The organism is Salipaludibacillus sp. HK11, assembly GCF_047795645.1.
Classification (GTDB): domain Bacteria; phylum Bacillota; class Bacilli; order Bacillales; family Salisediminibacteriaceae; genus Salipaludibacillus.
The window spans coordinates 3,979,334-4,210,019 of record NZ_CP181045.1 but is presented as its reverse complement, the minus strand read 5'-3'; the positions used below and the strand labels follow the sequence as shown (position 1 = coordinate 4,210,019).

Genomic DNA, 230,686 nt, shown 5'->3' with positions numbered 1-230,686 from the left:
TTATTCCTTATTTGGGGGGCGCTCGGACCTGGTTCATTAGCAGAAGTTTCCGAGACAGCATTAGCGTTTACCTTAGACACCTTCGGTTGGTTTTACATGTTAACAACAGCGATTTTTATCGCATTTGTCCTATTTTTAGCACTAAGCCCTTTTGGTAAGCTAAAACTTGGGAAACCAGATGAAAAACCAGAATATAAATTCATTACATGGTTGGGGATGTTGTTCTCCGCCGGTATTGGTGTGGGCTTTGTATTTTGGGGAGTTGCAGAACCTGTCCTTTACTTTTCTGATCCACACCCAGATTACATTGGTGCATCAGAAGGTGTTCGCGCTGCCGCTGGTCTCCGTTACGGAGTATTCCATTGGGCACTACACCCATGGGCAATCTTTTCTTTAGTAGCACTCACATTAGCCTATGTACAATTCAGAAAAGATCAACCAGCATTGATTAGTTCTGCTTTTCAACCTATTTTAGGAGACAGAGCGCATGGGCCTCTCGGAAAAGGGATCGACGTACTTGCTGTATTGGCAACGTCAACAGGTGTCGCTACAACGTTTGGTCTTAGTGCCTTGCAAATTACTGGTGGACTATCTTACTTAATCGATTGGATTCCAAATACCCCAGCGACGCAATTATCAATTATTGCAATCGTTACGGTCTTATTTATGTTCTCGGCCGCTACCGGTATCAACAAAGGTATTAAAATTTTAAGTACACTCAATATAACCATCGCTGCAATACTTTTACTTTTCGTTATCATTACTGGGCCAACATTGTTCATTGCGCAAAATTTTGTGACGACGGTCGGCGGCTACATCACAAATGTGACGCAAATGAGCTTGGATTTAAACCCGTTTGGTGACGGTGAATGGCTTGGCAATAATACGATCTTCTTTTGGGCTTGGCATATTTCATGGGCACCATTTATGGGGATTTTCATTGCACGAATATCTAGAGGAAGATCGATTCGTGAATTCGTTGCAGGGGTATTAATTGTCCCTTCTCTATTAGCAGCACTATGGTTTACTGCATTTGGTGGTACCGCCTTAGATATGATTTTAGGCGGCAATGATCAAATCGGTGGTCTTGTCCAAAATGACGTCGAGGTTGCCTTGTTTGCCATGTTAGAAAATTTACCACTTAGTACTTTCATGAGTATTTTGGCTGTGCTTTTGATTGTCGTCTTCTTTATCACGTCAGCAGACTCGGCTTCATATGTTTTAGGTGCAATGACGAGTGCTGGAAGTTTAGCACCTAAATTATCGATCAAAGTAATTTGGGGACTATTAATTGCAGGTACTGCAAGTGTTTTATTAGTCAGTGGTGGACTCGAGGGGTTACAAACCGCTTCCATCGTTGCCGCTCTGCCGTTTGCGATTATCATGTTGGTCATGATCTTTTCTTTATTACTGATGATGGGGAAAGATTTAAAAGCTGACAGACTCCACACCTCGAAACGTGAGCGCAAAAAAGTCAAAGAAGAAGTATACGGTGGGATGAAAGAAAACATCTACGATGACTTCAAAGATGAAGCGTACGACGAAATAAAAGATGATGTTTATGAACAAATGAAAGACGAAGCATATGATGATTTTAAAGATCAAGCCTACACAGAAATAAAAAAGGACGTCTATGAAAAAGTCAAAGATGAAGTATACGATGATATTAAGAAAGAAGTCTATGATGAATTTAAAGAGAAAATTTATGACGACTTACGTGACGATATTGGTGATCAATTAAACGGAGATTTGGAAGCAGATAAAAAAGACGAATCAGATCAAGATCACCAGAAGGATAAAAAATAATTCATAGTAAAAAACGCATGGTCCTAGGGATCATGCGTTTTTCATCTGCCTTTAAGTTATTAAAAACATCCCTAAAACAAACATAGCAATACATCCAGTTACTGAAAATCCAATATAAATTCCTAGCTCTCGCCACTTACTTTTATTCATCAAGCTAGATGCTTCCACAGTAAAAGTTGAGAACGTCGTAAAAGCACCAAAGAAACCGACTCCGAGTAGTAAAAATATTGGGTTATCATAGTCTACGAAAGGGGTTTCCTGATAAAGTAGCCCAAACAAAACTCCCAACCCTAATGAACCAAGTAAATTAACATATAGCATTGCGGTAGGAATCTTTCTCTGTTTTGTATTATTTTTGATCCATAAACCAAGCAAGTATCTACATACTGCTCCAGAACCTCCACCTAAGGCGACAATAAGGATGTTCACACTTTAACACCTGCTTTCTTCTTACCCGTTGCTACTCTCTGTCCAATAGCGATGCCAAGAAACGCTAGTGCAACTCCACCTAACAAAGAGACTGCAAGATACAAACTGGCTTGAAATAACGTCTCTTGCCCTGCTAAAAATACAGAATCTGCAGCTAACGTTGACATCGTCGTGAATCCACCACAAAATCCTACACCTATTCCTTCCTTCACAACAGGAGGAATTACTTTCACAACAATCCATCCTGTTAACACCCCAAGTAAAAAGCTACCCAGCAAATTTTCAATGACAGTCCCTATAGGGAAAAGTAATGTCATCGTTTGTAAATTGATGACATACCTAAGCAACGTTCCGAGTACCCCGCCAAAAAATATCGATATTATTATCCAAATTTTCAGTTTCATGGTAACCACCTTATTTACTAAATACTCACCTAGCTAGAGTATAGTTCTTTGTCACTAAGCATGACAAATGATTTCTAATGATCAAGAAGAAATTAATGCTCACGCAAACACAGCAATAATGTTTTAAGAGCTGAAATAAACGTTTTCATCATTAACAAAATAGAGTATGATATAAGTAGAAATTACTACAATATTACATTAACTGACGATAATGGCAAACCTATTGAAAAATAGTGGCGCAAAGCTACGGGTCTAAGGAAGACATCTTCTATGATCGCCGAGCTGCCGAAGCAGAAAAGTCTGCTTCTACAATTTATTTGAAGAGGTGGTGATTGCCTTGACTGAGTCATTGATATTTCAAGGTAAAAATGTGGATTCTGCCATTGAGAAGGCACTCCATCAATTAAAACTAGAAAAAAAAGATGTGCATATTGAAATTGTTGATCCAGGTTCTGAGCGCCTATTTGGACTCAATAGATCAAAGGCAAAAATCATTGTTTCTAAAATAGACAACTCTACAACTAGCGATCAAAATGATTCTGGATGGGAAGATTGGCTTAAAAAGGAGATTCAAGATCACCACTCATCCCCATCGCAAGCTACCCCTTTGTCAGACCTTTCTAACCAAAATTTACAAGGCAAAGCATGGGTCAAAGATGGTAGCCTCTACTTTCAAGACACAGAAACGAAAAAACCACTACTTGAAGTGCCACCGGATTTTACTGTTTTAAAAAATAGTGAGCCTGTAAAAGGTAGAACCTATTTAACTAATGGTGATTTATTAAAGTTCGACTTAGAGACAAAAGCGATTGAAACAAAGTGGTCGGTGAAGGTGGACCAGCAACACCAAGAGGTAACTCTAGCTGTTGAACCTGGTTATTATATTATCCCATCCATAGAAGACCACCCTCCTACTGACGTAATAAAGATTCAAGTCGCTCAAGCCACACAAGTTAACAACCAGCTTACAGAAAAAGATGTCTATGACCAATTAGAAAAAATGAAAATTACTGAAAATATTCAGCACGATCGAATCAAATCTGCATGTCAATCCAGCGAACCAGAATCATATATAATTGCTGAAGGAATGTTGCCCAAAGACGGCTCCAATGGAGAAGTTTCTTACTCTATCGACATTCACGAGCGAACAACACCCTTTTCTGAAAAAATCGATGGAAGCATTGATTTCAGAGAATCCATTTACATTCCTTCCATAGAGGAAGGAGAAATGTTAGCTACTATTATGGATCCGACTCCTGGAGAAGATGGAATAAATGTTTATGGTGAAAGTCTCAAAGCGAAATCAGGTGAGCCGGTCATTCTCAAGATGGGTAGTGGGATAGAATATTTGCCAGAAGAAAATAAAATTATTGCAATAACGAAGGGCAGACCGAAAGTAGAACAAATTGGCCAACTTGTACGTGTATCTATTCTACCAAAACTATTACATCGTGGCGATTTGAATATGGAAGACGGTAATATACATTTTGTCGGTGATGTTGAAATAACTGGTCATGTAAATGAACAAATGACCGTCGATGCAGAAGGATCTGCATGGATGCACCGAAATGTTTTTCATAGTTCTATTCAAACGCGAAATTCAATTACCATCGTAGGTAACTCGATTAATAGTTCACTGATTGCTGGTAAGAACAGTTTAGTTTTTGAAGAGATAGCTAAGAAACTAGAGCCATTCATTCACATATTTGAACCTTTCGTTACAGTGTTGAAACAATTAACTCAATCAGCTAAATTCCAGGACACGTATCAAAGCCAACAAGGATTGACTCCTGTTATTAAAGTGTTGGCAGAGACTAAATTTAAGGATTTAAAACCAACAACTACACAGTTAGTTAAAGCCATTAATGAAAGACAAGATTTACTCGACCGAAGCTGGCATACATTTGCGATAAAGTTATACAAAAGCTTTCTTGTTAACAATCACAATGTAATAAAATCAAATTCTGATGTTGATGATCTCATAAATGAAGCGCATAGTTTAATGGAAATATGTCAAAGCCCAATAGAAAACAATTCTTCTATTACTCTTAATTACTCAATGAATAGTGAGATTCATTGTAATGGAGATGTCTATATTCAAGGCAAGGGTTGTGTGAACACTTTCATCCATTCCGATGGAAGTGTAACCATTAAAGGGAAAACAATGGGCGGACGGATTCATGGCAAAGAAGGCGTTACAATTGAGCAAGCAGGTTCAGCCTCAGGAGTAAAAACATTCATTGAAGTCCCATATGACCAACAGATTAAAATCAAAGAAGTCATGGCAGACACTGTTATAAAAGTCGGTGACAAACAATATGTTTTCAAAAAGGATTACTTTGATATTCGAGCTCATTTGGATGAGAATGAAAATTTAGTATTTTATTAAATTGATATTGCGAAATATAATAGCCTGATGCGCTGCAAACCAGCACATCAGGCTATAAATTATGTGGTAAATTCATTAATTTTCTCTTGTAAATTAATAGCTATTTCACTTAACTCTTCCGCTGTCTTAGCTATTTCACTCATCGATGCCAATGACTGCTCAGATGTTGCTGCCACCGTGTTAGTACTCTCAGTCATCGTATTTGCGTATGATGAGAAGTCTTCAATTGCCTTTGTTAATTCAGTTCCTTTTTCATTCATAAATCCGATCACTTTTGTAACATCCACAATTTGTCCATCAACTTCAGAGTTGATCGATTCCACTTGAGAAAACAATTGTTTCATATGTTTCATTGAGGACTGCCCTTTTTCAACAACTGTTGTCACTCTTTCCATCGAATCCACTGATGTCCTCGTGTCATCTTGTACGTCAACAATCATACCCTTTATTTTGTCGGCAGATGAACCTGATTGCTCTGCCAATTTTCTCACTTCATCAGCCACTACAGCAAATCCTTTACCATGTTCACCTGCCCTTGCGGCTTCAATTGATGCATTAAGTGCTAATAAGTTTGTTTGTTCACTTATATCAGTCATTGTACTAATAATTTCATTAATTTCTTTTGACCGCGATTCCAACCTTCTAATCACTTCCATCGATTCGTTCACTGACAAGGAAATGCCATTCATTTGTTCAGACGTTTCATCCATCGATGCTCCGCCCTCTTTGGATATCGATACAGATTCTTCTGACTTAGTTCTAAGAAGTGCCGTTGCAGCTACTACTTCATTTAAGCCTTTCCCTTGTTCTTGAACAGCAACTAAGCTATCATTCGACCTTCCTTTCACCTGTTCCGCTAAATCCGATAAGGATTGTATCTCATTGGCAGTATGCTCACTTGATGAGCTATTTTCCTCAGCACTAGCTGTTAATTCCTCTGAAGAGGCGGCCACTTGAGAAGATTTATCTTGAATACTATCAATCATTTTTCGCAACTTTATTTTCATTTCATTAATCGATGTTGATAACAAGGATATTTCCGTTTGTCCCTTTACGGCCAAGTCATCATCCGACAAATCGCCCGACGCCACTCTTTCAGCAGCAAATCTCACATTATTAATTTGTCGACTCATTTTATTCAAGAAAAGGTATAACGAAATGGACGCAATGATGATGGTTATAGCTCCTATTGCAATAGCCATCCACCCAATATATTGTGCCGCTTCATAAAACTCATCGCTGTATGCAGCTAATCCATACATCCATCCCCACTCGTCAAAAAAAGTAACATACGCATGTTTTTCTCTAGCTACCTCTTCTCCAGCATTTAACCACATATACGTATAGTAACGATCATTTGGATCTTCCTCCGCAGCTGCTTCGATTAAACCACGAATCATATAAACGCCGTCTTCATCTTGCGTATCATAGAGATTTTGACCTTCCTGCCCGCGAGGGTGAATGACGGTTGTCCCATCATTCATAAATCCATAAACATAACCTTCCTCGCCATATGTATAAGGTGAGTCGTGAAATTCTCTAATCGGCGAACCATTGTCAGCGTTTTCAATAGTTGGTCCAGCCAAACGGGATCGTGCTTCTTCTTGCGCTTCTTCCATCGATACTTCTCCAGACTCAACTCGATCGTTAAGCACTGCCAGTAACTCTCCTGCAGATTCAACCCTTACCCTTAAGTCTTGCTGTCCTGCTTTTGTCAGTTCACTCTTAGCAACTTCATAACTTGCATAACCTAAAATAACTATCGAAAGAATAATAAATAACGTCGCTATCGCAAATATTCGGTTTGAAATTTTATTTCTCCATTTTAAATTCTGATTCATCTATATCCCTCCTCCAACAATCTAACAACCTGTTGATATATACCTATAACTATTGTCGCAATTTTAACATAATTGTCGAATCATAAATACAGTATTTCTTTAAAAGTATAATTTACACTATTTAAATTCAATTAATTGTCATATTATTCGGTATTTTGCATAAACACAACTTTAGATTGATTACTACACCAAAAGAGATTGATATGGTATATATTTCTCAATTAACATAATATAGTAATAAAACACCCCTTTAGATTCATAATATGAACTTTATGACAGGGATGCACTCGAAATATATAGGTAATAACTTGTTTTATTTATCGAAGTAGGGTTATTTACACAGTAAATAGGGTATAATTATTTGTATCTTTAGTCCTATTATATATAACCTTAAGGAGGAAATTTTATGTCAGAAAGAGATAAAAAACAAAGCTTCATAAAAAAAAGCATTCCGTCGACAATTCGGAAGAAAATGGTATCTGTTATTGTTATCGCAACTTTATTTAGTTTATTAATGGGGGCGCCAATTTCGTACTTACAAATTATTTTATTTGAATCAGGTGCTCTAGACGTTTTAGGTACTCAATTAAACAGCATTCTACAAACATATTTCACAATTATCGTAAATTTGATCATCATGGTCTCATTTTTATTAACCGGATTAAAATGGGTTGTCATGAAACCAATTGATAAAATGAACAAGACCCTTCAGTCAATGCATGGAGATACTATCGACTTATCGAAGAAAATTGATATTACATCTAAAGACGAACTAGGTCAACTTGGTCTCGCTTTTAATAACCTTAACCAAAAAATTGAACAGATGATTTTTTTGGTACGGCAATCTTCTACTGATGTTGCTGAATCAACAGAAGAGAATGCGTCAGCTATAGAAGAAATTAAGACTAGTTCCTCTGATGTAAAACTCTACGCCGAAGAAATGAACATGCAGGCGAAAAGTGGGACCGATGCAATTAAAGAAGTTTCACAAGCATTGTTAGAATTATCATCACTTATTCAAATTGCCAAAGAAAAAGCTACCTCAGCAGAAAAAAACTCTTCTATTACCTTGGCTTCAACTGAAACTGGTAGAAATAAATTAGAGGACGTTGTCGAAAAGATGAACGACATTCAATCAGAATCAAAGCAAACAAAACAACAAGTAGAAACGCTTGATGACTATTCAAAAGAGATTCATACGATCGTTGATACAATTACACAAATCTCTGAACAAACAAACCTTTTAGCATTAAATGCAGCCATTGAGGCAGCTCGAGCTGGTGAAGCCGGAAAAGGATTTGCTGTTGTCGCTGATGAAGTCCGTAAACTAGCTGAGCAAACATCTCAAGAGGCAGAGAACGTCACAGGTATTATTGGCAAAATTACGACTACAACGAGCGAGGCTGTTACAGCGATTGAAAAAAATGACTTAAGTGTATCTCAAGGTGCTGAAGAAGTTCAGTTGACTAGGAATGCTCTCGGCGATATTTTTACAGCAATTGATGCAACAGTGAAAGATATGACAGAAATAAAAAACGTTACAACAGAAGAAGTCGCAACTTCAGAAAAAATCGTTAGTCTGATTGACCAGTTGGCCTCATTTGTCGAAGATACTGAAAAAAGTGCCGATCAAGTGTTTCAAGCTACGAACGAAACAAACGCAACACTAGAAACTATTTCTGCGAGTACGGAAGAAATGAGCAGTATGGCTGGAGAACTTAGAGATTCGGTATCTATTTTCAAAAATTCTGAGAAAGGAGCACAATCATGATTAAATCATTGCAAGAAAAGAACGGATGGGTATGTATTCAGCTAGAAGGTGACATATATGTGCAAGATGCCTCTTTAATGAGGGAAGAATTACTTTCATACACAGAATCAGGAAAAGCAAATTTCGATTTCGATTTTTCTAAAGTAACCTTTATCGATAGTGCTGGATTAGGTGTCTTAGTAGCAATTTATAAACGGGCCGCTCAACATAATGGGCAAGTTAAAATATCACATGCAACAGGTTCTGTGAAAGAATTATTTGAATTAACGAGACTTAACCTCATCTTTCAAATTGAAGGATAGAACGATAGATTTCTAGATAGGAGTTCCTTGAAATGTCTCAGCCACCACACGACAATAAAACTGATTCAGATGACAATCAAACACGTAACATGAGGGTAGATAAAGACCCCCTTAATCTACAAGATCATCAAGAACCGTTCTGTAACATCGCAAAAATGATATGCAAAACATTCCATGTCCCATACTCCATCATATCGGTTTACGATGAGCAATCGAAGCAAGTTTATAGTTTAAAATATACCCTAAACGAGAAGCTTGTCACATTTATGAGTGATGAGCTCAATCTCTCCATGATAGGTCCAATTTTGAAAACAAAAGAGCAAGTCATTATCGAGGACAGTTCCAAAAATGAAACATACAAAGATCACCCTTTTATGCTTGTTCACAAATTTTCTTTCTTAACAGGACACCCGATCTATTTTGGTTGTGATAACGACGTTATTGGGGCAATATTTATCGGTGACATCAAACCTCGCTATTTTGCGAAAGAAAAACTAACAATTCTAGAAGATTTGTCACAATGGGCAAAAATCCAAATAGAACATATCTATAAAACAAATCAAGACTTGAAACAAAAAAAAGAACTCCTTAAAGCACAAGAGAACAACAATCTTTTAAACGAAGCATTACAACATATTTCATCGAGTGTGATTATCACAGACCCAACTCAAGCCAACAACCCAATCAGTTATGTCAATAAAGCATTTACAAAACTAACTGGCTATGCAGCAAAAGAAGTCATTGGAAAAAACTGCAGATTCTTGCAAGGGGAAGATACCGATCCTAATACAATTGATAAAATTCGATGTGCAATGAAAGCTGGAGAAAATATCGAAGTAGAAATATTGAATTACAAAAAAGATCGTACCTTTTTTTGGAATGAACTACAAATTAATCCGATAAAAAACGCGCAGGGAAACATCACTCACTTTATCGGGTTACAAAACGATATTACTAGTAGAAAAAATGCTGAACAAAACCGTTCAAAAAAACTAGCAGACCAAAGTAATTTATTAAATGCAATTCCTAATGTAATTATAATGATTGATAAAAAAGGGAACATCTTAAAATGGAATAAAAAGTTTCTTGATTACGTTATTGAACCAAAAGAGAATTATCCTTTTCATATGATTTTAAAAGACTTGGATCAAGAAGGGCTAAGAACAACCCTATCTCAAGTCACACACAATCATTCTTTAACAGTAGTAGACCACTTATTAGGTGATGAACATTCCCATCCATTTACATGGACGATTGGAAGCTTATTAAATTCTGACGAGGAAATTTATGGATATGCGGCAGTAGGGACTGACTTAACAAATGAGCAAAATATTGAAATGGAAATGATGGAAGCTGGAAATATCCAACGAAAACTTCTACCGCAACCTTTTAAAAGCGATCACATTCAATTAGAAACGATATACAAGCCAGCTCAATTTGTAAGTGGAGATAGCTTCGGATACACCTGGAAGAACCGCGGGACTAAATTAGCTATTTATTTAATCGATATTATGGGACACGGCATGCCTTCAGCAATTAATACATCAGCAGTAAAATTACTTTTCCAACAAGCTGTCGCTCAATCTTCTTCTTTAGCTGAAAAATTAGCAGATGTGAATACAAAAACGATGGATATACTTAGTTCAGATTATTTCACAGCGGCAATGATTGTCGAACTAGATTTAAGAACTGGAAAGTTATCCTACGCATCTGCAGGGATGAATAAATTTATTTATCAATCTTCATTAGAAACTACAATAATTAAGAATCCAGGCACATACTTAGGTTTGTTCGAAGGTGCTACCTTTACAGAGCACGAAATAACTCTTCAAGAAGGAGATCACGTTCACTTTGCAACAGACGGCATTATCGATCTTACCTCTGAAGATCAACTTAAATCGACCAATAACTTTGAAGAAATGATGTTTCATCTTCAGATGGTCGCTTCAGAAGGATCTTTACAGGATGATAGTTCAGCCGTATCACTACTATACCGTAAAAAACTAAAATAAAGGATGAACCTGTGGATGAGTATATTTAATAGAGTTTTTTTTAGTTTACAAGACTACGAAAACCACATACAAGGTGTTCGCCAAAAAATTTCCACATGTTTAAATGAAGACCTTCAGATTTTTGATGTCGCTATTAGTGAGGCAATCATAAATGGAATTAATTATAGCCAAGATGGATCCCTCCGAGTGCATGGAGTTTATTTAAAAATCCGTTGTTTAAAAAGAAAAATGATTGTTCGCGTTAAAACCCCTGGTGAAGAAGGTTTTAATGGAAATGATCGAATTAAAGCTTTCAAAGAAAAAAAAGAACAAATGATTAATCAAACGTTGTTAGATGAATCCGGTCGCGGAATTCTCATTATGGTAGAAGCTTCAGATTATCTTATATACAATAAACTTGGGGATGAAGTTTTACTTATGAAAAGAAAAAAAAACATTAACACAAATGTTTAAAGGTTCGGGGAATACAATTAATATAAACACGAAAGAACCTGTTCCTAAGAAGGAACAGGTTCTAATATTATGATCCGTAACGGATTAAAGTTTTACTACATTAGAAGCTTGTGGTCCACGATCGCCTTCAATAATGTCAAATTCAACATCCTGTGCTTCTTCTAAAGTTTTGAATCCTTCACCCTCAATAGCTGAGAAGTGAACAAATACGTCATCTCCATCTTCACGCTCGATGAAACCAAAACCTTTTTCTGCATTAAACCATTTTACTTTGCCTATCATGTTAACGGCCTCCTTAAATTGAATCTTTGAATAACGCAAAACCTTTCATGCCTTATATATACTACTTTTTCGAGGCCTAAAATTGTTTTCCGAATTCAAATCATATTACACTTTAACCTTATCATATATTTAATACCTAAATCAACCAACAGAACATTATACTGCTTCATTTAAAATAAAAACCTTTTACAGTATATTCAACTAGGAACTAGGCTCAATTTCAATTCTTTGAATTTTTTCGTGAAAATATTCTACATGGCCTTCCTTCGTTTCGTCGTCTAGAAAATAACTCGCAGAAATATGAACCTCAAAGATACCTGGTTCAACCTCTAACTCAACCGGAAACCCTCCTCTTGACTCATCTGTTTCTAGCGTTGTTTGCTGGTCAACGTTGACAGTTCCTTCATCATATTCATAGAGAATTTCATCACCACTTTTGATTTTATCAACCCATGCAATGTTACTGCCGAAATAAAATGTCTTTTCTTCTTCTCCTTCATATAAAATATAGGGCGTCAACGACAATTCTCCACCTGAATAGACCGGTTGAACCTCTAACGTCACATCATCATGACCTTCCAAATCACTACACGAGCGAAAAGTAATCATGGACAAACTAATAAATAGTACAGATAGTAACTTCATTTATATCACCTGCTATCAACATATTCTGGAAACTACAAGTCCTATTCTACTACATTTTTATTTAATTCTCACATGTTAATTCTTTTATAATTCATTAACTGTCATCATTTTTAATTCTCTATAATCGGAAAACACTTATCACGCTCTGTTCTAAAAACAATAAATATTAAAATTGTGACATTTTTATGAATTATAAAGTAAACTGTTTAAAAATGTCGAATAAGTGAGGTATACACTGATGATTGTCGCTTACATGGCGTTTTGCGTTTCATATCAAACCTGTTACAATTCTTTTGTTCTAGTCGGATCGAGTTTCTTACGGAGAAACTCACTTTAATTAAGCAAAGCTATTAAAATTAGGAAGAGGTGCAAAAGTGAATTACGTAGAAAAATTAAAAACAGAATGGTTTGGAAATATTAGAGGAGATGTTCTAGCGGGGATTGTCGTTGCTCTCGCTTTAATTCCTGAAGCAATTGCCTTCTCGATTATTGCTGGTGTCGATCCAATGGTTGGATTATATGCCTCCTTTTGTATTGCATTAGTTATTGCTTTCGTTGGTGGAAGACCTGGTATGATTTCTGGTGCAACAGGAGCTATGGCATTATTAATGATTACTCTCGTTGCTGACCATGGATTAGAGTACTTACTCGCTGCAACGATCTTAACCGGTATTATTCAATTTTTATTTGGAGTGTTTAAATTATCAGGTTTTATGAAGTTTATTCCTCGGTCAGTAATGATCGGTTTCGTCAATGCCTTAGCGATTATGATTTTTACATCACAGCTTCAACATTTTGTCGGTGAGACTTGGGTGATGTATTCATTAGTCGCACTAACTCTTGCAATTATTTATATTCTTCCACGCTTTACGAAGGCAGTTCCTTCGACACTCGTGGCAATTATTGTAGTAACTGCTTTAGCTATTTTTATGAATTTTGGAGTGCGAAATGTTGGAGATATGGGTGCACTTACTCAAGCACTCCCTATCTTTGCCCTACCAAATATTCCAGTGAATTTCGAAACACTGATGATTATTTTACCTTACTCCTTAGCACTGGCTATCGTCGGGCTACTCGAGTCACTGTTAACATCATCTATCGTTGATGATATGACAGATACAGAAAGCAATAATAACAAAGAAAGCCGTGGACAAGGTATTTCTAATATGGTAACTGGTTGTTTCGGTGGTATGGCTGGTTGTGCAATGATCGGTCAGTCCGTTATCAATGTAAAATCTGGCGGTAGTGGTCGATTATCAAGCCTAGTTTCTGGAGTATTTCTGATGTTTTTAATCATCGTTCTCGGAGGCGTTGTTGTACAAATACCCATGGCCGCTCTCGCAGGTGTCATGATCATGGTTGCAATTGGAACGTTTGACTGGTCATCGTTAACAAGTCTTCACAAAATTCCAAGGACAGATGCAATCGTCATGGTTACAACTGTAGGTACCGTTGTTTATACCCATAATTTAGCCTACGGTGTCCTCACTGGGGTTGTCTTAAGTGCTATTTTCTTTGCTTGGAAAGTTTCTAAAGTTCGAGTTGAAAAATCACTTGACACGAAAAATAATGTTAGAACATATCAAATCCATGGTCAATTGTTCTTTGCATCTGTCACTGACTTTTTAGCCCAAATCGATTATAATGAAGATGTCCAAAAAGTTATTCTCGATATTACTAATGCTCACTTATGGGATGATTCAGCTGTTGGTGCAATTGACAAAATTGAATCTAAATTTGAGCAACGTGATATTGAGGTTGAACTTATTGGAATGGATAAAGAAAGCACAGATCTAATGGATAAAATCGGTGGCTTAAGTAAAGCCTCTGGTCATTAATTATTTTGGGGGATACGTTATGTTTAAACATCTATTACTAGCTATCGACGGATCAGATCATGCAAATCGCGCAGCACAAAAAGCAGTTGAATTAGCAACTTTAGAAGGAAACGGAAAAGTCGAAATCCTTTATGTTGTTGCTGGAAATAAATCTAAATCGGATGTACTCCAATATGGTGATTCCGATGCTGCTTCAAGAAAAAGAAAAAAAATGATAACACCTTATGAAGAAATGATGAGTGAATCAGGAATTGAATTTACAACAACGGTCCTACACGGAAGCAACGGGGCTGCAGAATCAATTATTGATCATGCAAATAAAGGCAGCTACGATGCTCTTGTTATTGGAAGTCGCGGTCTTAGCGGTGTTCAGACAATGGTTTTAGGCAGCGTCAGTCACAAAGTAATGAAGCATGTAAAAGCACCTGTGTTAATGGTTAAATAATAGTCTAATAACCAGTGAGGCTTTTTGTCCTCGCTGGTTTTTACTATTTGATTGTAAATTGATTTTTATGGGTTAAAATAGAAAATAACTATACTGGTAGATAGCGGTGAAAACATGTGTTACAAGACACTGGAGAACGAATCATCCCCGAAGAAATGAAACCTACAAACGGATTGCTACTGGAACATTTAGCAAGGTATTATTTTGCCTTCCCATACGCAAAAGGGAAAGTACTTGATATTGCATGTGGAACTGGTTATGGAACAAAGATGATCGCGAAAGCAAAAAAGCGCGATATATCATCTATTTTAGGCGTCGACATCGACAAAGAAACCGTCGATTACGCACACAAACATTATTACCACCCTCTCTTATCATTTCTGCAGGGAGATGCATTAGATAGCAACCTCAAAAATAAAATTGGCACGTTTAATACGATCTTGTCCTTTGAAACGATTGAGCACGTTCCTGACGATAAAGAATTTCTAATGAAGGTATATGAACTTCTTGCTCCAGGTGGGAAATTAATTTTATCAACTCCTTTTGGAGAAGGGCGTGGAGAACCATGCGGATCACCTTTTCATTACCATCAGCTAACTGAAGTAGAGTTCATCTCACTATTTAACGATGAAGCTCTTCCATTTGCTCACGTTGATTTTTACTATCAACATGGTGTATCCTTTGAAAGGGAAAAACGTAATGGTCTCCATTATCCATTAGGAATTGCGGTCTGTAAAAAAGCTGAGTAGAAAGAAAAAACCTGAAACCAACTGGTTTTCAGGTTTTTTCTTTTTTATTGTTTCACAACTGGGATCCAAATTTCACTTTGAGTATCAGTACTAGCCAGAATTTCTGGTCCTTCGACATGCTCATACCCTGATGAAGGAAACCATTCAGAGTAAACTCTTTCCCATACTTCCTGTACTTCCTCCCATGGCCCATCAACTTCAAACACAGCCCACGTAAGCGCAGGTACATCTAACGTCGCCATTGTATTTGGTGCACTCTTAGTCGTTGCCGCCGCTACATAATAATCAAGCTCCCCAAATTCAGAACTCTCTTCAAAAAAGTTTGTACATATGTGAATCACTCCTGATGGATCAAGGTCAGAAAGGCCTTCTAGTTGAACATACGTATCATCACTAATAGCATCGATAATTCTTTCTATTTCTGGGTTATTACCACTCCCCTGCAAGTTGATTCGGTTTTTGATCCCTACCGTACGAAATGCTTGTTTCTGTTCGATTCTATAATTCATTTCTGCTCCTCCCTTAATGGATAATTGGAAGGTCATTCGTGGATAAGCTTTTAGGGAATGTGAATGGTCTCTTGCAGTTGTTGGTGTCACTCCATGCAAACTTTGAAAAGCTTTTGCAAAAGAATCCGGTGAAGTATAGCCATATTTGACAGCTACATCAATTACTTTTACTCCTCGATCCTTTAATTCAAATGCTGCAAGAGTCAAGCGCCTACGACGTATATATTCCGAAAGTGTTACTCCTGCAAGAAACGAAAACATTCTTTTGAAATGATACTCAGAACAGTATGCACGTTTCGCCACCTCCTTGAAGTCAATTCGATCAGTTAGCTTTTCTTCAATATAATGCAACGCGTCATTCATACCCTTGAGCAAATCCATGTTATAACCTCCCTTTCCCTTACTTCATAGTTTATCAGGGTTTACACTCGTCACTCCGACTTTCTTTGCACAAGTTTATCGGGTTTACAATACATCTATCTTACTCTCATCAATTATGTTGAATTAAGTTGTTCTCTTTGGTCATGGTTTCCTAGGATTTTATTGTTCCAAATAAAAACCATACCAATTACGGTATGGTTGGAATCATATAGTTCACCTAATGGCAATAAGCAAGACCGTACTTATCGTAGGTATCTGTCACATCAATAGCGAAATCGATACCACTATGCTCCTCATTTAGGATAACTGCGACTTGGTACTTCTCTGCCTTTTCTTTGTCAATCACTGCAATAGCATAACTACCATAATCACGAGCAAAATCTGAAGAATCTACAGTTAATTCAGTTTCGTCTACTTCCTTCAAATCTGAAATAAGCGTAATTGCTTCTTTTTTTGCCTGCTGTTTCATTTCATCATTTAACGTGATGAAATAGACAAAAATAAAACCCGCTACAATTGATGTCATTACGCTTGCCACCGCAATCGATTTTTTGTTCATCATCACGTCCTCCAATTCATAAAGTCTATTTCATCTATTATAAGCGATTATGCTCATCCATGCCATTAATTCCGACTAATTTTATGTGAAATATTCTAAAATAAACCGCGGTTTAAAATCCTTATTTATAATTATTATCATTTGATTTCTTATATAATCTATTATACAATCTTATTATAATAAATATAAATAATACTGGAGAGGTGCTAAAAACATGAGTAATCAACTTTTAGTTAAGGAATTAAATCATCAATTATCCAATTGGAATGTACTAAACACCAAATTACACAACTTTCATTGGTATGTTAAAGGTGAGAATTTCTTCACTCTACATGAGAAATTCGAAGAGTTTTACAATGAAGCTGCCACTACAATTGATGACATCGCTGAACGAATTTTAACAATAGGCGGAAAACCTGTCGCAACATTGAAAGAGTATTTAGAGAGTTCATCTATTAATGAGGCTAATGGTAATGAAACAGCCAAAGAAATGGTGAATGCACTAGCTGAAGACTTCACTACACTTAGTAAGGAGTCTTATGAGTTAATTCAAGTTGCAGAAGAAAATGGCGATGACGCTACTGGCGATATGTTTATTGCTTTAAAATCTTCTATTGAACAACATACATGGATGTTGAATGCTTTTTTAGGAAAATAACCATAAGAGAACGAGGTTGTCCCAATAGTAATATTGGTGATAAGCCTTTTTCTTTATTTTATGGGTGAGCGGTTTTGAAAAAATTGCATTAGAAGGCACTTGAGCGTTATGAAGCCCAATTCGAAAAGATACTGATGAGCCAATGTGGGAAAGATACTGCTCAAGAGGACCCAGCTTGTGCGTTACGCAAGCTGAATCGGCGATAGAAAAACCCGTTAACGATTTTTATGATAATCAAAATAAAAGTTGACATTCAAAACAGAATAGTATATAATATTTGTTGTGCTTCATTCTGGCACGAAACGTTTTGATAAATTGATTAGTAGGGGATTCTAATTAGAACCTCTTACATCTACAGGTTGTATAAAGAATCTGGAATCCTGTGAACACTTCGAGTATGCCTTATATACACTGGCGCGGTCTCGGAGCCGCAAGGATGAAAGAGAGGTAGGGCTTTCATTATTTAAGCAATTAAGTCTATTGCAGTGATTTACCGCGGCAAATTATAATCGAATAGAAATCATGACCAACTAGAATGTATAAGCGTCATTACCTTATAGTAAGAAAATAACTTTCCTTTTAAAATTTCAACAAAAAAGCAGGCTCTCTTATGAGACGCCTGCTTTTTCTATTTACAACATCTTCTTTTCAGTAGAGCCGAATTAACTGCGTCGCTTTCAGTCCGTATAATTTACGAGTTCATGAAAGCACTTCAAATTAGCTGACAAATGCTTCAGAACAAAATCGAATCCTTAATGTCGTTATTGGCTTGTAAAAGACTTGAATCAACGGGCCAATTCCCAGTGCCACAAGAACAGTTCCAAACCCGATCGGTCCACCGATAAAAAAGGCAATAATTAATACTACTACTTCTATGAATGTTTTTGAAAAGGAAAGGCTTTTCCCTGTCAATTCATGAAACACCATCATTGCATGATCGATCGGATTTCTCGCAAAATTCGATTGTAAGTAACTTGCAATACCTGTCGCGCTGCATAAAATACCAATAATTAACATAGCCGCTCTGATCATCACCGAAGCGACCACCAAATCTGAAAAAGCTAAAAGTAACCAAAAATCAACGAATCCACCGATCAAAAACATCGTAATAAGTGCTGCAAAATCTGGCTTCTTTTTTAACAAGAGACCATTAAGTATAATCAATACAAATCCTATAATAAAAGTCCAACTACCAACAGTGAGTCCGACATTCGTTGAAAGCGCGACAAACAATGCATCCCAAGGGCCAGCTCCTAGACCAGCTAAAATAATCATACTAATACCAAAGGAGAGGAAAACCATTCCTATTAAATAAAAGACTCCAATTATTAATCTATTTTTCATCGTTAATCTTCTCCATCCTAACAATATATTTCATTTGTAACAATTAATCTTAACACTAATTTGAATAGCTTTCTAGCCCTACCAGTTTTTCGTTAAAAATAAATAGTAAAAGCTCGCTCTCGAAAAGAAACGCTCAAAATGGTAGACTAGCTTTTGTATCAAATAATTTAGAAGGAGCGAAAAACATGTCACATAGTAAAAAGCTACTAATTGCTTCAGCTATCTTCGGAGTAATCGGTGTCATGATGGGTGCTCATATGGCAGGGGCTGGTTCCTATGCTTTGAGACCAATTCATGCGCATGTTCTCGTAGTAGGATGGCTGTCATTATTCTCATGGAGTATGTTTTATAAAGTCTATAAGCCTACGAACGGTTTATTAACGAAACTACATGTATGGACAGCACTCATTGGGGCGATAGGATTGAATTTAGGTATGTATGTTTTTATGCTCGATGTAGTTCCCTTACCTGAAGTGTTCTCACTGATTTTTTATATTGTAAGTGGTTCAGTATTGGCGATTAGCTTTATTTTGTTTCTTATTCTTACAATTATCCAACCTGATTACGATAAATAGTGTTACTCTGTCGACTACAACTACTAGTACCGCCACTTAGTTCCCACTACTGAAGAGTGCTCCTGCGGGAGATGGATTATGGTAAGCTTCCACAAAGCGTTACTTCAGTAGGCTTACCATGCTACTCCGTCGCAAAGCGGAAACAGTGGATGCAAACACGGCACTCCATCCCTATTAAAAAATACAGCAGTTTTTGCATCCAAAATTCTGCTTCATCTCTGTTTCAGTAAATCTTTGTTAAATCATAATTTCGTCGCACTATCCACTTATCCTTTTCGTTAAGTACGCTATTACCTTTTCTTTCCCTCCTAAATCTTCGCAGTCCAGTAAATCTAGTTTAACTTGCCTCAAATAATCAATATCTTTCATATTGGAAACATAATCTTGAAAAGCTATTGGTAAATTTCCTTCTTGATTACTTTTCTCCGAATGATAAGACCATGATTTCAATTCAATTTTAGTACGAATATGACGGCCCTCATATATATTTTCAATCGTTTCCCTAACTTCTTCAATCGTAGTCCAACCAACGTCTTTATGCATATGAATTCCTCCTAAGTAGTGGTTTTATATGCTTTTCACAATAAAAATAAGACCATTTCATAAAACTAATGGTCTTATTTTCTATTGTAATTTTCTTCTTAACTGACAATTTAAATTCTTAACCAGATATACCTATTTATCAATTGCTTCAATCGCCTGTTTAACAGACCGATAAGTAATAAAACTAGAAAAATCAAGATTTAAACCTTGCGTGCGCATTGCAATTTTAGGCGAAACGCCCGTAATAATCAATTTAACTCCTTTTAACTTCAACAGATCATTCAATTGAAATATCCCTATCGTCGCTTGTTCATCCATATTTGCAAAACCAGATAAATCCAAAATTAATGTTTCAACTTCTTCTTTCGTTAATTCAGGGAGAATTCGATCAACAATACCATCCACTCTTCGTTCATCAACATTTCCTATTAACGGAAGAACAGATACCCCTTGTTTGATCGGTACAAGCGGAGTTGATAATAACTCAATTTCTCTATTGTAATTGATAATCTTTTGCTCCGCTTCTTTAAAATCAGTGATATCTTTTTGAATACCTACGAAGTAGTGTTTCCCTTCTTCTTCGAGATAGATTGGATCAATGTGGAGCAGGTTCCAGAATGATTCACCATTTTTTTTATAGTTTAAAATCTCAACTGATACCGGTTCGAATTTTTCTATTGCTCCCCTTAATTTTTCTACAGTTTCTTGGTCCGTTCCATCACCTTGAAGAAACCGACAGTTTTTACCAATAACATCCTCTTGAGAATACCCCGTCAAACTCGTAAACCCTTGATTTGCATAGACAATCGGATTATCAGGTAATTCTGGATCCGATATAATAAAAACAAGTTGTGTTTTTTCCAGTACTTTATCTTTAAGTTTTTGGATGTGAGGCACTTCCTCCACTCCTTCCTTATCACATATAAGTTTCCTGTACCTTATATAATAACTGAATATCGGTTTATCCGAAAGAGGGACTACTTCCGATAGAGGAAAGATAAAACCCAATTATTACCAGTATACCTGGTTAATTGGGTTAAAGACACAAAATTATTTATGCTCGTGTTGATAGCTGAACAATTCAGACAGAACAAGAGTGCAAGCACCGATCAGTGATCCTTCTTCACCTAATTCGGAAACAACAATTTTTGTTTTTTTCGCTCGTTCACTTAATGCTCTCACTTGAATGCTATCAATTACTGGTTTCATGATGAACAAGTCCGCTTTTGACACTCCACCTCCGATAATGATCATACTCGGATTAAGGAAATGAATGATATTAAGAATTCCTACCCCTAAATATTCACCGGTTTCATGTAACACTCGTTTTGCAAGAGGATCCCCCTCCAGCGCAGATTCGAATATCTGTTGACCATCTAACAAATCCATGTCTGTTCCTATCTTGTCGGTTAAACTTGTTTCAACCCCTTGCTTAATTTGTTCTTTTGTCCGCTCTTTCAAAGCATAACCAGAAGCTAATGTTTGAAAACACCCTTTATTTCCACAAGAACATTCTGGACCGTCACTATCAATCACCGTATGACCAATTTCCCCAGCCAAACTATCATTTCCATGGAACAGCTCATCGTTCAAAATGATCCCACCACCGATTCCTTCACCTACATTTAGACAGACAAAGTGATCCGACTCTTTTCCGGCACCGAACCATTTCTCTCCTAATGCTAAAGCTTTCGCATCATTTTCGACACGAACTGGAAGATGGAAAGCATCTTCAAGAACTTGCTTCACTGGCACATTTTCTAACTTCAGTGTCGGAGCGTGCACGGATATTCCTGTATCGTGATCTACAATCCCGTGCATAGCCACGCCAATTCCAATCAATTTACTTTTTTCATCCGTCACTTCTCCAAGAAAGTTGCCAATAATTTCTTGCAAAAAATCAATAAAACTCTTTTCATCTAAATGTTCCTGGGAAGGCATCGATTCAATTTTTCGCATCGAGATATCTGCATTCAAATTCGTTAAAGCTAGTCGAACCTTTCTTACTCCGACATCCACTCCGATTATATATCTACTATCGGAATCAATTGTTAGTAAAATTGGCCTTCTTCCTCCATTAGATATACCCGACCTACTTTCAAGTACTAATTGTGCTTTGATCAACTCACTCACAATATTTGTCACTGTTGGCGGGGTGAGTTTTGTTTTCTTAGCAATATCCGACCGTGAAATTGCTCCATTGCTCCGAATTGTATTTAAAATAAGCGCTCTGTTCAGCGATTTCATCAAATGAAAACTACCAGTCATATGAGTTGCCATCAGTCCCACCCCTTTCTTGAAGCAGACATCATTTCAACGACCTGATAAAACGTAGAAAAGCATCCTGCCCTTCAATGTCGCGCTTAAACACACCTGCATGCGATAGAATCGTTGAAAATACATTTCCTACTTCCTGTTGTAAAATTTCATCGATATTTGACATATCAAGGTCTCCGTATCTTCCCTTGATTTTTAACGCCCATTCGAGATGTTTCGCAATTTCTTCGTTTTGGGCGATCTCCTTTTCAGGCTGGACTGTCAACATCGCGTCTCCCAATTGATTTAACTCTTTTTTTAGTCTGCCAGGCAGTACAGCAAGGCCCATCACTTCAATCAACCCAATATTCTCTTTCTTAATATGGTGAACTTCCTCATGAGGATGGAATATTCCCATCGGATGCTCATCCGAGGTTCGGTTATTTCGTAAAACCAAATCTAATTCGAATTTCCCTTCTCTGAAACGAGCAATCGGTGTAATCGCATGATGAGGCGTATCTCCGCTAAACGGCAGTACTCCGACGGTCTGATCTTGATAATTTTGCCACGTTTGACGAATCATTTCTGACGCTTGAACGACGTGCTGTTTATCTGTCCCCTTCACTCGCAAGACAGTCATCGGCCATTTCACTTTGCTGACAGTCACATCACCATAAGCTTCAAGTGCTTCCGTTTCTTCTTCGTCTGCTCGTGCCATTGGAAACTCATACTTACCAGCCTGGTAGTGGTCATGACTAAGGATCGAACCACCTACAATCGGTAAATCAGCATTGGATCCAATAAAATAATGCGGGTACTGTTCAACAAAGTCTACCAATCGTTGAAATGTTCGAACTGAGATTTTCATTGGTACATGCTCTGCTGCAAGAACGATCGCATGCTCATGGTAATACACATACGGAGAAAACTGAATGTGCCATTCTTCTCCACCGTTTAATTCAACCGGAATCGTTCGTAAATTCTGCCGCGCCGGATGATTTAATCGTCCAGCATAGCCAACATTTTCTTTGCAGAGCAAACACAATGGATAGTTGCTCGACACAGCGTGTTTTGCCGCTTCAATTTCTTTCGGATCCTTCTCCGGTTTTGACAAATTAATTGTAATGTCTATTTCGCCATAATCAGTCGGGGTTTTCCAATTCATGTTTTTCGCAATTCTGTTTCTGCGTATATAATGTACGTCTTGATTCCATTCATAAAACCAGGCCGTCGCCGCTTCGACGCCATCCTTATGCTGAATCTGTCTAAACGATCTCGTAACCTCAGACGGTTGACTGACAAAGACAGCCATTAATTTCGTATCCAACAAATCACGCTCTGTGACTGTATTGTTTTGCAAGTGACCTTTTGTAGCCGCCCAATCTAAGATATCATCCAAGATTTCAGCGAGAGCTCGATGCTCCGCTTTTTTCTCGGGAGTTGGCGTTGTAACAGACTCGTCTAATTTTAAGATTTCCATCAACTGATTTTTACAAAAAATCACGTCTTGCTCATCTATCATCGCTTTATTCAATGCATAATGGACGAGTTCATTCAACCGTTCATCAATCATTATCGCTTCATCTCCTCTATGCTTAGGCTTCGTACCCTTTCGGATGCTTTTGATGCCATTTCCACGCTGTTTCAATCATTGAATCCAGATCGGCGTACTCCGGCTTCCAACCAAGGATTGTTTTCGCTTTTTCTGATGAAGCAACAAGTGCCGCTGGATCACCGCCACGTCTTGGCGCAACTTCTCGCTTAATATCTTTCCCAGTAACCTTCTCAACCGTATCAATTACTTCCTTGACGCTAAATCCATTCCCATTTCCCAAGTTGAAAACATCTGAATCTCCTCCATCACGAAGGTAATCAACTGCGACAAGGTGCGCTTGTATCAAATCTTTGACATGAATGTAGTCTCGGATACATGTTCCATCTGGTGTTGGATAATCGTCACCGAAAATCATGATTTTTTCACGTTGCCCTAACGCGACTTGTAATACAATCGGAATCAAGTGTGTTTCCGGTTTGTGATCTTCCCCAATATCAATCGTTGGGTGCGCACCAGCTACATTGAAATAGCGGAGGACAACATACGTCATTCCATAAGCATTCGCAGACCATTTTAACATTTTTTCGATCGCAAGTTTTGTCTCTCCATACGGGTTGGTTGGTGATGTTACATCTGTTTCCGTAATTGGAACAGTATCTGGTTCACCATACGTCGCTGCTGTGGACGAAAAGACGATGTGTTTCACTTGATATTGTTCCATTTTTTTCAACAAACAAATCGCTCCATACACGTTATTGTCGTAATACTGGAGCGGCTCTTCCACACTTACTCCGACAAGCGAATCAGCAGCGAAATGAATCACAGAATCAATTTTGTGATTTTGAAAAACTTTGTCTAGTACCGCCTCATCCCGAAGATCTCCTTCATAGAAAGCCGCTTCTTTTAATACCGCCGGTCTATGCCCTGTTTGCAAGTTGTCGATGACGACCACTTCTTCTTTTTTCGCCAATAGTTCAGCTACACCATGGCTACCGATATATCCAGCCCCTCCACAAACTAATACTGCCATCGTTAGTCACTCTCCTTTTCTATTATTGATTCGTAATTTCGCGTGTTCCTTCGCCAATATCTACGACATAAAATTCTGTATCAATTCCTGTTCGTTTTTTATACGTAGCTGCAATCCGTGTTAATGCCTCATCTAATCCTTCTTCTTTGATTAAATTAACCGTACATCCACCAAATCCCGCTCCTGTCATGCGCGCACCTAGTACCGTTTCTTCTTGCCAAGCAGCTTCCACTAACGCGTCTAACTCTTCACCAGTTACTTCATAATCATCTCTAAGTGAACGGTGTGAAGCATTCATCAATTCTCCAAACGCAACCACATCTCCATCTTCTAGTTTTTGATGGGCACGGATTGTCCGCTCATTTTCATCAATCGCATGTTTCGCACGACGCTTTGCTGTTTGATCAGAAATCGCCTGTTGATGTTCTTTAAATTGTTCTGAGGTTAGCTCACAAAGGTTCTCGATTGAAACAACCTTTTGCAAGTCTTTTAATGCTGCTTCACATTCACTACGTCGCTCATTATATTTCGAGTCCGCCAATCCACGCCGTTTATTCGTGTTCGCTAAAACAAGTTTAACACCATCAAGCTTCACAGGGGCATAGCTATATTCCAAGGAATCACAATCAAGTAAAATAGCATGGTCTTGCTTACCCATTCCTATCGCAAACTGATCCATGATCCCACAGTTTACACCGATATACTCATTCTCCGCCTTTTGGCAAAGTTGGACCATCGGCACTCGATCCATACCGAAACCATTTAATGCATCCCAAGCAATCGCCATCGCCAATTCAAGTGATGCTGAAGAAGAAAGTCCTGCGCCATTCGGAATGTTGCCGTGAAAATAAGCATCGAAACCTTTTTCTCCTTCATGTCCCTGTTCACGGAACATATAGATGACACCTTTCGGATAGTTCGCCCAATCATGTTTTTTGTTATACTCCAATTGATCTAACGTTGTTTCTAGAATACCTAACTCCGAAAAGTTATCTGAGTAAAAACGAATTTGCCGGTCTTCACGAGGGACAAGCGTAATGTAAGTTCCTACACTTAATGCACAAGGGAATACATACCCTCCATTATAATCCGTGTGTTCACCAATTAAATTGACCCTTCCTGGTGACAGAAACGTTCGTGGTTGTTGCTCTGTTTGAAATACATCTTGAAACGCTGCCTCTAGTTTTTTTAACATAGTTCTCACTCTCCTTTTTCAGTTTAAAATTCATGTGTGTCTTGACTGATTCAGACTTTATTAAATTAATTAATTAAGTGAGCGTGAATCTTAGTTATTCTCTTTCCCACACTTATTATACATGATTAAAATGAGGAATGGAATCTTTATTAAAATATTTAATTAAGTTTTAAGAGGAGGGACAAGGGCGACAATTATAAATTATATTTCTGTTAAAAAATCTGGTTGACATGTTCATTCTTTATTCCCCTATTCCCTTCTTCGCCAAACTTTGGTAAGCTATTGACCGAATTACTATCAGAAGGGAAGTCATCATGAGATATTACACACATATCACCACTTCTTTATCCGCAGCTATCTTGATTGGTGAAGTAGCTTCAATAAACGTACCACTCACCTCTACATGGGTTGTTTCCGGCGTTATTCTCGGATCTGTACTGCCAGATATTGACGAGTCGAGATCATGGATTGGGCAAAGAATTCCTTTCCTTTCATCAACAATTAAAGCATTATTTGGCCACCGAGGACTTACTCATTCAGGGATTGTTCTAGCCATTATGATCGCAGCGATGGTTCATTTTTCTCATGAATTTTTGCTTGGTTTATTTTTCGGAGTCGCCTTACATATTATCGGAGATTTCTTTTCTGTAGGTGGGATTCCTCTTCTCTACCCATTTTCGAAGAAACGGTCTCAGATAGGAATATACCGGACAGGAACATGGAGCGAAGCGTTAATTTTCATAGGAAGTTTCGGTTTTCTTATCTATTCTTTTCTATAGTAATCGGCTGTTCAAAAAAAGTTTTTTTGGTGGAGTCTCTTTAAACCTAGATAATTCATATATATCGGTGCGAATCCCTTGCTGATTCGCACCGTTTTCCTTTTTCGATTCTTCTATCGATCCGAATACCTCGCTGGTTCGCACCGTTTTCCTTTTCCAATTCCTCTATCGGTCTGAATTCCTTGCTGATTCAGACCGTTTTCCTTTTTCGATTCTTCTATCGATCCGAATACCTCGCTGGTTCAGACCGTTTTCCTTTTTCGATTCCTCTATCGATCCGAATTCCTCGCTTATTCAGACCGTTTTCCTTTTTCGATTCTTCTATCGGTCCGAATACCTCGCTTATTCAGACCGTTTTCCTTTTTCGATTCCTCTATCGATCCGAATTCCTCGCTGATTCGCACCGTTTTCCTTTTCCAATTCCTCTATCGGTCCGAATTCCTTGCTGATTCGCACCGTTTTCCTTTTTCGATTCCTCTATCGGTCCGAATTCCTTGCTGATTCGCACCGTTTTCCTTTTCCAATTCCTCTATCGGTCTGAATTCCTTGCTGATTCAGACCGTTTTCCTTTTTCGATTCTTCTACCGATCCGAATACCTCGCTGGTTCAGACCGTTTTCCTTTTTCGATTCCTCTATCGATCCGAATTCCTCGCTTATTCAGACCGTTTTCCTTTTTCGATTCCTCTATCGATCCGAATACCTCGCTGGTTCGCACCGTTTTCCTTTTCCAATTCCTCTATCGGTCTGAATTCCTTGCTGATTCAGACCGTTTTCCTTTTTCGATTCTTCTATCGGTCCGAATTCCTTGCTGATTCGCACCGTTTTTCTTTTTCGATTCCTATATCGTTCCGAATCCCTTGTTGATTCGCACCGTTTTCCTTTTTCGATTCCTCTATCGGTCCGAATTCCTCGCTGATTCGCACCGTTTTCCTTTTCCAATTCCTCTATCGGTCTGAATTCCTTGCTGATTCGCACCGTTTTCCTTTTCCAATTCCTCTATCGGTCCGAATTCCTTGCTGATTCAGACCGTTTTCCTTTTTTCGATTCTTCTATCGATCTGAATTCCTTGCTGATTCAGACCGTTTTCCTTTTTCGATTCTTCTATCGATCCGAATACCTCGCTGGTTCAGACCGTTTTCCTTTTTCGATTCCTCTATCGATCCGAATCATCCCGCTATATGTCACAACAGCAAACGCCTGAGAAATTAGATAAATACCTATTTTTGTTATAAATTAGCAAAAAGCATCTTCGTTGACATCGATAACAACTTGTTTTATACTAACTTTTTGTAAGCTGTAGGTATCTTGAGCATTTCAAGTTATCAAATCAACTAATCATTGGAGGAAAACATCATGACTAAAGTATTATTTATCAAAGCAAATTCTAGGCCCGTCGAGCAATCAGTTAGCGTGAAACTATACAACACGTTTCTGGAAAACTATAAACAGGCACACCCTGAAGAAGAAGTTACGGAACTAGACCTCTTCGAAGAAAACTTATCATATTATGATAATGAAAAAATAACGGCTATGTTTAAGCAATCAAGCGGAATGGAATTGACTCCTTCTGAACAACAAGCTGCAGACCACGTAAGTAAATATCTTAACCAGTTCCTCGCTGCAGATAAAGTCGTATTTGCATTCCCACTTTGGAATTTCACTATTCCTGCTGTGTTACACACGTACTTTGATTACCTTGCTCAAGCAGGAAAAGTATTTAAATACACAGAGAATGGCCCTGTAGGTCTACTCACAGGCAAAAAAGTTGCACTTGTGAATGCACGTGGTGGCGTTTATTCAGAAGGTCCTGCAAAATCAAATGAAATGGCTGTTACCTTCGTAACAAATATGCTTCAATTCTGGGGAATAACTGATATTGAAACAGTTATTGTTGAAGGTCATAACCAGTTTCCAGATAAAGCAGAAGCACTTATTGAAGAAGGCATTCAAAAAACCGCTGCTGTTGCTCAAACATTTTAAAATACTTCATTAAATATCTTTTTTTCAAAATCGGATAGAAGATTCCACAAACTCTTGCGGAAAAATAAAACTGCCGCAGAAGGGAACCTAAAACCTTCCATATGATTAATGACAAAAAGAGTGAAAGCCCCTTTCTGAAATAATATGAAAAGGGGCTTTTTTTACATCAGATTTGTTCACCTTGATAATAATCAGCTTCATCAGCTGTCAAAAACCTAAGATTTCACACACTAAAATATCAAAATTTACTCTTGACTACTTCCTTTCTTAAAGACATAATTATGTAGACCGATTGTTATAATTTAAATTCAACAGTAGGAGGAACCTTTTATATGAGTGATACGACCACTCCAACCAATGCCCGAGATAGAATTCTTCAAACTGCCTCACGACTTTTTCAACTACAAGGCTATAGCGGAACCGGTTTAAACCAAATTATCGAAGAAAGCGGTTCTCCAAAAGGCTCATTATATTATTATTTTCCCAAGGGAAAAGAGCAGTTAGCTTTAGAAGCAATTAAAATTACCGACAATATCGTTCGCCGTGAGCTTAAAAGTCACCTTAATCATTACTCTGACCCTATCGAGGCGGTTCAATCTATTATTCAAGGGCTAGCAGATAAATTCTGTCATCCTGAAGATATTGAAGGTGTCCCGATTGGCTTAATCGCCCTTGAAACGTGGTCGAGAAGTGATGACCTGAGACATGAATGCGAAAAAGCCTTTGAAGGCTGGGAATCTCTTTATACTGCAAAGCTTATCGAAAATGGCTTTTCAAAAGAGTTGGCTATGGAACTCGCAGTACTCATTAACTCGATGATAGAAGGAGCGTTAACAATTTCTGTTACAAAACAAACAAATACACCACTGCTGATCGTCAAAAATCAAATACCGCAGTTACTTCACAAAAAAACTAGATAAATCAATCACACTTATTGGAGGTTTCATCATGAATTCCGCTATACCAAAAGAAGAAACACCTGTTCAAGATACAAAGAACATTAAAAAAATGCCAATTATGATTTCGCTTATTATGGGGGTCTTTTTTGCGATTTTAAATGAAACATTATTAAACGTGGCCTACACAGACCTTATGGCAACGTTCCAAGTGGAAGCCTCCACCATCCAATGGTTATCAACTGGATTTATGCTTGTTGTAGGTATTCTTGTTCCTATTTCAGCACTCCTAGTCCAATGGTTTACTACGAGACAAATGTTTTTAGGCGCAATGATCGTTTTCACTTTAGGGACATTACTATGTGCTGTCGCCCCTACGTTTAGTATTTTGTTAATTGGACGTCTGATTCAAGCTGCTGGAACGGGACTCTTACTACCGGTTATGATGAACACAATCTTATTTTTATATCCACCGCATAAACGCGGAGCTGCGATGGGAATGATGGGGCTAGTTATTATGTTTGCTCCTGCAATTGGTCCGACATTATCTGGATTAATTATTGAGTTGCTCACTTGGCGCTGGTTATTTATTGCCGTCATTCCATTTGCTCTCATTTCAATCAGTTTTGCATTTATTTATTTAAAAAATGTTTCGAAGGTAACAAAGCCACGGGTCGATGTCATGTCGATTATCCTTTCAACGTTAGGATTTGGCGGTCTTGTTTTCGGTTTCAGTAGCGTAGGAGAAGGTGACGCCGGTTGGACAAATCCAGTCGTCTATTTATCACTTATCGTTAGTGTTGTTTCACTGACTCTATTTATTTTACGTCAACTTAAACTAAAAGAACCGATATTGGAATTTCGCGTTTTTAAATCGCCTATGTTTTCTTTGACTACCGTCTTACTCATTATCATGATGATGACGATGTTCTCGACAATGATTATTCTTCCGTTATTCCTTCAAGGACCACTAGCCCTCACAGCTTTAGTTGCTGGGCTTGCGTTGCTACCAGGAGGAGTCCTAAATGGGCTAATGTCTCCGATCGCTGGAAGAGTATTCGATAGGTTTGGTCCAAGAGTTCTTGTTATACCTGGAACACTTATTTTAGTTATCGTCATGACAATTTTTACTCAAGTATCGGCATCGACATCTGTTTTGGTATTTGTATTGTTACACAGTTTCTTGATGATAGGAATTGCTATGGTGATGATGCCTGGTCAAACAAATGGTCTTAATCAGCTACCACCAGACTATTATCCACACGGGACTGCCGTCATTAATACATTAATGCAAGTGAGTGGTGCAATTGGAATTGCATTGTTCATCGGAATTATGTCTGCTGGAGAAGCAAGTTACATGGACGGGGTTAGTGATCCCACTTCCCCACTAGAAATGTCCAATGCCTTAACTGCTGGTGTGCAAAGCGCCTTCCAAGTCGGCCTTATTTTTGCCGTGATCGCATTCGTGTTATCTCTCTTCATGAAGCGTTCCGTAGTACCTACATCAAATCTAGAATAACAACACGCAGAATTAGTGGGCTTTCCATTAATTCTGCTTTACTTTTTTTATCCCAAGACCAACTTAAAGAAACCCATACTGAACAAAATAACAAATGGCAAAAGCTGACCATATTTTTGGAAATTATGCCACGTAGATCTATGGGCTAAGTAAAGTCCAAACAGGAAGAATCCTGCAAATAGTATTGCAGCTATCATTGGAAAGAAACGACCAACGGCTTCAAACCCAGCTGAAAGACCAAACCCAATATTATCAACATTAATAATTAAAAACATTTTCAATGCAATAGCTCTTTTAAATATGCCTTCTCCGTCAACTAAATGGAAGACACTTAAAATGAGTAAAAAAATACCAGATAGTTTATTGAACAAATGGAAAGGTATTACGTCATCAAGCGTTACCCCAATTTGATAAAACGCCCATAATACTACTCCTGTGCCAATTGACAATAATAAAAAATGAGTAAGAGGAAAATACTGTCTTCGATAACCGATAAGCCATCCCCAAATAAAACCATCAAAACTAATAAAAAATATCATAAATACCGTTGACAAAATTGCCATATATAACCCTCTTTTTTTAGTCATTTATATGCTTGTCACAAGGAAATTATTTTAAAATTTCCAGCTATTATAATCAACCGAACTCGCGATTTATAATTTTTTATCCAAATAGAGGGTTTATTTTTTTCGATTAGTGGAACATAAAGGAGTAGACGATAAATATTTCTTGATATGAAAGGGATGTTCTAACAATGGATAAAAAAATGACAGAATTAGTAGATGGATTAAACGAGGACCTTGCAAATGAGTATGCAGCAATGATTATGTATACTTACAATGCCGCTGTCGTTTCAGGACTATATCGACAAGTATTAAAACCATTCTTTGAAAGTGAAGTAGCTGATGAAACAACACATGCTCTATATTTATCAGAGAAAATAAAGACACTCGGAGGAACACCAACAACAACGCCAACTCCTGTAAAACAATTGACAGACGTAAAAGAAATGTTGGAAGAAGCGCATAAAGCAGAAAAGGAAACGATTAGTCGTTACGAAACTCGGAAAGAACAAGCTGATGCATTAGGACTTACGGAGCTCGTTGTGAAACTTGAAGATTTCATTGCTGATGAAACTGGCCACAAAGAAGAAATGGAACGTCTTCTTGACGATCCACGACTATAAATTATAATTTATAAAGCAGCTATCTCAATTACTATGAGAAGATAGCTGCTTTTTTTATTGTCCTACCTTTCCCTTTCTGACAGAAAAATCGGTGCCCCCACCTTAAGCAAAAAACTAAATTCATCGCGAAATATCTTATAATCATTTTAGAAAATGCTCATTTTTCTGTTTTTTATATTAAGTTTGATATTTTTCTTTATTTAACATTCCATATGAAGGTAATAACCTATATAATAAGAACTAAAATACATAGGATTTTTAGTTCTGCGACTCCAATCACATCAATGAGGGATGACTTATGGATCATAATTTGAATATTAATATGACTACACAACAAACAATAAATGCGATCGATCAACAAGTCGCAATCCTTTCTTTGGATGGCACCATATTGATGACGAACCAAGAGTGGAACGATTCCTTAAAAAAATTGGATCATGCCCCTTGCTTGGCAAATATCGAAACAAATTACTTCGATTTTTTAGAAAGAACAATGAATATTTCTTTACTTTCCAACGTCGAAAAAGTTATTTCTGGGGAGCTTTCCCAATACAGTTATACGTACCCTTACCATTCATCTACTAAAGAGCAATATTTCGAAATGATTGTTTCTGTGATCAAAGATAACCAACATGTTCAAGCGCTAATGATACGCCATATTGATGCGACAACTATGAAAGATTATCAAGGTTATTTGTCCAATATATTGGAAAGCATGACAGATGGAATTTTTACACTAAATCGCAATCAAAAAATTACTTTTGCAAACAAAGAAGCTATAAGACTTCTAAAAGTTCCCACAGAGAGAATTCTCGGGAAAACTGTTTGGCAAGCATTCCCAAGCTTACTTCATACTGAATTTGAAGCAGGTTATATCCAAGCAATAAGTACAAACACAACTGTCAAAATAGAAGCATATTTTGAACCGCAAAAAACTTGGTATCAAGTTCATTATTACCCTAGAAAGCAAGGAGGCCTAGCCGTTTATTTTCAAAGTATTAATAAGCGGAAAGAAATTGAAGATAAATTAATATATTCAGCCTATTATGATGAACTGACTGGTTTACCAAATAGGAAAAGTTTACAACTAGAAATACAAAAATCGATTGATGCCACTGGAAAAAATGATAATTTGACAGTTTTTTTTATAGGTGTTGACAGTTTCAAAAATATTAGTGATTTGTACGGTCATAATATTGGGGATGAGCTTCTCAAACACTTAGCCGACCGCCTTAAAAGCATTACAAACGAGAACAGCTCCTTTGTTGCACGTTTTGGTGGAGATCAGTTTGTCATTTTATGTCGTGAAAAAAATACTATTCAAAAGTCTGATCAATTCTCAAAGCAAATTTTACAAGAAATCCAAAAACCTTTTCATATCCTGCATCACAATGAATTTACAATCACAGCTAGTGTGGGGATTAGTATTTACCCAGATGATGCTATAACCGTAGGAGATCTTCTAAGTACTGCAGACACCGCCGTATTCAAAGCAAAAGAACAAAGTGGGAACAGAGTAGTTTATTATCAAAGAGAGATGAGAGAAACTCTTGCACATAGAATGACTTTTCTTAATCTATTGAAAAAAGCGTTAATAACTGATGATATATATTTTGTTTTCCAACCTCAAGTAGCATTATCGACTGGAAAAATAACCGGTATTGAAGTATTAACGAGATGGATTGATTCTCAATATAGCAATATATCCCCAGCGATATTTATCCCACTAGCAGAAGAAAGTGGTCTAATTAAAAACATTACCGAAAAATTAATAGTTAAAGTATTCCCACTATTAGAATCATGGCTTAATCAAGGCTTTTTCACTGGTAGTTTAGCAATTAATTTTTCAACACCTTTACTGGAGTCTGATTCTTTTATAAATGACTTCATTTCAAGTATAAAACGGTTCGAATTCCCTCCCGGAACAATTGAAGTAGAACTGACTGAAAGTGTTCAACTGTTAACATCTCAGCATATCAATTCTAATTTACAACTTCTTAGACGTAACGGTGTAAAAATTGCTATTGATGACTTTGGAACTGGGTATTCGAATTTTGCTTATTTAAGCAAATTCCCTCTAGATAAAGTTAAAATTGATATGACATTTATTCATCATATTGGTACTAATCAGCGCACAGAAGAAATTTTACTCGTATTAATTCAATTATCTCAGAAACTTGGCTATGATTGTATTGCAGAAGGTGTCGAAACAAAAGAGCAGTTACTTTTCTTAGCAGAAAATAAATGTGAATTAATTCAAGGATATTATTATTACCGCCCAATGGAACAAAAACAACTTACCATCGAATTAAAAAAACAACTCGAAACAAAGAACACGCTCCTTTAAGGAGCGTGTTCTTTGTTTCTATTTTTATAGTAAATTAAATTTCTTTTTAGGTTCTTTTATCTGCATTTCAGCAGGATCAAAATCAAACCACTCAGCAAACTCGTCCACAGTCGGATAACGACCATAAAAAGTCAGTTCCCCATCTACTAGGACCGCGGGAAGAGCATCCGGTCCATCCGTTTGTAAAAGCTGATTTATTTGTTTATTGTTAGCAAATTGATCAGGTTCCTGTGCTAAGTTAAAACGTTTAACGTCATAATCACTATTAACAAGTTGTAAGTGAAGCCTTGAAATACGTGTTAATTCAGGATCCACACTCGGCCCACATACTCCCGTAGGACAGCATAAAGCAGGGTCAAAAATTTCGATTTTGTTACTCATCTTTATCACCTTTTCAAAGTGGATTTATTTAGTGTTGATTGTCGTGCAAAACACTCGCGTGCCATTTGAATTAAGCGCATCTACTTCTCCTTTCATCGATGGTAATTCAGCTAATATGTTTTTAAGTAATGAAAGGTGAGGATAACTCTCATTCAATCTATAAAATTTCCACTGTCCTTGACTACGTATTTGTATGATTGAAGCTTGGCGCAGCTTTTTCAGATGCTGGCTTACAGAAGGCTGACTCATGTCGAGTAAATCAATCAAATTGCAGACACAAAGTTCTTCTTCATACAAATACAAAAGAATCTTCAAACGATTTTCGTCGTTCATCATTTTAAAGAGATTTGCATGTTCCTCTAATAATTGAGTTTTTAAGGCCTCCATCAAAACACCTCCTGTTTCCTCAGGTTACATAATCGAACGATTATATAACCAATTAGTTATATTTTATCATTCTTTCTATAACAAATCAATTCAGTATTAGCTCAATTATGAGTCTTCTCCAACGATTTTTGCTTCCAACTCCAATTCGACACCAAACTTTTCTTTCACAGTATCCCTCACCAAGTTTATCGTCTCAATGTAGTCTGTTGCTGTTGCTTCGTTTTTATTAACAATAAATCCAGCATGCTTTGTCGACACTTCCGCTCCACCGACCCCTTTACCTTGCAGACCGCTATCCTGAATTAACTTCCCTGCAAAATATCCAGGTGGACGTTTAAACACACTACCTACAGAAGGGTACTCCAACGGTTGTTTTGATTCTCGTTGATAAGTGAAGTCATCCATTTTCCCCTTGATTTGCTTCCCCACACCTGGTTCTAAGTTAAATACTGCTTCTAAAACAATCATCTTCTTTTTTCCAATAATACTGCTGCGATAATCGAGCTCTAACTCGTCTTTTGATAATTTGAGAAATTCTCCCTCATGATTGACCACTTTCACATGATCAATCACATCTTTCACTTCACCACCATAGGCTCCAGCATTCATGACCATCGCACCACCAATGGAACCAGGGATTCCACATGCAAATTCTAAGCCTGATAATTCGTACTTCAGTGCCAATTGAGATGCTTGTTTAATATCAGCTCCACCTTGTGCAACAAGTTGCTCTCCTTTTACAAAAAGATCTGAGAGATTTCTCATATGCACGACGAGACCACGAATCCCCCCATCGCGGACGATCACATTCGACCCGTTTCCTAGAAGCATAAATGGAAGTTGATAGGCATGTATCAACTTGATAATATCAACCATTTGTTCGTAGCTTTCAGGTAACACGAACAAGTCCGCCTTCCCTCCGATTTTCGTTAATGTATGGATTCTCATTGGTTCATCTCTCAACACGATCTCCTTATTGCAAATCTGCACTACTTTATTGTAAAAATCATTTATGTCCATCTATTTTCCCTCTTCACCGTTTATTAGAAATCTAATCTTTATTTTACATTATAAGATCTCTAAATAGGAATGTGAATTAATACATTTATCCTGCTCTATTTTTTTGAAAAATGGTTGACAATCTCCTCATTAACCATTTATAATTCAGCTGTTAGATCAAAAATTAATATTCCTCGTTAGGTGAGGCTCCTGTGCTGGAGATACGCTGCTGCCCAAAAACGTCCAAAGACGCCAATGGGTCAACAGGAACCATCGACATAAGGTGGTTTTTAACGTAGCTGGAATTTTCCTATGCCGCACAGTGCTAAAGCTCTACGAATGGAGGCGACGTGATGACTCAGTCATTATGGCTTGTTTAACATTGACTTAAACACCTTCATTATAGTATGAAGGTGTTTTTATTTTTTGAAAAACTGAGTCAACTTAAATGAAGTGTCTTAAACTAATTAGATGAAAGGAGTGATGCGAAATGGACTCAGTTCCTGATCCCAGTTTTTATTACCGTAATTTTATAACTGCACAGTATTCAGGGAAGTCATTATTAGCACACTCCTGTGAATTGATGGCTCTCCCACAATAAAAAGGAGGCCTCCCACTATGGTCAAATTAACAGAGCAAAACCGCGAAGAATATGCACAGTCTATTCTTAATGCAATAAACGAGAATTACATTCAACAATTTCGCCAATTATTTTTCGAACTACATCCGCAAGATCAAGTAGATGTCTATCTCTTAATGAATACGTCACAGCGAAAAAATTTGTATGAACTCCTCTCACCCGAAGAATTTGCTGAAGTCTTCGAAGAATTGGCTATTGAAGATCAAAAATCCTTCTTGCAAGAATTAGATCAAACTTATGCCCAAGATATGGTTTCACATATGTCAGCTGACGATGTCGCTGATTTCTTGGCTGAAATCCAACATTCAAAAGCATCTGCAATACTTGCAGGACTCGAAGCTGAGAACGCTAAAGACATTAAAGAGCTTTTAGGCTATGAAGAAGATACAGCAGGCGCAATTATGACCAAAGAGTTTATTAATCTCCGTGCTACTTCCCAAATTCGTGAAGTTATCGATCTGTTAAGAAGAGAAGGACCCGATGCAGAGACAATTTACTATTTATATGTGATTAATGAAAAACATGAATTGGCTGGAGTTGTGTCTTTACGTGACTTAATCACATCAAACCCTGATGACCTTGTTGAAACAGTCATGAGTACTCGAGTAGTATCTGTGAAAACTAACGAAGATCAAGAAAATGTTGCAAAACTTTTTAAGAAATACGACTTTTTGGCAGTCCCAGTCACAACTGATCACAATAAACTAGTAGGGATTATCACAGTGGATGACATTCTCGATGTCATGGAAGAAGAAGCAACGGAAGACATAGGTGAATTTGCTGCTTCAAGAGGTGCCACTGACTTATCAATTTCTTCATTTACTGCAGCAAAAAAGCGCGCTCCTTGGATTATTCTACTAATGTTCTTTGGTATGATTACAGCAAGTGTCATTGGACAATTTGAAGATACCTTGGAAGCTGTCGTCTTACTTGCGGGTTTTATCCCATTGATTATGGATTCCGCTGGAAACACTGGAACACAGTCTCTGGCTGTAGCCGTTCGTTCTATTGCGCTTGGAACTCTTGAGAAAAAAGGTCTTGGGAAGATGGTCTTTCGCGAGTTCAAGACGGGCGTAATGCTCGGCCTCATGTGTGCTGTAACATTAATGATCATTATCCCAATTTTACATGGCAGTGTATGGCTTGCATTTATCGTCGGTATGTCTATCTTCCTCTCACTTAGTATCGCTACAGTGATTGGTACAATTGTTCCATTAGCGATTAACAAGATGAACCTTGATCCTGCAATAGCTTCTGGCCCATTCATTACAACAGTAAACGACATCATTGGACTACTTGTCTACTTTTCGATCGCAACAGCTTTACTAACTTACTTATAGGCTCTAATCTGATTCGAGTTATTTTCCTATCGTTTTGTTGAAGCTACCAAAATACAAAAGCCATGCGACTAGGTCTAGGTCACATGGCTTTTGTTTACCCAAAAATGAACAGCAGGATCGATACTGTAAAGCAGTATATTGCAAAGTATAATAGTTTCCCTCGAGTAACCATATTAATAAGTAACTTTATAGCAAATACTGATACAAGTAATGAAGTCAGAAAAGCTATGACATATAACCCTAATGAATCATTCGAAATAATAGTATCCACAATCGTAGACGTCTCCAAAACAAGACTCCCGACACTAACCGGAATCGACAAGAAAAACGAAAATTTCAAAGCAGTTTCCGCTTCTACTTTCCTTGCTAATGCTGCGACAATTGTTGCACCAGAGCGACTAATTCCAGGCGCTAATGCCAATGTCTGCGCAAGACCAACAATAATTGCATCCATATACGTAATACCGTCATCCTGTTTGTGACCTCTCAAATTCCGAATCAACCATAATGCAACTGCAGTAATCATCAATGCAATCGCTACATAGTGAATTCCAGTTAATTCCCCTCCGATAAAATCTCTAAATAGTCCCCCTACTATAATCGCCGGTATCGTTCCGACAATCAACAGAATAGACAATCGAAAAGAAGTTTTTGTTTTATCTGAAGGTTTCTTCACATGGTTCATTGTATCACGAACCAATTCCATCAAATCTACTTTATATACGATAAAAACAGCTAATAAAGACGCTGCATTCAGAAAGACCTCAAAATGTAAATCAGGCACATCTACCCCAAAAAAGTAAGAAACAATCCGCAAATGTCCACTAGAAGATACAGGCAATGGCTCTGTGGCGCCTTGAACAACACCTAGAAAAATGTATTGAAAAATTTCGAAAAAAGTCATTTAAGTATCCTCCACAAAATTTTAAGCATAAATAAAATTAAATCAATGTATCAAGAATCCAGCTTACATCTTATCATATTCGCCATGAAAAATGTGATTAAATAATTGACTATTGTTTTTGCAAAATCAATGTCACAACCTCTTTGTTTTGTTTTATTAGAATAATAATTTTATGCTGTGATTTCAGTTACTAATTACTGTAATAACTACATTAATTGATAATCACTTCCGTAACAACACTTAAAACCTATAATATATAAGTCATTTATATAAACGATTATCATTCTCATTATAGTGTGGTTATTAACAACTTTTATTAAAAAGTTCTTGCAGTTTTAAAATATCATGCTAGAATATTAACAGTACAGTTAATTGATAATGAATCTCATTATCATATAAATAGTAATTATTCTAATCTACTGATTGGAGGGTTATATCACAACAATGTAACTGCTTTTGGAGGAGTCTTATGCAACTCAGATATTTGTTAATCACGCTAGTTTTATTGTCGTTTATATCGCTTTTCATTGGAGTTACCTCCCTTTCTGCGATGGACATCTTTAACATGACAGATCATCAATCTCATATTTTTTGGGTCAGTCGAGTACCGCGCTTAATTAGTATTATCATTGCTGGAATGGGAATGAGTATTGCTGGACTGATTATGCAACAACTAACAAGAAACAAATTCGTCTCACCAACAACAGCTGGAACGATGGACTCTGCAAGACTAGGAATTCTCGTTTCAATCATAATATTCTCTTCAGCCGGGTCGATAACGAAAATGCTAATAGCTATGGCTTTTGCAATAGCTGGAACGTTGCTATTTATGCAAATACTTAATCGCGTAAAATTTAAAGACCCTATTTTCATTCCTTTAGTCGGACTAATGTTCGGGAATATTATCGGTTCTATCACGACGTTTTTCGCTTATAGGTACGACCTCATTCAGAATATGACCTCATGGTTACAGGGCAATTTTGCAACAGTGATGACAGGACAATATGAAACACTCTACATATCAGTTCCGCTCGTTCTTCTTGCCTATATGTATGCAAATCGCTTTACCGTCGCTGGAATGGGAGAAGATTTTTCGAAAAACTTAGGTTTGAATTACAAGCAAGTCGTTAATCTCGGCTTAATCATTGTTGCTGTGATTACTTCTTCTGTCGTACTAACGATTGGAATGATCCCATTTTTAGGGTTAGTTGTTCCAAATATTGTAACGATTTTCCGTGGAGATAATATTCGTAAGAACCTTCCACACACCGCCATATTTGGTGCAATATTCGTGCTAATTTGCGATATTATTGGAAGAATTTTGATCTTCCCTTACGAAATTCCGATTGGATTAACCGTTGGTGTAATTGGCAGTGCTCTCTTCCTATATTTGCTGTTAAGGAGGAGAAAATATGGCCTATAGAACAAAATTAATTTTATTACTCCTTGGGTCACTTCTCCTTGTCGCACTTTATATGACGATTGATTCAGGGGGGAATTGGGAATACATCTTGCCGAGAAGAGGACGAAATTTACTTGCCATCGTCATTACTGGAGCTGCAATCTCCTTTTCTACTATCGTGTTTCAGACGATTACAAATAATCGAATTTTAACTCCTAGTATTATCGGACTTGATTCGCTTTACATGTTGATTCAGACATTTGTCGTCTTTACATTCGGCTCAATGAGTATAGCGATGGTTAATGCGAATCTAAATTTCCTGCTCACAGCTGGAGGAATGATTGTCTTCTCATTTCTGTTTTACCAGTTATTATTTAAAAACGAAGGTGAAGGTAACAATATCTACTTTCTGTTACTAATTGGACTCATACTTGGAACATTTTTTTCGAGTTTAACAACTTTTATGCAAGTGTTAATAGATCCAAATGAATTTCTGAATGTCCAAAACAGAATGTTCGCTAGTTTTAACAGTGTCAATGCCGATCTACTAGTTTTATCGCTTATCTTATTTATCGCAATAAGTATTTATTGCATTCGGTACATGAAATATCTTGACGTTTTGTCGTTAGGCAAAGATCATGCAATAAATCTTGGTGTACCATACAACAAAATCGTCAAACGGATGTTACTAATCGTAGCGATTTTAATATCAATTGCCACTGCACTCGTCGGACCAATAACTTTTCTCGGATTACTTGTCGCAAACGTCACGTATGAATTTCTGAAAACTAACAAACATATCCAAATTATTCCTGCCAGCATTTTAATTAGCATCATTGCACTTGTAGGTGGTCAATTGATTGTTGAACGGGTATTTACATTCAGTACGACATTAAGTGTGATCGTCAATTTCATCGGAGGAACCTACTTCCTATACTTACTATTAAAGGAGAGAAAATCATGGTAGAAGCACTGAATTTATTTAAAAGGTACAATAACAAGCCTGTTGTAAACGATGTGTCTGTCAACATTAAAAAAGGTAAAATCACTACCTTTATCGGACCTAATGGCGCGGGAAAAAGTACATTGCTGTCCATGATTAGTCGCTTAATCGTTAAGGATGAGGGGGAGGTTTTAATTGAAGGCAATGACATTAGTAAAGTAAAAGACAGAGATCTCGCCAAAAAAATTTCGATACTAAAGCAGACGAACCATATTAATATAAGGCTAACAGTCCGTGACCTTGTTTCTTTTGGGCGCTTCCCGTATTCACAAGGAAATTTATCAAAAGACGATTGGTTACGAGTCGATGAAGCGATCGAGTATCTCGAGTTGGGAGAGATGCAAGAAAAATACCTTGATCAACTTAGCGGAGGACAACGTCAACGTGCTTATATAGCAATGGTTGTAGCACAAGATACTGACTACGTCTTGCTTGATGAACCATTAAATAATTTGGATATGAAACATTCTGTTCAAATCATGAAAGTACTTCGTCGCATGGTTGATGAGCTTGGAAAAACCGTAGTGCTCGTGATCCATGACATCAATTTTGCATCTTGTTATTCAGATTATATTATCGCGCTGAAAGATGGCGAAATCGTGAAAGAAGGTCACAAATGCGATGTGATTCAAAGTGGCGTTTTAAAAGAAATTTACGATATGGATATTCAAATTCAAGACATTAACAACCAACAAATTTGCGTGTATTTTTCATAAAAAAAAGAGGAGTGTTTATCAATGAAAAAATCTTTATCTATCATCTCAATGTCCATTTTAATCGGTATTTTTGCAACAGGTTGCGGTTCCGACGATGAATCTACCGCCGCCGAAAATAATACTGATAATAATCAAGCAGAGGAAAATGAGAACACTACCGACAATAACAATGTTGAAGAGAACAATGACGTTAACGAAGAAAATAATGTAAATGAAGCAAACGAAGAAGAAGCAGATGCTACAGAAATCACTGTTGAACACGAATTGGGTGATACCGTTGTTCCAGCTAATCCAGAGAGTGTCGTAGTTTTTGACTATGGAGTGCTAGATACATTACGTGAATTGGAGATTGATCCAGTAGCCGTTCCTCAAGGAAACATTCCCGCTTATTTGGATGAATTCGAAAGTGATGATTACACAAATGCAGGAACTCTCTTTGAGCCTGACTTCGAAACTATCTATGATTTAGCACCTGATTTAATTATTATTTCTGGTCGTGCATCGGAAGCTTATGACGACTTAACAGAGATTGCACCTACCATTCATGTCGGTGTTGATACAACGAACTATGTAGAGTCATTTAAAGAAAACACGACATTGCTTGGAGAAATCTTCGGTAAAACCGCTGAAGTTGAAGCAAAACTAGCGGAAATTGATGAAGAGATTGCTAGCCTTCATGAAACAGCGAGCAGCAATGATAGCACTGGATTGATTACTATGGCGAGTGAAGGGGCATTAAGTGCTTACGGCCCTGGTTCCCGTTTCGGTATTATTCACGATGAATTTGGTGTCGCTGCCGCTGATGAAGGTATTGAAGAAGCCAATCACGGTCAAACAGTTTCCTTTGAGTATATCTTAGAAACAAACCCTGATTTCTTGTTTGTCCTTGACCGCGGTGCTGTCGTTGGTGGAGAAGATGAAGAGTCTGCTCAAGACACAATTGAAAACGAACTTGTTCAACAAACAACTGCCTACCAAGAAGATAATATCATCTATCTTGATCCAGGTTACTGGTACTTAGCTGGCGGTGGATTAACTTCTGTTTCTGAAATGGTTAAAGAAATCCAAGCAGGCCTTGAATAAGTAAAAGATCGATACGAGTTTCTCCCCCCTTTATAACGAACAACAAATCCCTGGCCAATTTCGGCCAGGGATTCTCTTTGTTTACACTAATCTACATACATCACTTCTCCAGTAACTGCATCAATATATACATCGAAGTCGTTGTCGCCGTACTCAACTTCTACTTCAAAAAGAAGTCGTCCATTCTCTCTTTCAAGCTCAATATCATCAATATACCCTTTTCCAACATGGTTTAGTGCGATTTCTTCAGCTTCCTCATAGGAAATACGTTCGCCTGACTGACCAGATGCCAATGACGTGGACCTATCACTCCTTTCATTCGTTCCTTCCTCTCTTTCAAGCAATTTTGTCAAGTCATCTTCCACTTTTAATACATCGCCAGTTTCAGCATCGATGTAGATATCTCCTTCTTCATCTTTATACTCCACTTCCATTTCATAAACGTATCGAGATTGTTTCATTTCCAATTCTATATCGTCGATTTTACCTTCAGGGAAAAGGTCCATGACGATTTGCTTTGCTTCTTCAACAGAAATAGTCACGTTATCAGCTATCGACGTTTTCATTAAGTCATCGTCAATTTTAATAATGTCACCCGTGTGAGCATCGATCTTAAAATCGTAGTCATCACCTTTATATTCTAATTCGACTTCATACACGAGGATACCATCTTCTGTATCTAATTCGACTTCATCTACTGTTCCATCCAACATCTCCTGTGCGATTGCTACCGCTTCATCGCCTGAGATTCTTCGTTCACTTGTTCTATCTGTTTCATTCACTGTGCTCGTATCATCTAATTCAACTTGAATAGTTTCAGTTGTGTTCTCTTCATTGCCTGAGGTGACGACTGCCTTACTCACCTCATTTTCATTATCACCTGACGTAGCTAATCCAATAGCTGACGTGCCAGCTATTACAAACACACCTGTTAAAATCAAAGTCAATTTTTTCATTTTTTACTTCCTCCTTTTAATCTGTTAACCATAGTATGGATGAGTAAGATTAAAGGAAGTTTAGTAGAAAATGAGAATTTGATGAGAATCGGAATCCAATACATATGTGTTGAGAATCCATTCTTCTGTTCTTTTGGTTGCTCGTAAAAAAACAACACACCTAATTTTTCATATTAATCATCATACTCAATCGACAGTACTTCGCCTGAATACGCATCAATGATAATATCTGCATCAATTCCAGTTTCATCATTCTCTACTTCAATCTCATAAATAAGTCGACCGTTTCCTTCTTCCAAATCAACATCATCAATTTCACCTGCATGTTCCGATAAAGCAATGTCGATCGCCTCTTGTTCGGAAATCGGCTCTAATGGAGTGTTCTCTTCAACCGAGAACAAAAGAATTTCACCTGTACTAGCATCAATTTCAAATGTGCCCGTTTCATTGGTCATATCTACTTGTACTAGATAGTATGTCACTCCATCCTCCGACTCCTCCAATTGAGCCTCGATGATCGTCACTTCTTCTGAAAGCGTATCATCGATTATTTGACCAACTTGCTCGACGGTAATATAATTATCTAATTCTTCATCCTGCTCCAACACTTGGAATTCAGTGTCATCAGATATATGCTCAAACGTCAGAATTCGTCCATCAGCCGCTGACACTTCAATCTCATATTGTCCTAGGGTGGAATGAAATTCGACTTTTGCAACGTTACTGTCACTTTGGATATCGATAACTTCACCTGTATAACGCTCCTGCAACAATAGTTCAATCTCATTTTCTGCCAAAATGTTTTCTGAAGAGAAGGAAAAGTAAAATACTAGAGCAATTCCACTAATAAGTACTGCAATCGCAGTAATTAGGTAATTTTTCTTATTCATCGAAATCCCCCTCTGTTTCTATACCTGGAAATTCAATAATGAATGTAGTTCCGACTCCTTGCTCACTTTCAACACGGATCACACCTTGGTGCGCATCTACAATTTTTTTCGCAATCGCAAGACCTAACCCACTTCCACCTGTTTTTCGATTTCTCGCTTTATCTACTCGAAAAAAACGATCGAACACGTGTGGAATATCTTCAGCAGCAATTCCGATACCATAATCACAGATTCTAATGCTAACAGTTTCTCGTAGTTTTTCCAAAGTAATTTCTATTTCTTTGTTACTATATTTCAAGCCATTTTCAATTAAAATAAACGCTAATTGCTTTAGCTGCATCTTGTTTCCGATTAGACGTAAATCAAATTCTTCCTTTGTTTGAACTGCGATTTCTCGGTCGTACGTTGTTTCCATTTGCTTTGCGGTTTCGAATAAGATTTTTGCCATATTCACTTGTTGAAGATCCATCGTTGTCGTTTCATCGCCTGTAGCTAAAGCAAGCATTTGATTCGTCATTTCTTTTATTCGCTTTGACTCCGATGATATTGCCCCGATTGCTTCTTCTAAAACTTCAGGTTTATCTTTCCCCCATCGTTTTAATAATTGCGCATAGCTATCGATCACTGTAAGCGGAGTTTTCAATTCATGAGACGCATCTGAAACGAATTGTTGTTGTTTATCATAATTCTCCTTTAGCAAATCAATCATATGATTAAACGTTCGTCCCATTTCAGCCAACTCGTCTTTAGACGTATCATTCACGTCAATCTTTTTAAATGTTTTTTCTTCACGAATTTGATTCATCGTAACTACGAGAGCTTTAACCGGGCTTAGAATGACGCGGCTTAATGATCTACCTGCAAAAAATGACGGGATCAAAATAAGTGCCGAAGCGATGACTAAAATAATTCCTAAAATCGTTAATGATTCTTCATACATCGTCATCGGCTCAAACAATTCTAACGTTACAACTGACCCGTTATCCCAGATTACAGGTGTTCTCGCTACAGCATACGATGTGCCGTTATAATTAATTTTTTCCGAAGTCTCATGCGTAGAAAATGTAGCTTGCAGTTCGTTCAATTGTGGCGTTCTCGATATCACAACCAAAACAATTTCCTCGTTTTCGTTAATAACCCGAACCATCCCATCACCAGATACATAAGCCCTTAAATATTCCGCAGGTCGCCAATCTGCTGACGAGGGTTGCAGGGCTTCGACAATCGTGCGTGATTGATTCTGAGTCCGCTCTAATTCAGCATTCATTGTGTAATGCTGAAAAAGAAAATATATACTCGCATTAACTAACACTAGTAAAATGAATAACATTACTGTAGAAAAAAGTGTAATCCGCTGTGAAATCTTCATTTGCTTGTATCCTTTATCACATAACCAACACCACGAACTGTTTGAATAAATGGAGAGTCAAAAGGTTTATCTACTTTTTGGCGCAAATATCGAATGTATACATCAACGACATTTGTATCGCCAAAATAATCAAATCCCCACACATGCTCAAGAATTTGCTCTCTTGAAAGAACGCGATTAATATTTTCCAATAAATACACTAGTAAGTCGAATTCGCGTGGTGTCAATTCAATATGAGCCTCCCCACGTTTGACATCTCTCGATTCGATTTCCACTGATAAATCAGATAACGTCAATCGATTTTCATTTTTCGATTCATCGGATACTATAGCGGACTCTTGCCGACGAATTAAAACTCTAATTCTAGCCAACAGTTCTTCAATTTCAAATGGTTTCGTTACATAATCATCCGCCCCTTGGTCTAATCCTGTTACTTTATCGACAATAGCATCCCTAGCCGTTAACATAATCACTGGTGTCGTCCGTTTTTCTTTTCTAATTCGTCTAAGAATTTCCATTCCGCTAAGACCAGGGAGCATAACATCTAGTAAAATTAAATCCCATTTATCAGGGCTTGATTGAATACGTTGCCACGCTTCGAATCCATCGTGTATGATATCTGTTTTATACCCCTCGTACTCTAACTCTAATTTTACGACACGTGCTATATTCTCTTCATCTTCGACTATTAGAATATTAATATTATCCACAAATGGTCACCTGCTTTTTATTTGTTAAAATTCTTACATTTTCTCACAGTTCTATTATACTGTATAGCAATAAAGGTACAGCATTATTAACCATACTATAATCTTTTCTTGAATGGAATGGAACAATGGATCATACCATTGAATCCCAAATAATGATTAATCACCAATAAAAAAAGCCACGAAGTTCCGTGGCTTTCTTCCTTATGCTACTTTTCCTTTAATTTTTCTCTGGTAACTTAAATGATACCGTGTGCTCTTGCAATTCTTCAGAAATTTGAGCTAACGCTTCTGCTGATGCGGATATTTCCTCCATAGAAGCTAATTGTTCCTCAGAAGCTCCTGCGACATTCTCTGTTTCAGCAGTCGTTTCATTAGACATTCTTTCTACTTCTTTCATGTCTGAAACGACGTCCTCAATTTTCGTGGAGATCATCGACGTCATTTTAGCTATTGCTCTGACTTGCTCGGTCACTTGCTTCACAAATGAATCAACTTCACCTACTCGTTCTTCCGTTTCAGTAAATCTTGCAAGACCTTGTGTCAGTTCTTCATTTCCTTCATTCATCGAGAGTAACGATAAATTAGCTTTTTCTTGAATTGTTGTAATCATCTCTCTCACTTCCGTTGATGATTGGTTGGTTTGTTCAGCCAGTTTTCTCACTTCATCTGCCACAACAGCAAATCCTTTACCATGTTCTCCTGCTCGCGCAGCTTCAATAGCGGCATTTAGTGCTAGTAAATTTGTTTGTTCAGAAACCGATGTTATCACTTGAATAATTTCATCAATTTCATTTGTTGACTGATGAACACTTTGAATATTCGACGTAAGTTCTGTGTTATTTGTTTCTATTTTTCGCATTTGTTCTTCGAGTAATTTGACTGTTACGTTAACTCTATCGATTGCTTGATCAGCAGAAACCGTTTGACCATCCAAGGTCATTGTTTTACTGGTTATTTCCTTTACACTCTCAGATATATCATTAATACCATTATAACTAATATTAACCTTCTTTACTTGACTATCCATCGATTCAGATACTGTAGCGACAGATCCAGCAATCGACTCTGTCGCCTTGCTATTTTCATCTGTTGTTGCATGGAGTTCTTCCGATGACGCTGCAACCATTGAGGATTTATCACTAATATAAGTTAGTGTTTCGATTAACGAAGTTTGCATATTTCTGAATGCTCCCGCTAATTGACCTATCTCATCTTTTGATGTCACCTCAATCTTTTCTCGAAGATCTCCCGAACGAATAACATTAGCACTATTAACTAGCCCTTGAATAGATTGTGTAATACTTCGAATGATGAAATATACTAGGCTACCAAAAAGAATCACTGATAATATCAAAACAATTCCTGTTATGAGTAAAATTGGAAACGTAGCAGAATTTAATTCGTCATCAGACATCACGCCTCCTAATTTCCACCCTGTTATCGCGTTGGTAGTGTAGTAAACACTGGTACCTTGATTAGATATTGATGACTGATAAGCACCTTGCATCTGGTCATACATAGGATCAAGCCAATTCTCCTCAACAACTTCTCCTGTCTCAATACTTGGGTGAGAAATCGCTGCTCTTGATTCAGAAAATAACATTGCATACCCTTCTTGTCCAATAGAAATCGTCGCCAAGACATCTGCCAATTCTTGCATTTCTAAATTTGCTGCAACAACACCATCTCCATTGTCAATTGATTGAGAGATCGTGATCACGAGTTCCCCTGTCGATGCTGTATGATATGGTTCAGATATAATTAATTCACCTGGAGATGCCACTGCGTCAATGTACCATGGTCTTTCACGAGGATCGTAATCAGCATCTAGCCCCATATCTGGTCGCTGGATCATATCACCTTCGGCTGTTCCTACATAAGCAGATACAAGACCTTCTGTGGTAAAAAAGTACTCCTCTAATAAATCTCCCAATGCAACTTGTCCATCAGTCTGCAATTGATTCTGAGTTAATGTAGAAGCATAATGCTCTATATTACCCGCTATTGGACCGACATGACTATCAATCAAGTAATCAGCAATTTCTACACTCTGTTCAGATTCTTCAACTAATTGTTGTTCAAGTTCATTTTTCGCTGTTAAGTAGCTACTAATTGCAATGATTAGACTTGGTATAATTAAAGCAAGTGCAAAAGCAACATACAATTTTGTTTTCAATGACATTTTATTCATTTTGACTCCCCTTCTTTCGACAATATACCTAATAGATCGTCAAAATTCGGTATTTTTTTAATGGGACTATTAGTTAAAATAAACGGTTTTTACATTTTTAATCTTTAAAAACATCAAAATTATTTCGATATTTTTCTTGATTCTGGAAAGACAAAAAACCTCTGCAGAAATTTTAGCTACAGAGGTTTTTTACTTATTTTCCAAACTTCGTTGCAAATGCTGTGTATGCTGCTGGCACAATTACTACCGTCAACAACGCAGAGAATAATAACCCGGAAATGATTGAAATTGCTAGTGGGACGAAGAGAACATCGCCACTCAAGGCCACTGGAGTTAACGCACCAATCGCTGTGAATGCCGTTAACAAAATTGGTCTCAATCGAACTCGACCAGCTTCTATTACAGCATCTTCAATCGACATTCCGTCTACTCTTCTTTGCTTAATAAATTCTAGTAGCACAATCGAATTACGTACAACGATACCTGCTAATGAGACAATTCCCATCAATGCCATGAACCCGAGTCCTGTTTGGGTTAAAAATAACCCTATTATTGCACCCGATCCAGCGATATAGACTGTACTCATAATCAAAAACGGCATCGTCAGCGAATTAAACTGAATCGCCATCACAATGTAAATTAGAAATAGTACAACCAAGAATAATGTAGCCAACTCAAGGATGAAATCCGATCTCGCCTCTGTCTCACCACCAAGACTAACCGTATAATCGCTACTTACAGATGCACGCACATCATCCGTGATCTCCTCTATCTCAGCCTCCAGCGTTTCGTTATCATCATTTGCCGGAAACACCCTTACTGTAATTGTCCGTTCACCATTTTCTCGTAAAACTTGAGGGATCTCTTCACCTTCATATGTTTCGAGTAAGGAATCTAATGAAATTAAATTCGGTGGACCTCCCTCACCTTCGCCAACCTCACTTGGTATAACCATCTCAGATAAATCAAGTTCACCTTTTTCATCGACTTTATTCAACGTTAATTGCAAATCAATTGCGTCTTGCGCTGTTCGGAACGTTAATAAAGGAATCCCCTCTGTTCTCAAGCCAATTTGTTCACTAACTTGATTCAACGTAATCCCATTTTCCTCTAACGTATCACGAACAGGTTCATAAACAACTACCGGACGAAGAGGACCCATATCATCTAATACTGTTCCACTTTCACCTAGTTCACCAATTCGTTCTTGTAGCTCATTACTAAGCTCAATCAACGTCTCAACTTCAGGCCCCTGAAGTTTTATTGCAATCGGCGCGCCAACTGGAGGCCCTGATTCAATCGTTGTCAATTCAATTTCCGCCTCAGGAAATTCTTCTTGCAATGGCTCTGTCCACCTTGAGATTGTGTCAACTGCTGATTGTTGTTCTCGATCAACACGTAACAGCAGGTTCCCTGTTTCATCATTACTATTTGACATACCTTGCCCAAACAATGGTGGCAAACCCTCTCCAGCATAAATCGCCGTTTCGAACACGAATTCATCTTCTTCTAAAACAAAGTCTCTCATATCTTGCAAAGTAGTTTCAGTATCCTCAATTGTTGTTCCTGCTGGCAAACGTACCTCAACCGTTACCTCTTCTCTGTCTGTAGCCGGAAAGAACTCCACAGGTATAAATGGTATCAATCCATAAAAACTCGTTGTTAGTGCAAACCCTACGATCGCTACTTTCCAAGGATGTCGAACGACTCGTCGTAGAATCGAATCACTATACCAGTTAGCAATCATATCAAATTGTTTGCCTAGTAGACCCTCTCTTTCGCTTCGGTGCGATTTTTTCTTCTTTCGCAATTGCTTCTTCTGTCTCCATACTAAGAAGATAGGTACAAACGTCAGTGCAACAACAGTAGAAGCTAGTATCGTCATAATTAGCACCGTCGGTAAGGCACTAATAAAATCGCCACTTCCTCCTGAAATAAACACGAGTGGTAAGAAAGTAAACACAATCGTTAACGTCGACGTAATAATCGACACTCGGACTTCCTTACTTCCTTTCAAAGCACCGTCAAGTGGTGATAGTCCCTCTCGATATTTATTTCGGATATTATCACCAACAACAATCGCATCGTCAACTAAAATTCCTAAAGCAATAATCATCCCAATAATTGATATTTGGTTCAAATCGACATTAAAAAATGGTAAAGGAATTAATCCTATTAATATCGACGTTGGGATCGCCAGGGCGACAATTATCGCAGACGACACATTCAAACCTAATAAAGTGACAACCACAACCGATAAAGCCGCTAACGCAAAGGACAGCGTTAAATCACCGAAAATCTCATCGACGATTGTTTTCTGCGTGTAAAATAGCTCAAACGACATCTCTTCAGGTATATCGTCAGCTAAGCTCATGATTTTTTCATCGACTTCATCATGTAACTGGGGAATATTTACTTCTCCAGCTGGAATTACTGTAAATGAAACAGCTGGTTGTTCGTCATATGATATTAAATCACTTGGCGTTTCATTAACCATGCCAACCTCAGCAATATCATTTAAATAAATCGGGTCATCATTGAAATCTAATCCAATGAAAATCGACCCTATTTCCGCTTCATCTTCTAAAGTAGATAACGTCAACTGGACATTTTGATTATCAATCTGTTGAACACCTAACGGCTGCGTATTTAATTCATCGCTGACTGCTTGCATAACATCGGGAAATTGCAAACCATTCGAGAATAACTCCTCCGAGTCTACATCAATTGAAAAATGTTGGTCAGGAAAACCTTTGACAATCGTTCGCTGAACTCCTGGAAGCGCCTCTACCTCTGCTTGCCAGTCATGAAGCATCTCTTTTAATTCATATAACGATTCACGGTCATCATTTAAAATATGATAACTAGATAACGCCCCTAACCCAATCTCTTCGGAAAAATCAGGAGTTACTGCCTGATCAGGCAAGTCACTTTCCACTCGTGAAATCGCCTGTTGTACATCTGTGAATACCTCGCTTTTATTTGCACTATCATCGAGTTCAATGACAATATTAGAAAATCCAGAGGTCGATACGGAAGTCATTTCACTAATGCCATCAATATTTTCAATTGCACCTTCTAAAGGAATCGTCACCTGTTGTTCTACTTCTTCAGGTGTCCCACCCGGATATACCGTCGAGACGGTCCCAATATCAAAAGAAAATTCTGGAATTTCTCGTTGCGGTAATTGAAATAACGTTAAGACGCCGACAATAACTAAAATAAATACAAACATCATCGTAATTTTAGGACTTCGGATAAATGCTTGAAACATGGTTGCTTCCCCCTCTTGTAATATTACTCTAAAATAAATGACACTACTGTCATTTAACCTCATAAAAATAAGATTTACTTTTTTATCCCTTCGACAACTAATAGGTACACTTCCTCTACCCATTGAGACTGACTCATGTGGCGGACAGGCACTTGGACAGTTGCCATAACAAGCCCGACAAGCGTAGTCATTTGAACGTCCGTTCGAATTTCACCTTTTGTCTGTCCATCGACCAAAATCGCTTCGATTTTTTGTTTCATTTCTTTAAATAAGCGAAACATTTTATTTATATTTTCTTGCACTTTCTCTGTTGCATGTTGATCGATGTATGGCATGATTTGCAACATTTGGTGCATATGAGCGTACCTAGACCAAAGGTGAATTAAGTATTTAAGCGGTTCTTCTTCCTGATCGGCTTGCTGCATATTTTTTACAACTTCTTCGATAAGATGAATCATATAGGCTGTGACTAGTTCTTCTTTATTTTTGTAATAATTATAGATCGTACTTCTAGCTACACCTAACCTTTCCGCTAAGGCTTTAAAATGAAAACCTGCATAGCCAGATTTCAGCACTAGTTGTTCCGTTTCATGAAATAATTGCGCCTGATCAATCGTTTTTTTTCGACTCATACATTTTATTCCCCTTTAGCTCTCGAACCTTCCCTAGTTTTAATCGTAATTCTTATATACACCTAATATTAAAAGTTATAACACAGTTGTATAACTTTATGAAAGCTTTTGTCAAATGATCTGATTGAGAAAGGTCTCTCACTTGGATATTCTGAAAGCATAGTTATTGCTTCCGTTGAAAGGTACATGCTATGATCTTTGAGCACGATCGTATATTGGTAACAAAGGAGGATCATCACATTATGAAAGAAACATTTAAACATCAGACAGCTTATATATTAATTATTTTATCAATTACATCATTACTAGCTGCATGTGGCACTAATGAAAATGAAGAAACTCGTTGGGAAGAAATTCAAGAATCAGGAGTTTTGGAGGTAGCTACTTCAGGCACGCTCTATCCAACATCCTTTCATTCCGACGAAACGGATGAATTAACTGGTTTCGAAGTTGAAGTCACTCGTGAAGCAGCAAATCGTTTAGACCTTGAAGCAGAGTTTACTGAGATGGGGGTTGACGGCATGCTCACTTCAATACAGAGTGGCCAAATTGACCTTGCTGTTAACGACATTGATATTAACGAGCGCAGGGAAGAAGATTTCCTCTTTACCGACCCATACAAATTTTCCTATGGAGCTATGATCGTTCGCCCCGATGATTATTCTGGTATCCATTCACTAGAAGATCTCGATGGAAAACGTCACGGCGGTGCTGCGACTACGATTTATATGGAAATAGCTGAAAGTTATGGCGCAGAAGGCGTAACATATGAGAATGTAACCAATGATACGTACTTACGCGACATTGAGAATGATAGATTAGATGTCGTCATGAACGATTATTATTTGCAATCATTAGCAATTGAGGCGCTTCCGGAAATCGACGTTATCATACATCCCGAACTTTTCTACCACCCTAATGATCAAGCGATGATTATGAACGAAAACAATGTAGAACTACACGAAAATTTAAATCGCGTCATTCAAGAAATGCTTGATGATGGAACGATCCAACAATTATCTGAACAATTTTTTGGTGGGCAAGATGTCTCTAAACAACCAGACATCGACTTTGCTAGCTAAGAGTAACGACCACGCTTTAGCAATCTAATCGAATTCTAGTAAGGGAGATTGACAGCAATGAGTGATATCCAATGGGAACACATCTTTGATATTCATCTGGCAATTGAATCACTTCCTTATATCATGCAAGGCATTGGTTACACGCTTTTTATTTCTTTGCTAAGTATGATCATCGGTTTAATAATCGGATTATTTTTAGCGCTTGCCCGAATGTCAGACCGAACGTGGCTTCGTTGGCCTGCTCGTCTGTATATTTCCTTTATGCGAGGGGTTCCCATCCTCATCATCTTGTTTCTCCTTTATTTCGGTTTTCCATTTATTGGAGTTCAATTCGATGCAGTAACTGCGGCAATCATTGGCTTTAGCTTAAATAGCGCAGCTTACATGGCAGAAATAAATCGTTCCGCGATTGCTGCTGTTCCTAGAGGCCAGAGGGAAGCGGCCAGGTCCCTTGGTTTTCCATACTGGTTAATGATGCGACAAATCATTTTACCACAAGCGTCGCGAATTGCCGTACCACCATTGACTAACGTTTTACTAGATCTGATCAAAGCTTCATCACTCGCTGCGATGATTACAGTCCCTGAGATTTTTCAAATGTCACGTATAATCGCAGGTCGCGAAATGGATTACATGACAATGTTTATCTTGGTTGCTTTGATATACTGGGCGATTTGTTCTATCATGACCATATTGCAAATTTATTTAGAGCAACGATTTGAAAAATACGGTGATATTTAACCTACGCTATTATGGCGTAGGTTATTTGGTATCATCTCAATGCCTTCGGTTCATTTCCCATAATTGGAACTCCTTGTCGGTGGCGTATAAAATAACACTGCCAATCCTAAGAATATCATCACTATACCAACAACTGCTGATGGAGTCAGAACTTCTCCAACAACGATTACACCTAATAATGCCGCGGTCAACGGCTCTGCTAATGACAACGTCACTGCTGACGAAGCTGGAACTCCCATTAGCCCTTTCACAAATAACAAGTATGCAATTGCTGTTGCAACAATTCCTAATTGAAGAACAACGAGAATCCCACTCGGCTCTAATACCCAGCTGATATCATAGATAAATAGAAAGGGCGATAATAAAATAGCAGATAAGGTGAACACAACACCCACCGCCATTTCAGATGGCATCTTTTGCACAATTTGTTTATTCACTAGTGTATACCCAGAAAACGATAGTCCCGCACCAATCGCCATTAAAAAACCGATCGGATCTAGTTCGATGTCACCTTGAGTCGAAAATAAAAGCACACATCCAATGATCGAAAGGACTGTCGCTAACCACCACTGACGATCAGGACGTCGTTTAAAGGCCACCCACTCAATAAATCCTGTTAGAATTGGTGCACTACCTATCCCAATTACAGTTCCAATTGCAACACCCGTTGTTGCAACTGCCGAGAAAAATAGTGGTTGATAAGCAGCCATCGCGACTGCAGCTAACACAATCGCTTTGACTGGCCAATCGGTAACTTTTTGTTTTCTCCTAAATAAAACGAGGAGAAAAAGGACAGACCCACCCACCGCAAGTCGCATCGTTCCTACTGCAATTGGATGTGCTCCTTCTGGTGCGAAGTGTTGGGCAGTTCCCGTTGTTCCCCAAAGCATCGCCCCAAGAAGGACTAGAAAAAATGATATTTTCTTCATATGTTGTCACGCCAATCTGTCAATGTTATTTATGTAGCAATCATTTAATCATCGCCATTTTTAAATCCACCCTCTGAATGGATCACTTGCCCCGTTATCCAAGCTGCATCCTCACTCGCTAAAAATCCAGCCAGTTTCGCAGCATCTGAAGGTTCTCCTAATCGTCCTGTTGGAAACCTTGGTAGCAAACTCGCTTTCACTTCATCATTCATCCAACCTGAATTTGTCGGCCCTGGATTAATCGCATTAATCGTAATTCCTTTCGAAGCCAAGGCCGCTGACAATGTATATGTTAATGTTTCAACAGTTGATTTGGTCAGCACGTAAGAAAGCTCTTCTGGCATTTGACCCCTTGACCAACCTGTTGTGATATTAAGTACTCTTCCGTAATTTTTGGAAAAGGATTTAGTAAACGCCTGTGTCATCAGGGTAACAGCCTTTACGTTAACAAAGTAATGCTTATCTAGTTGTTCTGGTGTGATTGTCTCTATATTGTCATTTACGGAATACGCTGCATTGTTTACAAGAATATCTGGCGCAGTACCGAATGAGTCCTTAGCATATTTAAACACTTCTTCAATGGAGGATACTTTCGTCAAATCTAGTTCAATTTTTTCACTTCGGACTCCAAATGATTCTAACTCCAACTTAATTTTTTCCGGTTCGTCATCCTTTACTCCCCAAGGCATCTCATCGTCATAGCTTGTCCAGTACGTGAACAATACATCTGCCCCTTTCTGAGCAAATTCTCTGCAAATCGCCGCTCCAATTCCATTCGTACGACTCACTCCAGTAACTAACGCCAATTTCCCTTTAAGTGAATCCATCAGGACCAACTCCATTTCCTTTATACAAATCAATTCGACATCATCATGTAATAGCCTTCTAAAATAGGTTAGAAATATTCTTATTTCTTTCTGGGAGGACCGATGGCAATCTGTTTGCTTCCTTTCAGATTCCCATGCTCCTCTGATGGGTACGGTAACCCTCGTCTTCTTCCTTTCGCATTTGCGTAACTTTTTAAAGGGCACGGAAATCCGATAACTTATGAAAAAACACAAGCTTCAGAGAGAATTAACTCTCGAAAGCTTGTGTTTCCTCTAAGTTTAGTAGTGTTATGACAACGCACTGGTTAATTGTGGCACAATTTGTTTTTTACGAGAAACAACGCCTGCAAGTGTTGCTTGTCCATCTTCAAGCTTCACATCAAAGGCTTTCTCTACTGCATCCGTTTGGTTACCAACGGCAACGACAACGGAATCATTTGTTAAAATATCGGTTACTGCTAAAACAAATAATCCAAGGCCTTTATCAGCGATAACTTTTGTCATTGCAGCTTCAACGTCTTTTTTGCGCCCAAGTACATCATTCGTATCTACAACATTCACCTGAGCAACTTCTACCTTATGGCTACCCATCGTAAATTCTTTTGCATCTAATGAGATCAACTGCTCGACCGTCTTCCCACTCATATCAGCGCCCGCTTTCAGCATTTCAAGACCATATTCATCGACATTCATTCCAGCAATTTCAGCGAGTTCTTTTGCTGCTGCTACATCTTCATCTGTGCATGTAGGCGATTTGAATAACAACGAATCGGAAATAATTGCCGAAACCATTAATCCCGCCATCTCTTTCTTGATCTTTACACCATTTTCTTTGTATAGTTTGTTCAAGATCGTCGCTGTACAACCAACAGGTTCCGCCCGGTAATAAAGCGGTCCTTCTGTTTCAAAATTAGCAACTCTGTGGTGATCAATAACTTCAATCACTTCTACTTTATCTAGATCCTTGACACTTTGTTGGCTCTCATTGTGATCAACGAGAATAACTTGATTCACTTCGTTTGCGACCGTCTCTACTTGGCGTGGGGCATCTACTCCAAAATGATCCAACGCATATTGAGTCTCGCCACCAACTTCTCCTAGACGGACCGGTTCAGCATTCATTCCCAATTCTTTTTTCAAATCTGCATATACCAATGCTGAACAAATCGTATCTGTGTCTGGGTTCTGATGCCCGAAAATTAACACTTTCTCTTTACTCATATCATGACACTCCTTTTTTTCTCTGATCAACACGACTTATTTTACCATGTTAAAAGGGTGCCTGTCATCGTTGCAAAGATAAGAGTCGGATATTTTTTCAATTATCGAACTATTAATTGACAATAAGATGAATATAGAGTATAAATCTTCAGCCTTTCTTTTGTTAGCTGTTTTTATAACTAACGATACAAATGAAGTTGAGGATGTTTTGGAATGTGTACCATAGGGAATGACGATTTAATCTTGTATAAAGTAACTTTTTATTATAAACTTACTTTAAGTTAGTAGATACATAAATCTTACGGAGGTTATTCTATGACTTTTCACCAATCACCTGCCACTTATATAAATGAAGTTTTATTAAAAGTAAAAAACTTGCATCAATCAATTGAGTTTTACGAAAAGACGCTAGGGTTGCATCTACTCCTACAAACAGAGCGAACCGCAGTCTTGTCTGCTAATGGTGACACACCTTTAATTAGCCTTGAGCAGCCTGTCGATGTCGTTGAAAAACAGCCTACTAGAACAACTGGACTGTATCACTTCGCACTACTGTTACCTAGTCGAGTCGAATTAGCAAAGTTGCTAACACACTTAATCGAAAGTAACTATCCAATACAGGGTGCCTCGGATCACCTAGTTAGTGAAGCGATATATTTAGCTGATCCTGATGGCAATGGGATTGAAATCTATATTGACCGTCCTTCAAACGAATGGGAATGGCAAGATGGCCAAGTAAAAATGGCCGTTGATCCGATGGATGCAGAAGCTTTATTAGCCGAAGCTGTTGGACACGAATGGGCCAACATTTCTCCAGGTACAGTCATGGGGCACATTCATATGCATGTCTCTGATTTGGGCAAAGCTGAATCATTTTACTGCGATGGATTAGGATTTAATGTTGTTTGCCAATTCGGGAACCAAGCGTTATTTATTTCAAGTCAAGATTATCATCATCATATCGGCCTAAATACGTGGGCTGGTGTTGGCGCCCCACCTCCGGATGAAAAAAGTGTTGGTATTAGTTGGTATCAAATTGTTTACCCTGATTCAAAATCGCGAAAGCAAGTACTTGCGAATTTGTCACAACAGGGGTTTTCTGTTGAGGAAGTTTCGAATGAGTTCTACACAGTTGATCCAGCAGGAAATAAAATCAAATTGTCGGTGAGTGAGGAATAAGAGATGCCACATATGAGGCTCTCCTCCCAAAGTTCCTGACTAGGCAGCCTTGATGGAAACCTCTTTCTATTATAGATTTCTTATAATTTATCGAAAAGCCAAAAAGATCGACTACTTTACTCTGGCGATCATCTTTTTTGGCTTTTTTTGATTTTCTCTTGATCTGAGGGCTGAGATCATGAACAATGCACAGAAGAAACTATTAAATAGTTTTTCTGGGAAAGGAATAGTGAATTAAATCGGTCAAATCTCGGCTGTATTTTATAAGATGCTATCACTTGTGACCTTTCCTTTCCAGATTCACTCGCCATGGGGCACAAGACGCTTCTTCTTGTGACCCTTCCTTTCCAAATCCACTCGCCATGGGGCACAAGACGCTTCTTCTTGTGACCCTTCCTTTCCAAATCCACTCGCCATGGGGCACAAGACGCTCTCTCTTGTCACCCTTCCTTTCCAAATCTACTCGACATGGGTCACAAGACGCTCTCTCTTGTCACCCTTCCTTTCCAAACCCACTCGACATGGGTCACAAGACGCTCTCTCTTGTCACCCTTCCTTTCCAAACCCACTCGACATGGGTCACAAGACGCTTCTTCTTGTGACCCTTCCTTTCCAAATCCACTCGCCATGGGTCACAAGACGCTTCTTCTTGTGACCCTTCCTTTCCAAATCCACTCGACATGGGGCACAAGACGCTTCTCTCTTGTCACCCTTCCTTTCCAAATCCACTCGACATGGGTCACAAGACGCTCTCTCTTGTCACCCTTCCTTTCCAAACCCACTCGACATGGGGCACAAGACGCTTCTGCTTGTGACCCTTCCCTTCCAAATCCACTCGCCATGGGGCACAAATCTCCTCGTTCAGCCCATTCCCCTCATAAAAACGACCAAATGTAAATACAAAAGAGACCATCACCAAAATGTTACTTTTGGGACAGCCTCTTCGATGTTTCATCACTTCTTTAAACGCTAAAATATCGACCTTCTGGATGAGCAAAGACCATCGCTGATACGCTGGCTTCAGGTTCCATCATGTATTCGTCGGTTAGCTCTATGCCGATTTTTCCTGGGTCGATCAAGCCAAACAATTTCGCCTGATCTTCGAGGTTCGGGCAAGCAGGATAACCAAATGAGACACGAACACCTTGGTAACGAGCAGAGAATCGCTCCCTCATCGTAAAGTCTGGCGAGTCAGGGAATCCCCATTTATCACGCATCATTTGATGAACCCTCTCTGCAAAACCTTCTGCAATTTCCAATGCAACTGCTTGAATTAAATGACTATCAAGATATTCGCCCGCTTCTTTCGCTTCCTCAGCTAACTTCCGGACGCCTTTTCCTGCTGTCACTGTCATAAAGCCAACATGGTCCATTTCCCCACTGTCAACAGATCTCAGAAAGTCTGCTAAACATAAATATGGTTCCTTTTCTTGGCGTGGAAACGTAAATCGCTCTAATACTTTACTGTGGTCATTAGCGTCATAGACGATAACATCATTCCCGTCTGATTGGGCCGGGAAAAACTGATATAACCCGTCCGCACGTAAGGTGCCATCCTTGTCAGCACGAGTCACTAAATCATTGACTTTATCTCGTAATTCCAATGTTTTTTTGTCGCCTCGTTCAATGTTTCGCTTAATATTTCCTTGAACACCTAAATGCTGCCCAAGTAATGTCTGCATATTAATATAAGGATGAAGGTGAGATAACTGATAGTTTTTCAACACATGTACGTTGTAATCTTCCGGCTTATACAATGGTGCGTCTTTAGCCACTTTTGATCGTGGAATCTCAAGCGTTGCTGTCGCCGCGCCCTGTTTAGAATCTTTTCCTTCACCATTTGCTTCTGCTTCACGAATTTGTTGTTGCTTTTCTTGGTGGGCAACAATCAATTGTTCACGATCATCTGGTCTTGCTAGCTTGTTTGCTAAATCCAAACCATTCATCGCATCTTTCGCATATAGAACAAGTCCTTCATACTGTTTGGATATTTTATTTTCCGTAAAACGGCGAGTTAACGCTGCCCCACCTACTAAAATAGGGATAGAAATTCCTCGTTCGCGTAAGTCATTGGCAGTTAGAACCATTTGTTGCGTAGACTTTACGAGCAATCCCGATAATCCAATTGCATCTGGATCTTCTCTATCAACCGCTTCAATCAGTTCATTTGCGGTTACTTTTATACCTAAATTGACAATCTTAAATCCGTTATTTTTCAAAATGATTTCCACGAGATTTTTGCCGATGTCATGAACGTCGCCTTTAACCGTAGCGAGAAGGAATTTACCTTTTCCACGGTCGTCCTCTTTCTTCTCCATATGAGGTTCTAAATGAGCAACAGCCGCTTTCATCGCTTCGGCGCTTTGCAGAACTTCAGCTACGATCAACTCGTTATTATTAAACAGCTTGCCTACTTCATCCATCCCGGCCATTAACGGTCCATTAATAATTTCCAATGGGACATCATATTTTCCTAATGCTTCATCCAAGTCCTTAAATAGGCCCTCTTTTGTGCCTTCGACGATATAACTTGCAAGTCGCTCTTCTAAAGACATTGTCGAAGCTTCGATTTTTTTCTCGGGTTTCTTCTCGCGGTAAAATGCCGTAAAGGTCGCTAATGTTTCGTCAGTTGTTCGGTAAAGTAAGTCATCTGCCAACTGTTTCTCTTCTTTCGAGATTGAACCATACCGCTCTAATTTCTCAGTATTGACGATTGCGTAATCAAGTCCAGCTTTCGTACAGTGGAACATGTACGCGGCATTCAATACTTCTCGTCCTAGTGGAGGCAAACCAAACGAAACGTTACTGACTCCTAGAATTGTTAAGCATTCTGGGAGTGCTTCTTTAATCATACGAATACCTTCAATAGTTGCTTCTGCAGATCCGATGTATTGTTCATCACCAGTTCCAACCGGAAAGACAAGTGGATCAAAAATAATATCTTTTCCGTCAATTCCGTATTTATTGACTAATAAATCATACGAACGTTTCGCAATCTCAAGCTTTCGCTCTGCCGTGACGCCCATTCCAACCTCGTCAATCGTTCCGACGACAACTGCTGCACCATAACGTCTTATTAAAGGGGCTATTGCTTCAAATCTTTCTTCGCCATCCTCTAAGTTGATTGAATTAATGATCGCTTTTCCTTGCGAATAAGTCAGAGCTCGTTCAATCACTACTTCATCTGTCGAGTCAATCATTAGTGGTACTTTCACCTTATTGATAACATGATGCAGAAATTCCTCAATGTCGTCGAGTTCTTCACGGTCAGGGTCTGCTAGACATACATCGATGACATGCGCTCCGCGTTTTACTTGTGCACGAGCAATTTCAGAAGCTTCTTCAAATTTCTCATCGGCAATTAGCCGTTTAAATTTGCGAGAACCGATGACATTTGTACGCTCGCCGACCAATAAAGGCCGCAAAGAATCGTCATAAACTAATGGTTCAATCCCTGAAATCGTATGTGGATGCTCTTTGACTGGTTGACGAGGTTTGTACCCTGACAATTTTTCCGACATGACACGTATATGTTCGGGTGTCGTTCCGCAACAACCTCCAACAATATTGAGCCAGCCTTTCTCAGCAAAACCTTCTAACTTTCTCGCCAATGATTCAGGTGATTCATGATAATGTCCTTCTTCATCCGGCAGTCCTGCATTTGGATAACAATGAACATACGACGTTGACAGGTCTGATAATGAACGGAGATGGTCCTGCATAAATTCCGGACCAGTTGCACAATTCAACCCAACAACTGTCGGATTCATATGTTCTAATGAAATATAAAATGACTCAATACTTTGACCTGCTAGCGTCGTTCCCATCGGTTCGATCGTACCTGACACAATCAATGGAACATGAATATTCCGCTTGCTTACAACTTGGTCTATCGCTACATAAGCAGCCTTGACATTTCTCATATCTTGGCTAGTTTCTAATAATAATATGTCTACGCCACCGTCAAGTAGTCCTTCTACTTGTTCTCGGTACGAGTCTATCAATTCATCAAACGTCGTACCACCAGTAACCGATAATGATTTCGTTGTCGGTCCCATTGCTCCCGCTACGTACCGTTTCTTTTCAGAGGTAGTAAATTTCGCAGCTTCCTTCACAGCTAGTTCTGCGGAAACTTTATTGACTTCATATGCGATATGCTGTAAATCATAATCAGCCAGTACAATGTTTGTTGCACCAAACGTATTTGTTTCAATAATGTCAGACCCAGCTTCTAAATAATCATGATAGATGCGTTGAATCACATGAGGCGCCGTTAAATTCAAATATTCATTACAGCCCTCAAATTCTTCGCCACCAAAATCTTCCGCGGTTAAATCTGCATTTTGCAGCATTGTCCCCATCGCTCCATCGAGAACAAGAATTCGTTCCTTTAGTGCTTCTTCAAAGGATGACTTTCCCATGTTGATCGCCCTTTCTTTGGTTACTATTTCCGACTTCTATTATCATGCTCTTCCTGTTACTGAAGCCACGTTCTTCTGCTTACTAATAATATGCTTCGTTAAATCTGCGGTCATTTGGTACCGTAAAAAAGGCGTAATTAAGTAAATACTCGGAAAGTACTCCGTTGCGGCATCTACTAACGAAGTTGCTAAACTTAACCCTTCACGCTCGCTTGCTTCACGATCGCCATCAAACTTCGCCATCCGATCGCGTACACCTTGAGTCAAGGAAATACCCGGAACTTCATGGTGAAGAAACTCCGCATTTCTACTGCTTACTAACGGCATGATTCCAACATAAACTGGGACTGGCAAGTGCTTTGTCGCTTCATGAATTTCTTGGAATCGCTCTTCACTGTAGACAGGCTGACTCATGAAATAGTCTGCCCCTGCCTCGATTTTTTTCTCGAGACGCGTCACTTCTCGATCGAGTCTCCTTGCGTTCGCATTAAAGGCCGCTGCCACGGTAAATGACGTCTTTGCTCCCAAATCCTTTCCGGAGAAGGACATCCCTTCGTTCAATTGTTTCATCAATCGGATTAAATCTAATGAAGCCATGTCATATACCGAACTCGCTCCTGGAAAGTCTCCTACTTTAGCTGGATCTCCTGTGATCGCCAACACATCATGAATACCTAATGTATGAAGCCCTAATAAATGAGATTGCAGGCCGATCATATTCCTATCTCGACAAGCAACATGAAGAAGCGGTCGCGCCCCCGTTTGTTGCTTCATCAATGATCCAAGCGCCAAGTTGTCAATTCGAGCTTGCGCTAACGAATTATCTGCCAACGTCACCGCATCCGCACCTGCTTCTTTCAGAGCTTGTGCACCCTTCATGAATTCAGGTGCATGTGACAAAGCTTTCGGAGGATCCAATTCGACGATCACCGACTGCCTTCTCTTAGAAAAATCAGGTAATCGCTCTTGTACATCTGGTGTTTTTACCACAACGGTCGGCCGCTTTGTTTCTTTGACTACCTTGTCTTTCACCGGAACTAATTGCCTCTTTTGCACAGCATTGCGAATCTCTTTGACATGTTCAGGAGTCGTTCCGCAACACCCTCCAATAAGATGAACCCCTTGTTTAACTAGCGGTTCAGTCATATCACCAAAGTACTTTGGATTCGATTGATAAAAGAAACGTCCGTCACGGACATTAGGTAAACTTGCATTCGGATATACACAGAGAATCGCCTTTTCCAATAATGGAACTTCTTCTAATGATCGCAACATATGGTAAGGACCCATTCGGCAATTTAAGCCAACGACATCCGCTCCTTCAGATTCCAAATGCTGAAGTGCTTCTGTTAACGTCTTTCCACCTTGCAGTACACCAATATCTCCTAATGTTACTTGGGCAATAATAGGCTTCGATGTCTTCGCACGTAGGTATCTCACAATTTGCGATAACTCTGCAAAATCATAAAAAGTTTCCAATAAAAAACCATCGACTTCTGTTTTAACAAGAATATCGGCTTGTTCCTCGAGGCTTTGTTGAATATCTTCTAACTGGTATTCTTTTTGATGAATACTGCCAATCCCACCAATGGTTGCAACGACATAGGCTTTATCCTGTGCCACTTCCTTGGCGACCTTTACGGCTTCGTTATTTAATTCCGCAACCCGCCCCTCTAACTGGTAACGACTCAATTTCAATGAATTCGCTGCATACGTATTCGTTTGAATGATGTTTGCGCCAGCAGAAATATATTGGTGGTGGACCGATTTTATTTTTTCAGGTGCAGTAATTGTTAACTCTTCAAAACAACCGTCCACGCCCTCTTGATATAACAAGGTACCCATGGCTCCGTCACCGATGAGAACCTTCTCGAATAAGTCTTTTCTAAAGTCCATTCCGGTACTCTCCTTTCGCTATTCCACTAGCGTTTCAAACGCTCGTTTAAAGTCGCTAATTAAGTCCTCAGGTTTCTCAAGTCCAACCGATAAACGTAACAAGCCGTCAGTGATTCCTCTCTTCGCTCGTTCATCAGGAGGCATCGCGGCATGCGACATCTTGGCAGGATAAGACAAAATCGATTCAACAGCACCGAGACTTACCGCAAAAACAGGTATTTCGACAGCATCAACGACTTTTTTTACTGCCTCTCTGTCAGCGAGTTCAAATGAGAGAACGGCACCAGGTCCATCTGACTGAGACTCGTTAATCTCATAACCTGGATGACCCTTTAACCCTGGATAATAAACATATTTCACAGCAGATTGTTCCGTTAGCCACTGAGCAATCATTTCAGCTGATTTCATCGATGCTTCCATCCGAGTATGCAATGTCTTCATCCCACGAAGGATCAACCAACAGTCGTTAGGACCAAGAATCGCGCCAAAACTATTTTGTAAAAACTTGAGTCGACTTGCCAATTCAGGATCTTTTACGACAGCAAGCCCAGCAACGACGTCACTGTGTCCGCCAATAAATTTCGTCGCACTGTGAACAACCACATCAACACCTAGGTCTAATGGTCGTTGCAGTACAGGAGTCATAAATGTATTATCTAACACCGTTAAGCAGTTATGCTCCTTCGCAAGCGAAACGAGCTCACGGATCGGTGTAATTTTCATTGTTGGATTAGATGGTGTTTCCATATGAATCATTTTCGTATTCGGTCTAATTGCGTTCTTCACTTCGTCGACATTAGTCATATCCACAAATGTATGTTCTATCCCAAGACGAGTCAGAACTTCTGTAGTAAATCGGAATGTTCCACCGTAAACGTCATCGGTAATCACCAAGTGGTCACCTGCTGACAACAACATGAATGTCGTTGAAATAGCTGCCATTCCAGACGCAAAAGCATATGCTGCTGTCCCATTTTCTAGTTCAGCAAACGTTTCTTCCAACGCTTGTCTCGTTGGGTTACCTGAGCGTGCATAATCAAATTCACCAAAGTCATCCAGACCTTCTTGGTGAAATGTGGAAGCCGGTTGTATAGCAACACTGACAGCACCAGAAGATGGATCTGTCTTATGTTTGTGGTGTAATAGTCTAGTTTGGATACTAAATTCATTCGAAATATCGTGTGTCATTTATTTTCCTCCGTTCGAGTCTCGTGCAAGGTTTAAAGCTTGATCTATATCACTAATGATGTCTTCTACTGATTCAATCCCAACAGAAAAGCGTAACAGTCTGTTACAGACACCTAGTTCTTCACGCACTTCTTCCGGTACATCTGCGTGTGTTTGCGTTGCTGGGTAAGTCATTAAACTTTCTACCCCTCCCAAACTTTCCGCGAAGGTGACGAGCTTTAATTTTTGCAGAAAAGGATTGACCCAATTTTCATCGTGAACCCGAAATGAGAGCATCCCACCTCTGCCTGGATAAATTACATCTAGGACTGCAGAATGATCCTTTAAAAATTCTGCTAATTTCTGCGCATTTTCCTGGTGCTTTTCCATTCTTAACGAGAGTGTCTTCATTCCCCTCATTACGAGCCAAGAATCTAATGGAGATAAGATCGGTCCAATACTATTAAAATAATAAAAAACTTTATCTGATAACTCTTGTCCTTTTGAAACGATAAGACCTGCGATCACATCGTTGTGTCCCGATAAATATTTCGAAGCACTGTGAATGACGATGTCGGCTCCTTCAATTATCGGACGCTGAAGGAGTGGCGTATAAAACGTATTATCAACAATCAGTAGAAGGTTGTTTTCTTTCGCTAATTTGCTAAAAGCTTTTAAATCTGCTTCTTGCATTAACGGGTTTGTCGGAGTTTCTATATATAACGCTTTTGTTTTTTCAGAAATGCGATCTTTAAAGAACTGAATATCACGAGCATCTCCGTATTGAAAGGAGAGTCCCCATCGACGCCACCCTTCTTCAAATAATCGGTATGTTCCTCCGTATAAATCATTCGAACAAAGAAGCTCATCACCGCTTTGAAATAACGAGAGAACGACTTGAATCGCTGCCATTCCAGATGAACAGGCAAAACCTCTGTCACCACCTTCTAATTCCGCAATCGCCTCTTCAAGTATTTGTCTTGTTGGATTACCGGTACGAGAATAATCAAACCCTGTCGATTGGCCGATACCTTCATGACGATAAGCTGTTGAAAAATAAACAGGAGCACTTACCGCCCCTGTAGCTGTTTCACTGCGGTTTCCTATTTGGACAAGTGTTGTTTCAAGCTCTTTTCGATACTTACTCATCAAAACTATCCCCTTTCTATTTCCATTAATTGTTCTCATTAATATAAAAAATTGGCTTTCATTTTATCATAATGTGAATGTAGACAAAAAAACTTCCTCTTATAAAATAAGAAGAAGGTTGTTAGTAAAGTGTTAAACTCGTCTTCTTCTTATCTGCGCAAGCTAAAAGCCTGCAGGAATTAGCACCTGACCACACGTGTGGCTGGTTGCTGAGATATCAAAGGGCCTTTCCCTCCACCTCTCATGATAAGAACCTGTCCGAATATTCTTTTATTTGTGAACGATTGTTCCCAATTGTAGCTGATTTTCATAAAACATGCAATAGTTTTTCACTATTTGACAATGAGTAACTATTTTTCTTTTACGAAAGCTTTATTGCCCATCATTTGATTACCGGAATGTGTATTTGGAACTCCGGCTCTTCTTTCAATATTTTTTCAACCGAATGCAATTCTATTTTAATCGGTAATTCATCAAAAGAATCGACTTGTTCAGGTTTTAAAGGAGTTAACCCTTTGTTTTGAATCTCTTGTTTAAGGTTTGTATATGTTTTTGCAATGTTCTCTTCTTTTTGATGCATCAAAGTGAAGTACGTTCCTTCTGGCAAAACGCAACTTACCATTCCAGTTGGGACCTTTATTCCTGTTTCGACTTCCCAACCAACATGGTGGGTGAACCCATTCGGACGATCATGAATTGAAACGCAGACTAATTCTGACTCGTTGATCTTCCCATCTATTTCCTCGCTACGATTTTTAACATCTTCAATTACTCTATGGATATCACCTTTTTCCGCTTCTGCAATTGTCCCTTCCCACGCCAAACCTACTATTAATCTTTCTTTCATTCCCCTCATCTTCACAGTAAATCCCTCCTCTGATTAAACTACGCTATTAATCGATTCTTTACTCCCTATTCTTCACTCTCCAGATAATCTCCTGCAAGAAAGTAAGATTACCTATCATTAGCAATGTGGGAATAGAACGTTTCCTACTTGTTAAATATAATATATATCATTCATTTGAGCCAATTTCATACATTCATCACTATCGCTATTGTAGAATTCTGTCATTTTATTACTATCATTTATTAAGTACTTTGTTCTTCAAGAAATGTCAATCTCATTACTTGTACTGGCGAATTCGATCGAGATCAAGGAACACACAGAGAACGACTAGTTCTTTTCACTGAATTGATCGATGAAACGCAAACTTAATAAGTTTTGCGTTTCATTTTTTTGTTTCAAATCTATTTATCTACACTGTTTTTGAAAGATTAGTTGACAAGGAAATTTAATCTGTTAAAATCAAAAGAAATATATATGAACTACTGGGGGTGCCCATTTATTGGGCTGAGAGAAAGGTGTACAGCTTTTTAACTCTAAGAACCTGATCTGGTTGACACCAGCGGAGGGAAGTAGCATAACTTTAACCGTTTCTATAATCATCTACTTCTGTTACCAAAGTCAGGTTCTTTCATCTTTATGAGAGGGCTTGGCTTTTATTTTACTTTATCCCTCTTGCGAATGTTAGTTCTATCAAAGGAGCAAAAAAATGAATCGGACACACAAATTAACTTTGATGGCAATGCTGATTGCGATTGGGATTGTCGGTGCCACCTTTATTTGGTTCCCCGCAGGTGTCGCTAGGGCTTATCCTGTCCAACATGCAGTAAATGTTATCGCAGCAGTGATATTAGGCCCTGGACCAGCTATCCTCATTGCCTTTGCAATTGGATTGTTACGAAATTTACTTGGCCTTGGCACGATTTTAGCTTTTCCTGGTGGGATGGCTGGAGCATTATTGGCCGGTCTCATTTATCGTTGGAGTAAAAAGAAATCTTCAGCAGTTATTGGAGAAATCATTGGCACAGGTTTCATCGGATCACTTCTAGCTGTTCCCCTTGCTCAATTTTTTCTTGGTCACGGGGGTGGAGCTCTGTTCTTTATCCCTGCTTTTCTTGTGAGCAGTGCTTCCGGGGCTGTATTAGCTTGGATCATTTTGGCTCGGATTCCAAAAGAAAAATTTAAAATTTAACAAGAGCAGCTGTCACCAAAATATTTTTTGGTGACAGTTTTTTTGCTTATGGAGCGATGTTTCTTGATTCTTTCAGGTGGCAAAATGTACGGTAGAGGTGATCTTGTACCCTTGGTGAGTCTTTCTGGAATGGAAAGGGCACAAGCGGTGGCGTCTTGTGACCTTAGCTAGCAGATTTAGAATAGAAGGGTCACATCTATTAAGGGGCTGGCGGTTTAATGACAGCAGGCTCATGTTCTTATGCAAGATCAAGAAAATGACAGCTAATAGCTATTGAAATAGGTAGCTTATAATAAAAAAAACAAAAGGAACCTTCATCAGCAAAGGAGAGGTCCTTTTGGCTTTTAATTTGAATCTTTATTTTATAAGAGACCAAAAGATCGTTTCCTAAGGGGGGCTTATTCAAAAACCGTTACGATACCTACTCTATATTCATCAACTATCTTTTAGTCCATCTACAACAACATCCAGTTTACCCGTTCCAGGGTCGATGACCAGTCCATGCACGGGAATTTCTGATGAAAACAATGGATGTTTCTTAATCATTTCAACACTATTTTCTACACTTTCTTCTACGGTACTAAAGCCTTTCAACCAAGCTTCCAAATCAATTCCAGCATGAGTTAACATTTCTATTGTTTCACTAGAAACGCCCCGCTCCTGTGATTTTTCTAAAAGCGATGTTGCACTATGTTTTAACATACCGCAATCGTGATGCCCTATAACATAAACTTCATCTGCTTCCAATTCATACACAGCAATTAGAATACTGCGCATAATACTACCAAATGGGTGCGAAACGATCGCCCCTGCATTTTTAATAAGTTTTGTTTCACCATTTTTTATATTCATTGCCTTCGGTAACAATTCTAGTAACCTCGTATCCATACATGCAAGAATAACCATTTTTTTGTCAGGGAATTTCGTCGTTCTATACTGAACAAAGTCTTCATTTTCAACAAATGCTTTATTAAATTCTAGAATTTTAGGTAGTGATGACATGTCATTCTTCCTCCTTAAGTAATGTTCGATAAGTTGAGTATTTTATCGTTGATACCATTTATTAGAAAGGTGCTAACCATAAATATAGAACTATCATAACATCTAACAGTATTAATTAGTTTCCTTGAAAATGTGCAAAAGATGCGAGAAATTCTTTCAATTCAACTAGCGGCTCTTCATGCAAATGGTATATTTTTTCTCTGCCACTCTTTTCAATTTTCACCAAGTCTGCTTCTGAAAGGATTCGCAAATGTTTTGATACAGCAGTGCGCGAGATGGGAAAATGATCGCTTATTTCATTAATAGAAAGATTTTTTTCTGATAGCAATTGCATTATCTTTCGTCTTGATGGATCGGCAATTGCCTGAAACACATCGTGCTTTAAAGTAGACGACACTAGTTTTCAACTACCCATCTTAATTCGGTATTAACAAGGCTATCCCAGCCTTTATTCATTCGATCTCTAACAACATCTTGTGTTTCTCCTGTGTTTGGAATAACAGCCTCAGCTTCTTTCCAACCGCTATGGATCAGGTTGAACTCAGTTAGAGCGCCTTTTTCTGTTAAGTAGAAGGAAACTATCCAGCCATTATGATCCCATGAGAACTGTAATTGTTTCGGCGCCTCAACTGATAACACTTTACATGGTGATGGTCCAAAAGGAGACTCGAGTTCAAATTCATGCCCTTCCTGAAGTTTGAACGTGTTAGGCATAAACCATGATTCCAGCCCTTCACTCGTTGAAATAGCCTTCCAAACTTTATCAATTGTAGCGTTAAAAACAACTTTTTTCTCTATTTGCTGTAATGAATTTTCTTCCAAAGTAATACCTCCTCAAATTATAAAACCAACAGGTTCCGTGTTGATTATATACAACCAAATGGTTCTGTGTCAATTGTGATTATTTCAGATTATTTTCCATTAGATATTGCGTTTATTATAAGGTGCTGAAACAAATCATTTGTTGAACTACCCGCCACTTAACTGCTCTTGCGAACTGTTTGAAGTGGGGGATTCCTAAGAACACCTTCGTAACCGAAAGTTTTGATTAGGCTATCCCCGTCGCACCGACGGTTAGAAGCCTTATAGCTTCATGTTTGAGATTTAATCCTGCGTTCATATCGCGGTCGTGATGCATGCCACAAACACACGTCCACTCACGCACATTCAGATCTTTAACGTCTTTGTTTTTATAGCCGCAACGTGAACAACGTTGTGAGCTAGGGAAGGTTTTGCTCACTTCCACCACCGTCTTCCCGTACCATTTAGCTTTATATTTCAACAGGCTCTTAAATTGAGACCAAGATACATCAGCGATTGATTGAGCTGTTTTCTTATTTTTCATCATGTTCGATACTTGCAGACTCTCCATTCCGATAATATCGTGGTTTTTGATGATATCCGTCGAGGTCTTATGCAAGAAATCTGTCCGCTTATTTTCAATCTTTTCGTGAATTCGAGCGACCTTGATTCGTTGCTTGTTCCAGTTGCTAGAACCAATAACTCGCCTTGATAGAACTTGTTGTGCCTTTGCTACCTTTTGTTCTAACGTCTTAAAATAACGATGGTTTCTATATCTTGTTCCATCTGCAAGGATAGCGAAGTCTTTTAGTCCTAGATCAACGCCTGTACTGGTGTTTGTCTTCGGCATCTCAACGACGTCTGTTTCAGCTAAGATTGACACAAAGTACTTACCACTTGGATTGCGTCGTATGGTCGCATTGATGATTCGCCCATCCACGTCACGACTTTTAGAAAACCGAACAAGACCAAGCTTCGCCAACTTGATGTGTTTACCTAAAATAGCGATATTTCCATTGGTGTGCTTCGTGACATAGGACTGTATCTTGTTCTTTTTACTTTTAAACTTAGGAGCTTTGGTTTGTTTTTTATAATACCTTTGGTAAGAATCAGCGAGGTTTTCAACGGACTTTTGCAAGGAAATACTATCCACTTCTTTTAAAAAAGGATAATGCTCTTTTAACTGGCGAACCGCCTTAACTGACGCGTATTTGTTGAAAAAATCTCCTTTCCAGTTATTTGAAGGGAGATGACCGTTTTGCACCATTTCTTCGACGATGTACCAGTAAGCGTCTTTTTGCTTCTGCTTACTGAGGAAGAAATTGAACACGAATCTTGAACAACCGAGCGTTTTATGAATGAGCTCGACTTGTTTCGGATTAGGAAAAATACGAAATTTGAACGCTTTTTTTACTAACATGACATCACCTCATTTACAAACGTATGTTCTAATTATATCATGAGGTGAGTCTGTTGGCTATCGCCAACCGCCATGGCTAAAAGCCCTTCTCGCGATGGAAGAGGGAGTCTTCTGGCGGAAAACGATAAATGTAAGAAATAAACCTAATTTATCGAGGTTTCCTCAAACACTATATAAAAATATAATTGACAATGATTATCATTATCAATAAAATGAAACTAAGCAATGAACTACTTAAAGAAAGGGGCAATTTATCGGACTTGTCAGACTCTTTTGAACGAGCAACTGCAGTCATTCGTGGACAAAATCAAGATTATTTTTTAGCTGTTTCAGATGGAATCATGTATATAAGACAAGACGGAACTTGTTTGAAAGTATGCACAGAAAAAGTGAAAATATTGGACTTAACTTGCAATGGCGATGTAATCGCAGGCGTTGGTCACGGCGGAGTCTTTTTAATCAGTCTCGATTATGGATTGACCTGGTCAAGGAAAGAACTCCCAACCAATGTTTCGGTGTGGAGTATATCTATGAACAGTCTTCATACAATATTCACCCACGGACATTCTCAGATTTTTTTATCCAATGATTACGGAGATTCATGGATTGTTTATTCTCCTTTCTCCGCATATGGGAATAATCAGCCCTCGATTCGTTCCATTTGTATCGATAAAAAATATTTATATGTTGGAACGAAAGTCCACCATCAATACGGGGGAATTTGGTGCATAGACATTGAAAAACATGCGTTGAAACGTCTCAAATACGATACTAGGATGATAGCTTCCATTCTAAAAATAAATAACACGCTTATTTGCGCGATCGGCACGTGTAAAAATGATAAAGGTAGCATCGAATATGTTTCCCTTTCGAACTCGACTTCTACTCCTTTGGAATGGATACTCTGCCACGACGATGCTAAAAGGTCTTGCTATTTAGACCTCTCAGAAAACAATGGCTACATCTATGCTACAACGACTCAGGATAACGCAGGTATTAGCCAAGTTTCTCGAATATTTCTTAATGAACAAAAAATGACTCCTTGTGCAAAAATACATGGCCATGGGTGGCGTATTTCAAATCTAGAAAGCAATTTTTTAGTAGCAGGGCTCCACGCATCGTTAATGTCATCTTCAGATTTGATTCTAAATACACATTAAAACCAAGGAGATGAGTTTTTTATGACAAAAGTATTACTTGTATATGCTAGTATGTCAGGAAATACGGAAGAGATGGCTGATTTCATCGAGAAAGGCTTGCTAAAAGCCGGCATGGAAGTTAATAAACAAGAAGTTGTCGATATTGATGCTAGTGAAATGGAAGATTACTCTCATATTATGCTTGGCGCCTTTACTTGGGGAGATGGTGATCTACCTGATGAGTTCCTCGACTTTCATGAAGACATGGAGGAGATGGACTTGTCTGATAAATTTTTTGCTATTTTTGGGTCCGGAGATACGATGTATGAAATTTATTGCGGAGCAGTAGACATTCTTGAAGAAACAGTAAAAAAATGCAATGGTAACATCGTTCTTGAAAGTCTGAAAATTGAATCTTACCCTGATGACGAAGAAATGTGCATAAATTTCGGAACTCAATTTGCAAATGTTCTAGTTAAATAGTGGGCTCTTACTATTAACACCCACCATCAAAAAGATGCTGGGAAATTCAGTAAACTAAACAAAAAATACAAATTAATAACTCAATTAAGAAAAGAATGATTTACTGCTTCATAAAAAGATCAGGGATTTGTCTGCCATGGCGACGGCTCCTCCACGGACCAGACTGCCAAGGTAGATCCGCCCCCCCTGATCCCTCGCAAATTTCTCCATAAGTAGCCCACTCTAGCTTTATTACACACTTCATATCCCTTCAACATGTTCTGATCTTACTCGTCTGATTTTTCATAAAATTCCCCTTTTACTCAGATATAAATTATGATAATTGCCCCATTTTTAAGCCCTCTTCAAAAAAGACTTTTTCGCAAAATTTAAACTAACTATATGTCTTTTTATCTAGTATAATAGTATTGTACACTTAAATAGAATATAATGATGGTCAACCTAAAATTTCCATTCAGTCATGGTTTATATATTTAAGTCTGCTTGTATATTGTGTCTAATCAGAATTGGAGTGATTTATATGAATAATATTGAACAATTGCGCATTAAGACGATGCGCCAAAAGAATAACTTAGTCTATTATGTTTATTGTGTCGCTTTGTTAGTTGGTGCCTTGGTTTCATTGTTTACAGGGGAATCCATTCAGTCCTTAACTATGGGAATACCTCTAGTGATATTTTCTTTGTATTACTGGCCTTCTCGCTTATCTGGAAAGTTTGAAGAAAGCTTCCCACTAGTGTTTGTAGTTGTTTCAACATCTGCCCATTTGGCCACGACGTTATTTGCTAATACGTCGATCACAAACATCTTTATTTTAATTTTCACATTTTTATTAGCAACCATGCATGGGAAAATCTCAGTTATGGTAATAAAAACAGTATTGTCCGTTGGTGTGTTTTACGTTATCACTCAAAACGTATCAAATCCTGAAATTATAAATGAAAGTTTGCTGACATTTTCGTTTGTCTTAGTGCTGTATACAATAACCCTCTTCATCTTAAGTTCTCTCAACAACAAGACAAATAAAACGACAGAGCAAATGGTTCAGAAACAAACGGAAGGCATGCAGCAACAAAAAAAAGCAAAAGAACATGTTCAAACCCAAGCTGAAACCATATCAAAGAATTTGACTGAGATATTTGATCAAACAGAAACTAGTTTAGATTCGCAAAACCAGATTCTCACAGTGATTCATGAATTAACATCTGGAACAGAACAGCAGAACGAAGAAATATCCCAAATTGTTCAAGTCTTATCTGAAAAAACGACTCTTATTGAAAAAATCCATCAATCTTCCTTAACGTTAAAAGATAAAACGTCATCTAATAGTGACCTATCTTCAAAGGGTTCAGAAAGTCTAACTGAATTAACAACAGATATGACACGATTTAAAGAAGAATTATTATCTTTAACATTAACATTTAGTGAGTTAACCGAAAAAATTGATGAGACAAACAAAATGTCTGCAAGTATTAAAGAAATTACTGAACAAACAAACCTGTTAGCGCTAAACGCTTCGATTGAAGCTGCGAGAGCTGGAGAAGCTGGAAAAGGTTTTGCCGTCGTTGCAGAAGAGATTCGTAAACTCGCTACAAACACAGAGTCAATTACAAAGTCGATGACGACGAATTTACTTAGTATTAAATCTGTTAATGAGGCTGCTTCTAATAAAATTGAACAAAATAATGATTCGATTGATCGTAACGTCCTCAAGGCGAAAACGGCTTCAGACTATTTCAAACAAATAAATCGTTCATTGGTGGAATTAACCGGGCAAATGGATGAGTTCACGTCATATACATCGGAATCCAAGGATGGAATACGTAAGATTGAGCAGTCCACGAGTGGATTCGCAGCTTTGTTGGAAGAAGCATCTGCATCCTTTGAAGAAATGAATGCCTCTCTTGAAACTGTTATTAAAGAGAACGGCAGAGTTGGTAATTTACTTGGAGAAACAACCAAGTCATCTCAGAGCTTAGTTAAATAATTTTCAACGAGACGTTTTCATGAACAAATCTAAAAAACCAGCTAACAATTCCTTAACAAGGATTGTCGGCTGGTTTTTTCATATTTTTCTAGCCACAACCTCCCATAAAAGTCGTGATCACCTAGTTATCAGCTCCACGCAAAGGTAAATGTAAGTGCTAAATACAGACAGAGAGGATTGTAAAGTCTTGTATCATATTTTGAGAAAGTTGTATGTTTTACTTTTTTGAATATACCAAGATGTTTGAAATCACCTATCGCTCTCATCAAAAAAACAAAAGTAAATATAATACAAAATAATTTCGTGAACATATTTGGTTGAAAGAATAGTATCAAATCATATTGTATTAATAAAATTAAGGCTACAACTAACAAACCAAGAGCAACAATAAGAGTTTCTATCCATCTAGGTGAAAACGATTTACCTCCTTCTACTTTTTCAGGTAAGACAGCATTTAAGCCCCTCCTACCTCCAAATAACCAGTAAAAGTGAACGAAACTAATTAAAGTCAATACAAAAGCAGATGAACAAACGAAAAACAGCAGCATATCCCTACCTCCAAGTAAATTAAAGTATAGTTAACTCCGTTGACTTTCAATACCTTGCCAAACAACATCAAACTGTCCATGAAAAATCGCGACAATGTCCTCTCTTTCTTTTGTATTCATTGACCAAGAAATTAACGTATTAAAATAAATCCCTACTAAAACGGTAGAAATTGTGTAGGAATCAAAAGGGCTATGAAGTGATTTATCTTGTTTCGCTTCGTTAAGTACGTCTGTAAGAATCTTTTTAAACTCATCAATATTGGTTGACTCTTCCGTTAATGCAGATCTAATTGTCTCTGAAATGGATAGTTTTAAAATGTCAGAACCTTCAACATACACCGATAAAATATCTTGAAAAATCAGCTGCAACCTTTTTTTGATACTTGGATCTTGATGTTTCTGGACCAGATCTTTTAACAATTCATTTTGTGAATTACCTAAATGCAATAATACATGCTCCTTTTTAGGAAAATAATTAAAGAACGTCCCCTTCGCAATGCCACTCTCAGATGCAATCTTTTCAACAGTAACATTTTCATAGCCGTACTCTTTGAAGAGTTCAATTGATTTTAAAAATATTTGTTGTTTCAATGCTTTTTTTCTTTCATCCCTTAACACAAAACCACCTCTTCAATAATAATGACCATAGTGATAATATGACTATGGTCATTATATTAGATTATTAATATTTGTGCAACTGAATTGTGGTTTTTGCACTCAATTACTTGTTTTTATTGAAATAAGTGATGCAATAACCGATCTTTGTCTTCAAAAAACTGCTTCATTAACAAATAATGATCTGTCTCCTCAAGTTTTCTCTCTTTCAATCCGTCTTCACTAAGCTGAATAATTTTAGCGTTTGGGTAAGCCATGATTATTGGCGAATGAGTAGAAATAATGAACTGAGAACCTTGCTGAACTAGCTCATTTATCCGAGTCAGCATCGACATTTGTCTTAAAGGGGATAAAGCTGCTTCTGGTTCATCTAAGATATATAACCCATTACCTTGAAATCGATTCATAAATGCAGCAAAGAAAGATTCACCATGTGATTGTTCATGCAAAGACTTACCTCCGAACGAGTCTATTACCTTCCCTCCGGAATATGGTTCTTGATCTAACTCCTCGATATTTGTAGCTAAGTTATAATATGTTTCTGCACGAAAGAAAAAGCTATCTTTTGCTTTATAAACGCCTTTCGACAAACGTAAATATTGCTCTAAATTGGAGTGGGAATCATAATTGGAAAAATTAAAGTTGAGGGTACCTCCCTCAGCGTTAAACCCCATCTTTAGAGCGATTGCTTCTAACAAAGTGGATTTCCCCATCCCATTCTCTCCGACAATATAAGTCACATTAGGATGAAAATATAGTTCCCTGAAATGTCTTATAATAGGAAGGTTTAATGGAAAATCATCATAAGATGGGATTTCATTCGATTTTAAATTTAGCCTTTTAATAAATTGCGTATCTCGATTTAATATCATCTTTTAATACCTCGTTTCTACCCCTGTTTTAGACCATTTCAGAAGATAGGGTTCTTTCAACTTCCACTATTATCCAAATCATGTAACCAATCAACGCAGCTAGTATAACTGGAACTGGTGATTGACTGTACTCAAATAAAATTCCTTCTGATGGAGCTTCATTGTAATAGTATAATATCAGCCAGTTTATGTTATACAAATGCCTCATAAAGTGTAAAATAGTTAACGTCACTGCGAACCAAAAAAACGCATAATAGTACTTTATATTCATCACAAATAAGCCTCATGATCTTCTTCATATATTAATAAATATTTTAACATAAATATCCAAATACATCTGTTTCACTACTGAATTATACTTTCAAACACCCTATTTCTCTAATTTTCTCCATGGCATTTAAATCATTAGACACGCTCCACTCCGTCATACACCTTAACCCTTTTATTTATTTTTTAGGTGCTGACGTGGTGACCAAGTTAATGGCACATTAGACGGATAACTCGAGTGTTACATTTGGAAATCGTATATTCTTTCTCATTATTATTGCTATTATACTGTTGGCTGTCATACTGCTGTTGGTTCTTCAAAAAGAGAAAACTCAAATGTTTGCAAAGAAATAATAATTAACTTTTCTGATAGTTGATGTATATGTATAAATAATTTCCTTTACTATTGAAAAGATAGAAATTGTATTGAACTAACGCTCGTATAAAAATCATCTACAAATTGTTTATCTTTACCTCTTGGGTGGTACATGTAATTTAATGGAGGTGTTTTCTTTTATGCCTTGGGATGCTACAGATTATCCTGACTCTTTAAAGAACCTAGATACGACTATAAGAAAAAAGGCGATTGAGATTGCCAATGCTATGATTGAAGAAGGATTTAAGGAAGATCAAGCGATCCCTATCGCTACTGAGCAAGCAAAAGAATGGTATGCAAATGCTAATAACAAAGAGATCAATCAAATGAAGAACAAAACAAACAAAAGTTTACGGGAACGAGATGAGAAAGAGGAAGATTTCAATTCCCGACCCGAAACATTAGAAAAAGGAGAACATGTTTACCCTCATGACAACGGGTGGGCAGTCCAAGTAGAGGATGCTAAACAACCAGCATTCGTTTTCAATAATAAACATGATGCGATTGATCGAGCTCGTGAAATCGCACAAAAGAAAGAAACACACTTAGTCATTCATAAAGCTGACGGATCTATACAAGAAAAACAATCCTATGATGAGAAATAAGAAGGTGGCCAATTGCACCTTCTTATTTTTTTTCGACCTTTATTTGTAAATCACTTAAATCTTACGTAACGATATCTTTTATACTTATAACTAATCAATAATTAGAAGGAGCAGATACTAATGTATTCAATCGGTCAATTATCAAAAATAGCTGGGTGCTCTGTTAGAACTTTGCGTTATTATGATGAAATTGCTCTTTTGACCCCTGCCAAGTTCTCACAAGGAGACACCGCCTTTACGATGAAGAAGAATTAATGAAACTGCATCATATTCTCATGTTTAAAAGCTTTGGTTTCGATTTAGAAACGATTCATCAGTTGTTAAGAAATAAGAAATTAAATATGCTGGAAGCTTTGGAGCTTCGGCTCACCATGTTAAACGTGGAGATTCACAGACTAGAGGAAACGAAATCAAATGTTCGAGCTTTAAAAAATTTTATGAAACTTGATGGTAAGAACGATTGGGCATCTGTTTTTAAAGAATTTCATTTACAAGCAAAAAGAGCAAAGATAAATATGCAGTACTGGGAAAATTACTTTTCAGAAAAAGAGCAAGAAGTACTCTCTCAATTACCTTTAATAAGTGATAATAGTGACTTAACTGAAAAATGGGTGTCTTTAGTTGAGGAAATCCGAAACTATATACATACTCCACCTCAATCAGATCTTGGTCAATATTTTGTTAAACAATGGCTATTACTTGTAGAAGAGATGTTTAAAGGTGATTGGAATCTTGCCCAAAAGGTTTGGAATCACGACCATGGTAATTTTGAGGATTTCGGATTTTACTCCTATGATCATGAGATAGTAACTTTTATTGAAAAAGCACAAGACTATTTTTTCAAATACGGAGAAGGCTTGGAGTGGAAAATATGAGGAAAAAAAGTGTTTCTCTTCTTTCAGTCCCAAAACTAAAAAACAGCCGCAGATGATAAGCATCTACTGCTGTTTTGACTTCATTTATCGCGGTCATCTATGTCTAAGTCGTCATCGATAATCGAGCGTGGTTTCTTTTCTTCTTCCTGAATTCCTAGTTCTTTTTTGATTAAAGACAAATCTTCCAATATTGCTTTTGTATTCAGCCATGCTGCAATTGAACCAATAATCGCCAAACATACAAGAATGAAAATAATAGCGTTGATAAAACCCAAACATCCCCCTCCAATTACTAAGAAAACTGTCAATTTTGGTGTTTGTACTTACGTCATTCCCGCAACTTTTTCATATCAAACGCTGGAATCAATCCTTCTTTTGCCGCTCGTCCTAATAAAGATTCTATTGCAGCAAAACCATCTTCACCTAGTTCTCCGGTAAATTCATTGACGTACAAATCAATATGAGATTTGGCGACATCGGATGACATTTCTTGAGCATGTTCCATCACATACCCCATCGAAGCATCTGGATGCTCCCAAGCATACTGAACAGATTTTTGAACCCAATCCGTCAGTTCGTCTTTCATATTTAAGGATCGTCTCGCAATAATTGCTCCTAAAGGAATCGGAAGACCTGTATCCTCTTCCCACCAATCACCAAGATCGACGATCATAGCAAGACCGTAATCTTGATAGGTAAATCTCGCTTCATGGATAACAAGACCTGCATCAACTTTCCCTTCTTTTACTGCAGGCATAATCTCATCGAAAGGCATTACAATGATTTCTCCTACAGTACCGGAGATCTCTTGTGCAGCCCATAAACGGAACAACATATAAGCCGTTGATTTATCACTAGGAACAGCAACTGTTTTCCCACTAAGATCTTGTATACCCTTAGTTTTTCCACTTGTCAAAACTAGCGGGCCACACCCTCGTCCTAAAGCGCCTCCACATGGAATAAGCGCATAGTCATCTATCACATATGGTAACGCAGCAAACGAAATCTTCATTACTTCTGGTCCTTCTAAATCTGCCGCCCAATAATTTGTTTTATCTATGTCAGCATATGTTACCTCTAGATTGGGCGCATCCTCAATTAACCCGTGAACCCAAGCATGAAAAACAAACGTATCATTTGGGCACGGTGAAAAAGCCATCTTCATCTTAGAAAACCTCCTTTAAAATTGCACTGACTTTCGTCAACGAAACGAGCGCTTCGTTAATTTTCCATGCTCCACGATCTCTAGGACCTACAGGGTTAGAAATCGCACGTATTTCAAAAAACGGAATTCGTGCAAGCTGTGCAGCTGTTGCCACTCCAAAACCTTCCATCGCTTCAGCGGCAGCACCTGGAACCTGCTTCTGCAACTGTTCCATTGTTTCCACCGTCCCTGTGACCGTCGATCTTGTTAGGATCGTCCCCAAATGCGCTTTGACATCTGTTTGTTGATCGATTTTATTAATCAATTCTTTTGCGAGCTTGTTGTCACATTCGAAATGAGACTTTCCAAAGCCTAATTGCTCGATCGGTTTAAACCCTTCAGGAGATTCAGCACCAAGATCTGCTGCAACTACCTCTGAAGCAACTACCACATCCCCAATATTTGCTACATTCGGGAATCCACCTGCAATCCCCATATTAATGACGATATCATATGTATCTTTGGTGAGATACTCAGCAGTTTTTGCTGCAGCTAACATTGGGCCGACTCCTAGCGTTTCAACACGGAAGCGAAAATCGTCTTTAAGACTTTTTACGATCGCCGTTTGTTCTACTTCTACTGATGTAACAATGAGAATCTTCTTATCGAAATTTTTATCATATTCTGCCATAATCTAAGACTCCTCTTTATACCTTCGTCTTTCACCTTAAGAATAATGTCCTTATTTATTCATTACAATCAACTTATCCTTTGGAAACGTTATAAAGCAATCGTCTCCTTCGTGAAACGGTTGTTTCCCATGTCCACCTTCTACAGCTTCCACGCGCCATCGAAAACTAGCAAATTCAACTATCATGATTGTATAGGTTACTCCCTCAATAATTTGTCTAACTTTAGCCCTTTTTACATTTTCGCCAGATGTTTGTTGAGATGACACGATCATATGATGATTATGAATCCCAACATATTTCGGAGTATCATTGGTCTGCTCTTTTCCAATCACAAACAGGCGCTCCCCGTCGCCTATCGTTAGTTCGAAATCATCTTGGTTTTGTTTATGTGAATCGATACGTACGACATTTTCACATCCAACAATTTCTGCCGCTTTCTTCGATTGAGGATGTTGCAAAATTTCCTTACGTGAGCCCTTTTGAATGACTTCTCCTTCATTAAAGAGCATGATCGAATCACTCATCCGGTACGCTTCTTCAATATTATGTGTGACGAAAAGCACGACGCCATGAAACGTATCATCAATAATGTTTCTTAAATCCGCTTCGAGCGAATGACGAATATGTTGATCGAGCGCCGAGAAAGGTTCATCCAATAATAAAAGTTGCGGTTCGGTAATCATCGAACGAGCTAACGCAACCCGTTGCTGTTGTCCCCCCGACATTTTGGCAGGATAGCGATCCTTAAATCCATCCATTTGCATGATATTCAACCATTTACTCACTTTCTGATCGATCTCCTGTTTCACCATCCCTTTTAACCCGAATGCAATATTTTGTTCAACGGTTAGGTGTGGAAATAACGCGTAGTTCTGAAATAAATAACCAACTTGCCTCTTTTGTGGTTTCCAAAAAACTTGTTGAGCTTTATCAAACCACGTTTGTCCATCCATCGAGATTACACCACTATCTGGTTTAATAATCCCAGCTAGAGATTGGAGAGTCATTGTTTTTCCACAGCCAGAAGGTCCGAGAATAGCAGTAATTCCTCGCTCGGCTTTAAATTGAATATTTAAGTCAAATGATGATAGTGTGTTTTGTATGTTTACATCCAGCATGGTTGCATCATCCTTGTATCACTCGTTTTTCTAACCTGTTAATCAAGTAGAGAATTACTAAGGAGACTCCAGTCATAATCATAACGAGAGTATTGGCCATCAGACGGTCACCTGCTAACAGAGCATCATAAATCGCGATAGGCATTGTCATCGTTTCATTTGGAATACTCCCAGCGACCATAAGTGTTGCTCCAAAGTCTCCTAAAGCCCTAGCAAATGTAAGCGTAACTCCAGCAAGAATCCCTTTCCAGGCAAGTGGCACCATAATCGTAAAAAAAATGTTAAGCCTCGACCTTCCCAATATTTCTGCCGAATGAATATATTCTTGTTGAATCGAACCTAAAGCAGCTTTTGACGATTTTATCATAAACGGAACCGATACAACGAGCGCGGCAATCACCGCCCCCGTCGGTGTAAATACAATCGTTATATTAAAGTTATCCTCTAGAAATCTACCGACGACACTGTTCCTCCCTAATACAACAAGTAAATAATACCCGAGAACCGTAGGAGGTAGAACGATCGGTAACGTTATAATCGTGTCAATAAAATCGGCTAATCGTGACTTCGATCGACTTAAATAATAGGCGATTGGTAAACCAATTAAGATCGCTAAAAATGTCGCTGTTAATGCAACACGCAACGATAAAAATAATGGAAAAAGGTTAATTTCCCCCATTAGCTATCCACCCTCCGGTACGACAAATCCATATTTCTCCATAACTTCTTTCCCATTTCCCTTTAAAATAAAGTCGATGAATAAACGAGCAGAGTCTTCTTCATTTGTCGATTCCATGATTCCGATACTTTGTTCAAGCGGTTCGTGGAGATCTTCATCTAAAAGCGTGAAAGATAGTTCGTCTTCCTGCGCTTTATAAAGCGACAGGGCAATGATCCCAATTTCAGCATTTCCTGTTTCAAGTTGCACCAGGGCATCGGTAATGTTTCGTCCTAGCACAAGCTTATTACCCTCTAATTCATCCCACACATCTGCGCTAATTAATGCTTGTTTCGCTGCTAATCCATACGGAGCATGATCTGGATTTGCAATCGAAACAAACCGAATCACATCTGAAGTCAATTCCGCTAACGATTCAATATGATGGTCGGCATCTTTCATCGACGCTAATCCAATTCTTCCAAATGCATACGTCTGTTGAGAATCTTCTAATACATAATTACCTTCAACGAGCCTGTCCATAAAAGAAACGTTCGCTGCGGCAAAAATATCAAACGGAGCACCATTTTCAATCTGATCAGCCAATTGACCCGTTGAACCAAATGAAAAAGTCACTTCCACATCATGTTCTTCTTCAAATAAAGCAGCTACCTCGTTAAATGCTGGCAGTAAGTCAGAAGCAGCTGCCACTGTAATCTCTTTGGGTGAAATTCCTGAAGAATCTTGCCCAACACACCCTGTCATCATCATAACGACACATGTTGCTATTAACCATTTGTTCAACTGTCTTCCCCCTTGCATAAACACACTACTGGCAAAGTGCCCAAACACACCTACCTTCAGCTGTTTAACTATCGCTTTTAAATTCCTCTTTTTTGCGTTTATCTTCTTCCTCTTTACTGTCCTTATTATGTTCTGTACCTTCATTAGAAATCGACTTTGCTTGTGTATGACGGGTGGTTTGCGCAATGACTGCAAATACACCAAACACAATAGCCAGATACAAAGGGACAGATGAATCTAAAAAAGCACCTAGAATAATAAAAATTAATGCTAGTACAGAAAAAGCTACTTGTATCCATTTAAGTTTCTTCATATTTCCTCACCATTTCCTTATATTCTTCTGATAATTTCTTTCTTACAGCAACAGGTTTCATAGCATAACCTCAATTTGTGCCGATTCTCTCGGTCACGCATGGAGACGGACTCGTTCGCCGAGGACAGTCTCGTTTAACAGCTATATTAAATTACTTTCACTTAAAATATTTTGGATAATGTAATTTGAGCGTATCTTTTTCATAATTTACTAAATTTAAATGTTCACTGATTAGGTTTTCCGCTTCATCTTCTTGTTTCTCGGTAATGTATTTCAATATTGATTCGTGCTGTTTAATGACAACATCCCAATCAGGATTAAAGGCAAGCCTTAACACTCTTAATCGATCGAAGTGACTATTCATTTGACGGATCAAATCCCAAGTTCTTAGCTTGTTACTCCCTTCAAAAAGTATGTAGTGGAATTCTTCATCTAGTTCAAATAAATTTTGATGTGAACCTTTTTCCAAGCATAATTTTTGCATTGCGATATTCGATTCTAATTTAAATAACTCTTCCTCATCGAATGTTTGACAAGCTTGCCTCACAATCGCTCGCTCGATTTGTTCACGAACAAAACGACCTTCTTCAACTAAATTTAGATCAATTTCGGAAATAATTGTCCCTTTTTGTGGGTATATAGCTAATAACTCTTCCTGAGCAAGCATCAAAAATGCCTCTCTCACTGGTGTCCGACTTACACTCAGCTCAGCAGCAATTTCTGTTTCTGAAATTTTCACTTTTGGTTCTAAGTCCCATTCAATAATTTTTTTCTTTAAATAATTGTATACGAAATCTCTCGTAGAGCCTTTTGACCTTGAGTTTTTTGCCTGTGTAATAGAAATTTTGTTCACCTCATTTATTTAGTTATCGTATGCTAATCGCACTAGTATGCTAGTTGTTACTATTATAAAACAAATCACACCATTATCAACCTATATATTCTGACGCTCTTTCTGACGCTCTATGTAAATTGTTGCTTTAAAATGAGAACATCGGTGATGAGTTTCCAGTAGTCCCTCCTCATGTTAGAAAGAGATTTGTTATTAAAATAAAATAAGAAACGATAATAGCCCCAATGCTAATGAGGAATAATTGCTTCGTTCTTTTTTTTGAAAGTGGTTCTTGTGTTTCGCTTTTAAATATTTTGGAAAATTGAAGCTTATTTCGATAAAAGATTGTACTCAATAAAAAAATCGCACCTGTTTGTAGAATTAAGAAGAGATTGAAATAAACCGTTTCTTCAATCACTTCCAATCCTCCTAAAAGAACAATAAAAATAATATTAACAAAAGAATAGCCGAATAATAATATAAAAATAACAAAGATCATCCGCACCATTTCCAACAATATATCCAACGTTTTCTTCAATTGACTGACTTCCTTTCCTTCACTTTCTTCTATTATAAAGGATAGATAACAAAAGAAACAGAATCACCATTAAAGCAGTCATACATGTTCATAATGAGTGAAAGTGTATTTACTTTGCTATAACAAGCGATTCGCATATATACTTTAATTGTATAACGCCAATCAAAGTACATAAATGAAAGGATGATTATAGTGGATTTTTTCGAGCAAAACATTGATCGTCGGAACACGTCTTCTGTTAAATGGGAACGGACAAAAGAAGTTTTCAAAACCGATGAAGACGTTCTACCTATGTGGGTTGCAGATATGGATTTCCGACCACCTCAAGCTGTGATTGATGCTCTCCAATCACGAGTGGAACATGGAATATTTGGTTACACTTTTATTGGAGACACTGTAGGTGATGCGATAGTTGGTTGGATGAGCAAAAGGCACAACTGGACCATTGAAAAGGACTGGATCCAATATAGCTCCGGCGTCGTCCCATCAATTGGAAAAGCAATTCAAGCCTTGACCGAACCAGGAGATAAAATTCTCGTTCAGTCACCTGTTTATCCACCCTTCTTTTCGATGGTCAAATCGAATGATCGCGTCGTTGAGAATGCCCCACTCGTTAATGCGGAAACGCGATACGAAATTGATTTCGATGCTTTTGAGCGATCTTTGAAAAATGGTGTGAAGATGTTTTTACTTTGTCACCCTCATAATCCCGTAAGCCGAGTTTGGAAAGAGGATGAACTACGAAAAATGGCAGAATTATGCTTAGAAAACGACGTAATCATCGTGTCCGATGAGATTCATTCTGACCTGATCCTAAAACCGAACAAGCACATTCCAATCGCGTCTTTATCTGATGAGATTTCTGCACAAACGATAACTCTTGTGGCACCGAGTAAAACATTTAATTTAGCTGGTTTACAATCCTCAGCGATTATTAGTTCAAACGATTCTTTCCGAAAAAAAATTACTACTATTGATCAACAACAAGGAGCATTTACATTAAATGCTTTTGGAATCATTGCCATGGAAGCTGCCTACCTTAAAGGAGAAGAATGGTTAGAAGATCTTTTGAGATACATCGAAGGGAATATTGCTACAGTGAAAGAATTTTTCGCTGAACATCTTCCAGAACTTTCGTTGATCGAACCAGAAGCAACTTATTTACTTTGGATTGATTGCCGAAAATTAGCTCTTTCCGATGCGAAACTGAATCAATTATTTATAAAAGAAGGCAAAGTCGGATTCAACCCTGGAACTAGTTTTGGTGAAGGTGGCGAAGGTTTTGTCCGAATGAACGTAGCTTGTACTCGAAATACTGTCATTGAAGGATTAGAAAGAATGAAAAAAGCAATCAAATCATAAAAAATATCAAGATAAAAATCCGCAAACTTAAATTTGCGGATTTCTATTTCTCCCTACTATATATACAACCTCATCTATGCGTCGGTTGTATGAATCGATTTCACGCGACCTACTTGACCATCTTGCAAACGAACTTTAATACCATGTGGGTGGTTTGAAGATTTCGTTAACAGATCTTTCACTACACCTCTCGTAACCTTGCCACTCCGTTGATCTTGCTTCAGCACAATATCTACTTCTATACCTGGTTTGATGTCACTTCTAGTTTGTCCGTTCATATGATATCCCTCTCTCTCTAAATTAACGCTATAATATCAAATTATTACCAAAATAATTTCAGTTGAATTTTTTTGAATGATTCTAGTTTTAACTTTAAGGGAATAAGTAGTTAAAGACAAGCATCATTTCGATCGATCAGTGCAAATCAAAAATACGAGGAGGGGTTTCTAATGTTAGGCCACCTTATGAAACGGTTTAAAGACCATAGCTTGATTGACTTAGCTGCTCAATGTGCTTACTTTTTTCTTTTATCATTATTCCCTTTCCTTTTATTTATCATTAGCTTACTTTCTTTTTTACCTTTCACTTTTAATGATGTTTATAGTCTGTTGCAGGAAGCCTACGTCCCTGCCGGCGTTCTTGAAGTAGTAGAGAATCAATGGGAAGTTCTCGCAAACAACAGGAGTACTAGCGTTCTATCTTTAGGTATTCTGTTCACACTCTGGACAGCATCCCTTGCATTAAATTCGATTCTTAGAGCATTGAACATGGCTTATCATGTCACGGAGCGAAGAGGGCTGATTTTAGGGAGACTCATCTCCATCTGTCTAACGATTGGCATGTTTTTTATCATCATCGTCGCTCTAAGCCTACAGGTAGTCGGTTCTTTCTTGGAAAACTTTATGTTCATTGACTTTGTCATTTTTAATGTCGACTTATTACGTTGGGCTTTGAGTTCAGTGATTATTTTCACAGTATTTTTAATTCTTTATCTCATTGGCCCAAATACTCGCCTTTCGTTTAAAGAAGTTTATATCGGTGCGATCTTCGCCACAGTTGGTTGGCAAATTACTTCCTTTGGATTTTCGATTTACTTAAATCGATTCGCAGACTTTTCAGCAACTTATGGAACAATTGGAACTGTTATCGCACTCATGCTATGGTTCCACCTTTCTTCAATCATTATCCTGATCGGTGGGGAAATCAATGCGATTCTAAAAGAAGATATCGTAAGAACGGTGAAACAGTGAAATATGCTGTCTGTCTTGAAAGAGCAGGGAATCGGGACACTCGATGGAGCAAAAATGAGCGGAGTGTCCTGAAACATTCGAGAAAAAAAGATACCAATCAAGAAGAGGCATCTTTCAGACAAACCGATATTTCTGTGTCCAATTTATACTTTCAAGACAATTTTTGATATTGCCATTTACATTCTCCAAAACTACTCCTATATCACATAGAAAAAGACACTAAAGAAATGAGCGAAGCTACCTAATAGAATAAAAATGTGGAATATTTCATGAAACCCTAAATATTTGAAACGAAGCCACTCAGGCTTTAGCCCGTAAATAACCCCACCAATCGTATAAAATACGCCTCCTACAATAAGTAACATTAATCCCCCTGAATCCATCGCTGTTGATAAAGGAGAGATGAATAAAATAACGAGCCAACCCATAGCGAGGTACAATGACGTTGACAGCCACCTTGGACAATGAAACCAAATCATCTTGAATACGACACCTAACACCGCAATTCCCGAAACTATCCCAAACAGCAGCCATCCTGTTGCTCCATTTAATGCAATTAAACAAAACGGCGTATACGTTCCCGCAATGAGCACATAAATCATCGAATGATCCATCCGCCTAAGGAAAGCAATCACCCTAGCTTTCGCTATAACCATATGATACGTAGCCGAAGCTGAGTAAAGAAGAATCAAACTCAATCCAAACACTATGACCGCCATTAGTTCAAGCGGGTTTGCTCCTTCCATTGATACCTTTATAACCATTGCTAATAGCCCTACAAATGACAAAATAGCTCCAGCTAAATGGGTCAATCCGTTTATCGGCTCACGAATAAATGTATTCATCAAAAATCCTCCTATTACATTACGTAGTTTAAATAACTACTTATAATAATATACGAACCCTATTTAGTAGTCAAGGTTTACGAAAAATATAATTAAAGGTATACTATACTTGTTAACTAAATGTACATAATTCGAAATTATAAATGAAATAAGTGGAGGTTCAAAAAATGAAGTCATTAAACGAACTCATACCGGCGATGCAGTTAGAAAAAAAAATAACGATTGAAGATATACCTGATCTAGACTTATACATGGATCAAGTCATTCAATTATTCGATAAAACATTTCAGAATGCTAAACGAAACGACAATGAGAAAATCATAACGAAAACAATGATTAATAATTACGCTAAAGGAGGTTTGCTCCTTCCAATTAAAAACAAGCGCTATTCTAAAGAGCACGTCATGCTTCTCAGCTTGATTTTTGAATTAAAAGGGGCCCTCTCGATCAATGATATAAAAATAACCCTACAATACGTTAATGAGAAAACGACTTCAGATGAGTTTAACGTTAGTGATTTCTATTCTTGTTACTTAAACTTAGCTTCAGCTAATACTGCTATATTTATGAAAAAAATCGATGAGCACACATTAGAAGTGCGTCAACAAGTGGAAAAAATCGAAGGCGATGAATTTGTTCAAAAGGTATTAACGATTTTATCCTTGGTTACAATGAGTAACTTTTATCGAAAAGCTGCTGAAAAACTCATTGATGAGCTCCCATCCATTCGTGAGAAATAGTCAGCCTAATCTATCTATATCTCTAAAATAATCAAAAATTGTGGATATCCTTGATTACCAAGTTATTTAGTCGTATCGTTAGAGTATAAGTCATTTCTCAAAAGGAGTGGATGTACTTTGGGAAATACAATTATACAAAACAACCCTTATGACAAGCGGTTAAATGTGAAAATCGAAGGCTCATTTACAATTGACAACACCAATGAATTTTATACAAACTATTTAAACCAAGTGAAGTTTATTACTTCATCAGATTATGATATCGAAGTAGATTGTACAGATTTAAACTTAGAAGATTTTTCACAAGTATTATTACTTGAGAAAATATCTGCCATATTCAAAGAAGAAGAATTTAATCGTATTCTTTTTATTTTCAAATCGGACACTAATTCTAACAACCATCTTTTTATTGAATCCGTTAAAAATTATCAAATTCCCAATTATCAATTAAAAGTAGTATAAGGAATTAATTTTCACAACAAAGCGACAGCTAGATATAGCTGTCGCTTTGTTATTATAAATAGCTATTTCACTGTACAAATTACACTGTTCGATTTGGCAGTTTCCACCCGTAATATACGGAGCATAACCTCAGGGAAACGACTAATGCCACAATCATAAGTAGCTCAAAAACACCAGTCATCCACCCTAACCCCACGACCAAACCAGGTATAAGTGTCCATGCAATATATATCTCCTTTTGTAGAAACAACGGTTTTCTCCCAGCCAAAACGTCACGGATCATCCCTCCGCCTGTTCCTGTAAGCGCAGCGGCTGCAATACAAGCACTAAGCGGATGTCCCATCGAATGAGCATATAAAGCACCTTGCACAGAAAAAGCTCCCAACCCAATCGCATCAAAAAATACCCCTCTTCGAAGCAATGTCCAACGAACAATTCTCGGAAAAATAAATGCCACCGTCATAACCAAAAACGCAACGGTGAATAAGGTCCCTTGGTCCCAAAGCTCTGAAACCGGTACGCCAATGAGTAAGTTCCTCACCGCACCGCCTCCAAAGGCTGTGATGAAACCTAATATGTAAACGCCCATTAAATCATATCTTTCTTCCATCGCTACCAAAACACCACTAAGGGCAAACGCAATTGTCCCAATCCCATTCAAAATTTCCCACATCATAGACCCTACTTTCCTGCTTGAAACAGTTCATTTAAATGAATCTTAGCACTATTTCATTTTAGGAGAAGAAAGACAAATGATCAAGGACAACAACACCACTAGTTTATCTCTTCGTCAAAACTGCTACTAAAGCAGGTGAGTCTGTAGTATATTCAGTCATCTTAAAACTACCAAACAGATCATATTTATTAAAAGATGATGCATCAACTACTGACACAAGATCTTCTTTCGTCAATGGAGTTAGTGACGTCTCACTTTCAAGTACTTTGAAATTGCCTTCAAGTTCAAGTGTTAATCTCATTTGAAAACGAAAATCAGCTACTGTCTCTTTATAAAACCGCTCAAACCTGAGTCCTTTTTCCTGATTTACTATCACAGGAAGATGAGTAATTTTTTGCGATAGAACACGGTCGTAGTTGACGATTTGCATAACAAATACCCCACCAGTATTTAACTTTTCATAAACTGCATTTAACAGATCAATCATGTTTTCTTTATTTTTCAAATGAACAAACGAGTTTCCGATACAATAAATACCATCAAAATTTTTAAACGGAGTACCCGCGAGTTCCCCCATATCCATCTTTTTAATAACTAGAGGTATTTCTTTCATTTCTATTTTTGATTTCATTATCTCAACCATATTCTCATTCATGTCTGTTGCCGTCACATGGAATCCCTCTTTTGCTAACGCAATAGCTTCTTCCCCCGTTCCAGCTGCCAAATCAAGCAGACGCGCATTCTCTTTCTGTGGAACTTTTCCTCTAATTAATTGAATCGCTTTTTCATTCTTTTCAAATATATCATCATAATAACTACTTAGAACTGTATAGAAATCCATAAACAATCACTCCTCTCTTTTATTTAATCATAATGATAATAATTTCTCAGTGAGCTGGCTCACTGATTGAGTGATTGCAAATCACTTAAAAGCCGCCCTTACTACCTTCCCCCTCAATTCTCCAATGTAAATAATCATTATTATAAACAATATTTATTTCGATTACCGACATAATCAACAAAACATTATAAACAATTAAATTATATCATTTCCAGAGATATAGTAAGCGTTACCAACATTACTATAAGCGGATTTACTATGGCTCATCCCCACTCCTCATCCTTGGTATAACAAGGTTTAAGAGCTATTTATTGTGTTAAATAATCTCACAGAAATCCTTTCAAGCCGAAAAATGTGTGACATAATCTGCATTAAGAAGTATTCAGAATATATGAATTTTTCTAATCTTAGAATCTGATGAACTACTAACTCGCCAATTAATATAAGGGGGATCTCAACATTGAAAATAGCAGATATTTTTAAATTTAAAAACGAACAGATGAAGGTATTGCACTTAACATGGCTCGCATTTTTCATTTCATTCTTCACATGGTTTAATATGGCACCTTTAGCCACGACAATGCTCGAAACAAGTGATTGGTTGACTGGTGAACACATTGCAGCACTCGGAATAATGAATGTGGCTTTAACGATCCCCGCAAGAATTGTTATTGGGATGCTACTCGACCGATATGGTCCAAGAGTTGTTTATTCAGGGTTATTAATCGTCATGTCGATCCCGACGTTCATGTTCGCCTTCGGTGATTCTTGGACACAGATGATGATTTCAAGATTATTATTAAGCAGTATTGGAGCCGGATTTGTTGTCGGTATTCGTATGGTATCTGAGTGGTTCCCGCCAAAAGATGTTGGGTTTGCAGAAGGCATTTATGGCGGATGGGGAAACTTTGGTTCCGCCGCAGCAGCAATGTTGCTACCCTGGTTTGCCTTAACGATGTTCGGTGGCGATGACGGTTGGAGATATGCCGTTGCTTTAACTGGTGTCTTTTGCCTAGTTTACGGGGTCATTTATTACTTAGCCGTTCGTGATACACCAAAAGGGAAAACATTTGTTAAATCTAAAAAATCAGGTGCAATGGAAGTCAGTACTTGGAAAGATATGATTTGGTTAATTGTTTGGACGATCCCTCTAGGTGGAGCATTGGCCGTTCTCGCATGGAGAGTTGCTGGTATGGGATTCATCTCCAATACCATATTATATGTTACTTATACAGTCATTGGTTTCACAATGATTTATCAAATCTACAAAATCCTCGCTGTCAATATTCCTATTCTAAAAAAGGGTGTTCCAGAGGATGACAAATATAATTTTAAAAATGTCGCCGCATTAAACAGTACGTATTTCGCGAACTTTGGTGCTGAGTTAGCTATCATTTCGATGTTACCAATGTTTTTTCAAATGACGTTTTCATTAACTCCTACCACTGCCGGAATGATTGCTGCATCTTTCGCATTTATTAACATCGTTGCACGCCCGCTAGGCGGTGTATTATCCGACCGAATGGGTAGTCGAAAAAGAGTTATGTTGACCTACATGGTTGGTATAACCATCGGGCTTGCAATGATGGGATTGATTAATTCAGGTTGGCCACTTATTTTAGCGATAGTACTCACCGTTTTAACATCGGTGTTTGTCCAAGGGGCTGAAGGTGCAACCTTTGCTATGATTCCAATGGTTAAGAAAAGGATCACCGGTCAAGTAGCTGGGATGGCTGGTGCGTATGGAAATGTCGGAGCTACATTGTATTTAACTCTTTATACACTCGTAACACCACAGACATTTTTCTTTGTTTTAGCAGGTGGAGCACTATTAAGTTTTCTCGCATGTTATTTCTGGCTAGACGAACCGGAAGATTCATTTGGTAACAATTATTATGAATCTTCTGTTGATAGAGAAGTGAAAGCGGCTGATGCAAGAGCAGAATTAGGTCTTAAGAAAGTCGCATCAGGAAATGTCGCAAGTTATTCAACGAAAGCGAAGTAAAAATATTTATTACTTTATAAAAAAAACAGGAGGAATTTCAATGCCTAAAAGAAAGTTAGTTCTGATTGGAAATGGAATGGCTGGAGTTCGATGTATAGAAGAAATTTTAAAGGAAGATCCCGAACGATTTGAGATCACGATCTTTGGTACTGAGCCTCATCCCAACTATAACCGAATTATGTTGTCATCTGTTTTGCAAGGAGATACAACATTAGATGACATTATCATCAACTCTTATGAATGGTATGAGCAAAATAACATTCAACTGTATACTGGTGAAACTGTCGAAAAAGTAAACACAGAAGACAAACTCGTCTATACGGATAAAGACAGAGAAGTACCTTACGATGACCTTATTTTAGCTACTGGATCTGACCCGTTCATGCTCCCGTTACCTGGTGCTGATAAAGAAGGTGTTATTGCCTTTAGAAATATTGAAGACTGTAATCAGATGATTGATACGTCAAAAAAATATGAGCGCGCTGTTGTTATCGGTGGTGGTCTCTTAGGTCTTGAAGCTGCTAGAGGATTATTGAACCTCGGAATGGAAGTTGACGTCGTTCACATCATGGATCAATTAATGGAACGTCAATTAGACGCTACGGGCGGTAAAATGTTGCAAGAAGAGTTGGAAAAGCAAGGCATGAATTTCCTGATGGGATACCAAACAGAGGCAATTTTAGGTGCTGGACGTGTTAAGAAAGTATCATTTAAAAATGCGCCACCTGTTAAAGCAGATTTAGTCGTCATGGCTGTTGGTATTAAGCCTAATCTTGCTGTTGCTAAAGCATCTGGAATTGAGACAAATCGTGGGATTGTCGTTAATGATTATATGCAAACAAGCGCACCGGATGTGTATTCACTCGGTGAGTGTGCCGAGCATAGAGAAATGGTTTATGGACTTGTCGCTCCTCTTTGGGACCAAGGGAAGGCACTTGCAAAAAAGATCTGTGAAAAAGACGCTGGCGAAGGCTATCAAGGATCAATTCTATCAACTAAGCTAAAAGTTAGTGGCGTAGATGTATTCTCTGCTGGGGAGTTTGCTGACAGCCCAGATTCAAAAGCGATTCGTGTTCAAGATGAATTTGAAGGAATTTATAAAAAAGTTGTCGTTCGCGATAATCAAGTTGTTGGTGCTGTCTTATTCGGAGATACGAGTGACGGAACACGGCTACTGAGTATGATTAACAATAAAACCGACATTTCTGATATGAGTAAAGTGACGATCTTGCAATCAGCTGATCAGGACGCAGGTGGAAGTGGCGTTGCTGAAATGGCCGATAGTGACCAAATTTGTGGCTGTAACGGTGTATCAAAAGGAGATATTGTTACTGCTATTAAAGAGCAGAACCTAACAACCGTTGCTGAAGTTCGAGGCTGTACAAATGCTTCACGATCTTGTGGAACATGTGCCGGTCTAGTTGGTGACTTGCTTGAACATACACTTGGTGATGAATTCGAGGCTGTTGATGAGAAAGCAACCGTCTGTGGCTGTACGGATTTAACTCATGAAGAAGTTGTCGCTGAAATTCGCGATAAGAACCTTTCACATACCCGTGAAGTCATGAACGTATTAGGTTGGACATCAGATGAAGGTTGTTCGAAATGTCGTCCTGCTCTAAACTACTACCTCGGTATGGTTAATCCAACCGATCACGAGGATGAACGCGAGTCAAGATTTGTTAATGAACGAATGCACGCTAATATTCAAAACGATGGCACTTATTCCGTAGTCCCTAGAATGTACGGTGGTGTGACAAACGCAAAAGATTTACGAAGAATTGCTGATGTAGCCGATAAATATGATGTTCCATTGCTTAAAATGACAGGTGGACAGAGAATTGACATGCTCGGCATCAAAAAAGAAGATGTTCCTAACGTTTGGAAAGACTTAGATATGCCTTCTGGTTATGCCTACGCTAAATCGATCCGTACCGTTAAAACATGTGTAGGTGAAAACTTCTGCCGATTTGGCACGCAAGATTCGATCGGCCTTGGCATTGCAATAGAAAAGAAATTTGAACGTTTAAATACTCCTCACAAAGTAAAAATGGCGGTTTCTGCTTGTCCGAGAAACTGTGCTGAAGGTGGAATCAAAGACGTTGGAGTAGTCGGAGTTGAAGGATCTTGGCAAATTTATGTCGGTGGAAACGGCGGAACGACACTAAGAGCCGCTGATCTCTTATGTACAGTTACTTCTGACGAAGAAGTATTAGAAATGATCTCTGCATACTTGCAGTTGTACAGAGAAAATGCTCGCTATTTAGAAAGAACGTCCCATTATTTAGAAAGAGTTGGCTTAGATTACATCAAATCTGTCATTTTAGACGATCCAGAAGAAAAGCAAGAGTTAGTCAAAAGAATGGAAGTAGCTCTTACTAACCTAAATGATCCTTGGAGTGAAATCGTTAATGACGAGAAACAAAAAAATGATCTTTTTCAAAACTATAAAGCAGCTGCCGTTGCTCAAAAATAGGAAGTGGGGGGAAACCAATGAATAAAGCACCTGAAACACAATTAGTAAGAGTAGCTAACGTCGAGGAAATCCCAATGCAAGTTGGAAAAGAGGTAAAAATTGATGACCTCGAAATTGCTATCTTCCGTTTGAGTAGTGGGAAATATAAAGCTGTAGAAAATAAATGTCCACACAAACAAGGTCCTCTATCCGAAGGTATTGTCAGCGGGGAGTATGTATTTTGTCCCCTGCATGACTGGAAAATTGACCTAAATAGCGGGGATGTACAAAAACCTGATGACGGTTGTGTTCGCACGTATCCAGTAGAAGTGACGAATGATGAAGTTTTTGTTAGAATATAAAGACAATTAGCGTTTAAATAACTAATATCCCCTCATTCTCTGAGCTGATTTGAGGATGAGGGGCTTATTGATCTATTAGCAATAACAAACTGAGTGTTTTCACATTCAATTTAAAAGGAAGGGGTGTAGGCAATGACTAAGAATGGGACTGTTTTTTTCGTTGGCGCAGGCCCCGGAGATCCTGAATTAATGACGATAAAAGGTGTAAAATCTCTTGAAAAAGCAGACGTGATCGTTTATGATCGTCTAGTCAATAAAGCATTACTTGACTATGCTAAACCTTTAACCGAACTAATTTATTGTGGAAAAAAACCAGATCGACATTTAATTCCACAGGACCAAATTAATCAAATATTAGTTGATAAAGCAAGCAAAGGAAAAAATGTTGTGCGACTAAAAGGTGGAGACCCTGGTATTTTTGGCCGCGTAGGCGAAGAAGCTGAATTCTGTGCAAACCATCATATCAAATTTGAGATTATTCCGGGAATAACATCGGGTATATCCGCACCCATGTATGCAGGAATTCCTTTAACTCACCGTGAATTGAGCTCTTCTTGCGCATTTATCACAGGCCATAAGTGCGTCGATTCCGCAAGAAAAGAAATCCAATGGAATAAAATCGCTACATCGGTAGACACACTTGTGTTTTATATGGGTGTCGGAAATATAGAAATGATTCAAGAACAATTATTACTTCATGGGCGTTCGTCCACTACGCCGGTAGCCCTTGTTCGCTGGGGAACAACCGATCGGCAATCGACCCTAACTGGTACACTCGATAATATTTCACAAAAAGTCGCCGAAGCAAAATTCCGTTCACCTGCAATCATCGTCGTTGGTGAAGTCGTGAACCTTAGAGAAAAATTAGCATGGTTTGAAGAAAGTAATGCCGATTCCTTTCAAATGGCCCAAGTATAATTTAAAGGTGTGTTTTAAATGAGCAACGATAAACAAAAAGGTATTTTAGTGATTGCCCACGGTTCTCGTGATTCGAAATGGATGGATCTTATTGAGCAAAGCGTTTCATTATTAGAATCAAATGTTCCTGTTACGATTGGTTACCTTGAGCTAGTTGCCGGAAAAAGCATTGAAGATGGCGTAAGAAGATTGGAAGATGGTGGAGCAGAAGAGATTCTAGTCATTCCTTTTTTCGTATGTTCTGGAAGCACTCATCTAGAGGAAATCCAATATGCGTTGGGGGTTATTGACCACTCAGATTTAGACTCTCACTTAGCGGATATTCACCCTAAAGCAAAGATCATCTGGGGAAAACCAATGGATTCACACCCTCTTATCATCGAGCTTTTGGCTGACAGAATTCGCAAGTTATCGAAGACGCCAAGCAAAGAAAGTCTTATGCTCGTTACTCATGGAAACAATCGCCCTAAATTTCAAGCTATGTGGGAAGCTACGCTCAATGATATGAGTGAAAAGCTACAAGCTAAATTAGGATTCTCTGAAGTAGGGATTGGAACTATTCTTCCTGACACGATAACAGAATCGGCCCAAGCGTTAAGTCATGACAACACAAAAGAAATCATTGTTGCTCCTGTCTTTTTAAGTGAAGGATACTATACAACTAAGAAAATCCCAGCAAAGCTTAAAGGTTTATTTCACGCTTACGATGGCAAAACGTACCTTCCACACCCTCTCATCCACGACTGGCTTCAGGAGCAAGTGAACGATTATTGTTGCATTGAAAAAGTCTATTAACATGATCAAATATGTAAAGTAGGTAAAAATCGGAGTGCTATTGATTTAGCACTCCGGTTTTTTTCACATATTAAAGAATATCTAATCTAACAATTAACGCTAATAATATTTGAAGAAGTACTTGGATGTTTACGGATGCTTGCGTATCTGTCGTAGTGACGTCAACATTTCTTGAATTTTCAATTACTGTCTTCTGGAAAGTCACCTGCTTTGTTTTAGCTGTTTGTAACAAATCTTGAGTTACTACCTCCGCTCGGCTACTATCAGCAATCGAAATACTAATCACTAACGCAATCGCCGCTTGGAGTGCCGCTTGCAAAGAAACGGCTGCTTTAGTATCCGTAGTTGCTACATTTATATCACAAGAATCTTTAATAAATATATACTCTTCTGATGCTTGCAACGTTTTGTTTACTTGATCGCTGTTTTGAGTTGCTGGCTCACTTTTGTGTGATGGGTGACATTGATTTGGATCCAAAGCAGACCATTTAGTTTTCTCTGATTTGTCATTTCCTGAATAATAAACTTCTTGATTCAAACTAATCCCTCCTCTCGGGTTTAGTTCAGTATATGTAGTGACTGCCATTTCGTATGGACAATCAACGCATGGCAGTTTACTCAATTTTGATAAAGGAGACTAAAGATGATCTTCTAAAGAGAGCGTTCTTTCCTTTTCTTTCCCTTCCACTCGTGATGACGTTCTAAAGGGAACGCTACACACTTTTCCGTTCCCTTTCACTCGTGGTGACGCTCTAAAGGGAACGTTACACACTTTTCCGTTCCCTTTCACTCGTGGTGACGTTCTAAAGGGAACGTTACACACTTTTCCATTCCCTTTCACTCGTGGTGACGTTCTAAAGGGAACGTTACACACTTTTCCATTCCCTTTCACTTGTGGTGACGTTCTAAAGGGAACGTTACACACTTTTCCATTCCCTTTCACTCGTGGTGACGTTCTAAAGGTATCATTCTTTCTATTTTTCCCTAGTATCCACTTCAATTCCCCTATAAATTAACGGAAATAAGTTTTAAGGGTTTTACGATCATTTTTACTTCTTTTTTGATTAACTCGATTATTCTCTGAAATAGTCTCATCTGCCGCAGTATTATGATTACTTTTCGAGTTTCTGTTGGCTTGGTCGCGTTCTGTGATGATTTTCTTTTCATTTTCGGTATAGGTTTCTACATCTTCTTTTAGCTTTTCAACAACTTCGATAAGACTTTGTTTATCTTTAGAAGAAAGATCTCCTTCTTTTTCTACACCATGCTTTTTTAATACCTGATCCACGATGAGTTTCAGTAATTCCTCTTGTGATTTCTCCATTTAGACACTTCCTTTTCACTTTTAGTATTAGGTTATGTCCAAACATCGTTGATGTGTTATGAGTTATGCGGAATTTTATCTAAACCGAGATTTGCCTCCTCAGATTCCAACTTATAATAAAAATAAATTCTATTTCTTAATGAAAAAGCCCATTTATTTCATCGGATAATGATACAGAACATCCATATATTAATGGATGTGGTCAAAATAAAATTTAAGCTGATCACATGAAAGCTGAATCACAAATTAGGAGGATGATGATGGGCATATTAAGTGGAAATCAACAAAATGAGCCAATGCATTATGGAGAAGTTTTTAGTATTTGGACTTATTCATCCACAATGAAATCATCGATTGCGATGTTTCAAGTATACGAAAATCATTGTGGAGACGACGACTTAAAAAAGCAAATTAATAATTTAATCGATCAAGCAAGACAAGAAGAACAACAGGTTGATACGATGCTAAAAGAAAATGGCATTCAATTACCTCCTAGCCCACCTGAACGAGCGAAAGCGTCTATTGAAGAAATCCCTCCGGGAGCAAGGATCAATGACCCCGAGATTTCTATGGCAATCTCAGCTGATCTTGCTGCTGGTATGATTGGATGTAGTACAGCAATGTCACAAAGCACTAGGGAAGACATTGCAATGATGTACGGCCAATTTCATCAGTCAAAAGCTCAAAATGCATTGAAAATGTTACGACTGAATAAAGAAAAAGGCTGGTTAGTCCCACCACCGTTAGAAGTAGAAAAGCAAATGCAGCACAGCTAAACCTTAATCCTCCCATTTTAGGGAGGATTATTTTTTGGATGTATATTTAGGTATAGATAAACAGATTACTTAATATCATCTATTGAAGAGCAACTTAAGGAGGAGTAACCATGTTTTTTCATATGAAGGAATTACAATACGAAGCAAAACCATCAAGACCAGATCCATTAATGGCAAGAAACATGCAGGAGTTACTTGGCGGACAATTCGGTGAAATATCGGTAGCAATACAATATTTATTTCAAGGGTGGAATAGCAGATCTACTGATAAATATCGTGATTTATTAATGGATATCGGTACAGAAGAATTGGCACATATTGAAATGCTTTCGACAATGATTGCTAGGTTATTGGATGGGGCACCTGTTGGAGATTTAGAAAAAGCGGCACAGGACCCAGTAACAGCAGCTATAATTGGGGGGATGAATCCTCAACATGCGATTGTTTCTGGTTTAGGAGCAATGCCTGCAGATAGCGTTGGTAATAGATGGACAGCAGATTACGTTGCCGCCAGTGGGAATTTACTCGCTGACTTTAGAGCAAACCTAAATGCCGAATCTCAAGGAAGGCTTCAAGCCGTTCGCGTTTATGAATCCTCTTCAGATCCTGGTGTCAAAGATATGCTCTCCTTCTTAATTGCACGAGATACAATGCACCAAAATATGTGGAAAGCTGCCATTGCTGAAATCGAGGCTCAGGAGAATATTGTAGTACCCGCGACATTCCCTAGAGAATTGGAAAAACAGCAAGTCGCCTATGATTTTTATAATCTTTCTGCTGGTGAAGAAAGTAAGCAAGGAAGATGGGCTCATGGTAAAAGCATGGACAGTATGAGTCAATTTCGTTACGTATCTCCTGCACCAGCATTTGGTCCTGCCCCTGAATTAAAACCCTCTCCACCTTATGTACACAATACGCCACCGACTACTAGAGGAGACAACTCATAATCAATTACCACATCGTAGTGTCTTAACGATCTAGGCACTGCGATTATTTTTTTGTCCGAATAGCAACCATAACAAACTAAAAAAAACGAATGCAGCTAGTTCCATCCCGACTATGTACCACGGATGTGGTCCCAAAAAATCCAATATACTTCCTCCAACTGGTTTCTCCATTATAAACCAGTAGTTCCCTTCGATTAATGTATTAATGACATAAATAACAGGTAAGAGAACGTTCAAAAACAACATCGCTTTTAGCACACTTACAAACGAAAAAGTGAGCCCTTTCACCCATAAATAATAAAATGCAACCCATATCACCATGAGATGTGTATAAAAGAAATGTAAAAATCGAAAGTGGGGCCACCCAAAAGTTAGTACGGGGGTCAAAATTGCCTGTAAAGCCCCTCCAATTCCTACCAAAAATACCAACTCAAAAACAAACTTGCTTCGCGTTAACAATAAGACAATTACTAAAATGACGCTTATGTTGCTCAATTCCAGTGGTAATGCATGACTCACGTGCCAATTACCGTTTACAATCAGCCAGATTTGATAAGTTACCTCAAATACAATTAACGAAATCGCTACGGTAATTTCCCATTTACGAAGCTTTGTTCTCTTGTGATCTAAGCGAAAAAGATACAACCCCAATGTTACACCAATAAGCAAGGCAATCATTACTACATGTTGAAAGGAATACATCGTAAACGAAACTGCAGAAGAACTTCCACCAAACCACATAGATTACTCCTTTCTTATCTTAATTTCAGTCAAAGATCCTCTAGACTAGTCATCTTTATGTAGGAGAATGAAACGTTTAACGGTTTTACCAATTCATATTAAAGAAAAACAATGACCTCGTCATAATAGTTAATCGTAAATTTCCCCCAGTCTATAAAACTGGAGGTATCTATGATTACATTATATTTTATTTCTCTTTATAGACTCATCATCATTTTGATCGAATAAGCAGGATATTTATTCTTCAACTCTTCATAAAAATTAATTTTACTTTCTTCTGTGTAAAATATCATCTCTTCTACAACTTTATCAGTATGTTTTTTTTGTACCAGTTTTTCATTTCCATTTTTATCTATAACAAAAATTTTATATTTTTTCATATAACCATCAACCTCCTATTTCACTTTCATTTATATCTAATACCCGCATTAATAATTCTTAATCATAATAGAACATAAACCTCCTTTGAAAAACATTCATTTATTCCATTTTCACATAAATAAGACCAGCCTAGTTTTAAGGCCGACCTTTGTTTATAAATCTTTTTTAGGTGTCGTCACAAAAACAAAGTAACCGATATCTTTTTCAAAATTCCAATCTACGAACGTATCAATAATGGATTTCCCGATAATATCTTCCAATTTTTTTTGATCGACCATTTTCTTCTCCATTGGGCGTTTTGTTAGTTTCAATTCTTCAACAAAATCATTTTTAATTAATTGCTTTTCAATCTCAACTAAAATACCTGTCCGTTTTGTCACAATAGTTCTGTCATTTAACCAAAACACTTCCGTCTTTTCAGGTACCTTTTGCCCTCTTTCACTTGCTTTGTTTATCTCTGTATAAAACTGTTCTTCATCCATCTTAGATAATCCTGAATTTCCGGTAACAGTATCTGAATGTTTAATAGAACCAAAAACGATACCTGAATGGATGTCCAAATTCCAATCATAATGCAAGTCTTCCACATCTAGATCTGCAATTACCTTCAATTCTTTTCTTATTTCTGGAAATAGCTCTTGCATTAAAACATCCCGGGTTTCTTCTATTCGTTTCCATTCACCTTTCTCGAGGAGTACACGTTCAATCGGCGCTAAAAAATCACGAAGATAAATGGTGATATATGGTTTATTAATCGTAACAAATATTGAGGTAGGACCTTTACCAAATTTTTCTCTAAGCAACCTCCCCATGTAACTAGAAATTTGAGCATAAAGCTTCGTATCATTATAGGTTTCCATGTTCTGTTTCACAACCTTACTGGTAAATTTATTTCCATCTAAATTTAGTATTACTACTCATTATGCATTCTACTACATAGTGTTCCCACTATAAATATGAATTAAATTTCACTAGGCTTTTCTACTAAAATACTACAATACTCACATTGTTGATACCCTTTTTCTAATTTTAAACGTTTCATATATGCCATATCTTGAGTGAACTCTCGATTTCCTACCTCGGTAATATGAAAATTACACTTATCATTTGCATATGTTGTTCGATGAATAAATTTTCTTTTATGATCAATTAAATATTGCATTGTTTCTCCTTTCAATATATCTATTAAAAACAAAAAAGCCGAAAAGGATAGACACTTTTCGTGTAAATCCTTTTCGGCTTATGTCCGGTTCTATTGTCCGAATCATTCCCACCTATTTTATATAAAATTTCACAGTTAAGTTAGAACTAATAATCTTCTCAGAAACACTATTGTTTTCTAAGCATTTTTAATTTTACATGAAAGATAACATTAATTCAATCTATTTAACAAAAAGTTAAATATAACAATATCTGGATCAATTGAATCCTAATACGGTTCCCATTTGACTAATTTAGCATTTTCAAATCTTTCAGTTACATTTCCCCAGTTTACAATATTCCAAAATTGATCGACATATTCCTCACGATTATTTTTATATTGTAAGTAATAGGCATGCTCCCATACGTCTAATCCTAAAAGTGGAATAATATCCTGTTGACTTAACAAATGGTGAAATTCGGCTTGGAGAATTTCAAGTCTTCTTGACCGTGGTGACCAGACTAATAACGCCCATCCGACCCCTTGGACTTTTTTAGCTGCCTCGCTGAAATGCCGTTTGAATCGATGATAGCTCCCAAAGTCTTTATCGATCTGCCTGCTTAGCGCTCCTGTAGGTTCTCCCCCACCGTCTGGACTCATATTATTCCAAAACATCGTATGAAGGTAATGACCTGCTCCATGAAAAGCTGCTTCTCTTTCCCAATGACGAATCAGATCGAAACTATCTGTTTCTCTGGCTTGTTTCATCTCTAACTCTGCTTGGTTTAGTCCATCCACATAACTTTGATGATGCTCTTGGTGATGAAGACGCATAATTTCTTCTGATATAACCGGTTCTAATGCTGCGTAATCATAAGGAAGTGGAGGTAAGCGATGCTCGCCCGGAGGAACTGCATTTCTATTTCCCCAACCTACTTCTTTCCTATCATCTACTTGCTGTTTTCGCCAATCCTCGTAAGTCCATGATACGCGATGGACTTGATCAGTGAATGTCTCATGCAAATGATCGTAGCTATTGTTATCCATCAGTTTTCCCCTTAGAACCTTTAAGTTTTCCATTTCGTTTATTACTTTTTCCTTTTTATCTGCGTTGCCTTGTTCCGTTCGATAATCTATCTCCTTTTCTAATTGTGTCATCCAATCGTCCACTTGACTTATATAAAATCCCCAATCTTTCTCATTCTCCATATTTTCACTCCCCGTGTACATGAAGGAAGCGTCATATATAACTCCGCTCCTCCTTTTTCTAAATTATCGTATGTATTCAAAGAGAATGAGTGCCTGCCATCGTTTTTATGCAATATATCGATAATAATAATTCCCGTCAGAAAACAAACAAAAAAGACGAAAGCTAGGCAATCAGCTTTCGTCTTTTCTATCTGTCGATGAACGATTTTTCGATTTAGCTTTGTTCTTATCTTTCTGTTCTTCTTCTTCGTATTTCACGTCTTCTAATGGGATTTCATCTACTGGCATTACAGATTGATCTCTTTTCAACTGCTTTTCTTGATCTTTTTTAAATGCACTTTCTTGATCTTGACTCACAGGTCTTTGTTTATCGTTTTTATTCGGTTGCATAAATAACATCCTCCTGTTCATCTCTTCCCACAGTCTAAAGCTTAAAAATTTGAGAACTTAAAATATGCTCATTTCAAACTAAAAATAGATTTATATTCATACACTCATCTTAAAGCATAGATACTATAAAGCTTATTACTACGATAGCACCAATTATCATTAGAATTGTTCGAATCATTAAATCATCTCCTCTTGACTATAATTATCAATAGTCTATCGGTTCCCTAATCTTAAATAAATTAAACAAAAATTAAAATTGGTAATCGATATGTCCCTTTAAAACAGCTTTCCATGCTTATAAAGTAACTCGAATAATCGCTTCAACGCATTAGAATAACAAGTCGTACGAATGCCAGGTAGCCCTTTAGAAAAATACTCTCGAAACACTTTTTCACAACTATTTGACATCTGAAGATACATCTGATTTAAAACTTCGTCCTCTGTGTAAACTTGTGTAATTCTATCCTGCTTCCATTCCAAATAGGAAACCATTACCCCACCAGCATTGGCGAGAATGTCCGGAATAACGACTTTGCCTTGGTCATGAAGATACTGATCGGCAGCAGCATCTATTGGTGCATTTGCACCTTCTACAAAAACATCTGCTTTCACTTTTTTCATATTACTTGTGGTGATTTGATCCTCAATTGCAGCTAAAATAAACACATCCATATCGAGAGTGAGAATATCATCGCGATGGAGCAACTCCGCTTTTATTTCTGCTGCATCGAGCTCCTCTTGGGTATTTGGTAATTGATTGTTTCGATTATGAAAAACAACCAATTTATCTATATCAAGGCCATCCGCATTATAAAGCGTTCCAAGGTGATCACTCACGGCGATGACATCATGTTTTAACTCTTTACAGTGGTAAGCCATATTAGCCGCGACTCCGCCCACGTTACCAAACCCCTGGACAGCCATTCGTATCGATTTTCCTTCATCACTTCGCTCGTAAATTGATTTAAGTTTTTCGTACTGTTGAAAGTGAATTCCCTTGTCAATTTCTTTTTCTCTATCTTTTTGTTTTCTTGCCCATTCATTTATAAGCCAAAAGTAGCTATGGTACGTTCCTTTCCCTGTAGCTTCTCTTCGACCTAGTGCTCCACCATTTTCAATACTCTTTCCAGTGAATGCACCTAAATAACTCTTACCTGGGTGAATCGTTTTATATTCACCAATCATCCAATCCATCACTTGATCATTCGTCCCCATGTCAGGAGCAGGTATATCATGAGTTGGGCCAATATCCGGTGCAAAACGTTGGACGTATTTTTTAGAAACTAAGTTTAATTCGCGATCAGAATAATCTTTTGGATTGATCACAACTCCCCCTTTTGCCCCACCATAAGGTAAGTCATGTAACGCATTTTTTAGCGTCATTAGTACCGCTAGATTCTCTACTTCCTCTTCACTAACCGTTTCACTGAATCGAATTCCCCCCTTGTAAAATCCAGCAATATTATTGTGTTGAATACGGTACGCAGGTATACGCACAATTTCTCTATTATCTCTCGACACCCTTATGTAACTTTTAATAATTTTGTCCGTTGTCGTAAGAATTTCCTTTCCTGAATCAAATACTCTCCGTCTACTTTCTGTTTTTTCACCTGGGATAAATGTTTCATCTTCAAAAAGGTGCTCCATAATGTTTTCAATAGTATTCTGTGTATCTTTAATGGACAATGATATCAAATCCTTTCTTGAGACTGGTAACGCTATCATTATTGTCTTCCCTCTAATACTGTTATGTTAAACTTAATCATATAGTCTTTGTTCTAATCCGTTATCACTTACTGTATCTAACATTAGTTTTATACTAAATAACTTGGGTGCATTCGCCCTCTTGGAGGATTATCATGACTCAAACAAGACCCGTCGTTCTAGTAACAGGTGCAAATTCTGGTATGGGTAAAGCAACTGCACTTGCTTTTGCCAAACAAAACGCTCAAGTCGTTATGCTTTGTAGGAATGAACCTAAGGGCTTAGAGGCTCAACAAGAAATCATTGATGAAAGCGGCAATGAGAATATTGACCTTATCCTATGTGATTTTGCTGACTTAAGTGATGTAAGAAGGTTTGCAGCTGACTTCACCGCAAAATACGATCAACTGAATGTATTAGTAAATAATGCAGCAATCATCACGACAAAACGTCAAGAAACAGTTGATGGATATGAACTACAATTTGGTGTTAATCACCTTGCCCCTTTTCTACTTACAAACCTTTTGCTTGATAAATTAAAAGCTAGTGCCCCTTCAAGAATTATAAACGTTTCTTCAGGCGCTTATAAATTTGGCAATATTTCATTTGAGGACCTTCACTCCCGACATAAATATCGCACCTTTAAAGTTTACGGTCAGTCGAAACTAGCGAACATCTTATTTACATATGAGTTGTCTCGCCGTCTCGAAGCGAGTCAAGTAACTACAAATTGTTTGCATCCTGGAGCGGTTTCAACGAATTTAGGAATTGACCGAAAAACTGGATTTGGAAAAACGATTGTGAAAATGCTGAGGCCATTTTTTCAGACGCCTGCGGAAGGTTCAAGAACTGCGATTTATTTAGCTACTTCTAAAGAGTTGGAAGGAGTTACAGGGAAATTTTTCGTTCATCAAAAGGAAGTAGAAACAACGAAAAAAACACATGATCGTGGATTAGCCGCTCAATTATGGAAAGTAAGTGAAGAACTAGTCGGTATTAGTGAAGGGTCAAATCCATTTAAATAATTTGGAGAAGTAAGAAAAACAAGGGCTACTTACAGTAACGGGTTCGGTATTCGCAGAGAAAATTGAAAATAATAATCTAATGATATTGTGAAATATGGACTTAAAGAAACGGGGAGAATCCTAAAATAAGGAAATTATATTTTGTTAGTTAAAATCTTAAAACATGTGACCGAAAAACAGGGATTTCGATTCCTTGTTTTATTTTTTTGAAAAAATGAAACAAATTAAAGCCAAATGATATTTAAATCTGTCTAATAGATGAAAGACAAAAAAGAAAGGGTGAATTACAATTATCCGATTAGTCAAAAAAGCCCAAAAAGGAGACGATAAAGCCTTCTTAAAAATTTTCCAAAAATATGAACAGGATATTTATCGAATGGCTTATGTTTATGTAAAAAACAAGCAAGATGCATTAGATGTCGTGCAAGAAGTAGCGTATCGCTCATTTACAAAAATAGAAACATTAAAAAATCCTGAGTATTTTAAAACTTGGTTAATGAAAATTACAATTAGTTGTTCTATTGACTGTATAAGAAAAAAACAAAAGGTAGTTCACTTAAAGCCAGAGTATGAGGGGGTTATCCCTTCAGAGAGTGAGGATATTACTCTTTCAATATCGCTCCAACACTTATTAGAATCATTAAACGATGATGAAAAAAGTGTCATCATTTTAAGATTCTATAAGGGGTATTCCTTTAAGGAAATTAGCGAGTTATTAAACATACCACTAGGTACAGCCAAAACGATTTTATATCGTTCGTTAGAAAAACTTCGGAAAAAAGCTAAGGGGGCTGATATTTGTGAAAAATAATATTAAAGAGGAATTAGAAAGAATAGAAGTTCCAGATGAATTAAGCGAAAGATCAAAACTTGGTATATTACAGGCAAAATCAGAAAAGCCCAAACGAAAACTTAAAAAAGTTGCTCTAGCATTAGTTGCTTCGACGGTTATTTTGTTTTCAGCTGGTTTGGGAACTGCACATATTCCTAGCTTTAATAATTTAGTATCTAATGTGAACCCAGAATTAGCATTGATGCTTCAGCCGATTGAAAAAAGCAGTGAGAGTAATGGAATTAAAGCAGAGGTAGTCGGTGCAATGAGCGATAATGAAATGGCAGTTATCTATATTACACTCCAAGATTTAACTGGCAGTAGAATCGATGAAACACTAGATATTTATGATTACTCTTTGACTGGTGCTCAAATGTTTAACAGTCAGATTATTGATTTTGATGAAGTGACAAATACTGCCACACTTAGAATTCAAGCTAATGGTGGTAAACTTAGTGATAGTAAAGTTAATTTTCGTATAGATTCTTTTTTAAGCCATAAACAAACATTCGAACAGTCAGTTAATGCGAATATTTCGGAATTAACAAGTATTGTTCCTGAAACAATTTCTCTTGATATGAACAATATTCCAGGTGGTGGTGGAACATTATATCATCAACTATCCAAAGAAGGTAACGTACAGGTTTTAAAACCTAATCAAAATATCCTATCACTACCAGGAATCGACTTTATGCATATCTCTAATGTTGGTATTATCAATAACCGTCTCCATATCCAAGCTAATTGGACGAAGAATGGTATGGAAGACCACGGTAATTTTTACTTTATTGATAAAAATGGGAATGAAGTTCATCCTTCTAATATTTATTTTGGAACAGATGACTCAGGCGCAACAAACTATGGTAGAGAATTTACTGAATACATTTTTAGCATAGACAATATAAATTTAGAAAACGATAAGTTAATGGGTTATTTAGTATCAAGTGAGAAATTTATAACAGGTAGCTGGAGCACCACATTTAGAATGCCGACGACGGAAGAAGAGAAAAGTATTGAATTTAATCAAGAATTTGGAACATGGACTTCCGATACGGTGTCAATTTCTCCTCTAGGTATAACTATATATGGGAATGGAGATTTTAATCATTCAAGTAATATTGAAGTAAATGTTACAATGACGGACGGCCTTTCTCATACTTTTGATTTAATTAGAGGTTTTAGCAAAAATGATAAGATTACGGTTAAATTCTTACCTAATAGGGTATTTGATATTTCCAAAATAAAATCAGTAAATATAGATGGTATAGATATCTTCTTTAACCAATAATTAATAGGTTGACTTGTTGCGCTAACAGGTTAGCGTTAGTTGAAGAAGCCATATAGTTTTATTTCTTATGTTGGAGGTGTTCTATTTTGAGAAAAGGACTTATAAAAATGATTTTATTTACAAGTCTAATTGTTGGAATTGTGGTTTTTACATCTGAGTATTTGATTCCTAATTCAAGCTTCATTACTAATGCTATAATTTCTGTATTATCAGCTTTAGTTGGTGGTTTGATAGGATATAAGCTATTTGTTCTTAATAAAACATGAACAACGGTACTTAATCTAACGGGTTAGCGATTCTGAAAAAAACAGAAACGCTTTATTAATATTAGTTGAATGTTTTTTTGGAAAAACGAGACGTAAGATAACCATATAATAGTATTGTTAGAGATAAAAGTAAACCAGCAATAATAAAAGGTAAATAATTAAACGAGTAGGAAGGAAGTGTCATGATCGGAATATTATTTGGGTGGGTTGGAAAATAGTCAATAAGTATAAGGTACGTTTCCCCAATTATGACCACAGAAAAGATTAACGAGAAAAAACTTACAAAGGACATTAAAACAATATTGTTACTTTTAGTACGATGAATGTTAAAATATTTATTTAAAAAGAACAAAGGTACCAAGACAGCGAACAACATCGAAAATTGAAAAAAGTAGAAAATTGGTCCAAAGTAGGTATTTCCACCCCAATGTTGTTCAAAAATAAATACACTAGAAATAAATGCAGCTATAAAAGACAGAAACGCCGTGTATAAACCAACCTCAGTACCGATTAACATTACTTGTTTCTTATTCATTTAAGGCACCCCATTAATAGTAGTAATAATACTTTTTTCTTCCCTTGATATTTCTGTTCTCGCTAGAAGAATAGTGGAAACTTGCATTGATACTTTCATTATATAGAGATGCATATAAATTGCATATATCTAGAATTACAATTTACTTTAGAAAAATATCGTCACCAAAACCACCCCACCTTCAATTACTAAATTGTAACGGGTAAGCAACACTTTAAGAAAAATTTAACAAACAAAAAGCACAGACGTTAATCTCTGTGCTTTTTTGTGTACTAATTACAAATGCTAATTCACCTGTAATATCACGTTGACTTACAGTGTTATTATGCATGTGACTTTAATTTTTCTCTCCAAAAACCGAACCTGTTATACTAACAGCCTTTGTTTTTTTACCTTAATGGCCACAACCAAAGTACTAATTAATATTGCAACAAAACAAAGACGTACGGCATATATTATAAATAACAATGTAGGGTCGGCAGCTTAACTTCATATAAATGAAGCTCAAATTTTTTCAGGCTAAAATAATTTTAAAAGGAGTGCTATTTCCATGTTTTACGGTCCTTCCTACCCTTGGTTTAGGTATATGAATAATCGTTATCCCACTATCGACATTTCAACCTTTCAGGTGTCATTACAGAAATCATCTAATCTAATTCAGTCGGCAACTAATACAGTCGAAAATCTCCAAGCCTCACCTGATACGATGAATCGATTAATGGTTGCTGCTCAAGCAAGTCAAGATGATGAAGTTGATGCGATCATGAATGAAGTTACAGGTCCAATAAAAGTAGAAACCTCCTATACTCCAATATCAGTCAACTTCACGTTCATCGATGATCAAGCGCCTTGCTGCCGGTTGACCTTGAATTTACAGTGGAATTAAGGTGAGATATCGCTTATTTCTAAATCATTTCTTCAAGTGTGCCATGGTAAGTAATGATTACTATGGTTCTTTGCTATGCCGACTCCTCCAACCTCTACTTATAGAGATGGTAATTAATCGTTAAAAAAGGCAATCCAAAACATGTCATTTGATGTTTTGCTTTTAAAATGCCTCCTTCATTTGATGTGATATGAAATGTCTCTTGTAAAGGTGTCTTCACCGTTATTTTTCGGAAAGTGAGGTAGATCCCTTCATCTCCCCTATTATCTTCTAATCGTTTACTCGTTAATATCAATCCGTTTTGATCATCATGTTCTGATCGCAATACTCCTGTCATCACTCCTCTAGTCAAAGGTAGTGCGATATTCATATACGTCATTTCTTTCGTTTGATGCGATGAGTAAAGTGCAGAGAAGATCGGTTCATTCGTCTGTTCATTCTTCCTAACCCAAGCTCTTACATGCCTTCGTCCATCAAGTTTATCGTCAATTGGGATTATCTTACCTGTCATAATTAATGATTGTGACGGCGGTAACTGTATCTGCCCCATCTTCTTCGTCATAACATAACTAAATCGTGACAACGTGCGCCACCCCTTATGCCAATTCACTTCTGCCTTCATATGAAATTGACTTGTGTCTAAATAAAACTCCTTAATTAGAGGATTCAATTTCGTGGAATCAAAACTATGGTGATTATACACACTCCATGACTCCCCGATCAAACCTTTGCATGTTTTTTCTCTATCAATCCAATTAAAACGAGAAAAAACATCTGACCCAACGTATCCTTTTCCCCTTAAATTGCTAATCGGAAATTGACTGTATTCGTACCTTCGTTGAGGAGAAATCATCAACCACCCTACTAAAGCTAAAAATGAAAATGCAAACGCATTTAATGCTCCGTGCCAGCGAATCATATCAGGGATGGAAATGATCGTCGTTCCCATGTAAAGACCGAGGCTATACAACAAAGATAAAGTCATCGTACTAATCATGACCATGGCTGATATCCCAACTAAAATTCCGGCTACTCGTCTGATACGTGTCACTGATAGCAACCACCAACCACATAACCAAAAAACAAACAAAACGTAGATACTGACGAAATAAAATTCAAGTGGCGGTCCTAGGTCCAAACCTATTGCAACAAGAATAGGCCCCAAAGCAATGCCAAAAGCCAACAGCGTATAAGGTTTTCCAATCTTATTTTTCTTAGCATTCTGCTGATATAACCAACGACCAAAAACACCAGTTAAAATCGGCAAAACGAATGCTGAATAATGGAAGTGTATCGCAGTGAGTTCGACAATCACATCTGAATACGGAAGAATTGACGTCGCTCCAATTCTTGATAATACGAACCAAACACCGCCGACACCTATATAAAGCATCCCTACGTCTATGACAGTTTCTTCAGCAGGTCGAACCCCTCTTGCTAACATCTGTAAAAAAGCAAAGAAGGAAATCCCGCCCGTAAAAATAAACCATACTCCTGCAAGTAATCCAAAAAATACTCCGACTTCAATCGTCAAAGACATGACTGCAACGATAGCAAACGGAAGCGAGTACCGCGAAAACTTTTCCAACCAAGATTGCGTCCACGAATAAGGTGGGGTAGCTATCGCTAACTTGAGACTGAGAGGAACCAGAACAAGAAATGCGAAGGCAAGTGCCAACTCAACAATGGTCGGGTCGAATAATCCCCACCAAATAACTGTCACTAAACTTCCTATCAGAGCACTTTTTTCAACTCTCATCTTGATTCTTCCTTTCTTGCTGTGGCAGAATACCATCATTTGGTATTTCTTCTCTGCTCACTGTATGAAAAGTGGTTTGTACAGACCCTTCATATTTTATAATCTCTGCTATTCTCGGCTGACGAACAGAAACGCTGACGATAAACCTTCCAGATTCGTCATCAAAATACTCGTGTACTTTCACAATCGGACTTAGAAATGCAGGGACTTTTAGCTTAATTGAAAACAAATTAATGAATAACTCATTTGTTGATATAAAAAGACCATTTTGCTCACTAACAGCTACATGTAACGGTGAAGTTAACCGTCCCGATTTTCCTAGGTCGTCCAAAATCAAACCAGATTCAGTGTCATACATCATCACCGCATCAAAAGCCCTTGTCACATGAGGAAAATAAAATCGACGAATCCAAGATACCCTTTCTCTGCCCATTGCATCTTTGTAAGCATAGTTTTCAATTCTACAGGTAACACGGGCTCCCCTTTCAGGGAATAACAAGTGATCATTCGTTAACAAACGCAAAAAAGGAAGGACCCATTTCGGTCCACCTGAAATAGTCATTTCGCCTTCACCTTTTGCCATATTTACACCAGAAGAGTGTAATGAGAATTTTTTTTGCATCATTGGATGTAGTTTGTTAAATTTTTTTCCTAAAGTCATTTGATAAATCGACGTCATACGATCTTTTCCTTTCGTCTTTTACAATGACGGGCTAATGCTAAATTTTTGCAATTCAGAGCACCGATAATACCTATTACGATCATTGCCATATTAAGTGAAGCTGGATTGAAAGGCAGTATAAATTGTTCAGGAGAGATAATCAATGGTCCAATACCAAGCAAAAAAACTGCAACAGAAGAACCGAGGAATAGCCATTTCTTCTTTATAGGTAATAAAAACAACAGTCCAATCAACATTTGAGCGACACCTATAACAGTGACCATTCCTGACTCATATCCGGAGAAGATCCCACTCGCTTTTACCATTTCTATCTCGCCTGTCTCTGGGAAAAGCAGTTTCGGTACGAGACCCTGGTACATCCAAACAAATGCTAAACTAAAGCAAACTAGAAAGTGAATAAGCGATTTTCTAATTGTTTCTTCAGGCTGAATCCCCTTCTCAAGCCAAAGTTTTAACGCATCAAAACTCCAACTTGTTGCCCAGCCAATTAGAGGTTTAAATAAACGCTTATCGATCCAGCCCCCTGCTTTCCCACCTTTCACTTCATAGTTATATTGCGTGAGAAATTCAACAGAATCTCCATTCGGTTTGTACTTCCAGTAACCACTGCCTTGTTTTATAAATGAAAGAGGGTGATCGCTAAAAAACTGGAGTGAAGAAGTCCTCTCCCCGTTTTCTTTGCTCATCTCTCCTCGACTAATGCCCGTTCCATGAATGGATAGCCCCAAACCAATATTCGTTCTGTAAAGAAAATGTTGATCATCTGTCGGCTTTTCTTTTTGCAAATAATCGATAGCCGAGAAACGGAGATCCCATCGTTGATGAAGCTGTGGATTTTGCGAAAATTTCCACAAAGATTCTATATCTGTTTGTATATTCGTTTTTACATAAATGGGTTTGTTTGCAGACATAATATCATCCTACTTTTCAGAATACTTCCTATGATATCTATTTTTGCTTATATCATTACCCCTTAAACTGATACGAAGGCGCTCCCTTTATATCTAATTTCACCCGGAAGACTCCTCCTGCATGTGGCTGCTTTTCAAGTTCTTCATCGGATAAACCAATTCTAGCTGTTGTGATATACAATTCGTTTAACTGCTCTCCACCAAACGCGCATGAAGTTACTTGACTCGCTGGTACAGAAATTTCTGTTAAAGACTCCCCTGTTTCAGGATCAAATCTGATCACTTTCCATCCACCAAAAAACGCAACCCAGAGCATTCCTTCTTCGTCAATTGTCATTCCATCTGGGCTTCCCATTCCCTCGGAAATTGTAATGGCCGTTTGGTGATTGGTTATTTCCCCAGTTTTCATTAAAAAATCGTATGAACGAATTTTTTTTGTCGGGGTATCAATATAATACATGGTTTCTTTTTCGATATTCCACGCCATCCCATTTGAAATCGTCACACCCGATATCAATCGTTCAACGTTGAGATCCTTGTTCATTCGATAAAGGTTCGCATCACCTGGCTCACCATCAAGAACCATCGTTCCAGCCCAAAACCGTCCCTCGGGATCACACTTTCCATCATTAAATCGGTTCGTCTCAATATCTGATTCCGGATCACCGACTGCGGTTAATTGCTTCGTTTCAAGGTCATAAAAGTAAAAACCATGGTACAACGCTAGAAGAAGTCCTCCCTTTTCTCTAACAACGGCAGCTCCGACATATTGGCCGATATCATGGCTTTGATTCGTTCCCGTTGCAGGGTCAAACAAATTGACGGAGTACCCATTGATGTCTACCCAAATAAGCTTGTTTGACTCTGAAAGCCAACAAGGGCCTTCTCCTAAAGTTGCTTTTGCATCGAAAATTAACTCTGCTTGTTTCATGAATGTCACCTCTTCTAAGATTTTTTATGATTTATCTGAAGGTTGCTGATGCAATGACGCATAATATGCAAAATCATTATTACATCTCATGCCATTTCCAAAGATCTGAATTGTTCAGCAACCTCAATACTATGTACGAACATGATGTTTGATTCAATTATAACAGTATCTTCAATAGAGAAAACCTTTTATTGATATAGCATCATAAGTCTTATCGTTGAATGTAAATATTCTTGAAGCAACGTTAATATTGTTTAACGCCATTCATAAAGGGAAGCGGATATAAGAAGAGCAGACATGAAAGGAGCTTCTCCAATGGTATCTACCCTTTTGATCAGTTTAACCGTGATTTTTGTTATCGGAAATGTCATTTACTTTTTTAAAAATAAAACTTATAAACAAAGCTATTTAGATGTTGCGCTTTTTTATAAACTATTCTTTGTTTTACTCGGCTTGACTTTTGGGTTTGGTGGTTTGTATTATTTACTTTCATTAGAAGAAGCAGTATTAAAAATCAATGATCCAACAGACGAATCCATAAATGTAACATTTATGAACTCATTGTATTTCAGTGGTGTAACCATGCTTTCTGTTGGATACGGGGATATCGTCCCAGTAGGAAGTGCCAGATTCTTTTCACTTATTCAAGCTAGTCTTGGCTTATTGCTTCCTGCTGCATATTTCCTAAAGGCGTTCGGACAATCTAACGATCAAAAAAATGACCCTAACTAAAAATAGCCAGATTATTCACAGTGCATAAATCTTTCATATTGTGCTTAACCTAAAAGCATGAGAGGAGGAATCAAAATGGCTGTTGACGTTCTTTGTGAAGTAAACAACTGTGTTCATTGGGCGAACGGGAACAAATGTGAGGCAGACCAAATTTATGTCGTTAGCCACACTGGTAAAGAGGCCACAAATCAGGAAGAAACAGATTGCAAAACATTTGATCCTGAACATTAATTAACCTATTTTCTGATTTAATCGAATTATAATAAAACGTAACTAGGTACTTGTTGTCTTTCATCCTTAATTGGTTATTATGTAAAATTTGAATGAGAGGGGAACAACAGTCTCCCTCTCATTGTTGAAAAACTCAAGTTACGTGAAAAGTCGTCAATTTCCCAGGAAATTTTGTATATTCGTCAGTACTCGCTACTAATACTGATTTTTACATATCCATGTCGTAAAACGACTAACTCAATATCAAATCCACCAAAAGCGCATATTTAGACCTTTAATCAAAAAAGAAAATAAAGTTACTTGAATTGTTGTTTTGCAAACTTCCGATATAACTCATGTGATGTAATTAACTCATCATGCGTTCCAACCCCTGTAACTGCCCCACTTTCAATAAATACGATTTTGTCAGCGTCGATAATCGTGGATAATCTATGTGCAATCACAAATGTAGTTCTGCCTTCCATTAAACGAAATAATGCTTGTTGAACAATACTTTCTGACTCGCTATCCAAACTAGCGGTCGCTTCATCCATCATAAGGATTTTTGGGTCTCTTAGAAACGCTCGTGCAATCGCAATTCGCTGCCTTTGTCCTCCAGATAACTTTACACCACGTTCGCCTATTTCAGTGTCTAATCCAGTCGGATAACTGCGGATAAATTGATCTGCATAGGACATTTCAGCGACTTTCCATAACCGTTCATCAGAAACTGTATCTCGGGTCTCTAACCCGTAGCATAAGTTTGCTCGAATCGTCCCGGCCATCATCGCACTTTCCTGAGGAACGTACCCGATTTGTCTTCGCCAAGATTGAATTGACAATTCTTTAATCGACGTAGAGCCAATCCGAATTTCACCATCAGTCGGTTCATAAAAACGTTCTAGTAAAGCAAACATCGTTGTTTTCCCACCACCGCTCGGGCCGGCGAGGGCTATCATTTCCCCTGGTTGCGCATCAAATGACACATTTTTCAAAATTGGCTCTTCTGCATTGTATGCAAAAGACACATTCGACACATAGACTGGTTCATTTGATAATTCAAACTCAATTCCGCCATCTTCCTCTTCAGAAGGTAAATCCAGAATGGCGATAATTCGTTCTGTCGCTCCTTTTGCTTTTTGTAACTGCGTGAAAAAATTAGCAAAAGACGTAATCGGCATAATTATTTGAAACAGATAGAGCAAAAAAGCAACAAGTGCTCCCATTGTCATCGTTTCGTTCGCAACTCTAATCCCACCATAACCGATTATCATCACAATAACTGACATCATAACTAGGTACATTAATGGAGCAATCAATGCAAAAATACGCGCTTCTTTCATGCCGTACTCTCGTAAGGTTTCAATACCTTCTATCCCTTTCATCTGTTCATTCTTCTCAGCGTTCGATGCCTTCATCAAGCGAATCTCGCTTAAAGTTTGCTGGATGTTGCCAGTAAAAACCGCTGTTTCATCTTGTAAACCTCTTGAGATTTTAGCCATTTTCCGTCCTAGCGGAATCATGATCGCCAACGTTACTGGAACAGAGATAAACATGATAATCGTCATTTTCCAATCCATGATTAAAAGGATCGTTACCGCACCAATAATTGAAATTATCCCCGTGATAAATTGGGGGAAATGATCCGAGACGACGTTTCTAACGACACTCGTATCATTTACAACACGACTAACCGTTTCGCCACTTGAGCGATCATCAAAGTAACTGACAGGAAGTCGGATCAATTTAAGCCACATGAGTTTACGTAATCCAGCAACAATTTTTTGACCAACATAACTTAACAAATAAATGGATATTCCATTGACGATTGCTTGAACAACAAAAGCAACCACGATGAATACAACAAGAGTCCCGCTAAGCATATCGATTGAAAATCCATCAACCAATTCTCTCGTTAATAATGGTACAACAAGTCCAGTAAGTGTCATCAGGACACTTGCAATTAACCCACCAAATAAAGGTAATTTCGGGACTTCAACTTTTAATATAAGTGATATAAAAGGCTTTAAACTTGTATTTTCTTTTTGCATTTCCATTAACGGTATCCCCTGTTCTCTCGAAACTAACTCAAGCTTATTATATAACAAAATAAACAGGGCAGCATGGTAGCAACCCTGTTCATTTTAGTCATTTCCCAACGCAATACCTGCTATCTGACCTTAAATCCACGATATTCAAATGGATGAAGCTCAATATCCACCTGCTTTACTCCATCCGTAGTCAGACGATCTGGTTCGAGATTTTTCCCAGTTTTCAAATCTACTAAAGTTTTTTCCCCTGAAAATTCAATGGACCATTTTTCTGGGCTCACTTCAAACGTTTCAAGAATAAACGTGCCATTATCGTAGGGAAAGAATCCTATATTAGCAGGCCCTTTTAAACTGTAATCTAGAAATGACTCAACCATCGTTTCCCTTATTTTTGTCACGACCTGTCTTGGCAATCTCCACAGATCTGTGAAATGATCTGGCACGATTAATGAAAATACTGTTCCTTTACTATAATGATCGTACATAAAAATCGGACTATTATTTTGACCATTCCATCCAACAACTGTTTGCCATGTTGCGTTCGTACTATATTCAAATAATGGAAACGAAGCATTTTCAGATGAATCTATAAAGTCATCAAAGGTACAACCTGCTGTCTCAATCGCAAACCTTTTCGTCAAATACTTTTTTCCGGTTGGCTTTAATGTTGTAAATTCATCTACCCCATGACCATCCATCTTTTCGATGAAACCGGAAGTCATAAATATATTCCCGCCTTTTTTCAAATACGCTTTCATTTTTTCAATAATATGAGTATCACCTGACGCCGAAGCGGTTAACAAGAGCGATCCAGGATCTACAGGAAAATAAGGTGTCATCTCAAAAGGAATCCCTGACATACCTAAATAATCGTACAGATGATCTTCGCCTTTTCCATGATGAGGATGATAAACCTTTACCCCGATTGGGTTTCCAAGCTTGCCAACAAGTTGATCTAATTTATCCAACCGGAACCCTAATGATGGTGTGTAAAGATGATCTTTTAAATTAGAATAATTAAACAAAGTGATTTCTTTTGCCTTTGCAAAAACAGTCAGATTAGCCTGCTCCAAATAATAATCTGTGTATGTACAATCTAGGCGATCAAACCATCCACCTCCATTTTTACCCGGCAAAAGATTTTCCATCCAAGTCATTAATGAAAATGAGGCATACCTAGGAATATGTTGCTGTGAAGTAGCAGGGTCACGAGTTTCCGTACCTGTGTATACACCGTCGAAAAGCTCAGGCTGTTTTTCTGTATTGTAACCTGATGTTGCATACGACTCATTCCAATTTGGGTATTTTATCACTAGCTTCACGTTAGGGTTCACCTTTTTGGCAGGAGTGACAACAAGGTTGCTTGATACTTCTTCTAATAGCTCCAAGCGGAAGCTTTCCCACGTTTTGTCCCCTTTTTGTTCGAGACAATCGTCACATCTGCAATTTGTGAAGAAAAAATCATCTAAGATAATCTCATCAAACAATTCTGCAGTAAGCTCGACCACTTTTTGAAATTTCTTTCTTGAAGTTTGATCTGTATAACAAATACCCCCGAAAAGACGTTTGTAACCAGGACGATACTCATCACCTAGTGTCGGGGTAATTCCTCCTGCGACTTGAATATTTTTCTCTTGAAAAAACTGCTTCAACTCTTGCAACTTTTCTTTTTTCAACGTTTTTGTTCCTCGATGAGTCTCAATATACACTTTGGAGACATTTAAGTGTTTTTCAAAAAAGGTCATTTCTTCATTAATTTGATCTAAAGGATTGTCAAGACATGATACCGTACAATAAAGCGCTGTAGTAAAGTTAGTATATGAATGAGTCATCATTTCACTCCTTAATTAATATTGTTCTATTCAGTTAAGTATGCGCTTTCTATTATATCAATTTGTTACACTTTTTGGATGAAGTATTAAAATTATTTTCTAATAACGCGATAAAAAAGGCCAGAAGCACTGTAATAGCAGAACTTTTAGCCTCTTCATTTGAGTACAATATTTCTTATTTCAACTCATACACAACATCTACCCTTTGCGTAATTGTAACTTGTCCAGATTCGATAACTGTTGAACTTTCTGCACGTTCCATCATGCCATCACTCTGGTCATAATGCTGCATTGGTAAGTTCACTTGTGCCTGTTGATCAGTAATTTGCAATACTTCGCCACGTTCCCTTCCTGCACTCTGTGCCATCACATCGGCCTTCGAAATTGTCTTTTCAATTGCTTGCTCTAATGCTTCGTGCTCTGCTTCTTCTGAGTTTTGTAATGCAAATCTTGTTTGCTCAATACGGTTTGCACCAGCTTCCGATACATCATCAATTAGTTCTCCCAATTCATCAATTTGTTTAAAGTCGATTTCAAGAATATGCTCTGCGCGGAACCGTTCTTCGCCATTCCCATCTGCCATCATAGGATCTAGCTGATAATCCGGGTTTACGCTCATTCTAGCAGTCTGAATGTCATCCTTATCAATCCCATACTCCTCAAGAACTTGACGAACAGCATTGATTCTTACATTCACTTGACTTTGTGCTTCATCAGCTGAAGTATCTACTGCTTGAGCCCCAAGGTGGATAGTCGCCATATCTGGTTCTAAACTAACTTCACCAACTTCACTTACAGCCAAGGTGCCTCCTTGAAAATCATTGCTTGCATCTACCAATGTTGATGGTTCGTTAGATGATGAACCAAATGTCATTTGAAAAACCAACGCAAGACCGACAACTGCCAAAACCGTACCTGCATAAGGTATCCATTTTCTCATTACCAAGTCCAATCCCTCCTATCATAATTACAATTACTTGAATTCTTAGACGATAGTTATTGGATAAAGTTACAGAATAATAGCATGGAACTTCAAAATACATAAAAGCTTTAGAGAGAGTTCTAAAGCTTTTTTTCAAGACCTTTCCCCTGACTGCTATCAGAAACTTGGATTGGGAGAAGATCACTTTTTAATTAATGATTTATATCTCTTTAAAAGGTTTGTAAATTAAAAGCACATTGCCACAGTTAAATGTTTTCGTATTGACGAGTTCGAATCGTTGCTCGACTTCTTTAAATAACAACTTGCCTTTTCCTAACACAACCGGACTAATGATAAGTCGGTATTCATCGATAAGGTTGTGTTCCATAAACGTTACTGCTAAATCAGCACCAGCCAGAAGGACCATGTCTTTTCCAGATTGTAGCTTGAGCCTTTTCACTTCCTCTGCTACATTGTCTTTCACAATCCGTGCATTCCAGGAAGATTCCTCCAACGTTCGTGAAAAAACTACTTTTTTCATTTCATTCATTTTCCGTGCGAAAGCTACCTCTTCATTTGTTCCTTGATTATTCTTTTCAGCTGAAGGCCAATGACGGAGCATCAACTGATAAGAGATACGCCCGTAAAAAAATGTATCCACAGTATCTAAGAAATCAAACATATAATCCTGCATCTCGTCATACCACACGTGCCAAGAAATGTCTTTGTTATTCCCTTCTACATATCCATCGACTGATGTAACCATCGATAAAATGACCTTTCTCATTACAATGCCCCTTTTCTTGTTTACCTTACTCTGTCGGTTCAAACATATCTAGATGGTTGCCGTATAAGTCTTCAAATGCAACGCCTTTTCCACCTGGTACAGGTTGCGGTTTTCCAAGAAATTTAACACCACGTTTTTGAAGCTCTCGATAATCTTCTTCGATATTGTCTGTGTGAAACATGATCAGAACTTGCCCCGCTGCTTGTCTTCCAACTAAGCCTTCTTGTTCTGGTGTTTCCGCGATTACAAGTTCCAACATAGTTTCGCAGCTTTTCTGCGGTGCAACAGTTACATAACGCCATCCTGGGGAAAACTCTTCATCGTGATGAATAACGAACCCTAATTTTTCTGTATAAAATGCCTTTGCCTCTTCTTGATCTTTGACAAAAACCGTCAATTGAAATGCTTTTTTAATCATATTTTCTCTCCTTTTGCATTCAGACACTATTATTTCTTGACTTGAAATTTAAAATGAGTAACACCAGGTGCATTTATGACCTTATATTTTTCCATATTGGTTACTTTCGAAGAGGGTTCAAATAACCTAACGCCGTCTCCTAGCAGCACCGGTACAAGATGAATGTGAATTTCGTCCACAAGCTTTTCTCTCATACATTGCTGAGCAACGCTCGCACCTGATATCCCAACATTTTTATTTCCTGCTGCTTTTTTTGCTTGTTGGACTGCCTGTTTTATTCCATTAGTCATAAATGTAAATGAAGTGGAACCTTTAGGGATTACTTTCGGGATAGAATGAGTTATAACAATAACTGGAACGTTAATAGGATGGTTACCACCCCATCCACCAACGATATCAAATGTCCTTCGACCGGTTACAATTGCTCCCGTAGCATCAAACGACTCATCAAAAACAAATTTGCTTTCTTGTGATAATTTAAAAAAAGCATTGTAATTACTATCGTTCTCTCCATTAAACAGCCAGTCATGAAGGATTCCCCCGCCATCTCCAAGCGGGTTTTCTTGACTATCATTCATTCCTGCAATAAATCCGTCTAATGACATAGACATGTCAATAATCACTTTCGCCATTTCTTATCGCTCCTTTTTGCGATAATTCTTTTTGTATGACACAGTTTCACGAAATATTTAGAACACCTTACTTTCTCTAAAAAAATCTATTTCTCTTCAATCAAATAAGAAGTAAGCTCTTTTATTTTTCCATCTTTAGATGAGCTCAGCTTGTAAATATCACAAAATGCATAAATCGCTCCATCCTCACCAGTCGAATTAATGACTTTCATTGTTCCATTGGCAGCTGCTGTTTTCCCATGTGTGATAATATGATCAATCGTTAACTCAAAACTCCCACCGTTATCCATATTATTAAGTGTCTCTACCATCTCACTTTTGCCATTGATAACAGTGTCACCTTTCATAATCCATACGACATCATCTGTCACGCTCTCTTCAATAAATCGGATGTCATTTGTCGCAAACGCTTCATTAAATTTTTGAATAAACTCTTGTGTTTTTGTCTTCATATCGATTCCTCCTTTAAATTAATTTCATCGTAGCATGAAAAATAACACTGAATTTCTTATCAATTGCTATTGTTTGGCAGCCGTTCGAGAAAATTATTCATTAAAACCGGAAGAGAGATTAAAATAGGTGGATCGTCGATTCTTGGTGGGTAAAGTTTGACATCTTGATGCGGAATAGGAGAGAAAGGTTTAACGTTAATCGGATTTTTTGAACGTGTTCTTAACGTTTTATGCGGCAATAAAAAATCAATTGCTTTCGACCCCCACGGTACTGAAGTGGCCATCAGATAATACCTCCCTGGCTTAACATTCGTCAGATAAAAATCACCTACGGTAGCTATTAATGTCCCATAAAGTGGCATACCTTCTGGAATTGGTTTTGGAAATAACCCAATGAGGATCACCCCTTGAAATGGTTCAGACGTTGTTACTGTCCCTGTCATATCAGTAAATTGTGTTCCCTTGAACAGCGGTAGTGACCATTCTTTCAGTTTTTGTAATGAAACGAGCTTATCGTCTGCCTGAGTAACCGAAGCCCGAAAGTAAGCAGGTGTCATTCCAACTCTCTCTGTAAAACGGGTCGTAAACGTCCCAAGACTTTGTTGCCCAATTTCTAGCCCAATGTCGCGAACTGTTAAATCTGTGCGTAACAATAAATCTTTCGCTTTTTGCAATCGAATGGATGAAACGTAGTATAAAGGTGAAAGGCCTGTTTTCGCTTTGAAAATACGCGAGAAGTGATATGGACTATATGAAACATGATTTGCCAACTTCGAAAGAGTGAGCGGATCATCAATATTTCGATGAATAAATGTGATAACCTCTTCTATCTCTGAGTATTTGTTGTCAATTGCCATCCCTTTCCCCTCCCTCTTACTGATCGAATACAACTTTCATAGATAATAGCTTTATAGTTTCCACTTCTATCATCGTGCCTATGATAGAAAAAAAGTCTAATGAATGTATTCTACATCCCTCTGTTATATCCTTCCAGAAATCGTTGATTATTAGTAATTTAGACATTACAGCGATTTATCTTGGTTTAAATAATAAAAAAAACGAACCCGACATTGTCGAATTCGTTTTATGAAATCATTACTCAGAAACTGCCAACACGATTCCCTTCAACTCATCATACATAGCAATCGCTACTTGAATAGATTGATGCCAAAACAATCGAGTCGTTATTTAGAAATAAATGATTATTAACAAGTCGAATTTAAAAGAGAAAACAAAGATTGTCCCCTGCTACTTATTGACAAAAGTTAAGGGAATTCGGAAATCGGTCTGAATCAGCATGGGATTCGGACTGTTAGCCCATCTGAATTTACAAAACGGTCCGAATGAGCGGAGGATTTGGACTGATTGACAATTGGTATTCGGAAATCGGTCCGAATCAGCATAGGATTCGGACTGTTAGCCCATCCGATTTTACAAAACGGTCCGAATCAGCCGAGGTTTTAGACTGATTGACGATTGGTATTCGGAAATCGGTCCGAATCAGCATAGGATTCGGACTGTTAGCCCATCTGAATTTGCAAATCGGTCTGAATGAGCGGAGGTTTTAGACTGATTGACGATTGGTATTCGGAAATCGGTCTGAATCAGCATGGGATTCGGACTGTTAGCGCATCCGATTTTACAAAACGGTCCGAATCAGCCGAGGTTTTAGACTGATTGACGATTGGTATTCGGAAATCGGTCCGAATCAGCATAGGATTCGGACTGTTAGCTCATCTGAATTTGCAAATCGGTCTGAATAAGAGAGAAATTCAAATTCAATCGTTACAGGAGAAGAAGTCTAGATAATAAAACACAATCACTATCATCACGCAGCCAATTTCCTACATGCTTCTGCGCATTTAAAACAAGCATCTGCACATTTTTTGCAATGGTCATGACCATGTGTCTTACATTCTTCGCCACATGCTTCACATATTTTTGCACAAGCACCGGCAAGTTCCGAAGCAAATGGTGTCCCTCTGCTTAAAGCCTGTTCTAAGTAACCACAGATATCCGCGCATTCGCGATCATACCGAATGCACTCGGACATCATTTTCATATCGCCTTCTTTTAAGCACGCATCATAGCAGTGGTTACAAGCCTCCATGCATTCATGTAAAACATTAATAACCGATTGATATTGTTCGTGCGCCATGTTAAACCCCTCCTTAACTAACACTTATTATGGTCTATTTTTAGTGAATAATTCATCACTATCAAAAAGCCCAACGTAAACACAAAAAATAATGAGCTGTATCACTAGCACAGCCCACTATTTCCGTTTGGATATATATCAAAAAATTCGGTACTCTCTAACTTTCTTCCATTAACTATCCGGCAATGATTTGAACTTTTTGAGTCTTAGCGTATTTAATACAACAGATACAGAACTAAAAGCCATCGCTGCTCCTGCTAAAGCTGGATTTAGAAAAATTCCAATGAAAGGATATAAAATCCCTGCTGCTACAGGTATTAGTATGATGTTGTAACCGAATGCCCAGCCAAGGTTTTGATAAATCATCCTCATCGTTGCTTTTGACAACCTTAGTGCTGTGACAACACTCATCATATTCCCTTTCATCAGTGTGACGTTTGCCGTTTCTACTGCAACATCTGTACCCGTTCCAATTGCAATTCCTACATCTGCTTGTGCTAACGCAGGAGCATCGTTAATTCCATCTCCAACCATAGCGACAATCTTTCCATTCTGTTGAAACGCCTTGATTTCTTCTGCTTTATTTTCAGGTAGAACTTCTGCAATATAATCATCAATCCCAGCTTGATTTGCAATTGCTTTCGCTGTTCTCTCATGATCTCCTGTAATCATGACAACATCCATGCCCATATATTTAAGTTCTTTAATCGCGTCCACCGTATCCTTTTTAAGCGTATCCGCCACTGCGATGACACCAGCAAATGTTCCACTTATGGCAACATACATTGGTGTTTTTCCTTGGTCAGCCAAAGCTACTGCTTGATGCTCAAATTGCTCTTCAACATGAATATCTTTTTCCTTCATCAAGAGGATATTGCCAATTAAGATCTCGACATCATCCAATGTAGCAGATAACCCCCGCCCCGTAATAGAATCGAAATTTTCGACACTTCGTAAATCTACGTTCCTATCTTTAGCATGTTGAACAATCGCTTCACCTAGCGGATGTTCAGAAGCCTTCTCGATTGAAGCAACGATGGCAAGAAATTCTTCTTCAGTAAACTTTGAATGAGTGACGATATCAGTTACTTCAGGTTTCCCCTCTGTAATTGTTCCAGTCTTATCCAAAACAACAGTTGTGATTTTATTTGCTCGTTCCAAACTAGCTGCATCCTTAACTAAAATCCCATTTTCTGCTCCTTTTTCCGTACCAACCATAATAGCTGTCGGCGTTGCAAGACCTAATGCACAAGGACAGGCAATAATTAGTACCGATATGAAAGAGGTTAATCCGACAATAAATGCTGGTTCAGGTCCAATCATCCACCAAAGCCCAAAACTAAGTGTCGCTAAAATGACAACTGCTGGGACAAAATAAGCGGCAACAACATCGACCATACGCTGGATTGGCGCTTTCGATCCTTGCGCCTCATTGACCATACGAATAATTTGCGACAACGCTGTATCTTTTCCTACCTTCGTAGCTTTAATAACAAAACTTCCCGTTTTATTGATCGTCGCGCCTATGACTTCATCATCAACACTTTTTTCAACCGGAATCGACTCTCCCGTTAACATCTTTTCATCTACGGAAGAATTACCTTTGACAACAACCCCATCAACAGCAATTTTTTCGCCTGGTCGTACTAAAATTTCATCATCAATAACCACATCTTCCATCGCAATCTCAATTTCCTCGCCGTCTCTTATGACAAGTGCTGTTTTTGCTTGTAATCCCATTAATTTTTTTATAGCCATGGAAGTTTGGCCTTTCGCTTTAGCTTCAAAGTATCTTCCGAGAATAATCAACGTCGTAATGACGGTTGTAACATCATAATAAAGTTGATATGGAAAGCCCATATTTGTTAATGTTTCTGGAAACAGTGTCATCGCACCACTATAAACCCAGGCGGATGTCGTTCCCATCGCTACAAGGACATTCATATCTGCCGAACCATTTTTCAGTACTTTGAAACTACTCGTATAAAATCTCATCCCTGGCCCTAATTGAACAAAACTTGTTAATAATAACAGAACATAAGGATTGGATAACCACTCTGGAACCCACGCTCCCCACTCTGCCATCATGTGCGGAATACTACCAATCAGTACAATCGTCGTTAAAATAGCACCCCAAGTAAAATCTCGCTTTAACTTCGATGCTTCTTTTTTTTGATGGTCTTCTTGATCTTCTGAACGATTTTCCTTAAGTACCTCAGCTTCATACCCAATTTTTTCAATTGCCTCAATAACAAAAGATGGGTCAAAATTTCTTTTATTCACCTTCACTTGTGCTTGATGCGAAGCTAAGTTAACATTTACTTCCTCCACCCCTTCAACTTTAGCAACCTTTTTTTCGACTCGGTTGACACAAGATGCACAGGTCATGCCAGTCACAGAAAACAACAGTTGATGATTATCTGTCTCATTGATGCTTGTCGCTTCATAGCCTGATTTTTCTATCGCATCAATCAGTTGTTGATCTGATACTTTTTTTGGATCTATTTTTATTTGTGATTCGTTGGTTGCCAAATTGACGTTGACTTCTTGGACTCCATCCACTTTCTGAACGGACTTTTCCACACGACTGACGCACGACGCACAAGTCATGCCTTTCACCAAAAATCTTTTCATTTCCATCTATTTCCCTCCTCCTAAACTAACTTAAATCCCATTATACTATACCCCTGTATGGTATTCAACTAATTAAAAGAAAAGTTCTTGTTAACAATGCAAGAACTTTTACCTTATTCTTATTTACCGTGACAATTGTTTACATTTCTTTCAAGTCATCCTCTGAGGAATCCGTGTGCATTTGTTGTATAAAAGGAAATATGTCTGGAAAGTTATTACTGCTCTGGAACAACCGATTCCAGAGCTTCTATAACTTGAGCTTCCGTTTTACCTCCGATTTGTCGTTCGATAACCATACCATCTTCATCTATGAGCAACGTATGAGGAATAGCAGTTACACCGTAAGCATTACCTACTACCATCCCTCGATCAATTGGATTCGGATAAGGAACTTGATTGCGATCAAGAAAACGTTGCACTTGAATCGATGACTCACTGACATTCACTGCTATTATTTCTACGTCCTTCGCTTTATATTCCTCATAATGTTCTTTTAAATATTCCATCTTATCGACACAGTAGGTACAATAAGTCGCCCAAAATGTTAAGTAAACACCTTTTCCTGCATAATCTGCTAAATGAATTTCCTCACCATTAACATCTTCAAGGATAAAATCTGGTGCTCTGTCTCCAGCATCCACCAACCCTCTATCTTCAGAAAAATGCGTGTACATCGTATAGCTAATCGCCGATATCATCACAATTAAAATAACAGCGCGAATTAATAATCGATTTTTCTTCATACTGAACCTCCCCAAGACAAACTCATTCACATTCTATCATAGGTTATCCTCCTCAGTTTTGACAATAAATTAAACTTATTAAACGATAACAAATGAGTCAATTTCATAATTCAGAGCCCTTGTGGCCCAAGAGATTTAAGAAACAAAAAAAGGAGTACCTCCCCAACTGTCGAATTTAGTAAGTAGCGAACAAACTAATTTGACTGGAGGGAAGACTCCTATGTCCATTTTACGACAAGAGAGCCTACTAAGTATAGATGTTTTATACGATTTAGAACCTACCCAACGTTACGATGAGTTATTTTCAACACTGACCACCGGTCCTATTGTACTCATGGTGCTCAAAAAATCACGTTTGGGTCGCCCTGTAAAGCTGAATTATCCAGCGATGATCCAATCGTTGATCATTCGTTATGTGGAAAGAATTAGTGAAGTAAAACTCTTAGTTAAACGCCTGAAAGATGACATTCAGTTTAAAAGAGATTGCGGATTTGGTGTGGCAGACGCAATTCCTTCGGAAGCTTCTTACTCCCGCATGGTAAGTGAGATTAAAGCTTCTTCTGTACTGAAAGATATCAACCATCAACTCGTCCATGAAGCTATAGATGATGGGTATATTTCGGACTTCAATGTGGCCATTGATGCGACACATATCGAAGCGAAAGATAAAGCCCCTTCCAAAGAAAAGAAAGATGATACACCGAAACCCGAGCCGAAAAAACGCGGCCGTAAAAACAAGGAAGAACAATCGGCATGGCTCAAAGAAAAAGAAGAATTTGAAGCTTCTCTTCCGGTTTATAAAAAGAAAATCGAAGATCAATTGGACATACCTTTTGACAACCTTGAAGATGAGATCCCTCTCGGTCCAGAATGGGGCATCAAAAAGAACAGTGACGGTAAAAATGTTTTTTGGTATGGCTTCAAGGGTCATATCGCCGTTGAAACAAAGAGTCAATTTATTCTCGAATCTCTCATGTCTAGCGGTAACTTAAATGATGGTAAAGCTGCGATTCCGTTATTAAAGGGCATTCAAACGCATTTTCCTCATTTTCAGATGAAACACGTGACGATGGATGCTGGCTATGATTATCCAGCTATCTATGAACAGGTTCATCGGATGAAAGGCTATTCGATTATAGCTTATAATAAGCGGAATGAACCGGAGCCACTTGGCTTTGATAAACACTTTGCCCCAACCTGTGTGAGAGAACATTCTTACCGATATGACAGCTTTGATAAGAAGTACCAAACATTAAAATTTACCCAACCAAAAGAATGTGGAGAGTGTCCACTCGCTCATGACTCGCTATGTCAAAAGGTCTTTAAGATAAAAATGGATACAGACTTGCGGAAATATAGTGCTCCAGCAAGAGGTACTGAATCATGGAAGACGATCTATAAAGAACGAAGTTCCTCTGAACGAGTGATTGCGTATCTAAAAGAACAATTTCAACTAAACAATATACGATACCGAACAGGAGAAAGAGCGAAAGTTCATTTTGACTTTACTACACTTGTTTACAATGCCATGAAACTCGCAGGATTACGACTGAAAACAAAGAGAAGCCAAGGACAGAAAGCTGCTTAAAGGTATACAAAATTTTTGATCGTTGATGTTGAAAATCTGTGAGACGCCTGCAGGAAAAGCAATAGCTGAAGATCCATCGGGGCGGTTTCCCCCGATTAGCTGAAGCATTGCCTGCGGCAAGCGAGCAAGTTTTCAACTATCAACACTAGCTTTTAAAGTGACGATTTTTTAAAAGAGTACTTTTGATATTCTGCGCTTCTGACTTTATTCAGAAAATGCATTATGAAATTGACTCAAATAAATGTGAAAATCATATGAAGTAATCGACACATTATTGAACTTCAGTGCGTTCCCTTTAGATGAGCGCTCGCATTGTCACGAAAATTCTCTCTGCGTTCTCTTCACAAGACGAAAGTCGGCTAAATGGCACTATCATGTACTTTTCACCCCCTTTAGGTGAGCGCTCTGCCTTGAAGGAACAAAAAAAATACACGTTTTAGCTAATTAATATTCTGCTCATGGTCTATATTTACATAAAAAGCCGCGACACCTTTCACTTTTAGGTTACATAATTCTATGATAAAATTAGGTTATGACACATTATTAATTAAGGAGGTCTGACATGGAGTATGTTCATCCGATTAAAGATTTAGAAAAATTACGCATGATGAAATCAATCATTAAAATGAAATCGAGCCGAGATAATTTGTTGTTTGTACTCGGTATTAACACCGGGCTACGCATCAGTGAAATTCTCCCATTAAAATTTCAACATCTCCTAGATGAACAAGGTCAGTCCCTCTCTTTTCTACATATCAATAATGTCGATATTTACCTGAATGATCAAGTCAAACAAGCAATTTCCGAACATATTCTATCAACATCTTACACCTACGATCAGTACCTATTTAAATCAAAAAAAGGGCTAAACCCTATCACTCGTCAGCAAGCCTACCGAATGATTCATGATGCAGCTAGAAAAGCAGGGGTATATGAACAAATTGGAACTCATACGTTAAGAAAAACATTTGGATACCATGCTTATTTAAAGGGGATTGCTATTTCACTCATTCAAAAACGATTACACCATACAAGTCCTGCAGAAACATTAAAATATATTGGTATAGATCACAATCAACGACAACGCCTAGACGTAAATCTTTAAACTTTGAGGGGGGAAATGCATGTTTATAGAATCTTTTGAAACGAATACATTGGTATCTCTCGGTGCCTTCATCCTCATAGCAGGTGTGTTAGCTGCAAAATTCTCCAATCGATTAGGCGTCCCAGCACTCGTTCTTTTTATTCTGGTAGGAATGCTCATTGGAAGTGATGGATTTGGATTTATTGACTTCAACAATCCGCAAATGGCACAAACAATCGGAATATTTGCCTTGATCATTATCCTCTTTGAAGGTGGGCTTCAAACAAAATGGTCAACTGTTCGATCGGTGGCGGTGCCTTCTATTTCTCTAGCAACCTTTGGTGTTTTGCTTACTTCTACCATTGTCGCAGGAGCAGCATATTTTATTTTTGATGTGACCATTCTCGAGGCTCTTTTGTTTGGAGCAATTGTTGGCTCGACTGATGCAGCCGCAGTTTTTGCTACCTTGAAGGAACGAAACATCAAAGCAAGAATGGGAGCCATTTTAGAAGCTGAATCGGGAGCAAACGATCCGATGGCTGTCTTTTTAACTCTCTCATTCATAGAACTCATCCTTTATCCAGAAACGAATATTTGGACACTCATCCCTGCTTTTTTCTGGCAGATGGGCGTCGGTTTGTTGATCGGTTTACTGTTAGGAAAGCTTGCTTCTGAGTCGATCAACCGCATCCATTTGGATTCGAGTGGACTTTACCCGTTATTTTCTGTTGCATTTGCACTATTAACCTTTAGTGTCGCTTCCTTTTTAGAGGCGAGCGGATTTCTAGCAGTTTATGTAGCAGCCCTTGTCGTCGGTAATTCTGAGCTCACTTTCCGGTATTCCATCTTTCAATTTAATGAAGGATTTGCTTGGATGTCACAGATAGTCATGTTTATTATCTTAGGTTTACTCGTTTTTCCTACTCAAGTTTTCACCTTTGAAGTCATTATAAGAGGATTGCTTTTATCGTTCATTTTAATCCTTGTTGCTCGTCCTGTCGCCGTATTTCTCTCAACCCTTGGAATGAAATACTCTATTAAAGAAAAAGTATTTCTGTCCTGGGCAGGCTTGCGTGGAGCCGTCCCAATCGTCCTTGCAACCTTTCCGATTGTAGCTGGACTTGATAATGCACAACTATTCTTTAATGTTGTCTTCTTCATAGTCTTAACGTCGACACTGATTCAAGGATCAACAATTACTTTCCTTGCTGAAAAATTACATTTGACTGGTCCGATCAAGGATACCCCCCACCATTCTATGGAGCTGATTTCTATGGGGAAAGCCAACGCTGAAATGGTTCAATTTAAAACAAATGAACATTCAGCAATTGTCGGAAAGAAGTTACATGAAATTTCTTTTCCCCAAAAAGCCAACATCAGCGCGATTGTGAGGGATGAAAACCTGATTACTCCATATGGCGAAACAGAAATCAAAGATGGAGACTACTTATATATTCTCGTTGCAACAAGGTTTAAAGAGGACTTGAAGAAAGTTTTGGAAGCAAAAAAAAGCACAACCAAAAAAGCTGATTCCTAAACAAAGAAGCTCGCTCTCTATGAATTGCAACAGGTTTACTTCAGAGCTAAAAACAAGCCACTTACAATTGAAAACGCATGAGATTTCACATAAAAAATCTCATGCGTATTTTTCATGTTATATCTAGTGATTTAAGCTTTTTAAAAGAGAGATCACATAGAAGTTCACATCTCTGTTCACATGGCATGGAATGACATGACCCCATTGCCCACAGGACGCGGGCAATAGGTAATCGGAATTGGAGCACTTTATGCTCTTCCTATGATATTATTTTTCGCTGGTAAGATATCGCTTGTCCTTAAGGAATAATCGCCAGAACCAGATGAATAAAGGAATGAGAATGGCCATCATAACGATGTATCCCCAGAGCAGCGATTGGTACATAGCCAAATTAGTTAATCCGTCAAAGATGGTCAACTCTGGATATACAATGTAAGGCATATGGGCCCATCCATAGGCAAAGCTTGCTAATGCAAACTGTAACACAATGAGAATGACGGCTACCCGCGGCTGACCGATACGGACTTTTTTGGACGGCCACCATAAGGCACTATAACCAACAGAGAAGGCAAATACACTAAAGGCAAATAACTCCCATCGCATCACCATATTTTCCACCATCCACATCGCTTCCGGTATTAGTGTTAACGTGGCTGCAACGGCAAGAATTAACATGATTGGACCAAGAATAATCGCATTTTTTCTGAATTCCTCATAGGTTTCATTGGAATTCGCTTCCCTTGCATAATCACTTAAAAACAAGGAGGAGAGGAAGAGCTGGCTCGCAAGACCAAAACCAATATGAGCGTACACCGTAGGACTTGTTAGTACCTTGTTAAATAATATGTAATTACGATCGCCAACTACTTCAATAAATCCCCCGATAATAATTGGTAAAATCGTAACCATCAAAGCAGGAATTAACAGCCCAGTAATACCAGAAGTATAACGCAACAATTTAATATACTTCTGAACGGTAAAGGAATAGACCATAAAGGCACTGCGAATCGTCAAGAGCAATAATACTAAGCTAACGGGAACAATCATTAACGATCCAAGGGAAAATGCTGCTCCAGGGAAAAAACCGGATAACGCCACCACAAACAAGACTAAAAAGACATTCGTCACTTCCCACGACGGGGATAAATATAAGTTTGCAAAGTTAGCGGCAGTGGTTTCTTTCCGTTCGTAATAATACATCGCCCAAAATCCGGCGCCAAAGTCGATAGCCCCTCCAATGGCATATAAAAATAAGAACAACCAAATAATCGAAATAGCTACATATGCTTCATGCAATGAAATCCCCCCTTTATACGGATGTTGTCACTTGATATTCATTAGCTAGTGGGTTTCGTTCAAAATAGAACCTCATCACCAGTGCAGTTAACACAAGTAATAAGAGATATAAAGAAATAAACAAAACGAAAATGAAACCAAGATTTCCTGATGCCGTTGCTGCATCTGCCGTTCGTTGAATATTCATGACTGTCCAAGGCTGTCTGCCTATACAGGCAAAAATCCAACCCGTTTCCATTCCAATCAAGGCAAGGGCACCACTAGGTAATAAGGCCATTAATAGCCATCTAGGGTAAGGGTTCTTCTTGAAGATAAACCGCCAAAAGAGTGCTCCTATAGACAAACCGATTAACAATGTGCCAATTCCTACCATGACGTTAAAGAGCGTATGAACAAAGAGGGGAGGCCAATCTTCACGGGGATATTCATTTAACCCCTTGACTAGACCGTCTGTGGATCCAGTCGCTAACCAGCTAAGCATCCCCGGAATTTCTATCCCCCCAACGACAGCGTTAGCCTCAGGGTCAGGGATACCCATAATCGCTAATGGAGCATTGGATTGGGTCTCAAATAACCCTTCTGCTGCCGCCAACTTTATTGGCACATAATTATGTAAACCTACTGCTGCGCTATGACCGGTAGAGCCTGTCCAAATCGACGTTGCTGCACCGAGGATTAAAGCGACCATTAATCCCTTTCGATAATAGTTCTTTTCCTGAGTATTTAAATTTCCCCGTAACAGTCGATAAGCTGCCACAGAAATGACTACAAATGCAGTAGTCATATAGGCACTGCTCACCACGTGTACAGCCGTATAACCAAATGCTGGATTTAACACCGCCTGCCATGGTTCTACATTGGTAATTTGGCCTTCCACGACATCAAACCCTGTCGGTGTGTTCATCCATGCCTGTACATTCGTTATTAACACTGCAGAAGCAGTAGCCCCAAGAGCAACAAAAAACACACTAATAAGCCGCATTAGAGAAGATAGACGACTTGCAGCGTAAATATAAATGGATAAAAACAGTGCTTCAACAAAGAAAGCAAATATTTCGATGGCAAAAGGTAAGGCAATGACCTGACCAACTACTTCAATAAAACCAGGAAATGTTAAGGACATCATGACACCTACGATTGTTCCTGAGGGAATAGCAACTCCAAGTAATATGGCAACCCCTTTCGTCCAACGCTTGGCTAGGATGCCATAATCATTATCTTTCGTAATAAACCTTAGTATTTCTGCAATTAGTATCATAAAAGTAAGACCAACTCCTAAGGTTGCAAAAATAATATGAAACCCTAAGGAGGAACCAAACAAAGTCCTAGCTAGTATTACATTGTCCATTACATTACCACCCTTTTAAAAATAATTAACAACGTTATTGTCTATTACAATAGGAATATTTATACATCCCCCTTTGAAGAAAATTATATAAAAAGGATTAGATAGACATTAAACTATATTGAATCTTTTTGGCATTGTGAATGATTACATTTAAAGTAACTGGAGAGTTATTTAAATATTCAACTAAAATATTTAAGGGCATGGAGACTAATCTCCATGCCCTTAAATATGTGAATAATACTGTGATTTGGTCTGCGATTTACCATTTTGCACCTCACAAGTAAACCCGTTATATGAAGTGTATGGGGAGCTTTTTATTAGTCTAAACGAAAGTAAGGGCTAAAAAATACAAGCACGAAACTGAATGGTAATCCAGTTATGCTAGCCCAACTAATAAAACAACTAGTGAAAATGCTTTAATCTAACTAAACACGACAAAGAACCCGAAACTTAATACAAGCGATCCATAGACAAACCAGTCATGGGCCATATGAAGGCGCCTGACTTTCATAAATAGCATTTATGTATTTTTTAAAATATACTTTTCTCGATGGCCTTGATTCCATTAAAGGAACCCTCTTCACATAGCATTAAAATACAATCAATCGTCCTTCACAATCAATCCTAATATTTTTGATAATCCTACCGCTTGTTCTGGAGTCACAGTGCACCCCGTTAGTTTATCCAAGGAAACAACTAGGCTGTCAAACGTACAACTACTTAGGTCAATTCCATTTAAACTCGTTTCAGCAAAGTTCCCTCCATCAATCGGACAATTCTTAAAAACGACGTTTTTAAATGTCGATTCGTTTAAGTCCGTTTGAATAAGTGAAGTATCACTAAATTGCACTTGCTTGAAATCCGAGAAACCAAATGCACTATAGTTGGCCACACAGTCACTAAATCTTACATTTCTTAGCGTAGAACCTGAAAGGTTTGCTCCCGTTAGCTTTGATTTATTCACTTCAACTCGGTGAATAATTGCATCACTGAAATCCGCATTAGATAGGTTACATTTATCAAAAATCACATCGGTAAGCTCAATATTGTGAAAGTTCACATTTTCAAAAGATACTTGCGTAAAAATGACTTGGTCAAAGCGAACCTTATCTGCTGATTGCGATTCAATATATTGATCAATCACTTCACCTGATGCGTACTCATCTTCATCGTTAAACACTTCAGAAAGTTCTATACTTGGTAACCCCGATTTGACACGAGGTTTTTCTATTTTAAACTCTTGTTTTTTAGCCATAAACAAAACTCCTTGTTTAGAGGATCAGTAGTTGCTGTTTCTAAATTATAGCATGATTTGATACGCAGGCTGTTTATTTGAAAAAGAATGTTGAACCTAGAGAGATCCTTGCTGAATAAATTCATAATATACGCAAATACTATTGAAAATCTCTACTTATGTTAGCGAGGTTATCATGACTATGTCTAACGCAACTTTCCTTTCGCGAATTCGTTCTAGTTTTTGGACCATTCCGCTTTTTTATGCTTTTATTGCAGTCATTTTATCATTACTCAGCCTTAAAATAGATGCCTATATCATGAGTCATCCTCAAATCTATGAGATGATTCCTGCAGTTCTTTTTGTAGATATTGATTTATCACGTACAATTTTAAGCTCAATCTCTGCTTCTTTACTTACGATGACAACGATTACTTTTTCTATGACTCTTGTTGTTTTAACAACATTTCTATCCGAATTTTCCCCAAGAACGTTACAAAACTTCATTACCAATCCTAGTACTCAAAGAGTTTTGGGAGTATTTGTCGGTGGATTTATCTATTCAATATTATTATTGTTGCTCTTAAGGGAGTCCGGTCCATTTACAGAATTCTTTGTACCATCCTTGGCTGTATTTTTAGCAATTATTTGTGTTATCGTATTTGTATTTTTTATTCATCACACATTAAGTTGGATTCAAGTAAGTAACCTCATTCACAATATCAGTTTAGGCGCAATCCAAAAAATAGAACAGCAACTTAAAAATGAAAATGATGTGCATGAGGATGCTCCCTGGGAAGACTGGGAATCAGAAGAGATCAAAAATAGTCCGTCTCACGTTATTTATTCACCTAAAACCGGCTACATTAAATATATAGACATACAAGGTCTTATTAAACAAGCTACAAAAGATGACTCTATTATACGCATTGAAAGAGAAATAGGTGATTACGTTAGTCCAGATACCGCGCTTCTTTCTATCTGGAAATTTAATAACCCTCACTCTAAACGAGATTATAAACATTATGTATCTATCGGTAAAAACAAAGCTCCAGTAGAAGATATTGAGTTTGACTTGACTAAATTAGTCGAAATTGCTCTTCGCTCTTTATCAACTGGAGTAAATGACCCGTACACAGCGATTAATTGTATCGATAATTTAGGGAGAATATTAAGTAGACTAGGAGGGAAATACTTGCCTCAATCTTATCATAATGATAAAAATCGAAATTTGCGAGTTATTTGGGATAGTCCTGATTACCACTATTACTTATTTAGAAGTTTTTATCAGATAATTAATAGTAGCTTCAGCAACATTTCTGTTTTATTAGCTGTTATTAAAGCTTTAACATCAATAGCTACGAGTAATTCAACAAGAATTAAAGAGATCATTTGGGAATTGTCCGAGTATATAATTGAAGGGGTTAGTCAAGAAACGCTCCTGTCTTTAGATCGAAACTTCCTTAATGAACATTTTGTTTCTCTTGCGAAGGCAACTGGCCATAGCCATGATTTCAAGCCATTTCTCTAGACTTTCAATTCTCCCTCAACATATAATCATCACCAATTTTTACCTTTTTCTTTCGTAAAGCTGCTTTTTCGAGGCGCGTCAAAGCGAGCCTCGAATTTTTTGTTATAGACACTTTTGTCCACTCCAATTGTTATTTTGGTTGCTTTTAGATAACCTTATTTCAATATCATTCGAAGTAACACAACCGTTTCATCAATTTCCTGTTTTGTTGTCGTTCTTCCTAAACTAAACCGAATGGCACCTTTTCCTTCTGATTCCTTAACTTCCATTGCTCTCAAAACGGAGGATAACGTCACTTCACCTGAGTGGCAAGCTGAACCAGTCGACGCTGCAATTTCTGGTAATTTCGCTAATACATCCTGACCGATATGGTTAATGAAATTAACACTTAATGTATTCGGTAACCGTTCCTTCGGATGACCGTTTAATGAAATCTCATTTCCAAAAACTTGTTGTAATTGTTCCCACAAGTCGTCTCGTAATGCTTGAATTTCCTCGACATCACATAAATTTTCAGCTAGTTTACATGCTTGACCTAAACCAACGTTCAGGAGAACATTTTCTGTCCCTGCCCGTCTACCATTTTCATGTCCTGCACCATGAATGAGAGATTCTATTTCTAAGCCATCTCTCATATATAAGGCTCCTACACCTTTTGGGGCGTAAACTTTATGCCCTGCAATTGTCAGGAAGTCTACTTTTAATTCTTGAACATTTAATGGAACCTTACCTGTTGATTGCGACGCATCCGTATGAAAAAGAACATCGTGATTGCGGGCAATTTGTCCAATCTCTGCAATTGGTTGAAGTGTGCCAACTTCATTATTTGAATGCATGACTGAGATGAGAATGGTATTGCTTTTAATCTCCTTTTCTATATCAATTGGATTAACTTTACCGTATCGATCGACGCCCACATAGGTAACCTCCACGCCCTGTCTTTCTAAATATTTACACGGGTTTAAAATCGCTGGATGCTCAATTTTTGTTGTGATGATATGATTTCCTTTGTGATTATACCGTTCTACAACTCCTTTTAGTACCTGATTATTCGACTCGCTCCCACCACTAGTAAATATGATTTCATTAGATGCAGCTCCTAGTAGTGAAGCTACTTGATTCCTTGCATATTCTACGGCTCTCTTTTCTTCCACCCCTGCAAAATGAAGCGCGGACGGATTCCCGTAATGTCCGTCTATATATGGCATCATTGTCTCTCGAACCTCTGGTGCAATTGGCGTGCTTGCGTTGAAGTCCAAGTAAATTTGCTGTTTCAAAAGATTCAGCTCCTCCTTATTAATCTAGATTATCAGCCTCTATCTATCCATATTATACGATTATTCTCGTCAACAAAAGAATTCAAAGTTTTAATAGTACCCTTCGTCAATAATTTTATTTTTGTAAAATTATTATAAAACCGTTGTTAATGGTTATTTCTTTTGGTATGTTCAACCATGTACATATCAGTAAGAAACAATTATTAGGGTAGGTGATTAAATGATTGATCAAAGTAAGTTTAACCTTACATCTTTGTGGGAAATTTTGTTCATTTCAACCAGACTTGGATTGACTTCCTTTGGTGGTCCAGTTGCACACCTCGGTTATTTCCACAATGAATATGTCCTTAGAAGAAAATGGTTAGATGAACAAAGCTATGCTGATTTAGTAGCTTTATGTCAGTTTTTACCTGGTCCAGCTAGTAGTCAAGTTGGTATAGGAATTGGTATCATGCGCGCAGGAATTATTGGTGGAGTTGTCTCATTTATCGGATTCACACTTCCTTCAGTTCTCGCTCTAATTATTTTCGCGATGCTTTTATCAAATTTCGGTGTAAGTGAAGCAGGATGGATTTATGGCTTGAAAATTGTCGCTGTTGCCGTTGTTGCGCATGCAATTTTGGGTATGGCCAAAAATTTGACCCCTGACGTTAAGCGCAAAACGATTGCTCTTTTTGCTGTTGTGATAACACTGCTGTGGCAAACGGCGTTTACTCAAGTAGGAGTGATACTTTTAGCTGGTATTGTAGGATTTATTTTGTATAAACACGAGACAATGAAAGAGACCACCGCTGGATATTGGTTTCCAATTTCGAAAAAGGCAGCAATTATTTCTTTGTCGCTATTCTTCGGATTACTTGTTACTCTACCTATCCTAAGAGAATTAACTTCTGTAAATTGGATAGCGATGTTTGATAGCTTTTACCGCTCAGGATCTCTTGTTTTTGGAGGTGGTCATGTTGTCCTTCCGTTACTAGAACGCGAATTTGTTCCAAGTGGATGGTTAACGCAAGAGGAATTTCTTGCTGGTTATGCCGCTGCACAAGCTGTACCAGGGCCTTTATTTACATTCGGAGCTTATATTGGTGCTGTTATTAATGGGTGGCAAGGTGGATTGTTAGCTACAGCTGCAATTTTTTTACCTGCATTTTTACTTGTTTTAGGTGCATTGCCTTTTTGGAATGCCTTACGAAGCAATTCCAATACAAGAGCAGCATTAATGGGCGTCAATGCTGCTGTTATCGGTATCTTAATCGCTGCTCTTTACCATCCGATTTGGACGAGTTCAATCTTAACGGCAACAGACTTTGCCTTTGCTGCCTTCTTATTTACAATGATCGCTTATTGGAAACTACCGCCTTGGATGGTCGTTCTGGCTGGCGCAATCGGTGGATTTTTATTAAACTTAATCTAGTACATGATTGATGACTGTAAGGAGGAAAAAGGATGAATAATGTATCACAATTATTAAATGGAATCTTCTTATGCGGTGCATCAGAAGTCAAACAAGTAACTCAGGAGAATCAGGTAAAAACGATTGTAGATGTTCGCGCTGAAGCAACAGAAAGTATTGTTAATAACGCATCGTGGATTCACGTTCCTTTACAAGACGGAAAACCAAATCAATCCATTCTTCTCTCTCAAGCAATCTCCGCTGTCGTTGACGCTTACCAACAAGGGAACCAAATTATTCTACACTGAAAAGGTGGGAAAAGTCGCACAGGTAGTGTGGCTATTGGCGTATTACTCGAGCTCGGATTAGCTAATACGATACCAGAAGCAGAAAAAGCTGTTCAAAACGTAAGACCAGAAGTAAATGTTCATGAAGAGTTTAAAAAGGATTTAGAGAAATTATATTCAAAAATATCATATTAAATCTTGGGAGACAAAAAAGGTACAGATATAAATCTGCACCTTTTTCTGTATTTTGCATTTCATCCTACATTTTAAATTTAGCTATGTTCTCTTGCATTGATTCAGCTAATTTCGCCAAGTCTTCACTAGCATTCGAGACTTCCATGACTGATGCTGATTGCTCTTCAACGGAAGCTGAAGCTTCTTCTGTACTTGCAGCATTCTCTTCAGATATTGCAGAAAGATTGTTTATTAGGTTAACAATCTCACCTTTTTTCTCCTCCATGCTTATGCCTGAATTCGTAATTTTATCCATCGATTCTTTCATGCTTTCAATAGCTGTCGCAATTCCTTCAAATTGGCTATTTGTCAATTGTAAACTTTTCAACTGAGAATTAGTATTTCCATCCACCAAATCCATTGTTTTAACGGAATCTTGTGTCTTATTTGTTAATTCTTCAATAATTGAGACAATTTCTTCTGTGAATTCGTGTGATTGTTCGGCTAGTTTACGTACTTCATCGGCTACAACCGCAAAGCCTTTCCCTGCTTCCCCAGCTCTTGCAGCTTCAATCGCTGCATTAAGGGCCAAGAGATTCGTTTGTTCAGAAATACTTTTAATCATTTGGCTAGCTGAAGATATTTTCTCAGCACTAGTATTCGTTGTAATGATCATTTCTTTGATCTCTTTAATCGATCTAGTATTTGTTTCAGTTTTCTCTACTAGTTCAAGTAAGCTTTTCAACCCTTCATTCTTTAGCTCGTCCACATTTTCTGTCGACGTCTTAAACGAAGTAACATATTCCTGTTCCTTTTCGATTAAGTCACTTAACTCTTGAATTTGTTCTGCTCCTTTTTCGGTATCTCTCGCTTGATCACTAGCGCCCGCTGCAATATCGTCGACCGCGCTTGCAACTTCATCAGCAGCTTTGGCTGATTGTTGGCTTGTAGCAGTCAATTGCTGAGAAGAAGCTGAAACTTGTTGAGACATATCTCCGGTTGACTGAATAAGTTGAACGAGGTTAACTCGCATTGTTGTTAATGCCCTGGTCATTATTCCGATTTCATCTTTTCTGTTTGTATACTTATCGAGCTTCCCCGTATCATCTTTAGACAGGTCGTAGTTTGCTAATCGATCAATTTCCTCGGTCACTGCAACTAATGGTTTGCTAATCGATCGGCTTACGAAGTAGGTTACGACAACTCCAATGATAATGAAGACTACAGATACAAGAATCAATGATCCTGTCAATTGATTTAAGACTGAAAGTACTTCTCTTTCTTCAACTTCCATCACAAAAATCCAATTAGTATTCTCAATCTCAGAGAAACCTACTAAATTATTTTCGCCCGCGAAAGTATGTTCTCCAAAACCAGTCCCTCCATGTTGGATTGACTCATCAAAAAGTGCAATTAACTCGTCTATAGATTGATCTTCCCCTTCTCCTTCTGTCTCAGGACCACCGTTCTCCACTTCTATTTCCATCTCTGGAGCAACTTCTTCTCCTTCTTCCGTCTCAAGATCACCGCTCTCCACTTCTGTTTCCATCTCTGGAGCAACTTCATCATCTTCTTCTGGTGTCCCCAATAATCTTATATTTAATTGCATTTCTACAAGAGCGAGTTCATGATGTGCTTGAAAAACTCCGTCTCTGTTAATAACGAATCCACGTGATGATTCATGTCCTTCGAAGTCAATATTGTCAACAACTTGGTTAAAGTCTTCGATATTTTTCCTTCCGTAAAATACCCCAGTTATCTCTCCAGCCTCTCTAACTGGTGCTGCATAAATTACAATAATCTCACCACTTTGTGCACTTGTCATTACGTCCGAAATAGCTGTATTTCCATTCATTGCTTCTTGAAAGTACATTCGATCATTAACATCCAACACCGTAGCATCCGAATCAAATGTCACTGACTCTCCACTAGCATCTGCGTACGCAAACGAATCATACCCTGCTCTTTCTGCCTCTTGCTCAAAAAATTGAATTTTATCATTTAAAGGTGTATCATCCGTAATGATACTATTCTGTGCCATTCCCTCTATATAGTAAGTGTCTCGCTCTAAAGTCGTTGCAATTAAATTCGAAGCTTCTACCGCAGCGCTTGTAATACCAGCCTCTGCTTCAGATTTTAATGAGTTTGTACTAGTTAAGACCGCTAATCCACCTATCCCAATCGCAGTTAATAAAATAAGTCCCGCAAAAAATAAGATCATTCTTATTTTAATTGATTTCATGTTTCATCTTCCCCCTCGTTCACTAATTTATTATCGTGTAATATCCTTATAGGTCAATACACCTAATATGATTATTTGATTCCATTCTATATCAGGATATTACGCACTATTTCACTAACCTATAATAGCACATTTATTGTCGAATTATAGCTCATTATGTTAAATTAAGTTAATTAAATGATAATAAAGACATACATCCTGAATTTTTGTAATTTTTCCCCATTGTAAGCGCATAATTATAATTCCTTTAATTCTTACCTAACAAAAAAAACAATGGCAGTTGAGATTCAACTACCTTTCTCTTTTCTATGAATATATTGGAAAATTCAGCAATAAATTAAAAGTCAATCGAACCAAATATCTTTTTTCGGTAAATAAAATGAAACAAACTGTTCCATAATATACTTATCAGCTTAAAAATTGGCCAAATGTAAAAACTAATAAAGGTGGTGCAAATATGAGTAAAAAAAATCAAAACTATGCGGATTTTTCGACAGTTGAAACAGGAAGAAATTTTTTAACACATGAAGAATTTCCAGACGGGACGTATGGTTCACCAAGACGGACGAAAGAACCGGTAGAAAATAAAAGTTCACCATGGTCAGCTGCCCAACAATATTATAGTAATTTCACTTATGAGAACCGAAACCTGCACCAAAATTTACCCAGACAACACCCAGGAGCTCATCAAACTCATGATGACAAAGATAAAACTACAGAAGATCCTTATAAAGATGCTCCGATAAGGCCCTCCTAACTCTTTCGCCGTATATTAGAAATTAGAGGCAAAACTGAAATATTAATTTAGCCCCTCATCACTTACTTTAGGGGTTTTCTTGTTTCAATTTTAGCAATTGTTTCCCCATTAACAACGTCATGTAATCTACTCTTTGGTTCATAAATCTGTTGTGAAGGCCATAATCCGTGTTGTCCTGAAAAAATATAACTAATTAAGCAAGCAACAAAAAAGAATTCAACCCCTTTCCCATCAAACATTTCAATTGCTAATAGAAAAGCAGCTATTGGCGTATTAGCACCTCCACAAAAAACAGCAATCATACCTATTGCCGCCAAAAAAGACATTGGCAAATCAAATAAAGTCGCAGACAATGTATTTCCTAAGGTCGCCCCCATGAAAAATAATGGAATTGCTTCACCACCAACGAATCCTGAGCCTAAAGTGATTGCCGTAAACACAAGCTTAGCTAAAAAAGCAAAGGGAGGAACACCAACTTCAAAGGATTGTTCGAGTATGTCTAATCCTCTTCCATTATAATTTTGAGAACCTACAATTAAAGTTAAAACAACAATTACTGCACCTCCAACAAACGCTCTTAGCATATGGTTTTTATTTAAATATTTTTCCGACAATTTTTGAATACCGTGCCTTAATTGGCAATATAAAATACTTAGCAAACTGAATAGAATCGAAGCAATAATCACTTTTGAGATCGTGTTAATTGAAATGATTGGCACCGTTTGAATAATAAATGATTCATGTTCAATTCCCCACGCTGCTGTTGCAACATAATGAGCGCTAAAACTGGCAATAAAACAAGCAACTATTGCTTCATATTTTAATTTTCCAAGTGCAACCATTTCCATTCCAAAAATAGCTCCAGTGATAGGAGTACCAAATGCAGCGCCAAATCCTGCACTTATTCCACTCATGAGTAAAATATTTTTATCTATAACAATTACGTTTAAGTACTTGTTAACTGTTTCAGCGACACTCCCTCCCATTTGAATCGCTGCCCCTTCTCTCCCAGTTGACCCACCAAATAAAATTGTTATAAACGTTCCTATGTATACGATCGGCCCCATTCTTCTCAATACTTTTGCTTTACCATTTATCGCATCAATAATAAGGTTATTACCTTTTGTAGAATCGTTTCCTACAGAGTCCTTACCATAATTCCTGTAAAAAAAACCTATGACGATTCCCCCTAATGGGAGGAAATAAATTAACCAATCATTGTTCGATCGAATATCATCTCCAAGTATATCATTCGTATTTAGAAGCAAAGTTGTGAGAGAACCAACAACTCCACCAATAATAGCACCAAAAATAATCCATCTCATAAGAGTGGAAATAAATACTCTATACTTCCCATTCATACTGAGTTCCCTCATTTCAAATGATCTGGTGGCTCGGACAGGTGTGTTCTTGTTTTCACTTCTGTAAAAATATTATTTTGCGTTTGTTGAGAGTCCTTTTTATGATTAGTTGGTAAAGAGAAAGTCTCTTCAATCATTGAAATCAGAATCTGAATATCTTCTTTAGTCGCGTATTTTTTCTCCGGCTTCAACAAATATCCTAACTTTCCATTTGATTCTATCGTTGCCCACTGTAAATCTTTAATGTTTTCGATACTTTCCTGCCTCAACCTCAATTCAAGCATATCGACAGTTAACCTTAGTTTTTTTAAGTTCCTTTCATTTAATTGACCACCTTCAACAACAATGATCGATTTACCGTAGAAAAAACGTTCAAGTACATCATATTTTAAAACAATAAATTCAATAGTAATGAGTGATAACACTAGTAATAAGGTGATTAAAAGAGTAATCCAAATGTTCCTATCACCAACTGGCTGGATAATCAATGAACCTACAGCAACCATCATGACAGTTTGAGCAACCGTTAATTGAGAAATTGATTTTCTCCCTGCAAGCCTTAAAATAAGGACACCACCGATTACAATCACAATTGCCTTCCATATGAAATTTAAATCCATGTGTATAACCCCCTCCTCATTTTTAAGGCCATAGTTTATTTTCCATTTTTTCCATTTAAATATTCATTTCCCCATCAAATAATTGATTTTTTATCGACAGCAAGATCGAACACACTATTTTAACAACGACAAATAACGCTTGAACCTCAGTCCAAGCGCCTCAAAATTATTTAGGTATTCTCAAAGCATTTTCTGCCCAATTAATTGATATGATCGCATCCGATCTTCAGAAGATAATGCAGAAGTCATGATCATGATTTCATCAGCCTGGTACTTCTTTTTCATTTCACTCAGCTGATGTTTCACAGTTTCCGGTCCTCCTATTACCATTTTCCGCTTCATCGTTTCAATTTTTTCTTTTTCGGACTCATTGAATTCGTAATTTTTTGCTTGTTCGATCGATGACATGTCATCAATATCGACTCCGACTTCTTTTTTTAGCGACCATATAAGTGAACTAACAGCAATCTCTTCCGCCTTCTCATCCGTGTCCGCACAAATGGCTGAAACGGTGACAATCACTTGAGGCACTCCCTCCGAACTTCTTGGTTTAAATTCATCTAAATACTGCTGAATAATTTCAACACCATTATTGTCGCTCATAAACTGCCCAAACGCATAGGCCAAACCATTTTCTGCTGCTAATAACGCACTTTTTTTACTTGTTCCAAGAAGCCATGGAGTTGGAGGAACTTCGGGGACAGGAGTTGCTGACAAAACAGGATTCTTACGATCGATAAATTGAAGAAGTTCCTTTACTAATTCAGGCATCTTAAAAACTTGTTGTAAAAAGTGATCCGATAACGCATTCGTTGCTTCAGCTGATCCTCCAGGCGCTCTGCCAATCCCCAGATCAACCCGCCCTGGTAATAACGATGCTAACGTATGATGCACTTCCGCTACTTTATAAGGTTGATAAAAGGGTAATAATACAGCTCCAGTACCGAGTCTTATTGTCTTAGTCTGTGCACCAATATAACTCAATATCACTTCTGGCGATGACGATGCAAGACCTGATAAATCATGATGTTCTGTCATCCAAAAGCGAGTATATCTTAACTTTTCAGCCAATTGAGCTAGCTTTAGCGATTCTTCCAGTGCATCCTGAGACGTCTTGTCCGACGAAATAGGAGATAGGTCTAATATGCTGAGCTTCACTATATCCTTCTCCCTTTCTTTGGAAAATTAAGGATTAAACAAACGTTTGATTAAATTTTAACTCTCTAACCATTTAATAATTATACAATAAAATAACAGTACCTCTCTTGTAAAGACCTGAGTTAGTTATTCAGTAGTCCCTATCTATTAAAAATGTCTCAAAAGAAGTAATTCCTTTTGAGACATCACATATATATACATTTATAAAGCTCATACGTTTTTTCAGACTCGTCAGCAGACCTACATTAATCACTTTTACTTTTCATTGCTTATCAGATCGTCTTCTTCAATTGGCTCTAGCTCATCACCATCTCCAAAATCTTGTTGGGGATTTGGTTCTGCTGATGTATTTTTACTTATTCTCATTTCAACTGTGTAAGTCATTGAAACAAATTCATTAAACTGACTCATGCTCACAACCGTACCTTTTACTTCAGGTGCATCCACATATTTTACAATATAGTCAATATCTGCACCCTTTGATTGAAATTCATCATAAAATAACCTTGGTAAATCACCTTCTAATTGACCACGGTAATCACCTAAATATGGTCGACCTTCTGAATAAATGACAGTAATATTCGTATCATCATTTTCAGTTAGTTTCGTGCCTGCTTCCACCGATTGGGAAATAAGACCTCCGTACTTAACATCTGAGTGATACCTTTGCTTCACCGTCACTGCAAACTCAGGATATCCGGAAGCTTCTTCTATTGTAAGTTCGGAAAAATTTGGTACCTCGTTTGCTTTTCCTTTTGAAACGACAATATCCATTTCATCTTTCTTAGCAATCATCTCTTCTGGTAAAATACTCTGACTAATAATACTACCTAGTTCTACGGTGTTGGAGTCTTTTTCTTCGTATGACACCTCAATCTCATTGGTCGCTGCCCATTGTTCCACTTCCGCTTTTAGTTCACCAGTAAAATCAGGGACAGAAATATCCTTTTCATAAACTTCTTCGCCTCTTGAATAGTACACTGCGGCATTGTCACGACGACGATATTCTGATTGATCTATACCTGTATCTCTGATAGTTAGTCGAAGAAAATCACCTTCTTCTACTTCACTGCTGTACTCTGTTACGATTTGAAGGTTTTCCGCTTTAGATTCCTCTATCCAGTTTTCCGCTTCATATTGATTCATTTCTGAAAAATCAGGTAATGAAATCACTTCATCTGGATCTGGTCCTAAACTAGTTATTAATTTGATCGTTGTTCCCTTACGTATTTTCTCCCCTGCTGTTACACTTTGTGAAATAATTTGATTTGGTTCATATTCCATACTATTCTCTTCTGTCAATTCAATTTCAACATCATTCATATTTGCCCATGCCCTGGCATCAGAAACTGGATGATCGACAAAATCCTCCACGTCCGCATGAACAGAAGTATAATATATGAAGAAAATCACGATAAACGCTAAGATAGCACCAATAATTATAATCAATATCTTTCGCCGTTTTCTCTTTTGATATGTCGGATCTATTTCTAGTTCTTCTTCCGAATCTTTACGGCGACTTCCACTTGAAGAGGATATCGTTTTTTCTGATGTTATTTTCTTTTCAGTTTCAGGTGCATGTTTACCCTCGGTAGAATCGGTTAATTCGTCTGATTTCTTTTCAGGTTTTACTTCTGTTTGTTTTTCCTTTTCCGGATTGTCTTTACTATTTTCGTCCAACAACTCATTGTACTTGTTCTTGTTGAATTTGGATAGAAAGTCACTCATAGGATGATAGTACACCTTTCTTAAGAGTGAAAGTTTGATCAGACTGTATAGCAATTTCATTGGAGTGAGTAACTACAATGACACATTTATCATGCTCGTGCGCTAATTTTTTGAAAATGTCAATTATTTCTTGTTCCATCTCTTCATCAAGGTTTCCTGTTGGCTCATCTGCGAGGATTAACTCAACATTTGTCGCCAAAGCACGAGCAATTGCAACACGCTGTTGTTCTCCTCCGGAAAGTTGGTTTACAAAACGGTCCGCCTTACTTTTTACAATACCAATGTAATCTAGTAAATTATAAGCGACGGTTTTCTTGTCATCCGGCAATTCATTTTCAGTAATCGACATCGGAACTAACACGTTTTCAACCGCTGTTAATGCTGGTATTAAATTATAACTTTGAAAAATAATTCCGACATTATTACGACGGTATTTTTCATGACCAATTTTCTTAATGTCTTGACCATCAAACATTATCGAACCACTGTGCGGTGAATCTAGTGCACTAAGTAACGCCAAAAATGATGTTTTTCCAGAACCAGATTGCCCTAAAATTGTATAGAATTTTCCTTTTTCAAAAGAAACATTTGTATCTTTTAAAATATAACGACGACTTCCACCATCTTGATAGTAATAATTTAAATCTTTCGCTTCTAATATCATCTTCTTCACCTCTCTATTACATCATTATTTTCTTCGGATTCAATCGAACAATATATGTCAGTGGTATAACGGTTGATACAAGAATTGTTAAAAGACCGACAACATAAAACAGGATGATAAAGTTCGGATCAAGTTGTACTTGATAGGACTCTAATACATCATCTGTTGTCACATCTGTTTGGAAGTCACTGTAATAAAAATCATCCGAATATTGTTGGTTATTTTCAGCGTTAATCATCGATTCAGATACACCTTGAGCTAACATATTCCCAGTAAATAAGGATAAGGTAATACCAATAAAAGCAACGACCATTACTTCAATCATAATTTGTCCCACAACACGACTACGACGTTCGCCTAAAGATAAGTAAATACCCAATTCACGTTTACGATCACGCAAGAATAACAAGACAACTAATCCTATGATCAACACCGTTGCAATCACAGAAACAAGTAAGACGTAGCCAGATAGCGTTGACATTGATTCAATCGGTGCGGCAATATTTTCATATTCATCACTAGCACTCTTTACTATGTAAAGCTCCGGTAGCAACGGATTTACTTCTTCCTCAAACGCTTCACTGTCTTCTGGTTGATTCAACACAAAAATAGGTGTGTAATATTCCCAAGTTTCTTCATCTTCCATCATTGCAGCCATTTCTTCGTTATTTTCCATATATTGTTCCATGTTATAGCGCAATTCGCTCGAGACAATTTCGTTAGAGACATACACGGTATTTTGATATTCAATATCCATAAAATCCATCATGCCACCTGACATGTCCCCATCATCCTCTCTGACTGAGAGAGGTTCAAATAACCCAATTATTTCCAAAGGGATATCTCTAGAAGCAATTAATTCTTCTGTGCCATCCTCAGTATAATCATAGACAGCATTGTCCAATGTGAAAGTATCACCAACATGAAGATTATTTTTTTCTGCTAATTTTTTTGATATTACGGCAACAGAAGAGCCGTTTTCTACTTCTTCAGACGTAAAGACACGTCCATCAACTAATTGTCCTTTCTCTTCTTCCAAATCAAGGATCGGGGCATAATTAATCCCTTTCAACATGAAGTCCATGCTAGCACCAGAGTAGGAAACATCGACCTCGTCCATTCCTTCTCCCTGATAACTATCGATACTTTCTGACCCTAAATATGTAACAGTACTATAGTCGTAATATTTTACATATGAAAGTCCACCAATTTGATTAATCAGATCAACATCTAATTCTTCCATCTCAAATTCCATCATTTCTGAATCGTCCATACTTGAAAGTGCATCATAATCCATCTCTACAGTAGCGGCAGTTCCTAATCTCTCTTTAATGGTAGTTTCTACATTGCCTGTAGCTTGTTGAATTGAAATTCCCCCTGAAATAAGGTTCCCTAAAATAAAAATGACTGCTAATAAGATCAATGACTTTCCTTTTTTTCGTGAAATACTTAATAATGCTCGTTTAATAAAACTCATGACAAACCCCCTCAAATATTAAAAATAATTACAATATCAACGTTTTGTTGTTCTTGTAGTTTTTTCCTACGATATTCAATGTAACTTGTGACATAATTCCCTATTATTCTATTAATCTGCTTTATTATATTATTATACTATAGATATGGAATTTTCAAGCTTATTCCACAAAATATTTCTATTATATTCCATAATTATGTACTTTTATAGAAGATATAAATAGTTCTGTTACTTTTGTTATACAAAAAACTTGGGATTACCATAATTAATTTCAAAATATGATAAGAAATTTCGTCAGTTAACCATTGTCATTAACCCGAATAAAAATGTGACAATCGTTGCAAATTATTCGAAAGGTCAGAATTCGAACAGCGATAATAATAATTCTTGTTATATCTAAAAGTGGATTGGAGTTTTTCACATATGAGAGCTGTTACGTATCAAGGAATGAAAGACGTTGAATTGAAGGATGTTACCGATCCAATCATCGAAAAAAATGATGATGTTATAGTGTGGACCACAAGTACGGCGATATATTGATCAGATTTACACCTAGTCCATGGAATGATTCCTAATTTCCCAAAAGATTATATTATTAGACATGAACCGATGGGTATTGTGGAAGAGGTAGGGCCAGATGTGACGAAAGTGAAAAGTCAATGCGATAACTCTACTCCTCATGGTCAAGTGGGAGCCTACTTTGGTTATCCAGGAGGTCAAGGAGAATTGTTACGAGTACCTTACGGGAATTTTGTTCCTTTCGTTGTTCCTGAGGACAGTGAAATGGAAGATGAAAAACTTCTATTCCTTTCAGACATCATTCCTACTGCTTGGTGGGGGGTTGAGCAAGCTCATTTCTTATTCTTCATTTCTTCTAAGATGACATCTACGATTACTTCACCTTCAAATGAACCATCAATAACATGATCTGAGCTCGGTTTGACTGACCTGTCCATTTCTAGATAGGCGGTTCTAGCGCGAACTAGGTAATGCGATAAATCTTTTCTTACATCAGCCATCGATTTATCAGTAAAATCTCTAAGTATTCGTCTAGCCATCGCAATATCCAATGGTGTATCGATAAAGATCGCTAAGTCAATATAGGCACTTACATCCCTTTGTAAATATGCAAAAGGATAGTCTAACAACAGATAATCAGGAGAATCTGTATGAATCAGATTCTCCATGGATTTTATAAATGGAGTAAGTTGCCATTGATTATAATCCGCTCCTCCTTCTACCCATTCACATATGTCATCTGGACTTTCTTCAAAGTCGTAGTCATCAAAATACAAAGCCTTGGCATTCCTTAGCTGTTTTAATAGAAGATTTACAACAGTGGTCTTTCCACCTCCAGAAAATGATGCAACGCTGATAATAAAGGGCTTTTTAGTCATAGTGAACCTCCAATTTTTAATTGAACGTGCTGTCTAAATTATCCGTGTTTAATTTTGCAAACTCTTTTTCACTCTCCTGTAATACATCATCGATTTCAAGCCATGAACTGCATGCAGTACAATCGCTGATGTAAATAGGATAAAAAAGATCAACGTTGTTATTGCACCTCCAATCGGAAATGGATCAGGAGAAGATAAGATTACCCAAGCGACAAAGGCAATTGGTAGCAGACTTCCTACATTAATGAATGTGATTCGTCTTGCCTGTTTTAAATGGTTCGTTCTATCTGTATACATCTCAGGACGTTCAGACTCACTATCATATTCCAGCGACCAAATCGTCCACTTCATCCATGATGATTTAGACGTATAAACAAGATTCCAACCGCTTTCCTGATGCATGTCATAATAGCTTCCATAAACAGTATTCTGATAATCAATACAATAACGAACTTTTCTAGGCTCACCTTTACGAAAGTAAAACTTTATTCCGTATTTATTAGTACGATAGAGATTATAGCCTGCCAGTTCCATTTTCTCGAGCCATTCTTCTAACTTATCAGGAGAATACCACCAAGCAAATTTTCTTTTTACAACTACATCGCCTGATCGCTTTAGGCGCTTCTCGTCATTTCTCGAGAAGAGTGATGTTTCATTTTGTTCCTCTATTCCTTGCGAAAGGCGTTCATTTGAACGATAAAGCTTGAAGGTGATATAAAAAATCAAAAAGATAGTCGCAAATCCCAGAATCGTTGATATTGCTGTAAAATACTCGCTAACATTTCTTTCAACATCCCAACCCGATTCAGAAATGATAATAACCGAAAAGAAAACAGTCTGGAGTACTAATGAAAACAGCAAATATGCCGAAATTGCACCATAAATATACAAGACCTTTCGACTATGAGTAATTACCCCTTCACGATGTGGTGACAAATTTACTTCTTCGCGTCTCTGTTGATTTGCAACAATATACCAATGTTTATTACGACAAACTTTTACCCATCCCTCGTTTTTTAGAGCTTTTGGTAACGTATCAGATTGTTTCTTGTCAAAATCAATTTGATACAGCATCTCTTTTTTATCGCCCTCTTCAAAAACGAATATGTGAGTAAATCGATTGAATTCGACGATGTGAAGCCCTTTTTCTGCCATATTTGAAAGCCATTTTTCTGTTTTCTGCACATCAAAACTCCAAAAGGGTCTAAAGACTTTTTTTATCATAAAAACTCCCCTCAAATTTCAGCGCATTTTTATGCAACTCTTTCAGTCTGTTAATTTCAACCTTCATTAACTTTTTTCCAATATCGGTAATTTCATAAATCGTTTTTCTTTTTTCATCTGAGTAAACCGTGATAATGTCTTGTTTCTGCATCTTTCCCAAAGTACCGTAGACCGTCCCTGAACCTAAACGAATCCGACCGCCAGTAATTTTGTCAACGTGTTTAACAATCCCGTATCCATGACGAGGTTCCGTTAACGATAATAGAATATAAAAAGCAGTTTCTGTCATAGGAATGTATACTTTTAAGACTTTTTCAAGATCCACTGCGATCACCTCGGTTCTTCTATATGCATTTCAATATGTTGCACTGTGACTATATCATGATATGACCATATCGCATCGTGACATATTATTCAACAGTTAAAGTGATTTTTATTTAAATATTCTTCCTTCTGTTACGATGACACTAAATGTAACCTTTAATCGAGTAAAACGTATGAAATAATAACTAAATGATAATCAATTACATATTCTCGGAGGCGAACATGCTTATTTCACGCTGGACAATTTTTCAATTTCTAACTGCTTCACTATTAATAGGAATACTTGCATTTGTTGAAAACCAATCAGGCACTACCACTGTCGCAGCAGGAACACCCATCAATTCTCGTTTATCTATCTTTTTATTTATTACAGGTATCTTAGGTTGTTTTTATCTGATGTTTTTATTTCAAACTTTAAAAACAAATACTTTTTTCCATCACTCATTTTGGAAAAACGTCCCTATACTAATCATGGTTATTGGTGTCTTATCGACTATCGCCATCTTATTTACCGGAACTTTAGGACCTTTGTTTGAGTGGGTACAACAGTGGCGTTTTCTGATATACCTTTTTGTTGTTTACTTTTTACTACTTTATTTTGTATTGGTGTTATCTATCGTGCGAAACTATCAATTAGACAACGACTTGGGAAGAAAAACTACTCACCTTGCTTTCGGTTGGTCCCTTGGAGTGTTAGTCATCGGAATGTTTTTCGTCAGTCCTGTTTAATAAAGAAAAAGCAATCGTGATTTTGTGATAGAATCACAAAAAGGCTGGAGTTATTAAATTCTAATAACTCCAGCCTAGTATCATATAATTTCGTTACCCGTTTCACTTACCATTCTTTCTTAAACTAAATCAAATTTCTTAATATCTCAATTGTTGCTTGATAAGTACTAATTGCGAGGAGAGAAAATAACACCAATAATACAACCGCAATCAACCATTTCCACATATCATTACACTACTCCTCATCTAGTTGTGATCAACTTCTTAAACAAGGAAGTGTTTCATTTTTAGATTTTATAATATCTGAGGAACTTTCCTGTTACAACTTCCTATAGTGGTTCTATTCACTTTAACAGTAAAACTAAAACCTAAGAAATATCAACATCCCTTCTGTCCACTTTGAGGACTGTTTGAGGGTGCATCGTGATAACTCTAGCAACTGAAAGAAGTTAGGAAAAAACAACTACCAATCATCTATTTAATACCGATATTCAACTTCGACTCCAGCTCTAATTTCTGTTTTTCCCGGTTGAATCGCAGCTTGGACACTTGCATCTGTCGCAGCAAACGCTCTAAATAGTTGTGGACCTTCTCTTTTTTCTTCGATAATTTTCTTTGGAATAGAATCAAAACGAACATTCAATGTTTCTGCAATTTCCTCTGCTTTTGCTTCTGCATTTCTCAATGCATTACTCAGTGCCTGTTGATAATACCCTTCATGATTTTCGAGCCTAAATTGAATGTTTGATACATGCGTCACTCCACTATCAACCGCAACTTCAATGACTCTGCTTGCTTCATAAATATCTTTAATTGTAATTTCCATCGAAGTCGACACTTGGTACGTTCTAAAGATTTGTATCCCGTCAACATAATCGTAAACCGGACGAATTGTATAGGCAGTTGTTTGCATATTTTCTCTTGTTATTCCCGCTTGCAACAATGCCTGAACCACTTCATTCATCTTATACGAATTCTCTTGATATGCCTGACTAAGCTGCTTGTTTTCAGTCACAATCTCTACTTGGATACTGGCGGTGTCTGGTTCAACAAAAAGGCTACTACTGCCTTGAACAATCATCACTCGCGAAAGACTTTGTCTGTTTTGAGTTACATTCGGATTGTACATCTTCATTCCACCTCTCCTAACGCACTTCTCTAATGCATATGCGAAACGACACTAATAATTTCGCTTTAATCTATAAAGAAGAAAATTAGGAGAATAAATATCATCATATTCTTAAATTACTTATTCATTTTATACTTTGGGCTAGTTGCTTCCATTTGGGAAATGATATTTAAACTCTCACCTAGCAAGGCAAAGTAGGTAAGCTGTGCTTCTTCAGACATTCCTGAAGTGTTCTTTCCAAGAGTCGCTATGTGCTCCTGCCGCTCATCATAATGAATTACCTGCACTTCAAAATGCAAACTGCTATATCTTTTAATTAAATCAGGGTCTCTTTTATAAAATAGCATGAGGAATTCTTCTTGTGCCATACTTGATGGTAGTCTATTTTCTTCCTCCAATTTTTGAAACCATTGGAGCATCTCATCTGTCGTTCGATGTTTTTCTTCCTCTTCAATCGCAGCTAGAAAGATTTTCACAAAATCTTCCTTCGGTTCTGGTCCAACCTCTTCAACAAGTTTAAGAAAGTCAGCCTTATAATCATAGTTATCACGTATTTGCTTACTCTCATGCTTTCTATTAAACAATTTGTCTAAAAAGCTCATATAAAATCCCCACCCTCAAAAAATTAATATACTATCGACAACCTTGCAAATCATAGTGATAAATACGCTTCATTTAATACCATTCTAACTATACGGATTAAAGCCTAAAAAGTTCCAAAATATTTAAATTATAACTATCGAAGTGAGATCCTCAACTCTCTACCCGCATTAAACGAGTCATACCATGATAATAACAGTACCATCCTTGCAAAGATCTGAGTTATTCAGTACTCCCTAATTTATTGATATTCATATTATTTAATAGCATATCGTACAATCTTTCCATTTCATTGCTTAAATGAAACTCCTTTGCACATGCTAATGATACGTTCATATTGAAAGGAGTCATACCATGGGCAAATTTGGAACGCAGGTTCCGTTAGCAAAGAACTTTAATAAAAACATTGACTATATGTTAAAAGAATTACGAGTCGAAGAAAATTTCGACGTCATTCATCACAAAATTGACGCTGGCGGACGTAAAATAGGAATGTTTTATGTCGATGGTTTTGCAAGTGATGTCGCTACAATTGAAGTACTAAAAAAAATTAAAAGCTTAGAACCTGACGCTCTCCGCCGGAATCCGATAGATATCTTGACCCAAGGTATTATCCCGCATCAAGAAACCGAAACTTCTGAAGATTTAGAAGAAGTAATAGGTCAAGTACTCGCTGGACAAGCTGCTTTTATTGTCGAAGGTGCTACTAAAGCAATTTTAGTCGACAGTCGCGAATACCCAGCTAGGCAACCAGAAGAACCTGACTTGGAACGTGTTGTCCGTGGCCCAAGGGAAGGATTTGTCGAAACGATGGTTTTTAATGCTGCGCTTATTAGACGACGAGTGAGAGACAGATCACTCGTCATGGATTATATACAGGTAGGCCAGCGTTCCAAAATGGACATCGTCATCTCCTATATTGACAGTATTGCCGATGCAAAAATAATTCAAAAACTCAAAAATGAGATAGATAAAATAAACATTGATGGTTTATCAATGGGGGAAAAAACACTAGAAGAATTTATTTTTGGTAAGAATATTAATCCATACCCTTTCGTTCGATACACAGAGAGGGCTGACACTGGTAGTGTCCACTTGATGGAAGGCCACGTCCTCATCATTGTCGACGGTTCTCCAAGTGTAATGATTTGCCCAGTTACCTTTTGGCATCATTTGCAACACGCTGAAGAGTACCGCCAAAAACCGATTATTGGCGCAACGTTAAGATGGATTCGCTACGCTGCTGTTCTTGCAGCTTTATTCATTTTACCTTTTTGGTATATATTAGCTACAACTCCAGAATTAGTCCCAGAAAATTTTGATTTTATTGGAGTCAAAGAGGCAGGTACCCTCCCTTTATTCTGGCAATTTATTGTCGCTGAACTAGGTGTAGAAATGCTACGAATGGCGGCGATACACACTCCAAATGCCTTAGCGACAGCACTTGGTTTAGTAGCAGCCGTTTTAGTTGGAGAAGTAGCTGTAGAAGTAGGAATATTTACTCGTGAGGTTATTTTATACACTGCAGCGGCTGTCATAGGTGGCTACGCTACTCCAAGTTATGAACTAAATCTTGCAAACCGATTTTTTCGGGTCATCTTTCTTATCGCAGCCGCGTCACTTGGATTATATGGCTTTGTCATAGCTGTCAGCCTTTGGTTTATTTTATTGGTCAAATCAAAATCATTAAATACACCATATATGTGGCCTCTGATTCCTTTTAATCCAAAAGAATTTTATCATGTTTTGGTGCGGTCCCCCATGCCACTTGATAAGAGCCGACCGAGTTTCTTGCATACGAAAGACAAAATAAGCCAAAAATAGTTTGTGATTGCATCTGCGTTTTCGATTTGTAAAAAATAGATAAAGATACGGAGGAACAACATGGATAAAGCGAACTATCAATTAATGAAAGACTTAACGGAAACAGAGGGATTACCGGGATTTGAAGATCGAGTTTACAATTTAATGAAAAAAGAGATTGTGACTCATACGGAGGAAATTTATTCTGATAACTTAGGAAGTATTGTCGGCAAAATCGGTAATGAGGAACCTAAAGTCTTGCTTGCTGGGCATATGGATGAAGTTGGGTTCATTGTAAGTTCAATTACTAAAAATGGCTTTTTACGTTTTAAACCATTAGGAGGGTGGTGGGGGCATGTTCTCCTCTCACAAAGAGTGAAGATACTCACCAAGAACAAAGACTTAACAGGTATTGTTGGTTCAAAGCCTCCTCACGTACTTTCCGGGGAGGAACGAAAAAAAGTGCTAGACATTGAGAAAATGTTTATCGATATTGGAGCGAGCTCCCGAGAGGAAGTAGAATCTTTCGGAGTAGCTGTAGGCGATGCCATTGCAACGATTTGTCCATTCGAACCTCTTGCAAATGAAAAAATGCTGTTAAGCCGAACCTGGGATAATCGTGCTGGTTGTTACATTGCTCTTAAAGTATTAGAACGTTTAAAAGGCGAATCATTACCCAATTCGCTATACTCTGGTGCAACCGTGCAAGAAGAGGTTGGTTTACGAGGTGCCGAGACTTTGGCGAAAATGATACAACCAGCGATTGCCTTTGCAACAGATGTTGGGGTTGCTGGCGATATCCCCGGAATGAATCAAGAAGATACAAGCTTGGAGCTTGGAAAAGGCCCAATCTTATCTTTTATGGATCGCTCGATGATTCCACACCGAAAACTACGTGATTTTGTTGTGGAAACAGCAAAAGAAAACAACACCCCATATCAAGTCGATATCATGATGGGCGGCGGAACGGATGCAGGTAAATTTCATATATCCAATATCGGTATACCAACGATGGTTGTCAGTGTGCCTTCTAGATATATCCATAGTCATGTATCCGTTGTTCATTATGATGATCTGGAACATGCAATTGATCTGTTGTGTAACGTTATCAAAAAGCTTGATCGTTCAACCGTCGAGGGGTTAACTGGATTATCATAATTAATACAGAACTAGACTGAGCTCAACAAAAAACTCAGTCTAGTTTCCAAACGTTAAGTACGAACAGGTAAACGATCTTCCACGGCATCTTCTGCCTCATTTTTTATACGTATACTTCCGCCAGAGAAACTCTACTGGTCCCATTTTAAAACTTTTTAAATAGTAATAACTAAAAATGACTTGAAAGAAAAAAATGATCATAGCTAGTAGAAAACCTCTAGCATAACCAACGTTTCCAAATTGCCCCAATCCATAGCTATAAAAAATCATCGTACATATAACTGACTGAAATAAGTAATTCGTAAAGGCCATTCTTCCAATAGGTTGTAAAAAGGCGAGCATCCTGCGCCAGTAATCTTTTTGCAGCAATAAAAAAATACTACTCATATAAAAAATCGCTATTGCTGGACCGCTTATAGAATTCCCTAAATTTTGAATAATAAAATATTGAGAACTCATAGAACCATCATAAATGCCAGCCAGAGATGAAACTACAACGAAAGGAAGCCCAATCAGTAAACTTCGATTTCTCACCTGTTTTATTCGATGTGTCTGTTGTTTGGCGTTCGAAATTATTCCGCTTTTCCACGCGTATACACCTAGTAAAAACATTCCAAACACCGTAGGTATAATAAAAATATGCCCATGATAAATTGCAGCAATATCGACCACTCTTTGAACAAATATGTCAAACATTGTCCCTTCCGTATAAGCATATACTGCTCGTTCCATGATCCCTTCAATATTGTATATTTGTGAAGTATTGTCTAAATCAAATACAATTGTCAAACTGTATAGAACAACAGGAAATATTATAAAACAAAATGCCCACCTTATGATTAATTTCAACTTCTTTTTTAGAAAAAATAAAAGCAGAAATCCCAGCAGAGCATAGATTGTTAAAATGTCGCCATACCAAATAAAGAAGAGGTGAACTAGACCGACAACAAGTAAAAACAAAAGCCTCCGCTTCATAAGTGGAAAACCTGAAATGCCTTTCTTCTCTGCACGTGAAAGAAAAAGAGCAAATCCAACGCCAAATAAAAAAGAAAACATACTAATAAATTTAAATTCAAACACTAATTGAACGAGAAGTTTAAAAGTTAGATTTAGACTATCATCCCACCAATTCAGTCCGAGCATTTCTAAATAGAGTACCGGAGTTGCGAAGTACTTCATGTTTACAACAAGAATCCCAAACAAAGCGATCCCTCTTAACACATCCAACTCGAGTAATCGTTCATTGACCTTCAGCGGTTGTAGATTTTTATTCATAATCTCCTTATTTATCCCCCTTCTTCCATTTAACTAAATGATTCAATTGTTCGTACATTGATGTCCATCCAAACAATTCTTCGATATGATAGATACCACTCGGATAATTCTTCCGACATAATGATTCAGCAACCAGACCCGTAACTAAAGCCGTCACAGTTGCCTCCTCCTCTCCCTGAATCATCGTGTCTATTTGAACGTTTTCACCTTGTTTCTGCCCTCTCCCTTCGACTTTCGCGATAAAAATCGGTTTTCCATATGTCATTTTCCCAAGCAAGCCGACAGACGCTTTAAGAGGTAATATCCTTAGCAATCCTGATTTCTTTAACATATGGATCGTTTCAGTAGCAAGTACGGAATCTAAACAAAGACGCGTTGACACTTCAGGTATGTCAAGGGTTCTCTGAAGAACATGCTGATCAGCAAAATTAAATCGATACACGTTTCTCCATCCGATCTCATTGCCAAAATTCACTTTCTCTCCATCTTCAAAGCTTTTTTCTAGAACTTGCTTGCCTCTTGTCATCCGGGTGAAATTCGTTTTTGCATTCTCTATCGTCCAACTAATCGCAGCTTTCCCATGTTTATCTCCCATTCCTAGCATCAGAAATATATCCATCCTTTCAACTGTATCAAGTTGTTCATTCACCCAGCTCACTAGCAAGTTGGTCAATCCAGGGTCCAAACCGACACTTAATAACGCTCTTGCTCCATGAATCTTAGCCGTTTCCTCTAATCCTTCGACCTTCGATAAATAAGAGTATGAAGCAGAAATATCAATATAATCTATTCCTTTTGCCAGACACTGTGAGGCAAATGTCGTATTATCCTGATCAATACAAACGATAATAAGTCTGACCTCTTCAAAAAACGAATCCTTTATTTCCTCCGTCACATCAATATAGATTGGTTTAACCTTTCCATTTGTTGATTCACTAAATTTGTTAGCCTTATTTTTATTCCTGCCAGCAGCGTACACACTTCCCGGATAAATATTGCTCAAATGGTGACAAATTTTTTGACCAACATGCCCATACCCACCAATCACGATAATTCGATTACTTTCCATTTTATACGCTCCTTACTTTTTAAATGCCATATATCCTTCAATTAAATATGAACCGAAATATCGATTCACATCACTAAACCCAGATTCGTGAAGTAAACTCACCAAATCTTCACTAGGTATCGGATCCGTTTGCTCACCAAATGACGCATTAAATTTGGAAAATTCTTCTGTACGAATACCTTGGCTAATCATGTAACTTTTCCACGCATCCATTTGAATAGAAAATCCGTAACTTTTTTTATCACCATTTATTGCAGCAAGAAAAAGCGGTGAACCTGTTCTCATCTTAGAAGCAATAAGATTGATAAATTGACGCTTTTTGTCAATTCCTTTAATAAAATGCAAGACAAGTAAGCACGTTACTCCATCATAAACAGCTGGCGTTATATAATCTTCTAATGCGGTTTTCTTAAAAGAAACTCTTTCACTTAGGTTTAATTTCGCTATCCTTCGTCTAGCAATCTCAATCATTGGCTCTGACGAATCGAGGGCTGTAAAATGCCAATTCTTCTCAAACGATCCTAGGGTCACTAATTCCTCCCCTCCTCCAGCTCCCACAATCAATAATTCCTGACCTGAAAGCTTATGATATAGCGCGGCTTTCATTAAGCGACTTGTCATATCGTACAGCAAAGAATATCCTGCAATTTTACGACGAATAATTTTATCGTAATCTATCACAGTAGGGTCATTCCAATTTGATAGTTTTACATCATCTTCCATTAGTAACCTCCTTCTTTCATTTCAAATATTAGTATTACTTCCGGTTCTTTTGTCTCCTGCGAATTCTTCATAGATTGTCACAGGCAGCCCTTTTAAATAAACAACTCTATGGCCAAGCGCCCGTGCCTCTTCTAAATCATGTGTGACAAGAAGAACTGTTGGTTTATTTTTTTTCCATAAACGCAACAGTATTTGATGAATATCTGCTCGTGTCTTAGAATCAAGGTTCTGAAATGGTTCATCCATTAATAGGACATCTGGATTAGAAATAAATCCTCTTGCTATTGAAAGTCGTTGCTTCATTCCACCACTAAGTTGATTAGGATATAATGAAGCAGAATCCCCAAGACCCACTTCATCTAATAGTTTTAAAACACTTCTACGTTTTCCATCTTTCCGCTTGTTGTCCATCATCCACATTAGGTTTTCTTGCACCGTATACCACGGAAGTAATCGAGGTTCTTGAAATATGTAGCTCAATCGTCCTTTAGATTTATGAATAAAACCACTCTGAGGCTTTAATAAACCTGACGCAAGTCTCAATAGCGATGTTTTCCCAACCCCTGACGATCCCATCATGCAAGTAATTATTCCACTTTCTATTTTCCAAGAAAAGTTTGAGAATATTTTTTTCCCCGTATACATTAGTGTCACCTGTTCAAATTTCATTCCTTAGGCCACCTCCTCCACTTAGCTTCCTCATAACTGCTTCTGTGCTAATACCAAGACATGCAACAACTAATGTCCAAGCGATCACTTCATCCGTTTTTAAGTAGATTCGCGATGTGTTCATGACAGCACCTATTCCAGTCTGACCGCTAATCACCTCTGCCATGACGATGGTTTTCCAACCAATTCCAACTGTAATTATCATTGCAGACATCCATAATGGTTTTATCGAGGGAATATAGATAGCTTTCATTGTTTTAATAAATCCCACTTCATAAACTTGAGCCAATTCAAGCAATTCGATAGGTACTTGACGAATTGCTTGAGAGGTATGAAAAAAAAAGATCGGAAACAACGACAATGCGACGACTGTCATTTGTGCCCCCCCGTTAATACCAAACCAGAGAATGGCTAACAAAATCCACGATACGGGAGGAATGGACTGAATAATCACGACAAGAGGACGAGTAATTTTATACGCCTTGTTATAACGACCGATAAGACTTCCCAGTAACGCTCCACTCATAAATGCAATACTAAATCCCCCCACTAATCTTAAAAAAGTTAACCAAAGTGAATCCCAAAAGCTTCTCGTCCCTATCATTTGTTGTAGAGTCGAAATCGTTTCTAATGGTGAGGGTATAATTACTGATGGATAAAATCGGGATGTCCCCTCCCAAGCAATTGCTACCAAGAACAAGGTATAACATGCTGGCCACCTATTAAAAATCGTAATAAAAATCTTCATCAGGTAAACGACCTCCTAAGGAATCTGGATCGACATCCATGAGAACTTGAAAATACGATTCAACCTCTTCTTTTGCATCATATGCACCTTTATGTCTTAACTCAATCGAATCCATTGCTTCTAAGAGTATCTCATCCGGTAAACCAAATACATTAGCCGATAATCTAATCGCTTCATTTGGATCGGAAACAGTTTGATTTATTGCCAATTCTAGAGATTTTTCAAACTGCTCTACTTTTTCCTGATTTACTTTTGCCCATTCGCTATTTACAAACATCCCTGTTTGAGGCAAACTTTCCCCAAATTTTTCTTGCCACCTTGCTCCGAAATCAATGACTTCAGTTAATTCAGTTGCCTCACTACGCAATCGACTAATCAAAGGTTCTGGTAAAACGGCATGTTCAATATCACCACTGGCTAACAATTGCATGATTTCCGGAACAGTAGAATAAACTATTTCAACTTCTTTCAACAATCCATCTTGTTCCAACATGTATGTCGTTAATAAATCCGGTGGACCTCCTTGCCCTGGAATATAAACTGTTTCATTTCTCAAATCTGCTATTCCCATTACATTACTCGACAAGGATATTAAGTACATTGACCCCCAGGTATTCACGTGCACTAGTTCTAATGGAAGACCTTTCGTATAAATGTTTGCGCCAATATTCAATGGGGCTGCTACAAAGGTAAACTCCCCGTTTTGAACATGCGCAAGCAACTCTTCCAACGTATCCCACGTCTCAACCGTTATTTCTAAAGAATCGTCTTTGTGTTCCGCAGCAAATAATGCTGGAATAAGAACAGGAGCCTTTGGTGTCATTAAAGTTAGTTCTAATGTTTCTAAATTGCTAGAGGCACTCCCTTTCTCTTCAGGACCAGAACATCCAGCAACAAGTAAAGTAAACAAACTTAAACATACAATTAAGTTTAAAGATTTCATCATTTCTAATTCCCTTCCTTCCATTTCTAATGTAAACTAACAATAGTGATAATCATTATCAATTATAAAAAGAAGCGGCTTAAATGAACATCCCAACTAGTTGGGATCTTTCTCTTTAATATTCATCATTGAATCCTAATCTCAAAAGGAGGTTCGAAAAAATGACAATTGACAAGGTGAAACGTGCCACTCAACATACGAGTAGCAATTATGATTCATACTCATTCCGCCAAGAAGTATTAAACGAATTACGAGCTATTTTCCCTTTTGAAGCTTCTTGTTTCACAACAGTTGACCCTAACACCCTTCTCTCGACTGGGGCTGTCACAGATCCTTGTATCGAGAAAATTCATTCATACTTATTTGAAAATGAATACATGTCACATGATTTTAATCACTATACTTCTTTAACTAAATTAGTAAAACCTATAGCGACACTCGGTCTTTCGACTAATGGCAATCCATACCTTAGTAAGCGATATCGTGACATTCTTTTACCAGCTGGTTTTGGTGATGAATTAAGGGCAGCTCTTATGTATCAGGGGAAATGCTGGGGGTTTTTAACACTATTTCGTTCAACCGAACAGCTATCATTTTCAGCTAGCGAGGTCGAATCTATTATGAAATTATTGCCTTCTATCGCTCAATCTTTGCGAGATAAAACATTATACTCATCTCTTCCACCTCACCTAGAAACCTTTAAATCAGCGGTTATGATTATTTCTGAAAACTTCGATCTTATTTCTACCAATGACGCAGCAGATTCGTTACTTTTATGGCTACGTGAAAAAGAAAATATCGCTCCAACAATTTTACCCCGACCTATTAGAGCGATTTGTTCGCGAACAAAAGCAAATAGCTATCACTCACAAAACGAAGACGAGGCAAAAGTATGTACTAGGTCTTTTAATGGTCCATTTGTTTCTATCCAAGCTAGTGAATTAAATAGTTTTTCGCCTTCGAAACAGTATGCCGTCATTACCGAACGTGCCCAACCTCATGAGGTGATGGCACTAGCAATAGAATATTACGGTCTCACTCTTCGTGAAAAACAAATAGTTGAACGTGTCGTTCACGGCGATTCGTCGAAACAAATAGCTAATTCCTTAAACATATCTCTACACACTGTTCAAGATCACCTTAAGTCAATCTTTTATAAAACGTCTGTTAGTAGTCGAAGAGAACTTATTTGGTTAATGTTGTCACAGTATAGTCTGCCAAGTTCAAATGTTTTAACTAAGAAAGAGAACGTACTTTGAACATGATAACTTTCTATGACTCACTCGTTTATGACTAAATTATCTCAATACAAAAAAAGCTGAGACCACCTCTGTTATGGGTACTCAGCTTTTTTATTATCTACATATCTATAACTGCTTTTACAACAACATAACGATAATGAACAAGATTGGTAAGACAATAATCATTAACACTGTATTCACAAACCAACTTGAATTGGCTAAATCAATATCTAATTTAAATAGCTGTGGCGGAACTAAAGACGTAAAACCCGGAGGCATTGCCGACAAAATAATGATCACTTTAAACGCAACACCATCATATATATCTTTAAGTCCAAATAGTAATGCAAGAGCTGTCACAGTAACGGGTACTATTGCATACTTGATCGTCGAAATGAAAAAACTCTCTTTTAAATACCCCTTTACCTTGGTTATCTTTAAATTAAAACCTGTTGGTACAACAAGTAAAATTGTAAAAATCGGTACCAAAATTCCATTTAAATCAGCATAAACATCTGGTCTTTCCCAAGGTGATAGGTTTAACCCTCCACCAATCATAATCGCAATAACCGTCACAATAATAAATGGATTGGTAGCTAAATTTTTCAATAAAGACTTAGCTTTCTCCCCTTCCCGCCTTTCACCAAACGACTGCGAAACCGGAAACCCTATTGAGTAATAAATTAAATCCTCAAAAAGACGAAACAATGCAACAAAGACTAGGCTCGCCTCTCCTAAAAATACATAACAAAATAAATTGCCGAAGCTACCTAAATTAGTAAATGTCCCTGATGCAAACATAGCTCCTTGCTGTTTTCTTCCAAGCTTCATGTACTTAGCAGCTACTAAAGCAAGTGATCCGCCAATTCCCAATGCTAATGCTCCTAACACCGGAATGACCACTAACCGAATATCATCCAGTTGTACAAACCAAAAAGCTCCCAATATAATAATTGGGTTTACAACTAACAACGCAGACATCGTAAACATTTTTAAAATACGATGCATTAAATTCGCAGACTCTATTGTTCCTTTGTCCAATAAGAGCCTCAAAACTCTTCCAAACAACAAACCAAATATTATAATGGCCAATGCAAATATAAAATTTCCAATCATAACTAATCCCTCGCTGATATCGTGTTGTTATTTACTTTACTTTTATCGATTCTCTCATTTTAACTCATTTAAGCAGTTATTCATGTTTGCAACTCTCTCTTCTCACTTAAATCATTCATATTATTTAAATATGAGGGAAACTTATAAAAAACCTGAATATGTAACCGAAAATCACTATATTTCAGCATAAATCATGACAAAGAGGGTGTTATTCATTGCGAATCACTGTTCAAAATCAAGATGAAAAAGAGTTGTTAGAAAAGTTTTCACAAGATTTTTCTATTGATCAAAACCATCAGCAAACCGATATTGTAGATTTAAATCAGACCATGTCACCCTTAAACCGGGACGAAATAAGGTTATTAAAACAAGCGTTTAAAGAATTAACGATAACTGTGGACCCGTCGATAGATGAGATATCCTTTAGTAGAGATGATATCATATCCAAAGTTTTTGAATGTGATCAGTTGAGTAGTCAATCGAGCAAAATCTCCTATTCACAGTATCTCAAAAAGCATACTGAGCAATTACTAAAGCCTTGGGAGCAAAACGTCTGTTGGAATGAAGATGTTCTTGAATAGGTTTCTAGAAACAAGCATCTTGGATTCCGTCTGGGGGATGGAATCCAAGATGCTTGTTCTTGTTGTTTTGCCCTGTCCTCTCCAAATCCACTCGCCATATGGCTCAAGACGCTCCTTCTTGTGACCCTTCCTCTCCAAATCCACTCGCCATATGGCTCAAGCCGTCTCTTCTTATGACCCTTCCTCTCCAAATCCACTCGCCATATGGCTCAAGCCGTCTCTTCTTGTGACCCTTCCTCTCCAAATCCACTCGCCATATGGCTCAAGACGCCTTTTCTTGTGACCCTTCCTCTCCAAATCCACTCGCCATGAGGCTCAAGACGCTCCTTCTTGTGACCCTTCCTCTCCAAATCCACTCGCCATGAGGCTCAAGACGCTCCTTCTTGTGACCCTTCCTCTCCAAATCCACTCGCCATGGGGCTCAACAAGCCGCTTCTCCTTTTGCCTCTTCCTTCCCAATATTAAAAACCCAGTGGGACAACATCCTTCACTAGGTCTTTCTACCGTTCCCCTATAATTTACTTACTACTTCTTTAATGCTTTCTCCCAAAATTGCCAACCCTTTATCCAATGCATCATCATCAATATTTAATGGAGGCATCACTTTAATTACTTCATCATTAATACCTGCCGTTTCAGTAATTAATCCCTTCTCAAAAGCGGTACAGGTAATCGTATCAGTTAACCCTTCCACATCGCATTCTAACCCTTGCATTAACCCTCTTCCTCGCACGGATCCATTCAATTTCGGATACTTATCAACCATCGATCCCAAAAAATTCCTTACTTTTTCACCTTTTCGAATTACCTCTTTTGTTAACGAATCGTCTTCCCAGAAACGTATAGCTTCTGTAGCTGTAACAAACGCTAAATTATTTCCTCGAAACGTTCCATTATGTTCACCTGGACTAAAAATATCATGCTCAGGCTTCATTATCATTAACGCAAATGGAAGGCCATAACCGCCTATTGATTTTGACAAACAAATAATATCAGGGTCAATCCCGGCAGGTTCAAAGCTAAAAAATGGTCCCGTGCGGCCAACACCTGCTTGGATATCATCAATAATTAAAAGAATATCCCACTTCTTACAAACAGCATCTATTCGTTTTAGCCAATCAAAACTAGCTACATTGATGCCACCTTCGCCTTGGACCGTCTCTAAAATAATCGCTGCTGGCTTTGATACCCCGCTTCCTTTGTCCTCCAAAAACCGTTCTAGATAACGCGCGGTATCTGTCTGATCATCAAAAAAATTATCATATGGCATCACAACAGTATTATGGAGGGAAACACCAGCACCTTGTCGTTTGCCTTCATTTCCCGTAATCGACAATGCTCCTAATGTCATCCCATGGAAAGCATTTGTAAAACTCATGACCGTTTCTCGCCCGGTAACTTTTCTCGCTAATTTCAAAGCGCTTTCAACAGAATTTGTTCCCGTCGGACCTGGAAACATGATTTTATAAGACATGTTTCGCGGTTTTAATATCGTTTCTTGAAGTTTTTGAATCAACTCTTCCTTTGCCTCTGTCGCCATATCAAGACCATGTGTTACGCCATCTTTCTCTATATATTCCATAATTTTTTCTTTCATTAGTGGATGATTGTGACCATAATTTAACGCGCCTGCACCAGCGAAGAAATCTATATATTCATTTCCTGCCTGATCCCACAATGTAGATCCTTTTGCTTTTGTAAAAATGACAGGAAAACTTCTACAATAACTTCTCACTTCTGATTCATGTTCATCAAAAACAGATAAATTTGGTTTTTCTTTAATAGTTGTCAATTGATTCACTCCTTCATTTTCTACGCTAATGAAAAGGTCCAATTTGGTACGTCTGCTCAGACTCATGATTTTCGTTCGGAAAAATTTCCGGCGAGATTGCCTCCGTTTCAATCATTTTTGTCTCTAGTTTTTTTGCTAATTTTTCGAACAATCCTCGTGAAGCTTTATTTGAAGGTGATATGGTCATTTCAATAATATTTATATTGGAGCATTCTTCTCTATTTATAAGTTCTTCAAGGAGAGAAGAGGCTATTCCCTTTCCTTTTTGCGATTCGTCAATCGCTACTTGCCAAACAAATAAAACATTTGGATTATCAGGATGAACGAACGCCGATACAAAACCGACTACTCTTTGATCACTTTCAGCAACAACGCAAGTATTTTGAAAATACTTGCAGAGAATCAAGTAATAATAAGCAGAATTTAAATCAAGAACTTCTGTATTCTTAATCAGTCGCCAAACATTTCCACCATCCTCTATCTTAGGTTTTCGTAATGTAACTGGTATAGTAACTGACAGAATAATCTCCTCCCTAAAGTTCATAATTGACTGTTCCTTTAGGTTTCAATAAAAGTAGTTCAATTATAAATATTATTTGCTCCAATTTTTGAAAATAATTCTATATGTATGTTATTGTTTTTTATTGGCAAAATAAAAAGAACCTGTTTTGAAATAATATTCAAAACAGGCTCATTTTTTGTTGATCCTACCACTCTAATTTTTCAAAAATTCAGCGATATCATCCACCAATCCATCTGTTAACGGGAGATTAGGGTCAGAGTATGTCGCCATGTTCCCTTCTTGATCAGCTGGTGCATCCTTTAGTACATGGTTCATATCGTCGATAATTAGCAATTCGGAACTTTGATCAACTTCATGCAATCTTTCTGCATCAGCCACCGGTACTTGGATGTCTCTTGTTCCATTTATAATTAGTACTGGAATGTCTAGTTTTTCTAATTCTTCTTTAGGATTGTATTTAAGCCAAGAAATCATATAAGGCTGAACGGATGAGCGAAAGACACTTTCCAATTCTGGACTAATATCTTGCACTCGCTCCCCTTGCTTAAGTTGTTCCAAAATATCTGTTGATTCCTCAAACAAATGACTAGGTAACTGAGCTTCTACTTGTTCAAGTAAAACCTCATCAACTGGCCTTCCAGCTCCTGCAAGAGAGATAAATGCCTCCGCATCTGCCTTGTAAGCGGCCGCCATGCCAATCAGTGAGCCTTCACTATGACCGATCACGCTAACACTTGAAAACAAATCACTGCCTTTAGCATGTTCGATCCATGCTGCGGCATCTCCGATATAATCTTCGAAACGTAAGTCTTCTTCACTGCTTACTAAAGTCATGTTTGTACCAACACCCCGCTTGTCGTAGCGAATACTTGCTATTCCTTGCGAAGCCAAGTCCTCCGCGAGCATTTTTAAACCGTTGTTTTTCCCCGGCATTGCTGCGGAATTACCATCTTTATCTGTTGGGCCCGAGCCTGCAATAATAATCGAAACGGGAAAGGGGCCATCTCCTTCTGGCATTTCGACTTTCCCCTCCATCGCTCCACCTTTGACTTGGACTACTTCTTCTAATTCACTATCCTCCACTTCAGCTTCTTCTTTGCTTCCTTTTATTAGTTCGAAAGGGAAGGTTTGTTCTTGCTGAGTAAATGTTCCCGAGATTTGCTCTTGTTTCAATTGACCAGCAAAGCTGATTTCCTGTCCTTGCAGATCCATATCGAAAAGCAGCTCCGATTCTTTTAGTTCAATCCTACTTAACGGATAATCTTGTAAGCCTTGCACTGGAATACTGATTGCTCCACTCTCGTTTTCGAACTCCAAAATAATTGGAAGAGGTTGATCTGGAATTAGAATTTCACCTTCCCAATAACCATCTAAAGTGTCTATTGTAGCCCCTCCTTCAGAATTGGAAGCTGATTCATTTGTATCCTCATCATTGCTACATGCTAGTAACAAAAAAATAATGCTAAGTATTATTGCAAAATTCATGTTGATTTTTTTCATTTGATGACCTCCAAGACCTGAATCAAAACAGTAAAATTATATAATAGCTAGATTCTCATGTACGCCAATTCAACACTTGGTTGTAATTCCATCTGTTTATAAAAATCTTCTAAGTTCCCTTCATATTCCAATTGGAAACTAGCATTCTCTATTAAATCATTTGGTGTAACAAGAGATGAAACCTTTTTGTATCCAGTAACATTACAATCCTGCAAGACAGTTGCAACAAATTCTGAACAAAAGAACGCATTCTTTCTTACCATCCGCTTGTTGAACGTTACCGCGAATAAGCCTAAAAAATTATAACGGTAGAGATGTTTTTCCGCTTCAATTTGTTCAATATAATATCTCATTTTTTGAAGTTGATCGCTAGTGACATTGCAACTATAAATAGCACACCTAGCTTGTTTAAAAATATTGTCTCGCATATTTTCTTTGACGAATCCACCTATAAATGGATTACTAACAGTTTTTCTCCCAAAACTATAGACATTTACTAAATGAGGGTCAAAAGAAATAGATGCATGATTATAGGGATCTTTTGTGTAAAGTTTGATCATTCTTGTAAGAAGCGTCCCTGTATCAGTAAGGAGAACATATATTTTTTGTTCGTTCATATAAATTCCCCCCTAAATAAAATTAACATTTCTCTTATTTCATAATATATAATTTTTTCCAATAATTGAAGACACCTAAGCAATATTTATTTATAAGACTTTAGTCTTACTTTGACAAAAATCGACAGATATTCATATGATTCGATCAATTTTATAGGGTATTATACCTTTTCTTAATGAGTGATGGCATGTCTATTCCATTTTTATTTGACTGATCTTCATTTACGTTCGTACTATATCAAAGGTTTCAAATAATTTTCCATCTTTTGTGAGATTATTTCTTAAGGTAAACACTAAAAAAATCCATATAAATGCAAAAAGCCAGAGAAGTCGACGATAATGCCGCCTCCCAAGCTTTTAAAAAGCTGCTTCTATTCTCAACACTAGTTAAAAATTTAATTAGTGACACCCCATTTAATAAACTAAATTTAGAATCGTATCAATATCACCTTTTGTAGATTTAGAATGGGGATTGCATATTAGTCTAAGCCAGATATTAGCTACCATTCGATTCCTTTCTTCTTTACTATCTATTAAAAATGTTATGGCTTTTCCCTTATATGCCGTGTCTCTTATAATAAGGTTTGCTTTCTCTATTAAATTTCGTATATTTATATGATTGTTTTTATTGTATAACTTCACAACATCTATGTCATCTTTGAAAAGTTGATTCCCCGTATTTTTAATTCGCATATCTACTATTATATTACCATTGATGTGATAACCCTTATTTAAGTAGCTTTCATCGATCATATAAATTGGTAACCTCTTCTCTACCACCTTAAAGATAAATTTCCCATTATAAACGAAGCGTAGTTGCTTCAATCTATTCCAAGTATAGGTTGTCCAATTGATGAGTAGTCTAATAAATATGTAAGTAAACGGAATGATCATAAAAGGTTTCAAGACGTAATCAATTGGATTAAACGGAAGATTCCACAATTGAAGATTCATTAAATGAGTAACTCCATATGTAATCATAATGCATACAACTAAATAAAAGCCAACTGAATTTCCTTTTTTTCTATATTTTCTTTTATCGATAACCAAATAAACCCTCTCCCTTTTAAAATGTTAATCTGCTTGTGATTTGCATTCATTTTAACACGGGAAAAGGCTATTTTTTCAAAAAACTGTTAATCAAATTCCTACATATGTAGCTAAAAAGTGGCAGCAATTTTCATGGAACAGGGTTCATTTTGGCATAATTTATTTTGTAATATCGGATCTTGTTTATGAAAAGACTAATCAATTTGGACGCTCTATTTTCTCAATTAAATTCTGGAAGGTTATCTATAAATGTATCCCAATTTTGTTTCATTTCTTTCTCTGTCAATAAACATGTATCTAGTGAATCCTCTACTTCTTGTTGTTTCATCTGAATTCCTATAAAAACTAGCTCAGTCATCCTATCGCCAAAATTCGGGTCCCATCGTTCAATTAACTCCGGATCGTCTTTTAACAGCTTGTCCTGTTCTTCTAAAGTATAAGTAGCTACCCACTCTCCTGCTGCTTGAATAGATAAGGAAGATCCTGCTTGCGAAAGTAACCCTGACGAATCATTCCGTGAAGAAAGCCAAAAGAAACCTTTTGCTCGAACAATTTCTTCTGGCCAATCCTCTAACCAACTCATCCATCTTTCCGGATGAAATGGACGTTTTCGGCGATAAACAAAAGAATGTATCCCATATTCATCTGTTTCAGGAATATGCTCTTCATTCAGCTCTTTCATCCATCCTGCACCTTGACTTACTTTTTCAAAATCAAACAAGTGCGTGTTAATTATCCAATTTAATGAAACATTTGAGTGAACACTTTCTATAATTGATGCTTCGAGATTTAGTTTTCGTAAGATCGCTTTTAATTCCTGAAGATCAGCCGAATCGATTAGATCAGCTTTATTCACGATAATTACATTTGCAAATTCAATTTGATCCGTCAATAAATCAGCTACTTCTCTCTCATCATTTTCATCATCTGTTTGTTTTCGCTCGAGTAAATTTTCGCCAGATGAATAGTCATCCCAAAAACGGTTTGCATCAACAACAGTGACCATCGTATCTAGTCGACATAATTCAGCTAGATTAATACCTAATTCTTCATCCATGTATGTAAAAGATTGCGCAACTGGAATTGGCTCCGAGATTCCCGTCGATTCAATGACGATATAATCAATATCCCCTGCCAGTACTAGCTTCTCCACTTCAATAATTAAATCTTCTCGTAAGGTACAACAAATACAGCCATTTTGTAATTCTACTAATTTTTCCTCTGAACGCACGAAACCTCCTTTCTTAATCATTGATGCATCAATGTTTACTTCACTCATATCATTAACGATGACCGCAACCTTCATGTTTTCTTTGTTTTGTAAGATATGATTCAGTAAAGTTGTTTTTCCTGCTCCTAAATAACCACTTAACACAGTAACTGGAATTCTCTTATTCATGTTAGACTCCTCTTGAAATATAATTTTTGATATTATCTTGGTCCTAGATTATTCATAGACCGTTTCCCAAATTCCCAATCCGCTATTAGTCTGAATCACTCTCTCTTGTGACCTTTCTTTTACTGAAAATAGCTCGCATAGGGCACAACCACCTTCTTCTTGTGCCCCTTCCTTTTCAAATAAATAATTGTTACGGGTAGACGTACGGTTGCTTTTGTTCATCTGTTTTCTCCCATTGCTTCACATCTATTATTGGGAGTATTTGTCCGTTTTCATGTTTAACATCAAGCACCCCTTGAACTCTCACCCAAATATCCTCTTCCAACAATTCCTCATCGTCACTCGACAATATCAACCCTGTAACATGTGCATCAGCAACACAATGTGTGACGATAAACCTTGCCAGAATAGGACTACCATCTGCTACTGACTCATCAACAAAAGTAAACCCTTCTAATTTAATTGGTTTTCCAATAAAATGAGTCGGCGCTGCTTGAATGCTTTGAATTCTAGTCGCAAAATTGGCGTTATCTATGATAAGAACCGGTTCTTCTATCATCGCATGCACCATATCATTTAGACTTACTTCAGGTATGTCATGTGAATGCCCTGTATGTGTTTCACTAGTGGAATAACATATTCCTCTATTCAATGCTTCCGCTGCACCCAATTCACTGTAGGGAAGAAAAAATCCTGTGACTAAAGGAAGACAAACGATAACATAACCGATCATATTTTTTCTCGTCTTATCATCATCTAATTCATGACTACAGCCTACAATACTGCAATATTGGTGATCTTCCGCTTGCTCCTTCGTTAAAAATATTCTCGAAGCTTGAATGAAAAATAGCAATAAAAATAGAACCGATGCTACTTGGCTGAACGATGAATATTTAGGGTTAATGAAGCTATTTATCTCACCTGTATGATGCAACATGAGAAGAAATCCACAAAAAAGTAATAAAATCATCGCCTTTAATGCCTGCTGAGGATGAATAATCATAGTTACCGCTCCTTAAATCCAAGGATGAACAATCATTAACACACCAAACACAGTTACAGTGATGACCACCATGAGTACCATGACAAACCGAAGCCGAAATACCGCCATCATCATGACTGTATTTTTTAAATCTAGCATCGGTCCATAGATAAGAAATCCTAGCAAGGAAGTTTCCGGAAATATATGACGGAATGATGCACCAATAAAAGCATCTGCTTCTGAACATAAGGACAATAAATAGGCAAGTCCCATCATGATAGCTGTAGAATAAAACACACCTTCCCCAATGCCTAACAGGACATTCGTTGAAATATATGTTTGTACAAAAGCAGCTAACACCCCTCCAATAATTAAATACTTGCCGACATCAAAAAACTCATCGACTGAATGGAAAAACATTGCTTTTATACGCATGGTGAGAGGAAAACGATTAGTTATATTGTTAAATTCATTTGTAATTGAGCTTCTTTTAAGCTGATTCCTTTTAAAGAAAACGCTAATGATCGCTGTGATAATTAAGGCAATAATAAGCCCCAAAAACATGCGTAATAGAGCTATTTTTAAATCTTGTCCGAAAGCAACATATGTGGAAAAGATAACAATCGGATTAATTAATGGCCCTGTAAGAAGAAACCCTACTCCGGCAAAAATAGGTACTCCTTTAGAAACTAGTCTTCTTACAATTGGGACAATCCCGCATTCACAAGCCGGAAATAAGGCGCCAATAAAGCAACTCATCAATATCGCTAAGATTCGATTTTTCGGAATTAGTTTTTTGATATGTTCTTCTGTTACAAAGACTTGGATCGTCCCTGCTATGAATACACCAACAAGCACAAAAGGTAGCGCCTCAATTAACACACTAAGGAAGATCGTGTTGAACGTTAGCAATGACTGCGGGATAAAGAGGTTCCCGATCACGGTTCGGTCATTGATTATTGTGAAATAAAAAACTATAAATAGGACAGCAACACATGTTATTTCCGCTAAATTGCGTTCGATTCGATTAATCATAAACGCCTCCACAAACTATCCATTTGTTAGATAATATATGTGGACGAGGTCAAGAACATGACATGAATCGAATTCATTTCGATTTATAGTGCTGATTTGAAGCTTAATATGATTCAGCACCCCTATTTATGCTTTTTCCCACTCTTGTTGTATTTCTTCAATGTTTAAATCTATGCCTATTAGTACTAAATACTGTCTCCCCTGGTAATTTGATGGTTCCCAATCAGTTCTCTTCATAACATGCTGTAACAAGTAACACTCTTCTTTCACATAAAGGTACCCTTTTGCCCGCAATAAATTAGGACGCCACCTTTTCAAAAATTTCTCTACTTTTGACGACTTCATCGGTCGATCAACATCTAAAGTCAATGTATTAATACGCGAGAAAGAGGTTGTATTACTATGTGTATGGTGAGACTGCTCATCATGATGGTGATGATGGTGAGAGTTGTCCTTTTGTTTACCACCAATAGCTACTGCCACTCTATTTTTAACTTGGGTTACATTTCCTAATAATATCTCCACATCGATTTCACTATAAGTGGTGAAAAAAATAGGTGAAGCTGGATTCTGTTTTCTAATCACTTTCTTGATTTTTTCTTTCTGTGAATCGGATATTAAGTCAATCTTATTTACAACTAAGACATCAGCAACTTCAATTTGTCGCCTCGTTGTTCTAACCAACTCTTTATCCGCCTCAAAAATACTGTTATACTCAAGAACATTTTCTCCATCAAGTACCGTTACAACTTTTTCTAAATAAAGTGACTCCATTAGTTCTGGTTCCGTCAATGAGTCTACAACCTCTTCAGGATTTGCTACTCCAGTTAATTCGATGAAAATAACATCTGGTTTCTGGCGAAGTAATTTCGTGATTGCTCCTGCTACTTCACTTTTTTGATTGCAGCAAATACACCCATCCAATAGTTTCTCAACAATTTCTTTTTGATTATTTTGCAAGAGGATTTCCCCATCCATATCTGCCTTACCAATCTCATTCATTAAAATAGCAGGTTTTACTCGCTTTTGGTCACATTTATTAAGTAACTGCTTTAATAGTGTTGTTTTTCCACTTCCAAGAAAACCGCTTAAAATAAACACTGGAATTTTACTCATAACACATATCCCCTCCCGCTATAAAACACCTCAATCGTATTTATACGGTGGATAAACCGTAATTATTCTTATTTATTGCTATTTTAGAAACACAGACCAACTCAACTCTCAAAACAGAGCGAAATTTAAAAAGAACACCCCTTAAGGGAATATCCCAAGGGATGTTTAGATCAAACGTAAATTGAATTGCCTTCTAACCTTACCAGCTTGCTTTTCTGACACCAGGAATCTGACCTTTATGAGCAAGTTCACGAAATTTAATGCGGGATAGTTCAAACTTACGCAAATATCCACGTGGTCTACCGGTGACTTTACAACGGTTATTTAACCTTGTAGGAGAAGAGTCTCGCGGAAGCTTTGCTAACGCAACATAATCACCTTTTTCTTTTAGTTCTTTTCTAATTTCAGCATATTGCGCTACAATACGTTCACGTTTCTTTTGTTTTGCTACCATTGATTTTTTTGCCATTATTATACCTCCAAACTTTTTAGTTCAGTCTAGCCTTTTTTACAAAACGTAATTATTACGATTTAATAATTATATCGTAATGGTTACGTTTTGTCAAAGGACACCATCCTATTAAGTTAGGCGCAAATATTACTTCATTATCTTCGTTCTCCTTTACATATACCCAAAAAATATGATTTAATAATACTATAAATCGAAACCGTTACGATTTGTATCGGGTTATGGAGGAATTTTGAATGAGCGAACAGCGGTTTGAATATGCACGAAAGAAATGTCTCAGGGAATTGCCTATAAATGAACGCGTACTCTATCAATACGTTGAATCAAGAGAATTGATTCTTGCTGACGAAGCTGTAACTGAGAATCATTTGTTGCATCTGATTCAAGAAAATTCTCCTATTTTTGAAGCAGCAGAAGCGTTTAACTTAGATCCTAAAACAGTTTATGATACTGTTCAAAGAATAGAAGCTCACCTTGTGGATTGCGCACCTGCTTACGCTGAAAAATTCAAATTTGTTGATCATACCGATTTATATCGCCTTCACGGTTTGTGTCCCGTTGAAAAACAAGTGAAGTATTTTTTGTTTACAGATGAATGATCTATTTGATTGTTTAATTATACGAAATGGAGATTGATAATGATGTTTTCTTTAAACACTTTTCCTACGATACAAGAGCGCTTCGAACGATTCGGATCCGTAGCTCCTAACTCAACCACTGATATTACAGATAAACATGAATTACCCGATCTGCAAAATTCGCAACAGGATTTCTTTATACCTATACAAGCAGTTGGTGTGAAAAATGTCATGTTTCCGATTAATATAACAAGCTCGATTGATCCAAATATTCAAACAACTACTGCTACTTTTACAATGACTACCGATCTTCAACAAAACCAAAAAGGTATTAATATGAGTCGTTTAACGGAATCTTTACAAACTTACTTTCAGGAAAAAGACCTTAGTTTTCTAAGTCTTAAAGGTTTCACTACTCAATTAGCAGAAAAAATGGAGCAAAAGGCTTCGAACGTTAAAGTAACATACCCCTGGTTTTACAATAAAAAGGCCCCTGTTACAGGACTCGAAGGAACCGCACATGCTAGTGTCGAACAAGAAGTCCACTATACAAATGATGATCACTACACATATACGTTCAGCCTAACTGGATCTGTTGCTTCTCTTTGCCCATGCTCGAAAGAAATTAGTACCTATGGCGCCCATAATCAAAGAAGTCATATTGAATTACAAGTTGATATTTATGAAACAGCGATAGATTTAGATTGGAAATCAATCCTTTTAAATATTATTGAAAACAATGCCAGTACTGTTCTATATCCCGTTCTGAAAAGGCCAGATGAAAAAAAGGTAACAGAACAGGCATATGAGAACCCCCGGTTTGTCGAAGATTTAGTTAGGTTGGTTGCTTTAGAAGTATATGAGAACGAGTTTGTACAAGCCTTCACTGTTACTTGCACAAATGAGGAATCGATTCACCAACATGATGCCATCGCAACGATTACTTATTCCAAAGACCCCCGATGAGAGAAAGACTAAACGTAAATCACAGACCAAATCACATTACAAATCGCATAAATATCGCAACACAAATCACAGTATTATTCATATTAAATAAGGGCATGGAGACCAACCTTCATTCCCTTATATTTCTATTTGCTTCTTCAACGCTTACCCATTAGTCATTCATGTAACACCAGATTAGCACCACACCACAGAGAACTTGATTTTCTTAATGTTTCCTCCATAAATCGGTCTCCCTTTCCCGAAATTTTTGTTGAACTACGCACCCGTTTGTTGAACACCAAAGACACATTTTATCCTCTTAAAATACAAATTTTTCTCTATTTCTTTGCTTAAGCGAACTCCATATATTTATCTTTTGCACATAGGTTTGAATTAAAGTGTGACAATAATTGGACGATTTTTAGTAATGATAATCGTATGTTCAAATTGAGCTACCAAGCTTTTTTTTGTAGCATAGGTCCATCCGTCTTCTTTTTGGAATACTACTTCTTCAAAGGTTGAGATAAATGGTTCTAATGCGATAACCATCCCTTCCTTTAATAATTCATCATCCCAAGTATCATTGTAATTATAAATGTTGTCAGGTGCTTCGTGTATTGTACGTCCAATACCATGTCCTGTAAGGTTTTTAATCACAGTTAATCCATTCTCTCTCGCTGTTTGGAATACTACTTTCCCGATTCCGCTTTTTTTTGAACCAGGCTTTGCTTTCTTAAGTCCTGCTTCAAATGCCTTTTTAGCAACGTTGCATATTTTGGTTAATATTTCTTCCCCTTCTCCTACTACAAACGAGATTCCTGTATCTGCGAAATAACCGTTTTTGGAACCAGAAACATCTATATTTACTAAATCTCCTTCATGAATGACCCTAGGACCCGGAATACCATGTGCCACTTCTTCATTAACACTAATGCAAGTATAGCCAGGAAAATCATATTCACCTTTTGGGGCTGAAACTGCACCTGCTTTCTTTAAAAAAAGCTTTCCGGCTATATCATCAAGTTCTTTGGTCTTTATGCCAGGAATAGTTCTTTGTACCAATTCATCTCTAATGGAGGCAACAATTTTGCCAATTTCTTTCAAACCATTAAAATCTTCTTCTGTTCTTGCAACCATCGTATATCCTCACTTTCTAAAGTGTTTTATGATTAGTATTCCATTTAGATTCTAGTGTATTTCCACTTTTATTTTAACATATATATCCAAAATCCTTTAAATGAAATTGACACTTCACATACTAAATCGTAGTGAATTCACTGCGATTTCTCTTGATAGAGCTCAAACCACTTGACATAACAAGAAAAGAACGCATGAGGTTTTCAATGTGAAATCCCATGCGTTTTAAAGTGTAATTGGCTTATTTGTACCTCTGAAGTAAACCCGTAAAAAATTAATTCGGTTGTTTTTTATATTACGAATCCCTTTCATGTAAATTAATTCAGTAACTATTCTTTTTAAGTATAAGGTATTTTTCTTCTAACTCACTTAATGTCAGCTTGTGGAATCTAAGCAGGTCCTCGTTTGAGTAATCACCATGTCGTTTAAGAAACAATAACAATTGTTGTCTACGTCTTTCTATCGCCATTCGCAAATTATGACTCATCTCACCAACCTTTTTAAGCCCCAAATATACTGGCATAATAGTTAAGATTATGTCGCAAGCTCCTAAATTATAACTGGTATTCACAAAATCAAATAAGCGTCTAGTCCTTGGGCGAGTATGTCATGGAGGGACAATTGGCTATACCTCCATTAACTTTTCGTCCACACACATTTTTCGAATTTTTTCTCAAACCACTCTTGATCTAGCTCTTTCCCAATGAAAACCATCTCGCTTTTTCGCTCTTCTTCGTGCTTCCAATTCCGATCCATATTTGCCGAAAAAAGCATGTGTATTCCCTGAAAGACAACCCGTTGCTCTACCCCTTTAATATAAAGAATTCCCTTATACCTGAACAGGTTTTCTCCACGCACCTGAATTATTTCATTAATAAGCCTCTCTACTTTGTCTAAATTCAGTGGCTCTTTCATTTGTATTGCAAACGAGCTTACTGCATCGTCATGGTGATGATGATGCTCTTCATCCAATAAATCTGGTTCGATTTCTAATTTCTGGTCCAAGTCGAAAGAGTAAATCCCAAGAATTTTATCAATATCAATATTCGATTGCTCTGTAAAATGAATCTTTGCTGCATGATTCATCTTCCTCAATCGACCTTTAAGCTGATCCAGCTGCTCTTTCTCGACTAAGTCTGTTTTATTTAAAAGAATCGTATCTGCAAAGGCAATTTGTTCTGCTGCTTCGTTCCCATGGTTTAATTGTTGGTCAAGGTGGTGAGAATCAACAACCGTGACAACGGCATCTAATTCATAAAAATTAGCAATTTCTGGCTCCACAAAAAAGGTCTGAACTACTGGTCCCGGGTCTGCCAATCCTGTAGTTTCAATCACCACACGATCAAAGTCGACACTTTGATCTGACGAACCTAATTTAGATACCTTTAATGTTTGTAATACACGAATGAGATCGCCTCTAACGGTACAACAAATACAACCGTTATTCATTTCAAAAATTTCTTCCTCCGTATCAACTACGAGCTGATTATCGATACCTACGTCACCAAATTCGTTTACAATAACTGCCGTTTTATGTTCATGTTCTTCCGTTAAAATACGGTTCAATAACGTAGTTTTCCCTGAACCTAGATAACCTGTAATAATAGTTACTGGAATCTTTTTATTCATCGTTATTCCCTCCTATTTTTCTAATAATTTTTCGATACTTTTTTAACTCTTTCTCCTTCTTTCTCTATGCCTTTCACTGTTTCATTCATAGCTTCAAATGTTTTTCCTGTAAATGAATGACTGATCTTCTCTTCCAATCTCGTTGCTGACATTAACGAATCAACTAATCTAGGCGCTTCCTCCCCCGACATTTCCTTATACCAAACTCCGTCAGGATATGTAATCAAAACACATTTATCCTGGCATCTTCCGTTACAAAGTGTTCTAGATGTGTGAATTTTCGGATCCAAACCTCTCTGATTGATTTCACTTCTAATAGATTGCGTTAACTCTTCTGCCCCTGCATTATTGCAACTACTCCCATTACAAATAAGTATGTGATGCTCTGTTTCACTTAAATTCCATGTCGCCACGTCACTCACCCCTTGTTTTTTTATTAGTAATAAACCAACCTAAATCGTAATCATTACGTTTTATGAGTTTATCTAGATTTTTCACACTTGTCAACTGTACCTCGCCTACTTTTAGTAAATACAACTAAAAAAACGACTCAGTTAAGAGTCGCTTTTTTTGGAGTACTTGCTTTGTCTTGAAGTTTATTGATACCTTTTTCAACCTCAGTCTGATCTATCCCTTCACCAATAAAAACAAGAACAGGGCTATAGTTCTTTTCGGATCGATACCTTTCAATAATTGGATCACCTTGTGCATAATTAAATAAAAATAGTCCAGGTGATTCATTTAAATGGATGAACCCTTTCACTCTATAGACATTCCCTTGCATTTTCTCTAACCAATCCAATAGTTCTAGTCTGTCTATAGGTTCAGGAATAGGACACGTGAATGTGCTTAAGTGTAAATGATTGTGTACATGCGATTCATTATTACTGATACCTTTGTCCTTCAAATCCATACTTTCCTTCTTCTCATTATAAAGACAAGAAAGATCCATTTCTGCAAAAGTAGTCATTAAAATACGAGCCCTTTGATTAATCAGCTCAACATCCTCTTTTATCGAATGTAGAATTGAGGATGTAACTTGATCCTTTTTATTGATGAGTACGATATCTGCGTATTTAACTTGCATCGTTAATAATTTTTTAAGTCTATTACTTAACTTGTTTTCCGACCACTGTTTTGCATTCACAACTGTTACTATCCCTTTAATACTCAGCTTGTTAGCAAGTATTGGGTGTGTGCAAGCCTCAAGAATCTCTAGTGGATGGGCTGCTCCCGTTGCTTCTATATAGATAATATCTAATTGATGTTCTTCTACCAATAAATTTAGTTGAACACTTAATTCTCCTTGCATCGTGCAGCAAATACACCCATTTAACATCTCAACAAATGGGGTATCTTTCGGGATGATTGCAGAATCTATACCAACATCTCCCAACTCATTCATCAGAACCCCAATTCGCCTATTTTTACTTCTTTCATATTGAACCAAATCTTTTAACAACGTTGTTTTCCCGCTTCCCAAAAATCCACTTAAGACAATAATATTAACTTTTTTCATATTATATTAAATCCTTTCTAATTTCTCTAATCACATGAGTTATTTCTGGTACAATCAACTTGTTCATCGCTAATTTAACCGCTCCACTTGAACCTGGCATTGCAAATATTGCTGTGTCACTACTAACACCAGCTATCGCACGGCTTAACATTGCCGCTGCACCAATATCTTCTGTCTGAAACTCCACACGAATGAATTCGGTGGGTTCTAAGGTACTTTGAGGTTTCTTCTATATCTTACTTGTCTGATACAGACACTCACCTTGTTCCCTTAGACTTTCATGAACGACGCTTGTCCTCATGGACTACGTTGGCGTTCTGTCGGCTCATTTCAAAACCGTTGTCTCTATTAAACACCCATACTTGCAATCGTTCGTCTACTCGTTCTCAAGCGCTCGATCTCACGATCATGAGAAGCCTTAAAACCTTCCCATTTTTTGATACATGAATCTCGATCTATTTCTTTTAGATTATGCTTCACATTCATGATAAGAAAAGCACTATATAGGTCACGCTGAATCGTTCCTCCTTCAAAGTCATTCCAACGTTCACTTAGTGTCTTTTTTGTAAAAGTCCCCTCAAAATGGTTGTACTGACTTGCTTTCACTTTATAGGTATCGATTTTCTTTAATGCTTTCTCGTCGTAAGTTAACTTGTTCTCCAGAATGGTCAATAACATCGAAGGTGCTTTATTCGCTAAGGACTTGCCAAAGCGCTTCTTCTTCGTCATTCGCCCTGTTCTCTCATTAATTTTTGTCTCTTTAGTTCTAGCTTGAAGTCCTTTATAATTCATGGTTTCAACCTTAATATCATCGCCTAACGAAAGGATCCAGTTTGCCATTTTATTATGGTCTTGCTTCCGAATATCGCCTATTTTACGTTGCATATCAGCTAGTTCTTTTTTGGTTTTGACATAATTAATACTATGATGCCATTTTTCTTTCGATCGCTTAACCGTGCCATCCTTATTGTATTTATGAGGATTCGTGGCGCGACGTTGACGATCAAGTTTTCGTAGGAGGATTCGCTTTTCTTGTTCGATGTTATTCGCACTAGGAGCAAGCTCTAAAAGTTTGGCTTCCTCTTCACTTACTACTGCGATAGTTTGCGTTCCAATATCGATGCCAACTTTTCCTTCTTTTCGACGATGTTTATCTTTTCCTGATCGATCCACCTTTTTTGGAGGAACACCTTCCAGCACTAACTGAACAAAATAACGGTCTTTTCTTCGAACGACACGACAATACTTCACTCTGTCTTCTAATGCCAAATGGGCGTATACGTCATTCGCTTTCGTGATAATGTGTATCTTTAATCCATTCCAAACAAAGATATTATCTATGAATCGGATGCCACTCTTATTTGATTTCCCTTCCACGGAAGTCAAGCCATCTTCCCGTTTGAACATGACCTTCTTAGCTGGCCCATATAGAAACTTCTCAAAGGTGAACCAACTGCGAGTGGCAATCTTTTGAGCTGTGAACGAATCGATGTTTTTCTTAAAATGGTGTTGCATTGGTTTCACGAAGGCATGAACAGCATACTCATTCAATCCGTATTTTTTATTCAGTCCCTTCAAGACCTGAGAACGTTCTTTTGACTTCCCCTGTTTTATCCAGGACCTATATTCTTTATCCTGTTTCATTCTTTTATGCCGTTTAAGAAGTTCTCCTAAACAAGCATTATACATCTTTCGAGCGATTTCTAAACGCTTATAGAGAATATCTTCTTGCCATTTTTCAGTTTTTAACGGGAGGTTCAAAATATATGATGGTTTCACCAAAGCAAACACACCCTTTCACGAACGTTTGTTTGAATCTATCATACCAAACATTCGTTCGTGAAGGGAATTATTTTGAGCAATAAAATACTCATTTAGACTAATAAAAAAGACCGACACAATTCATCCCCATCAATGAATTGAGGGGCTTTCTTGTGTCTTTTCGTAACTCAGCATACGAAACAACTCACCAAAGCCAACAATTTCTTTATCCAACAACGCTTTTACCGTTTCAATTGTCACATCACGTTGTGCAATACCAGTCCCACCATTAATTAAAATTACATCAATATGAGTAGCTTGAATTCCTGTTTCAATTACCCTATTAATCTCCTTTTTCTCGTCTCTTACGACTTCGTAGTTTTCCACCGTGTGTCCGCCTTTTAATAACATTTCGCGAATCAATTTCCCACTCTTGTCTGTCACTTTCGTACGAGTATCGCTTACAGTGATAATTTGACACCTAACTTGTTTTGGTGCTTCTTTTTTGTGCTCAAGTACACTCATGATCTACTCCTTTAATCCTTGATAAGATGTTTCATCTTCCAATATTTTATCTAATGCCTGCCACGCCATTAATGCACAATTATGCCGCGCTCTTAACTTGTGTACTCCTTGTAATGACAAAGCATCGCCTAAATCAATATCATCATTTGTTTGCTCTCCAGTTCGAATCAACTGTTCAAATTCGTTTCTAGTTTCTGACACAAACGTTAAATCCTTATCTTGAATGAGTTCTGTCATCATCGATGAAGATGCCATACTAATGCTGCAACCTTCTCCCTCAAATGAAACATTTTTAATTTTATTCTGTTCCAATTGCAAATACAGCGTCATTACATCGCCACATGTCGGATTTTTATAATAGGTTTTCCGTACATCATCTCCATCAAGCTTCCCATAATTTTTTTTATATTTTGCATGGTCCATCAAAACCTTACGATATATATTATCAAGCATATTCATATCCTCCTCTGCATTTTTCTAGGGGTTCTAAACACATAAAACGTAATTGTTACGATTTAAAGACAGTGTAAATGATTTAATGAAATTTATCAAACGAAATTACCTTTATATTTCTCATAAGAAAAACCAGCGCAAGCTTGATTGATCTTAGCACACTAAAAAAACTTCACCACGTGAAAAACTGGTGAAGTTCTTATATATTATCGATTTTTGACTTAATAAAATTTCTCCTTCATCATTAGTCGTCTTTGAGCTTTTTATTAAAAGCTAGATATGCCACTATTCCTGCTATTAGAAGCCACGCCACCAATACGATAAACGGCTGTAACTGGAAAGCCTCCTCGTGCAAAGCTACATTCTGATAAATAGGAAAATAACTGGCTATCTGCCGAGCAAGATGATCAGGTGATTGAATGGCCATTTCAATCATTGGAGTGAAGCCAAATAAGAACAGAATAGGCATGATATATGCAGATGTTGCCGCAATGCTTTTTGAAAGAATTCCTATTGAAATTCCTAACATCAAAAAGAAAAAACATGACAAAATGAGCCCAATCACTACCTTAACTGAAAAAAAACCTTCGATGCTTAAGATTAAATAAGAAGCCAATAAGGAAGTAACGGTCATAATGAGGAAAACTAAGCTTTTACCTGCTATAATATCGATAAATGTGGCCGGAGATTGTCCCAGTCCACGCAGCGTTTTTTTCTCATTTTCCTCTGCCATACTTGTCATCATTCCACCAGCAGTAACAGAGGCAAAGGTCGTCCCAACAATAATATAAATCATTGAAAGTGGCAGCCCTTCTCCTCCCATATCAATTCTACTGTACATCAATGCAATAAAAGGAGGAATAAACGGCAACGTAAGGAGCATCATATTTCGCATGAATTCTTTTAAGTCCTTTTCAAAAATCGCCATAACGTGATTAACATTCATTTACATCAGCTCCTTTCCAGTAATGTCGACAAACACATCTCCTAAAGTCGGATAGTGTGTCTCCATGCGTTTAATACGTTTTGACTTTATTAATCTACTTATCTCATCAGCGGATTCAGGCTTATTTCCGATCACCATTCGCTCACCATCGATGGTTTTTATATGAAAGTCACCTGTAGAATATTTGTAGCGTAATTCATCCGGCTTACCAATTTCTTTTATCACACCTTCGTGCAAAAAAGCGACACGGTCACAAAGCACCGTTGCTTCTTCCATGTTGTGTGTTGTTAAGAAAATCGTTATTCCTTCATCTCTTAAATCCCTTAATACACCATGAATCTGGGTAACACTTAGTGGATCCAGGGCAGAAGTCGGTTCATCTAAAAACATGAGTCGGGGCTTATGCATAATCGCCTTTGCTAGCAAAATCCGTTGTTTCATTCCTTTAGAAAGCTTCGAAACTACCTTTTTCTTGCTGTCCAGTAATTTCACATTTGTTAGCACTTCGTCGACTCGATTGATTGGAACCTCGTACAACTTACAAAACAGCTTTAAATTGTCTTCAACCGTTAACCTCTCATATAATGCACTATTGTCTGACAAAATACCAAGTTGTTTCTTGAAATTAGAATCTCGAAACTGTTTCGGAGTATAATTTAACACACTGATTTCTCCAGATGGGGCAGACAGCTCTCCGGTCAACACTTTAATTGTCGTTGTTTTCCCAGAACCACTCGGCCCTAATAAGCCAAATATTTCTCCTTTTTCCACCTCAAAATGAACATCTTTAATCGCCTTTTCTTTGCCAAAGGTCTTTTCAAAATGTTGAACTCGTACAATTTTTTCCATCGAATACCCTCCTTGTCTTTGCAGGATAAATATAACGAAAAATTGTAATAAATGCAGTCATATCAGCACAAACTGTTGCCAATCAGCTGTGAAATGTACTATTTTAGAAGTCGAAAATACGCTGTATCTCACTAATTTTATTTCTCGAAAGAGGAATAGTGGACTCTTTTTGGTTATCTATTTTTAATGAATATGTATTTTTTGACCAAGTTATTATTTCTTTCACCTTCTGCAAGTTGACGATATAAGATCTGTGACAACGATAAAATCCATATGGAACGAGTTTTTTCTCAAGCTCTCCGAGAGACAGGTCCAATGCTAATGTTTCACTGTTTAATGTTGCATACACTTTTCCTTCGTGGCTTTCCAAATAATTAATCTCTAGAGGATCTATCAGTACAACCTTGTCTTCTACTTTTGCTGACAGTTTAAAGATCTTTTTTACATTTGGTTCAACTGGCTCAGTTGCTTCTATTGCGTTATTTTCTGTTTCAATTCGCGAAATACCATTCTTAGTTAACTTCATCGAATTGTCGCTAATCAGAATGGCATCTTCCATATTAGATACTAGAATCAGTAAAGCTTTGCCCTCGCTTTTTAATTTTTCAGCCATTTTCATAAACACATCTATTGTTATCCGATCCATGTCATGAATCGGTTCTTTAAAAATATAAGCATTTTTGTTCATCACGCCGTACTTCAAGTAATGAAGCCGTCTCTGCTCATGCTTGGAACATTGCCCCACTTTTTTATCTTTGCAAGCCTCCAATTGAAAAGAATCCAATAATTCTCTTGTTGTCTTTACTGACTGAAACCATTTTTTATAAAAATGAACATTCTCTTTGATTGTTAAACGATCGTAGAATCCATCCTCAAAGTCAGCAATTTGAATATTTCTGTTGGCAGAAAATGCTTCTAATATTGCCTCCTGATTACTCCCACTCGTTTGCAACGATAGAAGAGCAGACTTCTTGACCTCTAAACAAAAAGATTGGTTATTGTTTACTGAAACCATCTTCTCGTTAATCACTATTTTCTCCACTCATACCTCTCCTATATGTAGAAATATTTATTTTTTGTCTCGTTTTTCTATTTATTATTCTCATCAGCAGTATTTCCATTTCATTATAAAGGTTGGTGCCCCATGAATGTAAAAATGTTGCGAATATTTTCCTATTTTTTTTAAAAATCGGACTAAAACTCTGCCTATTATCATCCAATCACTTTTACAAAAGTTGAATAAAATGATTAGGTGAAAAAGTGTAGTTTTTGATATGTAGACATTGTTGGAAATAGAAATTTAAGAACGAGAGGTGATTAAAAGATGAAACAAGGTTCTGTTTTTAAGGGCGTCGAGAAGAAAACTGGAGTAAAATTCTGGGATATATTAAAATTAGCTAATTCAGTTAAAGACGTAAATTTGAGAGATGAAGAAAATGTTAGAGACTTGGTTAGGCGCGTTGGAAACTTAACAAATAAGCCTGTCCCTAAAGAGAAAGAAGATCAAATTGTCCACACTATATTAAACGATGCGAAATCGATAAATTTTAATACGATCGGAAAAATGTTGGAGAAAAATTAAAATACGTGATCATTCTCGTTGAATAAGATGATAGACACATGGAAAAGATGTGATGATAAAGTGATCTTCAGGAGGAAATGACAATGAGCAAATCAGAATCGTCAAAGTTAGCCGATAAAATCACGCAGGAAATGAAAGAGAGAAATGATAAGGCGAGGGAAGAAGCCAAGAAAGCACGTGATAAATAAGAGAATCCCTTGAAACTCAAGTTTTAAAAGCTGACAGTCAAACTGTCAGCTTTTTCATTTGTCCCAGGAGTCCCCCTTTCTACTTCTCATCGTTTTTTTCTGCAAATTTATTTAATAGTTCACAACAGATCCAGAGTACTTCTTGTGTGATCGTCACATTTAACTTCCCAGTATCGAGTTCCAAACGAAACTTGTCTCGATTTGAGTCATCTAAATGCAAAGACAAAATCCATTCTGAACCATCTTGCAACGTCCTCTTCCATGATATAAAATCAGACAAAGTGAACGGCTCCGCCTGGATTTTCGCCATGGAGCGAATGTATTTATTATATTTTCTTTCGAAAGGAATAAAAGTATCGATTTCTGCTATATTTAAACCGTAAGCTCCGATAAAAGATAGACCATCTTCTTCCACTTTGTATAAGGTGTAATTTGAACCAAAATCAATATTATCTAAATTAAACTGCCCATTAACTAACAAATTTAGCTTGGACTTTAACTGATACAGGATATCAATCATAAAATCTGACTTTTTCTTAAACAGAATAGCTGTTGCTTCCGAGTGATCTAATTCTTTCAGCAATGTGTTCAAAGCGTCGTCTTTTTTTTTCGCAGCCTCAATTTGGTCATCTATTTTTCGGTTCTTTTCTTCGATCGCATCTTGTTTTTTCTTCAGTTCATCCTGTAATTTTCCAACGTCTTCCTTAAGTTCTCGATCTAATTGTTCCTTTAAGGTACGAATAAAGTCTTTTTCTTTCGCCATCGAAATAAGAGATGAATATTCGCTTTTTTTGCGCTTTTCATACACACCTAGATGAAACATATCACTTCCAACCGTACTCATTTCAGTTAAAACTAAATTTCTTAAAAGACTACCTGCTAGTAAAACAATGATTGCAATTAGAACAAGAAGCGAACTGATTGGAAGGTTGGAAAGATGATCAAAAGTATCTGCTGTATGCGCAATTAGCGAGCCAGTTGAGACTCCTAAAACTGTTAGAACGCCTCTGCCTGTGAGGATTTTCCTCATCAAATAAACAACCGTGTTATGAAAAACAAGCTTTGGAGTTACTTTTTCAATTTTTTTAGAAGATTCATGAATTGCGTTAAGCAAGTCATTTAATTCCTTTGAAAGAACAGTTAACTTATATCTCTTATCTGCCTCCATAGGATCTCCTTTCAATGCAAGCGCTACTAAGCTTCGTTTCTTATCCCTCCGATAAATTTTTGTTTTTTTAAGGATGTTTATCTATTTACGAAGGAAATGTATAATAAGGAAATAGAGTCACATTTCGAGGAAAGTCTGATTTATTAAGAACACAAAGCATCTCGGAAGGAGAAATCATGCATTTATGTATATATATGAAAATGATCGCAATAAAATGACAACACAAGCAGATTCATTGCAAAACATGGTATCCTTTGTAGAAAAACTTCAGAGGTACGACGAAAAAACGCTGACTATCCCAATCAAACCTGGGAAATGGTCAACGCGTGAAATCATCGGACACTTATACTACTGGGACCGCTATTTAATAGAAGCAATGATTCCTCATATAGCAGAAGGTGCGGTTTTGCCACCCTTCCCGAATCACGACGTATATAATCGAGCAGCGATCGCTTCCCTTGAAGGGCGAAATGCCTCTCGGATCATTGATGGTTTTATTTCGGGGCGAAAATTGTTGATAGAACAAATCTCCTCTTTAGACGATAAGATAGCGTTTAAGATTAGAGGCTCCGAAGAAATATTTACAACGGACAAAATTATCGACAAGTTTTTTAAACACGATAAGCTCCATCAAGGACAAATAGAAACATTCTTGTCGAATGAGTAACCCGTTCTCTCTTTAGTGGAGCAAGGCGTATGACAATACTAGTTACGCAAAACGGATATATTTTTCTCCAACTCTATATTGCTGAGAGAAAGGGTGAACCTTGCAGTCCGCCCTTTCTCTCGTTGTTTACATTCAGATATCTTTTAATGAATCGATCACTGATTTCCACGCCGTTGATGTCGGATCGATTATCTTGAAATGTTCCACGTTTGGAAGTACGACTAAACCAACGTTTTCACCTAGTTCATTAGCTCTTCGTTGATATTCAATACTTAAATCAACCGGAACATGACGATCCAACTCACCATGTATTAATATTTGCTGAACATTTATCGGCAATAACTCAATTGGTGATGCAAAGCTATAGCGGTCAGGTTCTTCTTCCGGTGTTCCCCCGATAAAAGATACTACAGGACTACTAATCCCTTTTTCATCATGATCTTTCCACATCGCACCTAAATCAGAAACTCCTGCCAAGCTTATTACACTCTTTATCGGTACAAGCAGAGGGTTACCCAACTCGTCGGTTTGATTCCTGCCAGACCGCGATGCCAACCAAAGTGCCAAATGTCCACCTGCTGAATGTCCAAGAACGATCACATTAGAGAGGTCAAGCTGAAAATCTTGATCAACCTCGGTCAAGTAGTTTACTGCATCTATCACGTCATTAAATGTTCCTGGCCATCCTCCACCATTCTCTCCAATGCGACGATATTCAATGTTCCAAGTGGCATATCCGCGCCGAGCCAAATCTTCAGCAATAGGATTATTTTCCTCAAGGTCATATTTCGATTGCCAAAAACCTCCGTGAATTGTAATAATTACAGGATAACATCCTGACAACTTAGGCGTTCGTAAAACACCGAACTGTGACGGATGGTCACCATATGATATTTTAGACGATAAAATAGTTGTCAATGTAAAAACCTCTTTCGTTAGAATTCCATATGCTGAAGATTACATTTACTATATTGTCTTATTAATCTACTTTTTATTGGCCGCACTGTTTCCAGAGATTATCTTTCATAATAAGCACAAGCTTTAGCATAATCCTAATCTTTTCTCAAAATAAACGATTTTATCTTGTTTCTCGAAAATCAATCTTTCTGCCACATATTGAAAATCATTTAGTATGAAGACACGCTGTGCCCGTTTGTTTTTTTCAAATGTGTCTGTTTTGATGTACTTCAATCCTTTTTCAGTCGCCACTTTTTCTGCATGCTTATATAACTTACTGGCAATTCCTTGTCCCTGATAGGCTGGATTTACAGCAGTACGTTTTACCGTTATCGCTCTGTCCTCATATGTCCAGGCGATTTCCGGATACTCTTCATGTTCCTTTTCACTTAAACAGGCAACCCCCGCTACTTCTTCATTTATGATGAATGAGTACAATTCCTCTTCCTCTATGTCTTTTTCAAAATCAGATAACAAAGGATAGTTTTCGTCCCATTGGTAATTTCCAGCTTCATTCATTACTTTAACCGCTTTTTCTAGCAAGTTTTTAATTTCTGGCAAATCCGTATGCGCAGCTAGTCTGATCATGCTTTTTCCTCCTACGTAACACCCTTTTAGAAAAAATATCTATTTCATTTTGGTGCATCCTACTATACATTTATTATCTTAATTTTACACTAAATGTTAAAGAAAATCAGCGTAGTAACCTTTTCATTATAACAAGCTATTTTATCAACTTTATTGTAAAGAACCGCTTAAAACGCCTTTCGCTGGTAAATGAATGTCTTAACTCCCCAAGAAATTGTATAGAGTGTCATTTTACAGAAATATAAAAAATCACCTTTAGGGATATGTTCTCCTAAGAGGTGATGATTCATAATATTTTTGATTAAACATTGCTTTAAAAATAGGTAGGTGGATATTCTACTATTTTACGATAAAATTCCTTGGTTCATTCGGTCCACCCAAAGCTCTAACAAATGGTAATATTCCTCTATGTTAGCTTGAATTTTTTCAGCTACTTCTTCGTTGTACGTATGGACAGTAAGATTACGATCATTCACCATATTCAATGCCGTAATAGCTTCTTTCTCGTTAAGTAGATTGACTTCTCGGCTGCTACGTATTACACCCTTTGGAGATCCAATATACAAGCCTTCCATATCAAATAAATACTGCTTAGCAGCTTTCCAGCAAGCTTCATAAGAAAATTCAAAACGTTGTATAGAGGCATCTCGTTCAACTTCAGATGGGTTTTTGAGCATTGCTAGCTGCCGAAATGAAGTTAAAGCCTTTTCTGCAGACTTCAATCGTTGACGCAGTCTTTCCATAATATGCCCTCCTCTTTTACTTTTTCAACAAGTTGTGGACTTGCGTGTCGCAAATCCACAACATCCACCCTATAAGGAATTGTTGACTCTTCTATTTTTTCTATAAAATCATTCCATTTCGTTGAATCGATCGGCCTTTCTATCTCAATAGCTATATCAATATCTGAACTTTGCTTTTCTTCTTGTCGGGCCCATGAACCAAATAAATAGACACGAACCTTTTCTGAAGACAATTGAGTAACGACTATCTCCCTAAGTTGAGAAAGGATATTGTCTCGAAGGGGTGAGTGAGCTTGCATGGAATATTTCTCCTCTTTTGTTTTTGTTCATTGTATCATATGATTACTTCCGCCACTTAAAAATTGAAATGCCAGCACTCTTTTCATGTCATTTGAGAGAAAGTATAGTCTGAAAAAAATAGTGAAAAAGTTGTCTCTCAGTATTAGAAAAAAACAAGGACTAATATTCTATTAGAGAATTTTTTATCTTTTTTTATTTATTATATCCAAATAAGCAGAACATCAATATATCTCGTTTTTTCACTGAGTTTTACAGGAGATATCCAACCATATTAAATCAAAAAATATCGTTGCTTGATGTCTAACCGAGGTTTATTTTAAATTTCCCCTTAAAATAAAGAACCCCTTAGAACGCCTTTCGCTGGTAAATGAAAGTAGTAACTCCCCAAGAAATTGCATACAGTGTCATGACAATAACTCCCGCTCCCGTATATAAAGCTGGTACGGAGAACTTAGCAATAAAATCAGTAATTGCTGTTAAATTCTCTACCAAAAACCTCACAATAGGTGGTCCTATCCCTGCTAATAGAAGAAAGCTTATGATAACAATTGAGAAAATATGGCCTGATTTAAATATATAAAAAAGCGGAAAGGTAAACGCAGCAAATACTAAGAATAAGCTATTACCAATCGCAATATCAGTCAACGTAACTGGTTCATTAAAGGCAAATAATGCTAAACTTGTCAAGCCAATAGCTATAACCATATACACAATTGCACCAATATAGCGTGCTGCGATTATTTCCTTACGTGTATAAGGTAAGGAGTTTAACAAAATATTCGTCTCTGCTTTTTCATCGTAAGCAAATGCATTAAACGGAATAAAAATACTTGCAACGAGAAAAGTCAATGCTGGATGGGAGTCCATAATGACAAACAATAGAATAAAAGGAATAAAGGTTAATAGATACCTTTTCTGTAGTATGACATCACGTCTGATTAAATTTATCATGGTGTATTCCCCCTTTTAAGTAATACATAATATCTTCGAGAGATGCGCGTTCCATCAGAACTGTGTCTCCAAAAGTATTTTTCACTGCTTGAATATTATCCGTTAATGCTTCAAACCCTGTTGATGCACGATGAATATGAACGAACGCTTTTTCCGTGTCTCTATCGAGAAGATCCGTTCCTCCCTTAACTAGCGCATAATTATCAGATACCTCGTGAATTGATTTACTAAATATTAATTCGCCACCCTGTATTAAAGCGATAAAATCTGCGATACGGTCTAAATCAGTTGTAATATGCGTGGAGAAGAAAATCGACCGATTACCATCAATCATTAATTCCTGTAATAAATCCAATAGCTCTCTTCGAAAAATAGGGTCTAAACCTGCAGTTGGTTCGTCCATAATGATCAGCTCTGCATGGTGTGATAGTGCTATCGCCAATGATGCCTTCATTTGCATTCCTTTCGAGAACGTCTTTATCGATTTATTAACTGGCAGCTCGAATTTTTCAATATACTGATAAAATAAAGTGTCATCCCATTGTTTATAAGCTGGTGAAACGATACGCCTTATATCTTTTAAGTTCAAACCTTCAAAGAATACATTGCCATCATATACAAACCCAATACGCTCCTTGATCTCTTTCTCATGTGTCATGTAGTCTAACCCAAATACCTTAATTTCTCCCTCATCCGGTCTTAATAGATTCATCATCATTTTTATCGATGTTGATTTACCAGCTCCATTGCCTCCAATGAATCCTGTTACAAAACCTTGCTTTACTTGTAAATCAATATTTTTAACAGAAAAATCTTTGAATTTTTTCGTTACATTTTTTAATTCCACCACATTTTCCATTACTTTCACTCCTCATATAAAATCTTCAATAATTGCTGTAGCTCATCAAGCGGTAGGCCTATTTCTTTGCTATTCGTTATGACCGCATCCAACTGCTCCTCAATGACATTCAACTTCTTCTCTTTTATAACCTCCAAATTTTGCTCTGCGACAAAAGACCCTTTTCCGACAATGGAATAGATAAAACCCGCCTTCTCCAGTTCTTCATACGCCCGTTTTGTCGTAATAACACTAATTTGTAGATCCTTTGCAAGTTTGCGCATAGAAGGTATTGGCTCACCCTCCCGTAGTTCACTATTTAAAATCAATGATTTAATTTGATTCGTAATTTGTTCATAAATCGGCTCCTTTGAACTGTTGGAAATAATTATTTGCATGTTAATCCCTCATCTTTGTTTTTTTGTAAAAATACTTGAAATAATGTCATGTACTGCTTGAATCAGTATAGCAATAATGTGAATTGCCATGAACATATTAAAAAACGGATAGGAATATGGGGTAATCCATTCAGTAAACAGCTTCGAGTCCAGAATCCATCTACCTATCCTTGGAAGTAAATTACCACTATCGGTTATGTTCGGCTCCAGCATAGTGCCATCAATCGCGATAAAGATGAATTGCAAAATGATAAATATACCAATGGTGATTAACCAGCGTTTCCCCTGATACACATTAGTTCTTTTTTCTTCTGTGCCTGACATATGAAATTCTCCATTCTACTCTTATTTTATGTAAAAAATCCGACCACCCAAATAGAGTCTAAGTATAGCTGGTTATTCCCCATTCACATGAGTTGTGATTAAAGAGATCTATCATACAAGTACATAAATATTTATATAATGTATATGTACTATATGTACATTATATACATACATTAAATATCGTGCAACAATTTTTTGAATCTAAAAGAAATTTCTTGAGGTAGTTTCGCAAATTAACTGTTTTTACAGAAATTCAAAAAACCACCTCTCGGGATAAGTTATCCTAAGAGGTGATTTTTGGTTAAACATTGCTTAATAAATTGGTAGTTATATTATACTATTTATGATAAAATCCAAACATCATTGGTTCCCTAGATGGATTACTACTCCTACAAAATTCTTCATTTAAAGTATCATAATTTAAGCTTTAAGCCTTCATGGCTAGCTTTAAACCCTAACTTTTCATAAAAACTCAGGGCATCTGGTCTTTCTTTATCCGTGGTGAGCTGGACTAAATGGCAGCTACGTTCTTCGGCACGGTGAATACCCCATTTTATAAGTTCAGTTCCTACACCTTTCCCTCTTACAGAAGCTGCGGTTCTCACCCCTTCAATCGTCGCTCTCCACCCGCCTTGATATGTTATGTAAGGAGTGAAAGTGATTTGCTCGACACCCACCACTTCACTATTGATACAAGCGACGATTAATTCATTGTTAGGGTCAGATGTGATCGCCTCAAATGCTATCATATAACTGATTGGAAGAGGATTTTCATAACGCTCACGCTTGCTTCCTAACCCATCATCAGCCAGCATGGCAACAATCCGATCTACATCTTTCTTCTCAGCTTTTCTAAAGGTTAATTCGCTTTCCATTGAAGTCCTCCCTTGAAGTGTTAATTAGAAATCTCATAAATATTGATTCTTTAAAACTTTCAGGCGGGTGTTTGTCCTTTTCTGTTTTCAATATCTCTATGGATTAGCCAAGAAAAACAATTTCATCGCTGAGCCTTCATAAGCTCATATATTTTACGAGTGGTGTTGACGTTTCTTATCGTCACTTGTTTGTAAAACTTTGATCCAACAATTTTTGACATCCCGCTTTTAGTAACATCTTTCTTGTCGACCGACCATAGAACCGCTCCTTGAACATATTTTACTGTATCGATTTTCGGTTTGACGGTTACAGTTTCGAGAACCGACTCATTATCAATCTCATCCCATAAAAACATAACATCACTCTTCATGTCTTTGTCATTTTTCCATGTTTCAGGAATAGCATTTATAATACGTCTGACATCATCGGCACTGAGAACGATTATTTTAATTTGTAATCCGAAATCATGATATACCGCCTCTTCCAAAATACGTGAAAGTTCTTCTTTTGACGAACTTGTGCTCGAAAAAATAATATTGCCGGTATTGATATAACTCAGCACATCACTCATCTCAACTTTTTCAAACGTTTGTTTAAGCAGTTTCATGTCAACTCTATTTTTTCCACCCACATTAATCCCCCGAAAAAGAGCGATATAAACCATAACAATTCTCCTTTCGACTTTATATCTATATATCTTAATCAATTGTTTTCAGCAGCAATGGCCCAAAACATTTCAAGCCACTCTTTTAATATTCACATATTCCGCAATCCAAGAGAAATATTGTTAACCACATTTGTTATAATCATAGTTAATTCAACAATTTAACAGGAGGTTTATGATGAGAAAAATTATTGTATCAGAATTTCTTACATTGGATGGTATTATGGAATCACCAGACAAATGGTCATTCGATTTCTCAGGCGAAGAACAAGAAAGATTTAAGTTCAAGGAACTCGCTGAAAGCGACGCACTGTTATTAGGAAGAAACACTTATGAAGGTTTCGCTGAGGCCTGGCCATCAATCACTGATGAATCAGGCTACGCAGACATGATGAATAACTATCCTAAATACGTTGTTACATCAACTTTGAAGGAAACAAAATGGAATAACACAACACTAATTAAAGATAACATCTTTGATGAAATAACCAAGTTAAAACAACAGCCAGGTAAAGATATTTTAATTTTCGGAAGTGCAGAGCTCGTTTATGCTCTTACAGAACAAAACCTTATTGATGAGTACAAACTAATGATCTTTCCCACTACTTTCGGAAATGGAAAGCGTATTTTTAAAGAAGGATGTCCTCGTAAAGCTTTAAAGCTTGTGAAAACCGACACGTTCAATTCAGGCGTTGTCGTTCTATCATATACGTGATTTTAAATTAGAAGAGAGCCCAGTTTAGTTGGTAGGCCCTTTTCTTCTTTAGGAAATACTCCACTAAAAATTAGAAATACAAAATCGTTTTCGTCCCCTTAAATTAATATAATCTTCCAAGTGCCTCCTTATTAAAAGAATTAGTTTCTTCAGTTTTCACGTATTCTCACTACTCCATGTAGGATCAATTAGAAGCGACCGATGCTTTTGCGTATTTTTGCTCTCTCACTATATTATTCAGAATAATCAAACATTAAAGATTATACCCATTACTCAATGTAATAGAAAGGGCGCTGAAAACACCTATTTCTGAAACCTCTATTCGGTAGTATTAATAGGTATAGTTGAGGACCTTTAATTACAAGTTATTCTTTCCTGATTTGCAGCAAGAATCCGAATCCATAGAGTGATCATATTCGTCATGACGGCGGAGCCACGTCTTCCCGTTGCCATCACTGCGTCCAGGTGGCTGTTCCCAGTCCTCCTGCCTACCAAGAACTGTTAAATCAAGGTAGTTGAAGGTACCAAGTATCAGGTCAGTTCCACGGGCGTAAGTCGTATACGTGTGAAAAATTCTTTCGCCATCGCGAAGAAAGGTGCTCACGCCAGGCACTTCCATCGACTGAGTGGAATCAATGGGTACGCCCTTATGAACAAGTTCGTCCTTGGTCAAATAGTTGTATTCAATCGGAACGACGGATTCGTCCAGCGTAACGTGAAAGTCATAGTTAAAGTCGCTACCGTAGGAAGAGTACCAAGGAATGTTCCAACCCATTCGTTCCTTGTAGCGTTGGAGCTTGAGAAGTGGAGCGCGGGATACCAGTGCCAGTGACGTGTTTCGTGCATGCAGGTGGGCGAGATGGGCGATGTTGTCCGCAGCGAGCGAGCAAGCCGGACAACCTGCTTCCCAATCAGGATCGAACATGAAGTGATGCACGATAAGTTGAGGTCGTCCTTCAAACAGATCGAGCAGACTGGTCTTACCATGCGAACCGTCTAAGACATAGTCCTTATTAATCTCAACCATAGGGAGTCGGCGCCGCTCGGCATTCAGCGCATCCCGTGCCCTAGTGAATTCCTTCTCTTTGTCCAGCAGTTCCTTACGAGCTACATTCCATTCGTCTAGTGACACAACATTCGGTAGTTGCAGATGATTTTCATTTTTTTTCATATCGTCTTCTCCCTTCTTTTCTTAAGCTTATCACAGACAATCGCTATGAACTTCTTTTCGCTTGCTAAAAACAATTCCTTTAATTCTTTGTCATCGCTTTTATTCAATTAACTGGCCAAATTCAGATTAAGGACGCTTCTCAAAAAAGAGCATACGGAAGCCATAACGCTCGTGAATATGATGAAGGATCGTAGCAGAAAGAGGTGACAATCATGAGGAAAACAAAAACGGGAACAATTATTAAACGGTTGTCGTGCATTTCTTGAATCTGCATCAGAAGCAGAAAGCCATAGGATTTTATTAATCGATGGCCCCTCCATTTTAGGATGGGATATATTTCGAGAAATGGATCAGAAATATGCGATGAGTTCATTGAAGGAACATCTGCAACTTTTATTAGAAAAAGGGTTGATCATATCCATTTCAATTGATGCTTTAACCCATTGTCTGTCTGGTGCCATGAACGAAGCAACCCTTTGGATTTCTGAACAACCAAACCACCAACAAGCTATTCGTGAAGCCATGTCTACACTTCACTCCTTGCTTCAGGGACTTAGAGCGTCATGAATTACTGTCCTCATATCTTTTACAAATTAAATCACAATCCAGCTAAAGAAATGACGGTAGCAATGATAAAACTAATAATCGGCAAAGTACTAGAACTATCAGAGCACATTAACTCTGATAGTCCCACCCTTAATTTTATAGTTTCCACTAAATCATTTATAAATTGTCCATAAACATCTGTGCTTTGAAAATAAAGTAAAATAAATCATTTCGCAATCCAAATATTTTTGCAAGAAAGACATTCATTTGGAAAGAAGAATAATCATTTTCTACCTGTTTGTTGCTCCACAATTAATGGTGGAAGAGCATTTTGTTTTATTCAGACAAGTTGAAATAAGACTAGTATTTAAATCTAGGATTTTCTCTTATATTCTGAAGAATTTCACCTAGATTGGATGGTTGTAAGTTAGTTGTATGATATAAAAAACGCTCCTCTACCCCTTTAGCTTCAAATTCTTTCACTAATTCTAAACACCTTTCTCCCATTTGATGTTCTTTCATTCTTAAAGCATCTCTTCTCAGCAACTCATCTATATCAACCCATAAAACAACATAGATAATTTCTACATTCTTTACCTCGACATAGACCCTTTTTGAGAGTTTTTCTACATCTTCTGGGAAAGCCACATAATCGATGACAACATCCTTTCTGGCTTGAACAAAGTTAATACTTAAATCAGCTATATTTTCCCAAACTAATGATAGTGATTCTTCACTCTCCCATGGTGGAAGGTATCCGCCAACAACCATATGATTAATTAAATCACCTTCAATATAGGCACTTCGTTCAAAAAGTTCAGCAAGTCGCTTTGAAGTTGTTGATTTACCAACTCCGGCTGGTCCAGATATAATATACATTCTTTTCAAAGTTTTCACCTACTTTATCTACATCACCTTATAATTTTCACTTCATTTTTTAAGCTCTCTTCCCCACTTAAATGCAGTCCGCACATTATAAAGAAGCTAATCTCTGACCACTCACTTTTTGTTACGGTAAAGGTACATTGTTATTGGTGCGAAGATGACTACAAATAAGGCTGATGCTACGAACACCCAGATTACTTGTTCTGTCGTTACCGTCCCGTGCATTAAACCGCGAACTGCTGTGACAAGGAGAGAAATGGGATTAATTTCTACAAAACCTTGAAGCCACCCCGGCAACGTATTTACGTCCACAAAGACATTACTGACAAACGTAAGTGGAAACAGCACCATCATGCTTACCATCATCAATGATTTTTCCGAACGCATAATCATTCCAAGCGTCGTCCATACCCAGGATAAGCTAAAGCAAAATACTAAAAGTAGCCCTACCGCTGCTACGATACCTATAAATCCACCTTCAGGACGGAATCCAAGAAGCAATCCAAGAAGAATCATTATTGTTGAAGCAATGGAATAGCGAACAACATCAACGAGCAATGCACCCATAAGTGCAGATGGAAGCCATATTGGCAACGTGCGAAATCGGTCAAAAATCCCTTTACGAATATCATTATTTAAATCAATTCCTGTATACATCGTTATTTGAGCAACTGTCATCACAAGAATTCCTGGCAGTAAAAATTGCAAATACTCCGCGGTGGAACCAGCAATTGCTCCACCAAATAAATAAGTAAACATTAATAAAAATATAATCGGAAACACCGTTACATCAAATAATTGTTCAGGAATATGTTTAATTCTAACTAACGCTCTAGACGAAAAAGTTAAAGTGGATGACCAAATATTCGGTCTGGCTGGTCGTTCACTTGCAGCAATTGCTCGAACCAAAGCATTATTCATTTCTGAATGGTTGTCTCTTTCAGTTTTATTATTCATCCTCGTTCCTCCTCTGACACACTCTCTTCCTCCACCGCATTTCCAGTTAAGGTTAAAAATACTTCGTCTAAGCTCGGTTGACCGAGAGAAAATGTACTAACATCGATAGACTGACTCTTAAGCTTATCTAGTACTGCAATGGCTAAACTAGGGTCCGATACGTGAACTGTAAATGAGGCTAAATTATCAATAGGAGTAACGAGCACTTGAAAGCTTTCCTGTATGTATTCCATTGCCTGTTGCCGCATCGTTTGATCATGTAACGTTATATTTAAAACTCCTGTACCAACCGAAGCCTTTAATTCACTTGCTGTACCTTCCGCAATTATTTTCCCTCGATTAATCACGCCTATTCGATCAGCTAATTGATCCGCCTCTTCTAAGTATTGCGTTGTTAATAACACAGTTGTTCCACTACGAACTAAAGCCCGAATAATATCCCATACTTGATTTCGACTTCTAGGATCAAGGCCCGTTGTAGGTTCATCTAAAAACAACATATCTGGTGTTACAACAATACTTCCTGCTATATCAATCCTACGTCTCATTCCCCCAGAATAATTTTTCACCTGCCTATTTTTCGCTTCCAATAAATGAAACGCCTCTAACAATTCAATTGCACGAGCTTTAGCCTGTTTACGTGAATACCCCATTAATTTTGCAAGCATTACTAAGTTCTCAAACCCAGTTAAATCTTCATCTAGAGAAGCGTATTGCCCCGTCAAGCTTATTCGACTTCGAACACCAGCCGTATCTGTAGCAATATCATGACCGAAAACTTTCGCATACCCCTCATCAGGCTTCAGTAATGTAGCAAGCATCCGTATCGTCGTTGTTTTCCCAGCACCATTAGGGCCCAAGAATCCATACACCGTTCCCTTCTCAATTGATAAATCAACTCCATCAACCGCATGTTCCTCCCCAAATTTCTTAACAAGACCCCTAGCTTCAATTGCATATTCCTTCACTTTATCTCAACATCCTTTCCTTTTCACCCTTTGACACATAAGACTATTATAAGACTTATCTCTTCAAAACTATTTAGCTAAGATTTTATTATTCTTGTATCAATTCATTTCATCAAAATATTCCACAATCGACTTGCACTAAATGGAGAACAAGCACCCGTTAATTTAACGCACTTTATCATTTTATATTATAACTAAGCTAGTGTATTCAGTAGTTTAAATCTTTATGATTTTATAGCAAAATATGTCTCATGACAAACCTTAGAGGAAGAGCATATTTCGGTATCATGACTCCCCCTCCATTTTCTAACGCTACAAAATCATGTTATAGACAGTTTTTAGTTTCCAGCCAACGATGTAACCATTCAAATATTAATTGTTATTGAACAGTTAGCTGTTTGCAAGATTTAATTGCCACGATACACCATATTTATCATCAACCCATCCAAACTTTTTACTAAAACCATAATTAGATAATGGCATGTGAACGACACCATCCTGAGATAACTTATCAAAGAGTCGATCAATCTCTTTCTCCGTGTTACATGTTACAAACATTGATACTGCGGGAGTAAATGTCCATTCATGCTTAACACTGCTATCTATACACATAAACTCTTGTCCATTGATTAAGAATGTAGCATGCTGTACACTTCCCTCTTTGCCTACCTCATTTGCTCCGTATCGAACAATACTAGTGATTTCTGACTCGTCAAACAAAGAGATGTACAAATTCATTGCTTCTTCAGCACTTCCTTCAAAAGTTAAAAACGTAGTGATCTTTTGATTTGAATTTACCATTAAAAATCCACTTCTTATTAATATAAATACTACCATAATATTAATTATTGATATGTGATTCCAAAGCCAAAGCCAAGAAAAAAATGCTTTCGGTGCTTAACAGTCTATTTTTCAGTAAATATAGCTAAATTTTTTAGTGTCGATCTTAACCCTGTGTCATGATCCTCCTTTCGAATTCCTTCAGGTACATTTTCACAAACGACAGTCACGTTTGTGCCTTCTGAAACAGTTTCTAGGTGGAACTTATCGTATGGCCCTCACGTATGAAATTCCCGATTCAAAAATGATTTATAGATGATGTTCGGCGATGCCAAAATAACTCTTGAAGCAGAATCGATTCTAATACTTGACTGATTTGTCATAATTAAAAACCTCCTTACCGGTCTCTAAATTTTCTTATAGTATCATCATAATATTTTCTATTAGTCTACATTTCTTGTCGATTTCTATGTTAAGTAGGATGTTTATTTTACAAATTTATCGGTAATGGATTATTGTACATCCAAAAAGAGCTACACTAATTTGGATAAACCATGAGCACATGTCTTAAACACACCTTTAAATAGGTGGTTTATTAATTAAAGGAGGAAATTCAACATGATAAATTTGAAACAGAGTGGAAAGCTAGGCTTTGGCACAGCCCCTTTAGGAAATATGTTTCGAGACGTCCCAGAGCAGGAAGCGCTTGATACAGTCAAGGCTGCATGGGATAACGGAATTCGTTATTTTGACACTGCGCCATTCTACGGTGCCGGTCTCGCTGAAATGAGATTAGGAGAGGTATTATCTAAATATAATCGCGACGACTATGTATTAAGCACCAAAATTGGACGACTCATCTTAGACGAAAAGGAAGAAAAAGAAGGTCTGTTTGAATTTGGCCGCAAGAATAAAATCGTCAACGATTATACTGCAGAAGGAACGCTCCGCTCCATTGAACATAGCTTGGAACGATTAAATACCGATCGACTTGACTTTGTTTACGTCCATGATATTTCACCTGATTTTCATGGAGATGAGTGGCTTTCGAAATTTGAAGAAGCAAGAACAGGAGCTTTCCGTGAGCTAAACAGACTTCGCGACGAAGGTGTCATTAAAGGTTGGGGATTAGGTGTTAACAGAACAGAACCTATTGAGCTGGCAAATGAGTTAGAGGAAACAAAGCCAGATATTCATCTTCAGGCTACCCGTTACACCCTACTAGATCATGAGCATGCTCTCCAGCGTTTAATGCCAGGTTCTGAAGAAAAAGAAATCAAAATCGTTGTCGGTGCTCCTTATGGTTCAGGTGTCATTGCTGGCGGATCTCATTACGAATATAAAAAAGCACCGTCAAAAATCAACTCGAAAGTAGAGCTCATGAACGAGATCGCTAATCGCCATCAGGTCAGCTTAATTTCTGCTGCACTCCAATTCTCAGCAGCTCATCCGGCAGTAGCGGCTGTTATTCCAGGCACCACACGTCCTGAACGGATTCAAGAGAATATTTCTGCTATGAATGCTGAAATTCCAGTAGCTTTCTGGCAGGAAATGAAAGAACAAAATTTAATCTCTGCTGAAGCACCGTTGCCAATAAAAGAGTAACTGTTCGTTCAACAATCAATACATTACAAAGTGATCCCTTTCCTAGTCATGGCTAGGAGGGGGATCATTTTTAGTATGAAGCTTTTAGTTGGCATACAAAAACATCGACGGGAAGGTCGTCTTGAAGGGCATAAGAAAAAAATCGGGATTAATTTCAATTAATCATACATTACCTAAGAAATATTAACTATTTTGTTAAATTTTTATACAAAAAAGTTGCGATACATTTCTTCTTTAGATATTGTTAATTATGGGTATTTTCAAAAAAGAGGAAAATCAAAACTTAAAGAATTCCTCGTTATCCGTAGATAAAGAGAATGATTATGAAAAAGGAAGTGATATATTGAATAAAAAAATTTTGCCATTATATATATTTTCAATTATTTTTCTTTCAGGATGTACCTTTTTAAGTACTACAGACCCTGAGTTCTCACGAGAAAAATATGATGAATGGTATGAAAAAGAAGAGTATGAATTAGTTTTAGATGATTTGAATCAGCGATTGGAAAAATACCCTGAAGATCCATTTCTTTATAATGAGAAAGGGTATTGTCTCCAATATATCGAGCAACATGAAGAAGCAATTCAAGCCCTAGACAAAGCGATTGAACTCGATGACCAAATGGATAGCGCATTTAATAACAAGGCTTTATCATTAAATGAACTCGGTGATTATGAACAAGCAATTGTCGCTGCACAAAGAGCAATCGATATTAGTGAGAAGGAACCAGAACAGTTTATCAACATGGGGAATGCTCATTTATCGCTTGAAAGGTATGAAAATGCTCTTGAATATTATGATAAAGCTTTGACGATTGATGATCTTACACCATATGCTCTATATGGAAAAGGAGTTTCACTTTATTTCTTATCCGAAGACGAAAAGGCAATCCCTTATTTAGAACAATACATAAAACAAATTCCCGAAGATACCGACGCATTATGGTATCTTGTCTACCTCCACGATGCATTAGGGCAATTTAGCGAGACGATTCCTTATTTAGACAAGATTATTGACCTTGTTCCAGAAAACCCATTAAATACTTTAGATTATAAAGGCATAATGCTTACTTACAGGGGAAATCTAAACGAAGCTAAAGAACACTATAACTATATTATTGAGCAATTTCCAAATGAAGCAATTGGGTATTACGGAAAAGGTGTAGTACTTGTGCAACAAGGAGAGCTTGATCAAGCATTTGAAGAATTAGCTAGATCGATAGAATTAAATGAATCATTCAAGGATACAGCTTACAATGATCCTCTATTATCCACCGTTTACGATGATGAGACATTTATCGAACTGATAGAATATTAATGAAAGAGATTATTTCTTATTGACTGAATGATCTAAAAGGAAGAACGGTTGGAAAGATTAAAGAAAAGATATTCTGATAACATCATGGAGGCTTTATTATGCAAAAAATCAAAAAAACTACTTGTACAAAATGGTTAACTTGGTCAGCGGCTCTCTTATTAGGTGGAATAGTATTGACTGCTTGTCAGTCGGAAAGTGAGTCCATGACAAGTTCAACAGAAAATAACGAAATTGAAATAGAATCAGAGTCAATACCAGAAACAGAAATAGATAGTGAAAATGCTGATAAAGAAAATGACTCAGAGGAGGAGTCTGCCATATCTGAAGAAGCTATCTCCTTAGATGAAGGAAGTTATGTCGTTGGAGAAGATTTCCCAGCTGACCGTTATAAGATTACGAGCAGTAGCTCAGGTAATCTTTTTGTTGAAAATAATTCTGCCGGTGGATCAGTAAGTGAGATTTTAGAAGATGAGGGATTGAACTTAGGCGTTCCTAGCGTTACGGTCAATCTATATGATGGCGCAGAAGTAGAAATTACTGGATTTGAGCAAGGTATTTTCACTCCTGTAGAAAATAGAACAGTTTCTGATACTTTAACTACTGGAGCTTGGGAAGTAGGCACGGATATTAATGAAGGAAATTACGAGGTAATAGCTTCTGGAACTCGAAGTGGAAAAGTCATGATTTATGAAAAAGATAATAAGTTGCCATTATATGACGAACTCATCGATCCAGATGGTGAATTTGGACCTGAAACGTTAACTGTGGATTTAAAGGATGGACAAATATTACGGGTTAATGTAACCCAAGAATTAACATTCCAAGAAAAATAATTAGATAGGACTTTTTTTATAGAAGCATGTGATTCCTTTTACGGCTTTCTAAAAATCTCCTCTGAAAAAACTACGACAAAGACATTGGGGAAGAGATCGAAGGGAATTTCTTCGCGTAATCGAGGAAAACCACCTCACAAATCCATATTTTACAACAAATAAAACGAAACCATTTTGAAAAAAGCTTGATCAAAATGGTTTCATTTTTTAGAACGTACATACGTTTTTTATAAAAAAAGTTCGATTATTTTTCTACCTATATTATACAACAAAGCTTCATTATTATCTTGAATTACTCATATTATGATAAGATACTTTTTCTTGTGAAAATACTATCGTTCCTAATCCAACCTTTAAAATTTATTCCAATCAAGAACCTCATCAAGAGGAAGACACCTTTGTTATTCTTAATTAATCATTGCTTCCAATTTCCAATGGAACATTTGTGATCCTCCATGGCTGGACACTATCAACTTCCATATCAATATCGTCTGTAGATACTGTCTGTATACTTGGCAACCCTAATTCAATGACGACTTCATCAGTAGAAACGGCCGGCCAGACGACTGTTGCTGTATAGTAGGCTGCTTCATCATTTGATAATTCAGTAGACCTAGGCAAAAATCGTTCAGCGAGTGGTAAAATAAATTCCACATCCTCGTCCTCAGCATTTTCTAAACGTTCCTCTCCTACACTTTCAGATAAAGGTTCCATATAATAATCTACTGGGTAATAGCGTTGTCCTTCATGCAGCAACGTGATATTGTAAATAGTTAAACCGCTAAATCCAACAGCATCTTTATAATGCCATCCTCTCGCTCCTGAAAGAGCTGTTGCACCAGAACCATAAGCAAGCAAAGCATTGGATTCAAGTTCATCTTCGTAGGTTTGTACTTTTATTCTCCCTACAAATAAGTCATCTACCTGGCGTAGGGAGAGAATTTCTACTACACCATGTTCTGTAGGTGCTGCGTTCGGAAATTCTACTTCTACACCAAGTGCTTCAGGTAATTCTGCACTCTCTATCTCCCTTTCAATCACTTCTGCAGGTGGAGTAAACTGAATTTCCACACGCCTGTTTTGCGCACGTCCTTCTTCCGTGTCGTTGTCAGCAATCGGTTCTCTAAATGATTCCCCTCCAATGGTAATCTCATCAAATGGTGTTAAATCCGTCACTTCATCCAGACGATCATGAACAGCCTGAGCACGATCTTCTGAAAGTTCCTGATTGTATTCTTCTGTATTCACATTGTCCGTGTGTCCGACTATCTTCAACTCTCCACCTTCAGCCCCTTCAAGTTCAATTGCAGATACTTCTAGTTCGCGATCTGCTTCACTGGTCAAGTCAGCAGAATCAAAATCAAATAACACATCACCTGATAACAATAACGTAGCATACTCTATTTCTTCAATTTTACTAACTGACGTGTCTAAACCTTCTTGATAAGTCTCCAAGGACATCGTACGAGTTTGAATGTTATCAGAATACGTTTCTGTCATTTCCTCAAATTGACTTCGGTTGAGTTCTCTTTCAACAATTTCTTCCACTGTCGGAACCCCTTGATGAAATCTCTCTTCAACCGTTTTCCCTACTGACTCATAGTCTTCTTCTACTTCTGCTAAACTTGTAATTTCTGCTTCTTCTCGATTAATGACAGGGACATTCTCCGCCATTCCAATACTACGAAACAATATATGCACTTGCTCAGAAACTGGCGCTTCAAAAACAGCAAAATAACGTACAGGTTGATGATCAGGTCCCATCGTCATTCGATTGTTCAAGCTCCCCTCGCCTAAAAAGGTTTCTAATGCTTTTCTGGACAAACCATCGCGATGATCTGACTCATAATTCAGAATAGCCACATGGGAAGCAGATCGCTCTTCCCCGTCAATAAGGCGTACATCAAAGTTCGATACTTGATCTTCCTCTTCATACCCACCAAAAAAAATATCTCTAAAAAACGGCTCAGCCTCATGATCAGAATCTACTAAAACAGGTAGAATCGCATAGTCACCTTCAACGACAATCGGACCAACTTCTGTTACTAAATCATATGCTTCGCCCTGATCAAAATCCCATAACTCTTCTTCAATAACAACTGGATCCGGGACGGTAAATGTTTCTTCAAGTTCTCCTTCGTTATCTTTTGGCGGTTCCGTTTCTTTTTCCACTTCTTCTACTTCTTCCTCTGCTTCAGTATCATTCTCTTCCTGAACTTCTTCTATCTCTTCATTTGCTTCATTATTACACCCTGCCAGCAAGATAAAGCCACTAGCTATTAATATCATTTTTTTCACGTTTACGACCTCTCCTTAGTTTTATTAAATAATTAGCGTTGCACTAATGGGCGGAAAATAAGAACACTCTAAATATTCAATTTTTTCTAAAGAAAAATTTTGAATGCTAAATGGAATTAATATGGAAAAGGCACTATGTTTTTATTATATACTTGGTCTAATAGTAAATAAAGGGGAATTTTTATGGATCAATAGCGAAATCTGGTATTGTTTATTGTTTCAAGTTTAGAATGTAGGTTGGAAGTACACACCTGCAAATAGAAAATCCATTTTGAAAAAAGATAGATCAAAATGGTTATCTATACAGCAAATTTCAGTTCAGTTTAAAAAAAATGATCATTTTATAGCTCTGTGCTTCCACAAATGGACACCTGTTTGTGGAAGCTATAATCAAAAGGTACTAGTTACAGTTACTAATAGGCCCATAAAAGACATACCTATCCCCAATAATACTCTTTAGAAATGTCTTCGTTTTAAATCATTACTTATTCAATATTTTCAGGGGTGTCATGTGTACCTCGTTCTTCTATGTGTACTTCAAAATCAATACCATCATTCTCCAGTTCTATTTTTCTATCTTCCGCTTCTTCTAACGTACTATAATACCCTTCCTCAACAAGTAATGTATCTTCCTCAGAGTGTAATGTTCTCACCTGCTTTGCATCTCTTTCTTCAAATTCAAACCCTTGTCTAGCAATATCCTCCAAGTTATCGTCTTGCGAAATAGAAGTCGTTCTTACGGAGTATACCGTAGCATACTCATCTTCTCCCTCTGCTTCCCTGACATCTGTCACAATTTTGGCTGGATCATGCATTTCGAACACTTCAAATTCAATAAACTCTTGCACATACGCCGCTAATTGTATCGTAGCATCATCAAATAACGGGATCGTTTCCATATATGAAAAGAAATCCATGTTTGATAAATCCGGTATTTCTTCTGGTAGACCACGAATTCCGCTCAATGTATAAACGATACGAGAAGGATATGCTTCTTTTGTCACTTCAAAGTGATTCGGTATTTCTGCAGGGCCTTCAAGCTCTTGATAAGATCCTTCATAAATATCGAGAACTAGTCTCTCATAACTATCATGAATACCATGATCGATATTCCCGACACTTCTTCCATCAGTTACTTCACCACCGACAAACGTGCCACCTTTCATATAATTATCTTCTTTTGTTGTCGCAGCATCTCGTTCTTCTCCTTCATCTGCTAGTTCAAATTCTCCTTCTCCCGTTTCTCCATTACTCGTTTCATTTTCATCAATACCCTCATTGGTTTCATTTTCATTCATGTAGTTGTTGCCTTTTTCATCTTCGCTATCTTGCTCGTTTGTATCGTCGCTATACAAAGCTTCAGTTGTATCATCAGTGTCCTCATCCTCATTTCCTGTTGTATCCTCATCACTATTTACACAAGCTGATAACAATGCTACACATAAAAACATCGTAGGTACTGTCTTCGCATACCTTCTCATTATGTATTCCTCCCATGAATCACTTATAAGATAGCTTTTTTATAGCGCAATTTGTCCAAGTAAAATGAATTGGTCGATGATCTTTATATTGGAACATCACTTTTAAAACTAAGTCATTAATCACAATTTATTGAAACTAATGAAACTAGAAACTGATGTACCATGATACCGTTTCACATCTCCGATTCCAGTATATATGTGTAAAATGACAATAAATTCGTATAAAAAGTTCTTGTTCCTGCTTTGATTCAGCAAGATTTTCATTATTTCTATTTTTACTCGGAATGAAATAGGAAACACATAATACCCATTAACTGAAAACTATTTTCATAAATAAACATACCCATCAAATGAGCCTTGCAAACTTTTGATCTCTTCCAATATGACGCAAAAGATCACCCACACTATATTAAATGTAAGGTCGTGTCCACTATCCCCCATATGGAAAGGGGGTGATAAAGATGGTTAGTGTATATTAAGTCATAATTTAGCGATATTGATCATCCTCTTCGATACTTATCTTTAATATACATCACTTAATTATTCTTGTTATGACAATGGTATATATAAAAAGGGAGAACAAAATAGAGATCATTAGTGCATGAATTATTCCAATCGTTAAATTCTGATTATAAGTTAATACCATTCCTACTCCACTTAAAAGCTGTACAAATATTAATAATAAACTAACAAAACCGATGCTTAATAATAGACGTTGATGCTTATAAAGTTTTAATACCCATAAAACAAACACTATAACAAGAACGGTTAACAACATGCCTGCTAAACGATGAAACATTTGAGCAAATACAATTTCTCCTTCGCTAAATAAAACAAATTCTCCATTACATAAAGGAAACCCTGTACAAACTGTAGCCGCCCCCATATGCTTTACAAATGCACCTGTATAGATAACAGTATAAGCATAAATAGTAATGGCAATGATAAAACGCTTAAAATGTCTTCCAACTTGTACTCTTACTTTATTAAACGGTTTTTCAAATGTAAAAAGAGTAATCGTAAAAACAGCTGCTAAAGAGATTGCTGAAAAACCAAAATGTAAAGCCATAATTAATGGAGGTTGTCCAAATACAACTTGTCCAGCCCCCATTAAACCTTGAATAATAATTGCAGCCGAAGCTAGAATTGCAAAGAATTTTATTTCTTTAATAAAATTCAATTTTCGCCAAGACCAGTAAGATAATATTAAAACCAGTATCCCTGCAACGCTGGAGATTAATCTATGAGTGTACTCAATAATGGTTTCTGTCGTTGGGTTATATGGAATGACATCACCAAAACAGAGCGGCCACGTCGATCCACATCCTTGACCAGATCCTGTTTTGGTGACAATAGAACCTTGCAAAAGGACGAATAACACAAAAATTGTTGTTATAATTGAATATATTTTTAATTTTTTCATGTTTCACCTCGACTAGTGACTCGAACATCTTCCAGCCAATTCACAATTTTATCTATGATCATTTCCTGTTGTTCATCAACTGTTATCAGAGCTTCATTATCACCAGATTGACTACCATATACACCAAAATAAGCGTGGTTACCACCTGGAATTTCAATAAAATTAGTAGTTGTTTGTGGTAAGTTCGAGCTGTATTCTTTAATTTTATCAGGTGTACTTAGGCCATCCTCTGCCCCGCTTATGGATAGAACAGGTAAGTTGGATTCACTTAAAAAATCATTACTTGCAGCATATGAGCCAAGTAATATAAGCCCGTTCACTCTATCTAAATATCGGTCTGCATACATAGCCGCTGCAGCACCTCCCATTGAATGACCACCAATATACCATTCTATGCGATTATCATTTTTTATTATTTCATTTGCTTTAGAAATATCCAAAATTGGCAAATTCAATCTAACCGAGGGTATAGCTACTGTAATATTTTGCTTTGATAACTCTTGTGCTAAATAGCCATATGCTTCAGGTTCAACTTTTGCACCGGGATAAAGAATTAAACCTTTATCGGCATTTTCAGCTGTATAAATATACCATCCATCTTCTAAATTTTTAACTTCCTCTATTTTGAGTTGTGGAGCATCTATAACACTATATGTATTTTGACTCCATATAAAGAATAAAGACAAGCTCAAGATTACTATTATACCTAAAGTGATAAACGTAATTAATAACGCTTTTTTATTGAGAATTTTCTTCATCATTAAAATCGAACCTTTCCAAATCGAATTAAGTAGAGAGGTGTAGACATTCCATTAAATTCCTTTTTTTATGAACATCTCGATTAATCCGCTTAAAAAAAGAGCTCAACATCAAACCAACAGATAGGTCAATGACATAAAAAAACTACAAAAAAATAAACTTTAGAACATTAAATACAAGTAAGATTTCTCAAATTCCGTTGTGAACTCGCTATAGGAAACGATTTATAACACCATTATCTATTATGTCTTTTTAGACATATGAAACTATAGACATTCTAACAACGAAAAATACTTTGGTCAAGTTAATATGCTATAATTTTTTATAGACAAATATTAAGGAATTGATGTTTTATGAGCTTACGTTATGCTTTGTTAGGGATAATTTCTAGAAAACCAGTAACAGGATATGATGTGGTAAGAATATTTAAGCAACAGATGATTTATTTTTGGAGTTCGACTCATAGCCAAATCTATACAGAATTGCATAAAATGGAAAACGATAACTTAATAGAACACGAATTAGTTATTCAAGGAACCTCACCAAATAAAAAAATATACTCCCTTACAGATTCAGGAAAGAAGGAATTAATACGCTGGGCAATTGAAGAACCTTTAAAACCAGCAAAAATTAAAGATGAATTTTTAATTAAAGCGACTATTTTTCCTGTTTTATCGGTTATAGAAATTAATAAATTGTTAGATGAAGTTATAGAGAGAGAAGATAGAATTTTAAGTATGACACAACAGTGGAAAGAGCACTTTAACAATCAAGAAGAACGAGACGTAGGCACTATGCTAACAGTTGAATATGGAATTAGATATTCTGAAATGTACTTGGAATGGTGTAAGTGGGCAAAACAATATATCAATGAAATTAAGTAATAATTCATACGTGTTTTATATCTATTGCTTTTTTGCATCCACCAACCTCAACCTAGAAAAAGAGCGTTAGAAAGTCAGGGATATGTGTGATCACAAAAAAAACGAGAAAACGAAGGAAAAATCGTCACTCAAGATTGAAAAAAAGCACGAGAAAGAGAGTATGATTTTGATTTACTGCAGTTTTAGCAGTTAAAGATGGAGAAGTTATTGTAACAATCACTCCGCACTCAATATCCGATATGTAAGATATGACCGAGGCACTTGATGATGGCAAATATTTAGACGGTTGGAAGGAAGGAATGGGTAATAAGGTCAGTATTTAAATACGTCTTACAGAATAAAAAAGATATAGTTTTTACGATTTAGAAAATATATAAATCTGCTAACATTGTTTTATTTTATAGACAAATACTGCCCATTTATACAGAACGAATGTTCCCAAAATGATATAATACAACTATCCCCCATACAGAAAGGGGGTGATGTAGATATGGTTGAGTGGATCATTCTTTCGGCTGCTATTCTTAATATAGCCATCGCTGCTATTAATTTAGTAACTGCGACGATGACGAATAAAAGTCGAAAGAAAGCAGAAAAAGAGCCACCGCCCTCTGGCAAGGACATGTAGCTCAACTGCTTAACACTGGAGAGAATTTATTTCCTCTCCACCCATATTCTCCTCTTAGTATACGATGATTATTCATTCTAAGCAAGAGAAAGGATTTGGTAACAGTGACCGCAGTTGTCCTGATAACTTCTTTTTTTGCGCTTGCTATATCTATATTTACTTTTGGCTATGTGTTCATCAACCGAAAGTAATATTTTATCATATGTATTGTGGTTACACGAAATTAGATGATAAACAATCTATCTTTTTGTAAAAATCTTTTGAGTTCACCACCACAATCCAACCCATTCTGCCCCAACGCCTAAACCTCCTTCGCCCCTCATCCCCATCAACCCATATGTATAATGTTATGAACCAAAACAGCCCTTCCAACATCCATAATATGTAATTTAAACTTATAAAAATGAAAATGTTTTGAGCTGAAAAAACTACGACAAAGACATCGGTGAAAGAGAACGATGGGAAGTTACGCGTGTTCTGATTCCCTTCAACATCGAGGAAAAGAGTGAAAGAGAGCAAGATGGATATGTGCGATTACTAGAAAAAGGCCCGAGAAAACGATGGGAAGGTCGTCTCTCGGATTTGGAAACAGGATCGATTCAGTCGCTTGCTCGTCACGGTTCCTGACTAGATCAAGATAAATGCTCTGATCTGTCCTGTGATGACCTAATCAGACGAGTCATCATCTTACGTGGCAGTAACCGCGGCATAAATGAAAAGAACCGATTTCTAGCACCTGGTATAATTAACGTCTTGCCACGCATGAAGCCTTGGTATCCTAATTCAGCAACCCGTGAGGCTTCCATGATAGCACCATTCGACAACTTTGAAGCTCCCATACCCGAGCGATCAACAAAACCAGTTGACGTCAACCCTGGACAAAGTGCTGTCACAGTAACTCCCGTTCCGCTTACTTCGTTCTCCAAGGCCTCGGTGAAGGACAACACGTACGCCTTTGTCGCATAATAAACCGACATCAAAGGTCCAGGGAAAAAACTCAACACGGAAGCCACATTAATCACACCACCTTGGCCACGTTTGATCATATCAGGCAGGAACAGTTGTCTTTTTGTAAAAATGTTACACTCTCATCCCCCACATCCCTAACCCCTTCTCCCCCATAGCCTCAACCCCCATTTCACCCTCATTTTCACAAACCCATCTGTAATAATGTTTTGAGCCAAAACAGCCCTTTTCCCACCCATAATATGGAATGAAAACGTATGAAAATGCTAAATAGTTTTGAGTTGAGAAATCCCCGTTAAAAACAACCGCAGAAGAGATTGAAGGAAAATTCTACGTCTCCCAACTCCCTTCAACACCGAGGAAAAACACTGAAAAAGAACCGAAGATATCTCCGTCACCGCAAGAAAAAAAGCCCGAGAAACCATGAGAAATAACGCCTGAAAGGATCGAAGAAAAAGAGTGCTTGAAGGCTTGTTGCGACAACGTTTGTTGGTCTTGAAGGCAAGAGGAAAAGAGTTGAAAAAAACGGTTGGAAAGCCTCTTTAAGGCGTGGAAAAAGAGCGTGGGGAAAACATGTGAGGGAATGTGCTGTGGTTGCAGGTAGGAAAGAAAAAAAGCCTGAGAAAACGACGGGTAGGTCGTCTCTCGGGCTTGGAAAAAAGAGTGGGAAAGGGTAAGTGACACTTTGTATTATAGTTTTGAGTTCACCCCCCAACCCCCAACCCCCGTCTCCCCCAACGCCTCAACCCCCATTTCCCCCTCATTTCCACAACCCAATCTGTAATAATATTTTGAGCCAAAACAGCCCTTCCCCCACCCATATTATGGAATGAAAACTCATGAAAATGCTAAATAGTTTTGAGTTGAAAAACACCCGATAAAAACAACGGTGGAAGAGATCGAAGAAAAATTCTGAGACTTCCCACTCCCTTCAACACAGAGAAAAAAGACTGAAAAAGAACTGAAAATATCTCCTTCACGCAAGAAAGAAAGCCCGAGAAAACATGAGAAACAACGCCTGAAAAGATTGAAAAAAAAGAGGGCTTGAAGGCTTGGTATGACGGTGTTTCTTGGTCTAAAAGGCAAGAGGAAAAGATGCGAGAAAAACGGCTGGAAAGCGTCTTTAAGGCGTGGAAAAAGAGCGTGAGGAAAGCTTAAGGGGAATGCGCTGTGGGTTAAGGAAGGTAAGAAAAAAAGCCTGAGAAAACGACGGGATGGTCGTCTCTCGGGCTTGGAAAAAAGATTGGAAAAGGGTGAGTTAGGGGTATCCCAACTCAAATGTTTTTTACAGGTGACAAAAGATTAATACATGGCGCAAAGTATTTTTACAAAGACGCAAAAATGTTGCCTCTCCTCTTTTACCTTACTCCACCGTAACACTTTTCGCCAAATTACGTGGCTTATCTACATCGCAACCTCTGTGAAGAGCAGCATAATAAGCTATCAGTTGCAATGGAATGACACTCACTAATGGCGTCAGATAGTTGTGGACTTTAGGGATAACGATTTTGTCGTCTTCCTCTTGAAATCCATCCATACTGATCATACAAGGATAAGCGCCGCGAGCGACGACTTCCTTCATGTTTCCACGAAGATTTAAATGAACGTTTTCTTGAGTTGCTAAACCGATCACAGGTGTACCTTCTTCAATCAAAGCAATCGTTCCGTGCTTCAATTCACCACCAGCAAAACCTTCTGCCTGAATGTAGGAGATCTCCTTCAGTTTCAATGACCCCTCCATACAAACGTGATAGTCCATCGATCGGCCGATGAAGAAGCAGTTACGTGTCACACTTAAATAATCTCGTGCAATCTCTTCTAAAACATCCTTCTTCTCGGTGAAAATTTCCATCGCGTTAGCTACAATTCCGAGTTCTTGCAGTGGATCGAAGTCCATTTCTAACCCAGATGCTCTTGCTGCATCAACAGCAAGAATAACAAGAACAGCCATTTGAGCTGTGTATGCTTTCGTAGAAGCAACAGCAATTTCTGGACCAGCATGCGTGTGTAACGTGAATTGTGCTTCACGAGACAATGTTGAGCCTGGTACGTTTGTAATTGTTAACGTTTGATGACCTAATTTTTTCACATTCACGAGAACTCCGCGTGAGTCCGCCGTTTCCCCGCTCTGTGAAATGAAAATAAAGAGTGGTTTTTTGCTTAAAATCGGCATATTGTATAAGAATTCACTAGCAATGTGCGTTTCAACCGGAATGTGAGCGATCTTCTCAATCATTTCTTTCCCCACAAGACCAGCGTGATAACTCGTACCTGCCGCAATAATATAGATTCGATCCGCTCCAAGGACAGCTTGACGAACGTTATCATCAAGTTTGATGCTATCATCTTCATCTTTGTACTTTGTAACAATATTACGAATCACAAATGGCTGTTCATCAATTTCTTTTAGCATATAATGAGGATACGTACCCTTCTCTATATCACTACTATCAATCTCAGCAACATAAGAATCACGTGTTACCACATCACCAGTCATCTTCTTAATTGTTACATTATCTTTAGTGACGATGACGATTTCCTCATCCATGATCTCAACGAATTCTTTCGTGACTTGAAGCATCGCCATCGCATCACTTGCAACAACATTGACTCCATCACTAAGTCCAATTAGGAGCGGACTTTTATTTTTTCCTACATAAATTGTTTCAGGATCTTCAAGGTCTAACAGAGCAGTCGCATAAGAACCCTTCAATAAGCTAAGTGCGTGACGAAATGCTACTTCCGTTGTTTCTCCATCGGAAGCGAATTTCTCGACAAGCTGCACAATGATTTCAGTGTCCGTGTCACTAGTCATCTCAACGTCAGGAAGGTATTCGCGGCGAACTTGTTCGTAGTTCTCAATGACTCCGTTATGAACAATCGTATATCGAGCTGTTTGATGTGGGTGAGCATTTAACTTACTTGGTGCACCATGTGTTGCCCAACGAGTGTGTCCAATTCCAACCGTCCCTGCTTCGGTTTGATTAACCGCCTCACGAAGAGTTGCTATTCGTCCTTTTTCCTTGTAAACATGAACACCTTGATCGTTAGCTATAGCGAGACCTGCCGAATCATACCCTCGATATTCCAATTTTTCTAAACCTCGTAACAAGATTTCCTTTGCATCTTCCGCACCAACATATCCTACTATTCCACACATATTATCATTTCCTCCCTCAAGTGGGACAAGAAATGCTTTGGGGCATTTGTTGCCCCACTCTTTATCTTATCGTTCGTACATATAATTGAAATAAATAATTTTTCACCATTGCTATAGTCTTTGTTCAAAGAGTCGCCTCTTTGTTTTAGACTATTGACTTACGGTTGTGATGAAACAACCGAGAGGCATCCGCCGAATCATTCGATGAACCTCTTCCTCGTCAACTGCGATATTTTAATGGTCAACTCGCAGTCCTGGCGCTTTTTATTGCTAGAAAAACTCTATTGTTCAATCCCCCTCGCTTTTTTTGAATAGCCTAATCATACTACATTCGTAAAAATTTGGTCAAATGTTTTTTTATCATGTCTTTTCCGTAACGAAAGTAGCGTAACTAGTAATTAACTTGCTAAAGAAATAATCTCCCACTCTTACCTTATGATGATTCTGTCTAAGGTGTTCATTTATGTACCTAAGATAAAGGAAAATATGATAATGTCCTTTTTTCAAATAAAAACACAAAAGCACCTGTTATTGCAGGTGCTTTTGTGTTTTATTAATTTATTTAGAATAAATTTACTCCAATGACCCTAACTCTCGCTTAACCACATCTACAATCTTTTGCACGTATTTAACGCAAAGCTCTTCGCTTGGTGCCTCAGCCATAACTCGAACAAGAGATTCTGTTCCTGATGGTCGAACAAGAATTCGTCCTTCTCCTTGCATTTCAGCCTCAACAGCACGGATTTCATCAGCAATTACGCCACTATTGTATAAAGCGTGTTTATCAGCGACGCGCACATTTACAAGACTCTGAGGATACTTCTTCATTTCACTTGCTAATGCAGACAAAGGTTTTCCAGTAGCCTTGACAATTTGCACAAGCTGAATAGCTGTCAGCAACCCGTCTCCCGTTGTTGTGAAGTCTAGGTAAATAATGTGCCCTGACTGCTCACCACCGAGATTGTATCCACCTTTACGCATTTCTTCCATGACATATCGGTCTCCGACGGCCGTTTGCTTTGTTTCTACACCTTCATTTTCCAAAGCTTTGTAAAAACCAAGATTACTCATCACCGTCGTAACAACCGTATTGTGATTGAGACGACCAGTTTCTTTCATATATTTTGCACATATGTACATAATCTGATCACCATCGACAATGTTACCCAATTCATCAACCGCGATAAGTCGATCGGCATCGCCATCAAAGGATAAACCTATGTCTGCTCCCTTTTCTTTTACGAGAGCAACCATTGCTTCAGGGTGAGTTGATCCTACCTCTGCATTTATGTTCGTCCCATTTGGAGTAGATCCGATACAAGAGATTTGATCTGCCTCAAGGTCGGCAAATAAATGATTTGCCAATGGTGATGCGGAACCATGGGCACAGTCTAAAGCAATATGAAGTCCAGAAAAATCTTCCGTCACCGTCTGCTTCAAAAATCGTAAATACTTTTGTCCACCTTCGAAATAATCGCTAACCGTACCAATCGCGCCACCAACTGGTCGAGGTAAATCGTCTTCCATATCATCTTCTTTCAGTAGCAGTCGTTCAATTTCCTCTTCTTGACTATCCATTAGTTTGAAACCATCAGACCCAAAGAACTTAATCCCATTATCCTCAACTGGATTATGTGAGGCAGAAATCATCACTCCTGCATCTGCACTTAATGCCTTTGTTAAGTAAGCAACCCCTGGAGTAGAAATCACTCCCAATCTCATCACTTCAGCACCAATGGATAATAACCCAGCAACAAGCGCGCCTTCTAGCATATGCCCTGAAATCCTCGTGTCTCTCCCGATCAGGATCTTTGGTTTTTCCGTTTCCTTTGTAAGGACGTACCCACCGAACCTACCTAATTTAAAAGCTAATTCCGGAGTCAACTCTTTATTCGCTACCCCTCTGACTCCATCTGTTCCAAAAAACTTTCCCATACTATCTCTCCTTCAAGTTTTTCATTAAAATATTTATCGAATCGAATATTCGTTAGGTTTTTCAAGAAGTATCTTGATTGTTTTCATTTGAAATATTAGCATTCGTTTCGTTGTTCACACCATTGCCATTGCTCTCGTTTTCAATATCATTTGATTCATTATTTTCATTCGTCCCAGACGGATTAAACGTCTCATTTGCTTCCAAAATGACGAAAGATACGAGCATACCATTTTGCTCAAAACGTAGATTTTGAGGTCCTTCTACGGTTAGCGCCACTTCATGCTCCCCTTCAGACAATCCATCTACATCAAGAGATGCTTGTAAGCTATCACGTTCTAGACGTTCCAATGCACTTGGACTTCCTTTCACAACAAGATCAAATTGCCCATCATCTGGTGAGAGAAATTCTATTGATTGTCCATCTTCTAGTCCTTCTACGTCAATGTCAAATTCCGAAAACTCTCTCTCTTGTTCGACGGTTGCTGCCACTTCAACTGTAACCACTTCTGGATCCACTCTCTCTATCCCGTCAGGCAATGGTACTTCAACATCAAACGTTGTATCACCATCAATTTCGGTTATATCAATCGATGGTAAATCAATAAATGAAATTTCGTTAATAACATCTATAGGACCATAAATCGTTACGTTTTCCGGGTCTGTTGTAATAGCATCAACCGCAACTCCATCAGGTAGTTCCCCCTCTTGGCTTACTCTAATCGGAACTTCCTTATTAGGACTCGTAACCGGGACCTCCACATCAACGACTGGAGGATTAGCAGTCAATTCCAACTCACTGCCATTCCCATCGTACAGAGTTACAGGAATTGAATCTGAGAAATCAGAATCCCTTCCAGTTAAATCAACGTCCACTCTCGCGCTTGCAATTTGATCAATCATCCCTTTAGCAGCTGTAACATCAATAGTTGACGGCGTAACTGACGGGGTTCCTACTACATACCCATCTGCAATTTCTCCTTCATTAGCTAAATCCACTTCAACTGGAAACGAAGCCGTTTGTTTTTCCTGAATCGCCACTCTCACAGTCGTTGGAACAACAGAAAGGGATAAGCCTGCAGGAAATCCCCTATGTTCCACACGTTCATAGTGAATACCAGCTTCCAAACCTTCAAGATCAACATATAACTCTTGCTGTCCTTGAATGATTTGTGCCTGAACTAATAAACTTTGCGGACCACGGAGAGTAAGTTGAACAAACTCTGGAGCTTCCGTAAGCACATAATTCTCCTCATCATAGTAGACTTGTAGTTCAGCTTCTTCTAGAAATCTTGATCCTTCTGTCCCTGGAAGACTCCCCGGTGAATTCACAGTATCACCAATATCCACCATCAAAAATAACATAATTGCTATGACCACTGAGCTCAATTTTATAAACCAGTTTTTATTAAACAGTTTATCTAATCTATCCATTCTTCTTACCTCCCCACGTCCAACGGGAAGTGGAACCATTTGAACCTTGCTTTAATAATTCTAACTCTAATATTTTCCGAAGTGCTTCTTCATCTAGGTTCCGATGGATTTCCCCATTTTTTGCAATAGATACCGCTCCTGTTTCTTCTGATACAGCGATCGTAATTGAATCCGTCACTTCACTGACACCTAAAGCTGCTCGATGACGAGTGCCTAATTCTTTCGAAATGAATGGATTCTCAGAAAGTGGCAAATAACAACCGGCGGCCATAATTTCATTATTTTTCAAAATCACTGCACCATCGTGGAGTGGCGTATTTGGGATAAAAACATTTATTAATAGTTCGGAAGTTAGTTTGGCACCCATCGGAATACCTGTTTCGATATAATCGTTCATCCCAGTTTCCCTCTCCAGTGAAATTAATGCCCCTATTCTACGTTTGCCCATATAGTTCGCGGCCTTAATAATATGTTCGACCGTTTGTTTGACTTCTTCTTCATCTGCGATCGTACTTGACTGAAACATGCGACCTCGACCTAATTGTTCAAGTGCTCTCCTTAGTTCAGGTTGGAAAATAATGATGATAGCTAGCAACCCATATGTAACAGCTTGTTGCATTATCCATTGCAATGTATTTAGTCCAAGATAACCACTCATAAACCAGACAGCCAAAATAACCGTGATCCCTTTTACAAGTTGCACAGCACGGGTACCTCTAATGACCATTATTAATTTATATATAACAAAGGCGACCAATCCTATATCTACGGTAATCGCTAAAATTTCCAGTATTGATATATCTTCAAGCATATCAGTTCCTCCATAAATCACATTTATGTTTAAATATGTACGTTAATTCTTTCTTATTATAACATAATTTATCAGCTTACTATTCGCTATATGTTGTAAATTTATGAGGGTTTAAACGTTTAGTAGTCACGCTAGCAAAACTCAACTGCTTGAGAAAAGGCACACGGAGTTCCCGCGCGCCTTGTTTCATTCATTATTATTATTTTCTTTCTCCTCTTTATCACTATCTATAAACCCGACTACTTCTGAGAAAAATGATTTTGTTTGATACCATAACCAATGCATTACTTGGTTAATTTCGTTAATTTCACCTGAGACTTGATCTGCTGAAGCCATAAGATGCTCTCCATTTATTACAGTGATATTACCCGCGACTTCACCAACAATTTCGATGTCACCGTTCCTAACTAGCAAATCGCCGGTTACACTCTCTCCTTCAGGGATGACAACTACCCCGCGTTCTTTATCTATAATAAATTGACCGTCTCCTTTGACGACAATCTCTTGACCATCATTACCTAAAGCAGCAGAAAGGCTGACAATAAAAACAAGGAAAAACGTCGCAGCTGTGATTAAAAATGGGTGCCTTCGAATCCAATGCTTCCATTTCTGAGCTTTTGGCTGTTTTGGCAACTGGCTCATCACGTTTTCCGTGAAATTAACTGGAGCTTTATAATTAGATGCGCTCTGAATAATCGCAACTGTTTTTTTCAATTCTCGTAATTGTCTTTCGCAATCGTCACAGGAGATGATATGCTGTTGGAATTGTTTTTTCTCTAAAAGGGTCATTTCATCATCTAAATATTTATGAATAAGTGCTTTATTCTCTTTTGAACAAGCCATCCTCTAGTCTCCTTTCCACGACTACGAATCTCTCAGCCGCTTACGCAACGCTTCTCTCCCGCGATGTATCCGCGTTTTCACCGTCGCTACTGGAAGATTTAATATTTCACTGATCTCTTTCAACGAAAGATCCTCCAAATATTTAAGGATTATCGCTGACCTATATTTAGGTGGCAGTTGCATCACTTCGTCTTGAATCCACTCTTGCATTTCGAATTGCACAACCTGATCTTCAGGTAATACATCATCCCCTGAGATCTGTGAATAATAGTTAAGATCTTCCGTTCCAGCTACTTGATCTTCCAGATGAAAGTCAGGCTTTTTTTTGCGGATGCGGTCAATTGCTAAATTCGTCGCAATCCGAAAAAGCCACGTTGAAAACTTACGATTTATATCGTAGGAATCAATATTTGAGTAGGCGCGCAGAAAAGCTTCTTGAGAAACATCTTGCGCTTCATGGACGTTACCAAGCATTCGATAGACAATATGATACACTTTGTCTTTATATAAATCCATCAGCTCTGCAAAAGCCTCTTGATTGCCTTTTTTAACTTCTAAAATAATTTTTTTTACGACGATATCCATCCCGCATAACCTCCGCTTCCTGCGGTATCTCTATATACGTACTAAATCAATAATAGGTTTCAGTTTCACAACCTTTATTTTATCACTTCAAAGTCAAAAAAACAGTTGATTTCAAAAAAATCCATGTTTACTAAAAATTAGTATTGGGAACTTCATTAATATCACAGTTAGATTTTCTTACATCACCAAGATGTAACAGTCAATTTTGAAGGAGGTAATCCATGAAGCACACCAAAACTCAATCCATGAATGATCTTCTGCAAAAAATTGAACTCGTCCGCAACAGGATGAATCATTTGTCCTCTCATACTACCCTCAGTTCATCTGAAATACTCAGCTTGAGCGCTCAGTTAGATAAACTCCTAAACGAATATGAATGGAAGCAAAAGAATCAAAAGTAACAGATGGAATGGATAATATATTAATAGGATAAACCTCGAAAATAAGCATTTTATTGTCTGACAATGGCTCAGTTTAAAAAAGTTCATGATGTTGGAGTTTTTAATTAACTTAAAGTTTTATTGGGGGAAGTACCAAAACGTTAACCTAGTGGTGGATGTTATTAATGGCAGGGCTAGCAGGATTCGAACCTGCGGGTCACGGAATCAAAATCCGATGCCTTACCGCTTGGCTATAGCCCTAAGTAGGTAGTTTTAGAAGGAATATATGAGTTTAATCACGTCCACTAATTGATAGTAAATAGACACTTAAACTAAGACAATAACTGCTCGCCACATAAATTACGATACCCATCTTCTAAAAAAAGTATACTTTTTTTAAAAAGCAACTTCACTTAAACATAGAAAAAAATTGCCTTCAACAGCAATTCAACGTAAGTAATATGGTGACCCGTACGGGATTCGAACCCGTGATACCGCCGTGAAAGGGCGGTGTCTTAACCACTTGACCAACGGGCCTTGGCACAGTTTTGGAGCTTCCTAGCGGGCTTGAACCGCTGACCTCATCCTTACCATGGATGCGCTCTACCAGCTGAGCTAAGGAAGCATGGCTCCACAGGTAGGATTCGAACCTACGACCGATCGGTTAACAGCCGATAGCTCTACCACTGAGCTACTGTGGAATAATGATTTATTACCAAAAGCTAGGAATCTCTTCGTCACCTTCGTTTACTTAAAAGAGCGAGCTTAGCGACGTCCTACTTTCACAGGGGGAGATCCCCCAACTATCATCGGCGCTGGAGAGCTTAACTTCCGTGTTCGGCATGGGAACGGGTGTGACCTCTCCGCGATCGTCACTAAACCCTGCTCACAAAAAATGTCGTTTATCTTTGTGAGACATTTGATATCTTACTATTTATCTCATGAAAATTCAAGAGAATTGATCAAAATAGTTTGCTTTTTTTAAAATTAATTATTTTTCTGATGATTTCGATTAAATTTAGGCTTTCTTAAATACTTATGCAAATCTTTTGACGAGGCAAACCTTTTATATATTTTGAAAACAATTTGATATCGTTCTTCCATCGATTTTCTAATAATTCCATCAATCCGCTCATCATTTAAATCAAGTAATAATTCTTCTAACTCTCGTCTTAACAAATACTCCGTTTCTTCAGCTTCTTTATCGTTTAACATTAATCCAATCATATCATCACCTCATCCTTCCTGATAGAAATTATTTTCTATTTGGCGTCATTTTATTCATAATTGCCTGTCCTTCGAATACATATTAGGTAAACAGTGGACAAGGGGGCAACATGATATGAATTTTATTTGGGTATGGCGTGCAAAAACTTTAAAACGATATATGATAATTGGAATTGCGGCTTTTTTTACCGCTGGGATTTTGTTTGTCGAATCACCTTTCCTTCCCGTCTTTTCACCTG

228 protein-coding genes, 4 tRNA genes, 1 rRNA gene, 4 pseudogenes and 4 riboswitches (2 of these 241 cut by a window edge) are annotated in these 230,686 nt (G+C 37.6%); of the genes and pseudogenes, 77 read left to right on the top strand and 160 right to left on the bottom strand.

Annotated elements, in window-relative coordinates; genetic code table 11:
• Nucleotides 1-1,806 carry the 3' portion of a BCCT family transporter gene (locus tag ACM26V_RS20005; RefSeq protein ID WP_416148531.1) on the top strand. Its footprint begins 69 nt before the window's first position, so 1,806 of the gene's 1,875 nt are visible here — the last part of the coding sequence; its start codon lies beyond the left edge, outside the window; it ends in the stop codon at nt 1,804-1,806.
• Nucleotides 1,807-1,857: 51 nt separating this feature from the next.
• Here ACM26V_RS20005 and crcB read toward each other — a convergent pair whose 3' ends face one another.
• Entirely contained in the window at nt 1,858-2,235 is a 378-nt protein-coding gene (gene crcB / locus ACM26V_RS20000) for a fluoride efflux transporter CrcB (RefSeq protein WP_416148529.1), read from the bottom strand.
• Nucleotides 2,232-2,639, bottom strand: a complete 408-nt coding sequence (locus ACM26V_RS19995; RefSeq protein ID WP_416148528.1) for a fluoride efflux transporter FluC — start codon at nt 2,637-2,639, stop codon at nt 2,232-2,234. Before ACM26V_RS19995 ends, crcB begins: the two co-directional genes overlap by 4 nt.
• 203 nt (nt 2,640-2,842) lie before the next feature.
• Nucleotides 2,843-2,929, top strand: a riboswitch (cyclic di-GMP riboswitch).
• 47 nt (nt 2,930-2,976) lie between these two features.
• Between ACM26V_RS19995 and ACM26V_RS19990 the strand changes: the two genes are divergently transcribed.
• The gene (locus ACM26V_RS19990; protein WP_416148526.1) at nt 2,977-5,028 is read left to right on the top strand and encodes a flagellar assembly protein A; all 2,052 of its coding nucleotides are present in this window, start codon (nt 2,977-2,979) and stop codon (nt 5,026-5,028) included.
• Between the two features lie 59 nt (nt 5,029-5,087).
• Here the strand turns inward: ACM26V_RS19990 and ACM26V_RS19985 are convergent, their stop codons facing one another.
• Complete coding sequence (locus ACM26V_RS19985; protein ID WP_416148524.1) at nt 5,088-6,869, bottom strand: methyl-accepting chemotaxis protein; 1,782 nt, start codon at nt 6,867-6,869, stop codon at nt 5,088-5,090.
• Between the two features lie 406 nt (nt 6,870-7,275).
• Between ACM26V_RS19985 and ACM26V_RS19980 the strand changes: the two genes are divergently transcribed.
• The 4 genes from ACM26V_RS19980 to ACM26V_RS19965 are packed head-to-tail and all read left to right on the top strand — an operon-like array spanning nt 7,276 to nt 11,407.
• Nucleotides 7,276-8,640 (top strand): methyl-accepting chemotaxis protein, encoded by a 1,365-nt coding sequence (locus ACM26V_RS19980; protein ID WP_416148523.1) that lies wholly within the window; start codon nt 7,276-7,278, stop codon nt 8,638-8,640.
• Nucleotides 8,637-8,942 carry an STAS domain-containing protein gene (locus ACM26V_RS19975; RefSeq protein ID WP_416148521.1) on the top strand — a complete coding sequence of 102 codons (306 nt, stop codon included), beginning with the start codon at nt 8,637-8,639 and terminating at the stop codon, nt 8,940-8,942. The genes ACM26V_RS19980 and ACM26V_RS19975 overlap by 4 nt, the downstream gene beginning before the upstream one ends.
• 32 nt (nt 8,943-8,974) lie before the next feature.
• Entirely contained in the window at nt 8,975-10,954 is a 1,980-nt protein-coding gene (locus ACM26V_RS19970) for a SpoIIE family protein phosphatase (RefSeq protein WP_416148519.1), read from the top strand.
• Nucleotides 10,955-10,969: 15 nt separating this feature from the next.
• Nucleotides 10,970-11,407: an ATP-binding protein gene (locus ACM26V_RS19965; RefSeq protein WP_416148518.1), complete on the top strand. Its 438-nt coding sequence runs from the start codon at nt 10,970-10,972 to the stop codon at nt 11,405-11,407.
• 84 nt (nt 11,408-11,491) lie between these two features.
• Here the strand turns inward: ACM26V_RS19965 and ACM26V_RS19960 are convergent, their stop codons facing one another.
• Entirely contained in the window at nt 11,492-11,689 is a 198-nt protein-coding gene (locus ACM26V_RS19960; protein ID WP_416148517.1) for a cold shock domain-containing protein, read from the bottom strand.
• A 201-nt stretch (nt 11,690-11,890) separates the two neighbouring features.
• Nucleotides 11,891-12,334: a hypothetical protein gene (locus ACM26V_RS19955; RefSeq protein ID WP_416148516.1), complete on the bottom strand. Its 444-nt coding sequence runs from the start codon at nt 12,332-12,334 to the stop codon at nt 11,891-11,893.
• A 374-nt stretch (nt 12,335-12,708) separates the two neighbouring features.
• Here ACM26V_RS19955 and ACM26V_RS19950 point away from each other — a divergent pair, with 374 nt between their 5' ends.
• The 3 genes from ACM26V_RS19950 to ACM26V_RS19940 all read left to right on the top strand — a co-directional run bounded on the left by ACM26V_RS19950 (nt 12,709) and on the right by ACM26V_RS19940 (nt 15,366).
• Nucleotides 12,709-14,172, top strand: coding sequence for a SulP family inorganic anion transporter (locus ACM26V_RS19950; protein WP_416148515.1), 1,464 nt, complete (start codon nt 12,709-12,711; stop codon nt 14,170-14,172).
• Between the two features lie 19 nt (nt 14,173-14,191).
• Nucleotides 14,192-14,617 carry a universal stress protein gene (locus tag ACM26V_RS19945; RefSeq protein ID WP_416148514.1) on the top strand — a complete coding sequence of 142 codons (426 nt, stop codon included), beginning with the start codon at nt 14,192-14,194 and terminating at the stop codon, nt 14,615-14,617.
• Nucleotides 14,618-14,772: 155 nt separating this feature from the next.
• Nucleotides 14,773-15,366 (top strand): class I SAM-dependent methyltransferase, encoded by a 594-nt coding sequence (locus ACM26V_RS19940; protein WP_416148512.1) that lies wholly within the window; start codon nt 14,773-14,775, stop codon nt 15,364-15,366.
• Nucleotides 15,367-15,410: 44 nt separating this feature from the next.
• On the opposite strand, the gene ACM26V_RS19935 is transcribed toward ACM26V_RS19940, so the two are convergent.
• Together ACM26V_RS19935 and ACM26V_RS19930 are read right to left on the bottom strand one after the other, a co-directional pair.
• A complete protein-coding gene (locus tag ACM26V_RS19935) occupies nt 15,411-16,256 on the bottom strand; it encodes an AraC family transcriptional regulator (RefSeq protein ID WP_416148511.1) in 846 nt (281 codons plus the stop codon).
• A gap of 217 nt (nt 16,257-16,473) precedes the next feature.
• Nucleotides 16,474-16,818, bottom strand: coding sequence for a hypothetical protein (locus ACM26V_RS19930; RefSeq protein WP_416148509.1), 345 nt, complete (start codon nt 16,816-16,818; stop codon nt 16,474-16,476).
• Nucleotides 16,819-17,029: 211 nt separating this feature from the next.
• Between ACM26V_RS19930 and ACM26V_RS19925 the strand changes: the two genes are divergently transcribed.
• On the top strand, nt 17,030-17,473 hold the full coding sequence (locus ACM26V_RS19925; protein ID WP_416148507.1) for a Dps family protein: 444 nt from the start codon (nt 17,030-17,032) through the stop codon (nt 17,471-17,473).
• A gap of 717 nt (nt 17,474-18,190) precedes the next feature.
• Here the strand turns inward: ACM26V_RS19925 and ACM26V_RS19920 are convergent.
• The gene (locus tag ACM26V_RS19920; protein WP_416148505.1) at nt 18,191-18,817 is read right to left on the bottom strand and encodes a YczE/YyaS/YitT family protein; all 627 of its coding nucleotides are present in this window, start codon (nt 18,815-18,817) and stop codon (nt 18,191-18,193) included.
• 185 nt (nt 18,818-19,002) lie between these two features.
• Here ACM26V_RS19920 and ACM26V_RS19915 point away from each other — a divergent pair, with 185 nt between their 5' ends.
• On the top strand, nt 19,003-19,392 hold the full coding sequence (locus ACM26V_RS19915; protein WP_416148503.1) for a hypothetical protein: 390 nt from the start codon (nt 19,003-19,005) through the stop codon (nt 19,390-19,392).
• Nucleotides 19,393-19,650: 258 nt separating this feature from the next.
• Here the strand turns inward: ACM26V_RS19915 and ACM26V_RS19910 are convergent, their stop codons facing one another.
• The 6 genes from ACM26V_RS19910 to ACM26V_RS19885 all read right to left on the bottom strand — a co-directional run bounded on the left by ACM26V_RS19910 (nt 19,651) and on the right by ACM26V_RS19885 (nt 25,971).
• Nucleotides 19,651-19,935 (bottom strand): hypothetical protein, encoded by a 285-nt coding sequence (locus ACM26V_RS19910; RefSeq protein ID WP_416148502.1) that lies wholly within the window; start codon nt 19,933-19,935, stop codon nt 19,651-19,653.
• Nucleotides 19,936-20,067: 132 nt separating this feature from the next.
• On the bottom strand, nt 20,068-20,832 hold the full coding sequence (locus ACM26V_RS19905; RefSeq protein ID WP_416148500.1) for a PAS domain-containing protein: 765 nt from the start codon (nt 20,830-20,832) through the stop codon (nt 20,068-20,070).
• Between the two features lie 153 nt (nt 20,833-20,985).
• Nucleotides 20,986-22,215 carry an ROK family transcriptional regulator gene (locus tag ACM26V_RS19900; protein WP_416148498.1) on the bottom strand — a complete coding sequence of 410 codons (1,230 nt, stop codon included), beginning with the start codon at nt 22,213-22,215 and terminating at the stop codon, nt 20,986-20,988.
• Between the two features lie 28 nt (nt 22,216-22,243).
• Nucleotides 22,244-23,767 (bottom strand): UDP-glucose--hexose-1-phosphate uridylyltransferase, encoded by a 1,524-nt coding sequence (gene galT, locus ACM26V_RS19895; RefSeq protein ID WP_416151926.1) that lies wholly within the window; start codon nt 23,765-23,767, stop codon nt 22,244-22,246.
• A gap of 19 nt (nt 23,768-23,786) precedes the next feature.
• A complete protein-coding gene (gene galE / locus ACM26V_RS19890; protein WP_416148497.1) occupies nt 23,787-24,776 on the bottom strand; it encodes a UDP-glucose 4-epimerase GalE in 990 nt (329 codons plus the stop codon).
• Nucleotides 24,777-24,798: 22 nt separating this feature from the next.
• The gene (locus tag ACM26V_RS19885; RefSeq protein WP_416148495.1) at nt 24,799-25,971 is read right to left on the bottom strand and encodes a galactokinase; all 1,173 of its coding nucleotides are present in this window, start codon (nt 25,969-25,971) and stop codon (nt 24,799-24,801) included.
• A 314-nt stretch (nt 25,972-26,285) separates the two neighbouring features.
• Between ACM26V_RS19885 and ACM26V_RS19880 the strand changes: the two genes are divergently transcribed.
• Complete coding sequence (locus ACM26V_RS19880) at nt 26,286-26,750, top strand: metal-dependent hydrolase (RefSeq protein ID WP_416148493.1); 465 nt, start codon at nt 26,286-26,288, stop codon at nt 26,748-26,750.
• Nucleotides 26,751-27,435: 685 nt separating this feature from the next.
• On the opposite strand, the gene ACM26V_RS19875 is transcribed toward ACM26V_RS19880, so the two are convergent.
• Nucleotides 27,436-27,726: a hypothetical protein gene (locus ACM26V_RS19875; protein WP_416148491.1), complete on the bottom strand. Its 291-nt coding sequence runs from the start codon at nt 27,724-27,726 to the stop codon at nt 27,436-27,438.
• A gap of 378 nt (nt 27,727-28,104) precedes the next feature.
• Here ACM26V_RS19875 and ACM26V_RS19870 point away from each other — a divergent pair, with 378 nt between their 5' ends.
• From ACM26V_RS19870 to ACM26V_RS19860, 3 genes are all read left to right on the top strand, one after another.
• The gene (locus tag ACM26V_RS19870; RefSeq protein WP_416148490.1) at nt 28,105-28,731 is read left to right on the top strand and encodes an FMN-dependent NADH-azoreductase; all 627 of its coding nucleotides are present in this window, start codon (nt 28,105-28,107) and stop codon (nt 28,729-28,731) included.
• Between the two features lie 332 nt (nt 28,732-29,063).
• Entirely contained in the window at nt 29,064-29,651 is a 588-nt protein-coding gene (locus ACM26V_RS19865; RefSeq protein ID WP_416148488.1) for a TetR/AcrR family transcriptional regulator, read from the top strand.
• A gap of 28 nt (nt 29,652-29,679) precedes the next feature.
• Nucleotides 29,680-31,146: a DHA2 family efflux MFS transporter permease subunit gene (locus tag ACM26V_RS19860; protein ID WP_416148486.1), complete on the top strand. Its 1,467-nt coding sequence runs from the start codon at nt 29,680-29,682 to the stop codon at nt 31,144-31,146.
• Nucleotides 31,147-31,193: 47 nt separating this feature from the next.
• Here the strand turns inward: ACM26V_RS19860 and ACM26V_RS19855 are convergent, their stop codons facing one another.
• Nucleotides 31,194-31,709, bottom strand: coding sequence for a hypothetical protein (locus ACM26V_RS19855; RefSeq protein ID WP_416148484.1), 516 nt, complete (start codon nt 31,707-31,709; stop codon nt 31,194-31,196).
• Nucleotides 31,710-31,900: 191 nt separating this feature from the next.
• Between ACM26V_RS19855 and ACM26V_RS19850 the strand changes: the two genes are divergently transcribed.
• Both ACM26V_RS19850 and ACM26V_RS19845 read left to right on the top strand, forming a co-directional pair.
• On the top strand, nt 31,901-32,332 hold the full coding sequence (locus ACM26V_RS19850; protein ID WP_416148482.1) for a ferritin-like domain-containing protein: 432 nt from the start codon (nt 31,901-31,903) through the stop codon (nt 32,330-32,332).
• 298 nt (nt 32,333-32,630) lie between these two features.
• Complete coding sequence (locus ACM26V_RS19845) at nt 32,631-34,679, top strand: EAL domain-containing protein (protein WP_416148481.1); 2,049 nt, start codon at nt 32,631-32,633, stop codon at nt 34,677-34,679.
• A gap of 24 nt (nt 34,680-34,703) precedes the next feature.
• On the opposite strand, the gene arsD is transcribed toward ACM26V_RS19845, so the two are convergent.
• The 3 genes from arsD to murB all read right to left on the bottom strand — a co-directional run bounded on the left by arsD (nt 34,704) and on the right by murB (nt 36,467).
• A complete protein-coding gene (gene arsD / locus ACM26V_RS19840; RefSeq protein WP_416148479.1) occupies nt 34,704-35,060 on the bottom strand; it encodes an arsenite efflux transporter metallochaperone ArsD in 357 nt (118 codons plus the stop codon).
• 24 nt (nt 35,061-35,084) lie between these two features.
• Nucleotides 35,085-35,447 (bottom strand): ArsR/SmtB family transcription factor, encoded by a 363-nt coding sequence (locus tag ACM26V_RS19835; RefSeq protein ID WP_416148477.1) that lies wholly within the window; start codon nt 35,445-35,447, stop codon nt 35,085-35,087.
• Between the two features lie 105 nt (nt 35,448-35,552).
• On the bottom strand, nt 35,553-36,467 hold the full coding sequence (gene murB / locus ACM26V_RS19830) for a UDP-N-acetylmuramate dehydrogenase (RefSeq protein ID WP_416148476.1): 915 nt from the start codon (nt 36,465-36,467) through the stop codon (nt 35,553-35,555).
• A 165-nt stretch (nt 36,468-36,632) separates the two neighbouring features.
• Nucleotides 36,633-36,798, top strand: a riboswitch (M-box (ykoK) riboswitch).
• Nucleotides 36,799-37,064: 266 nt separating this feature from the next.
• Here murB and mgtE point away from each other — a divergent pair.
• The gene (gene mgtE, locus ACM26V_RS19825) at nt 37,065-38,426 is read left to right on the top strand and encodes a magnesium transporter (RefSeq protein WP_416148474.1); all 1,362 of its coding nucleotides are present in this window, start codon (nt 37,065-37,067) and stop codon (nt 38,424-38,426) included.
• 94 nt (nt 38,427-38,520) lie between these two features.
• Here the strand turns inward: mgtE and ACM26V_RS19820 are convergent, their stop codons facing one another.
• Nucleotides 38,521-39,330, bottom strand: coding sequence for an undecaprenyl-diphosphate phosphatase (locus ACM26V_RS19820; RefSeq protein WP_416148472.1), 810 nt, complete (start codon nt 39,328-39,330; stop codon nt 38,521-38,523).
• 469 nt (nt 39,331-39,799) lie between these two features.
• On the opposite strand from ACM26V_RS19820, the gene ACM26V_RS19815 reads away from it, so the two are divergent.
• From ACM26V_RS19815 to ACM26V_RS19800, 4 genes are read left to right on the top strand one after another with little or no spacing between them, the layout of a single operon-like run.
• Complete coding sequence (locus tag ACM26V_RS19815; protein ID WP_416148470.1) at nt 39,800-40,753, top strand: ABC transporter permease; 954 nt, start codon at nt 39,800-39,802, stop codon at nt 40,751-40,753.
• Nucleotides 40,743-41,699 (top strand): iron chelate uptake ABC transporter family permease subunit, encoded by a 957-nt coding sequence (locus tag ACM26V_RS19810; RefSeq protein ID WP_416148468.1) that lies wholly within the window; start codon nt 40,743-40,745, stop codon nt 41,697-41,699. Before ACM26V_RS19815 ends, ACM26V_RS19810 begins: the two co-directional genes overlap by 11 nt.
• Nucleotides 41,693-42,451 carry an ABC transporter ATP-binding protein gene (locus ACM26V_RS19805; protein WP_416148466.1) on the top strand — a complete coding sequence of 253 codons (759 nt, stop codon included), beginning with the start codon at nt 41,693-41,695 and terminating at the stop codon, nt 42,449-42,451. The genes ACM26V_RS19810 and ACM26V_RS19805 overlap by 7 nt, the downstream gene beginning before the upstream one ends.
• A 21-nt stretch (nt 42,452-42,472) precedes the next feature.
• Nucleotides 42,473-43,534: a siderophore ABC transporter substrate-binding protein gene (locus ACM26V_RS19800; protein ID WP_416148464.1), complete on the top strand. Its 1,062-nt coding sequence runs from the start codon at nt 42,473-42,475 to the stop codon at nt 43,532-43,534.
• 86 nt (nt 43,535-43,620) lie between these two features.
• Here ACM26V_RS19800 and ACM26V_RS19795 read toward each other — a convergent pair whose 3' ends face one another.
• The 7 genes from ACM26V_RS19795 to ACM26V_RS19765 form a co-directional block, all read right to left on the bottom strand.
• A complete protein-coding gene (locus ACM26V_RS19795; RefSeq protein ID WP_416148462.1) occupies nt 43,621-44,490 on the bottom strand; it encodes a PepSY domain-containing protein in 870 nt (289 codons plus the stop codon).
• 173 nt (nt 44,491-44,663) lie between these two features.
• A complete protein-coding gene (locus ACM26V_RS19790) occupies nt 44,664-45,380 on the bottom strand; it encodes a PepSY domain-containing protein (protein WP_416148460.1) in 717 nt (238 codons plus the stop codon).
• Complete coding sequence (locus ACM26V_RS19785; protein ID WP_416148458.1) at nt 45,373-46,647, bottom strand: ATP-binding protein; 1,275 nt, start codon at nt 46,645-46,647, stop codon at nt 45,373-45,375. The genes ACM26V_RS19790 and ACM26V_RS19785 overlap by 8 nt, the downstream gene beginning before the upstream one ends.
• Before the next feature lie 98 nt (nt 46,648-46,745).
• The gene (locus ACM26V_RS19780) at nt 46,746-47,459 is read right to left on the bottom strand and encodes a response regulator transcription factor (RefSeq protein ID WP_416148457.1); all 714 of its coding nucleotides are present in this window, start codon (nt 47,457-47,459) and stop codon (nt 46,746-46,748) included.
• Between the two features lie 217 nt (nt 47,460-47,676).
• The gene (locus ACM26V_RS19775) at nt 47,677-49,650 is read right to left on the bottom strand and encodes a methyl-accepting chemotaxis protein (protein WP_416148455.1); all 1,974 of its coding nucleotides are present in this window, start codon (nt 49,648-49,650) and stop codon (nt 47,677-47,679) included.
• A 193-nt stretch (nt 49,651-49,843) separates the two neighbouring features.
• Nucleotides 49,844-52,924 (bottom strand): efflux RND transporter permease subunit, encoded by a 3,081-nt coding sequence (locus ACM26V_RS19770; protein WP_416148454.1) that lies wholly within the window; start codon nt 52,922-52,924, stop codon nt 49,844-49,846.
• Between the two features lie 74 nt (nt 52,925-52,998).
• The gene (locus tag ACM26V_RS19765) at nt 52,999-53,556 is read right to left on the bottom strand and encodes a TetR/AcrR family transcriptional regulator (RefSeq protein ID WP_416148453.1); all 558 of its coding nucleotides are present in this window, start codon (nt 53,554-53,556) and stop codon (nt 52,999-53,001) included.
• A 242-nt stretch (nt 53,557-53,798) separates the two neighbouring features.
• On the opposite strand from ACM26V_RS19765, the gene ACM26V_RS19760 reads away from it, so the two are divergent.
• Nucleotides 53,799-54,638 carry a transporter substrate-binding domain-containing protein gene (locus ACM26V_RS19760; protein ID WP_416148452.1) on the top strand — a complete coding sequence of 280 codons (840 nt, stop codon included), beginning with the start codon at nt 53,799-53,801 and terminating at the stop codon, nt 54,636-54,638.
• 57 nt (nt 54,639-54,695) lie between these two features.
• Nucleotides 54,696-55,379, top strand: coding sequence for an amino acid ABC transporter permease (locus ACM26V_RS19755; protein ID WP_416148451.1), 684 nt, complete (start codon nt 54,696-54,698; stop codon nt 55,377-55,379).
• A gap of 50 nt (nt 55,380-55,429) precedes the next feature.
• On the opposite strand, the gene ACM26V_RS19750 is transcribed toward ACM26V_RS19755, so the two are convergent.
• From ACM26V_RS19750 to ACM26V_RS19740, 3 genes are all read right to left on the bottom strand, one after another.
• Nucleotides 55,430-56,308 carry an EamA family transporter gene (locus ACM26V_RS19750; protein WP_416148449.1) on the bottom strand — a complete coding sequence of 293 codons (879 nt, stop codon included), beginning with the start codon at nt 56,306-56,308 and terminating at the stop codon, nt 55,430-55,432.
• 44 nt (nt 56,309-56,352) lie between these two features.
• A complete protein-coding gene (locus ACM26V_RS19745) occupies nt 56,353-57,135 on the bottom strand; it encodes an SDR family oxidoreductase (protein ID WP_416148448.1) in 783 nt (260 codons plus the stop codon).
• Nucleotides 57,136-57,423: 288 nt separating this feature from the next.
• Complete coding sequence (locus tag ACM26V_RS19740; RefSeq protein ID WP_416148447.1) at nt 57,424-58,356, bottom strand: manganese-dependent inorganic pyrophosphatase; 933 nt, start codon at nt 58,354-58,356, stop codon at nt 57,424-57,426.
• Nucleotides 58,357-58,671: 315 nt separating this feature from the next.
• Between ACM26V_RS19740 and ACM26V_RS19735 the strand changes: the two genes are divergently transcribed.
• Nucleotides 58,672-59,535, top strand: coding sequence for a VOC family protein (locus ACM26V_RS19735; RefSeq protein WP_416148445.1), 864 nt, complete (start codon nt 58,672-58,674; stop codon nt 59,533-59,535).
• 632 nt (nt 59,536-60,167) lie between these two features.
• On the opposite strand, the gene ACM26V_RS19730 is transcribed toward ACM26V_RS19735, so the two are convergent.
• From ACM26V_RS19730 to ACM26V_RS19705, 6 genes are all read right to left on the bottom strand, one after another.
• Nucleotides 60,168-60,377 (bottom strand): hypothetical protein, encoded by a 210-nt coding sequence (locus ACM26V_RS19730; RefSeq protein ID WP_416148444.1) that lies wholly within the window; start codon nt 60,375-60,377, stop codon nt 60,168-60,170.
• Nucleotides 60,378-60,497: 120 nt separating this feature from the next.
• On the bottom strand, nt 60,498-63,956 hold the full coding sequence (gene metH, locus ACM26V_RS19725; protein ID WP_416148442.1) for a methionine synthase: 3,459 nt from the start codon (nt 63,954-63,956) through the stop codon (nt 60,498-60,500).
• A 42-nt stretch (nt 63,957-63,998) separates the two neighbouring features.
• A complete protein-coding gene (locus ACM26V_RS19720; protein ID WP_416148441.1) occupies nt 63,999-65,852 on the bottom strand; it encodes a bifunctional homocysteine S-methyltransferase/methylenetetrahydrofolate reductase in 1,854 nt (617 codons plus the stop codon).
• Between the two features lie 18 nt (nt 65,853-65,870).
• The gene (gene metC / locus ACM26V_RS19715; protein ID WP_416148440.1) at nt 65,871-67,040 is read right to left on the bottom strand and encodes a cystathionine beta-lyase; all 1,170 of its coding nucleotides are present in this window, start codon (nt 67,038-67,040) and stop codon (nt 65,871-65,873) included.
• Nucleotides 67,041-68,168: a methionine biosynthesis PLP-dependent protein gene (locus ACM26V_RS19710; RefSeq protein ID WP_416148438.1), complete on the bottom strand. Its 1,128-nt coding sequence runs from the start codon at nt 68,166-68,168 to the stop codon at nt 67,041-67,043.
• A gap of 146 nt (nt 68,169-68,314) precedes the next feature.
• Nucleotides 68,315-68,421, bottom strand: a riboswitch (SAM riboswitch).
• 129 nt (nt 68,422-68,550) lie between these two features.
• Nucleotides 68,551-69,024, bottom strand: a complete 474-nt coding sequence (locus ACM26V_RS19705) for a GyrI-like domain-containing protein (protein ID WP_416151925.1) — start codon at nt 69,022-69,024, stop codon at nt 68,551-68,553.
• 465 nt (nt 69,025-69,489) lie between these two features.
• A riboswitch (TPP riboswitch) is annotated at nt 69,490-69,600 on the top strand.
• Between the two features lie 121 nt (nt 69,601-69,721).
• On the opposite strand from ACM26V_RS19705, the gene thiW reads away from it, so the two are divergent.
• Complete coding sequence (gene thiW, locus ACM26V_RS19700) at nt 69,722-70,204, top strand: energy coupling factor transporter S component ThiW (protein ID WP_416148436.1); 483 nt, start codon at nt 69,722-69,724, stop codon at nt 70,202-70,204.
• A gap of 435 nt (nt 70,205-70,639) precedes the next feature.
• Here thiW and ACM26V_RS19695 read toward each other — a convergent pair whose 3' ends face one another.
• The 4 genes from ACM26V_RS19695 to tnpB all read right to left on the bottom strand — a co-directional run bounded on the left by ACM26V_RS19695 (nt 70,640) and on the right by tnpB (nt 73,427).
• Nucleotides 70,640-71,206, bottom strand: a complete 567-nt coding sequence (locus ACM26V_RS19695; protein ID WP_416148435.1) for a beta-class carbonic anhydrase — start codon at nt 71,204-71,206, stop codon at nt 70,640-70,642.
• Nucleotides 71,207-71,321: 115 nt separating this feature from the next.
• On the bottom strand, nt 71,322-71,540 hold the full coding sequence (locus ACM26V_RS19690; RefSeq protein WP_416151924.1) for an ArsR/SmtB family transcription factor: 219 nt from the start codon (nt 71,538-71,540) through the stop codon (nt 71,322-71,324).
• Between the two features lie 62 nt (nt 71,541-71,602).
• Nucleotides 71,603-72,028, bottom strand: a complete 426-nt coding sequence (locus ACM26V_RS19685; RefSeq protein WP_416148433.1) for an SRPBCC family protein — start codon at nt 72,026-72,028, stop codon at nt 71,603-71,605.
• A 226-nt stretch (nt 72,029-72,254) separates the two neighbouring features.
• On the bottom strand, nt 72,255-73,427 hold the full coding sequence (tnpB, locus tag ACM26V_RS19680) for an IS200/IS605 family element RNA-guided endonuclease TnpB (RefSeq protein ID WP_416148432.1): 1,173 nt from the start codon (nt 73,425-73,427) through the stop codon (nt 72,255-72,257).
• A 185-nt stretch (nt 73,428-73,612) separates the two neighbouring features.
• Here tnpB and ACM26V_RS19675 point away from each other — a divergent pair, with 185 nt between their 5' ends.
• From ACM26V_RS19675 to ACM26V_RS19665, 3 genes are all read left to right on the top strand, one after another.
• Complete coding sequence (locus tag ACM26V_RS19675; RefSeq protein WP_416148430.1) at nt 73,613-74,587, top strand: WD40/YVTN/BNR-like repeat-containing protein; 975 nt, start codon at nt 73,613-73,615, stop codon at nt 74,585-74,587.
• Between the two features lie 21 nt (nt 74,588-74,608).
• The gene (locus ACM26V_RS19670; RefSeq protein WP_416148429.1) at nt 74,609-75,049 is read left to right on the top strand and encodes a flavodoxin; all 441 of its coding nucleotides are present in this window, start codon (nt 74,609-74,611) and stop codon (nt 75,047-75,049) included.
• Between the two features lie 520 nt (nt 75,050-75,569).
• Nucleotides 75,570-77,036, top strand: coding sequence for a methyl-accepting chemotaxis protein (locus tag ACM26V_RS19665; protein ID WP_416148427.1), 1,467 nt, complete (start codon nt 75,570-75,572; stop codon nt 77,034-77,036).
• A 128-nt stretch (nt 77,037-77,164) separates the two neighbouring features.
• Here ACM26V_RS19665 and ACM26V_RS19660 read toward each other — a convergent pair whose 3' ends face one another.
• The 4 genes from ACM26V_RS19660 to ACM26V_RS19645 form a co-directional block, all read right to left on the bottom strand.
• A complete protein-coding gene (locus ACM26V_RS19660) occupies nt 77,165-77,584 on the bottom strand; it encodes a DUF3995 domain-containing protein (protein ID WP_416148425.1) in 420 nt (139 codons plus the stop codon).
• Between the two features lie 30 nt (nt 77,585-77,614).
• Nucleotides 77,615-78,202 (bottom strand): TetR/AcrR family transcriptional regulator, encoded by a 588-nt coding sequence (locus tag ACM26V_RS19655; RefSeq protein WP_416148423.1) that lies wholly within the window; start codon nt 78,200-78,202, stop codon nt 77,615-77,617.
• A 113-nt stretch (nt 78,203-78,315) separates the two neighbouring features.
• Complete coding sequence (locus tag ACM26V_RS19650) at nt 78,316-79,071, bottom strand: AAA family ATPase (protein WP_416148422.1); 756 nt, start codon at nt 79,069-79,071, stop codon at nt 78,316-78,318.
• A 28-nt stretch (nt 79,072-79,099) separates the two neighbouring features.
• A complete protein-coding gene (locus ACM26V_RS19645; RefSeq protein WP_416148421.1) occupies nt 79,100-79,345 on the bottom strand; it encodes a hypothetical protein in 246 nt (81 codons plus the stop codon).
• 509 nt (nt 79,346-79,854) lie between these two features.
• Here ACM26V_RS19645 and ACM26V_RS19640 point away from each other — a divergent pair.
• From ACM26V_RS19640 to ACM26V_RS19630, 3 genes are all read left to right on the top strand, one after another.
• Entirely contained in the window at nt 79,855-80,319 is a 465-nt protein-coding gene (locus tag ACM26V_RS19640; RefSeq protein ID WP_416148419.1) for a DUF2188 domain-containing protein, read from the top strand.
• Nucleotides 80,320-80,439: 120 nt separating this feature from the next.
• Nucleotides 80,440-80,574, top strand: a complete 135-nt coding sequence (locus ACM26V_RS19635) for a MerR family DNA-binding transcriptional regulator (protein ID WP_416148417.1) — start codon at nt 80,440-80,442, stop codon at nt 80,572-80,574.
• Between the two features lie 20 nt (nt 80,575-80,594).
• The gene (locus ACM26V_RS19630) at nt 80,595-81,194 is read left to right on the top strand and encodes a hypothetical protein (protein WP_416148416.1); all 600 of its coding nucleotides are present in this window, start codon (nt 80,595-80,597) and stop codon (nt 81,192-81,194) included.
• A gap of 80 nt (nt 81,195-81,274) precedes the next feature.
• Here the strand turns inward: ACM26V_RS19630 and ACM26V_RS19625 are convergent, their stop codons facing one another.
• From ACM26V_RS19625 to ACM26V_RS19585, 9 genes are all read right to left on the bottom strand, one after another.
• On the bottom strand, nt 81,275-81,469 hold the full coding sequence (locus tag ACM26V_RS19625) for a hypothetical protein (protein ID WP_416148414.1): 195 nt from the start codon (nt 81,467-81,469) through the stop codon (nt 81,275-81,277).
• Nucleotides 81,470-81,522: 53 nt separating this feature from the next.
• Entirely contained in the window at nt 81,523-82,359 is an 837-nt protein-coding gene (locus ACM26V_RS19620; protein ID WP_416148412.1) for a 1,4-dihydroxy-6-naphthoate synthase, read from the bottom strand.
• A 1-nt stretch (nt 82,360) separates the two neighbouring features.
• On the bottom strand, nt 82,361-83,029 hold the full coding sequence (locus tag ACM26V_RS19615) for a futalosine hydrolase (protein ID WP_416148410.1): 669 nt from the start codon (nt 83,027-83,029) through the stop codon (nt 82,361-82,363).
• A 51-nt stretch (nt 83,030-83,080) separates the two neighbouring features.
• Complete coding sequence (locus ACM26V_RS19610; RefSeq protein ID WP_416148408.1) at nt 83,081-84,148, bottom strand: sulfate/molybdate ABC transporter ATP-binding protein; 1,068 nt, start codon at nt 84,146-84,148, stop codon at nt 83,081-83,083.
• 7 nt (nt 84,149-84,155) lie between these two features.
• The gene (gene modB, locus ACM26V_RS19605; protein ID WP_416148406.1) at nt 84,156-84,827 is read right to left on the bottom strand and encodes a molybdate ABC transporter permease subunit; all 672 of its coding nucleotides are present in this window, start codon (nt 84,825-84,827) and stop codon (nt 84,156-84,158) included.
• A 3-nt stretch (nt 84,828-84,830) separates the two neighbouring features.
• Nucleotides 84,831-85,610, bottom strand: coding sequence for a molybdate ABC transporter substrate-binding protein (gene modA, locus ACM26V_RS19600; protein ID WP_416148404.1), 780 nt, complete (start codon nt 85,608-85,610; stop codon nt 84,831-84,833).
• A 64-nt stretch (nt 85,611-85,674) separates the two neighbouring features.
• Complete coding sequence (locus tag ACM26V_RS19595) at nt 85,675-85,923, bottom strand: hypothetical protein (protein ID WP_416148403.1); 249 nt, start codon at nt 85,921-85,923, stop codon at nt 85,675-85,677.
• A gap of 157 nt (nt 85,924-86,080) precedes the next feature.
• Nucleotides 86,081-86,776 (bottom strand): GntR family transcriptional regulator, encoded by a 696-nt coding sequence (locus ACM26V_RS19590; RefSeq protein ID WP_416148402.1) that lies wholly within the window; start codon nt 86,774-86,776, stop codon nt 86,081-86,083.
• Between the two features lie 169 nt (nt 86,777-86,945).
• The gene (locus ACM26V_RS19585; protein WP_416148401.1) at nt 86,946-87,293 is read right to left on the bottom strand and encodes a hypothetical protein; all 348 of its coding nucleotides are present in this window, start codon (nt 87,291-87,293) and stop codon (nt 86,946-86,948) included.
• A 183-nt stretch (nt 87,294-87,476) separates the two neighbouring features.
• On the opposite strand from ACM26V_RS19585, the gene ACM26V_RS19580 reads away from it, so the two are divergent.
• Complete coding sequence (locus ACM26V_RS19580) at nt 87,477-88,655, top strand: MalY/PatB family protein (RefSeq protein ID WP_416148400.1); 1,179 nt, start codon at nt 87,477-87,479, stop codon at nt 88,653-88,655.
• A 74-nt stretch (nt 88,656-88,729) separates the two neighbouring features.
• On the opposite strand, the gene ACM26V_RS19575 is transcribed toward ACM26V_RS19580, so the two are convergent.
• Complete coding sequence (locus ACM26V_RS19575; protein WP_416148399.1) at nt 88,730-88,933, bottom strand: YwbE family protein; 204 nt, start codon at nt 88,931-88,933, stop codon at nt 88,730-88,732.
• 171 nt (nt 88,934-89,104) lie between these two features.
• Here ACM26V_RS19575 and ACM26V_RS19570 point away from each other — a divergent pair, with 171 nt between their 5' ends.
• On the top strand, nt 89,105-89,905 hold the full coding sequence (locus tag ACM26V_RS19570; protein WP_416148398.1) for a YihY/virulence factor BrkB family protein: 801 nt from the start codon (nt 89,105-89,107) through the stop codon (nt 89,903-89,905).
• Between the two features lie 197 nt (nt 89,906-90,102).
• Here the strand turns inward: ACM26V_RS19570 and trhA are convergent, their stop codons facing one another.
• Entirely contained in the window at nt 90,103-90,750 is a 648-nt protein-coding gene (trhA, locus tag ACM26V_RS19565; RefSeq protein WP_416148397.1) for a PAQR family membrane homeostasis protein TrhA, read from the bottom strand.
• A 167-nt stretch (nt 90,751-90,917) separates the two neighbouring features.
• On the opposite strand from trhA, the gene ACM26V_RS19560 reads away from it, so the two are divergent.
• Both ACM26V_RS19560 and ACM26V_RS19555 read left to right on the top strand, forming a co-directional pair.
• The gene (locus ACM26V_RS19560; RefSeq protein ID WP_416148396.1) at nt 90,918-91,490 is read left to right on the top strand and encodes a DUF1836 domain-containing protein; all 573 of its coding nucleotides are present in this window, start codon (nt 90,918-90,920) and stop codon (nt 91,488-91,490) included.
• A 117-nt stretch (nt 91,491-91,607) separates the two neighbouring features.
• On the top strand, nt 91,608-91,952 hold the full coding sequence (locus tag ACM26V_RS19555; RefSeq protein WP_416148395.1) for a hypothetical protein: 345 nt from the start codon (nt 91,608-91,610) through the stop codon (nt 91,950-91,952).
• 79 nt (nt 91,953-92,031) lie between these two features.
• On the opposite strand, the gene ACM26V_RS19550 is transcribed toward ACM26V_RS19555, so the two are convergent.
• Both ACM26V_RS19550 and ACM26V_RS19545 read right to left on the bottom strand, forming a co-directional pair.
• Complete coding sequence (locus ACM26V_RS19550; protein ID WP_416148394.1) at nt 92,032-92,628, bottom strand: trimeric intracellular cation channel family protein; 597 nt, start codon at nt 92,626-92,628, stop codon at nt 92,032-92,034.
• A 103-nt stretch (nt 92,629-92,731) separates the two neighbouring features.
• On the bottom strand, nt 92,732-93,469 hold the full coding sequence (locus tag ACM26V_RS19545; protein ID WP_416148393.1) for a class I SAM-dependent DNA methyltransferase: 738 nt from the start codon (nt 93,467-93,469) through the stop codon (nt 92,732-92,734).
• Between the two features lie 460 nt (nt 93,470-93,929).
• On the opposite strand from ACM26V_RS19545, the gene ACM26V_RS19540 reads away from it, so the two are divergent.
• The 5 genes from ACM26V_RS19540 (at nt 93,930) to ACM26V_RS19520 (ending at nt 100,004) form a co-directional block, all read left to right on the top strand.
• Nucleotides 93,930-95,474, top strand: a complete 1,545-nt coding sequence (locus ACM26V_RS19540) for a NarK family nitrate/nitrite MFS transporter (RefSeq protein WP_416148392.1) — start codon at nt 93,930-93,932, stop codon at nt 95,472-95,474.
• Between the two features lie 40 nt (nt 95,475-95,514).
• Complete coding sequence (gene nirB / locus ACM26V_RS19535; RefSeq protein ID WP_416148391.1) at nt 95,515-97,950, top strand: nitrite reductase large subunit NirB; 2,436 nt, start codon at nt 95,515-95,517, stop codon at nt 97,948-97,950.
• 17 nt (nt 97,951-97,967) lie between these two features.
• The gene (gene nirD / locus ACM26V_RS19530) at nt 97,968-98,291 is read left to right on the top strand and encodes a nitrite reductase small subunit NirD (RefSeq protein WP_416148390.1); all 324 of its coding nucleotides are present in this window, start codon (nt 97,968-97,970) and stop codon (nt 98,289-98,291) included.
• Between the two features lie 132 nt (nt 98,292-98,423).
• The gene (gene cobA / locus ACM26V_RS19525) at nt 98,424-99,209 is read left to right on the top strand and encodes a uroporphyrinogen-III C-methyltransferase (protein ID WP_416148389.1); all 786 of its coding nucleotides are present in this window, start codon (nt 98,424-98,426) and stop codon (nt 99,207-99,209) included.
• Between the two features lie 18 nt (nt 99,210-99,227).
• The gene (locus tag ACM26V_RS19520) at nt 99,228-100,004 is read left to right on the top strand and encodes a sirohydrochlorin chelatase (protein WP_416148388.1); all 777 of its coding nucleotides are present in this window, start codon (nt 99,228-99,230) and stop codon (nt 100,002-100,004) included.
• A 70-nt stretch (nt 100,005-100,074) separates the two neighbouring features.
• Here ACM26V_RS19520 and ACM26V_RS19515 read toward each other — a convergent pair whose 3' ends face one another.
• Both ACM26V_RS19515 and ACM26V_RS19510 read right to left on the bottom strand, forming a co-directional pair.
• Complete coding sequence (locus tag ACM26V_RS19515) at nt 100,075-100,542, bottom strand: spore coat protein (RefSeq protein WP_416148387.1); 468 nt, start codon at nt 100,540-100,542, stop codon at nt 100,075-100,077.
• 474 nt (nt 100,543-101,016) lie between these two features.
• Nucleotides 101,017-101,328, bottom strand: a complete 312-nt coding sequence (locus ACM26V_RS19510) for a hypothetical protein (RefSeq protein ID WP_416148386.1) — start codon at nt 101,326-101,328, stop codon at nt 101,017-101,019.
• Between the two features lie 260 nt (nt 101,329-101,588).
• Between ACM26V_RS19510 and ACM26V_RS19505 the strand changes: the two genes are divergently transcribed.
• Together ACM26V_RS19505 and ACM26V_RS19500 are read left to right on the top strand one after the other, a co-directional pair.
• Nucleotides 101,589-102,104 (top strand): DUF3231 family protein, encoded by a 516-nt coding sequence (locus tag ACM26V_RS19505; RefSeq protein ID WP_416151923.1) that lies wholly within the window; start codon nt 101,589-101,591, stop codon nt 102,102-102,104.
• Nucleotides 102,105-102,214: 110 nt separating this feature from the next.
• Nucleotides 102,215-103,051 carry a manganese catalase family protein gene (locus tag ACM26V_RS19500; RefSeq protein WP_416148385.1) on the top strand — a complete coding sequence of 279 codons (837 nt, stop codon included), beginning with the start codon at nt 102,215-102,217 and terminating at the stop codon, nt 103,049-103,051.
• Nucleotides 103,052-103,081: 30 nt separating this feature from the next.
• On the opposite strand, the gene ACM26V_RS19495 is transcribed toward ACM26V_RS19500, so the two are convergent.
• The 7 genes from ACM26V_RS19495 to ACM26V_RS19465 all read right to left on the bottom strand — a co-directional run bounded on the left by ACM26V_RS19495 (nt 103,082) and on the right by ACM26V_RS19465 (nt 108,638).
• Nucleotides 103,082-103,792, bottom strand: coding sequence for a TIGR02206 family membrane protein (locus ACM26V_RS19495; RefSeq protein WP_416148384.1), 711 nt, complete (start codon nt 103,790-103,792; stop codon nt 103,082-103,084).
• Nucleotides 103,793-103,989: 197 nt separating this feature from the next.
• Nucleotides 103,990-104,172 (bottom strand): hypothetical protein, encoded by a 183-nt coding sequence (locus tag ACM26V_RS19490; RefSeq protein ID WP_416148383.1) that lies wholly within the window; start codon nt 104,170-104,172, stop codon nt 103,990-103,992.
• 153 nt (nt 104,173-104,325) lie between these two features.
• Nucleotides 104,326-105,045 carry a Na-translocating system protein MpsC family protein gene (locus ACM26V_RS19485; RefSeq protein ID WP_416148381.1) on the bottom strand — a complete coding sequence of 240 codons (720 nt, stop codon included), beginning with the start codon at nt 105,043-105,045 and terminating at the stop codon, nt 104,326-104,328.
• A gap of 89 nt (nt 105,046-105,134) precedes the next feature.
• Nucleotides 105,135-105,335, bottom strand: coding sequence for a hypothetical protein (locus ACM26V_RS19480; RefSeq protein WP_416148380.1), 201 nt, complete (start codon nt 105,333-105,335; stop codon nt 105,135-105,137).
• Nucleotides 105,336-105,602: 267 nt separating this feature from the next.
• Nucleotides 105,603-106,523 carry a superoxide dismutase gene (locus ACM26V_RS19475; RefSeq protein ID WP_416148379.1) on the bottom strand — a complete coding sequence of 307 codons (921 nt, stop codon included), beginning with the start codon at nt 106,521-106,523 and terminating at the stop codon, nt 105,603-105,605.
• Nucleotides 106,524-106,694: 171 nt separating this feature from the next.
• Nucleotides 106,695-106,913 (bottom strand): hypothetical protein, encoded by a 219-nt coding sequence (locus ACM26V_RS19470; protein WP_416148378.1) that lies wholly within the window; start codon nt 106,911-106,913, stop codon nt 106,695-106,697.
• Between the two features lie 276 nt (nt 106,914-107,189).
• Nucleotides 107,190-108,638, bottom strand: coding sequence for a Glu/Leu/Phe/Val family dehydrogenase (locus tag ACM26V_RS19465; protein ID WP_416148377.1), 1,449 nt, complete (start codon nt 108,636-108,638; stop codon nt 107,190-107,192).
• 134 nt (nt 108,639-108,772) lie between these two features.
• Between ACM26V_RS19465 and ACM26V_RS19460 the strand changes: the two genes are divergently transcribed.
• From ACM26V_RS19460 to ACM26V_RS19445, 4 genes are all read left to right on the top strand, one after another.
• Nucleotides 108,773-109,642: an SDR family oxidoreductase gene (locus tag ACM26V_RS19460; RefSeq protein ID WP_416148376.1), complete on the top strand. Its 870-nt coding sequence runs from the start codon at nt 108,773-108,775 to the stop codon at nt 109,640-109,642.
• A gap of 289 nt (nt 109,643-109,931) precedes the next feature.
• On the top strand, nt 109,932-110,453 hold the full coding sequence (locus ACM26V_RS19455; protein WP_416151922.1) for an RNA polymerase sigma factor: 522 nt from the start codon (nt 109,932-109,934) through the stop codon (nt 110,451-110,453).
• Nucleotides 110,443-111,762, top strand: a complete 1,320-nt coding sequence (locus tag ACM26V_RS19450) for a DUF4179 domain-containing protein (protein WP_416148375.1) — start codon at nt 110,443-110,445, stop codon at nt 111,760-111,762. The genes ACM26V_RS19455 and ACM26V_RS19450 overlap by 11 nt, the downstream gene beginning before the upstream one ends.
• Nucleotides 111,763-111,848: 86 nt before the next feature.
• Nucleotides 111,849-112,028, top strand: coding sequence for a hypothetical protein (locus ACM26V_RS19445; protein ID WP_416148374.1), 180 nt, complete (start codon nt 111,849-111,851; stop codon nt 112,026-112,028).
• 61 nt (nt 112,029-112,089) lie between these two features.
• Here the strand turns inward: ACM26V_RS19445 and ACM26V_RS19440 are convergent, their stop codons facing one another.
• Nucleotides 112,090-112,563, bottom strand: coding sequence for a hypothetical protein (locus tag ACM26V_RS19440; RefSeq protein ID WP_416148373.1), 474 nt, complete (start codon nt 112,561-112,563; stop codon nt 112,090-112,092).
• Between the two features lie 550 nt (nt 112,564-113,113).
• Here ACM26V_RS19440 and ACM26V_RS19435 point away from each other — a divergent pair.
• The gene (locus ACM26V_RS19435; RefSeq protein WP_416148372.1) at nt 113,114-113,449 is read left to right on the top strand and encodes a hypothetical protein; all 336 of its coding nucleotides are present in this window, start codon (nt 113,114-113,116) and stop codon (nt 113,447-113,449) included.
• 94 nt (nt 113,450-113,543) lie between these two features.
• On the opposite strand, the gene ACM26V_RS19430 is transcribed toward ACM26V_RS19435, so the two are convergent.
• From ACM26V_RS19430 to ACM26V_RS19415, 4 genes are read right to left on the bottom strand one after another with little or no spacing between them, the layout of a single operon-like run.
• Nucleotides 113,544-115,208, bottom strand: coding sequence for a YndJ family protein (locus ACM26V_RS19430; protein ID WP_416148371.1), 1,665 nt, complete (start codon nt 115,206-115,208; stop codon nt 113,544-113,546).
• Nucleotides 115,198-115,833, bottom strand: a complete 636-nt coding sequence (locus ACM26V_RS19425) for a DUF4166 domain-containing protein (RefSeq protein WP_416148370.1) — start codon at nt 115,831-115,833, stop codon at nt 115,198-115,200. Before ACM26V_RS19425 ends, ACM26V_RS19430 begins: the two co-directional genes overlap by 11 nt.
• A 50-nt stretch (nt 115,834-115,883) precedes the next feature.
• A complete protein-coding gene (locus tag ACM26V_RS19420; RefSeq protein ID WP_416148369.1) occupies nt 115,884-116,801 on the bottom strand; it encodes a DoxX-like family protein in 918 nt (305 codons plus the stop codon).
• A 55-nt stretch (nt 116,802-116,856) separates the two neighbouring features.
• Nucleotides 116,857-117,732 carry an SMP-30/gluconolactonase/LRE family protein gene (locus ACM26V_RS19415; protein WP_416148368.1) on the bottom strand — a complete coding sequence of 292 codons (876 nt, stop codon included), beginning with the start codon at nt 117,730-117,732 and terminating at the stop codon, nt 116,857-116,859.
• A gap of 297 nt (nt 117,733-118,029) precedes the next feature.
• Between ACM26V_RS19415 and ACM26V_RS19410 the strand changes: the two genes are divergently transcribed.
• Together ACM26V_RS19410 and ACM26V_RS19405 are read left to right on the top strand one after the other, a co-directional pair.
• The gene (locus tag ACM26V_RS19410; protein WP_416148367.1) at nt 118,030-118,464 is read left to right on the top strand and encodes a potassium channel family protein; all 435 of its coding nucleotides are present in this window, start codon (nt 118,030-118,032) and stop codon (nt 118,462-118,464) included.
• Between the two features lie 75 nt (nt 118,465-118,539).
• Complete coding sequence (locus tag ACM26V_RS19405; protein WP_416148366.1) at nt 118,540-118,695, top strand: DUF1540 domain-containing protein; 156 nt, start codon at nt 118,540-118,542, stop codon at nt 118,693-118,695.
• A gap of 296 nt (nt 118,696-118,991) precedes the next feature.
• On the opposite strand, the gene ACM26V_RS19400 is transcribed toward ACM26V_RS19405, so the two are convergent.
• The 11 genes from ACM26V_RS19400 to resA all read right to left on the bottom strand — a co-directional run bounded on the left by ACM26V_RS19400 (nt 118,992) and on the right by resA (nt 131,303).
• Nucleotides 118,992-120,725 (bottom strand): ABC transporter ATP-binding protein, encoded by a 1,734-nt coding sequence (locus ACM26V_RS19400; protein ID WP_416151921.1) that lies wholly within the window; start codon nt 120,723-120,725, stop codon nt 118,992-118,994.
• Between the two features lie 119 nt (nt 120,726-120,844).
• Nucleotides 120,845-122,560 (bottom strand): permease, encoded by a 1,716-nt coding sequence (locus ACM26V_RS19395; protein ID WP_416148365.1) that lies wholly within the window; start codon nt 122,558-122,560, stop codon nt 120,845-120,847.
• 172 nt (nt 122,561-122,732) lie between these two features.
• Nucleotides 122,733-123,497, bottom strand: a complete 765-nt coding sequence (locus ACM26V_RS19390; RefSeq protein ID WP_416151920.1) for an SIMPL domain-containing protein — start codon at nt 123,495-123,497, stop codon at nt 122,733-122,735.
• A gap of 202 nt (nt 123,498-123,699) precedes the next feature.
• Nucleotides 123,700-124,266, bottom strand: a complete 567-nt coding sequence (locus tag ACM26V_RS19385; protein ID WP_416148364.1) for a dihydrofolate reductase family protein — start codon at nt 124,264-124,266, stop codon at nt 123,700-123,702.
• A gap of 25 nt (nt 124,267-124,291) precedes the next feature.
• Nucleotides 124,292-124,684, bottom strand: coding sequence for a VOC family protein (locus ACM26V_RS19380; RefSeq protein WP_416148363.1), 393 nt, complete (start codon nt 124,682-124,684; stop codon nt 124,292-124,294).
• Between the two features lie 29 nt (nt 124,685-124,713).
• The gene (locus tag ACM26V_RS19375) at nt 124,714-125,316 is read right to left on the bottom strand and encodes a dihydrofolate reductase family protein (protein WP_416148362.1); all 603 of its coding nucleotides are present in this window, start codon (nt 125,314-125,316) and stop codon (nt 124,714-124,716) included.
• A gap of 86 nt (nt 125,317-125,402) precedes the next feature.
• Nucleotides 125,403-125,768, bottom strand: a complete 366-nt coding sequence (locus tag ACM26V_RS19370; RefSeq protein ID WP_416148361.1) for a nuclear transport factor 2 family protein — start codon at nt 125,766-125,768, stop codon at nt 125,403-125,405.
• 59 nt (nt 125,769-125,827) lie between these two features.
• Entirely contained in the window at nt 125,828-126,625 is a 798-nt protein-coding gene (locus ACM26V_RS19365; RefSeq protein WP_416148360.1) for a helix-turn-helix transcriptional regulator, read from the bottom strand.
• Between the two features lie 971 nt (nt 126,626-127,596).
• Nucleotides 127,597-127,926, bottom strand: coding sequence for a four-helix bundle copper-binding protein (locus ACM26V_RS19360; RefSeq protein WP_416148359.1), 330 nt, complete (start codon nt 127,924-127,926; stop codon nt 127,597-127,599).
• A 171-nt stretch (nt 127,927-128,097) separates the two neighbouring features.
• Nucleotides 128,098-130,566 (bottom strand): heavy metal translocating P-type ATPase, encoded by a 2,469-nt coding sequence (locus ACM26V_RS19355; protein ID WP_416148358.1) that lies wholly within the window; start codon nt 130,564-130,566, stop codon nt 128,098-128,100.
• A 209-nt stretch (nt 130,567-130,775) separates the two neighbouring features.
• Entirely contained in the window at nt 130,776-131,303 is a 528-nt protein-coding gene (resA, locus tag ACM26V_RS19350) for a thiol-disulfide oxidoreductase ResA (RefSeq protein WP_416148357.1), read from the bottom strand.
• A gap of 220 nt (nt 131,304-131,523) precedes the next feature.
• Here resA and ACM26V_RS19345 point away from each other — a divergent pair, with 220 nt between their 5' ends.
• The 3 genes from ACM26V_RS19345 (at nt 131,524) to ACM26V_RS19335 (ending at nt 135,512) form a co-directional block, all read left to right on the top strand.
• A complete protein-coding gene (locus ACM26V_RS19345; RefSeq protein ID WP_416148356.1) occupies nt 131,524-132,891 on the top strand; it encodes a transposase in 1,368 nt (455 codons plus the stop codon).
• A gap of 562 nt (nt 132,892-133,453) precedes the next feature.
• Entirely contained in the window at nt 133,454-133,996 is a 543-nt protein-coding gene (locus ACM26V_RS19340; protein WP_416148355.1) for a tyrosine-type recombinase/integrase, read from the top strand.
• 19 nt (nt 133,997-134,015) lie between these two features.
• Nucleotides 134,016-135,512 carry a potassium/proton antiporter gene (locus tag ACM26V_RS19335; RefSeq protein WP_416148354.1) on the top strand — a complete coding sequence of 499 codons (1,497 nt, stop codon included), beginning with the start codon at nt 134,016-134,018 and terminating at the stop codon, nt 135,510-135,512.
• A 267-nt stretch (nt 135,513-135,779) separates the two neighbouring features.
• Here the strand turns inward: ACM26V_RS19335 and ACM26V_RS19330 are convergent, their stop codons facing one another.
• The 3 genes from ACM26V_RS19330 to ACM26V_RS19320 all read right to left on the bottom strand — a co-directional run bounded on the left by ACM26V_RS19330 (nt 135,780) and on the right by ACM26V_RS19320 (nt 139,411).
• Nucleotides 135,780-136,808, bottom strand: a complete 1,029-nt coding sequence (locus tag ACM26V_RS19330) for a cytochrome d ubiquinol oxidase subunit II (RefSeq protein ID WP_416148353.1) — start codon at nt 136,806-136,808, stop codon at nt 135,780-135,782.
• A gap of 13 nt (nt 136,809-136,821) precedes the next feature.
• Entirely contained in the window at nt 136,822-138,156 is a 1,335-nt protein-coding gene (locus ACM26V_RS19325) for a cytochrome ubiquinol oxidase subunit I (RefSeq protein ID WP_416148352.1), read from the bottom strand.
• Between the two features lie 601 nt (nt 138,157-138,757).
• The gene (locus tag ACM26V_RS19320; protein ID WP_416148351.1) at nt 138,758-139,411 is read right to left on the bottom strand and encodes a pentapeptide repeat-containing protein; all 654 of its coding nucleotides are present in this window, start codon (nt 139,409-139,411) and stop codon (nt 138,758-138,760) included.
• Between the two features lie 175 nt (nt 139,412-139,586).
• Between ACM26V_RS19320 and ACM26V_RS19315 the strand changes: the two genes are divergently transcribed.
• Complete coding sequence (locus tag ACM26V_RS19315; RefSeq protein WP_416148350.1) at nt 139,587-140,921, top strand: DUF2254 domain-containing protein; 1,335 nt, start codon at nt 139,587-139,589, stop codon at nt 140,919-140,921.
• Between the two features lie 155 nt (nt 140,922-141,076).
• Here the strand turns inward: ACM26V_RS19315 and ACM26V_RS19310 are convergent, their stop codons facing one another.
• Nucleotides 141,077-142,198, bottom strand: coding sequence for a cysteine desulfurase family protein (locus ACM26V_RS19310; protein WP_416148349.1), 1,122 nt, complete (start codon nt 142,196-142,198; stop codon nt 141,077-141,079).
• Between the two features lie 220 nt (nt 142,199-142,418).
• Here ACM26V_RS19310 and ACM26V_RS19305 point away from each other — a divergent pair, with 220 nt between their 5' ends.
• The 3 genes from ACM26V_RS19305 to ACM26V_RS19295 are packed head-to-tail and all read left to right on the top strand — an operon-like array spanning nt 142,419 to nt 144,073.
• On the top strand, nt 142,419-143,612 hold the full coding sequence (locus ACM26V_RS19305; protein ID WP_416148348.1) for a chromate transporter: 1,194 nt from the start codon (nt 142,419-142,421) through the stop codon (nt 143,610-143,612).
• Nucleotides 143,613-143,644: 32 nt separating this feature from the next.
• Nucleotides 143,645-143,899: a hypothetical protein gene (locus ACM26V_RS19300; RefSeq protein ID WP_416148347.1), complete on the top strand. Its 255-nt coding sequence runs from the start codon at nt 143,645-143,647 to the stop codon at nt 143,897-143,899.
• Nucleotides 143,900-143,926: 27 nt separating this feature from the next.
• Nucleotides 143,927-144,073 (top strand): hypothetical protein, encoded by a 147-nt coding sequence (locus ACM26V_RS19295; protein WP_416148346.1) that lies wholly within the window; start codon nt 143,927-143,929, stop codon nt 144,071-144,073.
• Nucleotides 144,074-144,137: 64 nt separating this feature from the next.
• Here ACM26V_RS19295 and ACM26V_RS19290 read toward each other — a convergent pair whose 3' ends face one another.
• Nucleotides 144,138-146,294 (bottom strand): methyl-accepting chemotaxis protein, encoded by a 2,157-nt coding sequence (locus ACM26V_RS19290; protein ID WP_416148345.1) that lies wholly within the window; start codon nt 146,292-146,294, stop codon nt 144,138-144,140.
• 457 nt (nt 146,295-146,751) lie between these two features.
• Here ACM26V_RS19290 and ACM26V_RS19285 point away from each other — a divergent pair, with 457 nt between their 5' ends.
• Nucleotides 146,752-147,051: a hypothetical protein gene (locus ACM26V_RS19285; RefSeq protein WP_416148344.1), complete on the top strand. Its 300-nt coding sequence runs from the start codon at nt 146,752-146,754 to the stop codon at nt 147,049-147,051.
• A gap of 62 nt (nt 147,052-147,113) precedes the next feature.
• Here the strand turns inward: ACM26V_RS19285 and ACM26V_RS19280 are convergent, their stop codons facing one another.
• The 6 genes from ACM26V_RS19280 to ACM26V_RS19255 form a co-directional block, all read right to left on the bottom strand.
• A complete protein-coding gene (locus ACM26V_RS19280; protein WP_416148343.1) occupies nt 147,114-148,412 on the bottom strand; it encodes a chloride channel protein in 1,299 nt (432 codons plus the stop codon).
• Nucleotides 148,413-148,423: 11 nt separating this feature from the next.
• The gene (locus tag ACM26V_RS19275; protein ID WP_416148342.1) at nt 148,424-149,032 is read right to left on the bottom strand and encodes a DUF421 domain-containing protein; all 609 of its coding nucleotides are present in this window, start codon (nt 149,030-149,032) and stop codon (nt 148,424-148,426) included.
• Nucleotides 149,033-149,212: 180 nt separating this feature from the next.
• Nucleotides 149,213-150,190: an LLM class flavin-dependent oxidoreductase gene (locus tag ACM26V_RS19270; RefSeq protein ID WP_416148341.1), complete on the bottom strand. Its 978-nt coding sequence runs from the start codon at nt 150,188-150,190 to the stop codon at nt 149,213-149,215.
• 255 nt (nt 150,191-150,445) lie between these two features.
• Nucleotides 150,446-151,918 (bottom strand): PASTA domain-containing protein, encoded by a 1,473-nt coding sequence (locus tag ACM26V_RS19265; RefSeq protein ID WP_416148340.1) that lies wholly within the window; start codon nt 151,916-151,918, stop codon nt 150,446-150,448.
• Nucleotides 151,911-152,582, bottom strand: coding sequence for an ABC transporter ATP-binding protein (locus ACM26V_RS19260; RefSeq protein WP_416148339.1), 672 nt, complete (start codon nt 152,580-152,582; stop codon nt 151,911-151,913). The genes ACM26V_RS19265 and ACM26V_RS19260 overlap by 8 nt, the downstream gene beginning before the upstream one ends.
• A gap of 16 nt (nt 152,583-152,598) precedes the next feature.
• Nucleotides 152,599-154,059, bottom strand: coding sequence for an ABC transporter permease (locus ACM26V_RS19255; protein ID WP_416148338.1), 1,461 nt, complete (start codon nt 154,057-154,059; stop codon nt 152,599-152,601).
• 423 nt (nt 154,060-154,482) lie between these two features.
• Here ACM26V_RS19255 and ACM26V_RS19250 point away from each other — a divergent pair.
• A pseudogene (locus ACM26V_RS19250) lies at nt 154,483-154,911 on the top strand (alcohol dehydrogenase catalytic domain-containing protein); the annotation flags it as partial.
• On the opposite strand, the gene ACM26V_RS19245 reads toward ACM26V_RS19250, so the two are convergent.
• The 3 genes from ACM26V_RS19245 to ACM26V_RS19235 are packed head-to-tail and all read right to left on the bottom strand — an operon-like array spanning nt 154,911 to nt 157,005.
• Nucleotides 154,911-155,456 (bottom strand): hypothetical protein, encoded by a 546-nt coding sequence (locus tag ACM26V_RS19245; RefSeq protein WP_416148337.1) that lies wholly within the window; start codon nt 155,454-155,456, stop codon nt 154,911-154,913. The pseudogene ACM26V_RS19250 and the gene ACM26V_RS19245 overlap by 1 nt on opposite strands.
• 48 nt (nt 155,457-155,504) lie before the next feature.
• Nucleotides 155,505-156,680, bottom strand: a complete 1,176-nt coding sequence (locus ACM26V_RS19240; RefSeq protein WP_416148336.1) for a DUF2812 domain-containing protein — start codon at nt 156,678-156,680, stop codon at nt 155,505-155,507.
• A complete protein-coding gene (locus tag ACM26V_RS19235) occupies nt 156,661-157,005 on the bottom strand; it encodes a PadR family transcriptional regulator (protein ID WP_416148335.1) in 345 nt (114 codons plus the stop codon). Before ACM26V_RS19235 ends, ACM26V_RS19240 begins: the two co-directional genes overlap by 20 nt.
• 221 nt (nt 157,006-157,226) lie before the next feature.
• On the opposite strand from ACM26V_RS19235, the gene ACM26V_RS19230 reads away from it, so the two are divergent.
• Nucleotides 157,227-157,733: a hypothetical protein gene (locus ACM26V_RS19230; RefSeq protein ID WP_416148334.1), complete on the top strand. Its 507-nt coding sequence runs from the start codon at nt 157,227-157,229 to the stop codon at nt 157,731-157,733.
• Between the two features lie 478 nt (nt 157,734-158,211).
• Here ACM26V_RS19230 and ACM26V_RS19225 read toward each other — a convergent pair whose 3' ends face one another.
• Together ACM26V_RS19225 and ACM26V_RS19220 are read right to left on the bottom strand one after the other, a co-directional pair.
• The gene (locus ACM26V_RS19225; protein WP_416148333.1) at nt 158,212-158,868 is read right to left on the bottom strand and encodes an SIMPL domain-containing protein; all 657 of its coding nucleotides are present in this window, start codon (nt 158,866-158,868) and stop codon (nt 158,212-158,214) included.
• 110 nt (nt 158,869-158,978) lie between these two features.
• Nucleotides 158,979-159,464, bottom strand: a complete 486-nt coding sequence (locus ACM26V_RS19220; RefSeq protein ID WP_416148332.1) for a hypothetical protein — start codon at nt 159,462-159,464, stop codon at nt 158,979-158,981.
• Between the two features lie 352 nt (nt 159,465-159,816).
• On the opposite strand from ACM26V_RS19220, the gene ACM26V_RS19215 reads away from it, so the two are divergent.
• Both ACM26V_RS19215 and ACM26V_RS19210 read left to right on the top strand, forming a co-directional pair.
• The gene (locus tag ACM26V_RS19215) at nt 159,817-161,286 is read left to right on the top strand and encodes a spore germination protein (protein ID WP_416148331.1); all 1,470 of its coding nucleotides are present in this window, start codon (nt 159,817-159,819) and stop codon (nt 161,284-161,286) included.
• 60 nt (nt 161,287-161,346) lie between these two features.
• Nucleotides 161,347-162,423, top strand: a complete 1,077-nt coding sequence (locus ACM26V_RS19210) for a M42 family metallopeptidase (RefSeq protein WP_416148330.1) — start codon at nt 161,347-161,349, stop codon at nt 162,421-162,423.
• Nucleotides 162,424-162,519: 96 nt separating this feature from the next.
• Here the strand turns inward: ACM26V_RS19210 and ACM26V_RS19205 are convergent, their stop codons facing one another.
• Genes ACM26V_RS19205 through ACM26V_RS19180 form a run of 6 tightly spaced genes read right to left on the bottom strand, consistent with a single transcriptional unit; the run spans nt 162,520 to nt 167,853 of the window.
• Complete coding sequence (locus tag ACM26V_RS19205) at nt 162,520-163,698, bottom strand: DUF418 domain-containing protein (RefSeq protein WP_416148329.1); 1,179 nt, start codon at nt 163,696-163,698, stop codon at nt 162,520-162,522.
• A gap of 7 nt (nt 163,699-163,705) precedes the next feature.
• Entirely contained in the window at nt 163,706-164,767 is a 1,062-nt protein-coding gene (locus ACM26V_RS19200; protein WP_416148328.1) for a saccharopine dehydrogenase family protein, read from the bottom strand.
• A gap of 12 nt (nt 164,768-164,779) precedes the next feature.
• The gene (locus ACM26V_RS19195; protein WP_416148327.1) at nt 164,780-165,490 is read right to left on the bottom strand and encodes a class I SAM-dependent methyltransferase; all 711 of its coding nucleotides are present in this window, start codon (nt 165,488-165,490) and stop codon (nt 164,780-164,782) included.
• Nucleotides 165,491-165,511: 21 nt separating this feature from the next.
• The gene (locus ACM26V_RS19190; RefSeq protein ID WP_416148326.1) at nt 165,512-166,159 is read right to left on the bottom strand and encodes an ABC transporter ATP-binding protein; all 648 of its coding nucleotides are present in this window, start codon (nt 166,157-166,159) and stop codon (nt 165,512-165,514) included.
• Nucleotides 166,149-166,907, bottom strand: coding sequence for an ABC transporter permease (locus ACM26V_RS19185; RefSeq protein WP_416148325.1), 759 nt, complete (start codon nt 166,905-166,907; stop codon nt 166,149-166,151). Before ACM26V_RS19185 ends, ACM26V_RS19190 begins: the two co-directional genes overlap by 11 nt.
• The gene (locus tag ACM26V_RS19180) at nt 166,882-167,853 is read right to left on the bottom strand and encodes an ABC transporter substrate-binding protein (protein ID WP_416148324.1); all 972 of its coding nucleotides are present in this window, start codon (nt 167,851-167,853) and stop codon (nt 166,882-166,884) included. Before ACM26V_RS19180 ends, ACM26V_RS19185 begins: the two co-directional genes overlap by 26 nt.
• Nucleotides 167,854-168,011: 158 nt before the next feature.
• On the opposite strand from ACM26V_RS19180, the gene ACM26V_RS19175 reads away from it, so the two are divergent.
• Complete coding sequence (locus tag ACM26V_RS19175; protein WP_416148323.1) at nt 168,012-169,109, top strand: helix-turn-helix transcriptional regulator; 1,098 nt, start codon at nt 168,012-168,014, stop codon at nt 169,107-169,109.
• Between the two features lie 120 nt (nt 169,110-169,229).
• Here the strand turns inward: ACM26V_RS19175 and ACM26V_RS19170 are convergent, their stop codons facing one another.
• Nucleotides 169,230-170,207, bottom strand: coding sequence for an AEC family transporter (locus ACM26V_RS19170; protein WP_416148322.1), 978 nt, complete (start codon nt 170,205-170,207; stop codon nt 169,230-169,232).
• A 215-nt stretch (nt 170,208-170,422) separates the two neighbouring features.
• Here ACM26V_RS19170 and ACM26V_RS19165 point away from each other — a divergent pair, with 215 nt between their 5' ends.
• Nucleotides 170,423-170,788 (top strand): hypothetical protein, encoded by a 366-nt coding sequence (locus ACM26V_RS19165; RefSeq protein ID WP_416148321.1) that lies wholly within the window; start codon nt 170,423-170,425, stop codon nt 170,786-170,788.
• Between the two features lie 511 nt (nt 170,789-171,299).
• Here ACM26V_RS19165 and ectB read toward each other — a convergent pair.
• From ectB to rpsN, 11 genes are all read right to left on the bottom strand, one after another.
• On the bottom strand, nt 171,300-172,580 hold the full coding sequence (gene ectB, locus ACM26V_RS19160) for a diaminobutyrate--2-oxoglutarate transaminase (protein WP_416148320.1): 1,281 nt from the start codon (nt 172,578-172,580) through the stop codon (nt 171,300-171,302).
• Nucleotides 172,581-172,605: 25 nt separating this feature from the next.
• On the bottom strand, nt 172,606-173,124 hold the full coding sequence (gene ectA, locus ACM26V_RS19155) for a diaminobutyrate acetyltransferase (protein ID WP_416148319.1): 519 nt from the start codon (nt 173,122-173,124) through the stop codon (nt 172,606-172,608).
• Between the two features lie 171 nt (nt 173,125-173,295).
• The gene (locus ACM26V_RS19150) at nt 173,296-174,603 is read right to left on the bottom strand and encodes an alpha/beta hydrolase (RefSeq protein WP_416148318.1); all 1,308 of its coding nucleotides are present in this window, start codon (nt 174,601-174,603) and stop codon (nt 173,296-173,298) included.
• Between the two features lie 47 nt (nt 174,604-174,650).
• Nucleotides 174,651-175,220 carry a hypothetical protein gene (locus tag ACM26V_RS19145; RefSeq protein ID WP_416148317.1) on the bottom strand — a complete coding sequence of 190 codons (570 nt, stop codon included), beginning with the start codon at nt 175,218-175,220 and terminating at the stop codon, nt 174,651-174,653.
• Nucleotides 175,221-175,634: 414 nt separating this feature from the next.
• Complete coding sequence (locus ACM26V_RS19140) at nt 175,635-176,201, bottom strand: hypothetical protein (protein WP_416148316.1); 567 nt, start codon at nt 176,199-176,201, stop codon at nt 175,635-175,637.
• Between the two features lie 289 nt (nt 176,202-176,490).
• Nucleotides 176,491-177,669 carry a GTP-binding protein gene (locus ACM26V_RS19135; RefSeq protein WP_416148315.1) on the bottom strand — a complete coding sequence of 393 codons (1,179 nt, stop codon included), beginning with the start codon at nt 177,667-177,669 and terminating at the stop codon, nt 176,491-176,493.
• A gap of 48 nt (nt 177,670-177,717) precedes the next feature.
• A complete protein-coding gene (locus tag ACM26V_RS19130) occupies nt 177,718-177,891 on the bottom strand; it encodes a hypothetical protein (protein WP_416148314.1) in 174 nt (57 codons plus the stop codon).
• Entirely contained in the window at nt 177,860-178,672 is an 813-nt protein-coding gene (locus tag ACM26V_RS19125; RefSeq protein WP_416148313.1) for a TIGR03943 family putative permease subunit, read from the bottom strand. The genes ACM26V_RS19130 and ACM26V_RS19125 overlap by 32 nt, the downstream gene beginning before the upstream one ends.
• Before the next feature lie 12 nt (nt 178,673-178,684).
• A complete protein-coding gene (locus ACM26V_RS19120; RefSeq protein WP_416148312.1) occupies nt 178,685-179,686 on the bottom strand; it encodes a permease in 1,002 nt (333 codons plus the stop codon).
• Between the two features lie 126 nt (nt 179,687-179,812).
• The gene (locus ACM26V_RS19115; RefSeq protein ID WP_416148311.1) at nt 179,813-180,802 is read right to left on the bottom strand and encodes a CobW family GTP-binding protein; all 990 of its coding nucleotides are present in this window, start codon (nt 180,800-180,802) and stop codon (nt 179,813-179,815) included.
• 199 nt (nt 180,803-181,001) lie between these two features.
• On the bottom strand, nt 181,002-181,271 hold the full coding sequence (rpsN, locus tag ACM26V_RS19110; protein WP_416148310.1) for a 30S ribosomal protein S14: 270 nt from the start codon (nt 181,269-181,271) through the stop codon (nt 181,002-181,004).
• Between the two features lie 236 nt (nt 181,272-181,507).
• Here rpsN and ACM26V_RS19105 point away from each other — a divergent pair, with 236 nt between their 5' ends.
• Both ACM26V_RS19105 and folE2 read left to right on the top strand, forming a co-directional pair.
• Entirely contained in the window at nt 181,508-181,870 is a 363-nt protein-coding gene (locus ACM26V_RS19105) for a helix-turn-helix domain-containing protein (RefSeq protein WP_416148309.1), read from the top strand.
• A gap of 39 nt (nt 181,871-181,909) precedes the next feature.
• Complete coding sequence (gene folE2 / locus ACM26V_RS19100) at nt 181,910-182,815, top strand: GTP cyclohydrolase FolE2 (protein WP_416148308.1); 906 nt, start codon at nt 181,910-181,912, stop codon at nt 182,813-182,815.
• A 372-nt stretch (nt 182,816-183,187) separates the two neighbouring features.
• Here folE2 and map read toward each other — a convergent pair whose 3' ends face one another.
• The 11 genes and pseudogenes from map to ACM26V_RS19045 form a co-directional block, all read right to left on the bottom strand.
• The gene (gene map, locus ACM26V_RS19095) at nt 183,188-183,931 is read right to left on the bottom strand and encodes a type I methionyl aminopeptidase (protein ID WP_416148306.1); all 744 of its coding nucleotides are present in this window, start codon (nt 183,929-183,931) and stop codon (nt 183,188-183,190) included.
• Between the two features lie 636 nt (nt 183,932-184,567).
• Nucleotides 184,568-185,560 carry a CobW family GTP-binding protein gene (locus tag ACM26V_RS19090; RefSeq protein WP_416148305.1) on the bottom strand — a complete coding sequence of 331 codons (993 nt, stop codon included), beginning with the start codon at nt 185,558-185,560 and terminating at the stop codon, nt 184,568-184,570.
• Between the two features lie 20 nt (nt 185,561-185,580).
• Nucleotides 185,581-185,973 carry a (2Fe-2S) ferredoxin domain-containing protein gene (locus ACM26V_RS19085; RefSeq protein WP_416148304.1) on the bottom strand — a complete coding sequence of 131 codons (393 nt, stop codon included), beginning with the start codon at nt 185,971-185,973 and terminating at the stop codon, nt 185,581-185,583.
• A 137-nt stretch (nt 185,974-186,110) separates the two neighbouring features.
• Complete coding sequence (locus ACM26V_RS19080; RefSeq protein ID WP_416148303.1) at nt 186,111-187,079, bottom strand: CobW family GTP-binding protein; 969 nt, start codon at nt 187,077-187,079, stop codon at nt 186,111-186,113.
• 1 nt (nt 187,080) lies between these two features.
• Nucleotides 187,081-187,260 (bottom strand): annotated as a pseudogene (locus ACM26V_RS19075) (MogA/MoaB family molybdenum cofactor biosynthesis protein); the annotation flags it as partial.
• Nucleotides 187,261-187,427: 167 nt separating this feature from the next.
• Nucleotides 187,428-188,858, bottom strand: coding sequence for an RNA-guided endonuclease TnpB family protein (locus tag ACM26V_RS19070; protein ID WP_416151919.1), 1,431 nt, complete (start codon nt 188,856-188,858; stop codon nt 187,428-187,430).
• A gap of 165 nt (nt 188,859-189,023) precedes the next feature.
• Nucleotides 189,024-189,365, bottom strand: a pseudogene (locus ACM26V_RS19065) (MogA/MoaB family molybdenum cofactor biosynthesis protein); the annotation flags it as partial.
• Between the two features lie 3 nt (nt 189,366-189,368).
• A complete protein-coding gene (gene sufU, locus ACM26V_RS19060) occupies nt 189,369-189,818 on the bottom strand; it encodes a Fe-S cluster assembly sulfur transfer protein SufU (RefSeq protein WP_416148302.1) in 450 nt (149 codons plus the stop codon).
• Between the two features lie 244 nt (nt 189,819-190,062).
• Entirely contained in the window at nt 190,063-190,764 is a 702-nt protein-coding gene (locus ACM26V_RS19055; protein ID WP_416148301.1) for an ABC transporter permease, read from the bottom strand.
• Nucleotides 190,765-191,613, bottom strand: coding sequence for an ABC transporter ATP-binding protein (locus tag ACM26V_RS19050; protein WP_416148300.1), 849 nt, complete (start codon nt 191,611-191,613; stop codon nt 190,765-190,767).
• A gap of 103 nt (nt 191,614-191,716) precedes the next feature.
• Complete coding sequence (locus ACM26V_RS19045; protein ID WP_416148299.1) at nt 191,717-192,655, bottom strand: LytTR family transcriptional regulator DNA-binding domain-containing protein; 939 nt, start codon at nt 192,653-192,655, stop codon at nt 191,717-191,719.
• A gap of 282 nt (nt 192,656-192,937) precedes the next feature.
• Between ACM26V_RS19045 and ACM26V_RS19040 the strand changes: the two genes are divergently transcribed.
• Complete coding sequence (locus ACM26V_RS19040; protein WP_416148298.1) at nt 192,938-193,195, top strand: stage VI sporulation protein F; 258 nt, start codon at nt 192,938-192,940, stop codon at nt 193,193-193,195.
• A 267-nt stretch (nt 193,196-193,462) separates the two neighbouring features.
• Here the strand turns inward: ACM26V_RS19040 and ACM26V_RS19035 are convergent, their stop codons facing one another.
• The gene (locus ACM26V_RS19035) at nt 193,463-194,551 is read right to left on the bottom strand and encodes a hypothetical protein (protein ID WP_416148297.1); all 1,089 of its coding nucleotides are present in this window, start codon (nt 194,549-194,551) and stop codon (nt 193,463-193,465) included.
• A 184-nt stretch (nt 194,552-194,735) separates the two neighbouring features.
• Between ACM26V_RS19035 and ACM26V_RS19030 the strand changes: the two genes are divergently transcribed.
• Nucleotides 194,736-195,218 carry a DinB family protein gene (locus tag ACM26V_RS19030; protein ID WP_416148296.1) on the top strand — a complete coding sequence of 161 codons (483 nt, stop codon included), beginning with the start codon at nt 194,736-194,738 and terminating at the stop codon, nt 195,216-195,218.
• Nucleotides 195,219-195,350: 132 nt separating this feature from the next.
• Here the strand turns inward: ACM26V_RS19030 and ACM26V_RS19025 are convergent, their stop codons facing one another.
• From ACM26V_RS19025 to ACM26V_RS18980, 10 genes are all read right to left on the bottom strand, one after another.
• Nucleotides 195,351-196,136 (bottom strand): alpha/beta hydrolase family protein, encoded by a 786-nt coding sequence (locus tag ACM26V_RS19025; protein ID WP_416148295.1) that lies wholly within the window; start codon nt 196,134-196,136, stop codon nt 195,351-195,353.
• Nucleotides 196,137-196,259: 123 nt separating this feature from the next.
• Nucleotides 196,260-196,763, bottom strand: coding sequence for a GNAT family N-acetyltransferase (locus tag ACM26V_RS19020; protein WP_416148294.1), 504 nt, complete (start codon nt 196,761-196,763; stop codon nt 196,260-196,262).
• Nucleotides 196,764-197,107: 344 nt separating this feature from the next.
• A complete protein-coding gene (locus tag ACM26V_RS19015) occupies nt 197,108-197,506 on the bottom strand; it encodes an HI0074 family nucleotidyltransferase substrate-binding subunit (RefSeq protein ID WP_416148293.1) in 399 nt (132 codons plus the stop codon).
• Nucleotides 197,482-197,805: a nucleotidyltransferase family protein gene (locus ACM26V_RS19010; protein ID WP_416148292.1), complete on the bottom strand. Its 324-nt coding sequence runs from the start codon at nt 197,803-197,805 to the stop codon at nt 197,482-197,484. The genes ACM26V_RS19015 and ACM26V_RS19010 overlap by 25 nt, the downstream gene beginning before the upstream one ends.
• A gap of 346 nt (nt 197,806-198,151) precedes the next feature.
• Nucleotides 198,152-198,757 (bottom strand): ABC-2 transporter permease, encoded by a 606-nt coding sequence (locus ACM26V_RS19005; RefSeq protein ID WP_416148291.1) that lies wholly within the window; start codon nt 198,755-198,757, stop codon nt 198,152-198,154.
• Entirely contained in the window at nt 198,735-199,616 is an 882-nt protein-coding gene (locus ACM26V_RS19000) for an ABC transporter ATP-binding protein (protein WP_416148290.1), read from the bottom strand. Before ACM26V_RS19000 ends, ACM26V_RS19005 begins: the two co-directional genes overlap by 23 nt.
• A gap of 5 nt (nt 199,617-199,621) precedes the next feature.
• On the bottom strand, nt 199,622-199,993 hold the full coding sequence (locus tag ACM26V_RS18995; RefSeq protein ID WP_416148289.1) for a GntR family transcriptional regulator: 372 nt from the start codon (nt 199,991-199,993) through the stop codon (nt 199,622-199,624).
• A gap of 9 nt (nt 199,994-200,002) precedes the next feature.
• Complete coding sequence (locus ACM26V_RS18990; protein ID WP_416148288.1) at nt 200,003-200,317, bottom strand: YfzA family protein; 315 nt, start codon at nt 200,315-200,317, stop codon at nt 200,003-200,005.
• A 413-nt stretch (nt 200,318-200,730) separates the two neighbouring features.
• Nucleotides 200,731-201,192 carry a GNAT family N-acetyltransferase gene (locus tag ACM26V_RS18985; protein WP_416148287.1) on the bottom strand — a complete coding sequence of 154 codons (462 nt, stop codon included), beginning with the start codon at nt 201,190-201,192 and terminating at the stop codon, nt 200,731-200,733.
• A gap of 122 nt (nt 201,193-201,314) precedes the next feature.
• A complete protein-coding gene (locus ACM26V_RS18980; protein WP_416148286.1) occupies nt 201,315-201,857 on the bottom strand; it encodes a DUF1697 domain-containing protein in 543 nt (180 codons plus the stop codon).
• 178 nt (nt 201,858-202,035) lie between these two features.
• Between ACM26V_RS18980 and ACM26V_RS18975 the strand changes: the two genes are divergently transcribed.
• Nucleotides 202,036-202,572, top strand: coding sequence for a dihydrofolate reductase family protein (locus tag ACM26V_RS18975; protein WP_416151918.1), 537 nt, complete (start codon nt 202,036-202,038; stop codon nt 202,570-202,572).
• Nucleotides 202,573-202,930: 358 nt separating this feature from the next.
• Here ACM26V_RS18975 and ACM26V_RS18970 read toward each other — a convergent pair whose 3' ends face one another.
• On the bottom strand, nt 202,931-203,743 hold the full coding sequence (locus tag ACM26V_RS18970; protein WP_416148285.1) for a DUF899 domain-containing protein: 813 nt from the start codon (nt 203,741-203,743) through the stop codon (nt 202,931-202,933).
• A 291-nt stretch (nt 203,744-204,034) separates the two neighbouring features.
• Between ACM26V_RS18970 and ACM26V_RS18965 the strand changes: the two are divergent.
• Nucleotides 204,035-204,310 (top strand): annotated as a pseudogene (locus ACM26V_RS18965) (TetR/AcrR family transcriptional regulator); the annotation flags it as partial.
• 339 nt (nt 204,311-204,649) lie between these two features.
• Here ACM26V_RS18965 and ACM26V_RS18960 read toward each other — a convergent pair.
• From ACM26V_RS18960 to ACM26V_RS18945, 4 genes are all read right to left on the bottom strand, one after another.
• Nucleotides 204,650-205,168, bottom strand: a complete 519-nt coding sequence (locus ACM26V_RS18960; RefSeq protein ID WP_416151917.1) for an AAA family ATPase — start codon at nt 205,166-205,168, stop codon at nt 204,650-204,652.
• A gap of 120 nt (nt 205,169-205,288) precedes the next feature.
• A complete protein-coding gene (locus ACM26V_RS18955; RefSeq protein WP_416148284.1) occupies nt 205,289-206,131 on the bottom strand; it encodes an ABC transporter permease in 843 nt (280 codons plus the stop codon).
• Nucleotides 206,128-207,099, bottom strand: a complete 972-nt coding sequence (locus ACM26V_RS18950) for an ATP-binding cassette domain-containing protein (protein ID WP_416148283.1) — start codon at nt 207,097-207,099, stop codon at nt 206,128-206,130. Before ACM26V_RS18950 ends, ACM26V_RS18955 begins: the two co-directional genes overlap by 4 nt.
• 390 nt (nt 207,100-207,489) lie before the next feature.
• A complete protein-coding gene (locus tag ACM26V_RS18945) occupies nt 207,490-207,900 on the bottom strand; it encodes a VOC family protein (protein ID WP_416148282.1) in 411 nt (136 codons plus the stop codon).
• A 597-nt stretch (nt 207,901-208,497) separates the two neighbouring features.
• On the opposite strand from ACM26V_RS18945, the gene ACM26V_RS18940 reads away from it, so the two are divergent.
• The 3 genes from ACM26V_RS18940 (at nt 208,498) to ACM26V_RS18930 (ending at nt 211,635) form a co-directional block, all read left to right on the top strand.
• Nucleotides 208,498-209,484: an aldo/keto reductase gene (locus tag ACM26V_RS18940; RefSeq protein WP_416148281.1), complete on the top strand. Its 987-nt coding sequence runs from the start codon at nt 208,498-208,500 to the stop codon at nt 209,482-209,484.
• A gap of 343 nt (nt 209,485-209,827) precedes the next feature.
• Nucleotides 209,828-210,802 (top strand): tetratricopeptide repeat protein, encoded by a 975-nt coding sequence (locus tag ACM26V_RS18935; RefSeq protein ID WP_416148280.1) that lies wholly within the window; start codon nt 209,828-209,830, stop codon nt 210,800-210,802.
• Nucleotides 210,803-210,900: 98 nt separating this feature from the next.
• Nucleotides 210,901-211,635, top strand: a complete 735-nt coding sequence (locus ACM26V_RS18930; protein WP_416148279.1) for a hypothetical protein — start codon at nt 210,901-210,903, stop codon at nt 211,633-211,635.
• Nucleotides 211,636-212,046: 411 nt separating this feature from the next.
• Here the strand turns inward: ACM26V_RS18930 and ACM26V_RS18925 are convergent, their stop codons facing one another.
• The 4 genes from ACM26V_RS18925 to ACM26V_RS18910 all read right to left on the bottom strand — a co-directional run bounded on the left by ACM26V_RS18925 (nt 212,047) and on the right by ACM26V_RS18910 (nt 217,598).
• On the bottom strand, nt 212,047-213,924 hold the full coding sequence (locus ACM26V_RS18925; protein WP_416151916.1) for an OmpA family protein: 1,878 nt from the start codon (nt 213,922-213,924) through the stop codon (nt 212,047-212,049).
• Nucleotides 213,925-214,418: 494 nt separating this feature from the next.
• The gene (locus ACM26V_RS18920; protein WP_416148278.1) at nt 214,419-215,414 is read right to left on the bottom strand and encodes a hypothetical protein; all 996 of its coding nucleotides are present in this window, start codon (nt 215,412-215,414) and stop codon (nt 214,419-214,421) included.
• A gap of 532 nt (nt 215,415-215,946) precedes the next feature.
• Nucleotides 215,947-216,837, bottom strand: a complete 891-nt coding sequence (locus ACM26V_RS18915; RefSeq protein ID WP_416148277.1) for a COX15/CtaA family protein — start codon at nt 216,835-216,837, stop codon at nt 215,947-215,949.
• A complete protein-coding gene (locus ACM26V_RS18910; protein WP_416148276.1) occupies nt 216,834-217,598 on the bottom strand; it encodes an alpha/beta fold hydrolase in 765 nt (254 codons plus the stop codon). Before ACM26V_RS18910 ends, ACM26V_RS18915 begins: the two co-directional genes overlap by 4 nt.
• A 351-nt stretch (nt 217,599-217,949) precedes the next feature.
• Here ACM26V_RS18910 and ACM26V_RS18905 point away from each other — a divergent pair, with 351 nt between their 5' ends.
• Both ACM26V_RS18905 and ACM26V_RS18900 read left to right on the top strand, forming a co-directional pair.
• On the top strand, nt 217,950-218,480 hold the full coding sequence (locus ACM26V_RS18905; RefSeq protein ID WP_416148275.1) for a PadR family transcriptional regulator: 531 nt from the start codon (nt 217,950-217,952) through the stop codon (nt 218,478-218,480).
• Nucleotides 218,481-218,970: 490 nt separating this feature from the next.
• The gene (locus ACM26V_RS18900) at nt 218,971-219,108 is read left to right on the top strand and encodes a hypothetical protein (RefSeq protein ID WP_416148274.1); all 138 of its coding nucleotides are present in this window, start codon (nt 218,971-218,973) and stop codon (nt 219,106-219,108) included.
• Between the two features lie 632 nt (nt 219,109-219,740).
• On the opposite strand, the gene ACM26V_RS18895 is transcribed toward ACM26V_RS18900, so the two are convergent.
• The 7 genes from ACM26V_RS18895 to sigW all read right to left on the bottom strand — a co-directional run bounded on the left by ACM26V_RS18895 (nt 219,741) and on the right by sigW (nt 228,840).
• Complete coding sequence (locus ACM26V_RS18895; RefSeq protein WP_416148273.1) at nt 219,741-220,154, bottom strand: SDR family NAD(P)-dependent oxidoreductase; 414 nt, start codon at nt 220,152-220,154, stop codon at nt 219,741-219,743.
• A gap of 1,283 nt (nt 220,155-221,437) precedes the next feature.
• On the bottom strand, nt 221,438-223,234 hold the full coding sequence (gene glmS, locus ACM26V_RS18890) for a glutamine--fructose-6-phosphate transaminase (isomerizing) (protein ID WP_416148272.1): 1,797 nt from the start codon (nt 223,232-223,234) through the stop codon (nt 221,438-221,440).
• Nucleotides 223,235-223,807: 573 nt separating this feature from the next.
• A complete protein-coding gene (glmM, locus tag ACM26V_RS18885; RefSeq protein WP_416148271.1) occupies nt 223,808-225,169 on the bottom strand; it encodes a phosphoglucosamine mutase in 1,362 nt (453 codons plus the stop codon).
• Between the two features lie 61 nt (nt 225,170-225,230).
• Entirely contained in the window at nt 225,231-226,601 is a 1,371-nt protein-coding gene (locus tag ACM26V_RS18880) for a YbbR-like domain-containing protein (RefSeq protein WP_416148270.1), read from the bottom strand.
• Entirely contained in the window at nt 226,594-227,412 is an 819-nt protein-coding gene (gene cdaA / locus ACM26V_RS18875; RefSeq protein ID WP_416148269.1) for a diadenylate cyclase CdaA, read from the bottom strand. Before cdaA ends, ACM26V_RS18880 begins: the two co-directional genes overlap by 8 nt.
• A 186-nt stretch (nt 227,413-227,598) precedes the next feature.
• Nucleotides 227,599-228,255, bottom strand: coding sequence for a zf-HC2 domain-containing protein (locus ACM26V_RS18870; RefSeq protein WP_416148268.1), 657 nt, complete (start codon nt 228,253-228,255; stop codon nt 227,599-227,601).
• Nucleotides 228,256-228,276: 21 nt separating this feature from the next.
• Nucleotides 228,277-228,840: an RNA polymerase sigma factor SigW gene (gene sigW, locus ACM26V_RS18865; RefSeq protein ID WP_416148267.1), complete on the bottom strand. Its 564-nt coding sequence runs from the start codon at nt 228,838-228,840 to the stop codon at nt 228,277-228,279.
• 221 nt (nt 228,841-229,061) lie between these two features.
• Here sigW and ACM26V_RS18860 point away from each other — a divergent pair, with 221 nt between their 5' ends.
• Nucleotides 229,062-229,241, top strand: coding sequence for a Spo0E family sporulation regulatory protein-aspartic acid phosphatase (locus ACM26V_RS18860; protein ID WP_416148266.1), 180 nt, complete (start codon nt 229,062-229,064; stop codon nt 229,239-229,241).
• 165 nt (nt 229,242-229,406) lie between these two features.
• On the opposite strand, the gene ACM26V_RS18855 is transcribed toward ACM26V_RS18860, so the two are convergent.
• The 6 genes from ACM26V_RS18855 to ACM26V_RS18830 all read right to left on the bottom strand — a co-directional run bounded on the left by ACM26V_RS18855 (nt 229,407) and on the right by ACM26V_RS18830 (nt 230,447).
• Nucleotides 229,407-229,481: transfer RNA gene (locus ACM26V_RS18855), tRNA-Gln, on the bottom strand.
• A 201-nt stretch (nt 229,482-229,682) separates the two neighbouring features.
• Nucleotides 229,683-229,757, bottom strand: a tRNA-Glu gene (locus ACM26V_RS18850).
• Nucleotides 229,758-229,769: 12 nt separating this feature from the next.
• Nucleotides 229,770-229,845, bottom strand: a tRNA-Thr gene (locus tag ACM26V_RS18845).
• A gap of 1 nt (nt 229,846) precedes the next feature.
• Nucleotides 229,847-229,921, bottom strand: a tRNA-Asn gene (locus tag ACM26V_RS18840).
• A gap of 62 nt (nt 229,922-229,983) precedes the next feature.
• Nucleotides 229,984-230,100 (bottom strand): 5S ribosomal RNA (rrf, locus tag ACM26V_RS18835).
• Nucleotides 230,101-230,207: 107 nt separating this feature from the next.
• A complete protein-coding gene (locus tag ACM26V_RS18830; protein ID WP_416148264.1) occupies nt 230,208-230,447 on the bottom strand; it encodes a hypothetical protein in 240 nt (79 codons plus the stop codon).
• A gap of 115 nt (nt 230,448-230,562) precedes the next feature.
• Between ACM26V_RS18830 and pdaB the strand changes: the two genes are divergently transcribed.
• Nucleotides 230,563-230,686, top strand: partial view of a polysaccharide deacetylase family sporulation protein PdaB gene (gene pdaB, locus ACM26V_RS18825; protein ID WP_416148263.1) — the 5' end (the start) only. The gene runs 644 nt beyond the window's last position; only the first 124 of its 768 coding nucleotides appear in the window; it begins with the start codon at nt 230,563-230,565; its stop codon lies off the right edge, out of view.

What these genes read in the sequence shown, in the direction of transcription:
- ACM26V_RS19995 (WP_416148528.1), bottom strand. Translation starts at nt 2,639, where the DNA reads ATGAAACTGAAAATTTGGATAATAATATCGATATTTTTTGGCGGGGTA.
- ACM26V_RS19985 (WP_416148524.1), bottom strand. Translation starts at nt 6,869, where the DNA reads ATGAATCAGAATTTAAAATGGAGAAATAAAATTTCAAACCGAATATTT.
- ACM26V_RS19980 (WP_416148523.1), top strand. Translation starts at nt 7,276, where the DNA reads ATGTCAGAAAGAGATAAAAAACAAAGCTTCATAAAAAAAAGCATTCCG.
- ACM26V_RS19975 (WP_416148521.1), top strand. Translation starts at nt 8,637, where the DNA reads ATGATTAAATCATTGCAAGAAAAGAACGGATGGGTATGTATTCAGCTA.
- ACM26V_RS19970 (WP_416148519.1), top strand. Translation starts at nt 8,975, where the DNA reads ATGTCTCAGCCACCACACGACAATAAAACTGATTCAGATGACAATCAA.
- ACM26V_RS19965 (WP_416148518.1), top strand. Translation starts at nt 10,970, where the DNA reads ATGAGTATATTTAATAGAGTTTTTTTTAGTTTACAAGACTACGAAAAC.
- ACM26V_RS19960 (WP_416148517.1), bottom strand. Translation starts at nt 11,689, where the DNA reads ATGATAGGCAAAGTAAAATGGTTTAATGCAGAAAAAGGTTTTGGTTTC.
- ACM26V_RS19955 (WP_416148516.1), bottom strand. Translation starts at nt 12,334, where the DNA reads ATGAAGTTACTATCTGTACTATTTATTAGTTTGTCCATGATTACTTTT.
- ACM26V_RS19945 (WP_416148514.1), top strand. Translation starts at nt 14,192, where the DNA reads ATGTTTAAACATCTATTACTAGCTATCGACGGATCAGATCATGCAAAT.
- ACM26V_RS19940 (WP_416148512.1), top strand. Translation starts at nt 14,773, where the DNA reads ATGAAACCTACAAACGGATTGCTACTGGAACATTTAGCAAGGTATTAT.
- ACM26V_RS19935 (WP_416148511.1), bottom strand. Translation starts at nt 16,256, where the DNA reads ATGGATTTGCTCAAGGGTATGAATGACGCGTTGCATTATATTGAAGAA.
- ACM26V_RS19930 (WP_416148509.1), bottom strand. Translation starts at nt 16,818, where the DNA reads ATGATGAACAAAAAATCGATTGCGGTGGCAAGCGTAATGACATCAATT.
- ACM26V_RS19925 (WP_416148507.1), top strand. Translation starts at nt 17,030, where the DNA reads ATGAGTAATCAACTTTTAGTTAAGGAATTAAATCATCAATTATCCAAT.
- ACM26V_RS19920 (WP_416148505.1), bottom strand. Translation starts at nt 18,817, where the DNA reads ATGAAAAATAGATTAATAATTGGAGTCTTTTATTTAATAGGAATGGTT.
- ACM26V_RS19915 (WP_416148503.1), top strand. Translation starts at nt 19,003, where the DNA reads ATGTCACATAGTAAAAAGCTACTAATTGCTTCAGCTATCTTCGGAGTA.
- ACM26V_RS19910 (WP_416148502.1), bottom strand. Translation starts at nt 19,935, where the DNA reads ATGCATAAAGACGTTGGTTGGACTACGATTGAAGAAGTTAGGGAAACG.
- ACM26V_RS19900 (WP_416148498.1), bottom strand. Translation starts at nt 22,215, where the DNA reads ATGGCAACTCATATGACTGGTAGTTTTCATTTGATGAAATCGCTGAAC.
- galE (WP_416148497.1), bottom strand. Translation starts at nt 24,776, where the DNA reads ATGGCAGTATTAGTTTGTGGAGGGGCTGGATATATCGGTAGCCATGGT.
- ACM26V_RS19885 (WP_416148495.1), bottom strand. Translation starts at nt 25,971, where the DNA reads ATGTTAAAAAAACTAGAGGCAGCGTTTCAAGATGTATTTCAAACAGAG.
- ACM26V_RS19880 (WP_416148493.1), top strand. Translation starts at nt 26,286, where the DNA reads ATGAGATATTACACACATATCACCACTTCTTTATCCGCAGCTATCTTG.
- ACM26V_RS19870 (WP_416148490.1), top strand. Translation starts at nt 28,105, where the DNA reads ATGACTAAAGTATTATTTATCAAAGCAAATTCTAGGCCCGTCGAGCAA.
- ACM26V_RS19865 (WP_416148488.1), top strand. Translation starts at nt 29,064, where the DNA reads ATGAGTGATACGACCACTCCAACCAATGCCCGAGATAGAATTCTTCAA.
- ACM26V_RS19860 (WP_416148486.1), top strand. Translation starts at nt 29,680, where the DNA reads ATGAATTCCGCTATACCAAAAGAAGAAACACCTGTTCAAGATACAAAG.
- ACM26V_RS19855 (WP_416148484.1), bottom strand. Translation starts at nt 31,709, where the DNA reads ATGGCAATTTTGTCAACGGTATTTATGATATTTTTTATTAGTTTTGAT.
- ACM26V_RS19850 (WP_416148482.1), top strand. Translation starts at nt 31,901, where the DNA reads ATGGATAAAAAAATGACAGAATTAGTAGATGGATTAAACGAGGACCTT.
- ACM26V_RS19845 (WP_416148481.1), top strand. Translation starts at nt 32,631, where the DNA reads ATGGATCATAATTTGAATATTAATATGACTACACAACAAACAATAAAT.
- arsD (WP_416148479.1), bottom strand. Translation starts at nt 35,060, where the DNA reads ATGAGTAACAAAATCGAAATTTTTGACCCTGCTTTATGCTGTCCTACG.
- ACM26V_RS19835 (WP_416148477.1), bottom strand. Translation starts at nt 35,447, where the DNA reads ATGGAGGCCTTAAAAACTCAATTATTAGAGGAACATGCAAATCTCTTT.
- murB (WP_416148476.1), bottom strand. Translation starts at nt 36,467, where the DNA reads ATGGACATAAATGATTTTTACAATAAAGTAGTGCAGATTTGCAATAAG.
- mgtE (WP_416148474.1), top strand. Translation starts at nt 37,065, where the DNA reads ATGGTCAAATTAACAGAGCAAAACCGCGAAGAATATGCACAGTCTATT.
- ACM26V_RS19820 (WP_416148472.1), bottom strand. Translation starts at nt 39,330, where the DNA reads ATGACTTTTTTCGAAATTTTTCAATACATTTTTCTAGGTGTTGTTCAA.
- ACM26V_RS19815 (WP_416148470.1), top strand. Translation starts at nt 39,800, where the DNA reads ATGCAACTCAGATATTTGTTAATCACGCTAGTTTTATTGTCGTTTATA.
- ACM26V_RS19810 (WP_416148468.1), top strand. Translation starts at nt 40,743, where the DNA reads ATGGCCTATAGAACAAAATTAATTTTATTACTCCTTGGGTCACTTCTC.
- ACM26V_RS19805 (WP_416148466.1), top strand. Translation starts at nt 41,693, where the DNA reads ATGGTAGAAGCACTGAATTTATTTAAAAGGTACAATAACAAGCCTGTT.
- ACM26V_RS19800 (WP_416148464.1), top strand. Translation starts at nt 42,473, where the DNA reads ATGAAAAAATCTTTATCTATCATCTCAATGTCCATTTTAATCGGTATT.
- ACM26V_RS19795 (WP_416148462.1), bottom strand. Translation starts at nt 44,490, where the DNA reads ATGAAAAAATTGACTTTGATTTTAACAGGTGTGTTTGTAATAGCTGGC.
- ACM26V_RS19790 (WP_416148460.1), bottom strand. Translation starts at nt 45,380, where the DNA reads ATGAATAAGAAAAATTACCTAATTACTGCGATTGCAGTACTTATTAGT.
- ACM26V_RS19785 (WP_416148458.1), bottom strand. Translation starts at nt 46,647, where the DNA reads ATGAATGCTGAATTAGAGCGGACTCAGAATCAATCACGCACGATTGTC.
- ACM26V_RS19775 (WP_416148455.1), bottom strand. Translation starts at nt 49,650, where the DNA reads ATGAATAAAATGTCATTGAAAACAAAATTGTATGTTGCTTTTGCACTT.
- ACM26V_RS19770 (WP_416148454.1), bottom strand. Translation starts at nt 52,924, where the DNA reads ATGTTTCAAGCATTTATCCGAAGTCCTAAAATTACGATGATGTTTGTA.
- ACM26V_RS19765 (WP_416148453.1), bottom strand. Translation starts at nt 53,556, where the DNA reads ATGAGTCGAAAAAAAACGATTGATCAGGCGCAATTATTTCATGAAACG.
- ACM26V_RS19760 (WP_416148452.1), top strand. Translation starts at nt 53,799, where the DNA reads ATGAAAGAAACATTTAAACATCAGACAGCTTATATATTAATTATTTTA.
- ACM26V_RS19755 (WP_416148451.1), top strand. Translation starts at nt 54,696, where the DNA reads ATGAGTGATATCCAATGGGAACACATCTTTGATATTCATCTGGCAATT.
- ACM26V_RS19750 (WP_416148449.1), bottom strand. Translation starts at nt 56,308, where the DNA reads ATGAAGAAAATATCATTTTTTCTAGTCCTTCTTGGGGCGATGCTTTGG.
- ACM26V_RS19745 (WP_416148448.1), bottom strand. Translation starts at nt 57,135, where the DNA reads ATGGATTCACTTAAAGGGAAATTGGCGTTAGTTACTGGAGTGAGTCGT.
- ACM26V_RS19740 (WP_416148447.1), bottom strand. Translation starts at nt 58,356, where the DNA reads ATGAGTAAAGAGAAAGTGTTAATTTTCGGGCATCAGAACCCAGACACA.
- ACM26V_RS19735 (WP_416148445.1), top strand. Translation starts at nt 58,672, where the DNA reads ATGACTTTTCACCAATCACCTGCCACTTATATAAATGAAGTTTTATTA.
- ACM26V_RS19730 (WP_416148444.1), bottom strand. Translation starts at nt 60,377, where the DNA reads ATGGCGAGTGGATTTGGAAGGGAAGGGTCACAAGCAGAAGCGTCTTGT.
- metH (WP_416148442.1), bottom strand. Translation starts at nt 63,956, where the DNA reads ATGGGAAAGTCATCCTTTGAAGAAGCACTAAAGGAACGAATTCTTGTT.
- ACM26V_RS19720 (WP_416148441.1), bottom strand. Translation starts at nt 65,852, where the DNA reads ATGGACTTTAGAAAAGACTTATTCGAGAAGGTTCTCATCGGTGACGGA.
- metC (WP_416148440.1), bottom strand. Translation starts at nt 67,040, where the DNA reads ATGACACACGATATTTCGAATGAATTTAGTATCCAAACTAGACTATTA.
- ACM26V_RS19710 (WP_416148438.1), bottom strand. Translation starts at nt 68,168, where the DNA reads ATGAGTAAGTATCGAAAAGAGCTTGAAACAACACTTGTCCAAATAGGA.
- ACM26V_RS19705 (WP_416151925.1), bottom strand. Translation starts at nt 69,024, where the DNA reads ATGAGGGGAATGAAAGAAAGATTAATAGTAGGTTTGGCGTGGGAAGGG.
- thiW (WP_416148436.1), top strand. Translation starts at nt 69,722, where the DNA reads ATGAATCGGACACACAAATTAACTTTGATGGCAATGCTGATTGCGATT.
- ACM26V_RS19695 (WP_416148435.1), bottom strand. Translation starts at nt 71,206, where the DNA reads ATGTCATCACTACCTAAAATTCTAGAATTTAATAAAGCATTTGTTGAA.
- ACM26V_RS19690 (WP_416151924.1), bottom strand. Translation starts at nt 71,540, where the DNA reads ATGCAATTGCTATCAGAAAAAAATCTTTCTATTAATGAAATAAGCGAT.
- tnpB (WP_416148432.1), bottom strand. Translation starts at nt 73,427, where the DNA reads ATGTTAGTAAAAAAAGCGTTCAAATTTCGTATTTTTCCTAATCCGAAA.
- ACM26V_RS19670 (WP_416148429.1), top strand. Translation starts at nt 74,609, where the DNA reads ATGACAAAAGTATTACTTGTATATGCTAGTATGTCAGGAAATACGGAA.
- ACM26V_RS19665 (WP_416148427.1), top strand. Translation starts at nt 75,570, where the DNA reads ATGAATAATATTGAACAATTGCGCATTAAGACGATGCGCCAAAAGAAT.
- ACM26V_RS19660 (WP_416148425.1), bottom strand. Translation starts at nt 77,584, where the DNA reads ATGCTGCTGTTTTTCGTTTGTTCATCTGCTTTTGTATTGACTTTAATT.
- ACM26V_RS19650 (WP_416148422.1), bottom strand. Translation starts at nt 79,071, where the DNA reads ATGATATTAAATCGAGATACGCAATTTATTAAAAGGCTAAATTTAAAA.
- ACM26V_RS19640 (WP_416148419.1), top strand. Translation starts at nt 79,855, where the DNA reads ATGCCTTGGGATGCTACAGATTATCCTGACTCTTTAAAGAACCTAGAT.
- ACM26V_RS19635 (WP_416148417.1), top strand. Translation starts at nt 80,440, where the DNA reads ATGTATTCAATCGGTCAATTATCAAAAATAGCTGGGTGCTCTGTTAGA.
- ACM26V_RS19630 (WP_416148416.1), top strand. Translation starts at nt 80,595, where the DNA reads ATGTTTAAAAGCTTTGGTTTCGATTTAGAAACGATTCATCAGTTGTTA.
- ACM26V_RS19620 (WP_416148412.1), bottom strand. Translation starts at nt 82,359, where the DNA reads ATGAAGATGGCTTTTTCACCGTGCCCAAATGATACGTTTGTTTTTCAT.
- ACM26V_RS19615 (WP_416148410.1), bottom strand. Translation starts at nt 83,029, where the DNA reads ATGGCAGAATATGATAAAAATTTCGATAAGAAGATTCTCATTGTTACA.
- ACM26V_RS19610 (WP_416148408.1), bottom strand. Translation starts at nt 84,148, where the DNA reads ATGCTGGATGTAAACATACAAAACACACTATCATCATTTGACTTAAAT.
- modB (WP_416148406.1), bottom strand. Translation starts at nt 84,827, where the DNA reads ATGGGGGAAATTAACCTTTTTCCATTATTTTTATCGTTGCGTGTTGCA.
- ACM26V_RS19595 (WP_416148403.1), bottom strand. Translation starts at nt 85,923, where the DNA reads ATGAAGAAACTTAAATGGATACAAGTAGCTTTTTCTGTACTAGCATTA.
- ACM26V_RS19580 (WP_416148400.1), top strand. Translation starts at nt 87,477, where the DNA reads ATGATTATAGTGGATTTTTTCGAGCAAAACATTGATCGTCGGAACACG.
- ACM26V_RS19575 (WP_416148399.1), bottom strand. Translation starts at nt 88,933, where the DNA reads ATGAACGGACAAACTAGAAGTGACATCAAACCAGGTATAGAAGTAGAT.
- ACM26V_RS19570 (WP_416148398.1), top strand. Translation starts at nt 89,105, where the DNA reads ATGTTAGGCCACCTTATGAAACGGTTTAAAGACCATAGCTTGATTGAC.
- trhA (WP_416148397.1), bottom strand. Translation starts at nt 90,750, where the DNA reads ATGAATACATTTATTCGTGAGCCGATAAACGGATTGACCCATTTAGCT.
- ACM26V_RS19560 (WP_416148396.1), top strand. Translation starts at nt 90,918, where the DNA reads ATGAAGTCATTAAACGAACTCATACCGGCGATGCAGTTAGAAAAAAAA.
- ACM26V_RS19550 (WP_416148394.1), bottom strand. Translation starts at nt 92,628, where the DNA reads ATGATGTGGGAAATTTTGAATGGGATTGGGACAATTGCGTTTGCCCTT.
- ACM26V_RS19545 (WP_416148393.1), bottom strand. Translation starts at nt 93,469, where the DNA reads ATGGATTTCTATACAGTTCTAAGTAGTTATTATGATGATATATTTGAA.
- nirB (WP_416148391.1), top strand. Translation starts at nt 95,515, where the DNA reads ATGCCTAAAAGAAAGTTAGTTCTGATTGGAAATGGAATGGCTGGAGTT.
- nirD (WP_416148390.1), top strand. Translation starts at nt 97,968, where the DNA reads ATGAATAAAGCACCTGAAACACAATTAGTAAGAGTAGCTAACGTCGAG.
- cobA (WP_416148389.1), top strand. Translation starts at nt 98,424, where the DNA reads ATGACTAAGAATGGGACTGTTTTTTTCGTTGGCGCAGGCCCCGGAGAT.
- ACM26V_RS19520 (WP_416148388.1), top strand. Translation starts at nt 99,228, where the DNA reads ATGAGCAACGATAAACAAAAAGGTATTTTAGTGATTGCCCACGGTTCT.
- ACM26V_RS19510 (WP_416148386.1), bottom strand. Translation starts at nt 101,328, where the DNA reads ATGGAGAAATCACAAGAGGAATTACTGAAACTCATCGTGGATCAGGTA.
- ACM26V_RS19505 (WP_416151923.1), top strand. Translation starts at nt 101,589, where the DNA reads ATGGGCATATTAAGTGGAAATCAACAAAATGAGCCAATGCATTATGGA.
- ACM26V_RS19500 (WP_416148385.1), top strand. Translation starts at nt 102,215, where the DNA reads ATGTTTTTTCATATGAAGGAATTACAATACGAAGCAAAACCATCAAGA.
- ACM26V_RS19495 (WP_416148384.1), bottom strand. Translation starts at nt 103,792, where the DNA reads ATGTGGTTTGGTGGAAGTTCTTCTGCAGTTTCGTTTACGATGTATTCC.
- ACM26V_RS19490 (WP_416148383.1), bottom strand. Translation starts at nt 104,172, where the DNA reads ATGAAAAAATATAAAATTTTTGTTATAGATAAAAATGGAAATGAAAAA.
- ACM26V_RS19480 (WP_416148380.1), bottom strand. Translation starts at nt 105,335, where the DNA reads ATGCAATATTTAATTGATCATAAAAGAAAATTTATTCATCGAACAACA.
- ACM26V_RS19475 (WP_416148379.1), bottom strand. Translation starts at nt 106,523, where the DNA reads ATGGAGAATGAGAAAGATTGGGGATTTTATATAAGTCAAGTGGACGAT.
- ACM26V_RS19470 (WP_416148378.1), bottom strand. Translation starts at nt 106,913, where the DNA reads ATGCAACCGAATAAAAACGATAAACAAAGACCTGTGAGTCAAGATCAA.
- ACM26V_RS19465 (WP_416148377.1), bottom strand. Translation starts at nt 108,638, where the DNA reads ATGATAGCGTTACCAGTCTCAAGAAAGGATTTGATATCATTGTCCATT.
- ACM26V_RS19460 (WP_416148376.1), top strand. Translation starts at nt 108,773, where the DNA reads ATGACTCAAACAAGACCCGTCGTTCTAGTAACAGGTGCAAATTCTGGT.
- ACM26V_RS19440 (WP_416148373.1), bottom strand. Translation starts at nt 112,563, where the DNA reads ATGAATAAGAAACAAGTAATGTTAATCGGTACTGAGGTTGGTTTATAC.
- ACM26V_RS19435 (WP_416148372.1), top strand. Translation starts at nt 113,114, where the DNA reads ATGTTTTACGGTCCTTCCTACCCTTGGTTTAGGTATATGAATAATCGT.
- ACM26V_RS19430 (WP_416148371.1), bottom strand. Translation starts at nt 115,208, where the DNA reads ATGAGAGTTGAAAAAAGTGCTCTGATAGGAAGTTTAGTGACAGTTATT.
- ACM26V_RS19425 (WP_416148370.1), bottom strand. Translation starts at nt 115,833, where the DNA reads ATGATGCAAAAAAAATTCTCATTACACTCTTCTGGTGTAAATATGGCA.
- ACM26V_RS19420 (WP_416148369.1), bottom strand. Translation starts at nt 116,801, where the DNA reads ATGTCTGCAAACAAACCCATTTATGTAAAAACGAATATACAAACAGAT.
- ACM26V_RS19415 (WP_416148368.1), bottom strand. Translation starts at nt 117,732, where the DNA reads ATGAAACAAGCAGAGTTAATTTTCGATGCAAAAGCAACTTTAGGAGAA.
- ACM26V_RS19410 (WP_416148367.1), top strand. Translation starts at nt 118,030, where the DNA reads ATGAAAGGAGCTTCTCCAATGGTATCTACCCTTTTGATCAGTTTAACC.
- ACM26V_RS19405 (WP_416148366.1), top strand. Translation starts at nt 118,540, where the DNA reads ATGGCTGTTGACGTTCTTTGTGAAGTAAACAACTGTGTTCATTGGGCG.
- ACM26V_RS19400 (WP_416151921.1), bottom strand. Translation starts at nt 120,725, where the DNA reads ATGCAAAAAGAAAATACAAGTTTAAAGCCTTTTATATCACTTATATTA.
- ACM26V_RS19395 (WP_416148365.1), bottom strand. Translation starts at nt 122,560, where the DNA reads ATGATGACTCATTCATATACTAACTTTACTACAGCGCTTTATTGTACG.
- ACM26V_RS19390 (WP_416151920.1), bottom strand. Translation starts at nt 123,497, where the DNA reads ATGAGAAAATGGATACCTTATGCAGGTACGGTTTTGGCAGTTGTCGGT.
- ACM26V_RS19385 (WP_416148364.1), bottom strand. Translation starts at nt 124,266, where the DNA reads ATGAGAAAGGTCATTTTATCGATGGTTACATCAGTCGATGGATATGTA.
- ACM26V_RS19380 (WP_416148363.1), bottom strand. Translation starts at nt 124,684, where the DNA reads ATGATTAAAAAAGCATTTCAATTGACGGTTTTTGTCAAAGATCAAGAA.
- ACM26V_RS19375 (WP_416148362.1), bottom strand. Translation starts at nt 125,316, where the DNA reads ATGGCGAAAGTGATTATTGACATGTCTATGTCATTAGACGGATTTATT.
- ACM26V_RS19370 (WP_416148361.1), bottom strand. Translation starts at nt 125,768, where the DNA reads ATGAAGACAAAAACACAAGAGTTTATTCAAAAATTTAATGAAGCGTTT.
- ACM26V_RS19365 (WP_416148360.1), bottom strand. Translation starts at nt 126,625, where the DNA reads ATGGCAATTGACAACAAATACTCAGAGATAGAAGAGGTTATCACATTT.
- ACM26V_RS19360 (WP_416148359.1), bottom strand. Translation starts at nt 127,926, where the DNA reads ATGGCGCACGAACAATATCAATCGGTTATTAATGTTTTACATGAATGC.
- ACM26V_RS19355 (WP_416148358.1), bottom strand. Translation starts at nt 130,566, where the DNA reads ATGGAAATGAAAAGATTTTTGGTGAAAGGCATGACTTGTGCGTCGTGC.
- resA (WP_416148357.1), bottom strand. Translation starts at nt 131,303, where the DNA reads ATGAAGAAAAATCGATTATTAATTCGCGCTGTTATTTTAATTGTGATG.
- ACM26V_RS19345 (WP_416148356.1), top strand. Translation starts at nt 131,524, where the DNA reads ATGTCCATTTTACGACAAGAGAGCCTACTAAGTATAGATGTTTTATAC.
- ACM26V_RS19340 (WP_416148355.1), top strand. Translation starts at nt 133,454, where the DNA reads ATGGAGTATGTTCATCCGATTAAAGATTTAGAAAAATTACGCATGATG.
- ACM26V_RS19335 (WP_416148354.1), top strand. Translation starts at nt 134,016, where the DNA reads ATGTTTATAGAATCTTTTGAAACGAATACATTGGTATCTCTCGGTGCC.
- ACM26V_RS19325 (WP_416148352.1), bottom strand. Translation starts at nt 138,156, where the DNA reads ATGGACAATGTAATACTAGCTAGGACTTTGTTTGGTTCCTCCTTAGGG.
- ACM26V_RS19320 (WP_416148351.1), bottom strand. Translation starts at nt 139,411, where the DNA reads ATGGCTAAAAAACAAGAGTTTAAAATAGAAAAACCTCGTGTCAAATCG.
- ACM26V_RS19315 (WP_416148350.1), top strand. Translation starts at nt 139,587, where the DNA reads ATGACTATGTCTAACGCAACTTTCCTTTCGCGAATTCGTTCTAGTTTT.
- ACM26V_RS19305 (WP_416148348.1), top strand. Translation starts at nt 142,419, where the DNA reads ATGATTGATCAAAGTAAGTTTAACCTTACATCTTTGTGGGAAATTTTG.
- ACM26V_RS19300 (WP_416148347.1), top strand. Translation starts at nt 143,645, where the DNA reads ATGAATAATGTATCACAATTATTAAATGGAATCTTCTTATGCGGTGCA.
- ACM26V_RS19290 (WP_416148345.1), bottom strand. Translation starts at nt 146,294, where the DNA reads ATGAAATCAATTAAAATAAGAATGATCTTATTTTTTGCGGGACTTATT.
- ACM26V_RS19285 (WP_416148344.1), top strand. Translation starts at nt 146,752, where the DNA reads ATGAGTAAAAAAAATCAAAACTATGCGGATTTTTCGACAGTTGAAACA.
- ACM26V_RS19280 (WP_416148343.1), bottom strand. Translation starts at nt 148,412, where the DNA reads ATGAATGGGAAGTATAGAGTATTTATTTCCACTCTTATGAGATGGATT.
- ACM26V_RS19275 (WP_416148342.1), bottom strand. Translation starts at nt 149,032, where the DNA reads ATGGATTTAAATTTCATATGGAAGGCAATTGTGATTGTAATCGGTGGT.
- ACM26V_RS19265 (WP_416148340.1), bottom strand. Translation starts at nt 151,918, where the DNA reads ATGAGTGACTTTCTATCCAAATTCAACAAGAACAAGTACAATGAGTTG.
- ACM26V_RS19260 (WP_416148339.1), bottom strand. Translation starts at nt 152,582, where the DNA reads ATGATATTAGAAGCGAAAGATTTAAATTATTACTATCAAGATGGTGGA.
- ACM26V_RS19255 (WP_416148338.1), bottom strand. Translation starts at nt 154,059, where the DNA reads ATGAGTTTTATTAAACGAGCATTATTAAGTATTTCACGAAAAAAAGGA.
- ACM26V_RS19245 (WP_416148337.1), bottom strand. Translation starts at nt 155,456, where the DNA reads ATGACTAAAAAGCCCTTTATTATCAGCGTTGCATCATTTTCTGGAGGT.
- ACM26V_RS19240 (WP_416148336.1), bottom strand. Translation starts at nt 156,680, where the DNA reads ATGATAAAAAAAGTCTTTAGACCCTTTTGGAGTTTTGATGTGCAGAAA.
- ACM26V_RS19230 (WP_416148334.1), top strand. Translation starts at nt 157,227, where the DNA reads ATGCTTATTTCACGCTGGACAATTTTTCAATTTCTAACTGCTTCACTA.
- ACM26V_RS19225 (WP_416148333.1), bottom strand. Translation starts at nt 158,868, where the DNA reads ATGAAGATGTACAATCCGAATGTAACTCAAAACAGACAAAGTCTTTCG.
- ACM26V_RS19220 (WP_416148332.1), bottom strand. Translation starts at nt 159,464, where the DNA reads ATGAGCTTTTTAGACAAATTGTTTAATAGAAAGCATGAGAGTAAGCAA.
- ACM26V_RS19215 (WP_416148331.1), top strand. Translation starts at nt 159,817, where the DNA reads ATGGGCAAATTTGGAACGCAGGTTCCGTTAGCAAAGAACTTTAATAAA.
- ACM26V_RS19210 (WP_416148330.1), top strand. Translation starts at nt 161,347, where the DNA reads ATGGATAAAGCGAACTATCAATTAATGAAAGACTTAACGGAAACAGAG.
- ACM26V_RS19205 (WP_416148329.1), bottom strand. Translation starts at nt 163,698, where the DNA reads ATGAATAAAAATCTACAACCGCTGAAGGTCAATGAACGATTACTCGAG.
- ACM26V_RS19200 (WP_416148328.1), bottom strand. Translation starts at nt 164,767, where the DNA reads ATGGAAAGTAATCGAATTATCGTGATTGGTGGGTATGGGCATGTTGGT.
- ACM26V_RS19195 (WP_416148327.1), bottom strand. Translation starts at nt 165,490, where the DNA reads ATGGAAGATGATGTAAAACTATCAAATTGGAATGACCCTACTGTGATA.
- ACM26V_RS19190 (WP_416148326.1), bottom strand. Translation starts at nt 166,159, where the DNA reads ATGAAATTTGAACAGGTGACACTAATGTATACGGGGAAAAAAATATTC.
- ACM26V_RS19185 (WP_416148325.1), bottom strand. Translation starts at nt 166,907, where the DNA reads ATGAAGATTTTTATTACGATTTTTAATAGGTGGCCAGCATGTTATACC.
- ACM26V_RS19180 (WP_416148324.1), bottom strand. Translation starts at nt 167,853, where the DNA reads ATGATGAAATCTTTAAACTTAATTGTATGTTTAAGTTTGTTTACTTTA.
- ACM26V_RS19175 (WP_416148323.1), top strand. Translation starts at nt 168,012, where the DNA reads ATGACAATTGACAAGGTGAAACGTGCCACTCAACATACGAGTAGCAAT.
- ACM26V_RS19170 (WP_416148322.1), bottom strand. Translation starts at nt 170,207, where the DNA reads ATGATTGGAAATTTTATATTTGCATTGGCCATTATAATATTTGGTTTG.
- ectA (WP_416148319.1), bottom strand. Translation starts at nt 173,124, where the DNA reads ATGAACTTTAGGGAGGAGATTATTCTGTCAGTTACTATACCAGTTACA.
- ACM26V_RS19150 (WP_416148318.1), bottom strand. Translation starts at nt 174,603, where the DNA reads ATGAAAAAAATCAACATGAATTTTGCAATAATACTTAGCATTATTTTT.
- ACM26V_RS19145 (WP_416148317.1), bottom strand. Translation starts at nt 175,220, where the DNA reads ATGAACGAACAAAAAATATATGTTCTCCTTACTGATACAGGGACGCTT.
- ACM26V_RS19140 (WP_416148316.1), bottom strand. Translation starts at nt 176,201, where the DNA reads ATGATTACATATGGAGTTACTCATTTAATGAATCTTCAATTGTGGAAT.
- ACM26V_RS19135 (WP_416148315.1), bottom strand. Translation starts at nt 177,669, where the DNA reads ATGAATAAGAGAATTCCAGTTACTGTGTTAAGTGGTTATTTAGGAGCA.
- ACM26V_RS19130 (WP_416148314.1), bottom strand. Translation starts at nt 177,891, where the DNA reads ATGAACAAAAGCAACCGTACGTCTACCCGTAACAATTATTTATTTGAA.
- ACM26V_RS19125 (WP_416148313.1), bottom strand. Translation starts at nt 178,672, where the DNA reads ATGATTATTCATCCTCAGCAGGCATTAAAGGCGATGATTTTATTACTT.
- ACM26V_RS19120 (WP_416148312.1), bottom strand. Translation starts at nt 179,686, where the DNA reads ATGATTAATCGAATCGAACGCAATTTAGCGGAAATAACATGTGTTGCT.
- ACM26V_RS19115 (WP_416148311.1), bottom strand. Translation starts at nt 180,802, where the DNA reads ATGAGTAAAATTCCAGTGTTTATTTTAAGCGGTTTTCTTGGAAGTGGA.
- rpsN (WP_416148310.1), bottom strand. Translation starts at nt 181,271, where the DNA reads ATGGCAAAAAAATCAATGGTAGCAAAACAAAAGAAACGTGAACGTATT.
- ACM26V_RS19105 (WP_416148309.1), top strand. Translation starts at nt 181,508, where the DNA reads ATGAGCGAACAGCGGTTTGAATATGCACGAAAGAAATGTCTCAGGGAA.
- folE2 (WP_416148308.1), top strand. Translation starts at nt 181,910, where the DNA reads ATGATGTTTTCTTTAAACACTTTTCCTACGATACAAGAGCGCTTCGAA.
- map (WP_416148306.1), bottom strand. Translation starts at nt 183,931, where the DNA reads ATGGTTGCAAGAACAGAAGAAGATTTTAATGGTTTGAAAGAAATTGGC.
- ACM26V_RS19090 (WP_416148305.1), bottom strand. Translation starts at nt 185,560, where the DNA reads ATGAATAAAAAGATTCCAGTAACTATTATTACAGGTTATCTAGGTTCA.
- ACM26V_RS19080 (WP_416148303.1), bottom strand. Translation starts at nt 187,079, where the DNA reads ATGAAAAAAGTTAATATTATTGTCTTAAGTGGATTTTTGGGAAGCGGG.
- sufU (WP_416148302.1), bottom strand. Translation starts at nt 189,818, where the DNA reads ATGCTTGATAATATATATCGTAAGGTTTTGATGGACCATGCAAAATAT.
- ACM26V_RS19055 (WP_416148301.1), bottom strand. Translation starts at nt 190,764, where the DNA reads ATGAATGTTAATCACGTTATGGCGATTTTTGAAAAGGACTTAAAAGAA.
- ACM26V_RS19050 (WP_416148300.1), bottom strand. Translation starts at nt 191,613, where the DNA reads ATGGAAAAAATTGTACGAGTTCAACATTTTGAAAAGACCTTTGGCAAA.
- ACM26V_RS19040 (WP_416148298.1), top strand. Translation starts at nt 192,938, where the DNA reads ATGAAACAAGGTTCTGTTTTTAAGGGCGTCGAGAAGAAAACTGGAGTA.
- ACM26V_RS19035 (WP_416148297.1), bottom strand. Translation starts at nt 194,551, where the DNA reads ATGGAGGCAGATAAGAGATATAAGTTAACTGTTCTTTCAAAGGAATTA.
- ACM26V_RS19030 (WP_416148296.1), top strand. Translation starts at nt 194,736, where the DNA reads ATGTATATATATGAAAATGATCGCAATAAAATGACAACACAAGCAGAT.
- ACM26V_RS19020 (WP_416148294.1), bottom strand. Translation starts at nt 196,763, where the DNA reads ATGATCAGACTAGCTGCGCATACGGATTTGCCAGAAATTAAAAACTTG.
- ACM26V_RS19015 (WP_416148293.1), bottom strand. Translation starts at nt 197,506, where the DNA reads ATGGAAAGACTGCGTCAACGATTGAAGTCTGCAGAAAAGGCTTTAACT.
- ACM26V_RS19010 (WP_416148292.1), bottom strand. Translation starts at nt 197,805, where the DNA reads ATGCAAGCTCACTCACCCCTTCGAGACAATATCCTTTCTCAACTTAGG.
- ACM26V_RS19005 (WP_416148291.1), bottom strand. Translation starts at nt 198,757, where the DNA reads ATGATAAATTTAATCAGACGTGATGTCATACTACAGAAAAGGTATCTA.
- ACM26V_RS19000 (WP_416148290.1), bottom strand. Translation starts at nt 199,616, where the DNA reads ATGGAAAATGTGGTGGAATTAAAAAATGTAACGAAAAAATTCAAAGAT.
- ACM26V_RS18995 (WP_416148289.1), bottom strand. Translation starts at nt 199,993, where the DNA reads ATGCAAATAATTATTTCCAACAGTTCAAAGGAGCCGATTTATGAACAA.
- ACM26V_RS18990 (WP_416148288.1), bottom strand. Translation starts at nt 200,317, where the DNA reads ATGTCAGGCACAGAAGAAAAAAGAACTAATGTGTATCAGGGGAAACGC.
- ACM26V_RS18985 (WP_416148287.1), bottom strand. Translation starts at nt 201,192, where the DNA reads ATGGAAAGCGAATTAACCTTTAGAAAAGCTGAGAAGAAAGATGTAGAT.
- ACM26V_RS18980 (WP_416148286.1), bottom strand. Translation starts at nt 201,857, where the DNA reads ATGGTTTATATCGCTCTTTTTCGGGGGATTAATGTGGGTGGAAAAAAT.
- ACM26V_RS18975 (WP_416151918.1), top strand. Translation starts at nt 202,036, where the DNA reads ATGAGAAAAATTATTGTATCAGAATTTCTTACATTGGATGGTATTATG.
- ACM26V_RS18970 (WP_416148285.1), bottom strand. Translation starts at nt 203,743, where the DNA reads ATGAAAAAAAATGAAAATCATCTGCAACTACCGAATGTTGTGTCACTA.
- ACM26V_RS18960 (WP_416151917.1), bottom strand. Translation starts at nt 205,168, where the DNA reads ATGTATATTATATCTGGACCAGCCGGAGTTGGTAAATCAACAACTTCA.
- ACM26V_RS18955 (WP_416148284.1), bottom strand. Translation starts at nt 206,131, where the DNA reads ATGAATAATAAAACTGAAAGAGACAACCATTCAGAAATGAATAATGCT.
- ACM26V_RS18945 (WP_416148282.1), bottom strand. Translation starts at nt 207,900, where the DNA reads ATGGTAAATTCAAATCAAAAGATCACTACGTTTTTAACTTTTGAAGGA.
- ACM26V_RS18940 (WP_416148281.1), top strand. Translation starts at nt 208,498, where the DNA reads ATGATAAATTTGAAACAGAGTGGAAAGCTAGGCTTTGGCACAGCCCCT.
- ACM26V_RS18930 (WP_416148279.1), top strand. Translation starts at nt 210,901, where the DNA reads ATGCAAAAAATCAAAAAAACTACTTGTACAAAATGGTTAACTTGGTCA.
- ACM26V_RS18925 (WP_416151916.1), bottom strand. Translation starts at nt 213,924, where the DNA reads ATGATATTAATAGCTAGTGGCTTTATCTTGCTGGCAGGGTGTAATAAT.
- ACM26V_RS18920 (WP_416148278.1), bottom strand. Translation starts at nt 215,414, where the DNA reads ATGAGAAGGTATGCGAAGACAGTACCTACGATGTTTTTATGTGTAGCA.
- ACM26V_RS18915 (WP_416148277.1), bottom strand. Translation starts at nt 216,837, where the DNA reads ATGAAAAAATTAAAAATATATTCAATTATAACAACAATTTTTGTGTTA.
- ACM26V_RS18910 (WP_416148276.1), bottom strand. Translation starts at nt 217,598, where the DNA reads ATGATGAAGAAAATTCTCAATAAAAAAGCGTTATTAATTACGTTTATC.
- ACM26V_RS18905 (WP_416148275.1), top strand. Translation starts at nt 217,950, where the DNA reads ATGAGCTTACGTTATGCTTTGTTAGGGATAATTTCTAGAAAACCAGTA.
- ACM26V_RS18900 (WP_416148274.1), top strand. Translation starts at nt 218,971, where the DNA reads ATGGTTGAGTGGATCATTCTTTCGGCTGCTATTCTTAATATAGCCATC.
- ACM26V_RS18895 (WP_416148273.1), bottom strand. Translation starts at nt 220,154, where the DNA reads ATGATCAAACGTGGCCAAGGTGGTGTGATTAATGTGGCTTCCGTGTTG.
- glmS (WP_416148272.1), bottom strand. Translation starts at nt 223,234, where the DNA reads ATGTGTGGAATAGTAGGATATGTTGGTGCGGAAGATGCAAAGGAAATC.
- glmM (WP_416148271.1), bottom strand. Translation starts at nt 225,169, where the DNA reads ATGGGAAAGTTTTTTGGAACAGATGGAGTCAGAGGGGTAGCGAATAAA.
- ACM26V_RS18880 (WP_416148270.1), bottom strand. Translation starts at nt 226,601, where the DNA reads ATGGATAGATTAGATAAACTGTTTAATAAAAACTGGTTTATAAAATTG.
- cdaA (WP_416148269.1), bottom strand. Translation starts at nt 227,412, where the DNA reads ATGCTTGAAGATATATCAATACTGGAAATTTTAGCGATTACCGTAGAT.
- ACM26V_RS18870 (WP_416148268.1), bottom strand. Translation starts at nt 228,255, where the DNA reads ATGGCTTGTTCAAAAGAGAATAAAGCACTTATTCATAAATATTTAGAT.
- sigW (WP_416148267.1), bottom strand. Translation starts at nt 228,840, where the DNA reads ATGGATATCGTCGTAAAAAAAATTATTTTAGAAGTTAAAAAAGGCAAT.
- ACM26V_RS18860 (WP_416148266.1), top strand. Translation starts at nt 229,062, where the DNA reads ATGAAGCACACCAAAACTCAATCCATGAATGATCTTCTGCAAAAAATT.
- ACM26V_RS18830 (WP_416148264.1), bottom strand. Translation starts at nt 230,447, where the DNA reads ATGATTGGATTAATGTTAAACGATAAAGAAGCTGAAGAAACGGAGTAT.